Below are 193,543 nucleotides of genomic sequence, written 5' to 3' on the forward strand. Positions count from 1 at the left end.
ATATGAAGCTTAGTCTTAGGCGTAAACACAAAAAACGTTTAGTAAAACGTGTAAAACAACCTTTAGAAACACCTTCTGTACTTAATGAATGCTGGAGTATGGATTTTATGAGTGATGCACTCACTGATGGCAGGAAATTACGTGTATTCAATATTATTGATGATTGTAATCGAGAAGCCTTGGCAATAGATGCCGGACTTTCATATCCAGCAAGAGCAGTTGTTGAAACATTGAATAACTTGAAGGAAGAACTCGGAACACCTAAATACATAAGATGTGATAATGGACCTGAATTTATCTCTAAGACTTTTATGAACTGGTGTAAGAAAAACTTTATTGAAATAAAATACACACAACCGGGAAAGCCTATGCAAAACGGATATGTAGAACGATTCAATCGGTTCTTTAGAGAAGATGTGTTAGATGCTTATTACTTTAATGACATCTACCAACTTCAAAAAATTAGCGATAACTGGAGGGAGGATTATAACTTTAATCATCCTCATAAATCATTAGGTAACATATCTCCTAAAGAATATATGCCCAGGTTTGATTAAGAATTTAAATTCTTAATCAAACCTGATCTAAATAATAATTATTTATCGAATTTTAAGGTGTCCTAAAAAGGGGAAGCCTACACAACTACTAGAAAAAAAACCAAATCTTGAAATTAAAATGGAGGAATTTGAATTAAAAGGACAAGATGGTTGGATAAAAATATGGATTAATGAAGTGTTTGGATTCCCGAACAGAACAAGTCATTTTGGTGGCTACGACTGCATATTAGGAATTGAAATAAAAATCGGAAATTACAACGTGAAAAGCCAATTCTACTCAACTACTGGCGAACTGTTTGATTTTAGAAATAAATTCAAAATATGCCAAGCTGAACTGAATGGAATTGCAGAGTTTAACTCTTATGAAAACAATCTGGAATTGACAGTAAAATACTCGCAAGGAAAAGTTGCTATATGGGGGAAATTTCAAGAAAATTTAGCGATTGATACTATTTTGGAATTCGATTTTAATACAGACCAATCCTATTTGCAGAATACGGAAAATGAATTGAATCGGATTATTGAAAAGTACGGCGGAATGAAAGGAGTAACGGAAAAATAACAGTTGCTAACAAAGAACTGAGTTAAAAAACAAGCCTACTTCTACAGAGCTCAGCACAAGCTTTTAAGCTAATTTTCATCTATAATTCTCATCGCAATGTCTTCTTGATTTTAAGCTTTCGCGAAAGCGTCATCTTTCTTAAATACTTGTATATTTAGAGACTCAATTAAAAACAACCACCCAGGTAAACTGGCGGTCCCGATGGCTATCGGGAGTCGCACTCGCTTTATGTAGTGGCCTGTTGCCAACAATCTGAGAAATGAAAAAATATATATACTTATTGAGCACTCTTTTTATGATTGGATGCCATAGTGTTAACAAATATTATCAAAACGATGAGCTCATTATTTATGATATTAAAGATGATTTCCTTTTGAGAAGCATTAGTCTTTACAATAAAGAGCAATTAAGTGAATTTAAAAATTCGGAAATAAGGGGTTATAGAAAAAATATGATTATAATTCTGAGCAAAGATTTGAATGATCCAAATGAAAAGAAATATATAAATCATATTTTCAATGATTCGCATATTTATAATGAACCCATTTCTGGTTTTTTTATTAACGAAAAAGATACGATTCTCGTCTATTCAAAGAAGGATTGCTTTATAAACCCTTGGAAATATACAGCTGAATTTTCATCCAAAATGAAAGTGCAACTTAATGATAATGAATCTAAATACCAGCAGGAAGATGGCAGCTTTTTAGATTTTAAAAATCCTTATATATCCAATCATAGTCTATATTGGAAAGTTGAAAAAAATAAACTTTATAAAAGGACTGATGGCTTTGATCCATTTAAATTCCTTTATGGAAATAAAAATGAAAGTGGTTACGATTATGATGGCAAAGGTGATAGTCTATCATTGAAAATCGCCAAATTTAATTAGCATAAATGTGCAATTTGGTCTTGAGAACCTATATTTTGATGCTCGTAATTATGATTCTGCCCCTATGGAGATGGATAAGTATTGAATCGTTAACAAAACAGATGAGTAGGCTGTAATCAAGTTTTTAACTATAGTGCATACTGTAGCAACACTCGCAACCAATAACCTGCTTTATGCATCATTAAACTTATAAGTTAAGAATAGCCGTGGTGCGCTGCAATTCTTTATTAAAATGCTCTTTGGTGATTTCTTCCTTGTAGCTAGGTACAATTTCTTTAAGTTTTTTCTTTCCTTCTGGGGAGTTCATTATCTCAGGAAATGCTTGCTCTAGCACGTCTAGCATTATTTTGGGCGCGGTAGATGCTCCTGGAGATGCTCCAAGTAAACAAGTGATCTTACCATCAGAACCACTTACGATCTGTGTACCAAATTCTAATTTTCCGCCTTCAAACTCGTCTCGTTTTATGGTTTGTACACGCTGGCCGGCTACTTCTATGCGCCAGTCTTCGTTTTTTGCATCTTTTATAAAATTACGTAGCTCGTTCATACGGTCATCAAAGGTCATCGTTACCTGACCTATGAGGTATTTAGTAAGATCTAGATTATGCCAGAAAGCGCCTAGCATAGAAGGGATATTTTTAAAATTGACACTTTTTACGAGATCTAGATTAGACCCCTGCTTTAAAAACTTGGGACTAAAACCAGCAAAAGGGCCAAACATAAGTTGCTTCTCACCATCTACATAGCGAGTGTCTAGGTGCGGCATACTCATAGGTGGCGCGCCTTCTCCCGCTTTACTATATACTTTTGCATTGTGTTGCTCTATAAGCTCTTTGTTTTTACAAACCAGCCAGCCACCACTCACGGGAAAACCGCCAAAGCCATCCTTCTCCTCTATCTCTACAGTCTCAAGTAGTAACAACGCACCGCCGCCTGCACCTATAAAAATATGATCTGCCTCTATAGATTGTTTCTTACCTGTTTTAAGATCTTTTGTAATTGCCGTCCAGTTACCATTTTCTAATGGGTCAAGATCTTCTACCTCTTTGTGAAAGTGTACGGGTGTATCAAAGGCTGTTGCCAGTATTTCATATAAACGCTTGGTAAGCACTCCAAAGTTAACCTCTGTGCCACGATCTATACGTGATCCAGCCATTACCTCATCTTCTGTGCGATCGTGCATTATAAGCGGGAACCAGTCTCTCATCTTACTTATTTGATCTGTATACTCTATGGTGTCAAACATAAAGTGCTCTTTAAAGGCTTCAAAACGCTTTTTAAGAAACGTGACGTTCTTATCTCCTGTTACCCAACTATAATGTGGTATGGGTTTTAAAAAGCGCTGAGGATCCTCTATAAATCCTTTTTCTACGAGATGTGCCCAAAACTGTTTTGTAATTTCAAATTGCTTACAGATTTCTATGGCCTTTTTTATGGAGACAGAACCATCTTCTTGCTCTGGGCAATAATTGAGTTCGCAAAGTGCCGAGTGACCTGTACCTGCATTATTCCAAGCGGCCGAACTTTCTTGAGCAACATCACCTAGACGTTCTAAAATTAAAATACTCAAATCTGGCTTAAGCATCTTTGCCATAAGTGCAAGATTTGCACTCATAATTCCACCACCTATACAAATGAGGTCGTAATGATTTTTCGGAATTTCTCTGTTCATAAAAAAGGTTTTATGGTATAAAGGTATCGAAATCTAAACTTACAATTTGAACCCTCATTTATTAATAAAATATACAAGCTGCTATGTTGCTAAACTGGTCTCAAAAACCCAGTATAGACATCTCTTATACGTTAAATTTTAACTTAAAATGACTATTTTGAGAGCAATAGGGTTTGTCTATAAAGCATATATTTAGCATTAAACAAAAACTTTATTTAAAATCTATAAATAATTGATTATAAATGTTTAAAATAAATATGTTTAATCAAAAACTCCCACTATAAACAATGTCTATAGTGGGAGTTTTACATAAATTATGCACTACTGTAGCAGTCCTTCTATTTTTTCTATGACAGCTTGAGCAGCTCTTTCTCCAGAGATCATTGCGGCGTTAAGAGAGCCGTTAAGAAGATGGTCTCCAGCAAGAAAAATCGTGTCTTTAAGTTGCGTTTCAGACGCTTCACAATCCATACGTAAATTATCAAGTTTAGGTAGAGCTCGCGGTATAACATATGCTTTTAAGAAAGTAACATCTGTGATATTGCAGTAAGTTGCAAGCTCTGAAGTAACGGTTGTAACAAGTGCTTTTTCAGATAAATCTTGATCGTCTACTACGGTTACAGAGAGTAAATTTTTTGCTCCAGTAGTTGCAGTTTCTAGCGCATCTACATAGAAGAGGTTATTAATTCGCGTGTTCTCATCTGCTACAAGTTGGATCAAGGGTTGCTTCTTCCCTACTGCTTCCACCTCATAATATAAGTTTACACAAGACTTCCAGAGAGTCTCTTGACCTCTTAGGTTTGCTATAAACTGGCTAGCTTCTGTAGCTATAATAGTATAATCGCTCTCTAGGGCAGTTCCGTTTGTGAGTGTGATGGTGTTATCTTCTACACTTGCTACACTCGTATTAAACATAAAAGTGGTGTTTTTGAGCTGTGAAGAGAGCTGTTTAGGTATTGCTTCTATTCCGGCTTTTGGCACAGTAGCCATCCCTTCTCCAAACATTTTATATACAAACTCAAACATACGGCTTGAGGTGCTAAGCGCTGTCTCTAAGAAAATACCGCTAAAAAACGGCTTAAAGAAATCTGTAATCATCGCCTGGCTAAAGCCTCTCTTGCGCAGGTAAACTAGTGTAGAGCTTTCTGGAGAATTAAAAATCTCTTCTATAGATTTGTTTTTTAAATCCCTATTAAGTTTAAGCACTTTAACCTTGTCACCTAGTGTGCCTACAGATGAGGTCATAGTGGGTATAAGCATCTTGATACTGCGTGTAGGGTCACCTATAGATTGAGATTTACGATTTTTAAATATTGTAGCACCTGGTAAAAAAGGTTGTAGCTCTAAGGCCTTATAATCTAGATATTCCTTTGCTTTTGGGTATGCGTCTAGTAGCACTTGAAAACCGTGATCTAGCTGGTAACCGTTTACAACATCTGTCTTTACACGACCACCTGCCCTATCTGTCGCTTCTATGAGTATGGGCGCATAACCTTTGCTTTCTAGCTGTATTGCTGCAATAAGGCCGCTTATTCCTGCGCCTATGATGTGAATTTTTTGGGTAGAGTGAGTCATATATGTTTATGTAAGAGTATTGTTTTTTGCTTTCGCGAAAGCGTAAATACATTAAAATGGGTAACCAATAGCAAAATTAAAGATAGGCTCATCAAATTTAAAATCCCAGCGTTCTCCCTCTGCAAGCGATGGATCGTGAAAAGGAGCAGCGAGATCAAAACGTATTACAAAGCCCTGTACATCTACACGTAGCCCAAAACCACCACCTATACCAAGCTCGTTTATAAAATCTGAGGTAAACTTATCTTTACCCGGTAAATCTTCGTTCTCAACGCTATTCCAGATATTACCTGCATCTACAAAAAAGGCTCCTTTAAGGTAATTAAAAATAGGGAATCTATACTCTGCATTTGCCTCTAGGCGTATGTTACCTATCTGGTCAAAAAAGCTCCCGCTCTCAGAGTTACCTGTTGACGTACCAGGCCCTAAAGAGCGTATTCTAAATGCTCGCACACTGTAAGGACCACCAGAATAATACTGTTTTACAAAAGGTAATATCTCTGAGTTACCGTATGCATACCCATAACCAGCAAATAAGCGAGTGGCAATTTTTTGCTCCTTGCCAAAGTTAAAATGATATCTAAAATCTGCATCTATCTTTGCAAACTGTGCATATTCAAGTCCTAAAAAGGTGTTGTTTTCGGTATCCTCATTTTCTTGGCCAAATAGACTTACGGTGTTACCAGCAATTTCAACATTTGTATTAAGAAATACTTGATGTGTATCACTAGTATCTACCATCCCATTGTAGGTAAAACTATAGGTAAGACCGGCGATAAATTGCTGCTCAAAACTCTGTTCTAAAAATGGATTTTCAGTAAGTATCTCGTCAAAGGCTTCTGTGGTGTTAGACAATCTCGTGTAGCTTAGTGAGATAGGGTTTATTTTATGCGTCACATATTTATTTGCATCCCAAGTGTAGCCAAAGCCTGAGTTACCAGAGAGAAGCGTGTATAGCTTTGACCTATTTAAGTAATCAAAACCTAGTGCCGTAACGGTTTTTGGGATGTTGTATTTAAAGAAATCTGTATTAATCTTAATTGGGAAAATCACTCTAGGGAATACAAGCTCACTTGCAAGTCCCAGCTCAATACTGCTCAAAGACTCACCACCACCTACTTGCACTTCATAACCTGCAGAGCCTGTAATATTAAGTACTTCTCCCCCTTTAAAGAGGTTTCGGTTGCTGTAGGTAAGTGCAAGGCCTGGTCCAGCAAAATTATTAGACTTTGTAACCGCTTGTATCTCTGCTCTTATGGCTCTTTTATTAAGAGGTGATAAGTATATGTTTGCCTCTAGAATCCCTAAGCTATCTGTGCGCAGGCTATCTACTTCTTCATACTGGATATTTACAAATTTATAAGCCCCTATGGTAGATAATCTTCTGGCTGTGTTACGTGAGATATCTGGATTATAAAGCGATCCTTCTTTAAGTGTGATGTATGGAGCAAGATATTTGGGTTTAAAATAGGTCTCGTTCTGTATCATATTGAGACTATCATAGCGGACTATATTTTGCTGTAAAGTATCCTTTAGCTCATAGTTAGGATACACATTAATTTTTTGCACTTTGTAAGGCACAATGACCTTGTTAGGAACATCTTTTTTAATCTTTAAGAACATATCAAAACGCTTGTTCTTATATTGATTTGTGTCAATCTCAAAAATGAGAAACGATGGGTTAAAGTTGTAATACCCCTTTCTCTTAAGCTTGTAGTCTATGCGGTCGCGCTCTTGTTTTAGATTTGAGAGGTCATAGCGCATTCCCTTTTTGAATGGCGAACTCTTAACCGTACTTATCATCTCTCTATAAATAGGCGGCGAGAGTGTGTCTAGCTGATAGGTCTCCATACGGTATGGTGTAGGCACCTTAACAGTATATGCTATAGAGGCTCTTTTCTTTTTTTCGCTTTCGCGAAAGCGAGAACTCACATCACTATAAAAGAAGCCACGGTTCTCAAGTCTGTTTCTCAACAACGCTTCTACCTCAAACTCCTCTACATCTGACTGGTAAACGGGCACCTCTCCTATTTTTTTATTAAGCCACTTATTTATAACTCCAGGATTTTCTCGCTGTGCCTTGTAATGTATACTTAGGTTAGGATACATTCCTAAAACCTTAGTATTAGGAGAAGGTCTTAAAACACTTTCTAGCTCAGCTTTAAGTAAATTTTGATTAACTATGGTACTATCTGAGTTAATTATAACCTCACCACCCGTATATAATCGTTCTCCCTCAGGTATGTACTTTTCTACACTACAAGAAGTTGTGAAAATGGTTAATATTATGAGAATATAGTATGGAAAGTTACGGTGCTGCACGTGCTTAATCTATCTTATTAGTTTTTCTATTTTCTGGAGAGGGCTCTAGAGCTTCCTTTTCTTTTTCTTCTTCTATAAGTTGTTGCTGTTTCTTTCTTAAGATAGCATCCCACAACTGACTAAATTTATTAAACTCTTGCTGAAATATGAGCGAGATCCCACTTACAATGGTCTGCCCATCTATCACGTTTTCAAACTCACTACGTCTAAAGCCTTTGAGACGGTACTGTCCATCTTCAGTAAGTTCATATTCTAGACTTACATTGCCTATAAGCGGTGTGGCATCACCACTTGCACTCTCGCCCGCCACGTCTACACTACTTCCTACACGTACGGTAAGCTTATCGTTAAAGAATTTACGTTGTGCAGCAATATCCAGCTGCGTGCGTTCTTGTGGAGTTGTGCCTTGATAGTCCGTAAATGTATCTAGCCCAAAATCTAACTGGAACCCTGTGTTGCCTAATAATTTATCAGAAAAAATATTAAGCTGGTCAGACAGGGCATCATTAAGGTTATCTCTTGCAATACTAGCAAACCCTCCCTGACTCCCATCTGAGTTGGAGTTAGGATAAAATCTATTGAGTACTAAGAGTGAAAAGACCTGTCTGTTTAACTCTCCAGTTTGTTGATTAACTTGTTGTACGCGACTATATACCTCACCTCCTAGTGCTCCTTGCTCATCTTCTGGTAGGTCTAATGCAAAGTTTATCTCTGGACTAAGAAGGTCCCCATCTATATTTAGGTATACTAAAAACGGCAATTGTTGCCTATATTGTGACTGTGCAGCTGGATCATCACTAGTGCTAGTAATAGCCATAAGTGGCGCCGCAGAAGCATCAACCGAATATACGGCACGCACATCAAGTTTTGCATCAAAAGGATCTCCAGACCAAGATACTCGGCTGCTTGGGTCAAGCGTAAATGTGCGGTTAACCAGGTTATATAAGTTCATCTCATACTGCCCACCAGCCACGTCGTACACCCCTGTTAGATTCATACGCCCATTGGGTTGTAGTGTGAAATTTAAATCTGCATCACCATTTACCTTTAGATTATCACCTGTCTCTTCATCTATAAGTATGGTTACTTGTGCATCTCTATTTACTTTAAGTAGTGATTTTATATCAAATCCTGTAATTGTACCCGTCTCCTCTTCGGTGCGAGTGAGGATGGCGTCTGGATTTTCTCTATTAACAAACACTACAATACCATCACTAGACTCTATGTTTGCCGCTGCGGTAGGCATAATGTAGGTGATATCTGTACTACCGCCTACTGTAGCATCAAGATCTATTACCGGGATTTGTAAATCACCGGTGATGGAGGCAGTAGCGTCAAAAACCGCTATCCCGTATACAAAGTCGTTATCACCTTTTTCGGCATTAAGCGCTTGAAAGTCATTTGCAACCACTTTTAAATCAAACGTTGGGTTTATAAAACGCTCCGTACCTACAAGTCCGTCAACTGTTAGGATATTTTCTTTTGCATCACGTATCGTAAAATTTGACATTGAGATCCCTTCATTGTCTATAGAAACAGTTTCTTTAAGTAAAGTAAATGGTGCATTGAGCTTAGTTACGGTAAACGCGGCATTATTGAAGCGCAAGAAACCTTGATACTCAAGATCTACCAGCTTACCATTCATTTTAAAATTTCCATTGAGCGTTCCAGATCCATCATTAAGCTCGCCTAGAGAAAAACCATCTAAGGCTTCCATTTTGAGTTCATTAATGTCTAGATCCATATTAATGGTAGCGCCATCTATATCTGCAATGTAGTCTCCGGTAAGTTCTAGATCTGCCACACCTTCTGAAACAGCGAGATTAAAGTCGTATTTATTGCCCTTTATAGATCTCCCTGCAAGTTCTAAAATACCTAAATCTTCTCCCAGCACTCGTAGTTGCTCAACATAGATATCTGCCAGAAAACCAAAGTCACCAAAGGGTTCTTCTATCACAAAGTCACCATTGAGATTACCGCTGGCAAGTTTTTCATCTGGATTAAGATAAGCAAGAAACTCACTTAATTTAAAATTCTGAAAATCAATACCTATATGATCTTTTTCAATGGTAGGAAGTTTATCTGTAAAGGCAACCGACTGTAACTTTCGCGTAAAGCGAAAATCATTAAAAGCCAATTTCCCATCTGTAATAATAACTTCATTACTCGACGGAGTTTTCCAATCTTTTTTATTAAAAATAAGGCTGTCTTCACTTACGTGAAAACGTAAACGCTCCCTACTACCTGTAATGTCTGACTGTACTTGTATGAGCTTTTCTTCATTTGCATAGGCAAGAAAATCTAGTGAAAGCTCATTGTTAGTTTGATTTCCCTTTATACGTGTTTCTTGTATAGCGATAGGTCCTGCAGTTAAGCCGTCAAAGCCTAAATCAAAGGTAAATGCATCTCGGTCTGTGTTCATATTAAATGAGAGACTATCTAGCTCATTACCTGCATAATTAATATGTGGTGCTTTTATAGATGCATCTAGTTTACGGGTAGCCTCACTAAAATCAAGGTCAACAGCAATCGTGTCTAGATCTTTCATATTTACTAGAAAAACCTCATTGAGTAAGGGTGATTGTCTCACCTTTCCTTTAAGAACAACATTTACTGGGTTTGTAATGGTATCTTTTATAATGGCATCTCTGTAAAAATAGCTGTTTACGTGATTTTGTAAGGCTGTTGCTATCTTCGCTGGGTCAGCATTAGATCTTAAATCAAGGTTCAATATCTTGTTGTCAAATTGTACAGAAGTACTATCTTGGCGTACACGCGCAGATCCTTCTAGACTGCCTATTAAATATGTACGATCATCATAAACAATCACTCCATCATCCATTATTGCAGTTACATCATAACTCGTTGTACTGCCTTTAAAGGTACTTGCGAGTTTAAATCCGGTACGTACATCACGTTGCATTAGTCCTAGAGCTTGTAAATCTGCTCCTATGACATCGAGATTAATCGTCGCTGCTGGTGCAATTGTGTCCAGCACAACAAGGCTTGTAAGGTTTGTGTTAAGATTACTGTCTTTGTAACTTGATGTAATAGCGCCCTCACCATCTTTTATTTTACTAGTAATCGTTAAGTCTTTTATAGCATAGTCATTGTATAAAAACGATGCTACAGTAGCTTCTACATTTGCATCAAGCGTGTTTAATGAAGTGCCCGAGCCCTGGCCCTTGAGTGTGAGATTGAGGTTCCCTAAGCTATTGTTTTGAAGAAGCTCACCTAGGTTGTACTCTTCTATTGCCAGTGTGGTGTTAAAAGCAATAGTATTATCATTTTTAAAAGTACCATCTATGGTTGCGAGACCTTGTGTAGTCGTAAGCCTTGTAGTAGTCGTAATGTCTGCAAGGTTACCTTTTGCGGCAGCTACTAGCTTTATGTCTTGCGGCAGATTAATACTCAAAGAATCTGTTGCTATAAATTTTGATATGTCGTTCTTACTAGTAGAAGCATTAATGTTAGGTAGATTATAATATAGGTTCTCTATATCGTTTATATTTTTAAGGTTACCATTTGCCTTTAAATCAGTGTTAGACCATCTCAAAGCAAGATTAGGAACAGTCAAATCTGCTAGCGTGCCTGATGCCGTTATCGCCCCAGCAATGCGATTTTTACTTACTGTCTGTAAATACGTATTAGTTCTTAGAGATGGTTGAAATAGAAATAAATCACCCAGCCCTACTTTAACATCTGTAATGTTGATGTCTAATCGTACATCTTCTGGTTGTGTCGCTATCTTATTTAGTGAAGGGTAACTCATCACGATATCTCCTCTCAGTGAGTTTGAGTTGATAGTCGCATTCATATTTTCAAGCTGTAAATCTGTATCTGAAACAAGAAAATTTGTAGAAACTGATTTGACATAAATACCAGAGACTTCTCTTCCAGAAAGACTTTTTACGTTACCACCCGCCACAAAATCTTTTAGATAAGTATTTGTACTTTCTAGATTCACATTAGAAAGAAACACAGCTTCGGGATTAAAAACACCTTTTGTAGCGGCTGCTCCATTTACGGTATATCGTATACTTGTATTAGTTACGCTAGCCTTATCTACTGTAATGTTATAGTCTGGAAATAGCGAATTGCTAGATTCAATAGGTACTTGTGATCCGGTAGTACTAGACATATCAATACCTATCGCGCTATCATTTATTAAAATGTCATTTATAGCAATGACAAAGCTGTTAAAATCTGCTTTTGGAATATTTGTTTCAAGCTCTTTAAAGTCAAAATCAAAAGACACGCCTGCCTCCTCACCTGTGTAGTTTCCGCTTACGTCTTTTAGGGTAAGTTTGTTAAAAGCTAGGTATGGTAGTGGTATTTCTTCGGCATCTGGGTCTGAGGGTACTTGTACCTGATTAATCTTAATTTGAGCATTTTCTATATATCCCTCACTGGCAGTAAATCTCATCTCGTCAAGATTTACTGTATCTGGTGATATGCGTAACTCTTTAAAAGTGTACCTACTATCTATACCCGTAACAACATCGTTATACACTACGTCAAAATCTTTGAGATCTAGATCACCTATAATAAGATCCATTGGTGCCGTGCTAGTCGTATCTGTTTGTTGAGATGGTGGAGTTGCAAAAGCAGCTGCAATGAAGTTAAAGTTGAATCCGCTTATTGTATCTTTTCTAATAATATTTGCTCGTACACCTTCCCATTGTGCATTCTCTATGCCTATGCCTGTGCCATTTATGATGGGCCATAAAGGAACATCTGCCTCTAGAGACCTACTGTATACTAGCGTATCACCTTGCTTATCTTCTAGATATAGCCCTTCGATAGCAATATCTCCATCAAAGGTTATGAAAGCCCTTTCAAGCTCAACCTTAGTTTGCGTTTTTTCAGAAAAATAACTTACAGCTTTAGAAACTACAATGTTTTGTCCCCATTCACTTCTTATAAATAAAAGAAGGAATATAATAAGTATAAGAAGCACGAGTAGTATACGTGCTATAATGCGTAGCCACCTAAATTTTTTTTTAGGTTTTTGTGTTTTTAGCTCTTTGTTTTCAGGGTTTGTCACCAGAGGCATCAATTTTTTAACAAATTAACGCCGTTTGCTCATTTTAACATAATTTGCCGCTGTAAAGTATTGTTAAAACGAGGGCTAGCAATCTAAAAGGGTGTTAAATAAAAAGGTGATTTACGCTTTCGCGAAAGCGGAATACTATCTCAATTATCTCAATAATGAAAAGTGACCTCTAAAGATGCGACCATCCTCAAGCTCGACTAAATACCAGTAATCATCTGGTGGAAGTTCAGCTCCATTGTAAATTCCATTCCATCCATTATCCATTGCACGAGATTGATACATAGACTTCCCATAGCGATCGAAAATAAAGAAACGCACTGTGGTATTGGTGTCTTGCCCGGCGCCTTCAAGTTTCCAAGTATCATTTATACCATCACCGTTAGGTGTAAAATAGGTAGGAAAACCTATAACAGAGACCTCTTTTGCAGTTATACCGCAACCGTTTACATCACGAACAAAGAGATTGTAAAGACCTGCGGGCACGTTTTGAAAAGTAGGTGATTCTTGATATGGACCAAAGATATTTCCAATTGCATTTTCATAAACGCCTGTACCTTCTACAGTGATCGTTACGGTATTGTTTTCTCCTCCGTCTACAACCGAAACATTAGTTATAGTTGCTGTACTTGATGGAGTTACATTAATACTTCTTGAAGACTCACAGCCATTAGCTCCTACGGCGGTTACTATATAGCTCCCCGGTTCATTAATCGCAATAGTTGATGTGTTATCTATAAGTAGCGTGCCATTATGCTGCCAGGCATACTGTAAACCAGCAGTATTGCTTATTACTCCCGCACTAAGCGTTATAGTCTCAGGAAAGTTATTTGTACAATAAAAACGCAATTCATCATCGGCCATTACTGGTGGAGACAGAATAACTATATCTGCCGTTGTGATAGAAAGGCACTGCCCATTATCATTAACACGGATATAAATGGTTTGATTAAAAGCCTCTGTGTTAGTAAATGAAGTAGTGATTTCCCCTTGCTGATTAAATGCATCCTCCTCGTTCTCATAAAAGCTTACGGTTGCTCCTGCAGGCACTTGGTTTTGTACCTGTGATGAGAGCGTGCTTAAATCAATCTCTGTAATACCATCTATAATTCCATCTGTATCGCACACCTCTAAGGCATCTAGTACTAGTGTCTCGTTACCCGTAGTAAGCTGTACGCTAGCAATAGCGCTGCATCCTGCTTGTGAAGCAACTCGTGCATATACAACCTGATTTACTTGTGTGTTTTGAAATGTGTTAGGATTTCCAATTACATTTACTTCACTTTCGGCATCTGAAAGGTTGTTATAAAATCCAGTTATGATAAGGCTACTATCGTTAACAGTTACGTCATCTAAAGCGTCAAATAAGTTATACTGCGATAAGCCGTCTCCATTTGCATCACACTGCTGTAACGTACTATTAGAAACAGTAGGGTTTTGAACAAACTCTATTGTGACTTCACCAAAGGCTTCACAACCATTATCTAGAACAACTTCTACAGTATAAAATCCACCTTGACTAACTGTAAGGTCGTTTGAAGTTTCTGATAGTGGTATACCGTCACGTTGCCACATAAATGCTGTTGCAAGAGGTTCGTTTACTACAAGTGTGGTTTCTCCTGCACCGCAAATGGGATTACCACCCGCTACAGTTCTATCTGGACCTAAATCTGTACCTAACTGAAAACTTCCCGCCTCTAAAAAGACAGCAGAGTCATATCTAAAGTTTTGCTCATCTGCTATTACTAACTTAACTTGATAGTTTAAGTTAGGTTGTATAATTGCTTTTGCTTCAATGACTTTGGTTTGTCCATTAAAGTTAATAGGTGCTGCGTTTCCATTAAAGCTTTCAAAATAAAACTCGTTTATGGCAGGACAGCCATTAGGTATTTCTGGGTGTACGGTTGTAACTTTTACAGGGGTAGTTGTGTCTGGTACTAAGGCTATATTTTCATACCCTTGCTCGCCTTCTTCTCTTATAAGAAACCCAAATAAATCTGAAAAATTACAAGTGTTAGGATTACCTTCTTGATACTCTTCTGAGGCAAATAGATATCTAAAACGTACCTCTGAGGCTGTAGATTGAAAAGTAAACTCTAGTATAGTAGCATTAGTCGTATTTTGCTCATCAAGTACAAACTCAAGATCTGCATCTCCTAGCCAGTCTGGAGCATCATCATCACTGAGACTCGTGTTAGGACCTTGCACATTCTGCAATCTTCCGGTACTTAAAACAATTCCTTCTTGAAGAGGGAAGTTACTACCGTTTGCATTAAAGTAGCCATAGCTCTGCTCCTGACCTCCAAAATCTCCTCCTACAATGTTTGTGACCTGTATGTCTGAGATACAGTTACTATTTATGAGAATATCTTCTATTAATTGCTGTGGAGTATATGTTTGACTATCTACCACCACGTTTTGTGCTATGAGACTTGTAGATATAATAAGAAAGCAAAAAACTATAAAGTGTCGCATTATTATTTTATGGATGGTACAAATGTAAATACTACGACTATTATATCGCAATGAACTTTATAATAACAAAGTGATGAATCTTAAACGTAAGGCAATAAAAAAAGCGAACTTAAAAGTTCGCTTTTCTTAATCGTAATATTATTTTTAACTCAAAGATTCCATATCGATTACAAATCGGTACTTCACATCGTTGTTTTGCACACGCTCATAAGCCTCATTAATACTAGACATATCTATCATCTCAATATCACTTACAATATTGTGTTCACCACAAAAATCAAGCATTTCTTGAGTTTCTTTTATGCCTCCTATAAGAGACCCAGCTACACTTTTACGACCAGAGATAAGGTTACCACCGTGCACATCTGGTAGCGGCTCTATGGCTCCTACCATACACATTGTACCATCTATAGCTAGTAGCTCTAGGTATGGGTTAATGTCGTGGCTTACTGGTACTGTATTAAGAATAAAGTCAAAAGATCCTTTATGAGACTTCATAGCGTCTTTATCTTTTGAGATAAGTACATCATCTGCACCTAGCCTTTTTGCATCATCAGCTTTGCCTTCAGAAGTTGTAATCATTACTGTCTCTGCTCCCATTGCGTGAGAAAATTTAAGTCCCATATGACCTAAACCTCCTAGACCTACAACCCCTACTTTCATTCCTTCTTTTACACCCCAGTGATGTAATGGAGAGAAAGTTGTAATACCAGCACATAATAATGGTGCAACTGCCTTTGTGTCTAGATTTTTTGGGATGTTAAGTACAAAATTTTGATCAACCACCACCTCTTGAGAATATCCTCCAAAGGTGTGTCCATCTGTATGCTTGTCTTTACTATTGTAAGTCCACGTAGCGCCGTTGAGACAAAATTGCTCTAGATCACTCTCGCAAGATGAGCACTCCTGGCAAGAATCTACTAGACATCCTACTCCTACTAGGTCTCCTTTTTTAAATTTTGAAACCTCGTCTCCTACTTCTATTACCTCACCTACAATCTCGTGACCAGGTACAACTGGGTACATAGAAGGTCCCCAGTCGCTACGCACAGTGTGTATGTCACTGTGACAAACGCCACAATAGGTTATTTTAATTTTTACATCTGTGGGCAAGGTGTCACGACGTTCTATTGTCATTTCCTTTAAATCTGCCTCTTTATCTTGAGCACCGTATGCTTTTACTTCTGTCATAATAATTTTTTTAAACTAATTAGTTAGTGTTTTGCTTTCGCGAAAGCATAATTACAACCACTTTTTGTAATTTACTTGCTTTCTTCTAGCGTTGGGTAATCTGTGTATCCTTCTTTACCTGGAGTATAAAATGTATCTTGATCTAGCTCATTAAGTGAAGCATCTTTTTCAAATCGTGTTACCAAATCTGGATTTGCAATAAATTTACGCCCAAAGGCAATAAGATCTCCTTTATTATCTTCTAAGTCTTTATTTGCCTCTTGAGCATCATAGCCTCCACTTAAAATAAGTAGGCCATTATAATTGTCACGTATATTAGTACGTATGTCATCTGGTAAAGCTGGTGCACCCATTGAGCCGTGATTTACGAGATGTATATATAGTACATCTAGTTTTTCTAACTCTTTTGATAGATAATCAAATGTCTCTTCTTTCCCCTCAAAAGGTCCTAAATCATTCATCGCACCATTAGGAGATAAGCGTATACCTACTTTATCTTTTCCTATAGCCTCAATAACTTTTGCAGTGACTTCTAGTGTTAATCTGCTTCTATTTTCGGCAGAGCCTCCGTAGTTGTCTGTTCTTTTATTTGTACCTGCGTTTACAAATTGGTCCAGTAAATAGCCGTTTGCGCTGTGTACCTCTACTCCGTCAAAACCAGCTTCTATAGCATTTTTTGCCGCTTGTACATATTCATCAATCACAGTATTAATATCGTCTTGAGTCATCGCAGTAGGCTTTGGGATTTCTAACTCACCCTTACCGTCTACATACATCTTTGTATCTTCTGGTTGTATGGCAGATGGTGCAAGTATTTTGGCTTCTTCTGGCATATTATCTGGATGCGAGATTCTACCCGTATGCATAAGCTGCATAAAGATCTTTCCACCTTTATTGTGAACGGCCTCTGTTGCAGGTTTCCAAGCTTCTACTTGATCGCTATTATAAATACCTGGTATGCGTGCATAGCCCACACCGTTAGGCGAAGGAGCTGTTCCTTCTGTAATTATTAATCCAGCACCAGCACGTTGCCCGTAATAGAGTGACATTATCGCTGTAGGTATATGTTCTTGCGTAGCTCTAGACCTTGTGAGAGGTGCCATTACTACTTTATTTTTAAGAGATAAACGCTCAGTATTGAGCGGTGATAATAGTTGGCTGTTAGTATCCATAGTTTCTTTTTTTAACAAATTTAGAGCGTCTCAACGTGCTTCTCCGTTAATGCGTTGTTAAATGAAAATAAAGGGTTTCACAAAGAATTTCACTTTCGTGAAAATGGAAACTCTCACTATTTAAGCAGAGCAATAGACAATAGATTATGTATTTTTAAATTGCGACAAGCATAGAAAAACAGATATATAATTTAAAATAATACAGTTATGGCTACCAAAGATATGATCCTCAATAAACTGCAAATCCTCATAACTCAAGAATTTGATAGCCCAGAGCAGGCTTTTGCATTTTTTGATAAAGATGGAAATGGGACACTGTCTAAAAGCGAAATCAAAACCCTGCTAAAAAAAGCTGAAATAAGCGGATTTATAAGATCTATCGTGGCAAATGCCTTAATAGATGGGTATAGCAAAGATGGAAATGATAATGTGAGCTGGGAAGAATTTAAGGCAGCACTTGATGAAATTAAGGATAAAGACTAATGAGTTCACAATTTTTCCAATAGAGTGCATATTTTAATCCATTTTTTTGGAATAATTCCTAATAATCAAAAATAAAGTGTAGTTTTGTTACTCAATTATGACTGAGTTAGCACCTACATATCATTGCATTATAGACGTTGAGACTACAGGTAAAGGAATAAACGGTAATCGCATTACCGAGTTTTGCGCCGTACGTCTTAAGGATGGAGAAATAATAGACAAGTTTACATCGCTTGTAAATCCTGAGCAATACATTCCACCATTTATTACTAATCTTACTGGTATAGATGATGCAATGGTAGAAGATGCACCCCTCTTTGAAGAAATCGCTCAGCGTGTTTTGGAAATTACAGAGGGTGCCATTTTTGTAGCTCACAATGTCAACTTTGACTTTAATGTAATTAAGGGAGAATTTAAAAGACTAGGTGTTTCATTTGTGCGTAAAAAGTTGTGCACGGTACGTCTTTCGCGGAAGCTTATTCCTAATTTGTTTAGTTACTCACTAGGTAATCTTTGTGCGTCAATAGGGATTCCTCTTAATAACAGACACCGAGCAGAAGGTGATACAGATGCTACTGTTATTCTTTTTAAAAGGTTGCTAGATCTAGATGAGGACAAAAAGGTTATGAACGCATTTTTAAATGTACGGTCTAAAGAGGCTACATTACCTCCTCACCTACCTTCACGTATTATTCAAGAGCTTCCAGAAACGGCAGGGATTTATTTATTTAAAGATCGTGCCGGTAAAATCATTTATGTAGGGAAAGCGATTAATATCAAGAAGCGCGTATTATCGCATTTTTATGATAAAAAGAATAAGGAATATCTCCTAGGTCAAGAAACATATCAAATAGATTATGAAGTGACAGGTAATGAACTCTGCGCACTACTTCTAGAATCTGAATATATTGAACAATATTTTCCAAAATTTAATAGAGCACAAAAAATACCGGTAAGTACATATACCATTGTGTCTTACGAGAATAGAAAAGGAATACTACAGCTAGCAGTTGCAAAGTCTAAGTATCGTGCAAGTGCAACAGATAAAGTTTATACTAAAGCAAAGGCCACAGAGCGTTTAATGGAACTGTGTAATACATATCATCTATGCGCCCGTTTTTGTGGGTTACAAGCCACTTTTGGTCAGTGTTCACATTACCGTCTTAAAGGTTGTAAAGGAGTGTGTAATGACGAAGAAGCCGTCGCAGATTATAACGAGCGAGTACATCAAGCGCTAGCGGCTTATTACTCAGAAAATGAAACATATCTCATTAAAGAACGTGGACGTACTGAAGATGAAACGGCTTTTATCTACATAGATAAAGGGGTTTATAAAGGTTTTGGTTTTGTACCAGAGACAGAGCAGTTCAGTCATTTTGATGACGTGGCATCATATCTTAATCTTAAGAAAAGTACCTACCACACAGATGTTATTTTGAGAAGTTACCTGCGTAGACATAAAAACCCAAGTATAATTCCCCTAGCTATTTCTGCCTGATATGAATACCACATTAGATTACAAAACCTACTACCTACAGCTACCGGATACACTAGCACAAAAATATCCAGAGCTCAATTTTGAGAATCACTGTTACTTACGCATTGCGTTAGACAACGTAGTTGGTACAAAATGGGATAAACGTATAGCACGACCCGCATACAAGAACTTATCTACAGAGCAACGCGCTCTTGTCATATCGTATTTATCTACCTATCTAGATGATAAAAGCACACTACTGTCTCATAATATGATATCACTAGCATACAGAGGTAAACTTGCGTAACTAGTCATAATACGCATTTACTAAGAATTGTAAGAGGTGATACCAGCATTAGTTGTAGTTTTGTGCTTCTTAAAAGCACAAGGAAATACTTAATCATTCTTATTGTGCTCAAATACAATTTTATGCACCCAGATAATAAGAATATAGGTCCTTACCTCTTTAAACAATTACGTAAAGCAAATAAGGAGCTTGCACCTCATATACTTGAAACTAACAGAGGTATTCAAACCATAGATTTTTCAAACCCCAAAGCTGTTTTAGAGCTTAATAGAGCCATCTTACTCAATGATTACTCTCTTAACTGGTATGACATTCCAAAGGGATATCTGGCGCCTGCAATACCTGGTCGTGCAGATTACATCTTATATCTTAAAGACTTTCTTAATACAGATAAGCAAGCTCAAGGCCTTGATGTAGGTACTGGTGCAAACTTCATCTACCCATTACTAGGAGGATCATTATTTAACTGGAAAATGAAAGGTGTCGATATAGACCCAAAGGCCGTACAAAACGCAAACTTATTACTAGAGAAAAACACCCACCTCAAAGGTTTTCTCTCTGCTATATACCAGCAACAAAGAGCTCAAATTTTTGAAGGTGCTATTCTACCTGGTGAGCAGTATGACTTTACAATGTGTAACCCTCCTTTTTATAGCTCAGAAAAAGAGGCTTTTAAGGCAACTAAAGAAAAATCAAAAAACCTAAAGCTTAAAGAGGTTGAACGTAACTTTGCAGGGCAATCTAACGAGCTGTGGTGTAACGGTGGTGAGGCACTATTTATAAAGCGTATGGTAAAAGAAAGTGTACACTTTAAAGATCAAGTAGGCTGGTTTACTACCCTAGTATCAAAAAGCGAGCACTTGCCTAAAATAAGAAAGCAACTAGAAAAACTTAAGGCAGAGCATAAAACGGTAGATATGTCTCAGGGTAATAAGAAATCAAGATTTCTAGCTTGGCGTTTTAAAGAGTAATTAGTGATGAAATTTACGGTCAGGTATGCTTAGTTCTTCACTCACAAGATAATCTGAGATTCTTCGTTTTTCACCAAATTGTTTATGAGTAAAGGATAGGTGTAAAGAATCTTTACTAGCATAAAAGATTCTAAAATCCTTATAATCTTCGTCTATATGAAGGAGTTCTTTGAGTTTTACACTCGTTATTCTAATATGAGTATATCCTAGACTATCTTTTATGATACTCCAAGTGCCAGATAAAGATGGCCCACAAGATGGGTGTTGTGCGTTATTATCAGTTACAGTGCCATTGCTATAAAAGCTTTGCCTGTAGTGTAAAAAACAATCTCCCATATTCATACGGGTTTTACCATTATACCTTTTGGCAAGTTTCCAAGTCTTTACACTATCACCCGCGATAAGATTTTTAATATCACTTGTAACCTGAAATGGAGTAGATTTCTTATTTGTACAAGAAGTTATAAATAAGACAATAACGAGGGAGACTAGTAATTTTTGCATTATTAAATATAAGAATTATAATGAATCCTATACTTTCGTTAGACTATCTCACAATCTATGCATAGACACTTTAAATTGTTCAAACCGTATGGTTATTTAAGTCAGCTCATTACTAATGATGCAAGGCAAGCTCGTAAAAAAAAGTTTTTAAAAGAGTTTTATGATTTTCCAGAAGGCACAATGGCTGTGGGGCGACTGGATGAGCACTCTGAGGGACTATTGTTTATGACTACAGACGGTAAGCTATCTCACACTATTAACACATCTGGGATAGAAAAAGAGTATTATGCTCAGGTAGATGGCGCTATTACAGATGAGGCTATTCTCGCATTAACTCAAGGAGTAGAAATAAGTGTAGAGGGTAAAAAATATACAACAAAACCTTGTAAAGCTAGGCGCATAGATGGTGATCCTGGTTTTCCAGAACGTGCAAAAAAGATAAGAGACTTGCGACACGGCCCAGCGCCGTGGATCTCAATCACCATTACTGAAGGTAAATTTAGACAAGTACGTAAGATGACTAGTGCGGTAGGTTTTGCTACACTACGACTTGTAAGAATAAGAATAGGCTCACAAACCCTTGTGGGTCTGGAGCCTAGCCAAGTTATTGAGGTAAAAGAATTACTTTAAATAATCTTATTAACGCGCACGGCGTTCATCCCTTTTTGTCCTCTTTCTATTTCGTAAGAAACTTTGTTTCCTTCCTTAAGTTCTCCTTCTATAACTTCAGATATGTGAACGAAGTACTTTTCTGGAGTATCTGCATCTTTAATAAATCCAAAACCTTTTGAAGAGTCAAAAAACTCAACAAATCCAGTTTTTATTGGATCTGGTTCATCACCTTCTTCTTTTTTAGGAATTCCTAAAACGATGTCTTCTACATCTACTTCTTCTTTCAGTGACGGGTCTGGTGGAGTATCCACTAGTTGACCTAGGTGGTTTACGTATACAAATTCATTTAATTTTTCTCCGCTCTCTTTACGGGCAAGTTTTTTCTTGCGTTTGTCTTCTGCTTTTTTAAGCCTCTTCTTTTCTCTTTCTTTTTTACCAAAGGTTTCTTGTGGTCTAGCCATTAACTCTTTTATCGTGTTTAATTATTACGTTGCGAGAATATCTCTTAACGTTCACATATTAGTCGCTATTTATTATAAGAACTTACATAAATAACTGTGACTCTGCTTGTAGTATGCTTTGCCGTACATTGTGATTATTGTAAAGATAGCAATTAAAAGTGGTTTTTACGCTTTCGCGAAAGCGTAATTATTCTTACAACACACTACTACGTTGTATTAAGAGCTTACTTACATAAGATATAGAAGTCTTTTAGGGTGTAATGCCAAATATTATAACCGGCCACTATTTTAACAAGTCTGTTATCTTTTTCTTAGTGGCGGGTTAAAATAGATTTGAAAGGCGGTACATAGTTGTAACTTTAATAAAAAAGAACATTATGAAACCAATGAAAGATACAAACAATAAGCTCAAGGAAGAACAAAATGATACCACTTATAACTCTGATGTTACTCCAGAAGATCTTAAAGTTTTAGGTCAAGATTTTGAAAACAACATACGCCAAGATGGTGGCGATGATGTAGCTCTTAGTAATAGATCAGAAAAAGTAGACTTTGCTGGCAAAGACCTAGATGTACCAGGAAGAATGCAGGCCAGTAAGAAAACTACAAACCGAATTAAAGATGAAGAAAATATGCTCTATAGCCAAGGAGGTGAGTCTAATGAAAACTTAGAAGAGCAAAGTAGCCAATACACACAATAAGACAATTGTACTCAATATAAAAAGCGACCTATGGGTCGCTTTTATTTTATGAGGGGTAGTACATTTGTAACACAACAGTTTATATGAAAACAGCACATACAATTCTTATAGGTTTGATAGGGTTTTCATTTTTATACTACGGTATAAGTTGCTTGTCTTCTAATTTTATGACGGAAGAGTTTAAGCGTTTTGGGTTGTCACCCGTGCAACGCAAGATTACGGGCATTGCCCAAATCACTGGGGCTATAGGCATTATAACCGGTTTTTTTTACACGCCATTACAAGTTGCGGCACTTGTTGGCATTTCACTTCTTATGCTATTGGGATGGTTTGTAAGACTTCGCATAAAAGATAGCTTTATTGCCTCACTACCCGCGTTTACGTTTTTTGTCCTCAATGCCTACTTAGCCTATTATCTTATCGCTATTAGATAAGAATTATTAAAACTGAAATTGCCAGAAATAAGAATGCTGGAAATGACTTTTTAAGAGGGTCACCTACCTTAAGGTGCATAGCGATAGCTCCAGCCATCATTATCGCAATACCTAATGCGCTATAAAATTCTAACGGACTATAAAAAATTGAAACTAGTAAACCTACAGCCAGTAAGCATTTTATAGTTCCTACAATCTTCATTGTACTTTCTGATAGTCCATAGTGTGCAAACTCTTCTTTGAGCGTGCTCGCATTACCGCCTCTCCATTGTGAAGATGTACCCGTGCGCAGTAACCATACGTTTAAGATGCTTAGTCCTACAATACACTTTAAGATAATTGATAAATAATCCATTTTTTAATTTTCTTTGATTAGTTGTTTATAAATTTAGCGTTTTTATTAAACAAGGATTTACATATTGTGATAATTATAAGAAGGTATAACCGTAACTTTATACCTTTATTAAGAACACGCTATAATCATTAACAAATTTTTAGAAATGAGTCTCACATCATCATCTACTATAGAATATAATGTTTACGGAAAAACACTTATAGGCTGCTGTACAGACCCAATGACGGGTTATTTTAGAGATGGTTATTGTCGTACAGCTACTGTAGATAGAGGGACACACGTGGTTTGTGCTGTTATGACCGAGGCATTTTTAAACTACACAAAGACTAGAGGAAATGATCTCTCTACTCCTATACCTCAATATAATTTTCCCGGTCTTAAGCCTAATGATGGATGGTGCCTTTGTATAATGCGCTGGCTAGAAGCAGAAAAAGCTGGGGTTGCTCCCCTACTCAATCTTGCAGCCACTCATCAAAAAGCACTAGAGTATACAACTATTGAGGTGCTAGAGGCTTACGCTTTATAATCTTCACCCTATATTTTTGCTTGATAGGTATATAGATCATAATACCTTCCCTCCTGCGATATGAGCGTATCGTGAGTACCCTGCTCAGCAATACGACCATCTTCTATGACTAGAATCTGATCTGCTTTTTTTATTGTACTTAGTCTATGAGCTATCACAATGGTTGTTCTATCTTTTACAAGCTCAGAAAGCGATTTTTGAATAAGCGCTTCACTCTCTGTATCGAGATTTGAGGTTGCCTCATCTAGTATGATTATTTTTGGGTCCGCAAGTATTGCTCTTGCTATGGCAATGCGCTGGCGCTGACCTCCAGAAAGTTTTACCCCACGTTCTCCTATTAATGTATCTAGACCTTCCTCAAAGCGATCTGTAAACTCATTTACATAACCTGCTTTTACAGCCTTTAATAAGCGTTCTTCACTAGCATTTGGTCTGGGAAAGAGTATATTCTCACGTATAGTTCCCTCAAATAGGAATTCGTCTTGAAGAACGACCCCTAAATTTTGTCTGTAACTTGATAGCTGTACTCGAGACAAGTCATTACCATCTACAGATACTTCTCCAGATTGCGGATTTAAAAATGTAGCCGCCAGGCCTGCAATGGTAGATTTTCCAGATCCGGAGCTTCCCACTAGTGCAACTGTTGTACCCGCTTTTGCTTCAAATGAGATATTATGTATCACTTGTTTGCTTTTCTCGTAAGAGAAAGAAACATTATCAAACTTGATATCACCGTGTAATTTATCAAGTGTTATATCACGATTACCTAGCTCGTCTTCTGGTGTCATATTCATTAACTCCTCAGTACGATCTAGACCCGCAAGTGCCTCCGTGAGTTGGCTACCTATATTACTCATTTGCACAATGGGAGCGATCATAAAACCAAGTAAGAGTGTAAAAAATAAAAACTCACCGGTGGTCATCTCTCCTTGTATCATAAAATAACCTCCTATACCCATTATACCTACAGAGGCAAGACCTAGTAAAAATGTAGAACTACTGGTCATTACAGCTGTTGCAGTAAGACTTTTCTTTACATTTTGGAAAAGCATATCTACACCTTCTTCAAAAGTTTTGTTTTCTTGTGCCTCTGCTCCAAAACCTTTAATCACGCGCACTCCTGCAAGTGTTTCTGTAAGTCTTCCTTTTACCTGAGCATTTATTTTACCTCGGTTTCTAAAGATAGGACGTATGTACTTAAATGCTCGCAACGCTACATAGCCAAAAATGGCTACTGGTAGAAAGACAAATAACGTCATTAAGGCATTAATTCTTATTAATAACACAAGTGATACTATGGCAGTAATAGTACCTCCTACAAGCTGAACAAGCCCTGTGCCTATTAAATTACGTACTCCTTCTACATCACTCATAATACGAGAAACTAGGGCTCCAGACTTAGAATTATCAAAAAAACTTATAGGTAGTGACAGTACCTTTTTTTGAACTTGAGCTCTTAATTCTGATATGAGGTATTGTGCTTGCACACTTAGTATGCGCGTGAGTAAAAATGAGGTTACAGCCTGTATGAGTAATGCAAAACCTACGAGCCAGAGCAGATCATAAAGAGCACTCATATCCTTATTAGGAATAATGTCATCCAGTAGAGCCTTAGATTTCCAAGGTAAAATAAGGCTGGCAAGTCTACCTATAACTATTAATATGAGGCCTATAAATACTAACTTTCGGCGTGGCCAAATAATAGATGTAAAGGCAGATGCTATAGTGACTTTACTTTTTTTTTCTTTTTCCTTTGTCATAGGGTAAAGCTAGTTATAAATGCGCTTTCGCGAAAGCGTACTCATATCCATTAATCACCACAAGAAAGGCACAAACTTGGTAAAGAGCTTACTTTAGATTTTTTGTGCGTCATAAACGATTACCTTTTCCCAAAGATGTTCACATTCTTTTATAAAGACCTTATGTGCAGCTTCATCTTGATAAGCCTTTTGTGCCTGTGCTGAGTCAAAACTAAGTACTAAATTATATGTAAAACTATCATCTACTACGGCTCTGGTTGCTTGAGGTGGAGTGCCTATAAAATTAGTCTTTGCATATTGAGAAGTATTTAAAAAGGTACGCAGAGATTTTTCAAACAGAAGGTGATCCTCCTTTGTTGTGCCTGCTTTAAACCAGAAGTAAACCACGTGTACATATGTAGGGTCAAAATGTGACTCTTTCTCATTAATATTTGTACTCTGTGTGTCCTTAATGTTACTATTTTCTGTTTTTGTGTGGGTATCACAAGAAACATAACACATTAATAATAAGAGTATAACAACATTAATTCTTTTCATACCGAATATTTTTGTTTATAAATGTAACAAAATAGAAAATTCTACGTATAAGTTTATTAGAGGCCTTAGAGTAAGCATCTAGAAAGTACAAGTATTTATTATTTGTTTCTGCTTTTGGGCTATACATTAACAGGTTTAGTTAAATAGTTGTTTGTATTACTTATTTCGGCTATACTAGACCATATATAAATATAATTATACCATATGAGACAACTCAAAATCACCAAGCAGGTTACTAACAGAGAGACGAAATCCCTGAATAATTATCTTCAGGATGTGAGCAAGATAGATTTGATTACTGCCGAAGAGGAGGTTGAGTTAGCACAGCGTATTCAAAAAGGAGATGAGCGAGCACTAGATGCACTTACACGCGCAAACCTTCGTTTTGTTATATCTGTAGCAAAGCAATATCAAAACCAAGGTCTATCACTATCTGACCTTATTAATGAAGGAAACGTAGGTCTTGTAAAAGCTGCAAAACGTTTTGACGAGACAAGAGGTTTCAAATTTATATCATACGCAGTATGGTGGATTAGACAATCTATCTTACAAGCTATTGCAGAGCACGCGCGTACGGTACGTTTACCTCTTAATAAAATTGGAGAAATAAGTAAGATTAACAAAGCAATGGTTTACTTACAGCAGGTACACGAGCGTAAGCCTACCTCTGGTGAGATTGCAAAGTATCTTGATATCTCTGAAGAGAAAGTAAAAATATCTCTTAAGAATGTGAGCCGCAGCCTTAGTATGGATGCGCCATTTGCCGAAGGAGAAAATGATAACAACCTTTATGACGTATTAAGTTCTAGTGAGTCACCTCGCCCAGATAGAGAGCTTATGCAAGAGTCACTAAGTATTGAGATCAATAGAGCGCTAGATACGCTTACAGAAAAAGAAGCAGAGGTTGTACGCCTTAACTACGGTTTAGGTAATCAACCAGCGATGACACTTCAAGAAATAGGTGATATTTTTGACCTAAGTCGTGAGCGTGTACGCCAGATTAGAGAGAAAGCAATCAAAAGATTGCGTCACACATCTAAGAGTAAAATTCTAATGAAATACTTAGGATAGTACTTCATTCTAATTCATAAAAAAAGCCCGTTAATACGGGCTTTTTTAGTTTAGTAGGTTAGATAAAAGTGCCAATTTGGGATAAAGCACTTATCAAATCATTAAATCAATATATGAATTGGGGTATTCGCAAATTAATCAACTTCTTTATGATGGTGTAAATATAAAAGATGTTTTTAAAGCTCACAAGCTTTTTGTGTATTTAATCGTTATAAAATGCACTTTATCGATAAATTGGAATTTTAATGTTAAATAAAGACTACCATAAAGTTATTATTGATGATAATTAAACCTTTTACAACTTAAAGAGTCCAATAACTAAGTAAAGCTTACTAAAATAGAAGAACAACAGCTCATAGCATCCCTCCAGAAGGACGAAACTAGGTCCTTCTCATTATTACTTGACACGTATCAAAAGCCACTTTACTGGCATATACGAGGTATTGTAAAAAATCACGAAGATGCAGATGATGTGCTTCAAAATGTTTTTATAAAAGTTTACAAGAGTATAAAAAACTTTAAAGGTGATAGTAAACTGTACACCTGGCTTTATAGAATTGCGACAAATGAATCGCTCACATTCTTGAAGAAAAGAGCAAAACAAGCCCAGATATCAAGTGAAGAGTTACAAGATAGAATAATAGAAAACTTAGAGAGTGATGTTTATTTTACTGGTAATGATATACAAATTGCACTAGAAAAAGCACTTACGCAACTACCAGAAAAGCAACGACTCGTGTTCCAGATGAAGTATTACCAAGATATGAAATATGATGATATAAGCGAGATACTGGGCACCTCTGTGGGCGCTCTAAAAAGTTCTTATCACATTGCGACCAAGAAACTAACCAGTATTCTAACCAGTGATTAAACCTTTAGATATTTAAAATGTCTTATTAGTAACGTGAAAACAGAAAACAACATACCAAAACATCGAGGGTTCAATACTCCAGAAAACTATTTTCAAGAGAGTAAAGAGCATTTATTAAATCAGATAAGACTTGATGATCAGTTATCAGATAGCAGCTCATCTAGATTTGATGTGCCAGACGACTATTTTGCAACTAGTATGGAAGCTATTTTAGATACGCTTTCGCGAAAGCGTACTGAAGATCTTTCTAATAGTAATGACACCGAAACTAAAGTCATTATTTTAAAACAGTACCTCTACCCTATTGCTGGTATTGCTGCTGCATTACTCCTGCTAGTTAGTATATTATGGACGCAGGTACAAAGCTCATCTGGTGATGATATCACTACAATAGCTGCATATTTTGATGATGAAGCCACCGACTTAGAAGGCATAGAATTTGCAGAGTGGCTCACAGAAGACGATATAAATGACCTTCAAAATGATCTTGCCCTAGATGAATCTATTATTATAGATTATCTAGATGAGCGCTTAGATGGTTTTGATTTATACATAGATTAATTATGAAAATATATATAACATTAGTACTCACATTTATCATAGCTACAACAACAATAGCACAAGAGGATAAAGAAAGTAAACGAGAGAAAATTAAAGCGCTTAAAGTTGCTTTTATAACTGAGCGATTAGAGCTTACAACAGATGAGGCTCAAACTTTCTGGCCTGTTTATAATGTTTATGACGGCCGTGTAAATGATATTTATGACACCGAGCGTAAGGTTATGCGAGAGCTCAGAACAGATTTTGACACAATGGATGAGGCTGCAGCCACAAAAACGTTACAAACTATACAATCACTAGAAAAGCAAAAGCTCGATGCACGCGCTGAGTTATTGAGCGGTCTTAAAGATAAAATAACATCAAAGAAGACCTTAGTTCTCTTTAAAGCAGAAAACGATTTTAGACGAGATCTTATACGTAAACTTCGCGGTGATAAAGGCCGTAATCGTGGTAATAGATAGTTTTAGTTAATTGTATTTCTTTTAAATGTAAGTTTTGCAAGGGCATTACGCCCTCCAGCATAAGCTATACTATCATTTGCAAACCTAAAGCTTAAAAAGGGAGCATCTGAGATTTGTGACCAACTTTCTCCGCCATCTTTTGAGTAAGAAATACCTGTAAATCCTGAGGCTATAATTTCTTGTCCATTAGAGTTAGGTACGTATTGCACACAGCTCTTATAACCATCATTTGCTCCAGAGGCAATAACTTTCCAATTTTTACCACCATTAGCAGTTATAGCAATATTATCGTTGTTATCTTGAGCTTGCTCATAATCTCCTCCGTATATAATACCGTGATTTTCATCATAAAAATCCATTGTATAAGCACCTAGTGTACTTTTACCTTGAGCAACAGGCGTGTTGTAAATAGTCCAACTTCTACCCTTATCTCCAGAATAATAAACACGTGAAGTGCCTCCACCAGTAATAATCCAGGTCTTATCTCCTATGGTTTTTATGTTTGTATTACTAGCAGCAAAAGCACCTTCAGAAGCTATTTGATTAGGTAAAGAGCTACACGCTAGCTTGCCCCAACTTAAACCTCCATCTCTTGTGATAATGATAGAGAGACAACCATCTAGTGAATCACCTACGGCGATACCTTCATTATCATTCCAGAACGTCATAGCATCATAAAATACTTTTTCGTTTTGCTCTGTATAGACTAGGGTTACCGCGTTACTCTCTTTATCATATCTATATAATAATGCGGGGTTCCCTATAGACAAAATGTAGAATGCCTTACTGGTACTTGCTATACTTCTAAAAGATGGATTATTACCTAAAAAATCTATTCTTCCCTTATTGGTAACTTCATATTGTGATGCAATATCTGCATCTGTTGTCTTTGTATTAGCAAGATTGAGTTTATAAATTCCATAATGCCCATCACTACCAGCATACATTACAGCATCTTCTGCAACCTCAATCGCTCTTATACTCGTACTATCTTGATGTAAAAATTCTATTTCAACCTCAGAAAAAGGGATAATAGGCTCGTTGTCTGATTTTTGTGCAGTTTTAGTTTCCTGTTTACAAGAAAGCGTTGCAAGTAATATAAGTGATAAAATAGATAGGAATCTCATTGTCAAAATTTTAGTAAAAATAGTACTATTCATTAAAGAACCAATACCTTTGCAGCTTCAAAATATAGTATGAAATTACACAGAAATCTAGTCTTTGCAGCAGTAGATGCATTGGGAATGATATTTAATGATGGAGAGCAAGCAGATAAAGTACTGCGCAAGGTTCTCAAATTTGACAAACGATGGGGCTCGAGAGATCGTAGCTTTATAGCAGAGACTGTCTATGATATTGTAAGATGGAAACGTCTTTACTCTGAAATTGCAGAGGTAAAAGCACCATATAGTAGACCTAATTTATTTAGGTTATTTGCAGTGTGGGCCACACTACGAGGTATTGAGGTGCCAGATTGGAAACAAATGGAGCCTATCCCTACTCGCCGTATTAAAGGACGTTTTGATGAATTATCAAAAATTAGAAAGTACAAGGAGTCTATTCCAGACTGGATGGACGAGATGGGTGAAAAAGCACTTGGAAAGAAATGGGGAGCAGAGCTAGCAGCACTTAACACGCAAGCTCAGGTTGTATTACGAGCAAATTCTCTCAAAGCTACGGTAAAAGAAGTACGTAATACTCTTGCAGACCAAGATATAGATACAAAAATTCTAGATACTCACCCAGATGCACTCGAACTTGTAGAGCGCAAAAATGTATTTACTTCTGAGGCGTTTAAAAATGGATTTTTTGAGGTACAAGATGCATCTTCTCAAAAAGTTGCTCGTATGCTAGAGGTAGAACCGGGTATGCGTGTGGTAGATGCTTGTGCAGGAGCTGGTGGTAAGACACTTCATCTAGCTGCTCTTATGGAAAACAAAGGGCAAATAATAGCAATGGATATTTATGCCGGAAAGCTTAGAGAGCTCAAAAGAAGATCTAAGCGTGCAGGAGCACATAATATCGAGACAAGAGAAATTACCTCTACTAAAGTATTTAAAAAGCTATACAACTCTGCAGATCGTGTTCTGATTGATGCTCCTTGTACAGGTCTAGGTACAATAAAACGTAACCCAGATTTAAAATGGAAATTACAACCAGAGTTTGTAGATAAGGTGGTACAGCGTCAAGCAGACATACTTCAAAACTACAGCAAGATTGTAAAAGATGGTGGTAAGATGGTGTATGCTACCTGTTCTATTTTACCCAGAGAAAATCAAGAACAAGTACAAGCATTTTTGGCTACAGAACAGGGGCAGAAATTTCAATTAGAAAAAGAAGAAACAGTAAGCCCAGCAAAATCTGGATATGATGGATTTTATATGGCTTTGCTTTCGCGAAAGCAATAAAAAGAAGACTATGAAAAGATATTTCTCACTTTTATTTTTACTCCTCCCCTTTATAAGTATTGCTCAACAATCGTATTATGATGATACGGCTGTATATCTTACGGGTACAGAATTGTTGCAAGAGCTGCGATTAAAACTTTCTGTTTATAATGAAAATTATACTTACGGAGATTTTAGAGATACCACCAAAATTACAGATGCTAACCCTGAGGATGACTCTGAGGTTTTACTTATTTATGGTTTTAATGATAACGATGGTAACTGTACCACAGATATTACGAGATCAAATAATGATTTTGGTGGAGATAACTGTGAGTATAATAGAGAGCATACCTTCCCACGTAGCTTAGCAAACCCTCCTATGGGTTCGGCTAGTAATAGTAGTAATGGTATCGTAGCAGATCCCCATAACTTACGACCTAGTGATGTACAACGCAATGGAAACAGAGGCTCAAAAAAGTTTAACGATGGCACTGGAAACTCTGGTGATGTAGGTTCTGGAGACTGGTACCCAGGTGATGAATGGAAAGGTGATGTTGCACGAGCGATGATGTATATGTATGTTCGCTACGGCGAGCAATGCCTGCCTTCACTTGTAGGACAAGGTCCATTACAGGGTGACACACAAATGTTACAGCTATTTTTAGAATGGAATGTAGAAGATCCAGTATCTGACGTAGAGATGCAACGTAACGACCCTCTAGAGGCAGAATATGGTAATAGAAATCCTTTTATAGACAACCCTATACTGGCTACAAATATTTGGGGAGGCGAACCTGCTGAGGATTTTTGGGGAGAGCTCTCTGCTCCTTCTTCTGAATTTATAGAGGCTAGCATTTTTCCTAACCCAGCAAATACGGTGGTTCAAGTTGAAAGCAATCAAGATATTACTTCTTTAAAAATATATAACTTATTAGGACAAGTTTTATATAATGAGACTACCTCTAACCATAAAAGATATAAAACGCTAGACGTTTCAAATCTTTCATCTGGTATGTATATATTACAAATTAATGATGCTTCAAAGAGACTAGTCATAAAATAGTTTACATAACTACATCTAGTTATTTGAAAAACAAAAAGGGATAGACCGCGAGGTCTATCCCTTTTTGTTTAAGCTGAAAATTGATTTTACTCAACTAGAATTTTAGCTGTTTTTACAAAGTTACCTCTTAAGTCATTTACCTTAATAACATAAATCCCTGTAGAAAGACTTGATAAGTCAAGGTTGACACGATATCCGTTTGCATCCTTGGCAATAGGTTTATACTTTAATTGTTGTCCCAAAATATTTGACAGCCCTACGTAAACTCGACCATCAAAATTTGTAGTAAGCATCACATCAAAATTATTATTTTCAAGTTTAGTTACCGTGAGATCAGAAAAGTCTACACTTAGATCGTCTACAGTAAGTGTAGATTCCACAGTAGTTGTAGCCGCATTATTAGTACCATTAGAGTCAGATGCAAGTAATGTTCTTGCTTCGATGTCATAGGTTGTGATTTCGCTTAAATCTGCTTGCTGTGAAAAAGTATAAGAAATAGATGATCCAGGACCTATTGCAGTATCAATAGTTTCTACAACTGGAGTACCTCCATTAACAGTATACTGTACATCAAAATCAATTTGCTCTAAAGAACCAAAATTTGACATCTCGATGGTAACATCTTGATTACCTAGCTCAACACCAGACTCTGGTGCTGTGATAGCAACTACACCGATATCTGCTGTTTGAAGTTGATCTGTGATTACCACCGTATAATCTTGTACTTCTCCAAATGAAAAATCACTACAAGGATTATTTATATCACCATTTGCAGATGTATCAATTGCTTTTGCACGAAGTCTGTGAGAACCTAGAGCCGCTCCTACAGGTATAGTAAGTGTAAAGTCTTCTAATACATTTGATGATTGAAAAAATTCACCAGCTATAAGCTGTTCTTCTGGTTCAAAACCTCCATTATCATTAAAATCAATCCAAACAGAAAGCGCTTCAACACCGGCTCCGCCTCCCCAGTTTTGTCTTGCTCTTAATGTATATACATTTGACCCTGCAAGATTACTTAATTCTGTACTAAGGTCTGTCCTATCTGCATATCCAGCTGGGCTGCCGTCTGGCTCAGTATTACAACCATCAGCCCCATCATCTGCACTTATAGTATTAAGAATAAATTGCTTAATACCGTCTACATTACAACCACTTAATGCAGTAGGTAGGCAAACTTGATTCTCAATAGTCGTAGAAAAGGCATCATTTGATTCTACTTGATCACCTGTTAAAGCAGTTTCAATCACAAAATCATAAGAACCTATGCTAGAAAGATCTACAGTGGTAGCAAAGGAGAATGAAGCTGTGCTAGCTGCAGCTAGAGTCTCAGTATAAGTCTCTACAATAGGAGTACTTCCATTTATTGTGTATTGTACAGGGAATCCTGTTTGATCTTGAGAACCAAAGTTTGTAATATCTACAGTTATAGTTTCAACATCTGTTAGTCCCGATGCATCTACAGGTGCTACTAGTGCTGTGACCCCTACATCTGCCATAAAGAGGTGCATTACTTCTTTAATCGCAGAGTCGTTAACAGCAGCCTGATCTCCAGATAAGCCCGTTGTAGCTTCAAGCATATAAGTCTGTCCTTCTGTAGACATATCTGCTGTAGCAGTAAATGTGTAATTTATAGCAGTACCCGGTTCAATAGGCCCAGCGATAACTTCATTTGCAATCTCGACACCGTCTAAAGTTAAGGTGACCGGAATATCACTTTGAGCTACTGTTCCAAAGTTGCGTACGGTAACTTCTACAGTTTCTGCATTGGTAAGGGCTCCATCTTCAGGAGTTACTATAGAAAGGACACCTAAATCTGTTTCAAAACCAGCAGAAAGATTAAAAGACGCGATGCGTGTATTCCAAAAATTGTCAGCAGAAAAATATTCTGATGTATGCCAAAATGTGAAATTATCTGGATCCATAGTAAGGTGAGAATAATCTCCAAAGCGGTTTGTATTAGACTGTATTCCTCCACCTTCTACTATGATTTGTTCAGCTGCCGTCATTTCTCCAGGTGCATCACCGTCAAAACGTCCAGTATAGCTTATCCCTACTTCTTGATCTGGACCACCTACATTAAAAGCAAGACCTATGTTACCCTGTGCATCCATTGCTCCACTTCCCATAAATCTACTATTACCATCATCTGGTGCATAAGTTCCTTCTTGGAATATTGACCAAGGCTCTGTGTCGCTATTACGCAACTCTATCCAGCGTATTCCAGAAGTCGTATTATCACTATTTACATCAACATTAAAAGTGATAAGCCAAGAGTTGTGATCTTCAAAAGTTCTATAATTTGCTGCATATGAAATAATACCACTTAGCATATCAATTTTATTCGTAGTTCCTGGTTGATTAAGTTCTCCCGCTCCAAAAGGTGCAAGAAAAGAATCAAAAGGAGCTGTTGGTATTTCTAATGGTGCAGATACTGTTGAGTTTGCTGAGTTATCGAAGTCTATATCTAGTTCCCATACTTTAAGGTGGTCAAAAGCCGCACCCCAACCATCATCTTGTAAATAAACAATGTAACCTGGGACATCACCCTGAGGAAATGAAAATCCTGTTAAGTTCGCTGGTTCTGGGCTGAATACTGTATTAGGATTTGCAATAACACCAGGTAAATTAAAACCTTGTATTGCTGGATTTGCTTCACCAGCAAGTAAAGCATCACGATCTAATGCATATGTGGTTGCACCACTCTTATTTGATGTAAGGTAATATGCATCTGGCCAGATTGCATAGTGTGGATAATCTGGAAATGAATCTAGTGGATATTCATATAAGAAATAAGCCCCTGTAGGATCTGGAGTTTCAGATATACCTATAATTAATGCATTGTTAGACGTTTGAAATTGACTCACAAACCATCTATCTGCAAGGTGATCATACATTATAATAGGATCTCCATTATTATCACCGTTTCCTAAAAACTCTCCTAATGATGTGGGCCCTGCGAGTAGGTTACCTGTTTTATCATATATTTTAATAACCAAATTAACACCTTGTACATAGTGATTAGGTCCTACAGCGCCAGATGGATCTGGTGGTGTAGCTTGACCTTCAGAAGCATTTGCTCCGTCAAAGTTCACTATGGGCGCATAGCTCATATTTTCTCCCATCGTACGCTGCCCTATTGGATCTCCATTAAGTGGTAACGCATTTTCTGATGCGCCGGGTGACACACCAAAATTATTTTCTACAATATTGAGTTCAGAAAATCCATAACTTGGACTTGAAGAAAGAGTGGGGAAATCTCGTAGGGGTTCAGTTTTACCTAAATAAGTTCCAGTGCCTACAGTAGAAACAGGTTGTGCTTCTTGTGCAAATACCGACATACTCATTACTAGTAAAGAAATTGCAAGTAATTTTCTTATCATTTTTGTGTTGTTTATAGTTGTATATCAGAAAGATACAACATAATAATAATTTATTCACAGTTGTGGTTAACAACTCACTTAATAAACATTTCAATCTCCTTAATTCCTACCTTTAACATAAATAAATATTGAGTAATTTTACTTTTTCAAAAACACACAACAAAACCACTCGGATGATCCACTTTTTTGGTAACCCTCAGAGCACTGTGTATGCGGTGCAAACTACACAAGACTTTACACAAGAAGATATTGCTAAGCTTGTATGGCTTTTTGGCAACTCCCCACAAATTGAAGCGTCTACTATTGACGCTTTTTTTATTGGCCCTCGTGCAGCTATGATTACTCCGTGGAGTACAAATGCGGTTGAGATTACCCAAAATATGGGTATTAGGGGTATTGTGAGAATAGAAGAGTTTGCTTTCGCGAAAGCGGAAACAACTTTTGACCCAATGATATCTCAACAGTTTGAATCATTAGACCAAACTATTTTTGATATTGAGGTTACACCAGAAGAAATTCTTCCTGTAACAGACATTGCAGCATATAATGAAAAAGAAGGGTTATCGCTTAGTGATGAGGAAGTGACATATCTAGAAGGCGTAGCAGCCAAAATAGGAAGACCACTTACAGACTCAGAAGTTTTTGGTTTTAGCCAAGTAAATTCTGAGCACTGTCGTCACAAGATTTTTAATGGAACGTTTGTGATAGACGGAGAAGAAATGCCATCTTCACTATTTAAGCTTATTAAAAAGACCTCTGCCGAAAATCCGAATACGATTGTCTCTGCTTATAAAGATAATGTTGCCTTTATAGAAGGACCTAAGGCTACTCAGTTTGCGCCAAATACGGCAGACAAACCAGATTACTACACAGAAAAAGAGTTTGAATCTGTGATTTCTATTAAAGCTGAGACTCACAACTTCCCTACTACGGTTGAGCCATTTAATGGTGCGGCTACAGGTTCTGGTGGTGAGATAAGAGATAGACTAGCTGGTGGTAAAGGATCTTTACCACTAGCAGGTACTGCTGTGTATATGACGCCGTACTCAAGGCTAGAGCAAGACCGCCCGTGGGAACAGGGTATGCAAGAAAGAAAGTGGCTTTATCAAAACCCAATAGACCTTCTTATAAAAGCATCAAATGGAGCTTCAGACTTTGGTAATAAATTTGGACAACCACTTATAGCCGGTTCAGTTCTCACTTTTGAGCATCAAGAAGATGGGCAACGTCTAGGTTATGACAAGGTAATTATGCAAGCCGGGGGTATAGGCTACGGAAAGAAAGAACAGGCACTAAAAGACACACCTCAAGATGGTGACAAAATTGTAATACTAGGTGGTGAGAATTATAGAATAGGTATGGGTGGTGCTGCAGTATCAAGTGCAGATACAGGAGCTCTAGACTCTGGTATTGAACTTAATGCCGTACAACGCTCTAATCCTGAAATGCAAAAGCGTGCTGCAAATGCTGTACGTGGTATGGTGGAGAGTGATGTAAATCCTATTGTATCTATTCACGATCACGGTGCTGGTGGACACTTAAACTGTCTGTCAGAACTTGTAGAAGATACTGGGGGGCTTATAGATTTAGATAAACTTCCTATAGGTGACCCTACCCTATCTGCAAAAGAGATTATAGGTAACGAGTCTCAAGAGCGTATGGGACTAGTTATAGGAAAGGAAGACATTGATACATTACAACGTATAGCAGATCGCGAAAGATCTCCTATGTATGAAGTAGGAGATGTCACGACAGATCATAGATTTACATTTAAAAGTGCTACCACAGGAAAAAGTCCTATGGATTTACACCTAGATGATATGTTTGGTAGTTCGCCCAAAACCGTAATGACAGATGTTACGGTAGCACGTAATTATAAAGAGCCTACTTATGAGTTAGGTAAGATACACGACTATTTAGAGCAGGTCTTGCAGCTAGAAGCAGTAGCTTGTAAAGACTGGCTTACTAACAAAGTAGATCGCTGTGTAGGTGGTAGAGTTGCAAAGCAACAATGTGTAGGACCATTACAACTTCCTTTAAATAATGTAGGTGTAATGGCTATGGATTTTAAGAGTATAGAAGGTATTGCAACCTCTATAGGTCATTCACCTGTTTCTGGACTTATAAACCCTGTAGCTGGTAGTAAAAACAGTATCGCAGAGTCACTTACTAATATTGTTTGGGCACCACTTACAGATGGATTAAAGTCTGTGAGTCTATCTGCAAACTGGATGTGGCCTTGTAAAAACGAAGGTGAAGATGCTAGACTTTACAAAGCAGTAGAAGCTATATCTGAGATGGCTATTAACCTAGGTATAAACGTACCTACAGGTAAAGACAGTCTCTCTATGAAGCAAAAATATCCAGATGGAGATGTGATTGCTCCAGGTACCGTTGTTATAAGTGCCGCAGGTAGTTGTAATAATATCAATCAAGTAGTAGAGCCAGTGCTCCAAAAGAATGGCGGTGCTATTTATTACATTAATATGTCTGGTGATAGTCATAAACTAGGTGGTTCTAGTTTTGCACAAGTATGCCATAGCATAGGTAATGAAGCTCCTACCGTTGTAAGTGATAATAACTTCAAAACAGTTTTTAACACATTACAGGATTTAATAAAAGATAATAAAATACAAGCAGGACACGATGTAGCTAGTGGTGGTCTTATAACTACACTACTTGAACTTTGCTTTGCAGATACAAATCTTGGTGCAAATCTTGATCTCACAGAAATAGGAGAACAAGATCTCATAAAATTACTCTTCTCAGAAAATGCTGGTGTTGTCTTTCAGGCAGATGCTGGTGTAGAAGATGTTCTTACAGCAAATAATGTAGCCTTCTTTAAAATAGGAAATGTAACAGATACCGCAGAGCTTGTAATTAAAAGCAATGGTGTCGAGATGGGTCTTAACGTGAGTTCACTGCGTGATACTTGGTTCAAAACTTCATTTTTATTAGATAATAAGCAAACGGCAAATGGACTTGCTCAAGATCGTTTTGATAACTATAAAAATCAAGCGCTAGATTATACATTCCCTGTACACTTTACAGGTAAAAAACCAGTACTTGACACAGGTAAACCTAGACCTAAAGCAGCTATACTAAGAGAGAAAGGAAGTAACTCTGAGCGTGAGATGGCAAACGCAATGTACCTAGCTGGTTTTGATGTTAAGGATGTGCATATGACAGACTTAATAGAAGGACGTGAGACGCTAGAAGACATTCAGTTTTTAGGAGCTGTAGGTGGTTTTTCAAATAGTGATGTGCTTGGATCTGCAAAGGGTTGGGCAGGTGCTATAAAATATAATGAGAAGGCAAATAGGGCCATAAAGAATTTCTTTGCTCGTGAGGATACGCTCTCAGTAGGTATTTGTAATGGTTGCCAGTTGTTTTTAGAACTTGACCTTATCAATCCAGAGCATAAGCAACTTGCAAAGATGTCTCATAATGATAGTCACAAGCACGAGAGCAATTTTACCTCTGTAAAAATTGAAAAGAACAATAGTGTAATGTTATCTTCACTAGAAGGTACTACGCTAGGCGTATGGATATCACACGGAGAAGGTAAGTTTAACTTACCTATGGGCAAAGATGCTTATGATATTGTAGCAACCTACGGTTATGAAGGGTACCCTGCAAATCCTAATGGATCTGACTTTAATACCGCAATGATTTGTGACACCACAGGGCGTCACCTTGCAACTATGCCGCACATAGAGCGATCTACATTCCCTTGGAACTGGGCACACTACCCTGCTCAACATACAGACGAGGTAAGCCCTTGGCTAGAGGCTTTTGTAAATGCAAGACTTTGGGTAGAGAAGAATAAATAAGAAAGCAACATCGCATATGTATACACTCCCACGCTCTTTTAAAGATAGTGGGAGTTTTTATTTTGCTTTCGCGAAAGCGTATATTTACTCAAACCACCACACTCTATAATCCTGGAAAAACAAAATATCATAGCACAAATTTTTAAGAACGTCGATCTTGATAGTATATCCGTAAACCTTATAAATCAAGGTATGGAGCGCATTGAAGTAAAAAAAGGAGAAATTCTTATAGATGTAAACCAGGTTGTAATAGATCAATACTATGTGCACAGTGGCTGTCTACGCTCCTATTTTACAGATACTGTGGGTAAGGAACACACACTTATGTTTGCCATAAATGACTGGTGGATAAGTGACTATACAGCATACTTTACAAAGGCGCCAGCCATAGTCACTTTAGAGTGTCTTCAAGATGCGGTTATTTATAAATTACCTAAGGAAAAATTAGATAATCTCTACAAGAACATCCCATCGCTAGAATCCTTTTTTAGAAAGAAAATGGAAGGAGCTTTTGCTAGTTTTCAGAAGCGTATTCTGGGTAATATCTCCTTATCTGCCAGGGAGCGTTACCACAGTTTTATTACCACCTACCCTACTATAGAAAAAACAGTAAAGAACTACCATATAGCATCTTACTTAGGCATAACTACCGAAAGCTTAAGCCGCATACGCAAGGAAATTGCTAAAGGATAGTTAAAAACCCCTTTTATTATCATAAATCAATTTTTTGAAGAATTGAGCCCCGTATTTTTGTATTAAGAAATTGATACAAATGAAAAAAACGCTCACAGCGATTGTATTACTTGCGGTTGCATTGTCTTGTAAACAAGCAAATGAAACCGAAGTAACTACTTTAACTAATGTAGAATCAAAAAAAGAAAATACTATGAAAAAGGTACTATTTGTTTTAACAAGTCACGAAGACTTAGGAGACACAGGAGAAAAAACTGGATTTTGGGTAGAGGAGTTTGCTGCTCCATATTACCTACTTAAGGACAAAGGTGTAGACATCACACTTGCTTCGCCTAAAGGAGGACAACCACCTATAGACCCAAAAAGTAATACAGAAGACGCACAAACACCTGCAACCAAAAGATACTTTGCAGATCAAGAAACGCAAGATATACTTGCTGCTACTATTAAGCTAGAGACGGTTAGTCAAGAAGATTATGACGCGGTATTTTATCCAGGAGGACACGGGCCATTATGGGACCTTGCAGAAGATAAAAATTCAATTGCTCTTATAGAGAGTTTCTATGCTCATAATAAGCCAGTAGCTGCTGTATGTCACGCTCCTGCAGTGTTCAAAAATACAAAAAATGAAGATGGATCTCCACTAGTAAAAGGAAAAACGGTAACAGGCTTTACAAATTCTGAAGAGGAAGCTGTACAGCTTGCAGATGTAGTTCCATTCTTAGTAGAAGATATGCTTAAGGCAAATGGTGCAAAATATGAGAAGGTCGCAGACTGGGGTGAGTTTGCTGTAGAAGATGGACTTCTTATCACAGGTCAAAACCCAGCATCATCTGAGTTAGTGGCAGAAAAATTATTACATAAATTATCCCTATAATTCCCTCTAAAATAGTGGATAACCCTAAGCCCAAGCTTTTTAAGCTTGGGCTTCTTTAATATACCCTCTCAAGTAGGAAATTCAAGTCTATAAGTGTTATATCTTTATAAGCGCTACCGCTTTAAAGAAACCTTGATGAAAAAATTACTCAGCATACTTTGTATATTATGTATTTACGCTTTCGCGAAAGCGCAACAAAACCCAACAATATATCACAAGGCTAAGATTTCATTTTCTGGAAATCAAACTCTCACTCAACTTAAAAGCCTTGATATTGCTTCAGATCACGGTATACATAAGGAGGGTACATATATAATCTCAGACTTCTCTACAGATGAGGTTGCCACTGCAAGACAAAATGGATATGATGTAGAAATCATAATCAATGATGTAGCCGCCCATTATAGGTCTCAAAATGAGCATATGAGATCACAATCACAGAACACAAACTGTACAACAAGTAATAACAACTACCCTACTCCAGAAAATTTTAATCAAGGTTCTATGGGAGGATATCTTACTTATCAAGAATTTTTAGACGAGGTAGATGCTATGGCAGCTCTTTATCCTAATCTTATAACTACTAAGGCACAAATAAGTGATTTTCTTACGGAAGGTCAGCCAGATACATCTGTAATACCATCTATAGGATCTAACCCTATTTACTGGCTTAAAATAAGTGATAATCCTAATGTAGATGAGACTGAGCCAGATGTTTTATATACAGCTATACATCACGCTAGAGAGCCTATGTCACTTATGCAGCTTGTTTATTATATGTGGTATTTACTAGAAAATTATGAAAGTGATCTTGAGGTACAATCTATAGTTAATAATACAGAACTATATTTTATACCCGTTATTAATCCAGACGGTTACCTATATAACCAAGTTACAGACCCAAACGGCGGCGGACTATGGCGTAAAAATAGAAAGAATGGTAACGGTGTAGATAACAATAGAAATTATGACTACCACATTAATGGCGACCCTAATAATGGCTCGTGGGGAGGGGCTGGCTCCTCGAGTAACCCTAACTCTAATACTTATCACGGTACAGGTCCATTTTCTGAGATAGAAAACCAAGCTGTAAAATGGTTTGTAGAGCAACACAACTTTGTGCTGGCACTTAATAATCACACCTTTGGAGAGTTGTTGTATTATCCATTTGGCTATGCAGATGTAGCAACAGCAGATGATGGATTGTACCAAGGTATCGGTGCAGAATTAACTTCTCTAAACGGTTATACGCCTATAAGAGATAATCCCTTTGCAGGTGAGAGTGATGATTTTATGTACGGTACTGTGGGTACACACGATAAGATTTTTGCCTTTACACCAGAGATAGGAACCTCTTTCTGGCCACCAGCAAGTGATATTATAGCTACCTCTCAGGCTATGATGTTTATGAACCTTACGGCTGCACAGATGGCTACAAATTATGGTGCTCTCGTAGAAACTACAAATACTCTCGTAGGAGAGAGTACAAACCTCTCAACTTCATTTAATTTAAAGCGTCTAGGAGTTGATAGTACAGGTGATTTTACTATTAGTTTCAATCCTGTCTCAAGTAATATCATAAGTAATGGTGATGCCGAAAATTTTACAAATGTTGCGCCTCTAGAAACAGTATCAGGAACCATAAACTATACGTTAACCGAAGATGTAGTTGCTGGTGACCAAATTGAGTTTGATTTAGTTATTAATAATGGATTTTATGACAATGCTATACGTATTACTAAAATATATGGGGCAATAAATAATGTATTTACAGATGAAGCTAACGATTTAAGTAATTATGAAAATACAGCTTGGGGAGTTACAAATACTACGTTTATCTCTCCTTCATCTTCTATTACAGACTCACCTTCTGGTAATTATTCAAATAATCAAAATAGTGTAATATCGTTGTCTAACCCTATAGATCTCTCTTTAGGTACAGCTGCAATGGTATCATTTTATACGAGATGGGATATAGAAAGCACCTGGGACTATGTGCAGTTTGAAATATCTACAGATAATGGTAGCACTTGGGAGCCTCAATGTGGTAATTACACGAGTGCTGGCACAAATGCACAACCTATAGGAGAACCTCTTTATGATGGCGTACAAGATGAATGGGTTTATGAAGAGATCAACCTGAGTGAATATATTGGAGAGGTTATAATGGCTCGCTTTACACTGGTTTCTGATGGTGGTGTTACAAGAGATGGTTTTTATTTTGATGATCTTTCATTTTTACTGGTGACAGATGAGTCGCTTCAGGTAGATGAGATTGATTTGAAAGCCGCATTTAAGTTATTCCCTAACCCTGTTAAAGACATACTAACTGTACGTACTACGCTACCATCTTATAGTTCTATTGTATACAATGTATTAGGACAGGAAGTGTTAAAACCAACAAAACAACAAGGAAATGCTTTTATAGATTACAGTAGCCTTACCGCTGGAATTTACTTTTTGGAACTTAAAACCCTTGAAAATAGTGCAATTTTCAAAATAGTCAAAAATTAAGTCTAAAACGCATCTTAAAGAAAATCAATACAATATCTCCAAATTGTAAAAATTACTGCCTTATTTTAAGAATATCTCAATAGAAACCGTGCATTTTTTCATATTTTGTCACCGAATTAAATGACACTTATGGAAATTACTAGATTATTTGACTTTCCTTATCATCAACTGGAAACAAACAACCTGCCAGATGCCCTTTGTACGAAAGTAAATGGAGAATGGATTAAGACATCTACGCAAGAATATATTGATAAAGCAAATGCTTTTAGTAGAGGTCTATTACGATTAGGAGTAAAACCTAATGATAAAATTGCGGTTATCTCGATGACTAACCGTACAGAATGGCATATTTGTGATGTAGGTATCTTACAAATAGGCGCACAGAACGTGCCTATGTACCCTACTATCTCTGCAGAAGATTATGCATATGTATTAAACCACTCTGAGAGTAAATATGTTTTTGTTTCTTGTACAGAAACACTAGCAAAAGTTAGAGAAGCTCAGGATAAAGTACCATCATTACAAGGGGTATACTCTTTTGATGATATAGACGGTTGTGATAACTGGCAACAGGTATTAGATCAAGGAGCAGATGATAGTAATCAACCAGAAGTACAAGCGCTTATGAATTCTGTAAAGACAGATGACCTTGCTACGCTTATTTATACCTCTGGAACTACTGGTAGACCTAAAGGTGTAATGCTATCGCATAGAAATATTGTGAGTAATGCTATATCAAGTACAGAACGTGTACCTACTGCTGGAGAAGGTATAAAAGCATTGAGCTTTCTACCTATTTGTCACATATACGAGCGTATGATTACGTACTTGTATCAGTACAACAGTGTTGCAATCTATTTTGCAGAGTCGCTAGAGACTATCTCAGACAACCTTAAGGAGGTAAAACCTGAGATTATGACGGCTGTACCTAGACTACTAGAGAAGGTATACGACAAGATTATTGCAAAAGGAGCAGATCTTACAGGTATAAAGAAAAAATTATTTTTCTGGGCTGTAGATGTAGGTTTAGAATATGAACCATATGGTAAAAATGGCTGGTTATATGAGCGTAAGCTCGCTATAGCTCGTAAACTTATCTTTTCAAAATGGCAAGAAGCACTAGGAGGTAATCTTAAAGTAATCGCTTCTGGTAGTGCTGCACTACAACCACGTCTAGCTAGAATATACAACGCTGCACAAATGGGTGTTATGGAAGGGTACGGTCTAACAGAGACCTCACCAGTATGTTCTGTAAATGATATGCGTGGTGGTAATTTTAGAATAGGCACTGTAGGTAAGCTTATTAAAGGTGTAGAAGTTAAGATTGCAGAAGACGGAGAAATCCTTGTAAAAGGACCTAATGTAATGTTAGGTTATTATAAGGATGCAGAAAAGACAAACGAAGTCCTTAAAAATGGCTACTTCCACACAGGTGATATAGGTCATATAGATGAAGATGGTTTCCTTAAAATTACAGATCGTAAGAAGGAAATGTTTAAAACATCTGGAGGTAAATATGTTGCACCACAATTATTAGAAAACAGATTTAAGCAATCACGTTTTATAGAGCAAATAATGGTTATAGGTGAAGGGCAAAAAATGCCAGCTGCCTTAATACAACCTAATTTTGAGTTCCTAGAAGACTGGGCAAAGATGAAAAATGTGTCTTACACAACACAAAAAGATCTTATTGCAAATCCAGAGGTTCAAGCTCGCTACCAGAAAGAGGTAGATGAAGCAAACGAGAGCTTCGCAAAGTGGGAAAAGGTAAAAGCCTTTAGACTTACTCCAGACGCCTGGACGGTAGAGAGTGGTTACCTCACTCCTACTATGAAGCTTAAACGTAAAATCATAAAAGAGAACTATGTTCATCTTTATAATGACATCTACGGATTATAAAACAATCAAAAGGGTTACGTTATCGTAACCCTTTTTTAATACACAAAACCCTAGTAATTTTCTTATTGTGTCACGATCTTCACTAATACTCGTTATTGCTCAAGGTTTACTCATAGGCGCCTTACTCTACAATTCAGATAGTTTTAGTATGGAGTATATACCGCTGTTGTTTAAGGTATGTGGGTTTGTGATAGCTTTGTGGGGAGTCCTTGCAATGCGTATAGGGAATTTTAATGTGCAACCCGAGGTTAAATCTGAGGCTTTAGTAACCCGTGGTCCTTATCAAATCTTGCGCAACCCTATGTATACGGGGATACTCTTGTTTTTTATCCCGGCTGCTTTTATTCCTTTAAGTATTATAAATTCAATACTATACATAGCACTTTTTGTAGTTCTAGTTTTAAAGATTTACAGAGAAGAGCAACTGCTGTCAAGTCATTTTGGAACAACCTATGCGGCATACAAGAAGACAACCTACCGTCTTATTCCGTTATTGTTTTAAGAAAATATCTTGCAATTTGATAGCGTTTTATGGAGTAAAATCACGCTTTCGCGAAAGCGTAAAAAAACACGCTGCAGGCTTTAATATTAACAATCTCTTATAGTAGTACTCACTTTCTAATTAAGCCTTAAAGCGGTAAATTTGTTACTTGCCTAAAAGTCTATGATAGAACAAGAAGAACGTATTGAAGTATATGGTGCTCGCGCTCATAACCTAAAAAATATTGATGTAATGATACCTAGAGAAAAACTGGTTGTTATTACCGGTCTTTCGGGTAGTGGTAAGAGCTCACTCGCTTTTGATACGATTTATGCAGAGGGACAACGTCGTTATATCGAAACGTTTTCGGCTTATGCTAGACAATTTCTGGGTGGATTAGAGCGTCCAGACGTAGATCAAATTTTAGGTTTATCTCCAGTAATTGCCATTGAGCAAAAAACCACAAGTAAAAGCCCGCGTTCTACCGTTGGGACTATTACAGAGATTTACGACTTCTTACGCCTACTCTACGCGCGTGCAGCAGATGCTTACTCGTACAATACGGGGGAGAAAATGGTGAGCTATAGTGATGAGCAAATACAGGAGCTCATTACAGAGAGTTATGAGGGTAAACGCATAAATATACTCGCTCCTACCATACGCTCTCGTAAAGGGCATTATAGGGAGCTTTTTGAACAAATTGCAAAGCAGGGATTTGTAAAAGTGCGTGTAGATGGTGAAGTGCGTGATATTACAAAAGGAATGAAGGTAGACCGCTACAAGGTGCACGACATTGAGATTGTGATAGACCGTATGCAGGTTAAAAAAAGTGATGAGGATAGTAAACGCTTGCGCGAAAGTATAAATACTGCGATGTATCACGGTGATGATGTACTTATGGTGCTAGATCACGATACACAAGAGGTACGCTATTTTAGCCGTAACCTGATGTGTCCCACTTCTGGCATCTCATACCCTAATCCTGAGCCTAATAATTTTTCTTTTAATTCGCCTAAGGGTGCTTGTCCTAATTGTAATGGTATAGGTGAGCTTTATAAGGTAAACCCAAAAAAGATTGTTCCAGATCCTAAAAAGTCTATAAATGCTGGAGGGCTTGACCCACACGGTCCAAAAAAGAATAACTGGATTTTTAAACAGTTACAGCTCATCGCAGAGCGTTTTGACTTTAAACTTACAGACCCCATAGAAAGCATACCACAAGAGGCGATGGACTTTATCTTTTACGGAGGTAATGAGAAGTTTTCTGTTTCTTCAAAACAACTAGGAGTTACAAGAGATTATAAAATAGATTTTGAAGGTGTCGCAAATTTTATAGAAAGCACCTATAAAGATAGTGAGTCAACCTCTCTCGTGAGATGGGCAAAAAGCTATATGAATAAAGTAGCTTGTCCAGTGTGTGAGGGATCACGATTACGTAAAGAATCTCTTTATTTTAAAGTAGATAATCAGAGTATTGCAGACCTCGCGTCTATGGATATTCTTGAGCTCAAAGACTGGTTTGAAACGGTAGACTCGAGACTTTCAGAAAAGCAACTCAAGATAGGTTCTGAAATTATTAAAGAAATAAAATCAAGAATACAATTCCTTGTAGATGTAGGTCTTACGTATTTAAATTTAAATAGAAGCTCTAAGTCGCTTTCTGGAGGAGAAGCACAACGTATACGCCTGGCTACTCAAATAGGTTCACAACTAGTAGGAGTACTTTACATTCTAGATGAGCCCAGTATAGGGCTTCACCAGCGAGATAATGAGAAGCTTATAAACTCTCTTGTATCACTTAGAGATATAGGGAACTCTGTGATAGTTGTAGAGCACGATAAAGATATGATAGAGCGTGCAGATCACGTAATAGATATAGGTCCCAAAGCTGGTAATTTTGGGGGTGAGATTATAAGTGAAGGAACACCACAAGAACTTTTAAATCACAGCACCCTTACTGCACAATATCTCAATGGAGAAAAGGAAATTACAATCCCTAAAAAACGTAGAAAAGGAAACGGAAAATTTATAGAGCTCAAAGGTGCTACGGGTAATAATCTCAAAAATATATCTATAAAAATACCGCTAGGTAAAATGATAGCGGTCACGGGTGTTTCTGGTAGTGGTAAGTCTACACTTATTAATGAGACCCTCTACCCTATTATGAATGCACATTACTTTAATGGCGTAAAGAAACCTATGCCGTATAAAAGTATAAAGGGTCTAGATGAATGTGATAAGGTTATAGACATAAATCAATCTCCTATAGGTAGAACGCCTAGATCAAACCCTGCTACCTACACAAAGGCCTTTGATGAGATACGTAGTCTATTTGCAAAAACTCCAGAAGCACTTATAAGAGGCTACAAGCCTGGACGTTTTAGCTTTAATGTCGCTGGAGGAAGATGTGAAACCTGCAAAGGTGGAGGTCTTAGAGTTATAGAGATGAACTTTCTGCCAGATGTATACGTAGAGTGTGAGACCTGTCAAGGTAAACGTTTTAATAGAGAGACACTTGAGATACGTTATAAAGGTAAATCTATCGCAGATGTACTAGAAATGACGATGAATGAGGCGACAGACTTCTTTGAAAACATCCCTAAAATACACCGAAAATTAAAAACTATTAAAGATGTAGGGCTAGGTTATATAACTCTAGGACAGCAAAGTACAACACTATCTGGTGGAGAGGCACAACGTATCAAGCTAGCTTCAGAGCTTAGTAAGCGTGATACTGGTAATACTTTTTATATATTAGATGAGCCTACGACGGGGCTCCATTTTGAGGATATACGAGTGTTAATGGAAGTTCTTAATAAGCTTGTAGATAAAGGAAACACCATTCTCATCATCGAGCATAATCTAGATGTTGTAAAAATGGCAGACCATATAATCGATATAGGTTATGAAGGTGGTAAAGGCGGTGGCGAGGTAGTCGCCGTAGGTACGCCAGAACAAATAATTAAAAAGAATAAAGGCTATACAGCTGAGTTCTTAAAAAAAGAAATGAACTAGACGCAACGCTCTTAAAGCAAAAACGTCTTACTAACAATATAAAAATACTAGAATGCGCAACGAAAGCAGACCAAAAGGCTGGAACGAAAAGAAAACAAACGACTCTTGGGCCATATTTAAAATAATGGGAGAGTTTGTAAATGGTTTTGAAAAAATGAGCCGTATAGGCCCTTGTGTATCCATTTTTGGAAGTGCACGCACAAAACCAGACCACAAATATTACAAACTAGCCGTAGAGGTTGCCGAAAAGATTGCAGATAACGGTTACGGAGTCATCACAGGTGGAGGGCCTGGTATTATGGAAGCTGGTAACCGCGGTGCACATCTTGCCGGAGGAACCTCTGTAGGACTTAATATAGAACTGCCATTTGAGCAACACGATAACCCATATATAGACAGTGATAAAAGTCTAGACTTTGATTACTTCTTTGTAAGAAAAGTAATGTTTGTTAAGTACTCTCAGGGCTTTGTGGTAATGCCAGGAGGATTTGGTACGTTAGATGAACTCTTTGAAGCAATCACACTTATACAAACTCATAAAATTCAGAAGTTTCCTATCATTCTTGTGGGTACTGAGTTTTGGGGAGGTTTAATGGACTGGGTAAAAGAAACTTTGCTTGACTCATTTAACAATATAAGTGCTGGAGATATGGATCTTATTCATCTTGTAGACACGTCTGACGAGGTGATTGAGGTGCTCAATAACTTCTATGACGAGTATCAGTTAAGTCCTAATTTCTAGTAGGTTTACGCTTTCGCGAAAGCGTAACTTACACCATATAAGATTACTAAGAGGTGTTAAGGAGATTTATATAGTGTTTAAACACCGTACATATCATAAATCTCCTTTAATATCGTTTTAATAATAAACCCCATTTACATCTATATTGAAACATTTTTACTCACTTCTATTTTTGATTGTATCTAGCTATGTAGCGATAGGTCAGAATGCGATGACCATAAATGCTCAATTACAGCCAGATGAGAGATCTATAACAATACAACAGCAAATCGCTGTACAAAACACGTCTACAGATAATTGGGAGGAAGTTTATCTCACAGACTGGGCGCATAGCTTCTCTAGCAAGACCACTCCCCTAGCAAAAAGATTTGCCGAATCTTTTGAGAAAAAATTCCATCTCGCTCCAGATAATGAACGTGGGTTTACAGCCGTAAAGGCCATCTCTGGGCAGGGGTCTATCCTGCAGTATACAAGACCAAAAGGCTTTCCAGACATTATAAAAGTGATTTTAAAAACACCTGTACCAGCTGGCGAAACGGTTATTTTAAATTTACAGTATACCGTTACCCTACCAGATGCAAAATTTACCGATTATGGCATAACTCGCGGCGGTGACTATAACTTGAGGTACTGGTTTATGACACCGGCAGTTTATGATAATGGGTGGCAATATTATAGTAACAAAAATCTTAATGATAGATATTTTCCGCAGTCTGATATTACGGTTAGTTTTTCTATTCCGGTTGGGTTTACGCTTGTTACAGATTTAGAAAAGTCTTCACAAGGTTCTTCATACGCTCAAGGCGAAAAGTTAACACGCCTTACGGGTAAACAGCGTACAGATGCCAAAATATTTCTTCTCAAAAACTCTACTTATGAAGAGGTACAAACAGATTATGTAACTATAGTTTCAAACTTACAAAATGGCACACTACCACCTCAAATAAGGGCCGTTATTACAGATCGCATAGCAGGCTTTCTAGATAAAAATCTAGGAGCATATCCTTTTATTAAAATACTAGTTACAGATCTTGATTACAAAGAGCAGCCAGTTTATGGACTTAATGAGTTGCCTAGCTTTATTAGTCCTTTTCCAGATGGCTTTAAGTATGAAATCAAACTGCTCAAGACTACTATTAATAATTATATTAATAATACACTACTTGTAAACCCACGTGAAGATAGGTGGCTCATAGATGGACTCAAAGTCTATATGCTTCAAAAATATATTGATACGTTTTACCCTGATCTTAAAGTTGTAGGCGGTCTTGATAAATACTGGCTCGTACGCCAGTTTTATGCATCTAAACTAGAGTTTAATGATCAATTCCCTATTCTATATACTCATATCTCTAGACTTAATCTTGATCAAGGATTAGACACTCCTTATGATAAGCTTATTAAGTACAATAAAAACATAGGGTATTCTTATAAAAGCGGTGTCGGTCTTAATTATCTTAATGAGTATCTAGGCGACGAGGTACTAGATGACGTTATAAAGATTTTTTACGAGGAGAATGCATCAAAACCTACAAGATCAAATGATTTTAAAACACTAGTAACGTCTAAGAGCAACAAGGATGTGAGTTGGTTTTTTGATGAGTATATCACATCAAATGAGCGCATAGATTATGCCCTAAAAAACTCTAAAGTAAAAGGAGATTCCATATATGTTACTGTAAAGAATAAAAAAAGACGTAAAACTCCTATACCTGTTTATAGTTTTAAAGATGACAGCCTTACAAGCACACGCTGGGTGTCTGGAAAGGAGAAGGCTACTACGCTTTCCTACTCCAGTGACAACGCAGACCGTTTTGTCCTTAATTATGAGAATATAGTCCCAGAAAATAACTTGCGTAATAATTATGAGAAGCCTGGAGCATTTTTGGGCATTGATAAGCCATTTCAATTTAAATTCTTTCAGGATTTTGAAAACCCTTCAAAAAATCAGTTATTCTTTATGCCTGTGGCAGAGTTTAACCTCTATGATGGTTTTTCTCCAGGAATTAAATTGTACAATAAAACATTACTTACAAAAGCACTTAACTATAAGATCGAGCCTCAGATAGGGCTTAAATCAAAAAAACTTATAGGGAGTGCCTCAATATCTTACAGACACGATTTCCAAAATCAAGGACTTTATGGATTGCGATATGGTATTTCTGGCAATAGGTTTTCATATGCTCCAGATTTACTTTTTACAAGAGTGACTCCATTTGTAAATTTGAGATTTAGAACCTCAAACTTACGGGCAGATAAGCGTCAATTTGTTTCTGCTAGATATGTGAGTGTCCAGCGACAAGAAGATCCATTAGTACCCTTGCCTACGCCTAATTATGATGTTCTCAATCTTAGGTATAGTCGTTTTAACCCAGGTATTGTACATACGCTTAATGTGACTGGAGATGTACAATTTGCTAGAAATTTTGGAAAGCTTTCTGGTAACATCTTTTACAGACGTTTATTCTTAAACAATAGACAACTCAATGTGCGCTTGTTTGGCGGGATATTTACGTATAATAAAACACAGTCTGATGGTGACTTTTTCAGTTTTGCATTAGATAGACCTACAGATTATTTATTTGATTATAATTATTATGGCCGTTCAGAAAATAGCGGGGTGTTCTCTCAACAAATAATCATAGCAGAAGGTGGTTTTAAATCACAACTAGATGATGTGGCACCCGTTTTTGCAAATGAGTGGATGTTTACAGCAAATGCAAGTACAACTTTGTGGAAATACTTCTATGCTTATGGAGACGTTGGTGTTGTAAAAAACAAAAGAGCAAATGGCGAGCTTGTATATGACTCCGGGATACAAGTAAGCTTACTAGATGACTACTTTGAGCTATACTTCCCTATTTATTCAAATCTTGGATGGGAAATTGGTCAACCCAATTATGATCAAAAAATAAGATTTCAACTTCAACTAAGTGTAGATACGGTCATTGGACTATTTTCACGTAAGTGGTATTAGATAGTTTTTTATTGGTTTTAAAATTGATAAATCCTCAACAGAAAAGATAATTATTGCATATTTTTAAATATACATCTATATAAATTACTTTTTGGTATGAATTTTACAACTTTTTAACGCCTAGGGGTATTGCATCACGACAAAGTTTTGGCTATTTTTACGTCTTAAATCCAATATGTACATATGGCAAGTAACCCAGATACAAAAGCAGCTTTATCTTATGAAGATTTTAAACAATCTGTTCTTAATGATTATCGCATAGCGGTAACAAGTAGAGAGTGTAGCCTTTTAGGCCGAAGAGAAGTACTTACAGGTAAGGCGAAGTTTGGTATTTTTGGAGATGGTAAAGAATTACCACAGCTTGCTTGGGCACGTGCTTTTAAAAATGGTGACTTTAGATCAGGGTACTACCGTGATCAAACATTTATGATGGCCATAGATCATCTCTCTATAGAAGAGTTTTTTGCAGGTCTTTATGCTCATACAGATATCGCTTTTGACCCTATGAGTGCCGGGAAGCAAATGGGTGGACATTTTGCCACGCATAGTCTTGACCCAGATGGAAATTGGAAAAACCTACTACAACAAAAGAACTCAAGTTCTGATATATCACCTACCGCTGGGCAAATGCCTAGATTATTAGGTCTTGCGCAGGCATCAAAGATTTACAGAAATGTAAAAGAAGCTCAAGGCGAAAACTTCTCAAACAACGGTGATGAAGTAGCCTGGGGAACTATAGGTAATGCTAGTACAAGTGAAGGTTTATTTTTTGAAACCATAAACGCTGCTGGTGTACTACAAGTACCTATGGTAATAAGTGTATGGGATGATGAGTATGGTATCTCAGTACACGCTAAACATCAAACTACGAAAGAAAGTATATCAAAAATTCTTGCAGGCTTCCAGCGTGATGAAGAAGATAATGGTTATGAGATTATAAAAGTAAAAGGATGGGACTACCCTGCCCTAGTAGATGCTTATGAACGTGCTGGTGCTATTGCTCGTAAAGAGCACGTACCTGTTTTAGTACACGTGGTAGAACTTACACAACCACAAGGACACTCTACGTCTGGATCACACGAGCGTTATAAAGATCAAGATAGATTACAATGGGAGCGTGAGTCTGACTGTAATGTACAGTTTAGAACTTGGATTATAGATCAAGGGCTCGCTACAGATGAAGAGCTTAAGGTAATAGATAAAGACCTTAAGAAAAAAGTAAGAGATGGTAAAAAAGCTGCCTGGGAAGCATTTTTACATCCTATCAAAAATGAAAAGCAAAAAATTGTTGACCTACTAGAAACACTTATAAGTAATTCTAGTAACGGTAGTTTTATAAAGCCACTACTCACACCACTAGTAGAAAATAAAGAAGCTCTTAAGTCTGACTTGCTAGGCACAGCTAGAAAGGCTCTTAGGTTTACAATAGGAGAAGATAGTCCAGCTAGAATTCAACTCATAGAGTGGATAGAAAACTACACAGCAAAAATACAGCCTCAATACAGTGCTCATTTATATAATGAGAATGGTAATGGTGCAACGTCTGTACCTGCTATTGCTCCTACATACGGAGAAGAAAACCTAGTAGATGGTCGTGTAGTACTACGAGATAACTTTGATGCAATTTTTGCAAAGTATCCTAATACATTAGTTTTTGGAGAAGATGCAGGAGCTATAGGTGATGTAAATCAAGGCCTTGAGGGAATGCAAGAAAAGTATGGTGAGCTGCGCGTGGCAGATGTAGGTATACGAGAGGCAACAATTATAGGTCAAGGTATTGGTATGGCTATGAGAGGTCTCCGCCCTATTGCAGAGATTCAATATTTAGATTACATACTATATGCTATCCAAATAATGAGTGATGACCTTGCAACATTAAGATATAGAACTCACGGTAAGCAAAAAGCGCCACTTATAGTGCGTACTCGTGGTCACAGACTAGAAGGTATTTGGCATAGTGGGTCTCAAATGGGAGCGATTATACACTTATTGAGAGGTATGTATGTGCTCACACCGCGTAATATGGTAAAAGCAGCAGGTTTTTACAACACGCTTTTAGAAAGTGATGAACCTGCACTAGTTGTAGAGTGTCTTAATGGCTATAGACTCAAAGAAAACTTACCTACTAATATAGGAGAATTTAAAACGCCTATAGGAGTTGTAGAGACTGTAAAAGAAGGTACAGATATAACAATTTTATCGTACGGTAGTACGTTGCGTATTATTATGGATGTAGCAAAAGACCTATTATCTGTAGGTATTAATGCAGAAGTCATAGATGCACAATCACTACTACCTTTTGACCTTAATCACGATGTCGTTAAGAGTATAAAGAAAACAAATCGCTTTATTGTAATAGATGAGGATATGCCTGGAGGGGCAAGCGCTTATCTTCTTGATGAAGTGCTTAACAAACAAGATGCTTATAAATATCTTGACAGTAAGCCAGAAACACTCGCTGCACAACAGCATAGACCAGCATATGGTACCGATGGTGATTACTTCTCAAAACCATCTGCAGATGATATTTTTGAAAAGATATATGGAATGATGCACGAAGCAAATCCATCAAGCTTTCCAAAACTACGATAGATTAAAACAGAAATTGATAGTTATAAAAAAACGAGATACATTATGTGTCTCGTTTTTTGGTTTTACGCTTTCGCGAAAGCGGAATTATAAATACTTTTACTACTCAGGATACTCGATTCTAAGGTGATAGATGTTATTGAGCTTCTTTTTGAGAACCTTCTTAATTTGCTGGATTTCCTTAAATGTAATATCAGCATTGAGATACTGATCTTCGTCCATTTGCTTTTTGATAATTTTTTCTACAAATGCATCTATGAGTGTTGATGTAGGATTCTTAAGGCTTTTACTTGCCGCCTCAACACTATCTGCCATCATTAAAATAGCGGTTTCCTTACTAAATGGTAAAGGTCCTGGGTACTGAAAATCTTCTATGGCAGCATCTTCATTTTTTTCCTTTTCCTTAAAGTAGAAATATTGCACAGTGCTAGTACCGTGGTGAGTTCTTATAAAGTCTATGACACGATCTGGTAGATTATACTTTCGCGCAAGCTCAATACCATTAAGAACGTGATCTATAATAATACGTGCACTTTCCTTTGGTGATAAATCATCGTGACTATTTATACCTGTTGCTTGATTTTCTGTAAAATCTGTAGGGTTTATTATTTTACCTATGTCGTGATAGAGAGCTCCTACTCGTACAAGCATCGCATTTGCTCCTATTTCATTTGCTGCTGCTTCTGAGAGATTTGCAACGTTAAGACTATGGTGAAAGGTTCCTGGAGCCTCATCTGCAAGTCTTTTTAAAAGCTTACTATTTGTATCTGAAAGTTCAAGAAGTGAGACGTCGCTCACGAGCCCAAACATTTTTTCATAGATATATATAAGCGGTTGTACAAAGAGTGTTGCAAGCCCTGCAAGCATAAACATACCAAAATCTGGCCAGACAAGTCCCTCTACTCCTCCTTCACTTATAATATGAAATGCAAAATATGCAAGTATGTAAATTAAAGTAATCTGACCTACCGAAATAAATAAATTTGCTCTTTTGTAAAGTTCTGGAACGGTAAGAATAGTCACAATACCCGCAATAACTTGTAAGAAGAAATACTCAAAACTATCAGGAACTATAAAACCTAAAAGAAGTATAGCAATAACGTGTGTAAAAAGCCCTAGACGTGCATCAAAAAATGCTTTTATAATAAGTGGTAGAATACACATAGGCACAGCATACACATACTGCGGACTCCATTTGATAACAATAGTTGTGAGGAGTACCATTAGTAATACATTAAAGAATACAAAGGTCACTTTTGTATTGTTTAGAAAAACAGCTGGTCTATAAGTTCTTATAAAAAGGAGTAGCATCACTAAGGCTAGCAATACAAGCAACACATAACCAAAAAGCACCCAGTTATATCTAGACTCACTTATATTCTGAGATTCATATTTCTGTTTGAGAGAAAATAATTTTTGTAAATTTTCACCTTCTACTAGCTCTCCTCTATTTATGATAATACTACCCTTAGGTACAATGTTGTGGGTTTTTGATATACTTGATAGCTCGAGATCTAGGCTTTCTTGTGTGAGTTCTTCATCTAGTGTTATGTTTGCTTCAAGACCGTCAAAATAGACTTGTAAGTACCTATTAGAATACTCACTATAAAGACTAGATTGTATAGCGTCGCTCAACGCATCTGGCATATCGCTCAATACAGTAATATTATCGAAGTTCATTTCTGAAACTTCATTACCTCGTTTTAAATAAATAAGACGGCCAGTATTATAAACAGGTTTTTCTTTTATTACACCATTTTTATAAAACGTAAATAATAGATTTTTACCGTAGTTTTTAAGTTCTAGTTTTGAACTACTATATGATAAAGTATCTGGAAATGCTTTATTAAAATTTGAATCGTAAAGTGCTAAAACTTTATTTAAAACAGTTTGATCATATTCATAATAAATTGCAGATTGAGATTTAATTTGCTCCTTCTCTTGGGCTAACTCGTCTGCACTTTTAAGTATTGCAAAATCTTCGTCTGCATACAGGTTTTCATACTGCCACGGGAAACCCTTTTGTATTTCGTATTTAAACTTTCCGCTCTTTGGGAAGAAATAAACGATAAAACCAGCACATATGATGATAAGCAAGAATTTATAGAGAAGATCTTGATGTTTATAAAACTGCTGTGCCGTTGTACTCATAAGGTATAATACTAAGTAGCTAAAGTACTAAAATAATATCGCTTCAATTACCCTTAGGTGCTGCCTTGAAGCCTCAAAAATCTTATATTTTTTCTTACATTCGCAAGACTAAAATTAAGCACTTCAAACACAAAAAATATGAGTAAAAACGTTGTTATAGTTGCTGCGGCACGTACACCTATAGGTAGTTTTATGGGAGCACTTTCCTCTGTAACTGCAAGTAAGCTAGGAGCAATTGCTATAAAAGGGGCTCTAGGTAAAATTAACCTTGACCCTACTTCTGTAAACGAAGTATTTATGGGTAATGTTGTACAAGCAGGTGTAGGTCAAGCTCCAGCTAGACAAGCTGCTCTTGGTGCAGGTATCCCAGATAAAGTACCTTGTACAACTGTAAACAAAGTATGTGCTTCTGGAATGAAAGCTGTAATGATGGCAGCTCAGGCTGTAGCACTAGGAGATGCAGATGTTGTAGTAGCTGGGGGGATGGAAAATATGAGTAGAATACCTCATTATGTACACCTACGCAACGGTCATAAATTTGGACCACAATCTATGGTAGACGGTATGCAAAAAGACGGTCTTGTAGATGCCTATGATGGCAATGCAATGGGTGTTTGTGCAGATGCTTGTGCTACAGAGTACGAATTCTCTCGTGAAGATCAAGATAATTATGCCATCCAGAGTTATAAACGCAGCGCTGCAGCTTGGGATGCAGGAAAATTTGATAACGAAGTTGTACCTGTACCTGTGCCACAAAGACGTGGTGATGATGTCATTGTAGATCGTGATGAGGAGTATACAAATGTAAAAATGGAAAAAATACCTGCTTTACGTCCTGCTTTTACAAAAGAAGGAACCGTTACAGCAGCAAACGCTTCTACCATAAATGATGGTGCCGGCGCAGTAATCGTAATGAGTGAAGAAAAGGCAAAAGAGCTTAACCTTACACCGCTATGTACAATAAAAGGATATGCAGATGCTGCTCACGAGCCAGAATGGTTTACAACAGCACCTTCTAAAGCATTACCAAAAGCACTAGCTAAGGCAGGAGTGACTCAAGATGAGATAGACTTTTTTGAGTTTAATGAAGCATTTTCTGTAGTAGGTCTTGCAAATATGAAAATATTAGGACTTACAGATGAAAATACAAATGTAAACGGTGGCGCAGTATCATTAGGACATCCATTAGGTTGTAGTGGTGTACGTATTCTTATTACATTAATTAATGTATTGAAGCAAAATAATGCTTCACTAGGAGCAGCAGCAATTTGTAATGGTGGCGGTGGAGCATCTGCAATGGTTATAGAAAATCACAACTAAGAGAACTTTATAAGAACTATGCGTTACGGTATCTGCCAGCTTAGTATTGTCCCAATGCGTGCCGAACCTTCGGACCCTAGCGAACTTGTAAATCAAGTTCTCTATGGTGAACATTTTAAAGTTGTAGAGCAACGTAAAAAATGGAGCCGAATCAAACTATCTCACGATAAGTATGAGGGCTGGATAGATAACAAGCAGTATATAGAAATTAGTGAGGAAGAGTACGCTTTCGCGAAAGCGCAACCTGTAACCCTCACTACAGATCCTGTACAATTTATCACCACAGAGCATAACCAGCTACTTACCGTGGTGCTAGGTGCCGCAATAGAAAATATAAGCTTACTTAAAGACACCTTTGATGGACATAGTATAACTGGTAAGTCTAATAAAAGCCAGCTTATAGAAACAGCGCTACTTTATTTAAAATCTCCCTATTTATGGGGCGGTAGAACTCCCTTTGGGATAGATTGTAGTGGCTTTACTCAAATGGTTTATAGACTAAACGGTTATAGCCTTAAAAGGGATGCTTCACAACAAGCGACACAAGGTGAAGCCTTAAGTTTTATAGAAGAAAGTGAACCAGGAGACCTTGCCTTTTTTGATAACGCCGAAGGTGTGATAACCCACGTAGGTATTATTATGGAAGATAATTATATCATACACGCCCACGGCGAGGTGCGCGTAGATAGACTAGATCATTCTGGTATATATAATGTTCATAAACGTACACATACGCATAAATTGAGAGTAATTAAAAAGGTAATCTAGCTATACCGTAAGAGTATAGTGACGTCAAGTCTTTTTAATCTCAAGATTAAGTTAATAAAAAACCCGCCTTATTGGCGGGTTTTTTTATGCTTATATAACAATGATTAGTTCATTGCATCAATTTTAGCCTTCATAGCATCAGCCTTATTCGTATCCTCAAGAACTTGATACAGGTTAAGTAGGTTGTTTGCTATCTCCATATTATCTGGTTTAAGCTCTAATACTTTCTCCATATATACTACTGCCTTTCTGATGTTTGCCTTACGCTCTACTTTAAGCGCTTCATACTTATCAAAATCTGCATTTGAAGTACCTAAGCTGTTCATTTGATCTACAAATGTTGCATCTTTTCTTAATACTAGTGCTCCTAAGTTGTTATATGCATTTGCATAAGAAGGATCAAGCTCTATTGCCTTATTGTAGTATTTTACAGCTGTCGCATCATCACCTTGCTGGTCTGCAGTTACTCCTAGGTTATAATGAAGTTCTGCATTATTAGGATCAATCTGTAATACTTTTTCAATGATAGATCTGTACTCATCTTTCTTATCCATCTTTAAATAGATGTTAGATTTTGAAGTAAGTAGTTTTACATCATTAGGCTTTTTCTCTAGCGCAGTATCTAACATTGCAAGTGCTTTGTCATTCTGATCTTGAAAAGAGTAGATACTAATTAAGTACTCAGTGATAAGGCCTTCTCTTGACTCACTTAGCTTTTCGCTAGGCTTTACGTACTCTTTTGCAAGAACAACGATATCTCTTTCTTGTTTGTTTTCAAATTTCTTTTCTTCACCAGAAGCAGCATTTACAGCATAATACTCAGTAACCTGACCAGTATAACCAGCAGCCATTAGATCTTCAAAGATAGCTGCAGCTTTATCATACTCCTTAGAGTTAAGATAATTTGATGCGGCAAAATATTGATAATCTCTGTTGTCATCACTAAAAGCATAAGCCATTTCTAGCTTTGCTCCCGCATCACTAAATTGATCTGTATTCTGATCTTGTACTGCGCTATTTACTAGTGCCGCAACAACATTAGAAAGTCCAGTTTTTGCTTCGCTCTCCATTTTAGTTCCCATAAGAGCTTTAAATGCTTCACCAGCCTTTGTTAAGTCTGCTACATTTTTATTATCAACTCCTAAAAAAGCTTGTGCTTTTAAAAGCATAAATTTGCTTTTAGTCTTGTCGTCCATCTGGCTTAAAAGAGCATCTGCTGCTCCTACTAAAGACTTAGCCTCTCCATAGCTACCAGATTTGATAGCTTTTTCGATTGCTTTTACTTCCTTCTTTTGTGCAAAAGCCATAGAGGTTACGGCAAATGCTATTGCAAATAAAATTTTAGTTTTCATTATAAGTGTTTAATTAATATAAGGGTTTCAAAATTACTCTTTTTTTCTCAACCCTTATGCATCTATTCTTCTTCTTCAGAAGAGTTTTCGTTTTGGGTTGTTTGTGAAGCAGTTGGTGTTCCGTCTACTGGAGTTCCATCTACTGTGTCATCTTCATCGTCTATATTATCCTCATCACTTTTTACTTTCGCGACAGCGGCAATAGAGTCGTTTCCTTTAAGGTTAATAAGTCGTACCCCTTGTGTTGCACGTCCCATAACTCTTAGTGAAGCTACTTCCATTCTTATAGCAATACCTGACTTATTGATAATCATAAGATCATCTGCATCAGTAACATTTTTAATAGATACTAGTTCTCCAGTCTTTTCGGTAACAGAGATTGTTTTTACTCCTTTACCTCCACGGTTTGTAATTCTGTAATCTTCAAGACTACTACGCTTACCATACCCTTTTTCTGAAACAACTAGGATGTTACTTTCTGTATCGTTTACAGACACCATTCCTACTACTTCATCTTCATCATTAGCAAGAGTTATGCCACGAACACCAGAGGCGTTTCTTCCCATAGGTCTCGTCTTACTCTCCTCAAAGCGTATTGCCTTACCAGATTTAAGCGCAAGCATTACTTGACTCTCTCCCGTTGTAAGCTTTGCAGATAGTAGCTCATCATTGTCCTTAATAGTAATTGCGTTGATACCGTTAGTACGAGGACGTGAGTATTGCTCTAGCGCTGTTTTCTTCACTTGTCCTTTTTTAGTCGCCATAATGATGTAGTGATTATTTATATAATCTTCATCTTTAAGGTCTCCTGTACATACAAATGCTTTTACCTCGTCATCTTGCTCTATATTAATAAGGTTCTGGATAGCTCTACCTTTTGAAGTCTTACTTCCTTCTGGTATTTCAAATACACGCATCCAGAAACATTTACCCTTTTGTGTAAAGAATAACATATACTGGTGGTTAGTCCCTACAAATAGATGCTCTAAGAAATCTTCATTACGAGTAGTAGATGCTTTTGTACCTACCCCACCTCTATTTTGAGTTTTGTATTCTGTAAGTGATGTACGTTTTATATATCCAGCATTTGAGATAGTAATCACTACTTTTTTATCTGGAATAAGATCTGTGATGCTTACATCACCTCCAGCATACTCTATAATAGAGCGACGCTCATCTCCATATTTATCTTTTATTTCTTGAAGCTCTTCTCTAATGATAGACATACGACGCTCCTTCTTTGCAAGGATATCTTTTAAGTCTTCTATAGTCTTCATTATCTCTTCGTACTCACTGCGTAGTTTGTCTTGCTCCAGACCTGTAAGCTGGCGTAAACGCATCTCTACGATAGCCTTTGCTTGAATCTCTGAGAGTTTAAAACGCTCTATTAAGTTTTGTCTTGCCTCATCACCGTTTGCACTTGCACGTATGATTGCTATTACTTCATCTATATTATCTGAAGCAATGATAAGACCTTCTAGTATGTGAGCACGAGCTTCTGCTTTTTTAAGCTCAAACTGTGTTCTTCTCACTACTACTTCGTGGCGGTGCTCAACAAAGTGGTGTATCATATCCTTAAGATTTAACATCTCAGGACGCCCGTTTACAAGAGCAATGTTATTTACACTAAAAGATGATTGTAATGCCGTGTACTTAAATAATTTATTAAGTACGATATTTGGGACAGCATCACGTTTTATAACATAAACGATACGCATACCGTTACGGTCTGACTCGTCACGTATGGCAGATATACCCTCGATCTTCTTATCGTTGATCATATCGGCCGTTTTCTTAATCATATCAGCCTTATTGACTTGATATGGTATTTCGGTCACAATGATACACTCTCTACCTTTTACTTCTTCAAACTCTGCCTTTGCACGCATTACAACACGACCACGCCCTGTTTTAAAAGCCTCACGTACTCCGTCATAACCATAAATAGTTCCTCCGGTAGGAAAATCTGGAGCCTTTACGTGCTCCATAAGTTCATCTATAGTAACGTCATTATTATCTATGTAAGCGTGTATGCCATCTACCACTTCAGAAAGGTTGTGTGGTGGCATATTTGTCGCCATACCCACAGCAATACCAGATGCACCATTTATAAGTAACCCTGGTACACGTGTAGGTAATACGGTAGGTTCTTTAAGTGTATCATCAAAGTTAAGTTGGTGATCTACTGTGTCTTTTTCAATATCTGCAAGCATATCTTCAGATATCTTGCGCATTCTAGCCTCGGTATAACGCATTGCTGCTGGGCTATCACCATCTACAGACCCAAAGTTACCTTGACCATCTACAAGCATATAACGTAAACTCCACTCTTGAGCCATACGTACCATTGCATCATATACAGAGGTGTCACCGTGTGGGTGATACTTACCTAGTACCTCTCCTACTATTCTTGCAGATTTTTTGTGAGCACTACTTGCTCGTATTCCTAACTCGTGCATTCCGTAAAGAACACGACGGTGTACTGGTTTTAGACCATCACGCACGTCAGGTAGTGCACGTGATACGATAACTGACATCGAGTAATCGATGTAAGCAGATTTCATTTCATCTTCAATATTAATCGAGATCAGCTTTTCTCCTTCAGCCATATATAAATTGATTAGATTTTAAGTCAAATTTTTTACAATTAGCAATGTAATCATTTTGATGATTTTTTACGGGGTTACGCTTTCGCGAAAGCGTACTATTTATCAACAAATTTTAACACGTTCTTTTAATAACTACACAACCCATTATAGGGCAAACTGTCAGGTATTTTTGGTAATTTGGATTAAGCACTTTAAGCGGAATGATTTTTGAATCAGTTTGCTTAAATTTACATAAGAACGAACGAGGATAGATATGGATGATAATTTTTCGCCAAGAGTAAAAGATGTTATTGCTTATAGTAAGGAGGAGGCGTTACGCCTAGGCCACGATTTTATAGGTACAGAACACTTGCTGCTTGGTTTACTAAGAGATGGTAGCGGTAAAGCAATAGATATACTGGGAGCTTTAGAAATTGATCTTGAGCACTTGAGACGTAAGGTAGAAATCTTAAGTCCGGCAAACCCAAATGTAAGCTTACAGAATAATGATAAGAAGAACTTACATCTTACCAGGCAAGCAGAGCGTGCACTAAAAACAACATTTTTGGAAGCAAAACTTTTTCAAAGCTCTGCAATAAATACGGCTCACCTCCTACTGTGCGTACTGCGGAATGAGAATGACCCTACAACAAAGTTGTTAAATAGACTGAAGGTAGATTATGACAATGTAAAAGACCAATTTAAACTAATGATGGCAAACGAAAGTGACGAATATATAGAGCCTATTAAGTCTGAATCATTTAGTGATGATGCAGATAATGGTGATGAGCAGTCTAAAGAGAATCCTTTTAACAGCCCAACAACTCCTAAGGGCACTAAAAAAAGTAAGACTCCGGTTCTTGATAACTTTGGACGCGATCTTACTGCAATGGCAGACGAAGGGAAACTAGATCCTGTAGTGGGCCGTAGTAAGGAGATTGAGCGTGTATCACAGATACTGAGTAGACGTAAGAAAAACAACCCTCTCCTTATAGGTGAGCCTGGAGTAGGTAAATCTGCCATAGCAGAAGGACTTGCGCTACGTATTGTACAGCGTAAGGTATCGCGTATTCTTTTTGACAAACGTGTTGTTACTCTTGATCTTGCTAGCCTTGTAGCTGGAACAAAGTACAGAGGACAGTTTGAAGAGCGTATGAAAGCCGTGATGAACGAGCTTGAAAAAAATGATGATATTATCTTATTTATAGATGAGATACATACCATTGTAGGAGCTGGAGGAGCAACAGGATCTCTTGATGCCTCAAATATGTTTAAACCTGCACTCGCTCGAGGCGAAATACAATGTGTAGGCGCAACAACGCTTGATGAATTCCGTCAGCACATTGAGAAAGACGGTGCTCTAGAGCGACGTTTTCAAAAAGTAATTGTAGAACCTACGTCTGTAGAAGAAACAATTGAGATATTACAAAATATTAAAGGTAAGTATGAAGAGCATCATAATGTCTCATATACAGATGAGGCGCTTGAAGCGTGTGTAAAACTTACCAATAGATATATGACCGATAGATTTCTTCCGGATAAGGCTATAGATGCTCTAGACGAAGCAGGATCTCGCGTGCATATTACTAATATTGATGTTCCTAAAAAGATTCTAGAATTAGAAAATAAGCTAGAAGAGGTAAGAGAACTCAAAACCTCTGTGGTAAAGAAGCAGAAATATGAAGAAGCTGCAAAGCTGCGTGATGATGAGAAGAATTTAGAAAAAGAACTTGCAATCGCACAAGAGCGATGGGAAGAAGATTCTAAACTTCACAAAGAGGTTGTCTCAGAAGATAATGTGGCAGACGTAGTGAGTATGATGACTGGTATACCTGTTAACCGTATTGCACAAACAGAAAGTAACAAACTTGCAGAATTACCTGCAACGATAAAAGAAAACGTAATAGGTCAAGATGAAGCAGTTGCCAAAGTTGCAAAAGCAATACAACGTAACCGTGCTGGATTAAAAGACCCTAACAAACCTATAGGTTCGTTTATATTCTTGGGACAGACAGGTGTAGGTAAAACCCAACTTGCAAAAGTGCTTGCAAAAGAGCTTTTTGATAATCAAGACGCACTCATCCGTATAGATATGAGTGAGTATATGGAGAAGTTTTCTATATCAAGACTTGTAGGAGCGCCTCCTGGATACGTAGGTTATGAAGAAGGTGGGCAACTTACAGAAAAGGTAAGACGTAAACCATATGCTGTAGTTTTACTAGATGAGATAGAAAAAGCACATCCAGATGTATTTAATATGCTATTACAAGTGCTAGATGATGGTTTCTTAACAGATTCTCTAGGTCGTAAGATAGATTTTAGAAATACTATCATAATAATGACATCAAATATAGGGGCAAGAAAACTCAAAGACTTTGGTCAAGGAGTTGGTTTTGGAACAGCATCGCGTAAAACTCAAGTAGATGAAAATGCGCGTAGTATCATTCAGAATGCATTAAAGAAAGCATTTGCGCCAGAGTTCCTAAACCGTATTGATGATGTAGTGGTATTTAATGCGCTTGAGCGTGAGGATATACACAAGATTATTGATATTGAGTTAGAAAAGCTTTTCAAGAGAATAAAGGGTCTGGGTTACAATTTAACTTTAAGCGATAAAGCAAAAGATTATATTAGTGACAAAGGTTTTGATAAAGATTATGGAGCGAGACCTCTTAAAAGAGCTATTCAGAAGTATATAGAAGATGCACTAGCCGAAGAGATTATAAACTCTAAGCTAGAAGAAGGAGATAGTATTTTTATGGACTTTGATACAGATAAAGATGAACTTATTATAGATATCAAGAAAGGAGAAACTACAGAGTCGTAATACTGTTGCACGCATTATTATCCCTTAATGGCGAAAAATCGTCATTAAGGGATTTTTTTATTTATTATGCGCACATAGTTAAAGTATTGACAATTAATTGCTTGATACAATATATTTGCTATCTTCTATTTATAAGAATCCCCAACATATGAAAAACTTACAACTCGGTATTCAGCTAGAATTCTCGTTCGGAAAAGTAACAGTCCACGATGACTATATATATGTCATAATGGATGAAGGTGTTACTGTGCAACCCAGCTTTAATGATGTTTTAATCGCTATAGCCGAATCTTACTTTCCTGAAAAGGATTTTATTTATATAACGCATAGAATATATTCTTATGCTATAGACCCTACCATATATTTAAAAACTTCACAAATAGAAAATTTAAAGGGCTTTATAGTAGTAAGCCCTAATAAGGATTTTAAAGAGGCTCATAACATTGAAAAACTATTCTTTTGCAAACCCTTTAAAGTATATCATACAATGGAAGAAGCTCTAATTCAAAAGGATATAATGCTTTATAAATAGAGTTTTTTTATAAGAAATTTCTTCATAGATAAGGTAGTATTCCTCTATTTTTGCGTAAAAATCAAAGCCCCTAGATCTTTTGAAAATTATTAAAGAATTTGAGTTCGGAAAGCTACATATAGAAGATAATATTATTATAGGCGTTATGAACGAGGGATCACATATTGACCCTCTATCGAATAGACTCCTTCTATCTTACTGTGAAGAAATATTTGAGAGAAAGCCTTTTGCTTATTTATCATATAGAAAAAACTCTTACTCTGTAGATCCTACGGTATATATTGATGCCGCAAACCATTATAGTCTCAAAGCAATTGCCGTTGTATCTCAAAACCCGCTTAGCGAGACTAATGTTGCTATTGAGAAACAATTTTTTAATCAACCATTTGAAACATTTAAAACGATCGATGAGGCAAAAAACTGGTTAACTCAAGTTTTAATATAGCTCGTTGAGATCTATATTCATACTTTTTATGAATATTTTGCCTAGTTTAATATCATTTGCAAAAATTCTATCTTTATCTGCAAACGGGACTACTTCTCTATAACTCTTTGTAAAAGACTGTAGAAATCCAGATGTATGAAGTGGCTGTCTGTAATGCAATGCTTGAACTGCATTAAGCAATTCTATAGAGAGTAACGTCTCAACATTATCTACAACCTTGAGAAGTTTTGTAGCCGCATTTGCTCCCATACTCACGTGATCTTCTTGTCCGTTTGATGATACGATAGAGTCTACACTAGACGGCGTACAAAGTTGTTTGTTTTGACTTACTATACTTGCTGCAGTATATTGTGGTATCATCATACCACTATTGAGGCCTGGGCTATCTACTAAAAATGGCGGCAAACCTCGTAAACCACTTATTAATTGATAAACGCGACGCTCACTTATACTACCTAATTCTGACATTGCAATACTTAAATAATCTAATGCAAGTGCGAGTGGTTGACCGTGAAAATTCCCGCCACTTATTATCATATCATCTGCCGGAAAAATATTGGGATTATCAGTAACACTATTGATTTCAGTTTTAAACGTTTTGGTCGCAAAGTCTATGACATCCTTGGTTGCACCGTGTACTTGAGGTATACATCTAAAAGAATATGGATCTTGTACATTTTGCTTTTCTGTTGCAGCAATCTCACTATCTTCTAAAAAAGAGATTATACGAGCTGCAGTCTTAATTTGTCCTTTATGGGGTCTCACGTAATGTACAAGTGGGTTAAATGGAGATAAATTACAATTAAAGGCATCTATAGATATCGCCCCCACAACATCTGCCAGATAAGATAATTTATGTGATTTTATAAGTGCCATAACACCATATGCACTCATAAACTGTGTACCATTTAGTAATGCAAGGCCTTCTTTAGACTGTAGAGAGATCTTAGTTAAGCCATTACTCTTTAAAGCCTCTACAGATGAGATAATTTTATTACCAAGCCAGACCTCACCTTCTCCTATTAAAGGTAAGGCAAGATGTGCAAGCGGAGCTAAATCTCCACTTGCGCCCAGCGAGCCCTGATCATATATGACAGGCAAGATATTGAGATTATAAAAATCTATAAGTCGTTGTACTGTATTAATGTGTACACCACTATGACCATAGCTTAAGGATTGTATTTTGAGAAGTAACATTAATTTTACGATATCCTTAGGAACGTAATCTCCAGTACCGCAAGCGTGAGACCTTACTAAATTCTCTTGCAGCTTTGTTAAGTTTTCATCACGTATAGCAACATTACACAAGCTTCCAAAACCAGTATTTACACCATATACTGGTGTTTTACTTTCTTTTATTTTTTTATCTAGATAAGCTCTGGAGGCATTAATAGTATGTACACATTCCTCACTGAGTTTGAGTTTTTTATGTTCATCAAGAATAGAAGAAATTATTTTAAGGTCAAGAATTTCACTACTTATATAGTGTATTTGAGACATATGATTATATTTTCACGCAATTTCGTAAAAAATAAACATATAATTAAGAATATTATAATGAAGCTTATAATACTATGTCGATTCAAGGGAAATGTAAACTATAATTATAGTGAAATAGTAAAACAAATCTTGTTGTAAATTAATACACAACTTACTAAATAACAAATATTTATAAATCGTTTTTTAAATTTTATAGAATATTAAATATGCGAATGTTTTAATATAAAAATCTTTAAAGATATCGTAATTGCTAGAGATAAATTAAAATTTTGATTGTTCCGCTTTCGCGAAAGCGGAATAATTAATAAAACTAGTATACTTAGTTCTTGTCTAGTATTTTACTCACTTTTGAATCCTTAAAAACATAGGTATATAACCACATAAGTGTGAATGATGGTATAATGTCTACCCCGGGAATAAGCTCTTCTATAAAGGTTACCACTCCCCCTACCTTACCAGCAGTCCCTTTATAAAGCCGCGTCATAAGCCAGGCGGAAAATGGTGCCCAAGCAATATCTGAGAAGTCTCCAATAACTGGAAATACCCAACTTGAAGTTACGATACCAAGGCCGTCTATAAGTAGACCTATAATTAAGAGTTTGTATTTATTAGTTTGATTGTCCATAAGTGTTTTAAATATAACTCTTTTGTACAATCAAAATACATTCCAAAAATATTAATCTAAATTTGACGAGATTAATTTAAGGAACTCATTCCGGGTTTCTTGTCTTTCAAATTGACCTCTAAAACCAGATGTAGTGGTCGTAGAATTTTGTTTTTGAACTCCTCGCATCATCATACACATATGTGAAGCTTCAATAACCACTGCCACTCCTTTAGGTTGCAAGGTTGTATTAATACACTCTAAGATATCGTGTGTGAGACGTTCTTGTACTTGAAGCCTACGTGAAAAAACATCTACTATGCGCGGTAGTTTGCTCAAACCTACAATATGACCGTTAGGAATATAAGCTATATGTGCTTTTCCAAAAAAAGGTAGCATATGATGCTCGCAGAGAGAGTAGAGTTCGATGTTTTTTACAATCACCATATCATCATAGTCTTCCTTAAACATTGCTCCCTTTAATATAGCAGCAGCATCCATTTCATAACCAGAGGTTAAGTACTGCATTGCTTTTGCAGCTCTTTCTGGTGTTTTTACAATACCTTCTCTACTTGTGTCTTCACCAAGACTTTTAATAATTGATGTAAAATTACTTTTTACATCTTCTGTTACTTCTATGTTGTACTCTTCAAATTTTCTGTATGGCATTGTCTTAATTAAAATGTTTAATCAAATATACAATTTATTAAACAGTTTGATTTTGCTTTTTAACTTTTTATTTAGAGTTTGATCTATATGACAACCATAGTTTTGTTTAGTCAAAATAAATTTTATGCGCTTTCTTGCTTTAGGAATACTCTCATTACTATCTACCGGATTTCTCTTTTCTCAGGGTACCAAAATTCTGAACGCAGAGCGTATTAGTGTAGCCCCAAAGATAGATGGAGTACTAGATGACAATATCTGGAAATCACTACCTGTTTATGGTGACTTTCATATGTTTGAACCAGGCAACGAGGGGACGATAGAAGAAAACCAACGCACTGAGGTAAAAATGGCCTATGATGATAAGGCTATTTACATCGCAGCATACTTATATGATCCTAATCCAGAAGACATTGCACGACAGTTTAGCCAGCGTGATGAAGTATTTGCTCAGGCAGATCATTTTATGGTAGCTCTTAACACCTATAATGATGGTATAAATGAAACGAGATTTTATGTCACGAGTGCGGGAACTATAGGAGATCAACGAATCACTCAAAATAATAGAGACTTCGGTTTTAATGTTGTTTTTGAATGTAAGGTATCACGTGATAAGAAAGGGTGGTATGCAGAGTACCGCATACCATATAATGCTTTACGTTTTCCCGAAAGTGACGTTCAAAATTGGAGTGTTAACTTCTATAGGCGTTTAGTAAATAAAAATGAAACACATACTTGGAGTAGAATCGAGCGTGGTATAGGGAGAGATACACAATATAATGGCACTGTTACCGGAGTGCGCAATATAGATCCTCCCGTGCGACTTACATTTTTTCCATTTGTACAAAGTGCTATAAGCACACAAGATGGCCAGACAGAGACTAACTTTGCTGGTGGGCTAGATATAAAATATGGCCTTAGTGATAGTTTTACTTTAGACGCACAACTTATACCGGATTTTGGACAAGTAGCTTTTGACAATGTGGTGCTCAATCTAGGACCTTTTGAACAAACCTTTGGTGAGAATAGAGCCTTCTTTACAGAAGGTATTGACTTGTTTAATAAAGGGAGAATCTTTTTTTCTAGACGCATAGGCGGTCCAGCATCTGGCAGTGTAACTCTTGAAGATAGCGACACCGTTACCGAAGAAATTATAGATTACCCTGCAAAGGTTAAACTCCTCAACTCAATTAAAATATCTGGACGTACAAAAGGTGGCCTAGGTATAGGTTTTCTAAACTCAATAGGTAGTAAGACATTTGCAACCATAGAGCGCACAGAATTTAATGAAGACGATACAAGTAGTATTATAGACACCTCGAGACGTAAAGTTCTTATAGAACCACTATCTAACTATAACGTCTTTGTACTAGACCAGCAGTTTAATCAAAACTCTTCTGTATCACTCATAAATACAAATGTCACAAGGAGCGGTAGTAATTTTAGAAATGCAAATGTTACTGGGGGTGTTTTTGACATCGCAGATAAAAACAATAATTACAACATCTCTGGTAGAGGGATTTTTAGTAATGTGAGAGAGTCTGGCGAGACCACTACAGGTTTTCAGTCAGAATTTGATTTTAGAAAAATATCTGGAAACTGGAGATATCGAGTAGGTCACGACTTTGCAAATACTAAACTTGACATAAATGACCTAGGGGTAAATTTTAGAAATAACTTTAATAATTTTACCCTAGGTGGATCTTACCAACTCATACAACCTAAAGGTAAATTTAACAACTATAGATTTGATGTGACTGTACGTCACCAGCGGTTATACAAGCCCAGCGTAAAAACACGTAACAGCATCCGGCTCAACTCATTTTTTGCAACTACAAAAAGACTTGCATTTGGTGGAAACTTAAGTTTTAATGGTAAAAATCAAGATTATTTTGAGCCACGTGTAGATGGTAAGTTTGTAACGTTTGAGTCTAATCTAGGTGGAGGAGGCTTTGTCTCTACAGATTTTAGAAAAAAGTTTGCTTTTGATTTTGGAGGAGCTGTAAGACAGTGGTTTGGTAATCAAGACCAGTTTAACTATAGTATTAACTTCTCTCCACGCTATAGATTTTCAGAAAAACTACTTGTCATATTAGCATCAGATTACTCAAGTAGAAAAAATAACTTTGGCTGGGTAGATAATACAGATACTGAGGTCTTTTTAGGCCTACGCGACGTAACCTCTTTTGAAAATAGAGTTACAGCAAACTATAATTTTGATCCCTACAAGGCTATAAATTTAAGTTTAAGGAACTTCTGGGCAGTGTCAGACCATAGTAGTAATATATATTATTTACTTAACGATGATGGTTCACGATCAGAAATAGCAGATTATGACTTAACAGAGCGCAGAGATCCTAATGCAAATTTTAATATCTGGAATCTGGATCTGAGTTTTAGGTGGAGATTTGCACCAGGTAGTGAAGCTTCCCTACTCTATCGTAATCAAATTTCAAAGTTTGATGAGTTATCAACCATAAGCTACAATGATAGTTTACGTAATTTATTTCAAGAATCTCTAAATCATACCTTATCATTGAGGGTTACTTACTTTATAGATTATAACAACATAAAGCACGTCTTTAAAAAGGTCTCTTAATTGTGCTTATAAGGTTATTGTAGTATTTTCACAGTCAAGTAATTTCTTATGGTAAAGGCACAACACATCTCAAAAACATTTGGCGATCTTAAAGTATTAAAAGATGTCTCACTTACAGTAAATAAAGGTGAAGTCGTCTCTATAGTAGGACAAAGTGGAGCAGGTAAAACCACATTACTTCAAATTATTGGCACATTAGACAGCCCAGACACGGGTGCCACTACAAGTTTGCATATAAATGGTCAGGAAATCATAGGTATGAAAGCAAAACTTATGAGTGCCTTTAGAAATGAGCATATAGGTTTTATATTTCAGTTTCATCAGTTATTACCAGAGTTTACAGCGCTAGAAAATGTTTGTATACCCGCTTATATTGCAAAAAAAGATAAAGTAACTACAGAAAAGAGAGCTAAGGAGCTATTAGACTTTTTAGGACTATCACATCGTTATGACCATAAGCCTAATGAGCTCTCTGGAGGCGAGCAACAACGTGTAGCCGTTGCAAGATCACTTATAAATAACCCAGCGCTTATACTTGCAGATGAGCCATCTGGCAACCTGGATACAGAAAGTGCAGAGCATCTACATAATTTATTTTTTAGACTTAGGGATGAGTTTAACCAAACCATAATTATAGTCACGCATAATGAAGAGCTAGCAAATATGGCAGACCGTAAACTTGTGATGAAAGACGGTATGTTTGTAAATGCCTAAAATGACACTTAGCTTGAGGTAATTTATACACCATTAAGGTCAACCCCTAATCTGAAGATGAACAAAAAGGAACTCAAAATTTTTCTAGACGAGAAGGCCGCACAGTATGAAAATAATGACTTTATACCTCACGACCCTATTCAAATTCCACATAGATTTGATCTAAAAGAAGATATAGAAATAGCCGCTTTTCTTACAGCTACCATAGCTTGGGGTAATAGAAAGAGTATTATCAATAACGCTACAAAGATGATGGAGATAATGGGTGAAGCTCCTCACGACTTTGTAATAAACTACACGCCAGACCAGGCTCACCTCTTTGAAGGGTTTGTACATCGCACATTTAATAGCATAGATTTTGAGACGTTTATAAGAGCACTTAAAAACATCTACACTCATCACGGCGGTCTAGAGCAGGTATTTTTATCAGGAATTACAAATGGTGATTTGCAACCTGCAATCACACATTTTAAAAAAGTGTTTTTTGAAGTAGATCATTTACCACGCACACAAAAACACGTGAGTGATCCTTCTAAAAATTCGGCAGCAAAGCGTATCAATATGTTTTTAAGATGGATGATACGAGATGCTCGATCCGGTGTAGATTTCGGGATTTGGAAATCTATCTCCCCTTCCCTATTATCTTGCCCTCTTGATGTACATACGAGCAATGTTGCAAGGAAGCTTAGATTGCTTTCGCGAAAGCAAAATGATGGTAAAACCTTAGCCGAGCTAGATAAAGCCTTAAGAAAAATGGATCCCGTAGATCCAGTAAAATATGATTTTGCATTATTTGGACTTGGTGCTTTTGAAAATTTTTAATCTATCTTTATTTATTAGAAAACAATCATCAAAATCTGTTTGCAATATAACTAGCAACTATCCATACTCGTGAAAAAACCTGTACCACCTATAAATGAACAAGAAAGGCTTAAAGCGCTACGTAGCTATGAGTTACTGGATACGTTACCAGAAGAGGCTTATGATACTATTACAAAGCTAGCCTCTTATATATGTGATACTCCCATATCACTAGTGACGCTTCTTGATGTAGATAGAAATTTCTTAAAATCTAGATTAGGTATTGAGTTCTCTGAGTCACCAAGAGATATTTCTTTTTGCGGACACGCTATTCTTACAGAAAATCCCATTTTTATAGTAGAAGATGCTCGGGTAGATGAGCGTTTTCAAGACAACCCGCTAGTAAAAGATTTTAAAGCAATATTTTATGCTGGTGTCCCTCTTAAAACCCAAGATGGCCACGCATTAGGAACTTTATGTGTATATGATCACAAGCCTAGAACGCTAGATGAAAAACAGCAAGAGGCACTGCTAGGTTTAGCAAAGCAAGTTATTTTATTATTTGAGGCACGTAAAAGAAATATTGAACTCCAGAAATCACAACAAGAGACAACAGCCCGCAATAATAGACTAGAAGACTTTGCAAGACTTATTGCTCACGATCTAAAATCACCATTATCAAGTATAGAAGGTCTTGTAAACCAACTCAACGAAGATTATGCAGAAGAAAATGATGAAGACTTTACAGTCTTTATGGAACATCTAAGTACGTCTACAAAATCTATGAGGAGCTACATAGATGGCTTACTTGAATATTATCGAGCAGATAATTTGCTCGTGACAAAAGATGATGCTTCGCTTGATACTATAGTAAGTGAAGTAAAAAACCTTCACAAATCTAGTGATGTTACTATCACTCTTAATAAAAATATTGATCTCAAAGCAGTACCCGTCGTGGCTATTGAGCAAGTTATATCTAACCTCATAGATAACGGTGTTAAGTATAACACAAGTGAGCATCCAGAGATAACTTTAAGTGGCACTATTACTAAAGATTTTTATAGCATCTCAGTGGCAGATAACGGTGTGGGTATACCAGAAGATAAGCAGGCTCATATTTTTGAGCCTTTTAAAACTATGGGGACAAATGATCGCAATGGTAATAAAGGTACGGGTATGGGCCTTGCTACCGTAAAAAAACTTGTAGAAGCATTAGGCGGTACTATTACTGTAGACTCTACTGTGGGAAAGGGAAGTATTTTCACTTTTACTATTAGGCGATAAAGGGTCTTTTATCTATTTTTGAACAAATCAGAAAACCCTTATGCAGTTTAGACATCCAGAACTACTTTATGCCTTGTTCTTGCTGCTTATCCCTATTATTGTTCACTTATTTCAACTACGCAAGTTTAAGACTGAGGCTTTTACAAATGTTGCTTTCCTCAAGAAGATTAAGACTCAAACTCGTAAAAGTAATTCGGTAAAAAAATGGCTTGTTTTACTCACTCGTATGGGATTGCTGGCAGCTATTGTATTTGCTTTTGCTCAACCATTTATACCACAATCTGATATAGCAACGCTACCTAAGGAGACTATTATTTATCTTGATAACTCTTATAGTATGCAAGCAAAAGGCCCTTCTGGTCAACTTTTAAAAACCGCTGCGCAAGACCTTATTACCAACCTACAAGAAGATCAAAAGTTTACCCTGCTCACAAATAATGCAGCATATAGAAACACCACAGTAAAAGATATAAGAAATGAGTTGCTACAACTCCCCTTTACTGCTACACAACTTTCTGAAGAGGCGGTCACACTAAAAGCTCAAAAGGAATTTACAAAGGACCCCTCTACAAGTAAAAGGCTCATCCTTATTTCAGACTATCAAGAAAAAGGAACGCCTTACCAACTCCCTGCTTCAAACGTTTTAAAAAACTACATACAGCTACAACCCGTTCTAAAAAATAATGTGAGCATTGATTCTATTTATGTTTCTGCAAGAAAAGCTTCGGGACTAGAGCTTACCGTGTTACTCTCTACACTAGAAAAAAGAGAGACTAATACCGCTGTATCTCTTTATAATGGAAACACCCTACTAGCAAAGGGAACGGCTTCCTTTAATGATGATCTCATAACAAGTGTTCTGTTTACAATAAAAAGTGAAGATGGCTTAGAGGGTCGCGTGGTTATAGATGATCCTTTATTACAGTTTGATAACACATTATTTTTTACAATAAATAAAGATAGACCTATACGTGTGCTAGCTATTAATGGTGGTAATTCAAATTACTTACAACGCATTTTTACCGCTCCAGAGTTTGAGTACACCACAACCACGCTCAAAGATTTAGATTACAGTAAGATTCCTGAGGCAAATTATGTCATTTTAAATGAAGTGACAGATATTCCGTCATCTCTTATTGGGGTTATAGACGCTTTCGCGAAAGCGGGAGGAATCTGCACAATAATACCTAATAGCACCACATCACCAAACGCTTACAATCTAACACTTCAAAATCTAGCTTCTCTACAGGTTACAGCAAAGCAAAACGAAAAGCAACTAGTCACAACAATCAATTATGACCACCCTATTTATAGAGACGTTTTTGATACTAGAATTGATAATTTTCAATATCCATCTGTAAGTGAATCATACGCTATAGCTGGTGGCGATCCTATTTTAAAATTTCAAGACGGATCAACTTTTTTAACTGCTCAAAACGGCATCTATGCATTCTCTGGGAGTCTTTCACAAGAAAACTCAAATTTTAAAAGTTCACCACTCATTGTGCCTACTTTTTATAATATGGCTAGACAAAGTTTGCAACTCCCAGATCTATATATGAATACGGGGGTTACAAACACCTATGATATCCCACTAGTATTACAAGACGATGAAGTTATCACACTTGAGCAAAGCACTGCTCAAGAAAATAATTTTATACCATTACAGCAATCTAAAGGTAGTAGAGTACAGATCACAACAACACAGCGCCCACAAGTGGCAGGTAATTATAACGTGCAGTATGGTACAAACACGTTACAGCAAGTGAGTTATAATTATACCAGGTCAGAAAGCAACTTGCGATATGCACAGCTAGATAATGATAAAAATTACCATACCTCAATTAAAAGTCTTTTTGACAAATTTGAGAGCAGTGATAATGTACAATCTCTTTGGAAATGGTTTATTATTTTTGCCTTACTATTTCTACTATTAGAAATCCTGATTTTAAAATTCTATAAATGAAAGTACTCATAAAGAACGCCACAATCATAGATAGTGAGAGCCCCTACCACGGCACAACACAAGATATTAGGATTAAGGATGGACTCATTATAGAAATAGGTCAAAAACTAGCGAGTCTTAAAGGTGAAACGACAGTTGAAAAAGAAGATTTACACATCTCGCAAGGCTGGTTTGACACTAGCGTGAGTATGGGGCAGCCCGGTTATGAGGAGCGAGAGACTATAGATAATGGTCTTAATGTAGCTGCTCGTAGCGGTTTTACAGGTGTTGCACTTAACCCAAACACATATCCTATAATAGATACGAGCTCTGACATAACATTTGTAAAAAAAATGGCAGAGGGACACGCAACATCATTATATCCTATAGGTGCGCTTACGCGAAATAGTGAGAGCGTAGATCTTGCAGAATTATATGATATGCAACAATCTGGAGCTGTAGCCTTCGGCGATTACCAGACCCCTATTAAAAATCCAAATCTCCTTAAAATTGCATTACAATATACTCAGGGATTTAATGGACTTGTATTGTCATTTCCGCAAGAACAGCAAATAGCTGGTAAAGGAATGGTAAATGAAGGTGTAATGAGCACAAGAGTGGGCCTTAAAGGTATACCTGCCATTGCAGAGAGTTTACAGATAGCAAGAGATTTACATATTTTAGAATATGCAGGTGGCAATCTTCATATACCCACGGTCTCTACAAAAGAAGGAGTTGACTTAATACGAGCTGCAAAAAGTAAAAAGCTTAACGTCACTTGTAGTGTTGCTATTCATAATTTATGCCTTACAGATGATATTATAGAAGATTTTGACACACGTTATAAAGTCTTACCTCCTCTTAGAAATAAAGAACACGTAGAGGCCCTTGTAGCAGCAGTAAAAGATGGAACTATAGATACTGTCACAAGTGACCATAATCCGCTAGACGTAGAACGTAAGAATGTAGAGTTTGATAATGCTATGTACGGTGCAATAGCTCAAGAGGCTACTTTTAAAGCACTTCTTACAATAGTTTCAGAAAAAAGAGCTATAACACTACTTACAGCAGGAAGAAATCTATTTATAGGTCAAAATAACCCTGTAAAAGAACAAGTTAAGGCAGATCTTACACTGTTCTCTACAAAGGGAAGCAAGACATTTACAAAACAAGATATTCTCTCAAGTTCTCAGAATGCCATATTTCTTAATAAGAAAGTAAAAGGTGAGGTTTATGGTATTATAGCAAATAATCAAGTAGTACTTAACTAATGGATGAAAACACAGTATTTGAAGGTAAAACAGCTGCCGTTGTAAGCTACATTACCTTTGTAGGTCTTATCATAGCTTATTTTATGAATAGCGAGTCAAAAAATGAATTTGCCGCCTTTCACTTAAGACAATCATTAGGTTTAACATTAAGCTACTTCTTAATTATGATGCCTCTAAGCTATCTTAATATACCTATGGCATCACTTGGGTTTCTTGTACTATTCTTTGCCCTATGGCTTTATGGTATCATCTCTGCCTTTCAAGGAAAGAGACAACTAGTTCCTCTAGTAGGTTCTTTTTATCAGAATATACTGGGAGGAAATAACAATAACTAGCATTACACATACCTATGACACTGTCATTAGAACACATTATACAAAAGCCTACCATCACCTCTAGTGATAAAGCACCACTACTACTCCTACTTCACGGTTATGGAAGTAATGAAGAAGACTTATTTAGCTTTGCAGAGGAGTTACCAAAAAATTATTTTATCATATCTGCCAGAGCACCTATTGCAATGCAGCCATATGGTAATGCGTGGTATCATATAAGTATAGATCCAGATGGAGTAAAATCATCAGATAATGATGGTGCACGTCAATCTAGAGATCTCATTGCAAATTTTATAGATGAAGCAATTACAGCTTATAAACTAGACAAGCATAATGTGACGCTATTAGGCTTCAGCCAAGGAACCATCTTAAGCTATGCTGTAGCTCTTACCTATCCAGAAAAAATTAAAAATGTGATAGGTCTAAGTGGCTATATTAATGAGGACATTATTGAGCTTAAGAGCAATCCCTCTTATGCGCACCTCAATGTATACAACTCACACGGTACGGTAGACCAAGTAATACCTATAGATGCTGCTCGCAAAACACCTCCGTACCTTGAGAAAGTAGGCATAAGCACTACTCTAAGTGAGTTTCCGGTAGGTCACGGCGTGCACCCTACTAATTTTTATGAGTTTAAAAAATGGCTTGAAGAGCAAATATAATTTAGTTAGGATAAACTAAGCTTTCTACACGATTGTAATCTACAGAGCCATCTTCATTTACGAAATACTCCACTAGTATTTCTCCCCATTTTTTACCATCTGAGAAGTCGGCTATAATCCATCTGTGGTTCAAAATTTGTACACGATTGATTTGAAAAGGTCTCCCGTCACCTACAAAGTTTATAAGATCATTGCCCTTTGCAGTATTCTTTGCATATAAACCATCTACTATAGCTGGCTTTATCTCTTCCACAACAAGGTTATCATTATCAAAGTATTCCTTTGTATTTTCATTACCTAAAAGTGTAAAATACTCTGTATTTGCAAGTCTATCTTCTAGAGCGCTATAAAGAGAATCTTTCTTAGCTATCTTTTGCTCTAGTTTCGTTATTCTGCGACCTTGGTATTCAAGACCTTTGCTACTATTTATGTATTGAAATATGATATATAATGCAGCAAATAAAAATAGGTATAAAAAAATATTTCTTCTCATAATTAAGTAGTTAGGGTAAGGCCATCATAGGCTATATAAACATTTTCTGGGAGCTTTGCTTCGGCTTCTGCGTGAAAACCTAGATGATGACTTATATGTGTTAAATATGCTTTTTTTGGATTAATTCTAGCTATTAAAGATAGAGCCTCGTCAACGTTAAGATGCGTTCTATGTGGCTCCTCACGCAAGCAATTAAGAACAAGTATTTCAAGATTTTTAAGCTTAGCTATCTCCTTTTCTGCAATAGTTTTTACATCTGTGAGATAGGCAATTTTTTCAAACCGATACCCAAATACTTGTAAATCTCCGTGATAAACTTCTACAGGGGTTACCATAATATTACCCAGAGAGATAGGTTCATTATTTTTAACCTCGTGAGAAGTTACACTTGGGGCACCGGGGTATCTATTTTCTGTAGCGAAAATATATTCAAAACGCTCTTCTAGATTTTTAATCACTCTTTTATGACCGTAAATAGGCATATTACCTTGTCTAAAAACAAAAGGTCTTATATCATCTAGCCCCGCAACGTGGTCTGCGTGCTCGTGGGTAAATAATATACCGTGCAAAGGAGCAGGATCACCTGCTGGTGTGCGCTTTCGCGAAAGCGTACTTAACATCTGTTGTCTAAAATCTGGCCCACAATCTATCACATAGTTATACTCGTCCCACTCTATAAGCACAGACACGCGCAATCTTTTATCACGTGGATCATCACTAAGACACACGGGATGCGTGCTTCCTATAATGGGAATGCCTTGTGAGGTGCCGGTACCGAGAAAGGTGATTTTCACGTAAGTGTAACTAGATTAAGAAACTGTAGTAGCTAATAATTCTCTCACAAAAATACAGTTATTTTTTTGGCTAGTAGCCCCTTTTTGTATCTTTGGTTAACCATTAAAAGATGGAAAAAACAATACTATGGCTGTTACAATTTTAGGAGATAAAGACTTTGAAAAAGTACCTCCCCTCAAGAATAAAGTTCTTAGAGTAAATCTTAACAATAATATATATGGAACTTTTGCAGAGATAGGTGCTGGGCAAGAGACCGTACGTCACTTTTTTAGAGCAGGTGGAGCAAGTGGTACGATTGCAAAAGCAATGAGTGCTTATGACAAAGACTTTTCTGATGCTATATATGGTGTAGAAGATGACGGTCGTTACGTGACAGAAAAGCGTCTTAAAAAGATGCTTTCTCACGAGATGAAGCTTATAGAAGATCGTATATCTCGTTACAAGCAGCCAGATAAAATCTTCTTTACGTATGCAAATACGGTTGCTACTATAGATTTTGCAAAGAAGTATAAAGGACACGGATGGGTAGGTATACGTTTTCAAATCTCTCCAGAAGGTGAGTTTAATGAGATTATTTTACACGTTCGTTTTCACGAAAATGATGCTCGTTTACAACAGTTAACTTTAGGTACACTGGGTGTAAACCTTATATATGGTGCTTTTTACAAGCACGATAATCCTAAAAATTTATTACGCTATCTATACGATCACATAGATCAAGATCAGATAGAGATAGACACGATAAACTTCTCTGGACCTCAGTTTGAACACGTAGATAACCGTCTTATGAGTTTACAACTTGTAAAGAATGGTATGACAGAGGCCGTAATGTTTGATGCAAAAGGTAACAACATCTTACCAGCAGCTTTACTTTACAAGAAAAACGTACTAGCCCTACGTGGTAGCTTTAGACCAGTTACTAAGGTTAATATGGATATGTTTGAAAAAGCATATAAAATGTTTGTAGAAGCAAACCGTGTTAATGAGAAAAAGACAGAGGCCATTTTTGAAATCACTTTATCAAACCTCCGTGCAGAAGGAGATATAGATGAAGAAGATTTTATGGCAAGAGCACGACTGCTTGGCTCACTAGGGCAAACAGTGATGATCTCAAACTTTAAAGAGTACTACCGTGTAGTTGAGTATTTCTCAAACTATACTAAGGAGCGTATGGGTCTAGTAATGGGCGTAAACAATCTCATAGATATATTTGACACAAGCTACTACCGTCATTTGAGTGGAGGTATACTAGAGGCTTTTGGAAAACTGTTCTTTAAAGATCTTAAGGTATTCTTATACCCTATGAAAGATCCAAAAACAGGAGAGTACACTACAAGTGATAACCTGAAGGTGCACCCACGTATGAAGGAACTTTACAAGTTCTTTAAGCTTAACGGTAAAGTATTAGATATAGAAAATTACGATCCAGCAATCACAGATATATTCTCAAGAGAGGTATTACGTATGATATCAGACGGTGAGTCTGGTTGGGAAGATATGCTCCCAGAAGGCGTTTCTGAACTTATAAAGTCTCGTAACCTATTCGGTTATCAAGCATCTGCATTACTAGAGGCAGATAAATAGTATCAACATTATAGCAATAGAAAAAGCCTTAAGTATTTTACTTAAGGCTTTTTTTAATTTTAATTTACTTGTTAAGCATCTAGCAGTTGAGCAGCGTGATCCTTAGTTTTTACTTTTTTGATAACATCTGTAACTACACCTTCTTCATCTACCTTAAAGGTCATACGGTGTATGCCGTCATATTCTTTACCCATAAACTTTTTAAGTCCCCATACGCCAAAGGCGTTTATCACCGTCTTGTCTTCATCTGCAAGAAGCTGGAAAGGAAACTCATACTTAGTTGCAAAATTTTTCTGGCGCTTCTCAGAGTCTGCGCTTACCCCTAGTAAGTGGTAGCCTTGGTCTTGTAGTTCCTTATAATTATCTCTAAGATTACAAGCTTCTGCCGTACATCCAGGTGTACTAGCCTTAGGATAAAAAAATACAATAAGCTTCTTCCCTTTAAAATCAGAAAGGCTTACGCTATTTCCATCTTGATCTGTTGTAGTAAAATCTGGGACCTTATCCCCTACTTCTAGTGTATTCATCTTCAATTTAAAATTTATTGTGGTTGTGATATCTCATTTCACATCTCACAATGGTTAATTACCTTTACATAACAATAGGATCATCTCATAAAGACCATCACTTTTATAAAGTTACGAGTTATCTCTATTAACAAAAAGAAATACACTTTTAAGGTGCTATAAATTCTCAATAAAGCAATGACTAAGCAAGAAAAGGTTGACTTCACTATAGATACACTACAAGAGCTTTATCCTCAAATCCCTATTCCTCTAGATCATAAAGATCCCTACACGCTTCTTATAGCCGTGCTTATGAGTGCACAGAGCACAGATGTGCGAGTAAACCAGATTACACCACTACTATTTGAGGTGGCAGATAATCCTTATGATATGGTAAAGCTTACCGTAGAAGAAATAAGAGAGATTATAAAGCCCGTAGGACTCTCACCTATGAAGGCAAAAGGTATACACGGATTGTCACAAATGCTTATAGAAAAATATAATGGTGTTGTACCTGCTAGCATAGAGAAGCTTACAGAGTTTCCCGCTGTGGGCCATAAAACTGCGAGTGTTGTTGTTGCTCAGGCCTTTGGTATACCAGCTTTTCCTGTAGATACGCATATCCATAGACTTATGTACCGCTGGGGCTTTACAAATGGTAAAAATGTGGTGCAAACAGAAAAGGATGCAAAGCGCCTCTTTCCAGAACATCTCTGGAATGATCTTCACCTCCAAATCATCTGGTACGGCCGAGATTACTCACCTGCTAGAGGATGGGACTTAGAAAAAGATATCATTACAAAAACCATAGGCCGTAAGACAGTGCTTACAGACTATGAAAAAATGATGGCCAAAAGAAAGAAGAAAAAATAAGTTTACGCTTTCGCGAAAGCGTACTCAAAACCCATAAAAAAACCCCGATGACTAGTCGGGGTTTTCTCAAAGTTTAGTTGATGAGTGCTTCAAACTTCATCGATTTATAATGTATAACACTTAAAGCCTTAGAGTAGTTCAAGAGATAATCTACAGTCTCTTTTTTTGGTTCATATGGGGTCGTCTTTTTATTACCTGACGAAGGTTTAGAGTAAAGTTTTGCCATTCGGATTTTCTTTGGTTCTTATCAAGAACGCAAAAAAGTATGGCTTATTATGTTAATTTGTTAAAACTATGTTATTTGTATCAATCACTTTTCTCAAATTGATCAATGCATAACGCATTCTTCCCAGTGCAGTATTAATACTCACTCCCGTGCGCTCTGAGATTTCTTTAAAACTCATCTCTTGGTAAATACGCATTTTAAGTACTTCCTTTTGATCTTCTGGTAGCTCTTCAATGATACGTTTTACATCTCTGTTTACTTGATCACGTACCATTTGCTTCTCAGCATTAAGACTATTATCACTCAGTACAGAAAATATTGAAAACTCACCCGTGTTATCAAATTTAGGCATACGGTTATTACGTCTAAAGTGGTCTATCACTAGATTGTGAGCAATACGCATTACCCAAGGTAAAAACTTACCTTCTTCATTGTACTTTCCTTTTTTAAGCGTTTTAATGACTTTAATAAAAGTATCTTGAAAAATATCTTCAGAGATATCACGATCATACACCTTTGAGTATATAAAACTATATATACGTTGTTTATGCCTTGCGATAAGCATAGCTAATGATTTTTCGTCTCCTTTGATGTAATTGCTAACGAGCGTAGCATCTGTAATTAAAACACTTTTCATAAGTACCACTTTGTAGATTAAAATTGCTAGAACCTCCATTCTAGCCCAAAATTTTATAAAGTAGTATTATGCTATACGCAGTTTGTTTTTGTGTTTATGACCGTAAATATATAATAATTATGTTAACCTTTCTTAAAAAATGGGGTATTTACACAATATTTTAATTAAAACATCTTAAAACCCGTCTTTACTCGGTTTTAATAGCACTACACTTTCGGTATCTTTGTTAGATATCTAAAGAATTGCGATGCTTATAGACGTTGAGGATGTAAATCCTAAGAAGAATATTATCATTAAGGGTGCCAAACTCCACAATCTCAAAAATATTAATGCTGTTATCCCTAGAAACAAACTTGTGGTCATCACAGGACTCTCTGGATCTGGCAAATCCTCATTAGCCTTTGACACACTCTATGCCGAAGGACAGCGTCGCTATGTAGAAAGTTTATCATCATATGCCAGACAGTTTTTAGGCAGGTTAGATAAACCTAAGGTAGACTATATAAAAGGTATTGCTCCTGCTATTGCTATTGAGCAAAAGGTAAACAGCACAAATCCTAGATCTACCGTAGGTACCTCTACAGAGATTTATGATTATCTTAAATTGCTCTTTGCCCGTATAGGCAAGACCTACTCGCCTGTGTCTGGCAATGAGGTGAAAAAGGATACCGTTACAGATGTGGTAAAGTATATTTTGGCTTTCGCCAAAAGAGAAAAACTCCTGCTCCTCGCTCCTATTCACTTAGAAAAAGGAAGAAAAATTGAATCAAAACTTCAAGCTCTTTTACAACAAGGATATGCACGTATACAAGTAAAAGGAGAAGTAAAACGCCTAGATGAAGTAGCCGAAATAGGTTCTAAGCTTAAAGCGAAAGACATTCTACTTGTGGTAGACCGTATCATCACAAATCCAGAAGATGAAGATTTTGTAAATCGTCTCTCAGACGCCATACAAACAGCGTTTTTTGAAGGTAAAGGAACGCTCTTTATAGAAAAAATGGAAGACGGCTCACGACGCCAGTTCTCAAATAAGTTTGAGCTAGATGGGATGTCATTCTTAGAGCCTAACGTACATTTATTTTCTTTTAATAATCCTTATGGTGCCTGCCCCACTTGTGAGGGCTATGGTGATGTAATAGGTATAGATGAAGATCTCGTAGTGCCTAACACGGCACTCTCTGTGTATGAGAATGCTATTTTCCCTTGGAGAGGTGATAGTATGAGTCATTACAGAGACCAACTAGTTAATCGTGCATATAAGTTTGACTTCCCTATACACAAACCTTGGTTTGAACTCACGCCAGAACAGCAGCAGCTTGTTTGGGAAGGTAATACACACTTTGACGGACTCAATAAGTTCTTTAAATTCTTAGAGTCTAAAGCTTATAAAATACAAAACCGGGTGATGCTCTCTCGTTACCGCGGTAAGACCAAGTGTAATACCTGTAAAGGTAAACGCCTGCGCCCAGAGGCAACCTACGTGAAGATAGGAGGAAAAAACATAGTAGACCTTGTAGAGTTACCACTTAACGAAGTAGAAGACTTTTTTAATGGATTAACGCTTAATGAATATGATACTACGGTAGCAAAGCGATTACTTACAGAAATAAAAAGTAGGTTACAATTTTTACAAAAAGTAGGACTCAACTATCTCACACTTAATAGAAAATCTAACACACTCTCTGGTGGTGAGTCACAACGTATTAACCTCGCTACATCATTAGGTAGTAGCCTTGTAGGCTCTATGTATATTCTTGATGAACCTAGCATAGGTTTGCACCCTAGAGATACAGAAAAACTCATAGAGGTCCTTAAGTCCCTAAGAGATTTGGGCAACACAGTCATCGTCGTAGAGCACGATGAGGATATTATGAAACAAGCAGACTTCATAATAGATATAGGGCCAGAAGCAGGAACCTTTGGGGGTGACGTAGTTGCAGTAGGTGACTATGATGATATCCTTAAAAGTGAGTCACTCACGGCGGGATATCTAAATGGAACATTAGAAATAGAGGTGCCTAAAAAGCGTAAAACTTCAAAATACTATGCAGAGGTTATAGGTGCTAGAGAAAATAATCTTAAAAATGTAGATGTACGTTTTCCTCTAGGAGTTTTTACGGCTGTTACAGGTGTTTCTGGAAGTGGTAAGTCCACACTTGTACGTAAGATCCTCTATCCTGCTATGCTTAAAGCTATAGGAGGTTATGGTGAGAAAGCAGGACAGTTTACAAAACTCACAGGTAATTATGATAACATAAAAACCATAGAGTATGTAGATCAAAACCCAATAGGAAGATCTTCTAGATCAAATCCGGTAACTTACATCAAAGCTTACGATGATATTAGAAAGCTATTTGAAAGTCAGAAGCTTAGTAAAATAAGAAATTATAAAGCAAAGCACTTTTCTTTTAATGTAGACGGTGGTCGTTGTGAGACTTGTAAAGGTGAAGGCGAGGTAACTATCGAGATGCAATTTATGGCAGATGTGCATCTTGTATGTGAGACGTGTAAGGGCAAAAGATTTAAAAAAGAAGTGCTTGAGATAACCTTTAATGGTAAAAATATAGACGATATCCTCACGATGACTATTGACGATGCGGTGTCATTTTTCACAGAACATAATGAGGCAAAAATAACACGTAAATTAAAGCCACTTCAAGATGTAGGCCTAGGATATGTAACTTTAGGACAAAGCTCTTCTACCCTATCTGGTGGTGAGGCACAACGTATAAAGCTTGCAAGCTTTCTCGTAAAAGGAACTACAAAGGACAAGACGTTATTCATTTTTGATGAGCCTACTACGGGACTTCACTTTCACGATATAAAAAAGCTCCTAGCTTCTTTTGAGGCTCTTATTGAAAAAGGTCACTCTATCATTGTTGTAGAGCATAATATGGATCTTGTAAAATGTGCAGACTATGTTATTGATATGGGACCAGAAGGTGGTAAAAATGGAGGAAAACTCGTAGCCGCCGGAACACCAGAAGAAGTTGCAAAAAATAAGAAATCATTTACCGGTACATACTTAAAGGAAAAACTCTAAGCATCTACTAATTAGATATTACCTCCGAAAGTCCTATTTTAGTACAATGGGACTTTCTAACTTTATAAAAAACCTCGTTCAAGCTACAAAAACTACAGCTTTTGATCCTGGTGTATTTAATGATGAGCTTGCCAGTAAAGTTAGTTGGTCACCTAAGGCTGGCGGTGGCGCAAACTTTAAGACTAAGAGCTTAGTAAAAATCTCTGATAGCGAACTTCAATATAAAGCCTCCTCTTTTGGAAAAATTTTTGGGGCTATTTTTATATTATTCCCGCTGGCTTTTGTTGCATTAGGAGGTTTTACAGTATTCAAATTTGGGGTACAGCTAGAAGGAATTTTATTTATGATCATCCCACTTTTATTCATTGCCGTAGGTATCTATATCCTTAGAAAATTCAATACTACAATTACATTTAATAAGTCATCAGGCTATTTTCATAAAAGTAAAAAGAAAGAAGTAACAAGCCTAGCTGTGCAAGAAGATGCACATAATTTTAAGCTAGACACCATAAAGGCTTTACAAATTTTACCAGAGCGTGTGCGTGGAGATAAAAGCTCTTACACCAGCTATGAGATTAATCTTGTATTTGAAGATGGTAGCCGTTATAATATTGTTGATCACGGCCACAGAAAGAGTATTGAAACAGATGCTGTAACACTAAGTGATTTTTTAGGAATTCCCGCCTGGAATAAAATGACAGGAACCACCTATATATCTTCATCTAGTGCTACAAGCTCTTCATATAACAGCCTTGAACCTCACGATCTAAGATCAAATAAAAATAAAACTAGCTATGATTCGTCATCAACGACTTATGCTAGTGATAGTACTTATGAGACAGATGATCTAGATAGCGATTATGACTCAACTAAACCTCGAAAAATGTAGTATCACGCTTTCGCGAAAGCGTAACAAAAACCATCAACACGTTTAATTATGAAAAACCTATTACTACTGTTACTTCTGTTTTCAATTACGTTTGTGAGGTCACAATCTGATACAGAGATTTTTCTGTTTGATATCGATGCCACGCAAGACAAACCTGTGCTTAACAACAAAAAAAACATTAGTCAAAATAATGGCTATGACAGCCAGCCACAATTTCTGGCAGATAATGTGATTATTTATGCTGGTACTCGTGAAGGGCAAACAGAAATCATACAGTATATGAGAGGCACTTCAAAACAGTTTAACATAAGCACTCAAGGAGGAGAATACTCTCCGCAGTTTATGATGGGTAAACGAGGAATCTCTGCAGTGCGTCTAGATCCAGATGGTCTACAGCGTTTATATCACTATCTACCCAGAAAAACAGAAACTCCTACCCTAGTTAAAGATGCGGTAGTGGCTTACTATACTTGGTTTGACAAGAATACCATTGTAGGAGCAGATATTGTTGGAGATAATTTACATCTAGTAATTCATCACTTAGATAGTAAAAAAACAGAAGACCTGAAGATAGCAGTAGGTAGATCTTTTCATAAAATACCTGAGACTCCTCTGGTAAGTTTCATAGACAAAACTTCACAACCTTGGATGGTAAAATCTTTTGACCCAGCTACAAAAAAGATAACGAATATTATACCACTAGATGAGGGCGTAGAAGATATAAACTGGTTACCAGATGGTCGATTACTTGCGGCAAAGGGGAATACCATTTTTGTAAAAGACAAAAACGCGTGGAAGGTCTTCCATAGTTTTAAAGATACTGCGCTACAAGACATCACACGGTTTGCTATTGCACCTAGTGGTAACCAGATTGCTATTGTATCTACAATCTCACAACCAAAATCTAAGTAATCATTTATCTATCATAAAGATGAAAAACAATAGCACAATGAAGACAAAAACAAATCGGCAACTTATTTTGAGTATGGCATTTATACTCACATCTGTAATTGTCACTGCTCAAGGCTTTACTTATAATGAGGGCACAGACGGTGACCTCTCAGACCAATTTGACGCTCCTAGTGGTCCTTTTATTCTCGAGGTAGGAGATAATAGCATTACAGCAGATCAACAGGGTAATCCTCGTGATATAGATTATATCACGATAACATTGCCTCCAGATTTACAGCTAGATCAACTTATTCTTGACGGTTATACCGCAGAGGGTACCAATAATGAGGCATTTATAGGCTTGCAAGAAGGCAACGCGTTTACAACAGATGCAATGACTACAACGGCAAGTGATTTACTAGGAGGTATGACGTATGGTAGCGGTAATCTAGATACAGATTTACTACCACAAATTGGGCAATTAGGCACAGGCTTTACCCCACCACTACCTACGGGAACTTATACCTTCTGGCTTAATCAAACAGGCCCTAACTCTCAGGCTACGCTTAGATTTGTAGTTTCAGGAACTCTAGATATAGAAGAAGTTACCACGCAAAATGATATAGTAATCTACCCTAACCCTGTACGCGAGACGCTTCATATAAGCGCCCCAAACACAACTGTGCAAAAACTCGAAATCTACAATATCACAGGACAATTAATAGTCTCGCAGGCTACTCTATCACCTGTAACATTTAGTGCCGCACCGTCCGGAATCTATTTTGTAAAAGTCTTTACAAGCTCTGGTATTATTACTCAAAAAATTAACAAACTATAATATTAATGAAACACCTATTAACCATCTGTTTACTCACACTCGCATTATCGAGCTGTAAAGAATCTACAACAACTGCATCCCCATCTTCAGACCTTGTTGAAGATACAAGTGAGATACCTAATAATAAGATAGACCACCAGTTACGACAAGTTCAAAAAGCTACTATTGCACCAGAGCTGGACGGAAAGGCAGATGATCCCATATGGAAAAGTGTGAGCTGGCAACAATTAGATCAAAAATGGCTGGGAGATGATTATACTGCACAAGATTTCGCTGGTCGTTACAAACTTGCTTGGACTCCAGAGGCCCTATATATACTTGCAGAAATTACAGATGACGTAATTTATGATAAAGAAAAAGACCCACTCACCCTATGGTGGGATGATGACTGCCTAGAGATCTTTATAGATGAAGACAACTCTGGTGGTGGTCACCAGTTTACCCACAATGCCTTTGCATATCACGTAGCACTAGACGGTAATGTGGTAGATGTTGCACCAGGTAAAACACCTACATTGTACAATAGCCACGTACAATCTAAAACTACAACTTTAGGAGAAAATAAGATGCTGTGGGAGTGTAAGATGACCATCTATGACGCTACTTACAAAGATGGTGGTGTTAACGAGCAAAAAATACTAGCACCTAATAAAAAAATGGGCTTTGCCCTAGCCTATTGTGATAATGATGCAAGTGAAGAGCGAGAAAACTTTATAGGCTCTGTAGCCGTGCCAGGTGAAGATAAAAACAGAGGCTGGATAGACGCAGGTATTTTTGGGACTATTGAGCTCGTGGAGTAAATCTTGAGTTGCTTCGATTGTGCTGTAAGTTTTATATACACGCTTTCGCGAAAGCGGTCTACACATCAACACATTCTTTACTATCTTTAAAACAAAAATTTATACTTTATATCAATGTTAAAAAATTTACCCACCCTACACATTCCAAATCCAAAACAACTCATCACTACTTCTGTAATTACCGCTTTTACATTTTGCCTTTCTATAGGTACAAGTGTAGCGCAAACAGATACAAGAATTTATGATATTATAGATGCCGTATCTGAAGATAGATTACGGGCAGATGTAAAAAAACTTGCAGATTTTGGAACAAGACACACTTTAAGTGATACCGTTTCAAACACTCGCGGCATAGGTGCAGCTAGAAGATGGATCAAAAGTGAGTTTGAAAAAACATCTCAAGCTTGTAATAACTGTCTAGATGTTTTTTTTCAGAGTGACCTTGTAAAAAAAGGTACAAATCCTCGTATTATAAAGGATGTAGCGGTAGTAAATGTTGTTGCTGTACAGAAAGGTAGCAAGTACCCTAACCGTTACATACTAATGAGCGGTGATATAGATAGTAGAATTTCTGATCCTACAAATTATACAGATGACGCTCCTGGGGCAAATGATAATGCTAGCGGTATGGCTGGTACACTAGAAGCGGCAAGAGTATTATCAAAATATACTTTTGAAAACAGTATCATATATGTAGGCCTCTCTGGAGAAGAGCAAGGACTCTTTGGCGGAAAAGGGCTCGCAGCGTACGCAAAAGAGCAAGGCTGGGAGATAATAGGTATTATGAACAATGATATGATAGGTAATATAGAAGGTGTAGATGGAGTGATAGATAATAGAACCTTTAGAATATTTTCTGAGCCAGTCCCTCCTACTGAGACAGAGAGACAGCGCAACGCAAGACGTTTTTATGGCGGTGAGGTAGATGGTATATCAAGGCAACTAGCTCGTTTTATTTACAAAACCACAAAGACGTATATGCCAGAGATGAACCCTAGGATGATTTATAGACTAGACCGTTTTGGTCGTGGTGGTCACCACAGACCTTTTAACGACGCTGGTTTTGCTGGAATACGTATAATGGAGGCACACGAAAATTATACACAGCAACACCAAGACATACGTACAGAAAATGGAATAAATTATGGAGATACATTTGAGCACGTAAACTTTCCATATAATGCAAAACTTACAGCCGTAAATGCCATAAACCTTGCAAGCATCGCCTGGGCACCTCCTACTCCTAGTAACGTAGGTATAGGTGGTATTGTTGAGGCAAATGCACGTTTACAGTGGGATGCCGTAGAGGGCGCAGTAGCTTATAAAGTGTACTGGAGAGACACTACCTCTCCTACTTGGGATAACTCAAGACTTATCACAAATGGTACAAGTGCCACTCTTAACGGTATTGTGATAGATAACTTTTTCTTTGGCGTAGCTGCTGTAGGTAAAGATGGTCACGAGAGTCCAGTAGCATTCCCTAGTACTATTATAAGAGATTAATCTAATACCATATAGACTCAAAATGTGAGTCTGCTTAATAACAACTATATGAAATACACAAAAACCTTATGTATTGTAGGGACTATTTTAGTTTCCGCTTTCGCGAAAGCGCAAACCTCTTTTGATCAAGACATCGCTGCAGTAAAAGATAAAGTAATAGAATGGCGCAGAGACTTTCATCAAAACCCTGAACTAGGAAACAGAGAGTTTAAAACCGCCGAAAAAATAGCTAAACATTTAAAATCACTAGGTATAGAAGTACAAACCGGTGTTGCAAAGACTGGTGTTGTAGGACTTTTAAAAGGAGACTTACCAGGTAAAGTGGTTGCACTGCGAGCAGATATAGATGCATTACCAGTTACAGAACGTAATGACCTTCCTTTTAAATCTAATGTTACCACTACGTTCCTAGGTGCCGAAACTGGCGTAATGCACGCTTGTGGTCACGATACTCACACGGCTATACTTATGGGTGTTGCAGAAGTACTAGCTAAGAATAAGGATAAAATAAAAGGTTCTGTAAAGTTTGTCTTTCAACCTGCAGAAGAGGGACCACCACCAGGTGAAGAAGGAGGTGCAAAACTTATGGTGAAAGAAGGTGTATTACAAAATCCTGAGGTAGATGCTATTTTTGGGTTACATATTAATAGCGCCACACCTGTGGGAACTATACGATATAAACCAGGAGGGACTATGGCCGCAACAGAGCGCTTTGTTGTAAAAGTAAAAGGAAAGCAATCACACGGTAGCCAGCCGTGGTCTGGTGTAGACCCTATTCTTATCTCTGCTCAAATTATAGACGGTTTTCAAAGCATTATCTCTCGAGAGAGTAACTTGACAGAAGAAGCTGCCGTAATAACAGTAGGTAAGATAACCTCTGGATTACGTTTTAATATCATACCAGAAAGTGCAGAAATGATAGGTACCGTACGTACGCTTGATCCAGATATGCGTGAGAAAATTATAAGACGTATGAATGAGATGGCACGCGACATTGCAAAGGCTTACGGTGGTGAGGCAGAAATTGAATGGCAAAATATGACCGTGGTAACCTATAATGACCTTGATCTTACGGCGCAATCATTACCAACACTTCAAAAAGTAAGCGGTGCCGAAAATGTACAATTACAGAAGGCAGTTACTGGTGGCGAAGATTTCTCTTTCTTTCAAGAAAAAGTGCCTGGATTTTACTTCTTTTTAGGCGGAATGACTCCTGGAAACAAAGAAGCATTCCCTCATCACACGCCAGATTTCTTTATAGATGAAAGCGGATTTCAGCTTGGTGTAAAAGCCCTAAGTCAACTTACAGTAGACTACCTTTCGAAATAAGCTAAACAAAACACGATTTATAGAGCGTCTCTTCCTTGTGAAGAGGCGCTTTTTTTGTTTTTATTAAGATATAATTATCATAAACAAATGTTAACATCAATGTTACCTTAAGGTAAACTTTAAGACCATTTTTAGTTAAACATTTATTAAAACTCGAAGCTCAAAATGTTAAGAAAATTCTTACTTAATGGATTTTCAAATAGTTATAAATGTTAAAGGATTTTTGTAAGAAATTTTAACACAAAATGCGAATTCTTAAATTTATGATAAACTTAGGTTAATTGTGATATGGCATTCTTAACGATTACCCTAATTGAATAATTTTATCGCATCATTAAAAACATACATACATGAAAAAAACTATTATCAAAAAGTATCTGTTTTTGGTTCTTTTAGGTTTTATGGCGCAAGTCACTTTAGCCCAAAAAACAATAACAGTTACGGTGAAGGAACAGAATGGCCCGCTACCAGGAGCCAGTGTTTTAATTCAAGGTACAACTACGGGTACCCAAACTGATTTTGATGGAAACTTCTCTATAGAAGCATCATCTACAGATGTATTAACTTTTAGCTATGTAGGCTTTAAAGAAGTTTCTATTCCTGTAGGAAATCAGACTATTATTAATGTGACACTAGAAGAAGATAATGCACTGGATGAGGTCGTTATAGTAGCTTTTGGTTCACAAACAAAAAAGAAAAATGTTCAATCTGTATCTGTAGTTGGTCAGGATGCTATTAAAGATATCCCGGCAAACTCACCACAAGAGTTACTACAAGGTCAAGCAGCAGGTGTACAAGTAGTACAGTCTTCTGGTGTACTTGGAGCAGCTCCTACTATCAAGATTAGAGGTGTCGCTTCAGTATCATCTGGATCTAGACCACTATTTGTTGTAGATGGTGTACCACTTAACGATACAGACCTTACATCTAACCAAGGTGCAAACCAAGGTCTTAACCCACTTGCAAACATCAACCCAAATGATATAGAGTCTATCTCTGTATTAAAAGATGCTTCGGCAACGGCTATCTACGGTTCTCGTGGATCTAACGGTGTTGTAATTGTAACTACAAAATCTGGTTCTAAAGGAGGACAGACTACGGTTACTTTAAACGTTAGTACAGGAATCAGTGAGTCTACAGACACATTTGATATGATGAATGCAGATGAGTTTAGACAATATGCTGTAGATGCAAACTACTTTGGTATAGACAACGTTGCAGATCTTCCTCAAGGTGGATTTAACTGGGTAGATGGTGTTACAAGAACAGGAATCTCAAACAATATAGACGCATCTGTAAGTGGTGGTAGTGAGAAAACTTCTTTCTACATAAGCACAAACTTTAAAGATGAAGAAGGATTCATCATTGGTAATGATTTAAAAAGACGTGCTGGTCGTTTAAACATTAACCACACTGCAACAGATTGGTTAGAAATAGGTGCAAACATAGGGGTTACAAGAAATGAGTTTGACCGTGTAGGTGCAGAAAACAGTACGTTTGCTCCACTTACTTCTGCTTATTTAATACGTCCTTGGGTACAACCTAGAGATGAGAATGGAAACCTAGTAAACACTGGATTTATTGCAAACACCATTGCAATTGAGTCGCTAGATATCAATGATTCAGATGTTACAAGAACGACAGGTAACGTATCTGCAAAGGTTTCTTTATTTGAAGGATTGACTTTCAACTCTCGTTTTGGTATTGATAGAGTTCTTGTAGAAGAGCAACAACGTTCTTTTGAGCTTAACTCACCAGGAGGAACAGGGTCTAACTTTTATGCACAAGACAACCGTTATATCTTAACAAACACGCTTAACTACGATACTACATTTGGAGATAAGCACGATTTAGGAGCAGTAGCAGGTATCTCTTATGAAGAGAATACAATTAGAACTATTGCTGTTGCAGGTACAGGTTTTGCTAGTGATTCTAGTTTAAACATCGAGTCTGCTGCACAAAAGACTACTACTACATCTAGTGCTACGGCAAACAGCCTTGTAGGTTACTTTGCACGTGTAAACTATGCTTATGATAGTAAATACGTTCTTGAAGGTTCTTTACGTCGTGATGGATCATCTCGTTTTGGAGCAGATAACCGTTTTGGTACATTCTTCGCACTAGGTGGTGCTTGGAACCTTTCTGAAGAAAAATTCTTAGAAGATAGCTCTTGGATTAATAACCTTAAACTTAGAGCAAGTTTCGGTACAACAGGTAACGACCGTATAGGTAACTTCCAGTCACTAGCACTTTACAGTGGTGGTACTTTTGGACAGTACAATGATCAAGCTGGTCTTGCTCCTGTTTCTGCACCAAACCCAGATTTAAAATGGGAACGTTCTAAAGCTTTTGATATAGGACTAGCAGGAGATCTTTTTAACAACAGAATTTCTTTTAGTGTTGATTATTACAAGAAGAGAACAGATGATCTTATCTTAAACCTTCCACTTCCTATCTCTACTGCAGCAGGTACAAATAATACCATTGCTCGTAACGTAGGTGAGATTGAAAACAGAGGTTTTGACGTTAGCCTTACTTCTAATAACTTTAGAGACGGTGATTTTAAATGGACAACAACGCTTAACATAGGTTTCAACACTAACGAGGTAATTTCTTTACCAGGAGCATCTATCGATACAGAAGGTAGAGAGTTTATAGCTGGATCTGCTTCTCAAAGAGCAATCGTAGGTGAGTCTATTAACACATTCTACTTAGTACGTTACAAAGGTGTAAACCCACAAACTGGTGATGCAGAGTGGCTAGACGCAGATGGTAATGCAACTACAAATCCTAACCCATCTACAGATAGAGTTATTGCAGGAGATGCAAACCCAGACTTTGTAGGAGGACTTACAAACACGTTCAAATACAAAAACTTTGACTTAAACGTCTTGACTAACTTTAGTGTTGGTAACGATATCTATGTAGACGGATTACGTTTTACAGATAACGCTGCTTCTGGATCGTTTAACAACAGAGCTGCTTTATTAAATGTATGGCAACAACCAGGTGACAATGCTTTTGTACCTGCTTTTGATAGCCCAACATTTAACACGTTTGCACAGAGATCTACTGCTCAGTTAAGAGATGGTTCTTTCTTAAGATTTAAAAATGTAACATTAGGTTACACAATTCCTAAGTCAGTATTAGATAAGACTAGACACGTTAAAAACATAAGGTTATATGCTACTGCAACAAACCTTATTACTATAAAAGGAAGCGACTTAGAAGGTATTGATCCAGAGGTAACAGATACAAGTGCTGCTTTAGGACAAGGAGAAACTTTCTTTACTCCACCACAATCAAAGTCTTTCATCTTTGGAGCAACGATCCAATTATAATATAAAACCAAATAACAATATGAAAATTTTTAAATACACACTTATTTTCCTTTTGAGCGTAGGGTTCTACTCTTGTGAGGACGATTTAGACATACTGCCAGAAGACGATCAGTCTCCTGAGCAAGTATTCTCTAGTGAAGCAGGTGCAAACGGTGCACTAGTAGGGGTTTACAGTCTTGCACAGCAAGATGATGTACTTAACGGTACTTCTGCCCTAGCTACAGAATGGCAGTCTGATAATGTTGATTTTGTAGGGTCTTTCCCAACATTTAACGACATTAGAACGTATGACACAAGATCTACAAATACCTCTATACAGGGTATTTATGATGATAGTTATGAAGTAATTAATGCTGCAAACAGAGTAATCGCTTTTGTACCAGAAATTGCAGATGAAACTTTTCTTGAAGAAGATAGAGCAAACATTGTTGCGCAAGCAAAATTTATGAGAGCCCTAGTATACTTTAAGCTTGCAGATCTTTTTGCACAACCACTTCAAGTAGGTGGAGGTACAAACCTAGCTGTGCCATTAGTAGTTAACCCAGTTAACCCTAGTACAGCTACAGATGAGGAATTATTCCCAAAAAGAGCAACACTTAATGAAGTACACACACAGATTGAGATTGACCTTGTAGATGCAATTCCTGCACTTACAAACAGTGATAACTCAAGAGCAACGCAAGCAGCTGCACAGCAGTTACTAGCACGTCTGTACTTATATCAAGAGCGTTTTGAAGAAGCTGCTACCCTATCTAACGATGCGATAAACAGTTCTTTCCAACTAGCGGAGAATTATGAGTTTTACAATGACCAGTCTCCAGAGCACTTATTTACATTAGTAAACACATCTGCAGATGGACAAGACTCAGGAGAAGGATTCTCAGGTCTTACTAACCCAGCTCCTACAGGTCGTGGTGATGCACCATTTACAGATAACTTAATTGCTGCATACCTTGAAGAATTCCAAATTGATGAAGATGGAAACCCACTTCTTGATGATGAAGGAAACCCAGTACCAGATGCTAGATACACAGATCTTGTTCAGATAGGTACATCTGCACCAGGTAACGCACGTGTATTTACTGCAAAGTTTCCTGACGGAGTAAACAATGCAGATAACGCACCAGTACTTAGAATTACAGAAGCATACCTTACAAGAGCCGAGGCTAACTTAAGAAACGGTTCATCTATAGGTGCAGATCCTCTTACAGATATCAACCTACTTAGAGCACGTGCAGGTCTTGTAGCACTTACTGCTGTAACACTTGATGATATCTTAAACGAGCGTCGTAAAGAACTTGCCTTTGAAGGGCAACGTAGAATGGACTTGTTAAGAAACGGTCTTGACTTAAGAAGAGCAGGAATGCCTAACGAAGTTGAGAGTGCATTTGGAGCAGATAAAACAATCTTCCCTATTCCTAATAGAGAGATTGAGCTATCTCAACTACAACAAAACCCAGGATACTAAATCATTTAGATTCCACTAGATGTATCAAATCCCTAGCTAGCCACTAGGGATTTTTTTTTCTCCATTTTCAAAAACTATCATTTTATAAAACTGTAGCATTTCATAAATCATTTGTACATTAACCACATAAAACAGCAAATCATACTTATGAAACTAAAACTCGCAGCAGTAGCCTTTTTGGTATTCGCTTTCGCGAAAGCGCAAAACAATCTAGAACAACAAATTAATGACATAGAATCTAAAGTCATAGAGTGGCGTCGTGACTTTCATCAAAATCCAGAACTAGGAAACAGAGAGTTTAAAACTGCCGAAAAAATAGCCGCACACCTCAAATCCTTAGGGATGAAGGTACAAACCGGTGTTGCCAAAACTGGAGTTGTAGGCATACTAGAAGGAAAGCGTAAAGGAAAAGTACTCGCACTACGAGCAGATATAGATGGGCTTCCAGTAAAAGAACGTGCAGATTTACCTTTTAAATCTGAAGCAATGGGAGAATATCGTGGTGAGGCCGTGCCTGTAATGCACGCCTGTGGTCACGATACACACATCGCAATTCTTATGGGCGTGGCAGAGATACTTGCAAAAAATAATGACTTTGCAGGAACCGTAAAATTCATCTTTCAGCCAGCAGAGGAAGGTGCACCTCCGGGCGAAGAAGGTGGTGCAGAGCTTATGGTAAAAGAAAATGTGCTTAAAAACCCAGATGTAGATGCCATTTTTGGCCTTCACATAGGTTCTGGGCAAGATGTAAATACCATAGCCTATAAACCTGGTGGAATTATGGCCGCTTCACAGAGTTTTGAGATACATATAAAAGGAAAACAAAGCCACGGCTCAACACCGTGGACAAGTCGTGACCCTATTATGGCTGCCGTAAAAATTATAGATGGTTTACAAACCATCATATCACGTGAGATCCCACTCACAGATGAGGCTGCAGTATTATCTATAGGTAAAATTAATGCAGGTGTACGTAGCAACATCATTCCAGAAGAAACACATATAGTAGGTACATTACGTACGCTAGATTATGATATGCAAACCTACATTAATAACCGTATGAAGGAAATGGTACCGGCTATTGCTGCGGCTTACCGCACAGAAGCGACCATTACCATACCTGAAGGGTATCCTATTACATATAATGATGAAGACCTAACCGCTCAAATGTTACCATCACTAGAGAAAGCGGCTGGCAAAGAAAACGTACACGTGATAAAAGCAATTACTGGTGCAGAAGACTTTTCATTCTTTCAAAAAGAAGTTCCTGGGCTTTATTTCTTCTTAGGAGGTAAAACTCCGGGTACTACAGAGGCGTTCCCACACCACACACCAGACTTTTATATAGATGAAAGTGGGATGCTACTAGGTGTAAAAACATTTGTACAAATGACACAAGACTATTTAGGGCAATAACCCCTACTCTAGTATCATACATTGTAATACATTAGACCGTAAATAGCTATGAGTTGTTTACGGTTTTTTATGCCTAAACTTCTCATAAACTATAAAATTCGTTATATAACTATAAAAATAGTTGTTTAACTATATTTTTCGTTGTATGTTTGAATCATCAATCAAATCACTCGTATACAATCGCTTGCAAATCGATACTATAAAATTGTTTCTTATGGATAAACTCACAAATAAAGAAGAACAGGTTATGCACGCTTTATGGAAGCTTGAGCGGGCCTTTGTAAAAGAGGTCGTAGCCGCATTGCCAGAAGGCAATCATTATAATACAGTTTCTACTATTATAAGGAATCTGGCAGATAAAGGATATGTAGGGTACCAAGCCTTTGGAAAAACACACCAGTACTTCCCTACCGTGTCTTTAGAATCATATCGTAAGGAGTTTATGGAGACGACTACTCAAAAGTATTTTGGTAACTCGTATAAGAATATGGTTTCCTTTTTTGCCAAAGAAGAAAAGATCTCTGCAGATGAGCTTAGAGAGATACTAGCAATCATAGAAAAAAAATAAGCTTATGGAAACGCTCATACTCCTTGCAAAAAGTGCCTCTATACTCGGGCTCTTCTATGTAGTTTATTTAGCGGTACTTTATAAAAACACCTTGTTTACTGCAAAAAGGCATTACTTTATAGCCGGTATCATTGCTGCTATTACCCTTCCTTTTATAGAATTTACACGTAAGATTGAGGTGATTATACCCTCGCAACCGCTTGTGATGCCCGCTCTGGATATAAGCTCCGTAAACACTGCACCCATCGCTGTAGCACCACAACCTGTAGAACAAGCTATAAACTGGTGGCAAGTACTTGTCATAATATATATAATAGGTATCTGTATAATGCTCTGTAGGCTTTGTGCGCAATACATATCCTTGCGACAGCTCATTGCATCTGGCAGTCGGAGTACAAAAGGGCACTATACATTTGTAGCGGTTACAAGAGCGATAAGTCCGTTTTCTTTCTTTTCAAAAATTGTTTACAATCCTGCGCTTCACACGCCAGAAGAACTAGAGATGATTATTGCTCACGAAAAAGTGCACGCACAGCAATGGCACTCTCTAGATATGCTCTTATCTCAAATAACGCTTGTGATACAATGGTGTAATCCCTTTGCCTGGTTGTATAAAAACAGTCTTGAGCAAAATCTAGAATACCTAGCAGATTACCAAGCTATACAAGAAATTAAGAACCCAAAACAATATCAACGCACGCTGGTACAGGTCTCATCCCCCTCATTTGCCCCAGCACTTACTAATCAATTTTATCAATCATTTATCAAAAAACGAATCGTTATGATCAATACACCACAATCCCACAAAAACAATCTTTGGAGGTTATCACTTATCATTCCCGTGCTTGCGCTCTTTATGTACTCTTTTAATGTAAAAGAAGTAACTAATTATGTGGAGGAGGATAATACCGCTTTCGCGAAAGCGGAAAAAGACACCACCTATGCAAATCAAGGTAGAGATGTTTTCTTTATAGATAGCAATACCACTCCGGCAAAACTAGATCGAATAGAAGCCTATGTATCAAACCACTGGGAGAACGTAGCCATTAAGTTTGACAAAAGAAAATTCAATGCAAAAAACACGCTTACTGGTTTCTTTCTACAAGCGAAGTTTGAAAACCAAGAAGCTTTTACCAATAAATTCTCTTTTAATGCAAAAGAAAATACCTCTTGGGAAGGCTATAGTCTAATGGTTAATACTGAACAGGAGATTGTTGTAATGGAGCAAAAAGATGGCACATTTATAAACATCACTCCAGATAAAACAATCATCACAGATGACAAGGTTGCTGTAAATACAGAAAAAACAGCAGCTAAAGAAAATACTATTACAAAGGATGCACTAGGACCTAATCCCGTTATAGTTGTGAATAATAACGTTATACTGGGCGAAGAAAAAGAGAAAAGAGTCACAGGTGATAGTATCACAAGCTTACCTCCTGCTCAAGCTATCAAAGCCTACGGAACTATTGCACAAGACGGTGCGCTCATTGTACACAGCAGTCCAAAAGCAGACACCACACGAGTAGTATCGCGTATAGTACAAGAAACTTATAATTATAGTATTACAAAAAACACAACAGACAATGAGATTGATGCGCTCATTAAGCTAATGAGAGAAAAGCACAACGCTACTCTCAAGGTGAGTGGTATTAAAAGAAATAAGAGTCAAGAGATTACAAGTATTGTAATTAATCTCATAGATGATAAGGGTAATAATAAGAACTACACCTTACAAGCACCTACCCCTATAAATGACATTTACATCTATAAAGATGAAAATGGTTTTACAGGTATGGGTAATGTAAATATGGATAAAGGTTCTAAAGCTTCATATGACAATTTGAGAGCTCAGATGGAAGAACGTCGTAAGGCTTTATTGAGCAATAGAGATAGCCTACGTGCAGGTATGGAACTCCGTAAGCAAGAGCTACGCGCTCGTATGGATGAACGTAGAAAACTGCAAGGCCGTGCACAAAGCGACTCTATGCGCCAGTACATAATGGCTAGACGTGATAGTATGAAAATGCAAATGAAAGAGCAACGTGAGGGTATTAAATCAAAAAGAAAAAAGCTTAAGAAAACAGCTAAAAATAATAAAGCGGGTTATGTCACTTTAGAAAACGGCACATACTACTATGTAGAAACCCCAGATGGATCAAGAAAATTTTACAATAGATGGGGAGTGCAGATACAAGAGAGTGATGCCCTCTATAAAGAACTTGTAAATGGCAAGGAGTCCACGGCAGAAGATAAAAGTAAAGAAGAATCAAAGACGCTATCTCGTGAAGAAGATATGATAAAACGTGGTGGGCTTGATAAAGCAATCTATTACATAAATGATAAAGAGGCTTCTAAAGAAATGATAGATGCCTTAGATCCTACATTTATTAAGAGTGTTACTATATATAAAGGTGAGAAAGCCATTAAGCTTTATGGTAAAAAAGGAAAGAACGGAGTAATTCAGATAGATACCACCTATTAAATATATCCTCAATTAGTATTTAAGTCCGCTTTCAATCAGAAAGTGGACTTTTTTTATGTGCTGTTTTTTACAAGAGTCTCTTGTAAAAAACTGGACAAAAATGATGAAAACACCATTTAAAGCATATTTATAGCCCATTTTTGGCTACAGATTTTCAAAAGAGGTCAAAAACCCTCTACAAAACTAACAGATACGGCAATATCAATCAGCACAGGTTACAGTTACTAACATAATTGTAGATATATGCATTACATATATAAAGTGTTATTATTTTTTTAGTTACAATATTGCTGTTAATTTCATTAAAAACTTCTTTTCTATTTGTTTTATCGAGTTCAAGGTGACTTCTTTGCTTCATCAATAACAAACAACGATACAATTATTAATCAAAATCTCACTATTATGAAAACGCCAGTCCACACTCAGAAACAAGTAAAAACAAACAAAGTATTAGGTCTATATACCATCTTTATGGTAAGCCTTAGCATCTCTTACATTGTAACTACCTTTTTACAACTAGGTAAGTAATAATAGTAATCATTAATCACATTCATCAATCATTCATCAATCAATTTTCATTCATCAATCAATTTTTTAAATAATCATTTTCAATCCAAACCCATTCATTATGACACAAGTAATCATTACCATTTTAGAAATACTTATAGGATAATATATCCTGCGCCTCCTGCCGCATCTAGCATCCCAACTGCTAGACGCATAAGGACCACATAAAAGCACACGTATAGTTGTACTTAACTATCTAACGCGTAGCAGAATTAGCCAACTAATAAAGCCGTAACGCATTGCGTTACGGCTTTGTTTTTTAGCTACTTTTGACGGTATGCAAACACTCTATAAATTTCTTGCCAAAGTTAATAAGGCAGTACTTCCCTCCTATTCAAAACGTGGTCTTGACCTTACACAAGCCACAAAGTTTCAGCTTGCCATTATAGGCTATAGAACGTGGGTTACAAAAAGAGCGTTAGATTAAATCTTTTCGGCAAGTGCTTGTGCACTTATCGCTCCGTGGCTGTCAGAATACACAGCGGTTCCATTCTTAATCAATATAATCTGCGGGCTCTGGTGCATTACCTGAAATTTATATCCCACCTCATTAGACACTTCTCTGTACGCCTTAAGATCTAAGTAATAGATATCCAGCTGGTTTGGGTCTATATCATATTGTGCCTCTAGCTGGCGTATTGCCATACGGCTTATACCGCAAGTTGTAGAGTGCTTAAATATCGCCTGTGGCTTCGTTTCAGAATCTTTTGCAATTTGATCCAGTTGCTCGAGTGTGGTAAGTTGCTTCCACGGCATTGGTGTTTTTTCCTCTTGAGGTTCTTTATCTCCTCCAAAAATCGAATTAAATATTCCCATTCTTCAATATGCTTTTATACAAAGGTAGTCGTTGTGTCTGTGTTACGCTTTCGCGAAAGCGTAAAATAGTTCTTAAACAAGTCATAAAGTCAGTTAATTCAAGCCTTCACAAGACATTATGTCGCAATACCGTCTTGGAACAATACTTGACTGTTGTCTCTCAAAAAAAGTACAACCAGAAATCATTAGCAAGCGCTTTACAGCAAGTAATGGTCTCTTAAAACATATGAAATGAATATTAACAATTTTACGATAAAGTCGCAGGAGGCCATACAGCGAGCACAGCAAATTGCTCAAGAGCTAGGTCACCAGCAAATTGAAAATGAGCATATTTTTAAAGCAATTTTTGAAGTAGATGAGCACGTAACGCCTTTCTTGCTTCAAAAACTTGATGTAAATGTGCCTTTATTACAGCAAATTTTAGACAGCACCCTTGAGAGTTATCCTAAGGTGTCTGGTGGTGATATAATGCTAGGGAGAGAAGCAAATAAAGCAATCACTCAGGCTAATATTATTGCCAAAAATATGAACGATGAGTATGTCTCTATTGAGCATCTCATACTCGCTATTTTCGGGACAAAAAGTAAAGTAGCCCAAATCTTAAAGGATCAAGGTGTCACTGAGAAGCACCTGCAAGCTGCTATTACAGAAGTGCGCAAGGGTAACCGTGTGACCTCACAAAGTGCAGAAGAGACGTATAACTCACTAAGCAAGTATGCAAAAAACCTTAACGAACTAGCACGCACAGGCAAGCTAGACCCCGTGATAGGTAGAGATGAAGAGATACGACGCATCTTACAGATTTTAACACGCCGTACGAAGAACAATCCTATACTCGTAGGAGAGCCAGGTACGGGTAAAACCGCCATTGCCGAAGGTCTTGCGCATAGAATTGTAGATGGTGACATCCCAGAAAACTTGCAGAACAAGCAAATATTTGCGCTGGATATGGGAGCGCTTATTGCGGGTGCAAAATTTAAAGGAGAGTTTGAAGAACGTCTTAAAGCAGTTATTAAAGAAGTAACAGAAAGTGATGGAGACATCGTACTCTTTATAGATGAGATACACACCCTGGTGGGAGCCGGTGGTGGTCAAGGTGCGATGGATGCGGCAAACATTTTAAAACCTGCTCTTGCTCGTGGGGAGCTGCGCGCCATAGGTGCTACCACGCTTGATGAGTATCAAAAATACTTTGAAGCAGATAAGGCCCTGGAGCGTAGATTCCAGAAGGTAACCGTAGATGAGCCAGATACAGAGAGTGCTATTTCTATCTTACGTGGTATCAAAGACAAGTATGAGACACACCACAAGGTGCGTATTAAGGATGATGCTATTATTGCTGCTGTAAAGTTATCACAGCGCTATATCACGAGTAGATTTTTACCAGACAAGGCGATTGACTTGATGGATGAAGCTGCCGCGAAAATGAGAATGGAAATCAACTCTAAGCCAGAAGAGCTCGATGTGTTAGACCGTCGTGTGATGCAACTAGAGATTGAGATTGAGGCGATAAAGCGTGAGAAAGATGAAGATAAGCTCAAAAGCCTACGTGCTGATCTAGCAAACCTTAAGGAGGAGCGCAACGACCTTAACGCGCAGTGGCAATCTGAAAAGGATATTGTAGAGAGTGTACAAAATGCAAAACAAGACATAGAAAACTACAAGCTAGAAGCCGAAAAAGCAGAGCGAGAAGGAAACTATGGCCTGGTAGCAGAGCTACGTTACGGTAAAATAAAAGAGGCTCAGGAGCATCTTGAGGAGCTACAAAAGGATCTTGCAAGTCAAGCAGATACTTCGCTTATTAAGGAAGAAGTAACCAGCGAAGACATTGCAGAGGTAGTTGCAAAATGGACAGGAATCCCAGTACAAAAAATGCTACAGGGAGAACGTGAGAAGCTACTCAAGCTAGAAGACGAGTTGCACAAACGCGTAGTGGGACAACGTGAGGCTATTGTTGCCGTGAGTGATGCCGTACGACGTAGCCGTGCAGGATTGCAAGATCAAAAAAAGCCTATAGGATCGTTCCTGTTTTTAGGAACAACCGGTGTAGGTAAAACAGAACTTGCAAAGGCACTGGCAGAGTACCTCTTTGATGATGAGAATGCAATGACGCGCATAGATATGAGTGAGTATCAAGAGCGTCATAGCGTGAGCCGTCTAGTGGGAGCACCTCCAGGATATGTAGGATATGATGAAGGTGGCCAGCTTACGGAGGCCGTGCGACGTCGCCCCTACTCTGTGGTGTTGCTAGATGAGATTGAGAAGGCACACCCAGATACGTTTAACGTATTGTTACAAGTGCTTGACGAAGGTAGACTCACAGATAACAAAGGCCGCACTGCCGACTTTAGAAATGCCATTATCATAATGACTTCAAATATGGGTAGTCATATCATAAAAGAGCGTTTTGAGACCATTCCAGATGTAGATGCTGCAATGGAGTCTGCAAAGGTGGATGTACTAGGATTATTAAAACAAAACATACGTCCAGAGTTCTTAAATAGAATAGATGACATTGTAATGTTTAGTCCGCTTACGCGAAAAGATATACGTGATATTGTAAAACTACAGTTCAAGGGCATTAGAAAGATGCTCTCACAGCAGAATATCACGCTAGACGCAACAAAGCAAGCCATAGACTTCCTTGCCGAAGCAGGTTTCCAGCCAGAATATGGTGCAAGACCTGTAAAACGAGCAATACAGCGCGAGGTACTTAACCAGTTATCAAAAGAAATTTTGAGCGGTAAAGTAACATCAGACAGTGTGATACTCGTAGACTCCTTTGATGATAAACTCGTTTTCAGAAACGAAGCAGAACGCACAGGAGAAGAAGAATAAAGATTAATTGATGATTATGTAAAGTGGATATCTAGCGATAGGTATCCACTTTTTTTGTGGTTAAAAATGACTACCATAAAAAAGTCTGACTATTCTAGAATGGTCATCTCTACTCTACGATTCTTAGTTTCTTCCCAGTCTAATGGTTCTGTGTAAGCCTTTCCACGATATTTCAATCTATCTGCCGAAATTCCGTTTTTTATGAGATAATCATATACAATTTTACCTCTATCTTCAGATAGTGTCATACTACCTGTTCTGTTATTATATCCATCTAGTTGTGGTTCTCTATCAGGGGAGCAACAAATATGGCCTGTTATTAAAATCTTTCTAGTAGGATATCCTTCTAAAAAACGTACTACTTTTCTTAGCGTTATAACACTGCTACTACCCAGCATTTTGTCCGTTCCACCTTGAAAGAAAACGCCAAATAAAACAGTTGTTTCATTAATTTCTAATTCGCTATAAGAAGTGATATCAAGATTTCTTGAAGACAACATTCGTCTTTTATTTCCTTCATTTTTTGGTTCATTTACAATAAAGTTAGAACTATCTGGGATATTCTTTTCTTTAACTATTACAGAAATATCTACGCGTCGTGCTCTCCACGAAGCATCTTGTAGCTCACCTACTGCTTGAAGCGTATCTATTGTAAATGTTTTAAGTAGTTCTTTTGTTGCTGCAATTCTTCTATGCGCCAGTTTTAGATTGTACTCATTTCCCGCATACTTGTCTGTATAGCCTTTCAAAACAAGTGTAATAGAATCTTTTTTATGAAGTTTGACTAAACTATCTAGCTTTACATACTCCTTGGGTACAATCTCGTCACTATCTGAATCAAAATATATTGATAAGTGGCTTACTTCTTGACTATGTGCAAGTAAGGATGTAAATAAAAGTATAATCGTTAAACGCATAGATGGCTATTCTAAAGATAAAGATGTAAAAAAATTACTGATTAAAATAAAAATACTAAAGTAGTCAATAGAGATTGGAAAGTATATGAGTTTGACTGCTAATTCTCATCATCTGGGCATCCTCAAATTATCCTTTCGCGAAAGCGTCATCTTTCTCAAATACTTGTATATTTAGTTAATCAATTAAAAACAAGAAAACAGGCACATCATAAAATAAAGCACTCGCTTTATGTAGTGGCCTGTTGTAAGCAATTTAAGAAATAGAGTTATGGGATTATTTGATATTTTCAAATCCAAGAAAGAGATTAAATCTGATTATATTCCTGAGATAGGTGAATTAATTTTTTCTGCTGAGCATAACGACTATGCCTGCCGAGGGAAAATAAATCTTACAAATTTTGAATACAAAACTGAAATTGTTTTTCCATCGGTGAGTAATAATATAACCGACTATCAATTAGCCTACTTCAAAAGAATTAATGATAATATTAAGGATATATTAGATTTTGCATCTAAAATGCCAGATTCAAAAATTGTATTATCTAAGTGTAGAGTAGATTCTGTTTCAATACCTAATCGAGAAAATAATAGTTATGATATGGATGCGGAAATAGTCGTAACTCAAAAAGAAAAGGCCAATATTTATGGAAGGAGTATTTATTCTTTGATAATGGATGAACTAAAAGTCGCTAAAATTATAACCATTGTATAACTGCTTACAACAAAGAACTGAGTAACAAATCAAACTTACTAAAGACGCTCTCAGTACAAGCTTTTAAACTAATTTTAATCCATAATTCACACCTCAGAGCCTTCCTCATTTAATCTTTTCGCGAAAGCTTAATCTTTCTTAAATACTTGTATATTAAAAATTTACATTGAATTATATAATTCGTTTGTGTGATTGTATATTTGATAGTATCAAATGATAGTATCAAATATGAAACCGCCTTACGAAATAACCTCTTCTATTTTAAAGCTAATTACTTCTATTTCAGAAAAAATAGGAGAAATAAATGCTAGTTATCTAGACAGACCTTCACCTAAACTGAGAAAACAAAATAGAATCAAAACGATTCATTCTTCGCTTAAAATAGAAGGGAACACACTTACAGAAGAACAAATCACAGCCCTTTTAGAGAATAAAAGAGTGATAGGTCCTGAGAGAGATGTACTTGAAGTCTTAAACGCCATTAAGATCTATGAGAATTTACAACAATACAAACCTTCAAGTAAAAAAGACTTTTTAAAAGCACATAAAGACTTAATGGAAGGACTTATAGAAATACCTGGGACATATAGAAAACAAGGTGTTGGAATCGTAAAAGGGTCTAAAGTTGAGCATCTAGCGCCACCTTTTGAAAATGTACCGTACTTAATGAAAGACCTTTTTGAGTATCTTAAAAAGTCTGACGAAATTGAATTAATTAAAAGTTGTGTTTTTCATTACGAAATGGAGTTTATACATCCATTTTTAGATGGAAATGGTAGAATGGGAAGATTATGGCAAACATTAATTTTGATGGAAAAATATCCAATCTTTGAGTTTTTACCTTTTGAAACTTTAATTAGTAATGACCAAGAAAAATATTATAAAGCTTTGGCTGAAAGTGATAAATTTGGAAAGTCAACTAAGTTTATTGAATATATGCTTAATGTAATTGACATTTCAATAAGTGAATTGTTAGATTTTAATAACCGAACGTTAACTGAAAAAGATAGATTGGAATATTATGTTTCATTAAATAAAACTGAATTCACAAGAAAAGATTATATGAATATTTTTAAAGACATTTCTTCTGCAACTGCGAGTAGAGATTTAAAGAAAGGGACTGAATTAAATTTATTTGAAAAAATAGGAGAAAAAAATAAGACAATCTACCGATTAAAATAACTCAGGCTAACAAAGAACTGAGTTAAAAAACAAGTCTACTTCGGGTGGTCTCAGCTAAGCCTTTAAGCCAGTTTTGATCTATAACTCTCATCGTAAGGTCTTCTTGGTTTTAGGATTTCGCAAAAGCGCCATTTTTATTAAATACTTGTATATTTAAATCATCAATTAAAAAACAAGCACACCTAAAATGCAGCTTCAAATCAGACTAAAATAAAACAGTTTCTAATGCAGTGGCTCAAATCACCATATCCTTTGTTACAAAACACTAGATACAAGTGGTTATTTGCATTATTTTCAGGCGTTTTTGTTTACCTGTTTTTAATAGTTTTTGAACCTTTTGGTGCAGGACAGTCTATAAATTATAAATATGTATTCTTAGCGGGTTTTGGAATTTCCGTTTTTCTGGGTGTTTGTGTAACCTACTTTGTTCTACCTAAATTATTTCTAGTATTTTTTCGTCCAGAAAAATGGACCATAGCTAATGAAATTATATTACTATCAACCTGCATCTTGATAATAAGTACTTTTAATTCCTTCCATTATTACTATTGGCGAGGTGATGGTGCCTTTTATAAAACCTTTTTTAGTTTTCTTAAAATCACTACTTCGATAGGGATTTTCCCTATTGTAGGTCTAATCTTTTTTACAGAACGTACACTTTCAAAACAAAACCTCAATAAAGCACAATTACTTTCTACTAAACTACAGCGCCCAGTTGTAGAAGAAACGGTTACAGTACAAATACAAGAAGAGAGTGTAAAAGCAACGCCTATTGCAATGCGATTATCCCAGTTTGTATATGCACAATCAGAAGGGAATTATGTGACGATATTTTATCTAAATGATAGTACGCTTTCGCGAAAGCTAATTAGGCTTTCTTTAAAACAGCTTGAAGTACAATTTAAAAATCACTCTCAGGTAAAACGTTGTCATCGCTCATACCTTATTAATACGGAACATATAATAACTATTGATGGTAATGCAAGATCGCTCACTATACAACTAGATAAAGTACCTACGAGCATTCCCGTCTCTAGATCTTTTTCAAAAGCCGACTTTTACTAGCCTTCCCGTTCATCACAAAAGTGGCACATACGTCCCATATTAACATAACGTATTGATTTACAGTCTATTTTTGGGCTAAACAATTTTAAAAATGGACTTATGAAAAATCGTATTCACATTATCTTATTCTCAATGGCAGGAATCTTATTACTAAGTAGCGCTGCACCTATAGAATTAAACAAAGGAAATTCTGATCTTAAAATACAACTTAATGAGGTGGCAACTTATAACCCTGTGAGAGAAACAAAAAACCTTGAAGTGTCTGAAGCTGCTGTTGCGTGGCATATGGATCATATTTATTTAATGGTTAATCAATTATATAAAGCGCTCGCATATTCCAATGAAAGTAATTATAAAGCAGAATCCAATATGGCACGTGATTATGTTTTCGCTAATAATATGCTACCTAGGGGAAAAGCTACTGCACCAGAGGCCGTAACACCAAAAGGAGATATAACGATCAATATCTTACAAATGCATTATGATGAAGCGCTTGCAACAGTTGAAAAGTTACCTACGCTTGCAGAAAATAAGCACTTCAATCATCCTATTCTTGGAACATTAAATAGAGATGAAACTATTAAGTTTCTCGCAATTCATACAGAACATCACCTTAAGATTATACGCGATATTTTAGAAGATAAGTAGTTTTCTGATTATTTTAAGAAGAACTCAGTTAGAAACAAAATCAAAATTTATAGTGTCCTAAACTATAGTAACAAAATCACCCCTAACCCCCAGTAAGGCACGATAAATGTATATAGGTGCGTGTATGCTAGCAATAGCTATCTTTGTAACACATACCTATGATGATGAAAAAAATACAATGCTTATTTATATTATTCTTTGCGCTAGCGCTTAACGCGCAAGACAACTACTACGTTTTTCAAGGTGACACCTATAATGAGGAGGCTTTTCAAGCAAAACTAAAATCTATTGAGGAGGTTTATGGTGCGCAAGGAAGCTGGAAATACACAAAAGCTAACTTTAAAGTTCGCCATATGCGTGTGCGACAAGACTCAATTATACAAGAGGTCGAGGTGATGCTATCGCAATCTAATAGCGCGCCTCTAGACATTAATGTAGGTGTGAATGGTTTAATTAATAAACCCCTACCCGACTTTCAGCTGCAAGATCTTGCAAACGGGCTTAAGTCTAAGGAGAGTTATAATGATAAAATTACACTCATCAACTTGTGGTTTACGAGCTGTCCTCCTTGTATCGCAGAGATTCCATATCTCAATGACCTTAAAAAGCAATATGAGGATCGCGTAAATTTTGTTGCTATCACTTTTGAACCAAAAAGCAAAATCGACGCTTTTTTAACTAAGAAACCTTTTGATTTTGAGCACCTAGTAGATGGTGACAGCTATTTAAAGCAAGATTTAAAAACTAATACCTATCCTAAGCTTGTATTTATGGATCGCAATGGTACTGTGCGCTTTGTAGAAAATGCTGTGATGGCTCAAGGAAGAGGTCCAGCAGCAGAGGTTACAGAAATCCTTAAGGAACACCTAGATTACTTACTCGCAGATAACTAATGGAAAACACCACAGCCCCAACTCCAGATTACTCCCCTCAAGAGGAACGACTTAATGTATGGACACACGGTTTTGGTTTTGTAGCAAGTGTTTTTGGGTTGATTTTATTTTGCTTTCGCGAAAGCGTAACTACAACCGCCACCATAAGTCTTATTGTTTTTGGAATAAGTTTATGTGTATTATACTTTGCCTCTACAGCGTATCATAGCGCGACAAAACCTTTACGTAGAGCAAGACTTAAAATATTTGATCACGCGGCGATCTATGTACTCATTGCGGGCACATACACGCCTTTTACGCTAGTTACTCTAGATGGCACTACTGGGTGGTGGATTTTTGGGATAGCCTGGTCTATCGCTCTCTTTGGGATTATACTAAAACTCTTCTTTACCGGACGATTTGACATCCTTTCTACTATCCTTTATGTAGCGATGGGTTGGCTTATTGTTTTTGCATACAAACCATTACTTGCAAACCTTGATCCTGCTGGTGTGGAATGGTTATTTGCAGGAGGTATTTTATATACGATAGGTGCTGTACTTTACAGTATATCTCGTATTCCTTATAACCACGCGATTTTCCACGTATTTGTATTGGGAGGATCTTTTGCACATTTTATCGCGGTCTACTTTTATGTAGGAGTTGCTTAGACCATACAGAGCCAATAGTTTTACATTATATAAATAAAAAACCGCCTGCAATTTCTTGCAGGCGGTTTTTATATGTGGTCGTAAGGTTCTAGTTAAAGATGTAACGTAACCCTACTTGTGCTTGCCATCTGTTAAGAAGGCTTGCATCTGTACCAAAAGTTTGTGTTAACTCCTCATTATAAGTATATGTAGGAACACCATCTGTAACAGATACACTTACTGGCTGTATACTGTTAGGCTGCTCTACAAGTCCCCAATCTGAACTGATAAGGTTACCTATATTAAGGATGTCAAGGCTAAACTGTAATGTGTTTTTCTTTCCTTTTACATTAAAGTTATAATCTTGAAGTAAACGGAAATCTACACGACTTCTCCAAGGTGCAAGTGCTCCATAACGCTCTGCATAACCACCTCTGTTTTCGCTCAGGTAATCATCTTGCTGGATGTACTGCTCAAATGCTTGTGCTTGCTCTGGCGTAGCAAAGTTTTGCTGTGCTAGCTCGTCTGCAGTAGGGATATAGATAAGGTCGTTAAAGTTACTACCATCACCGTTTATATCACCAGCATATGTGTAGTTAAAACGTCCTCCTCTAGCCCACTCTCCAAAAGCAGAAACTGTTGTTGCAAATTTACCATCTCCGTACTCAAATTTCTTTGAAGCTACTGCGATAATACGGTGTTGATCACCATAACGAGAGTTTGCAAGAATATCATCATTTGCGTTTCCTCTTATTGCGTTTGCGTTAAAAGCATCTCCTGTAATCTCTGCATCAATAGAATTTACATCTTTTGAGTCAAGGTAGTTATAAGCAAGACTTGCAAATAAACCATTGCTGAAAGACTTCTCTGCCTTAAACGTTGCGTTATACGTACGTCCAGAGTTTGAGTTTGTAAATACATACGCATTTGTAGGACCTCCAAACTGGTTTGTAGCAAAATCTGACGTCTGGTAGATAGGTCTGTTATCTACACCTTCTAGTGTAGAAGATGGATCATTAAGTGCCCAGTTCTGTACGTGTGCAGCATTAAGATCTTCTGTATAAGAAAGGTCTGCAGTAAGAACGATACCATTATCAAAACGGTAATCTGCTCCTATGTTAGATCTCCATACTTGTGGCCATTTAAAATCTTGATCTACCGTCTGGTAGAAGAAGAAATCTACACCTTGCACTTGGTTACCTAACCATACAAATGGGAAACGACCTGTAAATACTCCAGTTCCTCCACGTACTTGGAACGTCTTATCTCCTTTTACATCCCAGTTAAAACCTAATCTAGGTGACCATAAGAATGCGTTATCTGGAAGTACTGTACTGTCTAATAAGATATCTTCTCCAGTTGCTGGGTCTACATATACGTTATCTGGCTGGTAAGTACCTTTTCTATCAATATTTTCTTGAATCTTGTCTTGAGTATCAAAGTATAAAGGCTTATCAAATCTCATACCTAGTGTAAGAGTAAAGTCTTCACTCATTTTCCACTGGTCTTGAGCATAAAGGCTAAACTGTCCTACGTTAGTCTCTGCAAGTGACCATCCGTTTGGATCACCTATAGGTAAACCGTTGTTTTCATTAAACTCTGCCTCTGCAGCAGTAAATGTATCTTGGTAACGATCTATAAGGAACTGCTGGAAAGCATCTAGATCTGTCTCACCTGTTACATCATTTATGTAATCTGTATCTGCGATACCGTCTCCATCAAGATCTGTTTCTTGATCGATAGCTACACTCCCGAATAAGTCAAAACCATAACCTGTAAGGTTAAAAGAGTTATAGAAGCTGAATTTTTCAAAAGAAGTACCAAGCGTAATTGTGTGATCACCAGATACAATGTTTAAGTTGTTTGTGATTTGAAAAACTTCTTGCTCAAGCTTGTTTCCTATAGAGAATGGCTCGTGACCTGCAATGATATAGTTCTGACCACCTTTTGTAATGTTTATAGAAGGTGCTGGCGTAGAGAATGGCTCTCTAAAATCATCAAAGAATGTGTAACCTGCCTGAAACTTGTTAGACACGTTTGGTGCAAACTCACTGTTCCACTCTAGTTGGAAAGAGTCTATGTTATTGTTTATTGCATATCCTGCGTTTTCAAACTGTATTGTAGACTGGCTTGGTCCACGTAATGCAATTGCATTAGGGTTTGCCGGGTTATCTTTAGAAGATCTTAGTAAGTTATATACTAATGCAACACGGTTTTTATCATTTACGTTCCAATCTAACTTAAATAATGCCTTTGTAGAACCTGCATCAAAGTTAAATCCTTCATATCTACCTGGATCGTAAGAGCTTCCATCTGCATAAGTAATACTGCTTAATGCTGCAGAGACTGCATCTAGATCTGATGGTAATACACGTGACTCATTAATAGCTCCCGTATTACGGTTAGGTGCCCAAGGTGCTCCTAGGTCAGAACGGCTCTCATCTTCAAAGTTTGCAAAGAAGAAAAGTTTGTTCTTAATGATAGGACCTCCTATACTTATACCGTATGTGTTCTGGCTTAAGTCTGCCTTAAAAACGTCATCACCAGCAACTTTTCCACCAGTAAGGTCTTCGTTTCTATAAAAACCATAAACAGTTCCTTTAAACTCATTAGTACCACTTTTAGTTACAGCATTTACAGATGCTCCTGTAAACCCAGAAAGAGTTACATCATAAGGTGCAGTAGTTACTTGAATTTGCTCAATCGCATCAAGAGAGATAGGCTGTGATCCTGTCTGTCCTCCTGGAGTAGCAGCATCAAGACCAAATGGGTTATTAAAAACCGCTCCATCAAGACTAAAATTGTTGAACTGATCATTACGACCTCCAAAAGATCCATTACTAGAAGCACTAGGCTCTAGACGGTAAAAATCTGCAGCAGATCTTGAAATCGTAGGTAATGCCTTAAGCTGGCGCTCTCCTACATTTGTAGTAGATCCCGTACGTCCATCACTAAAAGTGTTGTTACGGCTACCTGTAATTACAACTTCTTCAAGAGCATTACTATCTTCAGATAGTGTTACCTCTACGTTATAAGTTTCTCCTAAGTTAAGAGTCACTCCAGTGTATTCTTGTGCTTGAAAACCTACATAACTTACCGTTATTGTATAAGGTCCTCCCACACGTAAATTAAAAAGATTAAAACGACCGTCAAAGTTTGTGATCGCTCCATACGTAGTACCAGTAGGTGTGTGTACCGCTACCACGTTTGCACCAGGAAGCGTTTGCTCACCAGCGTTTACAACTCCAGAGATAGCAGAAGTAGTCGTCTGTGCGCCTACAGCTACTGCCATTAGAAGTGTTACTAAAAATAAAAGTTTTTTGAACATAAGGTTTTTGTAAAATTATTTTGCGCGAATTTAAGAAGGTGTTAACACTTACTAAACCTTAAGTTAATTTTATTTTCACATTTAATTAACAATTGTGAATATGTTATTTATGGGTATTACGCTTTCGCGAAAGCGTAATAAAACCCCACAAAACTTATCACATAGACAATCAAGCTGTTGAATATTTGCGCTCTTACCATACAACGCGCATTGAAAGAAAGTTCTACCTTTGTACCCTATGATAAGTAATCAAAAAAATCAGCAACAAATTCTAGCAAAACTAGGAATCACCTCACTTAACGAGATGCAGGAGGCGGCACAACTTGCCATACACTCAGCAAAAGAAGTGATATTACTATCTCCTACCGGTACTGGTAAAACGCTTGCGTTTTTACTACCCGTAATTGCAGAGTTAGATTTAAGTATAGAAGAAGTGCAACTACTTATAGTTGTGCCTTCTAGAGAGCTGGCTATACAGATAGAAAATGTTGCCCGCAATATGGGTACAGGTTATAAGATACACGCCGCTTATGGTGGTCAAAGTTTTAATACAGATAGACAAGCCATAAAGCACCGTCCAGCAATATTAATAGGAACACCAGGTAGACTTGCAGACCACCTACGTAGAGAAACTTTTTCTACAGATCACATCAAAACGCTTGTGCTTGATGAATTTGACAAATCACTAGAAGTAGGTTTTGAAGGAGAGATGACAGAGATTATGAGCTTTTTACCTGCTTTAGAAAAAAAGGTGCTTACCTCTGCAACTCAAGGTGTAGACATACCAAGATTTGTAGGACTTAATAGCCCTGTAGAAGTAGAATATTTGCATCAAGGAGGATCTAAGCTAGAAATAAAAGCGATTATATCACCAGAAAAAGATAAGCTAGACACGCTTGTAAAAGCTTTATGTCACATAGGTGATCAACCAGGTATTATCTTCTGTAACTTTAAAGATACCATCTCTAGAATAAGTGATTATCTCAACGATCACGGTATCGCACACGGCACTTTTTATGGAGGAATGGAGCAGCGTGAGCGTGAGTTATCACTTCTTAAATTTAGAAATGGCACACACCAGCTACTGCTAGCAACAGATCTTGCTGCACGTGGTATAGATGTACCAGAAATCAAGTTTATTATACATTACCACCTTCCTATTCACTCAGAAGAGTTTACACACCGTAATGGTCGTACGGCTCGTATGCAGTCTGAAGGTACGGCTTATGTACTACACTGGCGCAACGAGCGACTGCCAGACTTTATGCCGGTAATGGATGAAGAGTATTTACACGACAGAGAAATACCAGAAGGATCACAGTGGACAACCCTCGAGCTCTCTGGTGGTCGTAAAGACAAGATATCAAAAGGTGATATCGCTGGTTTTTTCTTTAAAGAAGGAAATGCACAACGCGAGCAACTAGGAACCATTGAGGTAAAAAACACACAATCTTTTGTAGCGGTGCACAAAAGTGCTGCTCAATCATTTATAAAAAAACTAGATAACAAACGCCTTAAAAAAGCAAAATTGAGGATACGACTAGCTTAGTCATATCCTCAATTTTACATTTATTGCTGGTATGAGTAGTTATAATTACTTCACATCCACAAAGCGCTCAAACCATTTATAAAGATCACCACGTGTGATTACTGCGCCTTCTCTTATGAGTTTAAACTTATCTGCATTGCGATCTTCACTATAGTCTTTACTTGCGCTCATAAATACTACATCATCATCACCTAAGTTTTCCTTAAGCCATCCATACCCTTCTGCGGTAGTGATATCTATGTTTTCTTTATTGATTTTTATGGCTATAAGTGCCATATTGTTTTCTCTTAAAAAGAAAAGGTGCATCTGGTTAGGCGAGATATGCTCTAGGTATTGAGCCTTTGTGAGTACACCTTCCCATACTAGGTCAGAAAAGACGTCTATCTCTTCTTCTGCAACGAGGGGTTGTTTTTCTTTAATAGTTGCCCACTCATCTGCAGTGATAGACTGGGTAGCTAGAAAGTTTATAAACTCTGGGCGTAGTTCTTCTAGTTGTTCTTTTGTAAGGCGAGCGTATTTCATTGTGAGTGATAATTTTCGCGTAAGCGTATTTAAAAAATATAGTTCATAAAAAAACCGTCCTTATATGATAAGAACGGTTTTTAATCTATTTACTTAAGACTTAGTTTGCTTCTGCAACTACGTCAAAAGGAAGTGTAGCTACCACATCTCTGTGGAAACGTACTTTTGCTTCATAGTTACCTAAACGTTTTACTGTGTTACCAGCGATAGCGATATACTTTTTGTCTACCTCTACTCCTTCTTTTGCTAGGTATTCTGCTACGTCTGCATTTGTAATAGATCCGAAAAGTTTGTCTCCGTCTCCAGTTTTTGCTGATATCTTAACTTCTAAAGCGTTAAGTTTATCTGCTTGCTTCTGTGCATCATCTACAACTTTTTGCTCTTTGTGAGCACGTTGCTTTAGGTTTTCTGCAAGTACTTTCTTTGCGCTAGGCGTAGCAAGTACTGCGTGACCGTTAGGGATTAGGTAGTTTCTACCGTATCCGTTTTTTACTTGTACTATATCGTCTGCAAATCCTAGATTCTCAACGTCCTTCTTTAATATAAGTTCCATCTGTTATCTAGTTTCTATTTATATAAATCAGTTACATAAGGCATCAATGCAAGATGACGAGCTCTTTTTACAGCTACAGACACTTTACGTTGGTACTTTAAAGAAGTTCCTGTAAGACGACGTGGTAACAATTTACCCTGCTCGTTTACAAAACCTGCTAGCCAGTCTGCATCTTTGTAATCTACATACTTGATACCAGACTTCTTAAAGCGACAGTACTTCTTTGCTTTGTTAGTTTCAATATTAAGAGGAGTAAGATATCTGATATCTCCGTCCTTCTTTCCTTTTGCTTGTTGTTGTAAAGATGCCATAACTTACGCTTTTTGCTTTTTTAGTTTTTCACGTCTTCTTTCAGCCCACGAGATCGCGTGCTTATCCATTGCTACCGTAAGGTAACGCATAACGCGCTCGTCACGGCGAAAAGCTAGTTCGTAATCATTGATAGCTTGTCCATCAACAGTAAATTCAAGTAAGTGGTAAAAACCGCTTTTCTTGTTTTGGATAGGATATGCAAGCTTTTTTAAGCCCCAATCCTCTTTACTAATCATCTTAGCACCCTTTTCTTTAAGAAGACCTTCGTACTTCTTTACTGTTTCCTTTATCTGATCATCAGATAAAACGGGATTCAAGATGAAAACAGTTTCGTAATGGTTCATATAATATGAGTTAAATTAAAAATGAGTGCAAAAGTAAGGATTCTCTTTTGATTTTCAAACAGCTATTTCTATATATTCTAAAAAACTTCTTCCCTTGTAAGAAGTATAATTAATAAGGTATATACTTACGCTTTCGCGAAAGCGTAAACATTACAATTTTTGTAAGACAACCTACTATAACATACAACTAGAGTCTAGTCATTATTTAACTTACATTCAAACTGTTAAAAACCATATGTGTTAAATTTTTAGTAATCATTTTGTAAGAATTATATGATTTGAGACTTATTAAGCCACATTGCGCTCACTACCAATACTGTGGCTTCGCAGAGATTTTAACAATCCTAATTTTTAGAAATCGCAGCTCGACAAAAAACGTAATTATCCGATGAAAGTCACTTTTTTGTTGGTTTTATGGAGTTTTTTACCTAATATTGACGTGCTTAACCTATTAAACAAATAAATCACTGTGGACGGAGTATTATTAGATTGTGCAGTTGTAGATGATTCTAGCTTACAACGACTGGCTATTGTAAAGATGATTAATGATCATCCTAACCTACGATTAGTAGCCGAATATAACAATGCCATTGAAACAAAGAATGGTCTTTTAGAAACAAAGGTTGATCTTATCTTCTTAGATATTGAAATGCCTATACTTTCTGGATTTGATTTACTAGATGACCTTATACATAAACCACAAATTATATTTGTAACTGGTAAAACAAAGTATGCTTATAAGGCCTTTAACTATAATGCTATAGATTATTTACGTAAGCCTCTTACTAAGGATCGTTTTACAAACGCTGTTTATAAAGCCATAAGCCTTCACAAACTAAAAACCGAAGGTGCTGTAGAAGATGATGATTACATATTTGTAAAAAGTAATCTCAAAAAGAAAAAAGTTATGCTTAACGAGCTTAAGTATATTACTGCTCTTGGAGATTATGTAAAACTTGTAACTGTGCACGATCCTATTGTTGTACTTGCTACGATGAAATCTTTTGTTGCACAATTACCTCCAGAACGTTTTATGCGTATACACAAGTCTTATATTATAAATATTGACAAGGTAGATAAGTATAACAGTAGAAATATTGAGATAGATGGGGAGAAAATACCGCTATCTAGACATAAAAAGTCTGATCTTATAGATGCACTCTCTGCTTAAAAGCAGATTTTAATATAAAAAACCACTCATTGAGTGGTTTTTTATGCCTAATAACAATCTACATCTACGACTAATCGTACACTACGATATTGAGCAATAGCGTTAAAACTTGTTACTACTCTACCTATCGTTTTTTTAGTTTCGAGTAAATTTTGCCTTCTACTTATTTTAATAAGAATATTACGCCTGTAGAGATTTCTTATTCTTGCTATAGATGGTGTTTCGGGACCTAATACCGCCTCTGCTCCTAGAGTTTGTCGCAATGCCTTAGATAACCAAATACTGGATTCATCTATTTTTTGATAATCTCTATGTTTTAATGTAATGCGTATCAACCTATGAAAAGGTGGATACTTAAAGTTGCGACGCTCTTCTAATTGTTCTTTATACATCTCTTCAAATTTATTTGAAGAAACCTGCTGTAAGATTTGATGATAAGGATTATAAGTCTGCACAAGCACCTTACCTTGCTTTTCGGTGCGTCCTGCCCTACCAGATACCTGAGCAATTAATTGATAACTACGCTCGTGTGCTCTAAAGTCTGGGAAGTTAAGCATACTATCTGCATTCATAATTCCTACTAAGGTTACGTTTCTAAAGTCTAACCCTTTGGTAAGCATTTGCGTGCCTACTAAAATATCTATCTGCTCTTGTTCAAAAGCAGTTATGAGCTTCTCAAAACCATACTTACCTCTTGTGGTGTCTGAGTCCATACGAGCAATATTGTTATCTGGATACAACTCCTTGAGCTCTGCTTCTATTTGTTCTGTACCAAACCCCTTTGTTGTAAGATCTGTGCTACCACAGGCCATACACTTTTGCTGTAAGGCAATATTATAACCACAATAATGACAACGAAGTTGTGATCTATACTTATGATAGGTAAGACTAACATCACAATTAGGACATTGTGGAGCGTGCCCACAAGTATTACACTCTAAAATAGGAGAAAAACCACGCCTGTTTTGAAATAAAATAACCTGCTCACCAAGCGCAAGTGCATCTGTAATAGCTCGTAATAATGTATCAGAAAAGTGCCCTGTCATCTCCCTTTTACGTGACTTTTCTTTTATGTCTACAAGGTTGATTTCTGGCATTAAAATATTGCCGTGACGCTGTTTTAAAGAGACATAACCATACTTTCCGCTCTGGGCATTATAAACCGTCTCGATAGACGGTGTTGCAGAACCTAATAAGACTTTGGCTTTAAAAAATGCTCCTAGCACAATAGCACAGTCGCGAGCGTGATACCTTGGCGCAGGGTCATATTGCTTAAAGCTACTCTCGTGCTCCTCATCTACCACAATAAGTTTTAAATCTCTAAACGGTAGTAATAATGCGCTTCTAGCCCCAATAATGATTTGGGCTTTGTCCATTTTTTTAAGAACATTATTCCATACTTCTACGCGCTCATTTACAGAATACTTAGAATGAAATATAGCTACTCTTTCTCCAAAATAAGTTTGCAGCCTGCTTATTAACTGTGTTGTAAGAGCAATCTCTGGCAGGAGGTATAGAATTTGATCTCCAGTTGCAAGCATTTCTTCTATGAGCTGAACATAAATTTCTGTCTTACCAGAGGCAGTAACACCGTGTAATAATGTAACGTCTTTTGTTTCAAAATGTGTTTTAATCTCAGACAGTGCTGTTACTTGATAGGTGTTGAGAGTCTTCGTTGCAAAAACTTCTCCCTCAAACCCTACTCTATCTTCGCGTTTTTGATATGTTTGAAAAACTCCTTTATCTACCAGCGCGTTGAGCTGACTAGCGGTTGCTCCAGATGCTTTTTGCAACTCTTGTGATGATATGGGTTTATTGGTTTTCGCTTTAAGCGAAAAAAAAGTGAGCACCATCTCTCTTTGTTTTGGTGCGCGAGATAATTCTTCTAGAATAACAGGCAAAGCCTCCTCACTGTCATACTCTGTGGCTATTGTAATAAACTTTACAAGTTTAGGAACATACTGCTCATAAATCTCTTCTTGCATTTCTAAAACCCCTTGATCTATGAGGCGCTGTATAGAAGGAAGTATTTTCTTTTTATCAAGAATATCCATCACCTCGTGCACCTTAAGCTCTGAGCGATGTTGTAATGCTTCATAAATTAAAAACTCCTCATCTTTAAGCTCTTCATCATTAATTACAAGACCATCAGACTTGAGCCTTATAACGGTCTCACTCTCTAGTAAAAATGCTTTGGGTAATGCTGCTCGCATCACTTCTCCCTCGGTACACATATAATAATTTGCAATCCAAGACCAGAATGTGAGTTGCTGCTCTGTCACTATAGGATCCTCATCTAATATTTGCTGAATTTCCTTTGCCTCATAAATTGTAGGAGCATTAGTGTGCTTATTTTTTACGATTGAGGCGTACACTTTCTTTTTCCCGAAAGGAACTGCAACACGCATTCCTTTCTGTATGTAATTATATTCGGCCTCTGAGACGAGGTAGGTAAACGTATTTTCTACAGGTATAGGAAGTATGACGTCTATAAAGTGGGGCATAAATGAGCAGTGTGTATTTCAAAAGTACTGTTAAGTAAAGTTTTGCGAAAGCATAGCACAAAAAAAGAGCCGCAATCTTTATAATAGCGGCTCTCGTATAAATAATTATGATGTTACTTAACTCGTATCCACTCTTGAGTTCTATATAAAAAGGCAATATAACCCCTAAGATAGAGCTTATCTGGATTATCATTTTCTATCCAAATTTTTGCCTTATAGGTTTTCCCTTTTTCTGGATCAAAAACAGTACCTCCGGTATACTCATCATCATCTCTTTCTAGATTTTTAATAATATCTAGACCAAGTACAGGCTTGTTATACTCTTCTCCTTCGCAATAAATACATAGTTTATCTCGATCTTGAGGGTTAAGTATATCTGTAATTTTACCATAAACTTTATCACCCTTTTTATAAATCTCTACAATAGATTTTGCCTCACCCGTTTCATCATCTATAGTTTTCCATTTACCAAAAACGGAATCTTCTTGCGCCACAGCACTTGCAGTAAACAGTATTACGATAAAAAAACTAATTAAATACTTCATAATGTGATAAGTGTATTTGTGTTTTAAACCAAAAAATGGCAATTCTTGAGAATCGCCATTTTTTTATAAAAGTTGTAATCTACTAGTTTTTACCTAGCATCGCTTCTTTAAGATCATCATCTGCAGGGTCGCTACCTAACCAAATTCCAAAAAGTGCTTTTTTGAATTCTAATCCTGGTATCATTCCTACTTCTTTACCGTTTTTGTAAACAACAGTTCCTTTACCTTTTATGTAAGCAATGTCAAAAACATTTGTTTTTACAATCTTATCGCTAAAGAAACCTTTAAACTTTGTGATTTGTGCATCTAGAGCGCTTGTATCTCCATTCATAGAAGCGTCAAAACCATCGTCTACTGCTCCTATCATTTTCTTACTTGACACCATACCAGAAACGATATCTAGCTTCATAGCCATTGTCTCATCTGCGTTTACAATAGCAGCCGCATCACTCTTTTTTGAGGCTAGATATAATCCTCCTGCATATAGATCAAAGATTACTTTTTCTCTCATTCCCGCACCGTTTAAAACGAGATCTGTTCCTTCTACAGTCATTGTGTTAGGTAATGTTGCATCACCTACAACTGTTTGAGCTTGACTAAAAGTAAGACTACATACTGCTACTAGTGCTAATAAATACTTCTTCATAATTTACGTTTGTGTTAATTTAATTAGGGTTTTTGTGTAATATCCTTAGTTTTTGCAATGTTGCATTGAGCTCAAATCCTAATAATATAAGATTAGAGTTCAACCAAATATAAAGCATCATTATCAATAATGCACCAATTGAGCCATACAACTCATTATATCTTCCAAAAGTGTCGATATAAATACCAAAAAGGTACGTGGTTATCATAAATAATATAGTAGTCATTAATGCACCTGGTGAAAAAAACCTGCTTTTGCGCCCCTCTTTGGTACCAAAATAATAGAGCGTTGCAATCACAGCATATATCATTATCAATACAAAAACATTTTTTCCAACCGATAGCAATGTTATATCTAAGTCTGTACTCATAAAGTCTCTCTCCTTGAGAGAAACGAGTAAATACTCAAAATAAACAACTACTGATATAGTAGTAACCAACAACAATGCCAAGATAATAGAGGTAGCTATAGCCACAGCATACTGTCTAAAAAAGCTTCGATTAATCTCATTGTAATGAGAACCCTCAAAACCACTAAAAATGGAGTTAATACCATTTGCCGTAAGAAACAAAGCAAGAAGACCAGCTACAGATAGCAAACCTGCACGCTCATTTTGTGCAATATCACTTATAATAGGCCTAAAAAAATCTAGTGACTGTGATGGTATGAGCTCATAAATAAACGCCATAAACTTAATATCAAAGTCTGGCACAGGTACATAAGGTATAAGATTAAGCACAAAGATAAGCGCGGGAAAAATGGCCATAAAAAAACTATATGCAATAGATCCTGCTCTAGATCCCAGCGCACCCTTTATTATACCAGTAAAGTAAGCGCGTGACAAGTTTAATAATGTCATCCCTTCAAAACCAGGAATCACCACCTTATCTAGCATTGCTACGATCCAGCAAAAAGGCTTGAACCGCATAAGGCGTTGCTCTAAGGTCTTGTCTGAAGTCATTATACCGCTTTAAGACTTAAATCTAGATTATAAACAGAGTGTGTAAGTGCTCCACTAGAGATATAATCTACACCACAAAGTGCATACTCGCGTATGGTCTCTTCATTAATACCACCAGAAGATTCTGTAAGGCATTTATCACCTATAAGAGCAACCGCCTTACGTGTATCTTCATAATTAAAATTATCTATAAGAATACGGTGTACGTGCTCGTGATTTTCAAGAATCTCTTCTATCTCCTCAAGGCTTCTCGCCTCTACGATTATTTTAAGATCTCGATTTTCAGTTTTAAGATACGCTACAGTTTTAAGTATCGCCTTAGTCACTCCTCCAGCAAAGTCTATGTGATTATCCTTAAGCATAATCATATCATATAATGCAAATCGATGATTTTCTCCCCCTCCTATTTTTACGGCCCATTTTTCTAAGGCGCGTATACCTGGAGTGGTCTTTCTTGTGTCGAGTATTTTTGTGCCTGTTCCTTCTAGTAGGTTTACAAAGAACTTCGTTTTGGTCGCTATGGCGCTCATACGCTGCATTGCGTTAAGTACCAGTCGCTCTGCCTTTAAGATGCTTTGGCTCGAGCCAGATACATAAAATGCAATGTCTCCATACTTTACCTGATCACCATCTGTAAGTATATCCTCAACTACGAGGCTGTCATCTACGTAGGCAAATACCGCTTTCGCGAAAGCGCAACCCGCAAGAATCCCCTCATCCTTCACCAGCAACTTTGCTTTGCCCGTCGCATCTGCCGGAATACAAGCTAGACTACTGTGATCTCCATCACCTACATCTTCTCTTATTGCATTAGAAATTATACCATCTATCTCAAGCTGAAACTGCGCTTCTGTTATCATAAAAATATAAAATACGGTTTCTGTAAAAATAAGGAAACACAAACACATCCATCGTCATAGAGAGATTTGTATTTTTGCAAAATGAATATAAAACTTCTATGCGTAGGCAAGACAGATAACAAGCAGCTACAGGTACTCGTAGATGAGTACAGCAAGCGCTTGAATTTTTATATTAAGTACAATATTGAGACTCTTCCAGATATAAAGAATGTGAAAAATCTCAGTGAGCAAGAGCAAAAGACTAAAGAAGGCGCCCTCATACTTTCAAAATTGGGTCCCTATGACCACCTTGTGCTCTTTGACGAGAATGGCAAATCATTTTCTAGCGTGGGGTTTTCTAAGTTTTTACAAAAAAAGATGAACAGTGGTATAAAAACTTTAGTCTTTGTGATAGGAGGCCCTTATGGTTTTTCTCAAGAAGTTTACAATAAAGCGATAGGTAAAGTATCTTTGTCACAAATGACCTTCTCCCACCAGATGGTACGTTTATTTATCACAGAGCAAATTTATAGAGGGTTTACCATTTTAAAAGGAGAACCTTATCATCATCAATAAACCGAGCCCTACATAGTTTAACCAATATTTATGAGTACTAAAGATACTAAGACGCCGTACTCACGTTATTTTTGTAATACATATACGACTACTATTTAATGAGTTCAAAATCAGGCATAAAAAAGAAAAATAGACTACAGTTACTGCACCAGTATTATGTATACACTGGCTTTTACTCTTTTCTTAAAGATGCACTTAAAAAAGCACTACCACCTATACTATTCGTTGTAGCTGCCATAGTATGCATACACTACTTTGTAATAGACCTTAACACGGCATTACAATACGTGATAGATAATTACTCTAACTTCTTAGTGCTTACTTTATTCTTTGTTTCGGAGTCTATACTCGGTATTATCCCTCCAGAGCTTTTTATAGCTTGGAGTGATAAAACTAGCGATCCCGTATTATATCTTTCTATTATAGCATTGCTATCTTACCTAGGTGGTGCTGTCTCTTATTTTACGGGAAGAGCTTCTCTTAAAATACCAGCGGTACACAACTATCTTGAAGTAAGAATGGAAAAGCATTTAAAAAATGCTCGTAAATGGGGAGGGTTCTTGATTTTAGTAGGAGCCTTACTCCCATTACCTTTTGCCGTAGCAAGTCTTGCTGCTGGTATGATTCGTTTTGATTTTAAATATTGGGCACTCTTTGGTCTAGCGCGTTTTGTACGTTATGCGATTTATGGAGCAGCCATTTTTAGCCTTGTCTCTTAAATGAAATTAGTCTTTGCAACACACAACCTTAATAAACTTAAGGAAGTACAAGCCCTTGTACCAGAGCATATCACAATATTATCACTTACAGATATAGGCTGTGATGAAGATATTATAGAAGATGCACCTACTATAGAAGGCAATGCGATTATAAAAGCACAATACGTACGTGATCATTATGGCTATGATTGCTTTGCAGATGACACGGGCCTTGAGGTTACCGCCCTAGATGGTGCACCTGGGGTATACTCTGCACGATATGCAGGACCTCAAAGAAGCGCTTCAGATAATATGGATAAGCTTCTCATAGCTCTTGCAGTAAAGCAAGAAAGAACGGCGAGGTTTAAGACGGTTATCGCTTTCGCGAAAGCAGAAAAAATAGAGACTTTTACAGGTATATGTGAGGGAGAAATTACAAAAGAACGCTATGGAGATGACGGCTTTGGTTATGATCCTATCTTTAAACCTAACGGCTACGAGGCCACTTTTGCCCAAATGGCAATATCTCTTAAAGGTAAAATAGGCCACAGAGGGCGCGCGATGCAGCAGTTTTTATCTTACTTAAGAGACGAGTAAATTACGTTCTTTAAAAAATTACCAAGTCACTTTACGATTATTCAATTATATATAGTACTTTTGCACCTTGAAAAACCTCAGGGTGAGGTACGGCCACTATTTATGGCACGTGTTGATTGAAGCAATTGGTTAATAAGTCGTTGCGCTTCCTACAGCACGATAACTTATTAAAATTTTGTCTTATGACATTTGATCAACTGGGCCTAAACGCGCCCTTACTTCAGGCTATCGCCGATATGGGATTTGAAACCCCATCAAAAATCCAAGAAGAAGCAATCCCTCAACTACTCGCCGAAGATCGCGATATGGTTGCACTTGCACAAACAGGTACAGGTAAAACTGCTGCTTTTGGTTTTCCACTATTACAAAACATTGATGCTTCAAGCAAGACCACACAAGGTCTTATTATAGCCCCTACTCGTGAGCTATGTCTCCAGATTACTAACGAGATGAAACTCTATGCAAAACACATTAAAGGTGTGCGCGTAGTAGCTGTTTACGGTGGTTCTAATATACAAGAGCAAGCTCGTGAGATCTCACGTGGTGCTCAAATTGTAGTAGCTACACCAGGACGTATGCAAGATATGATGCGTCGTCGTATGGTAGATATTACAAAATTAAGCTACTGTGTTCTTGATGAGGCAGATGAGATGCTTAATATGGGATTCTATGAGGATATTACAAATATTCTTGCAGACACTCCAGAAGATAAACTTACGTGGCTTTTTAGCGCGACAATGCCAAGAGAGGTTGCACGTATCGCAAAAGAGTTTATGCACGACCCACTAGAGATAACAGTAGGTCATAAAAATGAAGGTGCAAAAAATGTATCACACGAGTACTACGTTGTACACACACGTGATCGTTATCAAGCGCTTAAACGTCTTTCTGATGCAAATCCAGATATATTTTCGGTAATATTCTGCCGTACTAAGAGAGATACTCAAAAAGTTGCAGAGCAACTTATAGAAGATGGATATAATGCAGGTGCGCTACACGGTGACTTAAGTCAGAATCAGCGTGACCTTGTTATGAAGAGCTTTAGAAATAATCAAATACAGATGCTTGTTGCAACAGATGTTGCTGCACGTGGTATAGATGTAGATGATATTACACACGTTATAAACTACCAACTTCCAGATGAGATAGAGACATATACGCACCGTTCTGGTCGTACAGGTCGTGCTGGTAAAACTGGTACCTCTATGGTTATTGTGACCAAGAGTGAAATGCGTAAAATCAAGCAGCTCGAAAAGATTTTAGCAAAGAAGTTTGATCAAAAAACAATTCCTGACGGAAAAGAGATTACACAAGTACAGTTATTTCACCTTGCAAATAGCATAAATAACACAGAGATCAACCAAGAGATTGACGCTTATCTTCCAGAAATAGAAGAAGTACTTAAAGACAATACTAAAGAAGAGCTTATAAAGAAAGTCTTTTCTGTGGAGTTTACACGCTTCTTTAATTATTACAAAAAAGCAAAAGATCTTAATCAAAACGCTGTTGCAGCGTTTAAAGAAGAGTCTGGCGATACAACACGTTACTTTATAAACGTAGGTCGTAAAGACGATTTTGACTGGATGAAGCTTAAGGACTTCTTAAAAGAAATGACAGGTTTAGGTCAAGACGGGATATACCGTGTAGATTGTAAAGACGCTTTCTCATTCTTTAATACAGATACAGAGCATAAAGAAAAAGTACTTGCACTCTTTGAAGATTATCAACTTGATGGTCGTCGTGTAAGTGTAGAAGAGACACAAGGCGGCGGAGGTCGCGGTGGTAACCGTGGCGGTGGCGGAAGAGGCCGTAGCGGCGGTGGCCGTAGAGGTGGCAATGATGGCTTTAGAGGTGGTCGTAGCGGTGGTCGTAGCGGTGGCGGTGATCGTCGTCGTAGCGGTGGTGATCGTGACAGATCAGACAGAAAACGTAGTGACCGTCGTGGCGGTGACCGTGATCGCAAGCCTAGCTATGGAGAAGATCAAGGAAGATCTAGAAATCGCTCAGAAAGATCTAGTAGATCAGAAGGCAGATCAGATCGTAGAGGACCAAGTCGCACTCCAGACAGAGCTACAGAAGGTAACAAAAGCCCATTTTCTGGAAAAAGACGCCGTCGCAGCTAGCCTAAAGTGTTAGAATTATTGTAAAAGTTAAATTTTGGTATGGTTTTCTCATAGGATTGCATAAATTGCTACTCTATATGATGAAAACCATACTTTTTTTATTGCTACTTGCCGTATGCACAGTAGGATACTCGCAAGAACCAGCTACCCCAACTGGAGAAACTTCTACAAAGGAGCTTCAAGATGGATTTATAGATGGTAAAGTTTTAAGCAGCAGTACAGATATTGCTTTACAAAACGTAAATATTCTCAACCTTTCAAACTTTAAAGGAGCTACTACAGATAAGCTAGGTAACTTTGACATTAAGGCTGCCGTAAATGATACATTATACTTTTCATATTTAGGTTATAAATCGCTCAAAGTAAGAGTAAGTTCTGACTGGATAAAATATGGAGATGTAAAGATTAAAATGACAGAGATAGGCATTGCACTAGAAGAAGTGGTTGTAGAAGAGATAGAACTTACCGGCTACTTAGAGATAGATGCAAAGAGAATCCCTATTTACAGCAACCAGCGCTATAGCATTTCTGGTCTTAACTCTGGTTATGAAGTAGGTCAAGGACAGCCTGGTGCCGTGTCACGCGTGCTGAGCTCTATTTTTAACCCTGCAGATTTTCTTTACAATATATTCAGCCGTAAGAAAGGACAATTGCGAAAGCTACGCCAGATGAAAGAAGATGACAAAGTGCGTAACCTTCTTGAACGTAAATTTGACCGCGAGACTCTAGGCGCTCTACTTCAAATAGACCGTGTAGATATAGATGCTATATTAAAGAATTGTAGCTATTCAGATAACTTTATAATGACTGCAAATGACCTTCAGATTCTAGATGCCATAAGTGAGTGTTATGAAGAGTATCGTGTCTTACAAAATAAAGATTAAGAGATTTAATTACGCTTTCGCGAAAACGTACTCCTACCCTCTTTCATCTAGATAGCGCTGCTCAATGCGCTCTACATCTTTAATCATTTTACGAGTCCAGGCTATTTTTTTATCAAAAAGTTCTTGCTCAGAAAACCTCCAGTCTACAGCCGAAGATTTGAGCTTAGTCATTATATGCTGTAATGTTATTGCCGCCGAAACTGAAATATTGAGACTCTCAGTAAAGCCTACCATAGGTATATAAATAAAATCGTCTGCCTCCTCCATCACGAGGTCGCTTAAACCTTCTGTCTCTCTCCCAAAAAATATAGCAGCCTTCTCTGTCACATCAAACTCTTCTAGTCTGTATGCATCTTTATGTGGTGAGGTCGCAACAATCTTATACCCTTGCTCACGCAATGATTTTATACAACTAGAAGCACTATTGTGACGCGCTACATCTACCCATTTTTGAGCCCCCATAGCAATCTCACGATCTATACGCTTTGCGTTTACCTCCTCTATAACGTGCAGTTCTTGTACTCCAAAAGATTCACAGCTACGTATTACAGCACTTGTGTTGTGTAATTGATATACATCCTCTACAGCCACGGTAAAATGTGTTGTGCGCTCGCGTAATACTTTATCAAATAATTGTACGCGACGTTCGGTTAAAAAAGATTGCAGGTAGGTTAAAAGGTCTTGATCCATTAAAAATTGTTTACAGGGTAAAGATACTGTACTTTTAAAGTGTAAAAAACCTATTGAGGAGTATGCAAAAAGTTGTTGTATTATCTGGCGCTGGTATGAGTGCAGAGAGCGGTCTTAAAACCTTTAGAGATACAAATGGTCTTTGGGAAGGTCACGATGTTATGCAAGTGGCCACACCAGAAGGCTGGAAAGCAAACCAAGAGCTTGTTTTGAGATTTTACAATGAGCGCAGGAAGCAACTACTAGAAGTCTTACCTAACCAAGGTCATTTTGATCTTGTAAAACTAGAAGAAGCCTATGATGTACATATCATCACTCAAAATGTAGATGATTTACACGAGAGAGCGGGTAGCTCGCAAGTGATACACCTACACGGCGAATTATTTAAGGTGCGCAGCTGTAAAGACCCATCTCAAGTTTTAGAATGGAAAAAAGATTTAAGAACTGGTGATTTATGTCCACTAGGAGACCAGCTTAGACCGCATATTGTTTGGTTTGGGGAAGAAGTACCGCTTATGGAAGATGCTGCACATATTATTAGTCAGGCAGATTATATCATCATAGTAGGCACCTCAATGCAAGTATATCCCGCTGCTGGACTCATTACACTAGCTCAACCAGATGCAGAAGTGTTCTTTATTGACCCTGCACCATCTATCACACAAAAAAAGGGACTGACGATACTCCCAGAGAGAGCAACAACAGGAGTTAAAAAAGTGGTAGATACACTTCTTTCTAAATAAACTAACAATTGACACTTAACGAGCTTTATAAAGATCTAGACTACGTCAATCACAGTCGTGAGAAGCGCGCCTACTATGCGCAACTTATTGTTGATAATCCTGATGCAATGAGACACGTACTAGAAATTCTATTTATGGTAGATGACCCAAGGTCTAATCGTGCTGGATGGCTTGCGGAGTTTGCTATAAAAGAAGATGTGACCATTATTCTCCCCCATCTAGACTACTTTACATCTCATATGCACACAGTCTATCAAGATTCTGCTCTCAGACCGGTTGCTAAAATTTGTGAATACCTTACCACCGCATATTATAAATACGAGCATCCAGAAACCAAAAAGAAACTTTTATCAAATCACAAGAATCATATTACAGAATGCGGGTTTGACTGGTTAATCACAGATCAAAAGGTCGCTGTAAAGGCTTATACTATGTCTACATTGTTTTATTTAGGTACCGAAATAGACTGGATACATCCTGAATTACAACGAATTATGGAAGACGGATATCATACCGGGAGTGCAGCTTTTAAGGCCCGATGCAGACACGTTAATAAATGGATTAAAAAATTCAATAAACTGCAATCTTAACACTGTCAAACGCAGTAAAATCAACGACTACATAATCTAATGTTTAAAGAAAAGTTAAAAGTAGTTAAAGATGAGATTTTAACACTTAAAACTTTCTTAATCCTGTTATATTTGGGCTTTAAACACAAAAACTTCTTATGATTTTACGTACACTATTTATTGCTGGTTTCCTACTAACGGCAACAGTTTCAACTGGACAAAATACTTTTGGAGGCGGCGGCTCTTCTACATCTGCAAATTCTGTTTTTAATCAGAAAATGAACCTTGGATATAAAGCTGGAGCAAATCGCGTTGAAGATAAAAAAATAGATGGATCACCTTATCTTTTTGAAAATTGGGATCGTGCTGCAACGGTTGTAACAAAGGCCGGTGAAAATCTAAAAATTGAAAATGTAAACTTTGACGGCAGAAGAAATAAAATTGTTGCAAAAATCAATAAAGATTCTATTTACACATTTAACTCTCTCGCGGTTGATAAGGCTATTATTAATGGTAAAACTTTTGTAAATATAGAATCTCCTAATAGTGCTGTCATAAAAGTTTACGAACTTGTTGTAGAAACACCAGAATTTAAAATATTAAAAGATCACGTAGTAGATATAAACGAGGGAAGCTCAAACCCAATGCGTGGTACAACGGTTGCTCGTTACATACCTAGAGAGTTTTATATGCTTCTTAAAAAAGATAGTTTCGAAAAATTTAGTCTTAGAAAGAAGAAAGTACTTAAGCTTCTTGCTGCACAAGAAGAAAAAGTAAAAACCTTCGTAGATGAAAATGATTTAAATTATAAAAACGAAGAAGACCTTAATAAGATAATGGAATTTTACACAGGTCTGTAAAAGCAATAACCTACATACTAAAAAAGCCGCCTACTGGGCGGCTTTTTTAGTATGTAGATAGTAATTATAATTATCTATACATTCGCAGTACGACCAGATTTATATGTATAAAAATTTTCTAGCCGCTGTAGGCCTTTTGTGCTGTAGTTTTATGTTTGCTCAGGAGAGTAATCCTTTTGAAGTAGAGCTCAACTACTTTTATGGGAGTATATTGAGACACAACAAAGACATCACATCGCTCATAACCGGGCATCCAGAGGGGTTGATTTTAAGTTATAACAAAAAAACCTACGGGAATAAAGAATGGTCCAGAAGATATAATTACCCTGACTACGGATTTACATTTGCCTATCAAGATCTTAAAAATGACAACCTAGGCAAGACCTATAACGCCCTAGCGCATTACAGTTTCTACTTTCTTAACCGGAAACTTATGTTTAGAGTTGGTCAAGGTATCGGGTATACTACAAATCCTTTTGACATTGATACCAATGTAGCAAATAACGCCTATGGGTCAAGGTTTTTTAGCGCCACACTTGTAATGCTTAACTACAAGCAACCTATCACTCCACAAATATCTTTACAAACAGGACTTACCTTTTTACACGGGTCAAATGGTAATTTTAAAGCACCTAACACAAGTACAAACACGCTAGCAATAAACACAGGTGTGGTTTATACAAATAAACCGATTCCAGACTATATACCCAGAGGATCTAGAGAGCGCTATACAGAACCTATAGGTTTTAATTTTGCTCTTAATATGGGACTTAACGAGAGTGATTATGTAGGGCTGGGTCAAGAACCATTCTTAATCTTGACTGCTTATGCAGATAAGAGATTGAGCAAAAAAAGTACCATTCTTGCTGGAGGAGAATTCTTTGTTTCAAAATTCTTAAAGAATGAAATTGAGTTTCTATCTGTAGCTTTCCCCTCATTTGGTGTTACAAAAGACCAAGATTGGAAACGAGCGGGCGTATTTGTTGGTCACGAATTGCGATTTAATAAAACCGCACTTATGACGCACGCCGGTTATTATGTGTACTATCCTTATGATTTTGAAGGTAGGTTCTACCAGCGCGTGGGGCTTAAACACTATATACAAGAAAAATACTTTGTTTCTGCTGCCGTAAAAACGCACGGAGCAAAAGCCGAGGCCGTAGAATTTGGATTAGGAATACGATTATGATGACAACAAACTTGAGATTTATAAGAGCTATATATACGCTTTCGCGAAAGCGTAACACCTTCCTACTCGCACTACTGCTAGCAATTTTAATTTCTTGCGACTCTGAAGATGCAAATGATTGTTTTCAAACAGATGGAGATATCATAACGTATACTCTTGATGTGGATACATTTTCAAAAATTCAAATGGAAGATGACATACGCGTTATACTCAAAGAAGGACCTCAACAAGAAGTTATCGTTGAAACTGGTGAAAATCTAGTGCCAGACCTCAATCTATTTGTAGAACAAGAAACACTTGTACTGCAAAACTTAAATGGTTGTAATTTTTTACGCGAGTATGGAAGGACACTTGTGACTGTAACTTCACCAAATATCACTCGCATACGCCAGGCGTCTGCCTTTGAGATTACCAGTGAGGGTTTACTCAACTATGAATCATTAACTATTGTGAGCAACTCAACTCCTAACAGTCTTAACATTACAGATATTAATAAAAGTGGTGCTGTGACGCTCCATATAAACAGTACCAACCTGGTGGTTTCGGCAAATGGATCAAGTAATATTACAATGTCTGGAAGTGTTGAAACGGCATCTATAAACTTTAGCGATGAGTTTCCGCAATTCAATGGTAGAAACCTTGAGATAGGTGATTTGACCTTTAACCATACCAGTGCTGCACAAATGGTAGTAAATCCTCAAAACAGCCTGCAAGGCGTTATAAAAGCCACAGGAGACCTTATATCTGTTACAGAACCGCCACTAGTCGATGTAAATGTGCTTTTTACAGGACAATTAATTTTTGAGGATTAGATTAATTACAATATCTTAAACACTTTGTATATTAAAAACAAATTAACACTAATACTAAAATAATGGTAAAAGCAAAATATCAAAACGTTCTTGACCTAGGAGAAAAACTTAACATCCAGAACGGAGATGTAAAAGAAGAAAATGGAGTCCTTCACGTAACAGGTACTGCAACAAATCAATATGAGAAAAACCAACTTTGGGATGCTATAAAAGCGGCTGGAGGAGAAAATCCAAGTGATATTGTAGCAGACATTAAAGTTGCAGATACATCTGTTTATGCACGTCATACAGTAGCGAGTGGAGACACATTAGGCAAGATTGCAAAGCATTATTATGGAGACGCAATGAAGTACAAAGAGATCTTTGAAGCAAATGCAGACATTCTTAAAAACCCAGATGTTATACATCCAGATCAGGAATTAGTAATTCCAAACCTAGGATAATATAAAACATTCCTCAAAGAATTATATTCATAAAAAAGCTCCCTATTTGGGAGCTTTTTACATTTTAGTCTAAGCTAAAATTTTTGTGCTAAATATTCATAATCAGATACTTACAGATACTATATGAATAAATAGTTTATATTTAAAATTATCCTAATCCTGAGATGTAATTACCATAAAGATCATTAAAACGCATTCCTGTGGTGAGTTTATACTTGCTCAGTTTTTTATATTCTACAAGTCCAAAAAGGATAAACTCTTTTAAGAAATAGCGGTCCTCTTCTACTGTTTCGGGCTGATATTTATTTACGAGTTCTTCTAAAGGTGTAATGCTGTCTAGCATTAATTTGTATTCCTTGTCAGTTAAATTATCTTCAAGCTCAAAACCACTTTGTTCAAAGAACCAAGCTAAGACATCACCATAAGGATCTTCTTGATTATCTTTTACAAGCTTTTCGATCTTTGGGAAATAATCATCAAAAAGTGATCGCGTTGCATCACCTATAAGAATTTTTGCAACCTCATCTGCTCCCTCTTGTTCTCCTTCATATACTAATTCTACCTTTCCGGTAATCGCAGGAATGATGCCCATAAGATCAGAATATCGTATTGTAGTAGTTGTATCTCCAGATAACAACATACGACGCTCTGCTGTACTCATTAAGTTTTCAAATGCCGTTATACTCATACGTGCACTTATACCACTCTTTTCATCTATATACTCGCTCTCTCTAGCCACAAAGCCTATCTCTTCTATAAGATCTTTTACTAGATTAGGTACGTGTACTTTCGTTTTCTGGCGCTCGTCTAGATTTGCTTCTTGATCTGTTATAGTACGCGCGATAGCCACTGTTTCTGGATAGTGAGTAAGTATCTGAGAGCCTATACGGTCTTTAAGTGGAGTAACTATGCTTCCTCTGTTTGTATAATCTTCTGGATTTGCAGTAAAAACAAACTGCATATCAAGCTGTAGTCTCAATTTAAAGCCGCGTATTTGAATATCACCTTCTTGTAGAATATTAAACAAAGCCACTTGTATACGTGCTTGTAAATCTGGCAACTCGTTGATTACAAAAATTGACCTGTTTGCACGAGGAATCATTCCGTAGTGTATCACGCGGTCATCTGCATAACTTAATTTAAGGTTTGCTGCTTTTATAGGATCTACGTCACCCACTATATCTGCAACAGTTACATCTGGTGTTGCAAGCTTCTCTGCAAAGCGCTCAGATCTATGTACCCAGTCGATAGGTGTGTCATCTCCTTTTTCCTTAATAAACTCTGTAGCATACCTTGAGATAGGGTTAAGCGGATCATCATTAATTTCTGAACCTGCTACTATAGGCATCCACTCATCAAGGAGGTTTACCATCTGTCTTGCAAGTCTAGTTTTTGCCTGGCCACGTAGTCCTAATAGATTGATATTATGTTTACTTAATATGGCTCTTTCTAGTTCTGGTATAACAGTGTGCTCATAACCGTGTATACCTGTAAATGTAGGTGTACCAGCTTGTAGTTTTGATATAAGGTGCTCGCGCAACTCTTCTTTTATACTTCTGGATGTCCACGCTGCTTTTTTAAGAGCTCCTAGTGTTTTTATTTCTGAATGATTCATAGCTATTCTTGTTTTACCTCATCTCACAATGAGGTATCTATTCTTTTTTTACAATTATTTTATTCTCTTCTTTCTGTTGCTTTCATAATCTTGAAAGATCATCTCCCCTAGACCTTGCAGTCCTGTATAGAACGCTTTACCTTGGTTTGCCTCAGTAAAATTATCTACAAACTGTTGCAGGTAAGGATCATTTGCAATCATAAAAGTGGTGATAGGTATATGAAGCTTACGAGCTTGTCTAGCCATACTGTAACACTGGTTTACAATATACTCGTCTAGTCCATTTGGATTTTTATAGTAGCGCCCATCTTTAAGCTTTATACAAGACGGTTTACCATCTGTAATATTAAAGATCTGTTTATTTGAGTTACGCTTACGTCTCAAGATATCCATAGCGAGGTTAAGACCTGCTACTGTGTTAGTGTGATAAGGACCCACTTGCAAATACGGTAAATCTTTAATTTTAATAGGCCAGGCATCATTACCATATACGATAATATCTAAAGAGTCTTTGGGATACCTCGTTGTGATGAGCTGTGCAAGTGCCATCGCTACCTTTTTAGCTGGAGTAATACGGTCTTCTCCATAGAGTATCATACTGTGTGATATATCTATCATAAGTACGGTACTCATTTGTGCCTTAAAGTGGGTTTCTTCTACCACGAGGTCGCTTTCGCGTAAGCGGAAATCTTCCGCACCATTATTAATTTGGGCATTACGCAAACTTTCTGTCATAGAGATGCGCTCTAGCCCATCACCAAAGCGATACTCGCGATAGTCACCAGTATGCTCATCACCTCTACCGTTAAGTTTTGACCTGTGGTTACCCTGGGAGCTCTTTTTAAGCTTCCCAAAAATTTGATCTAAAGCTCTCTTACGTATGGCGCGCTCTGTCTTCTCTGTGATAGCCGTGCCGTTATTACCGTCTGGCTTAATTTCTTCTCGTATGTAGCCTTTGTCTTTAAGCTCCTGTACAAAGTCATCTAAGGTATACTCATCGTTTGTGAGTTTATATTCTTTATCAAGCTCTTTAAGCCAGTCCATCGCCTCGTCAAAATCACCAGAGGTGTGGGTGATGAGCTCTTGAAATATATCAAGCAGCTGATCAAAAAGGGATTTTTGCGGAGCGTCATAGGTTTTGAATACAAAACCACTCCTATTTTGTTGTTTTCTCATAGCCGTATAAAATTACTACCTAATAGGTCAATAAAAAAGCGCCTCGACAGAGGCGCTTCTTAATTCTTTATTAAATGTGGGTTGTAATTACTTCCCTTTAGGCATAATTACAGTGTCTATAGCGTGTATTACTCCGTTTGAAGCATCTACATCTGTCATAATAATTACAGATGTCCCGCCTTTTGCGTCCTTAATAACAACGTTTTCTCCGTCCATCATTAAAGTAATTTGTTCTCCCATCACAGTGTTTGTACTAAAAGAACCATTGTTCTTTTTAATAGCAGCAACTACGTCTCCAGCCATATACTCACCAGCTACTACGTGGTATGTTAAGATATCTGTTAACATTGCTTTGTTTTCTGGCTTTACTAGAGTACCTACAGTTCCTTCTGGTAGTTTTGCAAAAGCATCATTTGTAGGTGCAAATACAGTAAATGGTCCTGTACTAGATAAAGTCTCTACAAGTCCTGCTGCTTTTACAGCTGTTACTAGCGTTGTGAAATTTTCATTACCTACAGCGATATCTACTATGGTACCTGGCTCTTCTACCACAGGCTCTTCTAGTTCTACTACTGCTTGTGCAACTTCCTCATTTGTTTCTGTTGCTTTTTCTTTAGTTCCATCGGCGCAAGAAGCAAATAATAATCCTGCTGTTGCTGCCATTAATAAAATCTTTTTCATAACAATTGGTTTTTTTTATTTGTTCAAAGATATATTCATATTCTTAAACAAAAAGCTAATGTTATACCAATGTCTTGTTAATTATTTCATAAGACCTTATTAGGGATGCAATTACGCTTTCGCGAAAGCGTGAATAAAACCTTTAAAACATAGCGCATCCATTAACAACTATTTAAGAAATTAAGATTGTCTTTTAATTAACTTTAGTCCCTTGACCGAAAGGTCATTATAATTCAACCAAAATTTTATAATGAAACAACTCTTCTCACTCCTACTGCTATGCATCTGCACAGTAGTATCTGCTCAAAAACTTGATATGTCCTTGCTCAAGGATGTACAACCCCGTAACATAGGCCCAGGCGGTATGTCTGGACGTGTGACTGCTATAGATGTGGTTACAGATAATCCAGATGTAATGTATGTAGGTACAGCTTCTGGAGGTTTATGGAAATCTACTTCTGGCGGAATAAAATGGGATCCTGTTTTTGAAAACGAGCTAACAGCATCTATAGGAGCGGTAGCGATACAGCAATCTAACCCATCTGTGATATGGGTAGGTACAGGTGAAGGAAACCCACGTAACTCCCTTAATGGTGGTTATGGTGTTTATAAATCACTAGATGGCGGTAAGACGTGGCAATCTATGGGACTAGAAAAAACCCGTCACATACACCGTGTTATTATTGACCCTACTAATCCAGATGTGGTTTATGTGGGTGCTATAGGTTCTCCTTGGGGAGAACACCCAGAACGTGGTGTTTTTAAAACGACAGATGGTGGTAAGACTTGGAACAAGATTTTATTTACAAACATCAAGTCTGGTGTGGCAGATATGGTTATGGACCCTACAAATCCTAATAAACTTATTGTAGCAATGTGGGAGCACAAACGTGACCCCTGGTTCTTTAAGTCTGGTGGTGAAGGTTCTGGTATGTATATGACGCACGATGGTGGTGACACTTGGAAAGAGCTTACAGATCAAGATGGACTTCCTAAAGGAGAACTAGGTCGTATAGGTCTCTCTATTGCGCCTGGAAGCCCTAACGTGGTATATGCGCTTGTAGAGGCAAAGAAGAATGCATTGTACCGCTCTAATGATGGTGGCTTTAACTGGAAAAAGATTAATGACAAGAGTGATATAGGCAACAGACCGTTTTACTATAGTGATATACACGTAGATCCTCAAAATGAAAATCGTGTGTTTTCTGTATTTACTTATGTAAACGTATCTGAAGATGGTGGGAAGAATTTTGACCAACTTATGGGCGCTTATGGAGTAGATAACGGGGTACACCCAGATCACCACGCCTGGTGGATACACCCTAATAATGGTAAGTTTATGATGGACGGTAATGACGGTGGTCTTAACATCACAAAAGATGGTGGTAAGACGTGGCGCTTTATAGGTAACTTACCTGTAGCTCAGTTTTATCACATTAATGTAGATAATGAGTTTCCTTATAATGTATATGGAGGTATGCAAGATAATGGATCGTGGAGAGGACCTGCCTATGTATGGAAAGCTCAAGGAATACGTAACGATTACTGGCAAGAAATCTCTTTTGGAGATGGTTTTGACGTAGTACCAGATCGCGATGATAGCCAGTACGGGTGGTCTATGAGTCAGCAGGGGTTTGTGAGCCGTTATGATTACAAAACAGGAAATAACTATGGTGTTAAGCCTACACACCCAGATGCAGATGTAAAACTTCGTTTTAACTGGAACAGTGCTATTAATATCGATCCTTTTGATAACAGTACCATATACTTTGGTAGTCAGTTTGTACACAAGTCTACAGATAAGGGACTCACTTGGGAAGTAATCTCTCCAGACCTTACTACAAACGACCCAGAGAAACAAAAGCAATCTGAATCTGGTGGTCTTACTATGGATGCCACCGGTGCAGAAAATCACACTACCATACTTGTTATAGAACCTTCTCCGCTTGAAAAAGATATGTTTTGGGTAGGTACAGACGATGGCCGTGTACATTACACTACAAATGGCGGATCATCATACACAGAAGTGTCTAATAACTTAAAGGGGTTACCTAAAGGAAGCTGGATTGTACAAATTAAAGCAAGTGACAAGAATAAAGGAGAAGCGCTTCTAGTTGCAAACGACTATAGACGCTTTAACTACGCTCCTTATGCCTACAGAACCATAAATTATGGTAAAAGCTGGACGCGCATTGTAGATGAAAATGATGTGCAGAGTTATGCATTATCAATTATAGAAGATCCAGAAGAAAAGAATCTTTTGTTCTTAGGTACAGATGACGGTCTTTATGTGTCTATTGATGCTGGTAACAACTGGCAGAAATGGACTAAAGGATTCCCTACTACTTCGGTAAAAGATTTAGTAATTCACCCTAGAGAGCACGATCTTGTCATTGGGACCTTTGGGCGTGCAGCCTGGGTTCTTGATGATATAAGACCACTGCGTAAGATAGCGAGTGATAGAAGTACGCTTTCGCGAAAGCTACAACTCTTCACCCCTCCTACTGCATATGACGCATCATACCAGCAACCTACGGGAAGTCGTTTTGGAGCAGATGCCATCTATAACGGTGAGAACAGAAAAAGCGGTGCGCAAATCGCTTACTATGTTACCAAACAAAAAGTAGATAAAAAGAAAAAAGGCGACGATAAAGATGCCGAAGAAGCAGATGAGACAAAAGTAACTTGGGATTCTATCCACCTCAAAATATATGATGGAGCAAGACAGATACGCCACCTCAAATGGAAAACTCCAGACAGCACAGGTATTTATAAAACTACTTGGTATATGAATGAGTCTGGTGGTGATCGCCCATCTAGAAGCATAAGAAAACGTAAGAATGAACCTAGAGGGGTTTCTGTAAAACCAGGAACTTATAAACTTGTAATGCAGTATGGAGATCAAACAAGCGAGAGCGCTATCACAGTAGAGAGTGACCCAAGGTATGATGTGCCACAAAAAGCAATAGACGATAGTTACAATGCTGCCAAAGATCTTGAAGCGATGACTCAAGTAGCCGCAGATGCTGTAAAACAACTTGTAGAAAGCAAGAACCTTGCAAATGATTACAAGAAAATGATTAACAAACTTGATGATAAAAAGGCGTATAAAGATGAGCTAGCCTCTATAAAAGATATGGATAAGCGCATAGATGAAGTAATCGCATTATACATAGGTAAGGTAGATAAAAGGCAGGGTATCACACGTAATCCAGAAATCACAGTGATGAATCGTATAGGTGCTGCCAGTGGTTATGTACGTAGTCGCCCTAACGGACTTACTACTACAGAGACTACACTAATGTCACACGCACGTAATGAGCTACAGAGCGCTCTAGAGAAGACTAATACATTCTTTAGCACAGAGTGGGCACCATTTGAAACAACGCTAAAAGCTATGGATGTAAGTAGCTTTAAAGAGATAAAAACGTTTAAATTAAACTAAGTATGAAAAAGCTTTTAGCCTTAATACTATCATTCTCATCCCTTGTATCATTACAAGCCCAAGACCGTGGCGAAGATGATCTAGGCGCGTGGGCAATGATATTCACAAATAATAGAATATCAGAAAAGCTAAGCATACACGCAGAGGCACAGTATAGAACGTATGAGTTTGGGAGTAACTTTAATCAGTTACTCCTGCGTACGGCTCTTAACTACCATATATCAGACAAGGCTATGGCTTCTTTTGGGTATGGTAACATCACCACAGACACAAACTTTCTTGAGTTTGCAGGCGAAGAGAATGTAAATGAAAATCGTCTGTACGAGCAGTTTGTTCTTAAAAATAGTCTTGGCAAGTTTAACTTTAGCCATAGATATCGACTAGAGCAACGTTTTATAAATAGACCTGCTGGTGAGAACACAACAGAGCATAGAGCGCGTTACTTTTTACGAGTAACTTATCCTCTTAATAATAAATGGTTTCTAACCGCTTATGATGAGATTTTTATAAATCTGCAGAATGACTTTTTTGGACAGAATAGACTGTACGGTGCTTTAGGCTACAACTTTAGCGAGAACCTAAGTGCACAAATGGGATATCTCAAAAATGATTTTGCGGTAGACACTTATGACAGGTTTCAACTCGCTGTTTTTATAAAAACAGACTGGCGAAAGTCAAAATCATAATACTAATTTTAAAAAGCCTCAATTATCAATTGAGGCTTTTTTATATTCTTTCTTTTTTAAGCGGTAAAACTTTCCAGTAAGACACACATCTCCATAACCACTCTAAAGGCCCAAATTTAAAATAACGGAGCCATAAATTACTCACTAACACTTGCAAGCAAAAGATTACAATTGCAAGCACTAAAGTTTCAAAAGGACTTAGTCGCTCATATAAACTTAAACCGCTAGAGGTAAATATAAATAAGCTTATTACACTCTGTAATATATAATTGGTTAATGCCATTCTCCCTACGTGTCTAAGTGGTAAAACCATCTTTTTGAAAATAGTGTGCTTATAAAGTGAGATAATAAGCCAGACATAAAAAAGTGCTGTGAGGACATCACATAGTTCTTGAAAATAAATAAGTGTACTTCTCCGGACATCTATTTTCCACAATACTGTATCCCAGGTAAAAAATAAAAATATGACCCTATAGATGGTAATTACTACAAACGTTATAAGAATAGGGCGTTTTATACGAAGTGCAGAATCTTCAAGCCTATGTAACACTCCTTCCCTGCCTAATAGAAATCCTATCAAAAACATTGCGAAAGCCTTAGGAGCTAAAAACACATAAAGCACCCCAACATTACTCTTGTATTCTTGTATACGTAGTATTACATTATCATAATAACTTCCGCTTCTTATTGTTGCTCTTATATCATCTGGTGTGTAGGTAGATAAATAGGACATCATATCATAACCTACCCATTTCATTAAATATGTCGCTACTGAGTTATAAAAGGGAAAGAATAAAAGTAGCACTGCACATATTACCAAGTAGCTGTTCTTAAACCTTGCCGCAACAAGTGTTAAAAGACCTAGAATCGCATATAGATGTATCACATCACCACTCCAAAGAAATATAATATGTAATACCCCAAACATAAATAAGGCAAACATTCTTCTATAAAAGAAAAAATGGCCTATTCCCTTGCGTTTCATACTTGCGAGCTGGATACTTACCCCAACACCAAAGAGTAATGAAAATATTGGAAAGAACTTTGAGTAAAAGAATAACTGCTTTACTCTTACAGCTAGACTGTCAAGAATGCTGGTAAATTGCTCTGCGAATGCATCACCATTTATAAACGTGCAATTCATTATCTCTATGTTTACTACAAAAATTCCAAAGATTGCAAAGCCTCTAAGTATATCAAGTAATACTATTCTGTGATTTTGATTTACAGGTGATAACATAAAAGTAAGATGACTTTATAGAATTTTTGCGTTTCTAAATGTACTATTTGCTCTTTAATATTTGTAATTTAAAAGCTTTTAAGATAGGTTATCTTTTGAATAACGACTTACACTATCTAACCATAAAACAACCATATGAGATCAAGTAAAATAAACTTTACAAATGCACACGGAGAAGTATTGGCTGGAAGATTAGATCTACCCGCAAATCAAGACCCACATAACTTTGCCATTTTTGCACATTGCTTTACCTGTACAAAAGATTTTAGTGCTGTGCGCAATGTAAGTAGAGCACTTGCCTCTCAAGGTTTTGGCGTGTTACGCTTTGATTTTACGGGTTTAGGTGACAGTGATGGTGACTTTGCAGATACAAACTTCTCTAGTAATGTAGATGATCTCATAAGCGCTACAGATTTTCTTACCAAAGAATACAAAGCGCCCTCTCTACTTGTAGGACACTCGCTAGGTGGTGCTGCAGCAATTTTTGCAGGTGGTAAAATTGATACAATAAAGGCCGTCGCAACTATAGGAGCGCCTAGCAACCCAGTACACGTACAAAAGCAACTAGGCTCTCAGCTTTCAGTAATAAAAGAAAAAGGTCAGGCTAATGTAAAACTCGCAGGGCGTGACTTTACTTTTAAAAAGCAGTTTATAGATAACTTAGAAGAAAACTCTTGTGTAGAAGCTGCTCGTAACTTGCACGAGGCTTTACTTATACTCCACTCTCCACAAGATGCAACAGTTTCTATAAAAAATGCCGAAGAAATATACAACGCCGCGCATCACCCTAAGAGTTTTGTAACTCTGGATGGATCTGAGCATTTACTTATTGACAAAGAAAATGCTGCTTACGTAGGTAAAATTATCGCTGGATGGGCTGCGAGATATATACCACAACCTGTTCAAGAGACCATAAAAACCACCTTTCAAGTGGTGGCAAGCCTAGATGAAGAAGATGGGTTTACAACCTTACTAAAACTGGGCAATCACCATATGAAAGCAGACGAGCCTGTACGCGTAGGCGGAAACGACTATGGCCCTACCCCATATGAGTTGCTCGCAGGTAGTCTCTCTGCCTGTACCGCAATGACCATACAGATGTATGCAAAGCGTAAAAAGTGGGCGGTAGAAAATGTTGAGGTACACACAAGTTATAGTAAAACCCACGCTCAAGATTGTGTTGACTGCGAAGAAAACCCTTCGGCAAAGATTGATACCTTTCACCGTGAGATCAAAATCACTTCAGATCTTGATGAGAAGCAACTCAATCGTCTTTTACAAATAGCAGATAAATGTCCAGTACACAAAACTCTTCATAGCGAGACTCAAGTAATAACTACGCTTAGATAGGATTACGCTTTCGCGAAAGCGCATTTATAACCATACACCTCATTATCTAGTTAAAAATCAAAACATCACAAATCATACAAGTACAACTCCAAAAAGGAGGCTTCATTTTGCCTGAAAAACTGGGTGATGAGTGGGCTAATGCCGGCCATAAGCGGGTCTTGCTTAAAGCAAGTAGTGATACAAATACACTAGAAACACATATTGCTTTACGTAAAATGAAAGGTGTGTACTGGGTACTATTTGGAAAACAGCATCATAAAACTTTAAAAATTGAGCCTTTAGACATCTTTAGTATCCAACTCATAGAAGATAACACTAAGTATGGTGTAGTTACTCCAGAGGCTTTTGACGCAGTTTATGATAGCGACCCAGACGGTGCGTCAATTTTTGAATCGCTTACAGATGGTAAAAAAAGAGGTCTTATCTATCAAGTAAAGCGCTATAAGAGTGAGCAAACACAAGTAGACAAAATGCTTATACTCTTTGAAAACCTTAAACGAGGTATACGTGACCCAAGACAACTATTTAAAACAGGCTAATATTAAATAATTGTAAAGTATTGACAATCACGCGCAACGTATATGTAGTTATTGCATCTAGAGTAAAAACTATATTATATGAAACATTTGTGTATCCTACTACTTGTATGTATCACCTCTCTAAGCTGCGTCACAGACAGAACCAGCGATGATGTAGATACTGTTGATCTATTAACAAACTATGATGCGATTACTCTTGATCGCCCTACGTTTGAGGCCAGCGTCACTCTCGAAGACGCAAGAAGCATTATAAACTCGGGTAAAATCTATGTATTTAATGGTTTACTGTTTGTAAACGAAAAGAACAAAGGCTTTCACGTTTTTGATAACGAGAACCCTTCTTCTCCAGTTGCTCTTGCTTATATAAAAGCACCTGGAGCTACAGATCTTGCTATAAAGAATGAGGTATACTACATAAATCAAGCTGTAGACCTTATTGCTGTTACTTATGATAAACAAACAGCAAACCTACAGGTGACAAAACGCATTAGAGAAGTTTTTCCTCCTAAAGTGTCTCCAGATGGCTTTGTACACAATATCCCAGATGGAGAAATTATCATTGATTACGAACTTGAAGATTAAATAAGATGAAAAAGTATATATATATAATTGCCCTAGTAATTATTGCACTAGGATGTAGTTCTGACGGGACTAGCAGTGGAGAATCTTTAAGCACAGCAGATAGTGTAGGTCAAGGTGGCTCACTTGCAACCTTTGTTATAAAAGGAAATTATCTCTACACAGTAGATAATGAAGATCTAAATGTATTTAACATCACAAATACATCAGAACCTGTATTAGTAAACACTGTACGCATAGGTTTTGATATCGAGACATTATTTAGCTACAGAAATTACCTCTATATAGGATCTCGCAACGGGATGTTTATCTATGGTGTAGATAGTCCAGAGTTTCCAGAACAATTATCTTCAGTACAACATTTTACTTCTTGTGATCCTGTGGTTGCAAATGATCAATATGCATTTGTAACCCTATGGAGTGATTTGGGCTGTAATGGTTTTGTAAATCAACTAGAGGTGTATGATGTGACAGATGTTCTTAATCCTGTTCTTATTAATGTGCGCGAACTTACATTCCCAAAAGGGTTAGGTCTATATGGTGATTACCTTATCGTATGTGATGATGAGATTAAAATATTTGATGTGTCAAATCCTGCAGAGTCTACACTAGTACACGCTATAGATAAGCTTGCTTTTGATGTGATTATACAAGGAGATTTACTCATAGCCGTGGGAGAAACTGGTGTATATCAATATAGCCTTGATGCTCAAGATATCACAAACACATCACAATTAAGCACCATAAGTATCTAAAAGGTTTTATAAAATCTTAGTATTTCTTAAGTTGTCGTGGTATATTAGAGCTAATTAATTACTAATTATCAAAACCAAAAGATGATGAAATACAGATTTATGACAATAGCCTTACTATCTATAGCCACACTAGCGAGTTGTAAAGGTGATAAAAAAGAAAGCGAAGAAGTAATAGAGGTTGTTGAGGAAGAAGAAGTAGAAGTTATGCCAGAGATGCAAAAACTCACTTTAAAACTTGAACCTAAGAGTGACAGTAAAGCTTCTGGAAGTGTTGTTTTTAAAGAAGAAGGCGGTGTTGTAAAATTTACAGCCGTAATAGGTGGACTAGATGAAGGTATGCACGCCATACACATACACGACAAGGCAGACTGTTCAAGCGCAGATGGAAAGTCTACAGGTGGACACTGGAACCCTACAAACGAGCAACACGGTAAGTGGGGCGCAGCAGAGGGATATCATAAAGGTGATATAGGTAACTTCCCAGCAGATGAAAACGGAAACGGAACTATCACAATGAGCACAGACCAGTGGTGTATAGGTTGTGGAGATCCTAAAAAAGACGTTGTAGGTAAAGCAATTATCGTACACCAAGGTACAGATGATTTTACATCACAACCAAGTGGTGCTGCAGGAGCAAGAATTTCTTGCGGTGGGATTATAAAGTAATTTCAGACCATTGAATAGTTAAAATGCTCTTGCTTACCGCAAGAGCATTTTTTTATGAACCATATTCTATTAGTATGCAAGCCTATATATTACTTAGGTAATGCTCGTATAATCTCATCCATACCTAATAAGTTAGTGTGAAGATAGACCCTATTAAATTATAGAAATAGAAGACATAAAAAAAGCCCTCGCAATTGCGAGGGCTTATATATAATAATTAGAAAAGACTATTTCTTTGTTTCTACAACACTTTTATTAAGCGCTTGTGTCATCTCAATAGATAGTGCAGATCTTTCAAACTTCATTTTACCAGACATTGTTTCCAATACACAAGTACCATTATCATTAAGTTCTAAAATCTTACCGTGTAAACCACTTTTTGTAATTACACGATCACCCTTTTTAAGATCTTTATCAAAGTTCTTTTCTTGTTTGAGTTTCTTACGTTGCGGTAATACTATAAAGAATACAATAAATACCGTAAACAGTAAGAGAGGACCTAATATGCCCTGCAATCCTTCACCCATAATTCTTATTTAGCTGCTCCAGCAGCAGGGTTTACAAATGCTTTGATCTTTACAGTCTCTGTACCTCTCTCAGTATTTGCTTTAATTGTTACAGTTTTAGTTACTTGGTTAGTACCGCTACCGTTATATTTTACAAGAAGCTCACCTTTCTCACCTGGTGCAACTGGATTTTTAGAATATTCTGGTACTGTACATCCACAAGAGCTCTTTGCGTCTACAATTACTAGTGGTGCTTTACCTGTGTTAGTAAATGTAAATTTGTGCTCTACAGTGTTTCCCTTTTCGATGTTTCCAAAATCAAATTCAGTCTCATCAAAAGTAATCACTGGGTATGTTGTAGCTTGTGCGTCTCTTGCAGCTGCAACTTCAACATTTTCTTCTTTTACTTTGCTTGCTGCATCTTCTTTACAAGAAGTAAACACCATAGCCGAAAGTACTCCTAATACTAATAAACCTTTTTTCATTGTTGTTTTTTTATAAATAATGATTCGTAAAAATAAGAAAAAGTATACTATTTTAAACCTCTACCCTCTTTCTTTAACCTTTTTTCTCGCTCATATTGTTTTACAAGCTTATCAAGTATACCGTTTATAAAGATGCTACTCTTAGGTGTCGAGTATTCCTTAGAGATTTCTAAGTACTCATTTATAGTCACTTTTACAGGTATGGTAGGGAATTTTAAGAACTCACAAAGTGCCATCTTAATAAGCACCATATCTACATCTGCAATACGTTCTTTATCCCAGTTTGGTGTGTTTTCTGTAATCTCGTTTGCAAGAAAAGTCTCATTTGCGACCGTCTTCTCTAGTAACTCTGTACCAAAATGCACATCCTCCTCATTTTTAAATAAGCTAGGTAGTAATGAAGACTCTGGTGATGCTGGTTTAAGCTTACCCAGTCTTCTTAACACTGCCATATTAATCATAGGCAAGTCATCTATCCAGGTAAGGCGCGCATCTTCTATATAATCGTATAGCTTGTCATTAGGCGCTATAATCTCTGTATAGATATCTACCACAAACTTTCTATCTATTTTAAAGGTAGTATCCTCCTCTTCCATATATGAGGCATAGCAATCACTTGCTACAATCTCGTTATATATGATAGCAACATACTCATCATTCTGTCTCCAGTGTTTGAGCTTACGCTTGCTTATTTCATCACGCAACTCAGCATTGTCAGACAGTTTTGTCAAGACCTGGTTGTTAATGAATTTTGTGTTAGGATTTTTTTCTTCTTCGGTAGCTAGAATCTTTTTAGAGATTTTTTCTTGTTCCGCTTTCGCGAAAGCGTGAACCTCCACCATTAAATCTAGCATTAAGAGATACAGATTGTACATCTGGTTCATACTCTCAACCGTAAATTTATCCTCATTTTGAAGATCAAACTGCTCCTTACTCCCTAGGGCGTAAATGGTTTGCATTACTTTGACACGGATATGGCGTCTGTTTAACATAGCGACAAAGAACTTTTATAGTTATAAGAACGAATTAGGTTCGTTTTTAAATCGGTGCAAAAATACAGTATTTCTAAAAGTATCATCACATTTTATCAATTATGTTATAGGAAAATTTGGCTCGCACAGGTCTTAAAAAAAACCGACCTTAGCGCTTCAAAAAAATTGCAGTACGGCGATGGGTGCATTAAAATCTCTTAACAAGTATTTTTTACGTTATAAATGGCGTCTTATAGCCGGTTTCTTTATAGTTATCGCAGCTCGTGTCTTTGCCGTTTTTAATGTAGATATTGTAGGTGATATCGTAAACGATGTTGAAACATACATAGAAAGTGGAGATTCAAATCTAGATGGCCTCAAAGACAGTATGCTCTTTAAACTAGGATTACTTCTAGGTGCTGCCCTACTCTCTGGTTTTTTTACATTCTTAATGCGACAGCTTATTATTGTGGTGTCAAGATTTATAGAAGCAGATTTAAAAGATGATGTCTACGCACAGTACCAGCGTCTCAGCCTAGGTTTTTATAAAAAAAATAGAACTGGTGACCTTATGAACCGCATCTCTGAAGATGTAACTAAAGTACGTATGTACCTAGGTCCAGCCATAATGTATTTACTACAAGCTCTCGTACTATTTGCTGTAGTAATACCCTATATGGTACGTATGGCGCCATCACTTGCCGCATATACCTTAATACCACTACCTATACTATCTATTGCTATCTATAAACTAAGCCGTGCGATACACGTGCGTAGTACTATTGTACAAGAGTACCTATCAAAACTTACTACGTTTACACAAGAGTCTTTTAGTGGTATATCTGTTATAAAAGCATATACCTTAGAACCTAATACATTTAGAGACTTTGCAACGCTTAGTGAAGACAGCAAGCAAAAAAATCTAAACCTCGTTAAGGTACAAGCATTCTTCTTCCCACTTATGATAGGGCTTATAGGTGCGAGTAACCTCATTGTGATATTTGTAGGTGGGCAGCAGTATATAGATGGTACCATTGCAGAGCTAGGAACTCTAGTAGAGTTTATAATGTATGTAAATATGCTCACGTGGCCAGTTGCTACTGTAGGATGGGTAACCTCAATTATAAAAGCAGCAGAGGCATCCCAGATACGTATTAATGAGTTTTTAGAAATCGAACCAGACATTGTAAATACCGTTACAGAGCACACACCTATAAATGGTGCTATCGCTTTTAAGGATGTAACTTTTACGTATGAAGACACACTTATTACAGCTCTTAAAAATATAAGCTTTACCGTGCAGCCAGGGCAAACACTTGCTGTAATAGGGCCTACAGGATCTGGAAAATCTACTATTTTAGAACTCATAGGTCGTCTGTATGATGTGACTAGCGGCAGTATTACTATAGATGGTACAGATGTAAAGATGCTCAACCTTAATGATTTTCGTTCTGAGATAGGTTATGTACCTCAAGATGCCTTCTTATTTTCTGATACCATAGGTGAGAATATAAAATTTGGTAAAACAGATGCTACAGACGAAGAGGTTTACGCTTTCGCGAAAGCGGCCTCCGTACACCATAATATCATAGACTTTAAGGACGGGTATGATACCGTACTTGGTGAGCGAGGCATAACCTTATCTGGAGGACAGAAGCAACGCGTCTCTATTGCAAGAGCACTTATAGGATCTCCTAAAATCTTGTTACTAGATGACTCATTAAGCGCAGTAGATACCGAGACAGAAGAAGAAATACTCAATAATTTACAGCAGCTCACAACAAACACAACCACTATTATCGTGAGCCACAGAATCTCATCTGCAAAAAATGCCGATCAAATTATCATTCTCGAAGATGGTAAAATCACACAGCAAGGATCTCATAATCAATTAATAACAAAAGAAGGCTACTATAAAGAGCTGTATGTAAAGCAGCTGGACGAGAAAGAAATGTAAAAAATAATTGGGCAATGGTATATTTTTTACCATTTTTGAAACAACAAACACACAATCCAAAACAAGAAGGACCATTATGAGTGATTACGACGGAAGAGACAATGAAGAGATTTTTTCAAAAGTACTTAGAGCAGGACGACGCACGTACTTCTTTGATGTAAGATCTACAAAGGCAGGAGATTATTACCTTACCATTACAGAGAGTAAAAAATTTACTAATGATGACGGTTCTTTCCACTTTAAGAAACACAAAATCTATTTATATAAAGAAGACTTTGCTGGATTTACAGAAAATCTTAATGAGATGACTTCTTACATACTAGAAGAAAAAGGTGAAGAAGTAATATCTGACCGCCACCAGAATGATTATACAAGACCTGTAGCGTCAGAAGTGGTAGATTCTGGAGGGGTAACTTCAGAAGAGCCTACTGCAACGGCAGATAAGTTTACAGATGTAAGCTTTGACGATATATAAGTCATAAATGATATTAAATAAAAAAAAGCCACGTTTATGACGTGGCTTTTTTTATTGGTCTAGCTTAAAAGTCTTTTAGTTAAATATGATAGGTATTTCCACAAGACTATGTGGTCGTATATCTCCACTGCTGGCTGTTTGTATTACCGTTAAATCTCTATTGAGAATTACCACCACTCCTTTGGTCTCTCCATCTACTTCTGTAGTACCCATTACAATATAATAAGATGTAAACTGCGCTATATCTGTATTGCGTATGTTTATACTCATCCCAGTCTGGTCTAAAATAGTATTGATGAGGCCTACCTCTGTATAAGCACTAATTGTATTTGTATTGTAATTATATACATTTGCTATTTTTCCGGTAGGGTCTTTATAAACAAGTTCCTGAGCTAGTGATTTAGTTTGATTAAATCCTTCTGTAACAGTAAAACCACTCGGAAAAGAACTCTGCTCACTTATCGTAAGCGTTTCAAAATCTAGCGTGGCGTATGCAAGCGCAGCACCGTTAAAGTCAAATAGGTACATCTCGTCAAGATTCTCATTGTATATATAAGCACCATACTGATCTATATCCCAAACTCCCACTGGCATCCCAGTCTCTGCATTGTGTACAAATAGCTTCTTTACGCCTGTAAGAGTATCTGTACCTACTATAAATGTCTTAGACCCTTTTGCCATCACACTTGAATTGACATCGTTTATTGTTATATCACCTATGTAAGCATCTGTAATAACGCTAGTAGTTTTATTATATGTACTTACGTTTAAGTTGCAACAGCTACTAGACTCATTCAAATAATAAGTAATGATATTATTTTCGGTATTTGTCGTATAAAGCTCAGATTCATTTACAGGGTTAGACGGAGTAAAGTAATCACTATAAACCTCTTGGTCTCCATTAACCACGCTATATGTGATAAACTGAGAAGTAGGTATGCCAGAAGCTATCGCTAGGCGATCCCTAAAGGTGTTTCTTAAAAAGCCAAACTCAAAGCCTATTTCCTCTTGTAAATTTACAGTTGTGCTTTGCTCATCTAGATAATTCCAAGTAACTACATTACCACTAGATCCAGTAACTAGATTGTCTCCTACGATTGCTATTTGAGCCAGTGAGGTATTTACATCAGACTCGGCTACGTTAGTCGTATCATCATCATTAGAACAGGCGGTGAAGCCTAGAAGTAAAAAAGGTAAAAATTTAAAAATTCTCATTGATTGATGATGTTTTAATTCATTGATTAAAAGTAAGTTATTTCTTTCTTACAGCAATAACTTCAATCTCAATTTTTGCCCCTGCGGCCAGTGCCTTTGCTGCAAAGGTGGTCCTCGCAGGTTTTTGTGGCAAGTACGATTTATAGATAGCGTTAAATGTTGCAAAGTCCTCAATATCATCTAGCACAACCATTGCTTTTACAATATCTGTCATTTCTAAATTGTGATGGGCAAGCACCGCTTTTATGTTTTCTAAGGTTTGCTTTGTTTCGGCTTCAATACCGCCTGTTACGAGTGTTCTCGTGCTTTGATCCATCCCTATTTGTCCAGATAGAAAATACATATCGCCCACCTGCACCGCATCAGAAAATGGTGCGTCTGCCTTAGTAGGTTCGTGAGACGTGTGGAACACAGGAGCTCTCTTCTCCATATGACCTTCAGGAGGTGGTGTGTGGGATCTTTGTAACTCCTCATTACAAGAAGTGAGTAAAAGCATCCCAAAGATTGTCAATATAATAGGCCTCATAGTTATAGATTTTGGTAATAAATGTACGGATAGATGGCAACATTTTTTAACTATTATGTATTTTTAAACTTTGAGATAAATGCGATTTAGTACGCTTTCGCGAAAGCGTAAACACAACAATCTACTATGGAAAGAAAAGAAGAGTTTCTAAAATCTATTACAACAGGAAACACCTTTAAGGGTGACTTTATCACTATGGGAGCAGCAATGCTAGATGGCGAGACCATCACAAATGCTCACGTAAAAGTACCTCTTAAAACTCTTAATCGTCACGGTCTCATTGCTGGTGCTACAGGTACTGGTAAAACAAAAACATTACAAGTGCTTGCCGAAAATCTGTCTGACAAAGGGATACCGGTACTACTTATGGATATGAAAGGTGATCTCTCTGGTATTGCAAAAGCAAGCCCAGGTCACGCAAAGATAGATGAGCGCCACGAGAAGATAGGCCTACCCTTTGATGCCAAAGATTTCCCAGTAGAACTCCTCACACTTTCTGAACAAAATGGCGTGCGCCTTAGAGCTACCGTAAGTGAGTTTGGACCTGTGCTGTTCTCACGTATACTTGACGCTACGGTGGCACAGTCTGGTATTATCTCTATACTTTTTAAGTACAGTGATGATAAAAAATTACCGCTGCTAGATCTTAAAGACTTTAAAAAGATTTTACAATATGCGACCAAAGAAGGTAAGGCAGAAATAGAAGAAGAGTATGGGCGTATCTCTCCAGCTTCTTCTGGTTCTATCCTGCGTAAAATAGTAGAACTAGAACAGCAGGGAGCAGATATTTTCTTTGGAGAAAAATCTTTTGACACAGATGACCTTACTCGCACCACCTCTGACGGTCGTGGAGTAATAAATGTGATACGCCTTACAGATATACAAGACAGACCTAAATTATTCTCAACTTTTATGTTGAGTCTACTTGCAGAGATTTACTCTACATTTCCAGAGCAAGGAGATAGCGGCCAGCCAGAGCTTGTAATTTTTATAGATGAAGCACACCTCATATTTAAGGAGGCATCAAAAGCGTTACATAGCCAGATAGAGAGTATTGTAAAGTTGATACGGTCTAAAGGTGTAGGAATTTATTTTGTAACTCAAAACCCAACAGATATTCCAGATGGTGTATTGAGCCAGTTAGGTCTTAAAGTGCAACACGCATTACGTGCATTTACTGCAAAAGATAGAAAAGCTATAAAACTCACTGCCGAAAACTATCCAGATTCTAAATATTATGACACAAAGACCGTTCTTACATCTTTAGGTATAGGAGAAGCACTTGTATCTGCTCTCGATGAGAAGGGTCGCCCTACTCCACTTGCAGCTACAATGTTACGTGCACCTATGTCACGTATGGATGTATTAACCCAAAAGGAAATAGACGGTATAAACGACAGGTCTGAGCTTGTAGAAAAATATAGCGAAATCTCAGATAGAGAGAGTGCCTACGAGCTACTCAAAAAGAAAATAGATAAAGCAAACGAAGCGGAAGCAAAGGAAAAGGCTAAAAAAGAAAGAGCCAAAGCTTCAAAAACGTCTTCTAGATCTAAAAGTTCTAGGTCTACTCAAAGTGCTGGATCAAAAGCATTAATAAAAGTACTTACAAGTGCAACCGTAATACGTGGTGTCTTTGGTATACTAGGTAAAATGTTAAAATAATAATTGCGCATTTTTTATGCGTACCCTCAATTTAATTTTATGAAAAAAAATATAATAGCCCTTTCTATTCTAGGCTTAATAGCTACTAGCTGTAGTAACTCTGGAAACTTTGCTATTACAAATGAAGGTGTAGGACCACTTACTAAAACTACAAAAGTAAGTGAACTTAAAACCACCTTTGTAAATGATAGCCTTGTAGATGCAAATGGATCTACAGAACTAAAAGCACCTGTACAATATATTACCGTTTTTGAAAAAGGAGGTAAAAAATTATTAGAACTAGAACCTACCACGGGCGACTCTGATGCTACAATAAATTACATACGTTTATATGACGAGCGCTATACAACAGATGGTGGAGTTACTGTAAAAAGTACTTTTAAGGATATTCTAGATGGACACAAGATAAAGCGTATAGAAAACCTTATATCTACCATTGTTGTTTTGATAGAAGATAGTGATGTGTATTTTACTATAGATAAAAAACACTTGCCATCAGAACTTATGTTTGATACAACCACTAAGGTTGAACTTACTCAAATCCCTGATGATGCTCCTATTAAGTATATTCAAATAAGCTGGTAAATATGAGTTATAAAATCCAAAAAAGCCCTTTTATAGTACCTACTACAGATGGTAAGACCATAGAAGAGCACTGGGGAAAAGCGACAGATGGCAATAATGATATAAGCATTGCTCATATGATTGCTCCACCTGGGTGGAGTGAGCCATTTCAAACTCCAGAGTTTGATGAATATACATATATTATAAAAGGTAAAAAGCAATTTATCATAGATGGTGATACCGTAGTACTTCACGCCGGCCAGAGTATTAAAATTGCTCGCAATACCAGAGTACAATACAGCAATCCTTTTGATACAGAGTGTAAGTATATGGCGGTTTGTACACCTGCATTTTCACCAGATTCAGTTCATAGAGAAGAATAGATATTTTGAAAAAGACCCTACAACGATTCATTCCTAAGGCTATAGGAGCAAAGATAAATGCGCTAAGTTTAGTAAATCCTAGAGCTGCAGCTCAGCAAGCTTTTAATATATTTTGCACACCACGCAAGGGTAAACCTTATGGTGCGCAGGTTGTTTATCTAGAAAATGCTGCTTATGAACGTTTTCCTTCTGGATCGTGTGAGTTACAAGCATATCACTGGGAAGGCACTGGTAAAAAAGTACTTCTTATACACGGCTGGGAAAGCAACACGCATCGCTGGTTTAAACTAGTAGAAGAACTACACAAAGAAAACTATGATATTTATGCCATAGATGCACCCGCTCACGGTAACTCTACAGGGACGTTGCTCAATGTGCCTCGTTATGCAAAAGCCATAGAAGAAGCTGTACAGCGATACCAACCAGACCATATTATAGGGCATTCTATAGGAGGACTAGCTACGGTTTTTCATCAGTATACTTATAAACCTACACAATTTACATCTGCAGTTATATTAGGATCTGCATCAGAGCTTAGTGAGATAATGATAGATTATAGAGCAATTTTAGGACTTAATAACCGAACAATGAAGTCTCTCGAACTGCTCGTAAAAGAGTTATTTGGTTTTGACTTTAAAGGTTTTTCTGGAGCAGCTTTTGCAAAAGAACTTACATTGCCTGCTTTGATCATACACGATAAGTTTGACAAAATCACTCCTGTATCTGCCTCACAAAACATCCATAAAAACTGGAAAGGAAGCACCTACATTGAGACCGAAGGTTTTGGTCACTCACTTTATCAAGAGGAAGTAAGATCTGAAATCATCAAATTCTTAAAGAAAGAATTTTAATCTTCTTCATTAAGAGTATTTAAGTTCATTCCCTCATAAAACCCAAGGGGCTGGTCTATAACAAGTTTTACTTGCATAGCTATTTGCCCCGTGTGATATGAGAAGTGCTCAACAGCGTGTAATACAATACCTATACCTGAGAGATCAAAACCTTGCACTTTTCGCTTCTTTAATAGGTTTTCTGGTGTAGCATCATCAATAATAGTAGTAGAAGTTTGAACGGTAAGTAAAAGTCGTTGTAACAACTCATCTTTTGTAAAACCATCTTCGGTACTAAACTCCTCTTCTCTATTACGCTCATCTGGATTACCACCAAGACCAGAAACGATATATTGTGTCATATTGCCACAGATATGCAATAACTGGTTACCAAGTGTATTGAGACTCTGGTTTTGCTTTGTCCACAGCTCCTCCTCTACTACCTTAGAAAGCGCAATACTTATCATACGCACATTCTCTTCTAGCCTAAAAATAGCATTGTCCTTAAAATCTTGATGCCAAGTATTAATCATATATATACGTTCTAACTTAGTATAAAATCTTCTAGTTGCTTCAATGAGATTCTATTTTCATAGATTGCCTTCCCTATAATGGTTCCTTCACAGCCCATCTCTGCAAGCTTTGGCAACTCGTCAAAGGTAGAAATTCCTCCAGAAGCAATAAGTTTTAAGTCTGGTGTGCTAGCAAGTATTTCTTGATATAAGTCAAAACTAGGCCCTTCTAGCATACCGTCTTTACTTATATCTGTACAGATTACATAAGAGACACCTTCTTTTTGATAAGCGTTTATAAACTCCACCACATCATCATCAGACTCCTCTAGCCAGCCAGAGATAGCAATTTTACGATGATGAGCATCTGCTCCCAAGATAATTTTATCACTGCCAAATTTTGACAACCAGCTTTTAAATGTATCTGGATTTTTCACAGCAATACTACCACCTGTTATTTGAGAGGCTCCGCTCTCAAAGGCTATGCGTAAATCTTCGTCTGTTTTAAGACCTCCTCCAAAGTCTACTTTTAACGCAGTCTTTGTAGCTATTTGCTCGAGGATTTTGTGGTTTACAATGTGCTTGCTTTTTGCACCATCTAAATCTACAAGGTGTAAATGCGTGATACCGTGTGCCTCAAACTGCTTTGCAACCTCCAGCGGATTTTCATTATATATTTTCTTTGTGTTATAATCTCCCTTTGAGAGACGCACACAATTACCATCTATGATATCTATAGCAGGTATTATTCTCATAATTCTAAAAAGTTTTTAAGTATTTGCTCTCCTACAGCGCTACTTTTTTCTGGGTGGAACTGGGTTCCATAAAAATTATTTTTGGCAAGAGCACTACTGTAAGGAAGTCCGTACGTAGTAGTCGCAATCGTGTCTTCTACTACGGGAGCATAAAAACTGTGCACCATATATATAAAAGAATCTTCGGCTACCTGATTAAAAAGTGGTGATGATAGATTGTTAATGGTGTTCCACTGTATTTGTGGGACTTTTACGCTTTCGCGAAAGCGTTCTACATCTACATTAAAAATATCAAGCCCTATAGTATCTCCTTCTTCTGAACCTGTACACATTAATTGCATACCCAGACAGATACCCAGCACAGGCTGTGTTAGTGTAGGAATCACTTTATCGAGACCAGTCTCTCGTAATTTACTCATAGCACTACTCGCCTCTCCTACTCCAGGAAAAATGACTTTATCTGCACTACGTATTTCTTCTTCACTATCACTTAAGACCGCCTGATAACCAAGGCGCTCTACCGCAAATTTTATGCTCTGGATGTTTCCAGCACCATAATTAATGATCACAATTTTCATTATAACATTCCTTTTGTAGATGGAAGAATCATTTTATCTGCATCACGCTTTACGGCTACTTTAATCGCTTTTGCAAATGCCTTAAAGATAGCTTCAATCTTGTGGTGCTCGTTTGTCCCTTCGGCTTTGATATTTAGGTTTGCCTTTGCACCATCTGTAAATGATTTAAAGAAGTGGTAAAACATCTCTGTAGGCATTTTACCTATCATCTCACGGTTAAAATCTGCTTCCCATACGAGCCAGTTTCTACCACCAAAATCTATAGCAACTTGTGCAAGACAGTCATCCATAGGCAAGCAAAAACCGTAACGCTCTATTCCTAATTTATTACCTAAAGCAATGGCAAACACTTCTCCTAGTGCGATTGCCGTGTCTTCTATGGTGTGATGCTCGTCTACTTCCAGGTCTCCTTTTACTTGGATGTCTAGATCCATTTGCCCGTGACGCGCTATCTGGTCAAGCATATGGTCAAAGAAAGCTAGACCTGTGTCTATGTTAGATTTACCTGTACCGTCTAGGTTAAGGGTGATGTTTATGTCTGTCTCATTAGTTTTTCGCGCAAGCGTAGCAACACGACTTTCTAATTTTAAAAACTCGTATATTTTTTGCCAGTCGTTTGTCTCTAGAGCGATGTCCTTATTGAGCTCATCTTCAGAGATAGTAATCTCACCAGTACCGAGGTTTGTGTTATCATTTATATAGATTCCTTTGGCTCCCAGATTTGTCGCAAGTTGCATATCTGTAAGTCTATCACCTATTACAAAAGAGTTTTTGAGATCATATTCCTCAGAAAAATATTGTGTAAGTAAACCGGTCCCAGGCTTTCTAGTGTCTTTATTTTCGTGCGGAAAGGTTCTATCTAAAAATACATTATCAAAAACAACACCTTCATTTTCAAATGACTTCATAATGAAGTTGTGCACTGGCCAGAATGTATCTTCTGGAAAAGAATCTGTACCTAAACCATCTTGATTTGTAATCATCACTAACTCATAATCGAGCTCTTGAGCAATCTTACCTAACCAAGTAAAACACTTAGGGTAAAAAATCATTTTTTCAAACGCATCGATTTGTTCATCTACTGTTTCCTTAATCATTGTACCATCGCGGTCGATAAAAAGTACTTTTTTTGCCATTACTGTATTGTATTTAATGCGTTTATTAGTGTTGTATTTTCTTCTTTGGTCCCTACTGTAAAACGTAGCGTGTTCTCACAAAGCGCCTGTGTGCTGCGATTGCGCACGACTATTCCTTTTTCTATAAGCTGGTTATAACGCTTGTTTGCATCGTCTACTTTAGTTAATATAAAGTTTGCATCAGACGGATATACTTTTTCTACAAAATCCACATCTTTAAGCACAGCTGCTAGTGTTTTTCTATTATCAAGTAAGGTATCTACCTCATTATGAATCATACGTAAATCGCTCAATCTATCATAAGCGCGATCTTGCGTTAATGCATTCACATTATAAGGAGGCTTGATTTTATTAAGAATCGCAATAACTTCTTTACTTGCAAAGCATAAACCTAGACGTATACCAGCAAGACCGTAAGCCTTAGAAAGCGTTTGAGTGATTACAAGGTTAGGATAATTTTTTAATTGTGATATCCAACTCTCTGCTGCTGCAAAATCTATATATGCTTCATCAAGAACTACTAACCCATTAAAGTTTTCTAAAACCTCAATAATAAGATCTGGTTTGATCATATTACCCGTAGGATTATTTGGTGAGCATATAAAAATGAGCTTTGTTGTATCACTCACAGCATTCAGAATACCTTTAGTATCCAGTTGGAAATCTTCGGTAAGAAGTACCTCTGTATTTGCTACGTCATTTGTACCTGCCAGTACATTATACATACCGTAAGTAGGTGGTACCGTTATAATACCATCTACTCCAGGATTACAGAATGCTCTAAAAATAAGATCGAGCACCTCGTCGCTTCCGTTACCTAGTAAAATTTGAGATTCTGAGACGTTTTTTTGAGAGGCTGCCAAACTCTTTAAACTACGCTGTTGCGGGTCTGGATAACGGTTTACACCATTATCAAACGGATTTTCATTTGCATCTAGAAAAACCATTTCTTTGTCAAAATCTGTAAACTCATCTCGCGCAGAAGAGTACGGTTTCATTCTTGCAACATTTGCTCTTACGAGCTTATTTATGTCAAATTTGTTCATTGTGCTATACGTACTTAATAATCTTTACTGCTTTATTTTATTGCGTTAAGTCTAAGAGTTACCGCATTTTTATGAGCATCAAGACCCTCTGCCTCTGCCATAAGTTCTATAGCACGACCTATATTTTTTATTCCAGTTTCAGATATTTTTTGAAATGTCATAGACTTCATAAAACTATCTAGATTTACACCGCTGTACTGCTTAGCATAACCGTTTGTAGGTAAGGTGTGGTTTGTACCAGATGCATAATCTCCAGCGCTTTCTGGCGTATAGTTGCCTATAAAAACAGACCCCGCATTACCTATATTATCTACATAGTAGTCATCATTTGAGGTGCAAACTATAAAGTGTTCTGGACCGTACTCATCTATAAGCGCGAGTGCCGTCTCATCATCTTTTACATAAATGAGCTTGCTATTATCAATAGCTTTTTCTGCAATACGCTTTCGCGAAAGCGTACTCATCTGCTCTTCTACTTCTTTTTCTACCTCGTCTATCAAATCCTTTGATGTAGAAACCAAGATCACCTGACTATCAACACCGTGCTCTGCCTGACTTAATAAGTCTGAAGCTACGAAGCTTGCCTGAGCGGCATCATCTGCCACAACAAGTAATTCTGATGGACCTGCTGGCATATCTATAGCCACTCCGTGCTTTGTAGCAAGCTGCTTTGCAACAGTTACAAACTGATTACCTGGCCCAAATATTTTATAAACTTGAGGAACGCTCTCTGTACCAAAGGTCATCGCAGCAATAGCCTGAATACCTCCTACTTTAAATATTTTTGTAACTCCACTTAGCTTTGCTGTATAAAGAATGGCAGGGTTTACCTTTCCTTCTTTATCTGGTGGTGTGCATAATACAATCTCTTTACAACCAGCGATATTTGCTGGCGTTGCAAGCATTAAGATAGTAGAAAATAATGGCGCTGTACCTCCCGGTATATAAAGACCCACTTTTTGAATAGGTCTTTTTTCTTGCCAGCAATCTACTCCTTCTGTAGTAGCAATAGCTACTCTCTCTGTTTTTTGAGCTGTGTGAAAACGTTCAATATTACCTTTTGCAAGTTGTATGGCTTCCTTTAACTCGGTAGATATAAGCTCTTGCGCTTCCTCTATTTCTATATCAGTGACTGCAGTGCTCTCAAGAGTCACATTATCAAAGATACTTGTGTACTTTGCTACCGCAGTATCTCCTTTTTCCTTTACTTCCTTAAAAATATCGGTAACGGTGGCTTCTATATCATCTACAGTTTGAGTAGGTCTTTTTAAAATTTCTGCCCACTCACTTCTTTCTGGATTATAAATCTTATTCATAGCAATGTAAAATTATAGTACCATTTTTTCGATTGGGCATACAAGTATTCCTTCTGCACCTGCTTTTTTGAGATTATCTATCACATCCCAAAAGCTATCTTTATTTATTACTGAGTGTACACTACTCCAGCCTTCTTGTGCTAGTGGTAAAACCGTAGGACTTCTCATACCTGGAAGCATTGCGATAACATCATCAAGCTTTGCGTCTGGCACATTCATAAGTACATACTTACTGCGTTGTCCTGCAAGTACAGATTTTATACGGAATTTGAGTGTTTCTAATAGTTCCTTACGCTCGTCAGAAATAGTAGGTGATGCAGTAAGAACAGCCTCAGACGTGAGCATTTGCTCTACTTCCTTAAGGTTATTTTTAAATAATGTACTACCACTAGAAACAATATCACAAATAGCATCTGCAAGTCCAATATTTGGAGCAATTTCTACCGAACCATTAATGATGTGTAGCTCTGCGTTTACACCTTTTTCGGCTAGATATTCTCTTACTGTATTAGGATATGAAGTTGCAATGCGCTTACCTTCTAGATCTTTTACAGAGTTATATTCTTGTCCTTTTGGGATAGCTAGTGACACCTTGCATTTTGAAAAACCTAGTCTCTCTATGATAGGAAGTTCCTTTCCTTTTTCTATAAGTGTATTTTCTCCAAGTATTGCGATATCTACCACTCCGTCTCTTAAGTACTGAGGAATATCTCCATTACGTAGGTATAAAACCTCTAGCGGAAAGTTTCTAGCAATGGCTTTAAGTTGATCCTTACCATTATCTATAGATACACCACAGTTTTTAAGCAGTTGTAAAGACTCCTCATTGAGACGACCTGACTTCTGAATAGCAATTCTAATTTTTTGACTCATTTTTGTTGGTTTGTGTTTGAATTACCCAAAAAAGAAAAAACCCGTTTGAGTATCTCAAACGGGTTTATATATGAATTATTTACATACCAAACTACCTCGCTTGAGCGAATGATGTAGTATGGTGATGATGTGTTTTGTTCAATTTCATTTATGGAACAAATTTAAGAAGTCTTTTGTTAAAAACAAGTGAATAAAGTGATTTAATAATTACTTAACACACAGAACTTTTTAGTAGATTTGAAATAGCGCTTTAAATCAACTACTAAAGCACATAAATTTAACTATGAAAGGATTTTTGGGGGCCTTCCTTGTTTTTTTACTTTGGTCATTTACGTGTATCTATTACGTAAGTGCTAAGGAGCCATCACCATTTATAGAAAAAAAATCATCTACTACAATTTCTAATAGTAATGATAAACAACCTATTACTAATCCAACTAAGACAAGTACTAGTAATAGCGAGATAAAAACTACAGATAGCATTGCAAAAACGCACATAGATAGGGAGGCGTCCATTTTTATTGCTGAAGAAATACAAAAATCTATTGCTATAAGTGATACTGTAGATTTTACAAAAGATGAACCGGTTGTTACTTTTGAAAAAGAGCTTAACTCACTTTCGGGCCCTTCTTTTTCTAGCGAGGTATTCTACCCGCAGTATAACAATACAGATTTAATACTTGATAAAGAGCTCGTTGCATATGCATCTGAACTCAAAGAATTATTAAAAAATAATCCAGATAAAAAAGTAACAATATTAGGCCATACAGATAACGTAGGAAATGCTCGAGATAATTTTAGCACAGGTTTAAAAAAATCAAGACAAATTAAATGGTATCTTACAGCCCGTAGAGGAATCCCCCGCAGCAAAATTACTGCTACCTCAAGAGGTGAAGAAGAACCTATCGCCTCAAATAACACCGTATCTGGACGACGCCAAAACAACAGAATAGAAATTATAGTAGATTAATGCTCGCATTACAGGAGGCCATATCAATACCCATTGCTTATATAGAGACATTTATAATGACTCTTGTTGCATTTTTGATAGGTTATGGAGGATCGCAACTCTCTCAAAAATTTTCTCACAAACGTAAAGAACAACAGCATAAAAACACGTTACAACAGCTCAACAATACCATCAAAAATCTACAAGACGAGTTAGATAGAAAGGCAGATGGCGTTTTTAGAAAAGACCGTATGGATGAGGAATATGAGCATCTACAGATACGAAACAGAGCTTTTTCTGATGATGTGCTTACAGAAAAGCTCTCAAAAACAGAAATTAAGGACCCTATAAGTTATGAACGCATAGGAAGGGCCACAATGGCAGAGCGTAATGACTTACAACAAATTACTGGAATAGGTCCATATACTGAGGCTAAACTCAATGAACTAGGGATTTACACTTACGAGCAAATAAGCCGTTTTAATAATGACGACATCGCCGCAGTAACAAAGCTCATTAAGTTTTTTCCAGATAGAATTAAAAATGATAGATGGGTAGCAAAGGCAAAAAGACTTACCGAGAATACACAAACAGAGGATAACGAAAAAGGAAACTCAAAAAAAAATATGATAAATGAAAAAACCACCTATTAGGTGGTTTTTTTATTTATATAAAACATAGATTTATTAATTTATCTCCTCACCTGCCTCATTAAACTCTACATCTTTATTTTTCCCTTTACGTTTAAATTCCACGTCATAAAATAGCCCTTTTTCGGCGCTTTGCACGCGCTCAATCTCTGTGATCTTCTCGTGACTATAATCTCTTTTTATAGCTTTTTTAATTGCCTTTGGCAATTCATCCTTATCTATACTTACTTCTGTCTCAATCCAATCTCCATTAGGACTAAAATCTGCACGGTGTCTTATACCATCTATTCTAAATCTTGACTCATAATTTCCATTTGAGTCTACGTGCCAGTCTGGATCATTCTCTCCTGGATATTTGGCTTGAAATGTTGCCTTTACTGCCTCTGGTGCATATCCTTTCTTACTATTTTGACTTTCAACTTTTTGACCACAACTCACTGCGAGTATAAAGCCAAACAATAAAAGTACTTTCTGATATTTAAACATAAAAAAATCTTTACAATCTACCCATTATGACGAGTAGACTGTAAAGATATAAGCTTTCGCGAAAGCATCATCTTAACACTTTCATATAATTTTAGATAGTATTCTAATTATTTCCTAAAATTAATGGTAGTCCAGATTCACCAGAACCTACCACTATCACCTTAGAATTTGGAGATTTTGACAACTCTATTGTTGCATCAATACCTTTATCTTGTAGAATCTTATCTGTAAGTGACGCACTAAGAATCTTGTTTGCATCTGCCTTACCTTGTGCTTCTATACGTACTTTTTCTGCCTCTTTTGTAGCTGTTACTAGACGGAATTCATACTCAAGAGACTCTTGCTCTTGCTTTAATTTACGCTCGATAGCTTCTTTAATTGTATTTGGCAAGGTTACATCTCTTACTAGTATCTCATCTAGCTCGATGTACTGATCCTTTATAATCTTCTTTGTTTCTTCAAAAATTTCTGACTGTATCGCATCTCTCTTAGAAGAATATAACTGCTCTGGCGTATAACGCCCCACAACAGATCTCGCTGCAGATCGTATAGTAGGCAATAAGATACGTTGTAAGTAATCTTCACCTATCTCTTGGTGTAACTTCCCTACATCTGTATATCTAGGCTTGTACCAAGCAGATGCGTCTAGTTGTATATCTAGTCCGTTTGAAGATAATACTTTCATTTTTTCAAAAAGCTCTTGACGACGCACTTCATAAACGTACACTTTGTTCCAAGGGGCTACTAGGTGAAATCCTTCTCCTAGTGGTGGCTCATCTGTTACCACACCACCTCCAAATGTTTTATACAACACGCCAGCCTCTCCAGAGTCTATTGTGATGGCAGATTTTGTGATAATCACGAGTAGAATAACGAGGCCTATTACGACAGGCACTCCAATTTTAGGTAATTTTTCCATAGCTAATTTTTAATTTTGATTTTAAGTAAGTCCATTATACTTGCGCATAAACCACTCCAAAGCGAGTAATAATGCCAAAATTGCAAGTAGTAATTTCCAGTCTATAAAAGGTACACTATTTTTTGTACTCTTCTGTATAGGTTTATATCTATTATCTGCAACGAGCGACGTTATAAGTTTATCTAGACTTACAGGGTTATATAAACCACCATCTGTATGAGACGCTAGAAGTTGTAACTGTGTTACATTTGCATTTAAAAATTGTTGCTCTATATCAAAGGGAACAATTGTAAAAGATCCAGAACGTGCAATACCTTGCTCTGCTACAGATACAGTAAATTTATAACTTCCAGGCTCAAGATTATTCATATCTACCTGATAGGTATTCTTTTTAAGTAATAATGGAATCTCTGTAAGCTTTTTTGACTCCTGATTTATCACTTTTATAGACACCTTAGCCCTTGCATCAAAATTGTAATTTTTATTAAAGTACTGTGCATAAAGCATCACTGCCTTATTGCCATAGTAAAACGACTCATAATCTAAGTTAAGTCTACTTTTCTTCTTGTTTGAAGCAGCATATTGTACTAGATTATCTATAAAATTATCAAAAGATTTAAAATCACGCTTTTCTACAAAACTCTGTGCTCGCCACTTCCATAATCCTTCTCCTAATATATATACCTCTCGTCTTCCACTATCTTCTGTTGTGGCTATAAGTGGTTGATTAGTCTCCACAAGGCCTATACTTTGTGATAAAGCAATGTCTGCTTTTGTATTAAAACGCGTCTCTCCAAATGCCGCAACTAAAGGTGGAAAATCGTCAAAACCTATATCCTCAATTACAAAAGCAGAAAAGTTAGGATTAAGCTGAGCTTGTACTTCTTCTGTTTGACCTGTAATCTCTTGTGTGATTGTTTTTTGAAATTTATTTATAGCATTCCAGCCAGTGTGTTCTCCAGTTATTGTTATACTATTTTTAGCTAGTGTTTCTAATTGTTTATATACTCCAGAAAAACTTGCATCTGGTTGGTAAAGTATGATGAGCTCATAATCATTGATCTTTGCAACAGCATCTGCTGGTTTCGTAAATGTAACCGTGCGCAATCTATTACTCTCAATACTCTTTTTAAGCATTCCCACATCTGGGTGAACTATATTACTTATAAGAAGTACATTCGTTTTTTGATCTATAACCTCTATCGCAAAGTTTTTATAGTTATTACTCTCATTCTTTTCGCTCTCTACAGGAGCAATACTTATGACATACTGAGTCACTCCCACCCTTTCAGCAGGGACGTTTACGGTAAAAACTTGTGATGCATTATCTGGGCTAAAATTTACAGACTGCTTATGTAAAGTTTTACCTCCAGAACGTATAGTAAGCACAGATTGTACTGTTGTTTTACCATTATAAGAAGCAAAAATCTCAACAGGAAATTTGTTATTTATATAGGCATATCGATTTACATTGATCTGACCCAGCTTAAGGTCATCATAAATGATTGTATCTCCCAGTATCACGGGATATACCTGCTGGCTATAATTCTGACCAAGATATTGATAGGCCTCACCATAGGTTTGATTACCATCAGAGAGTAAAACTACGGGAGCGACATCTGTTGTATAAATATCTTCAAGACCACGCAAAGCGTTTGAGATATTAGTCTGCTTATTAGTAAATGAAAGGGAATCTAATGATTTAAAATCATCTCCAAATTGATAGTACTGAATATCAAAAGCATCGTTGAGTTTTACGCTTTCGCGAAAGCGGGATATCACATCTTGAGACACCCCATCATAACCAAGGTGTGCAATACTTGAAGAATTATCTACAGCGACAGCAAGCGAAGGCTTCTCTGTGTAGTAAGATACTTGCTCATACTTAGGGTTGATAAGTAAAAGCAGTAAGCCAAAAATGGTTAAAAATCGTAAAAATGTATAAACGCGATTGCGCTTACTTTTATATTTAACACGATAGAAATATTGAAAAACCGCTACTCCCAGTGAGAGAATAGCAGCTCCAATAATTAATAATAGTGTCTCTGTTTGCAATAGTATATGACTAAATTATATTGAGTTTTACCTTGTTTTAGGTAAGCATCCCTCCATCTACATTAATCACTTGACCTGTGATGTAGGCACTCATATCACTTGCTAAAAATACACAAGCGTTTGCAATATCTTCTGGGCTACCACCACGTTTAAGCGGTATAGCATCTCTCCACGATGCAACAGTAGCCTCATCTAGCTTACCTGTCATTTCTGTCTCGATAAATCCTGGTGCAATCACGTTAGTACGTATGTTACGAGAACCTAGCTCTAGTGCCATAGATTTTGAAAAACCTATCATACCTGCCTTTGATGCTGCATAGTTTGCCTGCCCAGCATTTCCTTTTACTCCTACTACAGAGCTCATATTTATGACACTTCCCTTACGAGCCTTAAGCATCGTGCGTTGTACAGCCTTAGTCATATTAAAAATAGACTTAAGGTTTACTTCTATCACTTTATCAAAATCTTCTTCAGACATACGCATAAGGAGATTATCTTTTGTGATACCTGCGTTGTTTATCAAGATATCAATCGCGCCAAAATCTTCAAGAACATTTTTCACAAGCTCTTGTGCCTGCTCAAAATCTGCAGCGTTACTTTTATATCCTTTTACCTTTACGCCAGTTCCTTCTAAGCTTTTCTCAAGCTCATCTGCCGCGGCAGATGATGAGCTGTATGTAAAAGCTACATTTGCCCCGTGTTGTGCAAAAACCTCTGCTATTCCTTTTCCTATACCACGGCTAGCACCTGTAATAATGGCTGTTTTTCCTTCTAGTAATTTCATTATAATCTATTGTGTCTGTTGGCTGTTTTGTTTTTATAATAAGTGTTCGGTATACTTAACATATTCTTTATTACGCTTTCGCGAAAGCGTAATACCCACTTATTTTATATCAAATATAAGAATTACGATAACCATAAAGCACAAAAAAACCTCTCGATACTTGAGAGGTTTTTTTAATAGTTATTAGATAAAATACTAGCCTAAAACTTCTGCTACTTTCTTACCTATTTCTGCTGGAGAATCAACTACGTGTATTCCACATTCTCTCATAATTGCTTTTTTAGCTTGAGCTGTATCATCAGATCCACCTACAATTGCACCTGCGTGCCCCATTGTACGTCCTGCTGGTGCAGTCTCTCCGGCTATAAATCCTATAACTGGCTTCTTGCTTCCGCTTTCTTTATACCACTTTGCAGCATCACCTTCTAGTTGACCACCTATCTCACCTATCATTACGACAGCTTCTGTTGCTGGGTCATTTATAAGTAACTCTACAGCTTCTTTTGTAGTTGTCCCAATAATTGGGTCACCACCTATACCGATAGCTGTTGTGATACCAAGACCTTGTTTTACAACCTGGTCTGCAGCTTCATAAGTAAGTGTTCCAGATTTTGAAACGATACCTACTTTTCCTTCTTTAAAAACAAAACCTGGCATAATACCTACTTTTGCTTCTCCTGGAGTGATTACACCTGGACAGTTAGGTCCTATAAGGCGACACTCTTTTGTAGCGATATAGTCTGATGCTTTGATCATATCTGCAACAGGGATACCTTCTGTAATTGTTATAATTACTTTGATACCTGCATCTGCAGCTTCCATAATTGCATCTGCAGCAAATGCTGGCGGTACAAAAATAATAGTTGTGTCTGCTCCTACTTTTTCTACAGCTTCTTGTACTGTGTTAAAAACAGGCTTATCTAGGTGTACTTGTCCTCCTTTACCTGGAGTAACTCCACCTACTACATTTGTTCCATAGTCGATCATCTGGCCCGCGTGGAAAGTTCCCTCGCTACCTGTAAATCCTTGAACAATTATTTTTGAATCTTTATTTACTAAAACGCTCATCAGTTTGTTTTAAAATTTTGCTCTGCAAAAATAGCAGTTTGATTAAGTATTCTCAAGTAAAATATTAATGAATTTTACTTCCAAGACTTCATAGCCTTTTTATCTTCTTCTATAGGCTGGGTCATCTGGTAACCACGGTACATTAATCCGTCCTTAAGTTCCCATATAGCCATAAAGTGTGCAATAGGCTCTTCTACCTCTGGTGTCTCTATAGTAGTTACGTGATATGTAAAACGTATTACGACATTATCACCGTCAGACAGAAGGTGTGTAATTTGAGGTCGTACCGCATCAAAGGACTTACCAGCCTCTGTTGCCATATCCTTTACAGCCTGGATATCCATATGATTGTATCCAGTTTTTGCATTCCAGTAAAGTTCCATTTCTGGATGCATATACTTATCAAGGTTAGAGGTGTCATTAAAAAAATCTGACTCATAAAACTCTCGCACGATCTTCTTCTTACTCTTAGCCATTATTGCTTATTTAATTTATCTAATAATTCTTGAACCTGGCGCAATGCCGCAAGTTCTTTATATTTTGTTCTAAAATCTCCTGCTGGAGATCCAAAATAACTTTTACCACCTTCTAGTGACTTACTTACGCCACTTTGTGCAGAGATCACGGCTTTACCACCTACGGTTATACCACTGGTTACACCTACCTGACCCCACAATGTCACTTCATCCTCTATAACTACACAACCAGCTATACCTGTCTGAGAAGCTATTAAAACCTTCTCTCCTATAACCGTATCGTGACCTATGTGCACCTGGTTATCTATTTTAGTGCCAGCACCTACAGTAGTATCTCCTGTAACGCCTTTATCTATAGTACAGGCAGCGCCTATATCTACATTATCTTTTATAACCACGCGACCACCAGATTTAAGTTTATCAAAACCTTCTGGTCGTTTTTTATAATAAAAAGCATCTGCACCCAGTATACTCCCAGCGTGTATCGTCACATTATCGCCTATTACCGTATGGTCGTAAAGGCTTACGTTAGAGTGTATGGTACAATTTTTACCTATTGTAACGTGATTACCTATAAAGGCATTAGGTTGTACAACCGTTCCCTCACCTATTGATGCTGTTGTGGCAACACTGGCTCCTGCACTCTCAAAAGGTTTAAAATGCGTAGTAAGTTTATTAAAATCTCTAAAAGGATCATCAGAGATAAGTAGCCCTTTGCCTTCTGGACAATCTACCTCTTTATTAATAAGTATTACTGTTGCAGCACTGTTAAGCGCTTTATCATAATACTTAGGATGATCTACAAAAACGATGTCTCCCGCCTCAACGACGTGTATCTCATTCATACCAAGTACTGGAAATGATGCATCACCAACAAAAGTGGCATCTATGAGACTGGCGATTTCTTGAAGTGTATGTTGTTTTTGAAATTTCACGATTACGAATATAATAAGAAAATCCCGCCAAATTGCGGGATTTTTATAATTAGTTAGCTAGTATTATTTATTCTTTAACACGCTCCTTATATGTACCTTTTACAGTCTCGATCTTAATCTTATCTCCTTCATTTATAAATAAAGGTACATTTACCTCTGCTCCTGTCTCTACTGTTGCAGGTTTTGTCGCATTTGTAGCTGTATTTCCTTTTACTCCAGGCTCAGTATGTGTCACTTCAAGCACAACAGAGGCTGGCATATCTACAGAGAGTGGAGAGTTGTCTTCAGAGTTAATAAGTACAGTTACTACTTCACCTTCTTTTAATAAATCAGAACGATCTAGCGCTGTTTCTTGTAAAGCAATCTGTGTATAATCTTCGGTATTCATAAAGTGATACCCTTCTCCATCATTGTATAAAAACTGAAACTTGTGAGTTTCTACACGTACTTCGTCTATTTTATGTCCTGCCGAAAATGTGTTATCTAACACTTTTCCAGTTGTCACGCTCTTCATTTTTGTACGTACAAAAGCTGGACCTTTACCAGGTTTTACGTGTAAAAATTCTACAATTTTATAGATGTCATTATTGTAGTGTAAACAAAGACCGTTACGGATATCTGATGTTGTTGCCATAAATTAAAATTAATCGACTACCTCTTAGCTCGAGATACTCATATTGATATTGTTGTTAAAATAACGCTTTCGCGAAAATAGGAAAAGATTACCACTCTCCCCTCTTGTTTATTACTCTGTCACCTCGCGCCTAAAGCTAGAGGTTGTTTGATATGGTTTAAATTCCGCTTTCGCGAAAGCGTAAACACAACTATTAAGAGCTAAAGTATCCCTTCATAATACCGCGTTGAGAATTCTTTATAAACTGTAAGATCTCATCACGCTCTTGAGTTGCCTCCATCTCTGCTTCTATAATAGTGACCGCTTGTGAGTTATTATAATTCTTTTGGTATAGTATACGGAAGATATCTTGTATCTCTCTTATCTTTTCTGTTGTAAAACCACGTCTACGTAATCCTATAGAGTTTATACCTACATAACTTAATGGCTCACGACCTGCTTTTACAAATGGCGGTACATCCTTACGTACTAGCGATCCACCGGTTACAAAGGCGTGACTCCCTATGGTACAAAATTGCTGTATGGCAGCCATACCTGCAAGAACCACATAATCACCTACGGTAATGTGTCCTGCTAGTGTACTATTGTTAGAAAAAATACAGTTATCGCCCACGATACAATCGTGTGCTATGTGACAGTATGCCATAATCCAGCAGTTATTACCTACTTGAGTTTTCATACGGTCTGATGTACCACGGTTTATGGTAACACACTCACGTATCGTCGTGTTATCACCTATAATGGTAACGGTATCTTCATCATTAAACTTTTTATCTTGCGGTACTGCAGAGATCACTGCTCCCGGAAAGATACTTACGTTCTTCCCTATACGAGCTCCCTCCATAATAGTTACGTTAGAACCTATCCAGCTTCCCTCTCCTATCACAACATTATTATGTATAGTTGTAAAAGGCTCTATCACTACATTCTTTGCAATTTTTGCACCTGGGTGCACATATGCTAATGGCTGATTCATATTAGTTATTTTTTACTTTAACGATCTGAGCCATTATCTCTGCCTCCGACACTAATTTTCCATTTGCATAAGCTCGTGCTTGCATCTGGCAAATTCCTCTGCGTATAGGCGCCATAAGGTCTAGCTTAAAAATAAGCGTATCACCCGGCACCACTTGATGTTTATATCTTACGTTATCTATTTTAAGTAAATATGTAAGATAATTTTCTGGATCTGGCACTGTACTAAGTACAAGTATACCTCCCGTTTGTGCCATTGCCTCAATCTGAAGTACTCCTGGCATTACAGGTGCACCAGGAAAATGCCCTACGAAGAATGGTTCATTCATCGTGACATTTTTTATACCTATTACGTGCTCTTCTGTAAGTTCTAGAATTTTATCTACCAGTAAGAATGGAGGTCTGTGTGGTAACATCTCCATAATTTGATTAATATCCTTTACTGGCGCTGCGTGTAAGTCTACATCTGGCACATAGTTACGACGCTCATTTTTTATAATTTTCTGTAGCTTCTTTGCAAACTGTGTGTTTACAAAATGCCCAGGCTTATTTGCTATTACTTTACCACGTATACGAGTACCTGCAAGTGCAAGATCACCTATTACATCAAGTAATTTATGACGTGCTGCCTCGTTTGCGTGATGCAAAGTAAGGTTATCTAAAATACCGTTAGGTTTTACCGCAATGTGATCTTTATTAAAGGCTACGCGTAACTTTTCCATTGTACTAGGTGATAATTCCTTATCTACATATACAATCGCATTGTTAAGATCACCTCCTTTTATAAGACCGTGCTCAAGTAGCATCTCTATCTCGTGTAGAAAACTAAATGTTCTACTATCTGATATCTCTTCTTTAAACTCTGAAATGTGCTGTATACTTGCATTTTGAGTACCTAGCACCTTTGTACCAAAGTCTACCATTGTAGTTACCTGATACTCGTCTGATGGCATAAGGATAATCTCACTACCCGTTTCTTCATCTTTATAAGTGATGACCTCCTTTACTATATACTCATCACGTGCTGCATCCTGCTCTTGTATACCTGCTTCTTCTAGTGCTTCTACAAAAAACTTTGACGATCCATCCATAATAGGCGGCTCAGATGCGTCTAGCTCGATAAGCAGGTTATCTATCTCTAGACCTACACAAGCAGCAAGAACGTGCTCTGTAGTTTGTATAGCAACACCGTTCTTCTCAAGGTTAGTCCCTCGCTGCGTGTTAGTCACAAGAGAGGCATCTGCATTGAGAATAGGTTCCCCTTCAATGTCTATACGTTTAAACTTATATCCGTGATTTTCTGGCGCTGGCTTAAATGTCATTTTTACATTTGCACCAGTGTGTAAACCTACTCCTGTAAGGCTTACTTCTTTTGCTATCGTACGTTGTTGTGCTTTAGCGTTACCCATTGTTTTGTTGTTTTTCTAGTTTGTTTACCGCTTGTACAATTTTTGGTAAATTTTTAAAATGTACATAAGAGCGGTTCCAGTCTGTGTAGTTAAATGACGGAGAGCCTTGCAGCACTTCACCATCTTTTATATTTCTTCCTATACCAGATTGTGCTTGTATGCGCACTTTATCACCTATGGTGAGGTGACCAGAGATACCTACTTGCCCACCTATAAGACAGTGCTTCCCTATCTTAGTAGATCCTGCAATTCCTGTTTGAGCAGCAATAGCAGTGTGTGCACCTATCTCTACGTTATGTGCAATCTGTATTTGGTTATCTAGTTTTACTCCTCTTCTTATAATAGTAGATCCTAGTGTAGCACGATCTATAGTAGTACCGGCACCTATATCTACGTGATCTTCTATAATTACATTACCTGTTTGTGGTACTTTACTATACTCCCCTTTTTCATTTGGCGTAAAGCCAAATCCATCTGCACCTACTATGGCTCCACTGTGTATATAAACATTATTACCTATCACACTGTCTGAGTATACCTTAGACCCTGCAAAAAGCACGCAGTTATCACCTATAGTTACATTATCACCTATATATACATTAGGATAAATCTTTACATTATCACCTATACGCACGTTATCACCTAAGTAAGAAAATGCACCTAGATATAGCCCTTCACCATAACTAGCCGTATCAGATATAAAACAAGGTTGTTCTATACCAGACTTACTTAGTTTTACTTGGTTATAATATTCTAATAATTTTGAGAAAGACTTATAAGCATCTTCTACACGTATGAGTGTAGGCTTAACTTCTTGATCTGCCACAAAATCATTACCCACAATGGCAATACTAGCCTCTGTTGAGTAGATGTATGATGTATACTTAGGGTTTGCCAGAAAAGTAAGAGAACCAGGGGTTCCTTCTTCTATTTTGGCTAGCTTAGAGACCTCTACTTCTGGGTTACCTTCTACGGTCCCTTCTAGTATGCCTGCGATTTGGGTTGCGGTAAATTTCATAAAGCACAAAAATAGGAAAAATTAACGTTTAGGTTTTGGGTAACACAGATAGTTTTTAACTACTTCTTTAGTAAGCGATTTTAAACTAAGCTGGTCACTAGCCTTTACAACATCTACAATCTTTCCATTACTCATTAATATATTAATCCCCCCTTTTTTATAATTATACGCTTGATTTGATATCGTACCCGTAATTACAAAGTAATTTGCCTCTTCTTGAGAGATACTATACTGCTTCATAAGAGCGCTTCTATGCTTCTCCAGCTTTGCCGGAGCAAATGGCTTCTTACGTATTTTTACTTTTAATAAGTCTCTATTTATGATACTCTTAGACAGCTCAGAAAGCACGAAGTCCTTATGCGAGCACCACTCCTTCATTGCCGAAATAATGTCATAATCATCAAGCTGTGCAAAGATGTCTAAGCTCTTTTTTATGGTATCGCTATCTATTTGATTTTGTAAAAAGAACTGCAGTGCCTTGCTAGAAGGTAATATCTCACCCTCTCGCGAGAGCTCTTTTGCTCTTTTAAGCACCCTGGTAAGCAATTGCTCTGCAACAATACCTGTTTTATGCAAATACACTTGCCAGTACATAAGGCGTCGCGCCACGAGAAACTTCTCTACCGTATACACACCTTTTTCTTCTACTACTAGGTGGTCATCCTTTACATTGAGCATCGCGACTATGCGCTCTGTATTAATATTACCCTCTGCCATACCCGTATAAAAGCTATCGCGCTTGAGGTAGTCTGTACGATCCATATCTAGCTGCCCAGAAACCAGCTGATTTAAAAAGGAGCGATGATATGAGCCTTCAAAAATCTGTATAGCGAGCGTTAAACTTCCGTTAAACTCCTCATTGAGAGCCTCCATAAATAAGGTAGAAATATCTTCGTGACTCACACCATCTACAATGCTATGCTCCATAGCGTGAGAAAAAGGACCGTGACCTATATCGTGTAATAAAATGGCTATAAGTACAGCTTCTTGCTCTGTCTCAGATATAACAACACCTTTACCTACAAGGACTTTGAGCGCTTTTTGCATTACACCCAGACAGCCTATAGCGTGCTGAAATCTGGTGTGATGCGCCCCAGGATATACGAGATAAGAGAGTCCCATCTGAGTGATACGTCTCAGTCGCTGAAAATATTTGTGCTGTATGAGATCAAAGAGCACCCCATTTGGTATGGTAATAAACCCATAAATTGGGTCGTTAATAATTGTAACTTTGGAAGACTGCAATAGAAAAAGTTTAAATTCTGTTGTTTTACGCTTTCGCGAAAGCGTACTCCTTACAAATATAAGGTTTCACCATACAACGGTAAGGCCACTAAAGAACTAACTATATATATGAGCAACATACAAATACTCTGGGTAGACGACGAAATAGACTTATTGAAACCACACATACTCTTTCTTGAAAAGAAAAACTATAGCGTGACCACCTGTGATAACGGTGCAGAGGCAGTAGATATGATAGATGAACAAAACTTTGACATCATATTTCTAGATGAGAATATGCCTGGCCTTACGGGGCTTGAGACGCTCAATGAGATAAAAAATAAAAGAGAAAATATACCCGTCGTGATGATCACTAAGAGTGAGGAAGAGTACATTATGGAGGAAGCTATAGGCTCAAAAATAGTAGACTACCTTATAAAACCGGTAAACCCTAACCAGATCTTACTAAGCTTAAAGAAAAACCTTGACCATAGCCGTCTGATAAGCCAGAAGACAACATCTTCATACCAGCAAGAGTTTAGAAAAATTGCGATGGACCTCTCTATGATAAATAGTTTTGAAGAGTGGAGCGAACTTTACCAGAAGCTCATTTACTGGGAGATGGAGCTAGAGGGCATAGAAGATAGCGGGATGTTTGAGATTCTAGAGTCTCAAAAAACAGAGGCAAATAACCAGTTTTGTAAATTTATAGATAAAAATTACCCAGACTGGTTTGACGGTTATGATGCGCCTACAATGTCTCATACCTTGTTTAAGGACAAGGTGCAGCCTCATATTAAAAAGGGTACTCCTACCCTCTTTGTGGTGATAGATAATATGCGCTATGACCAGTGGAAGGCTTTTGAGCCACACCTTGCTGCCCATTATAAAAAAGTGCAAGAAGAGCCTTACTACAGTATACTTCCTACGGCAACACAGTATGCTCGTAATGCCATATTTTCTGGGCTTATGCCAGAAGATATGAAAAAGAAACACCCCAATCTATGGCTAGATGACACAGACGAGGGAGGAAAAAATATGCACGAGGCGGCCTTTCTTGAGGCGCAACTTAAGAGACTAAGCCTAGATGTAAAGTGGGAATACCATAAAATTACTAATCTTAAAAATGGTAAAAAGCTAGCAGACAACTTTAGATCTCAAAAGGATAATGACCTTACTGTGGTGGTCTATAACTTTGTAGATATGCTCTCGCACTCTAAAACCGAGATGGAGGTCATAAAAGAGCTAGCTAGTAATGATAAGGCATACCGCTCCCTTACAGAGAGCTGGTTTAAAAACTCACCGCTGCTCTCTATGATACAGCAAGCACAAGAGCTGGGTATGAAGCTAGTACTTACTACAGACCACGGTACTATAAATGTAAAAAATCCTTCTAAGGTAATAGGTGATAAAAACACGAGTCTTAACCTACGTTATAAAACAGGCCGTAGCCTTACCTATGAAGATAAAGATGTACTCGCAGCACCAGACCCGCGCACTATACACTTACCTTCTATAAATATGAGTAGCTCTTATATTTTTGCAAAGAGTGACCTCTTTTTTGCCTACCCAAATAACTTTAATCACTACGTGAGTTATTACAGAAACACCTACCAGCACGGTGGCGTGAGCCTTGAAGAAATGGTGATTCCATTTGTTGTAATGGAACCTAAATAGACCTATTACGCTTTCGCGAAAGCGTAAACTCAACTAAAAAACCACAGCCAGAGCTGTGGTTTTTTTATGATGCTATAAGATATAAAAACGTAGTTACCCCGTTTTATTAATTCGCTCTAAAAAGTCTATCACATTATCATCCTTTTTCTTCACAGCAGTCTCTTTAATACCCTCTAGATTCTTAATAAAATAAGATACAGAGAGTCCAGTCACACGCTTAAAGTGTGTAGAAAATGATTTTACGTTAGAAAAACCTATCTCCTCTGCAATGGCGGCAACAGTATATGAACGTAGTTTGTGAGAAGCATACAGCTCCTTAAGCACATAATTAACACGTAAATCACTTAGGTAGGTAGAAAAATTATCAGATTTTTCTACATTAATGTATTTAGAAAGATAGGAGGCGTTTGTTCCTATTTGTGCAGCAAGGCTCTTAAGCGTCACATTATGAGAGGTAAAAAGGGCCTTTTTCTCAAAACGGTCTAGACCTTCTTGTATCTTTTCTAGCTGCGCTGGCTTTATGTGTGATAAAGGGCCGTCTTGCTCAGCTTTTACAACAGCTAAGGTTGCTTTGGCTTCCTTTACAGGGTTTGTTTCTTGTACAACCCACTCACTATATATGGCGCGCAAGTTTTCAAAACGTCGTTTTAAAATACGTCGCTTTCTATATTGAATAAGCGCATAAAATAGGGCAAGTAACCCTAGGCTTATAAAAAAAATAAGACCAATCGTGCGCTGTTTTTTATCACCCTCAAGACTTTGTATGACTGCTTCTTTTTCTGAGAGTAATTGAGGAATCGTGTAAGATGCCACAATACCATCACCTATGGTTTTACTAAGTGATCCATAATCCTCTTCATAGGTTATCATTTTATTGAGGTACTCAATTTGTTTTGTGCTATTACCCGTGTTTTTGTAGTGTGTAAGGAGATAATCGTAGGTGGTTTTAAGTTCTTGAAAGAAATAATCTGCACCACCAGACTCGTGTAAACTATCAGTCTTAAGAAACGCCGCGAGCGCCTCTTCCGGTTGCTGTAGTCCTTTGTGAGCTATGCCTTTTAGTGCATATGAATGTGAAAGTTCATCATCATCTGCATCTAGATTTTGAACCAAATATTGATTAGTAAACTTTAATCCCTCTTTAAAATTATGTGATTTAATATAAATGCCTGCTTGTAAACCAAGGCTTCTAGTCAAATAATAACTGTCATTTTCTTGCGTGCCAAAAGTTTTTACTTTGTTGGCATATTTTAAAGCGCTATCTAGAACATTTTGTTTGAAGTGTACCAGAGCAAGAGAATACTGAACATCAGCCAAAGCTGAATTGTAGTAAATATCGCTGCCATAAGGATGTATTTTTTTTATATTATCATATTGATATGCTTTTTCAACTTTTTCTAATAGAGCTTTTCCTTCTGACAATTTACCACTATCAGCAAGTAGCATACCTATTATATTCATAAGAAGAAACTTATTTGATAGGTTTTGAGATTCTTCAGATACCTCATATGCTATTTCTGCAGCGCTATAAGCTAGATCAATATCATCTTCATTGAAGTAAAAGATTGCTTTTTCGAGCAATAATCGCTCGTATAAATCAGATAACTGATTCTCTTTTGTGTAATCAATAGTATAATCTATGATTTCGATATCAAATCCTCTAAAAGTACTTAAGCTACTGTAAAACTTAGCAAAATCTGGTTTTAGTCCTTCTTGTTGAGCTTTTACAATAAGTGACTTTGCATATAACTCTATGGTAAGTGAATCTACATCTGCAGGTGGCTCAACTGCAAATCTAAAAAACCGTTTTCTAAGTATTGAGTAATCTATATAGGCTATAGTGTCTGGTACTTTTTGATCTGTGATATAGGGTAGGTCTTGGCTGGATACCAAAGCTGGTAAGCAAAGAAGTAATGTAAAGAAATATAAGGAGTAAACCTTCATAAGGGAAACTAACTAATAGCCGACAAAAATAGAGATTACATTTTAAATTTTACGAAATTTCTTACGGTTTTAGAATGTAGCCTATCCTTTTAGCCACCTTTTGATCATACAAAACTTATATATTGCAAAGCGTGAGTGCGCTTTCGCGAAAGCATACTAAAAAACAAATATTAATTAACCAGCTTTATTCACACGGTCAGTAAGGTTGATAACGCCGTCCTTCTCCTCATTAGAAAAGCTGTCTCGCTCACTAGAAAGATTTTTTATAAAATAGGAGACCGAAAGCCCAGTGACACGTTTAAAGTGTGTTGAAAATGATTTTACGTTAGAAAAGCCTACCTCCTCTGCTATAGCGGCGACCGTGTAAGATTTTAATTTTGGATTGTTATAAAGCTCTTTGAGGACATAATTAATTCTCAAATCATTTAAGTAAGTAGAAAAATTCTCAGATTTTTCAACATTAATATATTTCGAAAGGTAAGAAGCGTTTGTCCCTATTTGTTTGGCTAGGCTCTTGAGTGTCACGTTATGAGATGTAAAAAGAGCCTTTTTCTCAAAACTGTCTAAGCCTTCTTGTATCTTTTCAAGCTGGGGTGGTTTAATATGTGATAATGCGCCTTCCATATGATCTTGCACAACAGGCAGTGTGACTGCAGTAGCTTCTTCTGGCATTTCCTCAGTGGTTATGCGTTCACTATAAGTATCTCTTAAGTTTATAAAACGTTGCTTTAACTTGAGTCGTCTTCTATACTGGTAAATCGCAAAGGTTACCGCTAGCACTCCCAATATTACAAATAGAATTAAACCAATGCTTCTGCTTTCTTTTTCTTGTTCTAATGTCTTTATCGCGTTTTCTTTTTCTGACAGCAACACTGGCAACGTGTAAGACGCTATTATCTCATCACCTATATTCTGGCTAAGTTTACCATACTCCTCTTCATAAGCAATCATCTTGTTGAGATATTCAATTTGTCTAGTTACATCTCCTGTCTGTTTATAATGATTGTGTAGATACTCATAAGTAACTTTTAAATCTGAAAAGAAATAATCTGATCCTGCAATATCACGTAAACTATCGGCTGTGAGAAATGAAGTTAGAGCCTTCTCTGGTTGTTGTAAGCCCCTATAAGCGATGCCTTGTAGTGTATAGGAGTGAGAAAACTCGTTATTATTTCGGTTAATAGAAAGGTCTAGATATTCGTTGGTTAATTTCAAACCTTCTGTATAGTTTTCTTTTCTTATTAAAATACCACCTTTTAAGCCTAAATACGCGCTAAGATATTCTTTACTACCAGAGATATCTGCATACTCCTTTACTTTGTTAATATATTCAGAAGCTTTTTTATATTTTTTAAGTTTAAAATATGTTAAAGCCAGACCATACTGTATTTCTGTAAGAGCCTCCTTAATATATTGATCAGTGTTAAACTTAAATATTTCATTAATTACATCAGTATGATATAACTCTTCAAGTTCCAAATACATTTTAATAGCATCATTAAATTTACCACTGTGTTCTAGCAATACTCCCATAATATTTTTTGTAGTATATGCTATAACTGGATTATTAAAATGTTGATTCTTATCGTAAGCCTCTTGAGCTAAACTATAAGCTTCTTCTAAATTAGATTCTATTCGTATAAAATAAAGAGCTTTACTTATTAAAGCCTCAATGTAAAACTCGTCAAGATTATGTGTTGTGGTATACCCTATTACATAATCAATGGTAGGTAAACTATTCTCTCGGTAATTACTTAGTGTAATATAAAATTTAGAGACTTCTAGATGGTCATTTTTTCCTGTTGCTTTGATTATTAAATCTTTGCCATAAAGCTCTAGTAATAGTGTATCAACAACCTGTGTATCATTATGTATTAGTGCAAAGAATTTTTTCCTTACTGTTTGATAATCTTGTAGGCGTATAGAGTCTGGGACTTTATTATCAATTAAGAAGGGTAAATCTTGAGCATTACCAGAAATAGTTACCACAGAAAAAAATAAAAAGAGGAGGAAAACGCGCTTCTTCATAAATAGCAAGTAAAAGTCAAAAATATACATTCATTAATAAACAAACGAAATTTCTTACTTAATTCATAATACTCATAACATCTTATAGTTTACACTTAAAACTTAAAGTAAGTGTATGTCGTACCGCTGTTTTATGCCATTATTTTAGCAGGTTTTTTGACTTCAAATGTCTATTTGAAATACATTATGCTCTTTTTAGTTTAAATGAACTAAACAACGACCAAACCATTGTTTTTCAGAATACTACAATTTCGGTAAAAAGATAAATATAGACGGTATATTTATAAATATACCTATACCCTAGTTGATTGGTATGGTATAAAACAAGACCTTTAAATCATTAATGTCGTTTAAGGACAATCAAAAAATGGACAAGTACCTGATGTTATTTACTAGTACTATGGAATAATAGTAAATTAAGGTACTATCACAATTCTAATAATCGGTGTTTATCAACTCGTTTTTATACTACATATTAGGGGTTTGCAACTGAAACAAGTTATATGAAGGGGTCTAACAGTTAATCAAATGTTGCCTTCAAATCTATTACAGATTGACATCGATTTATTAGAATTATTGTAAGTATTACGCTCGCAATACTTCTCTCAAAACTACTCTTCTTCTTACTAGAAAATAACATCTTCATAAACCTCATTCCTACTTCTTAAGGAAAGGAATAAAATTCTATTCAAAAAATTCACCCCAGATATTACAAAAAAATGACAATAGCTCTTGTCAATTCTAATTGAAAGAATATTCCTACTCTTTTAAATATTTTAAGACTCATAATTAGTATTTGAACGATAAAAGTTTAAAAATTCTTATATTAGCAACGCCCTTAAACTACTTAATAATGCAAACATCTTATGATTTATCTGATATAGAAGCTATTGCAGATAAAATCGTCACTACCGTCCGAAGCAACGTATTGCTTTTTTATGGAGAGATGGGTTCTGGTAAAACAACACTTATTAAAGCCATTGCAAAAAAACTTGGTGTGACAGACCCCATAAGTAGCCCCACTTTTTCAATTGTTAATGAATATGTCACAGGTAATGACCAGCTCATTTACCACTTTGACTTTTATAGAATCACAAATCAAGAAGAAGCGCTTGATATGGGATTTGAAGAATATATATATAATGGTGACTGGATATTTATTGAGTGGCCTGATAATATTTCAAAATTTTTACCAAAAGACGCTGATATTATCAAGTTAGAGAAGCAAAACGCTAGTAAAAGAGTAATATCAATAAATTAATTATGTTAAAATTATGTTAATGTGATTTAACAAAAATGTAGGTATTTTCTGATAACTGGATTTTACCTATTGATAAAAAACATAACATAAAACTTTTAATCGAAAAATAAGATTTTAATAGACAACCCCTAACAAGTGTAAAATGTTGTTTTCGCGTATTTTTTTTTTCAAAAAGGGCGCGAATATACAAAAAAAAGCAATTGGTTATAATTTGAGAGAATAGAGTGATGTTTGTGTCAACAAATCATTAATACTCAAAACACTCTAAATTATGAAAATTAAAGCTTTACTATTAGGCCTGCTTATCGCGGGAGCAACAGCATTAACGTACACTGCAATGACAGAAAATGCAGAACAAGCAATCGATAAAAGAGCAATTAAAGTACCACCAAGGGGATAAAAGAAAAATTTTATCTGTAGGTACACTTATTGCCTTATGTGTAGTGCTATCGCCTATACTTTTTTATGCATATCAAGGATTCCCAAATGTAAAAACTTGGGAGTCCTTTTTGTTTGGTACGATACACAGTAATTATTACGAAAGTATTCACACCTTAGCTTGGGTAGTTTTTAGCAAAGTTGTTCCCTTTATGTTATTATTAATCTGGTTTTTCACCTGTAAACACTGGTGGTATCATTCTATTTTAGTGCCAATAGCGATGTATGTTTTCCAGATTTACACTACAATTCAAGATGATTTACAATTTGCAGATACTGATGAATTTTATATTATCATACCTCTTATAGCCATTGTCGCAGCTATAACGTATACGATAAGAACAAAAATCTTTGATCGTTTATATGGTGTAAATCTAGACCAAGAGCTCAAACGTGTGCATTGGAATGGTAAAATTGTTACCATACCTGCAGACTCTCCTTTAGATTTGCAACAAATTGATGATGAAAATGACGAAATCATAGAAGAAGAGGAAGAAGAAGATGATGTTTTTTGAACTTCTCTTATGTTATAAAAACCACTCATTAGTTTAGATAATAAACATACTTACTCTAACATCATTATATCTTATTTTACGCTTCCGCGAAAGTAGCCACTCTCCTATTAAACCTAAGTAATCTATTATATATAGTATCCAGAAGATAGGTTTATAAGCTATCAAATTCAACCCCATAAAAAAACTCCCTACAGCCGTAGGGAGTTTTTTTATAGTACAACGTGATGGGTTACTATCGCTTCAACGTAAAGTGCCCATTAACCGTTCTCTGTGTCCCTAAGTCATCTACCTCTGTAAACTCTACTCTAAACCAGTAGTCGTTACTCGGCATCGGTTGGCCATTAAAGGTACCGTCCCATCCTGGGCTAGTAGGGCTTAGTTGTTTTAAGAGCTTCCCGTATCTATCAAAGATAAAAATCTTCGCATTCAGGTTAGGATCCACCCCCAGCCCTATAATATTCCACGTATCGTGAAAACCATCTGCATTAGGTGTAAAGAAACGTGGGTAATCGATGATCCCTATCTCAAACTCAGAGATCGAACAGTTACCACTTGCTAGTCTTCCAAAAATGGTATGCGTCCCCGGAGTCACATTTGTAAAAGTTGTACTACTCTGGAACGGGCCATCATCTAGTGCAAACTCATACTCAGAGGTAGGATCTACCCCTGTGATATTTATCACTTCTACCGTGTACAATCCGCTACTGTTAAAAGAAGGTTCTAGTACAATCGCCTCAAACACCGGCGCGCTCTCTGCCGTATATACCGCCTCTGCTAGGTAATCACACTCCGTACCATCCACATACGTAGCTGTGACCAGCACCTGGTAGGTTCCTGCAGCATCTACAGTCACCACAGGATCTAGTGATATCAATGCACCATCTAGTGTCCACGCATAACTGTAGCTCACCCCAACCTGAGGATCTTCTACCGTACCATCTATCGTAAATGGATCAAGCGCTTCACCCGTAATCTCATCCACACAAATCTGTCCACCCTCATTGCTAAGGTCTGTATATGGTAGTGGTTGTACAAAAATCTCAAAGTCTACCACCATCGTACTCTCACAGTTGCTAGCTGTATTAACGGCTCTAGCATAAATAGTCTGTGGGTTACTCGTATTCACATAAGCACTAGGCGTGTCTATTGCATTAATCATTGCCTCTGCATCTGCAAGGCTGGTATAGTAGGTTACAGAGGTTGCAGTCACACCTCCAGTAATCATCGCATTCTGCTGCGTAAGGTCAAAGGTGGCCTCATCTTGGTTAGGTGCAACATTAATCCCAAGATCATCGGCACACTGTACCATATTATCTGCTGGAGATACCTCTGGACGACTCTCTACCGTAAATATGATGCTTGTAAAGTTCACACAGCCTGTGGTGTTATCTTCAATACGCACAAAAAGCTCCTCACCATCTGCCACTGTATATGGCGAACTTAGTGCTGCAGTGTTTGCCTCTGCCTGCACTAGTAACTGGTGATAGCTTATCGTAAAATCACTCGTTATCTGTGGCGCTGCAAGAATCCCTATCTCATCTGCTAGGGTGGTAAGATCCACACTTCCCATTGTATCATCTCCATCAAATTCTTCACAGAAGGTATAATCAATAGGTCCCACTTCTGCTAAGACAGGTAGCGGATTTACAATCACCTCAAAAGGCACAATCACATAACATAAGTTTCCGTCGCTGTCTAAGTCATCATCTCCTGGCACATTACGTTCCACACGTGCATAGAGTGTTTGGTTACCAGANTCTGTGGCGCTGCAAGAATCCCTATCTCATCTGCTAGGGTGGTAAGATCCACACTTCCCATTGTATCATCTCCATCAAATTCTTCACAGAAGGTATAATCAATAGGTCCCGCTTCTGCCAAGACAGGTAGCGGATTTACAATCACCTCAAAAGGCACAATCACATAACATAAGTTTCCGTCGCTGTCTAAGTCATCATCTCCTGGCACATTACGTTCCACACGTGCATAGAGTGTTTGGTTACCAGATGTGGTATTGATAAAGTTAGTGACATCTGCCACTGCAAGTGTTGGGTCGTCTGGGTTCGCTTCCGCGAAAGCGAGATCTGTATACACTAAGATATCTACAGGCTCCCCTCCACCTATCTGAGCAATCACACCCGTAAGATCAAAGCTCTCAAAACCATCGGTATCTNACCATTGCAAGCGTTGGGTCGTCTGGGTTCGCTTCCGCGAAAGCGAGATCTGTATACACTAAGATATCTACAGGCTCCCCTCCACCTATCTGAGCAATCACACCCGTAAGATCAAAGCTCTCAAAACCATCGGTATCTGAACCAGAACCAGCGTCAATCACCCCATCGCCATCGGTATCAATATCTGTCGTGGCATCACATACCTCCACGGCATCTGGCATTGTGTTAGGCGTAGGTAATGGTAACACCTCAATGTCAAAAGTAGTCTGGTCGGTACATCCTGCTGCGCTAGAGACTACTGCCTGTATCGTCTGTGGGTTCTGAATGTTTGTATAAGCCGTAGGGTCTGCAATAGGCGTATCACTCANCGAACCAGAGCCAGCGTCAATCACCCCATCGCCATCAGTATCAATATCTGTCGTGGCATCACATACCTCCACGGCATCTGGCATTGTGTTAGGCGTAGGTAGTGGTAACACCTCAATGTCAAAAGTAGTCTGGTCGGTACATCCTGCTGCGCTAGAGACTACTGCCTGTATCGTCTGTGGGTTCTGAATGTTTGTATAAGCCGTAGGGTCTGCAATAGGCGTATCACTCATCTGGTCTGCAAGACTCGCATAATAGGTCACAGATAATAATGGATCACCACCGGTAAGACTTGCCTCATTAACGGTAAGGTCAAACACATTAAAAGTATCTGCATCATCATCACAAACCATTAGGTCTAGATCATCATTGGCTGGGTTTGCCGTAGGTGGGCTTTCTACAGAAATTTCAAAAGAGCTCACTGCAGCACACATATTTGGGCTACCATCATTTACTTGTAAACGTACCCAGATTACCTCAAGTGGTGCTACCTGTGTTGCGTTATAGTTAGCTGGATCTAAAATTGGGTTGTTACCCGTTTCTGCATCTGCCAGGGTGTTGTGATACGTGATGACAAGCGTGGTTGCATCTTGTGTCCCTATGATGGCAACCTCGTTTTGAGTAAGGTCTATGATTTCCATCAGGTTATTATCATCATCACACTCAGTAAGTGTTTCAAGGGCTGCAGGAATCTCTGGGATAGGATATACCACAAGCTCAAATTCATAAATCTTAGTACAAGCCGTTGCCGTAGCAGGGTTGGTGTCTTGTGCTACCACATACAGTGAGGTCATCCCTGTGATATTGTTATAAGGAACGGTAATATCTATCTGCCCTGCTCCTGTGTCTGCCGTGGCATTATCTAGGGTTTCATAAAAACGTAGGGTGATATCTGTAAGCGTTGCTAATAAGTCATCATTATACTGTTGCAAGTCAAAGGCTCCAAAACCATCATTGTCTTCATCACAGGCTATAGCCTCTGGTAAAGGTTCTCCAATGACAGGTAGCGGATTTACCTGTAGGTCTACCGTGGTCTCTGCACCACACATTCCTGCATCACTACTACTTACTAAGATAAAAAGCGTCTGCGGACTACTACCATCATTGATATATGCCTCTGGTGTGGCAATAGCATTTGCAATACCAGCATCGAGGTCTGCTTGCGACTCATAGTAGGTCACGGTAAGGGTTGGATCTCCACCGGTAATACCTGCATCAAGACTGGTAAGGTCAAAAGTGGTAATCCCATCATCATCGGTTCCTACAAGGGCACCCGCACTATCACAGGCTTCAAAAAGCCCTGGTGGGGTGATGGTAGGAATCATTGCAATGTTTAGATTAAAAGTACCTACAACAGTACAACCTGTTGCGGTGTCTTCTAGACGTACCCACAGCTGGGTAGCTGGTGCACTGGCAAGGTAGTTTACAGGATCTGCAATAGGCATATCTGCCGCACTGCCTACCATTGCTTCTGCACTGGCAAGCGTCTCGTGGTACGTAAGAGTTATAGCTGCAGGGGTTTGTGTCCCGTAAATCACGGCATCATTTTGTGTAAGGTCAAACAGCGCTTGCCCATCCCCATCATCATCACACTCAGTTAGGTCTGGGATGGTGGTAGGTAGTACCGGTGCAGGTTGCACGATAAGTTCTAACTCCACGATACGGTAACACTCAGTGCTGGTAGCTGGGTCTGTATCTGTAGCTCTTACATAGATAGTTCTTGATACGGTCTGGTAGGCTGCTGGGTTTGCAATGGCTGGTGTGCCTAGCTCTGCAGCGGCAATTGTCTCGTGGAAGGTAAGTCCCACAAAGGCCTCGCCATTTATAATATCTGTCGTTACCTGGCCGGTAAGATCAAAAATAGCATCCCCATCATTATCTGGGTCGCCATCATTTGCCATTGTATCACATTCCTCTACCGGTGCTATGGTGGTAGGTGATGGTAATGGATTTACCACTAAGGTTAAGGTGATGGTCTCATAACAAGACGTTACAATATCTTCTACACGTACAAAGATGGTTTGGTTTGCCATCACCACATTCTGATACATATCTGCAAGTGCTGGTGTACCGGCATCTGCATCTGCTTGGGTGAGGTGATAGCTTACACTCCAGTCATCATTACCACCAGTAATCTCATCGTCACGACTACGTAAATCAAAGCTTGCAAACTCATCGGTATCACTACCGCTTTCTATATCATCACAGAGCTCGTATTCGGCAGGTTGGATAGGAGTTGGTAATGGGTTTACAATAAGTTCTAAAGGAGCAATATTACTACAGAAAGTCATTGTAGTGGTCATCTGTGCAGTATCGGTTACTAGGGCATAAACGGTAGCGGTATTACTCGTATAAGCGTTAGGAGTTGCAATGGCAGGAGTACCAGCTTCCGCGGAAGCGAGTGAAGAAAACCACTCCACTGTATGCATTGTAGGGTCTAAGCCGCCTAGAATATTAGCTTCTTGTGTACTTAAATCAAATAGCTGAAGCCCATCGGTATCGTCATCACACAAGGCGTATGGAAGCGCATCTTGGTTAGGCATCGGGGTGTTGAGCACACGCAGGGTAAGCGGTGTGGTGCTGTAGCAACCGGCATCGTTAAAAACACGGGCATACACAATTTGCTCAAAAGGCTCATTGTTGATATACATCATATTATCGAGCTCCTGACCTACCGGTGCATTATCTGCATCTGCCTGAGTGAGGTAATAGGCTACGGTAAGGGTTGGGTCACCACCGGTGATTTCGGCGTCTCGAGAGGAGAGCACGAAGAAGTCAAAAACACCGTCGTTATCATCATCACACTCCTCATAATCTGCAGGGGTTACGAGTACCGGCACTGGGAAGCTGCGCACACTAAGGTTGACCGTTGCATAACAAGCCGTGGTATTATCGGTCACACGAGCCACTACAATCTGAGGATTGGTGGTCATTGTAAACATTGTTTTGTCTGGGATACTTGCATCACCAGCATCGGCACCAGCCTGGTCTAGGTGGTAGGTGATGGTAAGGTTTGCATCAAAACCACCCGTGATTTCAATATCTTTTGAAGAGAGGTCTACCGTGGTAAGGCCGTCTATCACACCATCATCATCACAAACTTGAAGTTCGGTAGGTGTGGTGAGTACAGGATTCTGGTTTACGATGAGCTCAAAGTTCATCGCAAGGTTGACAAAATCAAACGTAGTACAGCCTGTAGTAGCATCCTCTAGACTGTAGTAAATGGTCTGAGGGTTGCTACTGTTT

163 protein-coding genes are annotated in these 193,543 nt (G+C 37.3%); 95 read left to right on the forward strand and 68 right to left on the reverse strand.

The genetic code is table 11. The features are described from left to right. From ACFO5T_RS00015 to ACFO5T_RS00025, 3 genes are all read left to right on the forward strand, one after another. Positions 1-557 (forward strand): transposase (locus ACFO5T_RS00015; RefSeq protein WP_380030947.1); only part of this gene is annotated, 557 nt, incomplete at its 5' end. Positions 558-675: 118 nt separating this feature from the next. Continuing rightward, positions 676-1,119 (forward strand): WapI family immunity protein, encoded by a 444-nt coding sequence (locus ACFO5T_RS00020; protein ID WP_380030949.1) that lies wholly within the window; start codon positions 676-678, stop codon positions 1,117-1,119. Positions 1,120-1,378: 259 nt separating this feature from the next. Next, entirely contained in the window at positions 1,379-2,008 is a 630-nt protein-coding gene (locus tag ACFO5T_RS00025) for a hypothetical protein (RefSeq protein ID WP_380030951.1), read from the forward strand. A 187-nt stretch (positions 2,009-2,195) separates the two neighbouring features. On the opposite strand, the gene mqo is transcribed toward ACFO5T_RS00025, so the two are convergent. The 7 genes from mqo to ACFO5T_RS00060 all read right to left on the reverse strand — a co-directional run bounded on the left by mqo (position 2,196) and on the right by ACFO5T_RS00060 (position 17,468). Then, positions 2,196-3,680: a malate dehydrogenase (quinone) gene (gene mqo / locus ACFO5T_RS00030; protein WP_380030953.1), complete on the reverse strand. Its 1,485-nt coding sequence runs from the start codon at positions 3,678-3,680 to the stop codon at positions 2,196-2,198. Between the two features lie 321 nt (positions 3,681-4,001). Continuing rightward, a complete protein-coding gene (locus ACFO5T_RS00035; RefSeq protein ID WP_380030955.1) occupies positions 4,002-5,255 on the reverse strand; it encodes an NAD(P)/FAD-dependent oxidoreductase in 1,254 nt (417 codons plus the stop codon). Positions 5,256-5,306: 51 nt separating this feature from the next. After that, positions 5,307-7,577 carry a translocation and assembly module lipoprotein TamL gene (gene tamL, locus ACFO5T_RS00040; RefSeq protein WP_380030957.1) on the reverse strand — a complete coding sequence of 757 codons (2,271 nt, stop codon included), beginning with the start codon at positions 7,575-7,577 and terminating at the stop codon, positions 5,307-5,309. A gap of 4 nt (positions 7,578-7,581) precedes the next feature. Next, the gene (locus ACFO5T_RS00045) at positions 7,582-12,624 is read right to left on the reverse strand and encodes a translocation/assembly module TamB domain-containing protein (RefSeq protein ID WP_380030960.1); all 5,043 of its coding nucleotides are present in this window, start codon (positions 12,622-12,624) and stop codon (positions 7,582-7,584) included. A gap of 153 nt (positions 12,625-12,777) precedes the next feature. Next, positions 12,778-15,105 carry a T9SS type B sorting domain-containing protein gene (locus ACFO5T_RS00050; protein ID WP_380030963.1) on the reverse strand — a complete coding sequence of 776 codons (2,328 nt, stop codon included), beginning with the start codon at positions 15,103-15,105 and terminating at the stop codon, positions 12,778-12,780. A gap of 144 nt (positions 15,106-15,249) precedes the next feature. Next, on the reverse strand, positions 15,250-16,296 hold the full coding sequence (locus ACFO5T_RS00055; RefSeq protein ID WP_380030965.1) for an NAD(P)-dependent alcohol dehydrogenase: 1,047 nt from the start codon (positions 16,294-16,296) through the stop codon (positions 15,250-15,252). A 71-nt stretch (positions 16,297-16,367) separates the two neighbouring features. Then, the gene (locus ACFO5T_RS00060) at positions 16,368-17,468 is read right to left on the reverse strand and encodes an alkene reductase (protein ID WP_380030967.1); all 1,101 of its coding nucleotides are present in this window, start codon (positions 17,466-17,468) and stop codon (positions 16,368-16,370) included. 207 nt (positions 17,469-17,675) lie between these two features. Between ACFO5T_RS00060 and ACFO5T_RS00065 the strand changes: the two genes are divergently transcribed. From ACFO5T_RS00065 to rlmF, 4 genes are all read left to right on the forward strand, one after another. After that, entirely contained in the window at positions 17,676-17,951 is a 276-nt protein-coding gene (locus tag ACFO5T_RS00065) for an EF-hand domain-containing protein (RefSeq protein WP_021779085.1), read from the forward strand. Between the two features lie 97 nt (positions 17,952-18,048). Continuing rightward, the gene (locus ACFO5T_RS00070; RefSeq protein ID WP_380030970.1) at positions 18,049-19,449 is read left to right on the forward strand and encodes an exonuclease domain-containing protein; all 1,401 of its coding nucleotides are present in this window, start codon (positions 18,049-18,051) and stop codon (positions 19,447-19,449) included. 1 nt (position 19,450) lies between these two features. Beyond that, positions 19,451-19,735, forward strand: a complete 285-nt coding sequence (locus ACFO5T_RS00075) for an acetyltransferase (RefSeq protein WP_299149554.1) — start codon at positions 19,451-19,453, stop codon at positions 19,733-19,735. Between the two features lie 122 nt (positions 19,736-19,857). After that, a complete protein-coding gene (gene rlmF, locus ACFO5T_RS00080) occupies positions 19,858-20,706 on the forward strand; it encodes a 23S rRNA (adenine(1618)-N(6))-methyltransferase RlmF (RefSeq protein WP_380030972.1) in 849 nt (282 codons plus the stop codon). Here rlmF and ACFO5T_RS00085 read toward each other — a convergent pair whose 3' ends face one another. Beyond that, positions 20,707-21,210, reverse strand: coding sequence for a lipocalin family protein (locus ACFO5T_RS00085; protein WP_380030975.1), 504 nt, complete (start codon positions 21,208-21,210; stop codon positions 20,707-20,709). Between the two features lie 57 nt (positions 21,211-21,267). On the opposite strand from ACFO5T_RS00085, the gene ACFO5T_RS00090 reads away from it, so the two are divergent. Beyond that, positions 21,268-21,840 carry a pseudouridine synthase gene (locus ACFO5T_RS00090; protein WP_380030977.1) on the forward strand — a complete coding sequence of 191 codons (573 nt, stop codon included), beginning with the start codon at positions 21,268-21,270 and terminating at the stop codon, positions 21,838-21,840. Here the strand turns inward: ACFO5T_RS00090 and ACFO5T_RS00095 are convergent. Next, complete coding sequence (locus ACFO5T_RS00095; protein ID WP_380030979.1) at positions 21,837-22,283, reverse strand: cold-shock protein; 447 nt, start codon at positions 22,281-22,283, stop codon at positions 21,837-21,839. The two genes, ACFO5T_RS00090 and ACFO5T_RS00095, sit on opposite strands and share 4 nt — an antisense overlap. A gap of 386 nt (positions 22,284-22,669) precedes the next feature. Between ACFO5T_RS00095 and ACFO5T_RS00100 the strand changes: the two genes are divergently transcribed. Then, positions 22,670-22,984: a hypothetical protein gene (locus ACFO5T_RS00100; protein WP_380030981.1), complete on the forward strand. Its 315-nt coding sequence runs from the start codon at positions 22,670-22,672 to the stop codon at positions 22,982-22,984. An 83-nt stretch (positions 22,985-23,067) separates the two neighbouring features. Beyond that, complete coding sequence (locus ACFO5T_RS00105) at positions 23,068-23,418, forward strand: DoxX family protein (protein ID WP_380030983.1); 351 nt, start codon at positions 23,068-23,070, stop codon at positions 23,416-23,418. Here ACFO5T_RS00105 and ACFO5T_RS00110 read toward each other — a convergent pair. Then, complete coding sequence (locus ACFO5T_RS00110) at positions 23,411-23,773, reverse strand: DoxX family protein (RefSeq protein WP_380030985.1); 363 nt, start codon at positions 23,771-23,773, stop codon at positions 23,411-23,413. The genes ACFO5T_RS00105 and ACFO5T_RS00110 overlap by 8 nt on opposite strands. Positions 23,774-23,918: 145 nt before the next feature. Between ACFO5T_RS00110 and ACFO5T_RS00115 the strand changes: the two genes are divergently transcribed. Next, a complete protein-coding gene (locus ACFO5T_RS00115) occupies positions 23,919-24,299 on the forward strand; it encodes a DUF2237 family protein (RefSeq protein ID WP_380030987.1) in 381 nt (126 codons plus the stop codon). A gap of 8 nt (positions 24,300-24,307) precedes the next feature. On the opposite strand, the gene ACFO5T_RS00120 is transcribed toward ACFO5T_RS00115, so the two are convergent. After that, complete coding sequence (locus tag ACFO5T_RS00120) at positions 24,308-26,059, reverse strand: ABC transporter ATP-binding protein (protein WP_380030989.1); 1,752 nt, start codon at positions 26,057-26,059, stop codon at positions 24,308-24,310. A 93-nt stretch (positions 26,060-26,152) separates the two neighbouring features. Further along, positions 26,153-26,596 (reverse strand): Dabb family protein, encoded by a 444-nt coding sequence (locus ACFO5T_RS00125; RefSeq protein WP_380030991.1) that lies wholly within the window; start codon positions 26,594-26,596, stop codon positions 26,153-26,155. Positions 26,597-26,800: 204 nt separating this feature from the next. On the opposite strand from ACFO5T_RS00125, the gene ACFO5T_RS00130 reads away from it, so the two are divergent. The 4 genes from ACFO5T_RS00130 to ACFO5T_RS00145 all read left to right on the forward strand — a co-directional run bounded on the left by ACFO5T_RS00130 (position 26,801) and on the right by ACFO5T_RS00145 (position 29,560). Next, the gene (locus ACFO5T_RS00130; protein WP_013752207.1) at positions 26,801-27,667 is read left to right on the forward strand and encodes a sigma-70 family RNA polymerase sigma factor; all 867 of its coding nucleotides are present in this window, start codon (positions 26,801-26,803) and stop codon (positions 27,665-27,667) included. 355 nt (positions 27,668-28,022) lie between these two features. Beyond that, a complete protein-coding gene (locus ACFO5T_RS00135; RefSeq protein WP_316930998.1) occupies positions 28,023-28,538 on the forward strand; it encodes an RNA polymerase sigma factor in 516 nt (171 codons plus the stop codon). A 33-nt stretch (positions 28,539-28,571) separates the two neighbouring features. Then, entirely contained in the window at positions 28,572-29,099 is a 528-nt protein-coding gene (locus ACFO5T_RS00140) for a hypothetical protein (RefSeq protein ID WP_380030993.1), read from the forward strand. Positions 29,100-29,101: 2 nt separating this feature from the next. Further along, positions 29,102-29,560, forward strand: coding sequence for a hypothetical protein (locus tag ACFO5T_RS00145; RefSeq protein ID WP_380030995.1), 459 nt, complete (start codon positions 29,102-29,104; stop codon positions 29,558-29,560). Positions 29,561-29,562: 2 nt separating this feature from the next. Here ACFO5T_RS00145 and ACFO5T_RS00150 read toward each other — a convergent pair whose 3' ends face one another. After that, entirely contained in the window at positions 29,563-30,687 is a 1,125-nt protein-coding gene (locus tag ACFO5T_RS00150) for a WD40/YVTN/BNR-like repeat-containing protein (RefSeq protein WP_380030997.1), read from the reverse strand. A 69-nt stretch (positions 30,688-30,756) separates the two neighbouring features. Between ACFO5T_RS00150 and ACFO5T_RS00155 the strand changes: the two genes are divergently transcribed. Together ACFO5T_RS00155 and ACFO5T_RS00160 are read left to right on the forward strand one after the other, a co-directional pair. Further along, positions 30,757-31,968, forward strand: a complete 1,212-nt coding sequence (locus tag ACFO5T_RS00155) for an RsmB/NOP family class I SAM-dependent RNA methyltransferase (protein ID WP_375252375.1) — start codon at positions 30,757-30,759, stop codon at positions 31,966-31,968. Positions 31,969-31,978: 10 nt separating this feature from the next. Continuing rightward, on the forward strand, positions 31,979-33,013 hold the full coding sequence (locus tag ACFO5T_RS00160) for an endonuclease (RefSeq protein ID WP_380031001.1): 1,035 nt from the start codon (positions 31,979-31,981) through the stop codon (positions 33,011-33,013). Between the two features lie 86 nt (positions 33,014-33,099). Here ACFO5T_RS00160 and ACFO5T_RS00165 read toward each other — a convergent pair whose 3' ends face one another. Further along, on the reverse strand, positions 33,100-36,396 hold the full coding sequence (locus tag ACFO5T_RS00165; protein ID WP_380031003.1) for a GEVED domain-containing protein: 3,297 nt from the start codon (positions 36,394-36,396) through the stop codon (positions 33,100-33,102). A gap of 173 nt (positions 36,397-36,569) precedes the next feature. Between ACFO5T_RS00165 and purL the strand changes: the two genes are divergently transcribed. The 10 genes from purL (at position 36,570) to ACFO5T_RS00215 (ending at position 56,019) form a co-directional block, all read left to right on the forward strand. Continuing rightward, a complete protein-coding gene (purL, locus tag ACFO5T_RS00170; RefSeq protein ID WP_380031005.1) occupies positions 36,570-40,229 on the forward strand; it encodes a phosphoribosylformylglycinamidine synthase in 3,660 nt (1,219 codons plus the stop codon). Positions 40,230-40,421: 192 nt separating this feature from the next. Beyond that, entirely contained in the window at positions 40,422-40,922 is a 501-nt protein-coding gene (locus ACFO5T_RS00175; protein ID WP_380031007.1) for a Crp/Fnr family transcriptional regulator, read from the forward strand. Positions 40,923-41,001: 79 nt separating this feature from the next. Then, entirely contained in the window at positions 41,002-41,799 is a 798-nt protein-coding gene (locus tag ACFO5T_RS00180) for a type 1 glutamine amidotransferase domain-containing protein (protein ID WP_380031009.1), read from the forward strand. Between the two features lie 135 nt (positions 41,800-41,934). Beyond that, positions 41,935-44,313 carry a M14 family zinc carboxypeptidase gene (locus ACFO5T_RS00185; protein ID WP_380031011.1) on the forward strand — a complete coding sequence of 793 codons (2,379 nt, stop codon included), beginning with the start codon at positions 41,935-41,937 and terminating at the stop codon, positions 44,311-44,313. A gap of 129 nt (positions 44,314-44,442) precedes the next feature. Further along, complete coding sequence (locus ACFO5T_RS00190) at positions 44,443-46,212, forward strand: AMP-dependent synthetase/ligase (protein WP_380031013.1); 1,770 nt, start codon at positions 44,443-44,445, stop codon at positions 46,210-46,212. 67 nt (positions 46,213-46,279) lie between these two features. Further along, positions 46,280-46,714, forward strand: a complete 435-nt coding sequence (locus tag ACFO5T_RS00195) for a methyltransferase family protein (protein ID WP_375252367.1) — start codon at positions 46,280-46,282, stop codon at positions 46,712-46,714. A 162-nt stretch (positions 46,715-46,876) separates the two neighbouring features. Beyond that, a complete protein-coding gene (gene uvrA, locus ACFO5T_RS00200) occupies positions 46,877-49,708 on the forward strand; it encodes an excinuclease ABC subunit UvrA (protein ID WP_380031016.1) in 2,832 nt (943 codons plus the stop codon). Between the two features lie 52 nt (positions 49,709-49,760). Then, positions 49,761-50,450 carry an LOG family protein gene (locus tag ACFO5T_RS00205; RefSeq protein ID WP_021779057.1) on the forward strand — a complete coding sequence of 230 codons (690 nt, stop codon included), beginning with the start codon at positions 49,761-49,763 and terminating at the stop codon, positions 50,448-50,450. Between the two features lie 145 nt (positions 50,451-50,595). Further along, a complete protein-coding gene (locus tag ACFO5T_RS00210; RefSeq protein ID WP_380031019.1) occupies positions 50,596-53,427 on the forward strand; it encodes a gluzincin family metallopeptidase in 2,832 nt (943 codons plus the stop codon). A gap of 183 nt (positions 53,428-53,610) precedes the next feature. Continuing rightward, the gene (locus tag ACFO5T_RS00215) at positions 53,611-56,019 is read left to right on the forward strand and encodes an alpha-ketoacid dehydrogenase subunit alpha/beta (RefSeq protein ID WP_380031021.1); all 2,409 of its coding nucleotides are present in this window, start codon (positions 53,611-53,613) and stop codon (positions 56,017-56,019) included. A 99-nt stretch (positions 56,020-56,118) separates the two neighbouring features. On the opposite strand, the gene ACFO5T_RS00220 is transcribed toward ACFO5T_RS00215, so the two are convergent. Next, positions 56,119-58,167, reverse strand: coding sequence for an HD family phosphohydrolase (locus ACFO5T_RS00220; protein ID WP_380031023.1), 2,049 nt, complete (start codon positions 58,165-58,167; stop codon positions 56,119-56,121). 138 nt (positions 58,168-58,305) lie between these two features. Here ACFO5T_RS00220 and ACFO5T_RS00225 point away from each other — a divergent pair, with 138 nt between their 5' ends. Next, a complete protein-coding gene (locus ACFO5T_RS00225; protein ID WP_380031025.1) occupies positions 58,306-59,487 on the forward strand; it encodes an acetyl-CoA C-acyltransferase in 1,182 nt (393 codons plus the stop codon). Between the two features lie 18 nt (positions 59,488-59,505). Beyond that, positions 59,506-60,255 (forward strand): C40 family peptidase, encoded by a 750-nt coding sequence (locus ACFO5T_RS00230; RefSeq protein WP_380031028.1) that lies wholly within the window; start codon positions 59,506-59,508, stop codon positions 60,253-60,255. A 104-nt stretch (positions 60,256-60,359) separates the two neighbouring features. On the opposite strand, the gene ACFO5T_RS00235 is transcribed toward ACFO5T_RS00230, so the two are convergent. Next, positions 60,360-61,607 carry a tetratricopeptide repeat protein gene (locus tag ACFO5T_RS00235; protein WP_380031031.1) on the reverse strand — a complete coding sequence of 416 codons (1,248 nt, stop codon included), beginning with the start codon at positions 61,605-61,607 and terminating at the stop codon, positions 60,360-60,362. Positions 61,608-61,669: 62 nt separating this feature from the next. After that, on the reverse strand, positions 61,670-64,216 hold the full coding sequence (gene gyrA / locus ACFO5T_RS00240) for a DNA gyrase subunit A (RefSeq protein ID WP_380031034.1): 2,547 nt from the start codon (positions 64,214-64,216) through the stop codon (positions 61,670-61,672). A 253-nt stretch (positions 64,217-64,469) separates the two neighbouring features. Here gyrA and ACFO5T_RS00245 point away from each other — a divergent pair, with 253 nt between their 5' ends. The 3 genes from ACFO5T_RS00245 (at position 64,470) to ACFO5T_RS00255 (ending at position 67,999) form a co-directional block, all read left to right on the forward strand. Beyond that, a complete protein-coding gene (locus ACFO5T_RS00245) occupies positions 64,470-67,022 on the forward strand; it encodes an ATP-dependent Clp protease ATP-binding subunit (protein ID WP_380031037.1) in 2,553 nt (850 codons plus the stop codon). 148 nt (positions 67,023-67,170) lie between these two features. Continuing rightward, positions 67,171-67,554, forward strand: a complete 384-nt coding sequence (locus tag ACFO5T_RS00250; RefSeq protein ID WP_380031040.1) for a hypothetical protein — start codon at positions 67,171-67,173, stop codon at positions 67,552-67,554. A 79-nt stretch (positions 67,555-67,633) separates the two neighbouring features. After that, positions 67,634-67,999, forward strand: coding sequence for a hypothetical protein (locus ACFO5T_RS00255; RefSeq protein ID WP_380031042.1), 366 nt, complete (start codon positions 67,634-67,636; stop codon positions 67,997-67,999). Here ACFO5T_RS00255 and hutH read toward each other — a convergent pair. From hutH to folE, 3 genes are all read right to left on the reverse strand, one after another. After that, a complete protein-coding gene (hutH, locus tag ACFO5T_RS00260) occupies positions 67,991-69,499 on the reverse strand; it encodes a histidine ammonia-lyase (RefSeq protein WP_380031044.1) in 1,509 nt (502 codons plus the stop codon). The two genes, ACFO5T_RS00255 and hutH, sit on opposite strands and share 9 nt — an antisense overlap. Positions 69,500-69,818: 319 nt before the next feature. Then, the gene (locus ACFO5T_RS00265) at positions 69,819-70,124 is read right to left on the reverse strand and encodes a hypothetical protein (RefSeq protein WP_380031046.1); all 306 of its coding nucleotides are present in this window, start codon (positions 70,122-70,124) and stop codon (positions 69,819-69,821) included. A gap of 51 nt (positions 70,125-70,175) precedes the next feature. Beyond that, positions 70,176-70,772, reverse strand: coding sequence for a GTP cyclohydrolase I FolE (gene folE / locus ACFO5T_RS00270; RefSeq protein WP_035324811.1), 597 nt, complete (start codon positions 70,770-70,772; stop codon positions 70,176-70,178). Between the two features lie 124 nt (positions 70,773-70,896). Here folE and ACFO5T_RS00275 point away from each other — a divergent pair, with 124 nt between their 5' ends. The 8 genes from ACFO5T_RS00275 (at position 70,897) to ACFO5T_RS00310 (ending at position 80,383) form a co-directional block, all read left to right on the forward strand. Beyond that, positions 70,897-73,368 (forward strand): DUF5916 domain-containing protein, encoded by a 2,472-nt coding sequence (locus tag ACFO5T_RS00275; RefSeq protein WP_380031048.1) that lies wholly within the window; start codon positions 70,897-70,899, stop codon positions 73,366-73,368. Between the two features lie 48 nt (positions 73,369-73,416). Continuing rightward, positions 73,417-74,082 (forward strand): ABC transporter ATP-binding protein, encoded by a 666-nt coding sequence (locus ACFO5T_RS00280; RefSeq protein WP_380031051.1) that lies wholly within the window; start codon positions 73,417-73,419, stop codon positions 74,080-74,082. 57 nt (positions 74,083-74,139) lie between these two features. Continuing rightward, on the forward strand, positions 74,140-74,904 hold the full coding sequence (locus ACFO5T_RS00285; RefSeq protein ID WP_380031053.1) for a TIGR02757 family protein: 765 nt from the start codon (positions 74,140-74,142) through the stop codon (positions 74,902-74,904). Between the two features lie 69 nt (positions 74,905-74,973). Beyond that, on the forward strand, positions 74,974-76,167 hold the full coding sequence (locus ACFO5T_RS00290; RefSeq protein ID WP_380031056.1) for a sensor histidine kinase: 1,194 nt from the start codon (positions 74,974-74,976) through the stop codon (positions 76,165-76,167). A 40-nt stretch (positions 76,168-76,207) separates the two neighbouring features. Beyond that, the gene (locus ACFO5T_RS00295) at positions 76,208-78,133 is read left to right on the forward strand and encodes a BatA domain-containing protein (RefSeq protein WP_380031058.1); all 1,926 of its coding nucleotides are present in this window, start codon (positions 76,208-76,210) and stop codon (positions 78,131-78,133) included. After that, positions 78,130-79,383, forward strand: a complete 1,254-nt coding sequence (locus ACFO5T_RS00300; protein WP_380031060.1) for a dihydroorotase — start codon at positions 78,130-78,132, stop codon at positions 79,381-79,383. Before ACFO5T_RS00295 ends, ACFO5T_RS00300 begins: the two co-directional genes overlap by 4 nt. Then, positions 79,383-79,718, forward strand: a complete 336-nt coding sequence (locus ACFO5T_RS00305; RefSeq protein WP_380031062.1) for a DUF4870 domain-containing protein — start codon at positions 79,383-79,385, stop codon at positions 79,716-79,718. Before ACFO5T_RS00300 ends, ACFO5T_RS00305 begins: the two co-directional genes overlap by 1 nt. A gap of 14 nt (positions 79,719-79,732) precedes the next feature. After that, on the forward strand, positions 79,733-80,383 hold the full coding sequence (locus tag ACFO5T_RS00310; RefSeq protein WP_380031064.1) for an alpha/beta hydrolase: 651 nt from the start codon (positions 79,733-79,735) through the stop codon (positions 80,381-80,383). A 1-nt stretch (position 80,384) separates the two neighbouring features. Here ACFO5T_RS00310 and ACFO5T_RS00315 read toward each other — a convergent pair whose 3' ends face one another. Together ACFO5T_RS00315 and ACFO5T_RS00320 are read right to left on the reverse strand one after the other, a co-directional pair. Next, complete coding sequence (locus tag ACFO5T_RS00315) at positions 80,385-80,876, reverse strand: hydrolase (RefSeq protein WP_380031066.1); 492 nt, start codon at positions 80,874-80,876, stop codon at positions 80,385-80,387. A gap of 2 nt (positions 80,877-80,878) precedes the next feature. Next, positions 80,879-81,670, reverse strand: coding sequence for an MBL fold metallo-hydrolase (locus tag ACFO5T_RS00320; protein WP_380031069.1), 792 nt, complete (start codon positions 81,668-81,670; stop codon positions 80,879-80,881). Between the two features lie 127 nt (positions 81,671-81,797). Between ACFO5T_RS00320 and ACFO5T_RS00325 the strand changes: the two genes are divergently transcribed. Next, positions 81,798-83,255, forward strand: a complete 1,458-nt coding sequence (locus ACFO5T_RS00325) for a TonB-dependent receptor (protein ID WP_380031071.1) — start codon at positions 81,798-81,800, stop codon at positions 83,253-83,255. 71 nt (positions 83,256-83,326) lie between these two features. Here ACFO5T_RS00325 and bcp read toward each other — a convergent pair whose 3' ends face one another. Beyond that, entirely contained in the window at positions 83,327-83,782 is a 456-nt protein-coding gene (gene bcp, locus ACFO5T_RS00330; protein WP_021779032.1) for a thioredoxin-dependent thiol peroxidase, read from the reverse strand. A gap of 177 nt (positions 83,783-83,959) precedes the next feature. On the opposite strand from bcp, the gene ACFO5T_RS00335 reads away from it, so the two are divergent. Further along, complete coding sequence (locus ACFO5T_RS00335) at positions 83,960-84,634, forward strand: endonuclease III domain-containing protein (RefSeq protein ID WP_380031073.1); 675 nt, start codon at positions 83,960-83,962, stop codon at positions 84,632-84,634. Positions 84,635-84,912: 278 nt separating this feature from the next. On the opposite strand, the gene ACFO5T_RS00340 is transcribed toward ACFO5T_RS00335, so the two are convergent. Next, positions 84,913-85,497 carry an RNA polymerase sigma factor gene (locus ACFO5T_RS00340; protein ID WP_038600795.1) on the reverse strand — a complete coding sequence of 195 codons (585 nt, stop codon included), beginning with the start codon at positions 85,495-85,497 and terminating at the stop codon, positions 84,913-84,915. 247 nt (positions 85,498-85,744) lie between these two features. On the opposite strand from ACFO5T_RS00340, the gene uvrA (ACFO5T_RS00345) reads away from it, so the two are divergent. The 14 genes from uvrA (ACFO5T_RS00345) (at position 85,745) to ACFO5T_RS00410 (ending at position 105,062) form a co-directional block, all read left to right on the forward strand. Next, positions 85,745-88,540 carry an excinuclease ABC subunit UvrA gene (gene uvrA / locus ACFO5T_RS00345; protein WP_380031076.1) on the forward strand — a complete coding sequence of 932 codons (2,796 nt, stop codon included), beginning with the start codon at positions 85,745-85,747 and terminating at the stop codon, positions 88,538-88,540. A 46-nt stretch (positions 88,541-88,586) separates the two neighbouring features. Beyond that, on the forward strand, positions 88,587-89,429 hold the full coding sequence (locus tag ACFO5T_RS00350) for a hypothetical protein (protein WP_380031078.1): 843 nt from the start codon (positions 88,587-88,589) through the stop codon (positions 89,427-89,429). A 48-nt stretch (positions 89,430-89,477) separates the two neighbouring features. Continuing rightward, positions 89,478-90,341 (forward strand): TolB-like translocation protein, encoded by an 864-nt coding sequence (locus ACFO5T_RS00355; RefSeq protein WP_380031080.1) that lies wholly within the window; start codon positions 89,478-89,480, stop codon positions 90,339-90,341. 37 nt (positions 90,342-90,378) lie between these two features. Beyond that, positions 90,379-91,158 carry a T9SS type A sorting domain-containing protein gene (locus ACFO5T_RS00360; RefSeq protein WP_380031082.1) on the forward strand — a complete coding sequence of 260 codons (780 nt, stop codon included), beginning with the start codon at positions 90,379-90,381 and terminating at the stop codon, positions 91,156-91,158. Positions 91,159-91,163: 5 nt separating this feature from the next. Further along, positions 91,164-91,958, forward strand: a complete 795-nt coding sequence (locus ACFO5T_RS00365) for a sugar-binding protein (RefSeq protein ID WP_380031085.1) — start codon at positions 91,164-91,166, stop codon at positions 91,956-91,958. A 114-nt stretch (positions 91,959-92,072) separates the two neighbouring features. Then, positions 92,073-93,461, forward strand: a complete 1,389-nt coding sequence (locus ACFO5T_RS00370) for a M28 family peptidase (protein WP_380031087.1) — start codon at positions 92,073-92,075, stop codon at positions 93,459-93,461. A 48-nt stretch (positions 93,462-93,509) separates the two neighbouring features. Then, positions 93,510-94,790, forward strand: coding sequence for an amidohydrolase (locus ACFO5T_RS00375; protein WP_380031089.1), 1,281 nt, complete (start codon positions 93,510-93,512; stop codon positions 94,788-94,790). Positions 94,791-95,140: 350 nt separating this feature from the next. Beyond that, the gene (locus ACFO5T_RS00380; protein WP_380031091.1) at positions 95,141-98,131 is read left to right on the forward strand and encodes a SusC/RagA family TonB-linked outer membrane protein; all 2,991 of its coding nucleotides are present in this window, start codon (positions 95,141-95,143) and stop codon (positions 98,129-98,131) included. Positions 98,132-98,150: 19 nt separating this feature from the next. Continuing rightward, complete coding sequence (locus tag ACFO5T_RS00385) at positions 98,151-99,599, forward strand: RagB/SusD family nutrient uptake outer membrane protein (RefSeq protein WP_380031094.1); 1,449 nt, start codon at positions 98,151-98,153, stop codon at positions 99,597-99,599. Positions 99,600-99,746: 147 nt separating this feature from the next. Then, positions 99,747-101,015 (forward strand): amidohydrolase, encoded by a 1,269-nt coding sequence (locus ACFO5T_RS00390; protein WP_375253272.1) that lies wholly within the window; start codon positions 99,747-99,749, stop codon positions 101,013-101,015. 214 nt (positions 101,016-101,229) lie between these two features. Next, entirely contained in the window at positions 101,230-101,583 is a 354-nt protein-coding gene (locus ACFO5T_RS00395) for a BlaI/MecI/CopY family transcriptional regulator (RefSeq protein WP_035324832.1), read from the forward strand. Between the two features lie 4 nt (positions 101,584-101,587). Further along, on the forward strand, positions 101,588-104,068 hold the full coding sequence (locus tag ACFO5T_RS00400) for a M56 family metallopeptidase (protein WP_380031097.1): 2,481 nt from the start codon (positions 101,588-101,590) through the stop codon (positions 104,066-104,068). A 402-nt stretch (positions 104,069-104,470) separates the two neighbouring features. After that, positions 104,471-104,596, forward strand: a complete 126-nt coding sequence (locus tag ACFO5T_RS00405; RefSeq protein ID WP_262485470.1) for a hypothetical protein — start codon at positions 104,471-104,473, stop codon at positions 104,594-104,596. 316 nt (positions 104,597-104,912) lie between these two features. Beyond that, positions 104,913-105,062: an SsrA-binding protein gene (locus tag ACFO5T_RS00410; protein WP_375253607.1), complete on the forward strand. Its 150-nt coding sequence runs from the start codon at positions 104,913-104,915 to the stop codon at positions 105,060-105,062. Here the strand turns inward: ACFO5T_RS00410 and ytxJ are convergent. Then, positions 105,059-105,451: a bacillithiol system redox-active protein YtxJ gene (gene ytxJ / locus ACFO5T_RS00415; protein WP_021779014.1), complete on the reverse strand. Its 393-nt coding sequence runs from the start codon at positions 105,449-105,451 to the stop codon at positions 105,059-105,061. The genes ACFO5T_RS00410 and ytxJ overlap by 4 nt on opposite strands. 231 nt (positions 105,452-105,682) lie before the next feature. Between ytxJ and clpB the strand changes: the two genes are divergently transcribed. Next, entirely contained in the window at positions 105,683-108,289 is a 2,607-nt protein-coding gene (gene clpB / locus ACFO5T_RS00420; protein WP_380031100.1) for an ATP-dependent chaperone ClpB, read from the forward strand. An 89-nt stretch (positions 108,290-108,378) separates the two neighbouring features. On the opposite strand, the gene ACFO5T_RS00425 is transcribed toward clpB, so the two are convergent. Further along, positions 108,379-109,206 (reverse strand): OmpA family protein, encoded by an 828-nt coding sequence (locus ACFO5T_RS00425; protein WP_380031102.1) that lies wholly within the window; start codon positions 109,204-109,206, stop codon positions 108,379-108,381. Positions 109,207-109,474: 268 nt separating this feature from the next. Between ACFO5T_RS00425 and ACFO5T_RS00430 the strand changes: the two genes are divergently transcribed. The 6 genes from ACFO5T_RS00430 to trhA all read left to right on the forward strand — a co-directional run bounded on the left by ACFO5T_RS00430 (position 109,475) and on the right by trhA (position 114,356). Further along, complete coding sequence (locus ACFO5T_RS00430; protein WP_380031105.1) at positions 109,475-109,918, forward strand: hypothetical protein; 444 nt, start codon at positions 109,475-109,477, stop codon at positions 109,916-109,918. A 228-nt stretch (positions 109,919-110,146) separates the two neighbouring features. Further along, positions 110,147-111,100, forward strand: coding sequence for a Fic family protein (locus tag ACFO5T_RS00435; RefSeq protein WP_380031107.1), 954 nt, complete (start codon positions 110,147-110,149; stop codon positions 111,098-111,100). Positions 111,101-111,325: 225 nt separating this feature from the next. Continuing rightward, positions 111,326-112,165: a LytTR family transcriptional regulator DNA-binding domain-containing protein gene (locus ACFO5T_RS00440; protein WP_380031109.1), complete on the forward strand. Its 840-nt coding sequence runs from the start codon at positions 111,326-111,328 to the stop codon at positions 112,163-112,165. A gap of 99 nt (positions 112,166-112,264) precedes the next feature. Then, positions 112,265-112,813: a DinB family protein gene (locus ACFO5T_RS00445; RefSeq protein WP_380031111.1), complete on the forward strand. Its 549-nt coding sequence runs from the start codon at positions 112,265-112,267 to the stop codon at positions 112,811-112,813. A gap of 158 nt (positions 112,814-112,971) precedes the next feature. Next, entirely contained in the window at positions 112,972-113,706 is a 735-nt protein-coding gene (locus tag ACFO5T_RS00450) for a TlpA family protein disulfide reductase (RefSeq protein WP_380031113.1), read from the forward strand. Then, positions 113,706-114,356 carry a PAQR family membrane homeostasis protein TrhA gene (gene trhA, locus ACFO5T_RS00455; RefSeq protein ID WP_380031115.1) on the forward strand — a complete coding sequence of 217 codons (651 nt, stop codon included), beginning with the start codon at positions 113,706-113,708 and terminating at the stop codon, positions 114,354-114,356. The genes ACFO5T_RS00450 and trhA overlap by 1 nt, the downstream gene beginning before the upstream one ends. Before the next feature lie 88 nt (positions 114,357-114,444). Here the strand turns inward: trhA and ACFO5T_RS00460 are convergent, their stop codons facing one another. Next, complete coding sequence (locus ACFO5T_RS00460) at positions 114,445-117,663, reverse strand: TonB-dependent receptor (RefSeq protein WP_380031117.1); 3,219 nt, start codon at positions 117,661-117,663, stop codon at positions 114,445-114,447. 238 nt (positions 117,664-117,901) lie between these two features. On the opposite strand from ACFO5T_RS00460, the gene ACFO5T_RS00465 reads away from it, so the two are divergent. Next, complete coding sequence (locus ACFO5T_RS00465) at positions 117,902-119,212, forward strand: DEAD/DEAH box helicase (protein WP_380031119.1); 1,311 nt, start codon at positions 117,902-117,904, stop codon at positions 119,210-119,212. 45 nt (positions 119,213-119,257) lie between these two features. Here the strand turns inward: ACFO5T_RS00465 and ACFO5T_RS00470 are convergent, their stop codons facing one another. The 4 genes from ACFO5T_RS00470 to rpsF all read right to left on the reverse strand — a co-directional run bounded on the left by ACFO5T_RS00470 (position 119,258) and on the right by rpsF (position 120,943). Beyond that, positions 119,258-119,734 (reverse strand): DUF6495 family protein, encoded by a 477-nt coding sequence (locus ACFO5T_RS00470; protein ID WP_380031121.1) that lies wholly within the window; start codon positions 119,732-119,734, stop codon positions 119,258-119,260. 100 nt (positions 119,735-119,834) lie between these two features. After that, positions 119,835-120,287 (reverse strand): 50S ribosomal protein L9, encoded by a 453-nt coding sequence (gene rplI / locus ACFO5T_RS00475; protein ID WP_021779000.1) that lies wholly within the window; start codon positions 120,285-120,287, stop codon positions 119,835-119,837. 14 nt (positions 120,288-120,301) lie between these two features. Next, positions 120,302-120,598, reverse strand: a complete 297-nt coding sequence (gene rpsR / locus ACFO5T_RS00480; protein ID WP_013752085.1) for a 30S ribosomal protein S18 — start codon at positions 120,596-120,598, stop codon at positions 120,302-120,304. Between the two features lie 3 nt (positions 120,599-120,601). Continuing rightward, the gene (gene rpsF / locus ACFO5T_RS00485) at positions 120,602-120,943 is read right to left on the reverse strand and encodes a 30S ribosomal protein S6 (protein WP_021778999.1); all 342 of its coding nucleotides are present in this window, start codon (positions 120,941-120,943) and stop codon (positions 120,602-120,604) included. Between the two features lie 469 nt (positions 120,944-121,412). On the opposite strand from rpsF, the gene ACFO5T_RS00490 reads away from it, so the two are divergent. Then, a complete protein-coding gene (locus tag ACFO5T_RS00490) occupies positions 121,413-122,114 on the forward strand; it encodes a LytR/AlgR family response regulator transcription factor (protein ID WP_021778998.1) in 702 nt (233 codons plus the stop codon). A gap of 47 nt (positions 122,115-122,161) precedes the next feature. On the opposite strand, the gene priA is transcribed toward ACFO5T_RS00490, so the two are convergent. The 5 genes from priA to nadC all read right to left on the reverse strand — a co-directional run bounded on the left by priA (position 122,162) and on the right by nadC (position 127,630). Continuing rightward, positions 122,162-124,618, reverse strand: a complete 2,457-nt coding sequence (gene priA / locus ACFO5T_RS00495; protein ID WP_380031125.1) for a replication restart helicase PriA — start codon at positions 124,616-124,618, stop codon at positions 122,162-122,164. Between the two features lie 113 nt (positions 124,619-124,731). Then, positions 124,732-125,163, reverse strand: coding sequence for a DUF2147 domain-containing protein (locus tag ACFO5T_RS00500; RefSeq protein ID WP_380031127.1), 432 nt, complete (start codon positions 125,161-125,163; stop codon positions 124,732-124,734). Between the two features lie 82 nt (positions 125,164-125,245). After that, positions 125,246-125,809, reverse strand: a complete 564-nt coding sequence (locus ACFO5T_RS00505) for a chalcone isomerase family protein (protein ID WP_375253401.1) — start codon at positions 125,807-125,809, stop codon at positions 125,246-125,248. 19 nt (positions 125,810-125,828) lie between these two features. Further along, positions 125,829-126,770 carry a YihY/virulence factor BrkB family protein gene (locus ACFO5T_RS00510; protein WP_380031130.1) on the reverse strand — a complete coding sequence of 314 codons (942 nt, stop codon included), beginning with the start codon at positions 126,768-126,770 and terminating at the stop codon, positions 125,829-125,831. After that, entirely contained in the window at positions 126,770-127,630 is an 861-nt protein-coding gene (nadC, locus tag ACFO5T_RS00515) for a carboxylating nicotinate-nucleotide diphosphorylase (RefSeq protein ID WP_380031133.1), read from the reverse strand. The genes ACFO5T_RS00510 and nadC overlap by 1 nt, the downstream gene beginning before the upstream one ends. 81 nt (positions 127,631-127,711) lie before the next feature. Between nadC and rlmH the strand changes: the two genes are divergently transcribed. The 5 genes from rlmH (at position 127,712) to ACFO5T_RS00540 (ending at position 132,487) form a co-directional block, all read left to right on the forward strand. After that, positions 127,712-128,185, forward strand: coding sequence for a 23S rRNA (pseudouridine(1915)-N(3))-methyltransferase RlmH (rlmH, locus tag ACFO5T_RS00520; RefSeq protein WP_021778992.1), 474 nt, complete (start codon positions 127,712-127,714; stop codon positions 128,183-128,185). A 98-nt stretch (positions 128,186-128,283) separates the two neighbouring features. Beyond that, on the forward strand, positions 128,284-128,904 hold the full coding sequence (locus ACFO5T_RS00525; RefSeq protein ID WP_021778991.1) for a YqaA family protein: 621 nt from the start codon (positions 128,284-128,286) through the stop codon (positions 128,902-128,904). Beyond that, on the forward strand, positions 128,905-129,480 hold the full coding sequence (locus ACFO5T_RS00530) for a non-canonical purine NTP diphosphatase (protein WP_380031137.1): 576 nt from the start codon (positions 128,905-128,907) through the stop codon (positions 129,478-129,480). It abuts the gene before it with no gap. 182 nt (positions 129,481-129,662) lie between these two features. Then, on the forward strand, positions 129,663-131,603 hold the full coding sequence (locus ACFO5T_RS00535) for a DEAD/DEAH box helicase (RefSeq protein WP_380031139.1): 1,941 nt from the start codon (positions 129,663-129,665) through the stop codon (positions 131,601-131,603). Between the two features lie 77 nt (positions 131,604-131,680). Next, positions 131,681-132,487 (forward strand): carboxypeptidase-like regulatory domain-containing protein, encoded by an 807-nt coding sequence (locus tag ACFO5T_RS00540; protein WP_038596897.1) that lies wholly within the window; start codon positions 131,681-131,683, stop codon positions 132,485-132,487. A gap of 33 nt (positions 132,488-132,520) precedes the next feature. Here the strand turns inward: ACFO5T_RS00540 and ACFO5T_RS00545 are convergent, their stop codons facing one another. Further along, positions 132,521-133,177, reverse strand: coding sequence for a TrmH family RNA methyltransferase (locus ACFO5T_RS00545; RefSeq protein ID WP_380031142.1), 657 nt, complete (start codon positions 133,175-133,177; stop codon positions 132,521-132,523). Between the two features lie 62 nt (positions 133,178-133,239). On the opposite strand from ACFO5T_RS00545, the gene ACFO5T_RS00550 reads away from it, so the two are divergent. From ACFO5T_RS00550 to ACFO5T_RS00575, 6 genes are all read left to right on the forward strand, one after another. Then, entirely contained in the window at positions 133,240-133,920 is a 681-nt protein-coding gene (locus ACFO5T_RS00550) for an SIR2 family NAD-dependent protein deacylase (RefSeq protein ID WP_380031144.1), read from the forward strand. A gap of 8 nt (positions 133,921-133,928) precedes the next feature. Continuing rightward, positions 133,929-134,510: an adenylosuccinate lyase gene (locus tag ACFO5T_RS00555; protein WP_380031147.1), complete on the forward strand. Its 582-nt coding sequence runs from the start codon at positions 133,929-133,931 to the stop codon at positions 134,508-134,510. A 137-nt stretch (positions 134,511-134,647) separates the two neighbouring features. After that, complete coding sequence (locus tag ACFO5T_RS00560) at positions 134,648-135,349, forward strand: hypothetical protein (RefSeq protein WP_021778984.1); 702 nt, start codon at positions 134,648-134,650, stop codon at positions 135,347-135,349. 103 nt (positions 135,350-135,452) lie between these two features. Further along, positions 135,453-136,538, forward strand: coding sequence for an acyloxyacyl hydrolase (locus ACFO5T_RS00565; protein WP_380031150.1), 1,086 nt, complete (start codon positions 135,453-135,455; stop codon positions 136,536-136,538). After that, positions 136,535-137,350, forward strand: coding sequence for a head GIN domain-containing protein (locus ACFO5T_RS00570; protein WP_380031152.1), 816 nt, complete (start codon positions 136,535-136,537; stop codon positions 137,348-137,350). Before ACFO5T_RS00565 ends, ACFO5T_RS00570 begins: the two co-directional genes overlap by 4 nt. 62 nt (positions 137,351-137,412) lie before the next feature. Next, on the forward strand, positions 137,413-137,793 hold the full coding sequence (locus ACFO5T_RS00575) for a LysM peptidoglycan-binding domain-containing protein (protein ID WP_380031154.1): 381 nt from the start codon (positions 137,413-137,415) through the stop codon (positions 137,791-137,793). 148 nt (positions 137,794-137,941) lie between these two features. Here ACFO5T_RS00575 and ACFO5T_RS00580 read toward each other — a convergent pair whose 3' ends face one another. From ACFO5T_RS00580 to ACFO5T_RS00590, 3 genes are all read right to left on the reverse strand, one after another. Beyond that, positions 137,942-139,408 (reverse strand): magnesium chelatase, encoded by a 1,467-nt coding sequence (locus ACFO5T_RS00580; protein WP_380031156.1) that lies wholly within the window; start codon positions 139,406-139,408, stop codon positions 137,942-137,944. 54 nt (positions 139,409-139,462) lie between these two features. Then, positions 139,463-140,584: a vWA domain-containing protein gene (locus ACFO5T_RS00585; RefSeq protein WP_380031158.1), complete on the reverse strand. Its 1,122-nt coding sequence runs from the start codon at positions 140,582-140,584 to the stop codon at positions 139,463-139,465. 87 nt (positions 140,585-140,671) lie between these two features. Next, a complete protein-coding gene (locus ACFO5T_RS00590) occupies positions 140,672-141,265 on the reverse strand; it encodes a fasciclin domain-containing protein (RefSeq protein WP_380031160.1) in 594 nt (197 codons plus the stop codon). Positions 141,266-141,515: 250 nt separating this feature from the next. On the opposite strand from ACFO5T_RS00590, the gene ACFO5T_RS00595 reads away from it, so the two are divergent. Beyond that, complete coding sequence (locus ACFO5T_RS00595) at positions 141,516-144,710, forward strand: WD40/YVTN/BNR-like repeat-containing protein (protein ID WP_380031162.1); 3,195 nt, start codon at positions 141,516-141,518, stop codon at positions 144,708-144,710. A gap of 2 nt (positions 144,711-144,712) precedes the next feature. Then, on the forward strand, positions 144,713-145,396 hold the full coding sequence (locus ACFO5T_RS00600) for a DUF2490 domain-containing protein (RefSeq protein ID WP_380031164.1): 684 nt from the start codon (positions 144,713-144,715) through the stop codon (positions 145,394-145,396). Positions 145,397-145,436: 40 nt separating this feature from the next. Here ACFO5T_RS00600 and ACFO5T_RS00605 read toward each other — a convergent pair whose 3' ends face one another. Further along, positions 145,437-146,636 (reverse strand): DUF418 domain-containing protein, encoded by a 1,200-nt coding sequence (locus tag ACFO5T_RS00605; protein ID WP_380031166.1) that lies wholly within the window; start codon positions 146,634-146,636, stop codon positions 145,437-145,439. Positions 146,637-146,771: 135 nt separating this feature from the next. Here ACFO5T_RS00605 and ACFO5T_RS00610 point away from each other — a divergent pair, with 135 nt between their 5' ends. The 5 genes from ACFO5T_RS00610 to ACFO5T_RS00630 all read left to right on the forward strand — a co-directional run bounded on the left by ACFO5T_RS00610 (position 146,772) and on the right by ACFO5T_RS00630 (position 150,525). Beyond that, a complete protein-coding gene (locus tag ACFO5T_RS00610) occupies positions 146,772-147,986 on the forward strand; it encodes a bifunctional alpha/beta hydrolase/OsmC family protein (protein WP_380031168.1) in 1,215 nt (404 codons plus the stop codon). 107 nt (positions 147,987-148,093) lie between these two features. Beyond that, positions 148,094-148,525 (forward strand): YdeI/OmpD-associated family protein, encoded by a 432-nt coding sequence (locus tag ACFO5T_RS00615; protein WP_380031170.1) that lies wholly within the window; start codon positions 148,094-148,096, stop codon positions 148,523-148,525. 78 nt (positions 148,526-148,603) lie between these two features. Then, the gene (locus ACFO5T_RS00620) at positions 148,604-149,107 is read left to right on the forward strand and encodes a hypothetical protein (RefSeq protein WP_375251993.1); all 504 of its coding nucleotides are present in this window, start codon (positions 148,604-148,606) and stop codon (positions 149,105-149,107) included. Positions 149,108-149,112: 5 nt separating this feature from the next. Further along, entirely contained in the window at positions 149,113-149,859 is a 747-nt protein-coding gene (locus ACFO5T_RS00625) for an LVIVD repeat-containing protein (RefSeq protein WP_380031173.1), read from the forward strand. Between the two features lie 81 nt (positions 149,860-149,940). Beyond that, positions 149,941-150,525 carry a superoxide dismutase family protein gene (locus tag ACFO5T_RS00630; protein WP_417323386.1) on the forward strand — a complete coding sequence of 195 codons (585 nt, stop codon included), beginning with the start codon at positions 149,941-149,943 and terminating at the stop codon, positions 150,523-150,525. Between the two features lie 227 nt (positions 150,526-150,752). On the opposite strand, the gene yajC is transcribed toward ACFO5T_RS00630, so the two are convergent. From yajC to ACFO5T_RS00645, 3 genes are read right to left on the reverse strand one after another with little or no spacing between them, the layout of a single operon-like run. Then, positions 150,753-151,052, reverse strand: coding sequence for a preprotein translocase subunit YajC (gene yajC / locus ACFO5T_RS00635; RefSeq protein WP_380031176.1), 300 nt, complete (start codon positions 151,050-151,052; stop codon positions 150,753-150,755). 5 nt (positions 151,053-151,057) lie between these two features. After that, a complete protein-coding gene (locus ACFO5T_RS00640; RefSeq protein ID WP_021778969.1) occupies positions 151,058-151,516 on the reverse strand; it encodes a DUF1573 domain-containing protein in 459 nt (152 codons plus the stop codon). Positions 151,517-151,563: 47 nt separating this feature from the next. Then, the gene (locus tag ACFO5T_RS00645; protein ID WP_380031178.1) at positions 151,564-152,475 is read right to left on the reverse strand and encodes a transcription antitermination protein NusB; all 912 of its coding nucleotides are present in this window, start codon (positions 152,473-152,475) and stop codon (positions 151,564-151,566) included. A 211-nt stretch (positions 152,476-152,686) separates the two neighbouring features. On the opposite strand from ACFO5T_RS00645, the gene ACFO5T_RS00650 reads away from it, so the two are divergent. Then, complete coding sequence (locus tag ACFO5T_RS00650) at positions 152,687-154,444, forward strand: ABC transporter ATP-binding protein (protein ID WP_380031180.1); 1,758 nt, start codon at positions 152,687-152,689, stop codon at positions 154,442-154,444. A 76-nt stretch (positions 154,445-154,520) separates the two neighbouring features. Continuing rightward, positions 154,521-154,919, forward strand: a complete 399-nt coding sequence (locus ACFO5T_RS00655) for a PUR family DNA/RNA-binding protein (RefSeq protein WP_021778966.1) — start codon at positions 154,521-154,523, stop codon at positions 154,917-154,919. Between the two features lie 75 nt (positions 154,920-154,994). On the opposite strand, the gene ACFO5T_RS00660 is transcribed toward ACFO5T_RS00655, so the two are convergent. Both ACFO5T_RS00660 and ACFO5T_RS00665 read right to left on the reverse strand, forming a co-directional pair. Next, positions 154,995-156,134 (reverse strand): hypothetical protein, encoded by a 1,140-nt coding sequence (locus ACFO5T_RS00660; RefSeq protein ID WP_380031183.1) that lies wholly within the window; start codon positions 156,132-156,134, stop codon positions 154,995-154,997. A gap of 37 nt (positions 156,135-156,171) precedes the next feature. Beyond that, positions 156,172-156,660, reverse strand: a complete 489-nt coding sequence (locus tag ACFO5T_RS00665) for a Rid family detoxifying hydrolase (RefSeq protein WP_380031186.1) — start codon at positions 156,658-156,660, stop codon at positions 156,172-156,174. A gap of 126 nt (positions 156,661-156,786) precedes the next feature. Here ACFO5T_RS00665 and ACFO5T_RS00670 point away from each other — a divergent pair, with 126 nt between their 5' ends. The 4 genes from ACFO5T_RS00670 to ACFO5T_RS00685 are packed head-to-tail and all read left to right on the forward strand — an operon-like array spanning position 156,787 to position 160,120. Continuing rightward, on the forward strand, positions 156,787-158,322 hold the full coding sequence (locus ACFO5T_RS00670) for a helicase HerA-like domain-containing protein (RefSeq protein ID WP_380031188.1): 1,536 nt from the start codon (positions 156,787-156,789) through the stop codon (positions 158,320-158,322). Positions 158,323-158,361: 39 nt separating this feature from the next. Next, entirely contained in the window at positions 158,362-158,907 is a 546-nt protein-coding gene (locus ACFO5T_RS00675) for a hypothetical protein (protein WP_021778962.1), read from the forward strand. A 2-nt stretch (positions 158,908-158,909) separates the two neighbouring features. Beyond that, positions 158,910-159,269 carry a cupin domain-containing protein gene (locus tag ACFO5T_RS00680; RefSeq protein WP_380031190.1) on the forward strand — a complete coding sequence of 120 codons (360 nt, stop codon included), beginning with the start codon at positions 158,910-158,912 and terminating at the stop codon, positions 159,267-159,269. A gap of 5 nt (positions 159,270-159,274) precedes the next feature. Beyond that, the gene (locus ACFO5T_RS00685; RefSeq protein WP_380031192.1) at positions 159,275-160,120 is read left to right on the forward strand and encodes an alpha/beta hydrolase; all 846 of its coding nucleotides are present in this window, start codon (positions 159,275-159,277) and stop codon (positions 160,118-160,120) included. Here the strand turns inward: ACFO5T_RS00685 and ACFO5T_RS00690 are convergent. Genes ACFO5T_RS00690 through hisG form a run of 7 tightly spaced genes read right to left on the reverse strand, consistent with a single transcriptional unit; the run spans position 160,117 to position 166,315 of the window. Further along, positions 160,117-160,632, reverse strand: coding sequence for a DinB family protein (locus ACFO5T_RS00690; RefSeq protein WP_380031194.1), 516 nt, complete (start codon positions 160,630-160,632; stop codon positions 160,117-160,119). The two genes, ACFO5T_RS00685 and ACFO5T_RS00690, sit on opposite strands and share 4 nt — an antisense overlap. An 11-nt stretch (positions 160,633-160,643) precedes the next feature. Continuing rightward, the gene (gene hisA / locus ACFO5T_RS00695) at positions 160,644-161,366 is read right to left on the reverse strand and encodes a 1-(5-phosphoribosyl)-5-[(5-phosphoribosylamino)methylideneamino]imidazole-4-carboxamide isomerase (protein WP_035324881.1); all 723 of its coding nucleotides are present in this window, start codon (positions 161,364-161,366) and stop codon (positions 160,644-160,646) included. After that, on the reverse strand, positions 161,363-161,944 hold the full coding sequence (gene hisH / locus ACFO5T_RS00700) for an imidazole glycerol phosphate synthase subunit HisH (protein ID WP_380031197.1): 582 nt from the start codon (positions 161,942-161,944) through the stop codon (positions 161,363-161,365). The genes hisA and hisH overlap by 4 nt, the downstream gene beginning before the upstream one ends. Next, positions 161,944-163,080 carry a bifunctional histidinol-phosphatase/imidazoleglycerol-phosphate dehydratase HisB gene (hisB, locus tag ACFO5T_RS00705; protein WP_021778956.1) on the reverse strand — a complete coding sequence of 379 codons (1,137 nt, stop codon included), beginning with the start codon at positions 163,078-163,080 and terminating at the stop codon, positions 161,944-161,946. Before hisB ends, hisH begins: the two co-directional genes overlap by 1 nt. Further along, positions 163,080-164,126 carry a histidinol-phosphate transaminase gene (gene hisC / locus ACFO5T_RS00710; protein WP_380031199.1) on the reverse strand — a complete coding sequence of 349 codons (1,047 nt, stop codon included), beginning with the start codon at positions 164,124-164,126 and terminating at the stop codon, positions 163,080-163,082. Before hisC ends, hisB begins: the two co-directional genes overlap by 1 nt. A gap of 32 nt (positions 164,127-164,158) precedes the next feature. Beyond that, a complete protein-coding gene (hisD, locus tag ACFO5T_RS00715; protein WP_380031201.1) occupies positions 164,159-165,442 on the reverse strand; it encodes a histidinol dehydrogenase in 1,284 nt (427 codons plus the stop codon). A 12-nt stretch (positions 165,443-165,454) separates the two neighbouring features. Continuing rightward, positions 165,455-166,315: an ATP phosphoribosyltransferase gene (gene hisG, locus ACFO5T_RS00720; protein WP_380031203.1), complete on the reverse strand. Its 861-nt coding sequence runs from the start codon at positions 166,313-166,315 to the stop codon at positions 165,455-165,457. Between the two features lie 283 nt (positions 166,316-166,598). Here hisG and ACFO5T_RS00725 point away from each other — a divergent pair, with 283 nt between their 5' ends. Continuing rightward, positions 166,599-167,285, forward strand: coding sequence for an OmpA family protein (locus tag ACFO5T_RS00725; RefSeq protein ID WP_380031205.1), 687 nt, complete (start codon positions 166,599-166,601; stop codon positions 167,283-167,285). Next, the gene (locus ACFO5T_RS00730; protein ID WP_380031207.1) at positions 167,285-167,917 is read left to right on the forward strand and encodes a hypothetical protein; all 633 of its coding nucleotides are present in this window, start codon (positions 167,285-167,287) and stop codon (positions 167,915-167,917) included. The genes ACFO5T_RS00725 and ACFO5T_RS00730 overlap by 1 nt, the downstream gene beginning before the upstream one ends. 33 nt (positions 167,918-167,950) lie before the next feature. On the opposite strand, the gene ACFO5T_RS00735 is transcribed toward ACFO5T_RS00730, so the two are convergent. From ACFO5T_RS00735 to ACFO5T_RS00790, 12 genes are all read right to left on the reverse strand, one after another. Further along, the gene (locus ACFO5T_RS00735) at positions 167,951-168,400 is read right to left on the reverse strand and encodes a PepSY-like domain-containing protein (RefSeq protein WP_375252009.1); all 450 of its coding nucleotides are present in this window, start codon (positions 168,398-168,400) and stop codon (positions 167,951-167,953) included. A gap of 103 nt (positions 168,401-168,503) precedes the next feature. After that, a complete protein-coding gene (locus ACFO5T_RS00740) occupies positions 168,504-169,319 on the reverse strand; it encodes a prohibitin family protein (RefSeq protein ID WP_298350259.1) in 816 nt (271 codons plus the stop codon). 21 nt (positions 169,320-169,340) lie between these two features. Beyond that, entirely contained in the window at positions 169,341-171,374 is a 2,034-nt protein-coding gene (locus tag ACFO5T_RS00745) for a VWA domain-containing protein (protein ID WP_380031210.1), read from the reverse strand. 37 nt (positions 171,375-171,411) lie between these two features. Beyond that, entirely contained in the window at positions 171,412-172,158 is a 747-nt protein-coding gene (gene fabG / locus ACFO5T_RS00750) for a 3-oxoacyl-[acyl-carrier-protein] reductase (protein WP_380031212.1), read from the reverse strand. Positions 172,159-172,353: 195 nt separating this feature from the next. Further along, the gene (gene sucD / locus ACFO5T_RS00755; protein ID WP_021778946.1) at positions 172,354-173,226 is read right to left on the reverse strand and encodes a succinate--CoA ligase subunit alpha; all 873 of its coding nucleotides are present in this window, start codon (positions 173,224-173,226) and stop codon (positions 172,354-172,356) included. Positions 173,227-173,300: 74 nt separating this feature from the next. Beyond that, positions 173,301-173,702, reverse strand: coding sequence for a nuclear transport factor 2 family protein (locus ACFO5T_RS00760; RefSeq protein WP_375252011.1), 402 nt, complete (start codon positions 173,700-173,702; stop codon positions 173,301-173,303). Next, positions 173,702-174,637 carry a UDP-3-O-(3-hydroxymyristoyl)glucosamine N-acyltransferase gene (locus tag ACFO5T_RS00765; RefSeq protein WP_380031215.1) on the reverse strand — a complete coding sequence of 312 codons (936 nt, stop codon included), beginning with the start codon at positions 174,635-174,637 and terminating at the stop codon, positions 173,702-173,704. Before ACFO5T_RS00765 ends, ACFO5T_RS00760 begins: the two co-directional genes overlap by 1 nt. Positions 174,638-174,704: 67 nt before the next feature. Next, a complete protein-coding gene (gene efp / locus ACFO5T_RS00770; protein WP_021778943.1) occupies positions 174,705-175,271 on the reverse strand; it encodes an elongation factor P in 567 nt (188 codons plus the stop codon). A 193-nt stretch (positions 175,272-175,464) separates the two neighbouring features. Continuing rightward, entirely contained in the window at positions 175,465-176,247 is a 783-nt protein-coding gene (gene lpxA / locus ACFO5T_RS00775) for an acyl-ACP--UDP-N-acetylglucosamine O-acyltransferase (RefSeq protein ID WP_021778942.1), read from the reverse strand. A 1-nt stretch (position 176,248) separates the two neighbouring features. Then, the gene (locus ACFO5T_RS00780; protein WP_380031219.1) at positions 176,249-177,655 is read right to left on the reverse strand and encodes a bifunctional UDP-3-O-[3-hydroxymyristoyl] N-acetylglucosamine deacetylase/3-hydroxyacyl-ACP dehydratase; all 1,407 of its coding nucleotides are present in this window, start codon (positions 177,653-177,655) and stop codon (positions 176,249-176,251) included. Beyond that, positions 177,648-178,673, reverse strand: a complete 1,026-nt coding sequence (lpxD, locus tag ACFO5T_RS00785; protein WP_380031221.1) for a UDP-3-O-(3-hydroxymyristoyl)glucosamine N-acyltransferase — start codon at positions 178,671-178,673, stop codon at positions 177,648-177,650. Before lpxD ends, ACFO5T_RS00780 begins: the two co-directional genes overlap by 8 nt. A gap of 21 nt (positions 178,674-178,694) precedes the next feature. Further along, positions 178,695-179,918, reverse strand: coding sequence for an HD domain-containing protein (locus ACFO5T_RS00790; RefSeq protein ID WP_380031223.1), 1,224 nt, complete (start codon positions 179,916-179,918; stop codon positions 178,695-178,697). Between the two features lie 108 nt (positions 179,919-180,026). On the opposite strand from ACFO5T_RS00790, the gene porX reads away from it, so the two are divergent. Further along, positions 180,027-181,574 (forward strand): T9SS response regulator signal transducer PorX, encoded by a 1,548-nt coding sequence (gene porX, locus ACFO5T_RS00795; protein WP_380031225.1) that lies wholly within the window; start codon positions 180,027-180,029, stop codon positions 181,572-181,574. A gap of 93 nt (positions 181,575-181,667) precedes the next feature. Here the strand turns inward: porX and ACFO5T_RS00800 are convergent, their stop codons facing one another. Together ACFO5T_RS00800 and ACFO5T_RS00805 are read right to left on the reverse strand one after the other, a co-directional pair. Further along, entirely contained in the window at positions 181,668-183,467 is a 1,800-nt protein-coding gene (locus ACFO5T_RS00800; RefSeq protein ID WP_380031227.1) for a helix-turn-helix domain-containing protein, read from the reverse strand. A 225-nt stretch (positions 183,468-183,692) separates the two neighbouring features. After that, entirely contained in the window at positions 183,693-185,546 is a 1,854-nt protein-coding gene (locus ACFO5T_RS00805; RefSeq protein ID WP_380031229.1) for a helix-turn-helix domain-containing protein, read from the reverse strand. Between the two features lie 853 nt (positions 185,547-186,399). Here ACFO5T_RS00805 and tsaE point away from each other — a divergent pair. From tsaE to ACFO5T_RS00820, 3 genes are all read left to right on the forward strand, one after another. Then, the gene (tsaE, locus tag ACFO5T_RS00810; RefSeq protein ID WP_380031231.1) at positions 186,400-186,807 is read left to right on the forward strand and encodes a tRNA (adenosine(37)-N6)-threonylcarbamoyltransferase complex ATPase subunit type 1 TsaE; all 408 of its coding nucleotides are present in this window, start codon (positions 186,400-186,402) and stop codon (positions 186,805-186,807) included. 271 nt (positions 186,808-187,078) lie between these two features. Then, positions 187,079-187,207, forward strand: a complete 129-nt coding sequence (locus ACFO5T_RS00815; protein ID WP_380031233.1) for a hypothetical protein — start codon at positions 187,079-187,081, stop codon at positions 187,205-187,207. Positions 187,208-187,397: 190 nt separating this feature from the next. Continuing rightward, positions 187,398-187,760, forward strand: coding sequence for a hypothetical protein (locus ACFO5T_RS00820; RefSeq protein ID WP_380031235.1), 363 nt, complete (start codon positions 187,398-187,400; stop codon positions 187,758-187,760). 232 nt (positions 187,761-187,992) lie between these two features. Here the strand turns inward: ACFO5T_RS00820 and ACFO5T_RS00825 are convergent, their stop codons facing one another. Further along, a complete protein-coding gene (locus ACFO5T_RS00825) occupies positions 187,993-189,489 on the reverse strand; it encodes a T9SS type B sorting domain-containing protein (RefSeq protein ID WP_380031237.1) in 1,497 nt (498 codons plus the stop codon). Between the last annotated feature and the right edge of the window lie 4,054 nt (positions 189,490-193,543).

The organism is Dokdonia genika (assembly GCF_042652845.1).
GTDB lineage: Bacteria > Bacteroidota > Bacteroidia > Flavobacteriales > Flavobacteriaceae > Dokdonia > Dokdonia donghaensis.

What these genes read in the sequence shown, in the direction of transcription:
- ACFO5T_RS00305 (WP_380031062.1), top strand. Translation starts at nt 79,383, where the DNA reads ATGGATGAAAACACAGTATTTGAAGGTAAAACAGCTGCCGTTGTAAGC.
- ACFO5T_RS00595 (WP_380031162.1), top strand. Translation starts at nt 141,516, where the DNA reads ATGAAACAACTCTTCTCACTCCTACTGCTATGCATCTGCACAGTAGTA.
- hisB (WP_021778956.1), bottom strand. Translation starts at nt 163,080, where the DNA reads ATGGCAAAAAAAGTACTTTTTATCGACCGCGATGGTACAATGATTAAG.
- ACFO5T_RS00235 (WP_380031031.1), bottom strand. Translation starts at nt 61,607, where the DNA reads ATGAAAACTAAAATTTTATTTGCAATAGCATTTGCCGTAACCTCTATG.
- ACFO5T_RS00815 (WP_380031233.1), top strand. Translation starts at nt 187,079, where the DNA reads ATGAAAATTAAAGCTTTACTATTAGGCCTGCTTATCGCGGGAGCAACA.
- ACFO5T_RS00335 (WP_380031073.1), top strand. Translation starts at nt 83,960, where the DNA reads ATGACTAAGCAAGAAAAGGTTGACTTCACTATAGATACACTACAAGAG.
- ACFO5T_RS00095 (WP_380030979.1), bottom strand. Translation starts at nt 22,283, where the DNA reads ATGGCTAGACCACAAGAAACCTTTGGTAAAAAAGAAAGAGAAAAGAAG.
- ACFO5T_RS00470 (WP_380031121.1), bottom strand. Translation starts at nt 119,734, where the DNA reads ATGAAATACGCTCGCCTTACAAAAGAACAACTAGAAGAACTACGCCCA.
- ACFO5T_RS00075 (WP_299149554.1), top strand. Translation starts at nt 19,451, where the DNA reads ATGAATACCACATTAGATTACAAAACCTACTACCTACAGCTACCGGAT.
- ACFO5T_RS00625 (WP_380031173.1), top strand. Translation starts at nt 149,113, where the DNA reads ATGAAAAAGTATATATATATAATTGCCCTAGTAATTATTGCACTAGGA.
- sucD (WP_021778946.1), bottom strand. Translation starts at nt 173,226, where the DNA reads ATGAGCGTTTTAGTAAATAAAGATTCAAAAATAATTGTTCAAGGATTT.
- ACFO5T_RS00150 (WP_380030997.1), bottom strand. Translation starts at nt 30,687, where the DNA reads ATGAGATTCCTATCTATTTTATCACTTATATTACTTGCAACGCTTTCT.
- rpsF (WP_021778999.1), bottom strand. Translation starts at nt 120,943, where the DNA reads ATGAACCATTACGAAACTGTTTTCATCTTGAATCCCGTTTTATCTGAT.
- ACFO5T_RS00740 (WP_298350259.1), bottom strand. Translation starts at nt 169,319, where the DNA reads ATGGAAAAATTACCTAAAATTGGAGTGCCTGTCGTAATAGGCCTCGTT.
- ACFO5T_RS00780 (WP_380031219.1), bottom strand. Translation starts at nt 177,655, where the DNA reads ATGGGTAACGCTAAAGCACAACAACGTACGATAGCAAAAGAAGTAAGC.
- ACFO5T_RS00245 (WP_380031037.1), top strand. Translation starts at nt 64,470, where the DNA reads ATGGATGATAATTTTTCGCCAAGAGTAAAAGATGTTATTGCTTATAGT.
- ACFO5T_RS00530 (WP_380031137.1), top strand. Translation starts at nt 128,905, where the DNA reads ATGAAATTAGTCTTTGCAACACACAACCTTAATAAACTTAAGGAAGTA.
- ACFO5T_RS00310 (WP_380031064.1), top strand. Translation starts at nt 79,733, where the DNA reads ATGACACTGTCATTAGAACACATTATACAAAAGCCTACCATCACCTCT.
- ACFO5T_RS00680 (WP_380031190.1), top strand. Translation starts at nt 158,910, where the DNA reads ATGAGTTATAAAATCCAAAAAAGCCCTTTTATAGTACCTACTACAGAT.
- ACFO5T_RS00450 (WP_380031113.1), top strand. Translation starts at nt 112,972, where the DNA reads ATGATGATGAAAAAAATACAATGCTTATTTATATTATTCTTTGCGCTA.
- hisH (WP_380031197.1), bottom strand. Translation starts at nt 161,944, where the DNA reads ATGAAAATTGTGATCATTAATTATGGTGCTGGAAACATCCAGAGCATA.
- ACFO5T_RS00505 (WP_375253401.1), bottom strand. Translation starts at nt 125,809, where the DNA reads ATGAAGAAGTATTTATTAGCACTAGTAGCAGTATGTAGTCTTACTTTT.
- efp (WP_021778943.1), bottom strand. Translation starts at nt 175,271, where the DNA reads ATGGCAACAACATCAGATATCCGTAACGGTCTTTGTTTACACTACAAT.
- ACFO5T_RS00360 (WP_380031082.1), top strand. Translation starts at nt 90,379, where the DNA reads ATGAAGACAAAAACAAATCGGCAACTTATTTTGAGTATGGCATTTATA.
- porX (WP_380031225.1), top strand. Translation starts at nt 180,027, where the DNA reads ATGAGCAACATACAAATACTCTGGGTAGACGACGAAATAGACTTATTG.
- ACFO5T_RS00805 (WP_380031229.1), bottom strand. Translation starts at nt 185,546, where the DNA reads ATGAAGAAGCGCGTTTTCCTCCTCTTTTTATTTTTTTCTGTGGTAACT.
- mqo (WP_380030953.1), bottom strand. Translation starts at nt 3,680, where the DNA reads ATGAACAGAGAAATTCCGAAAAATCATTACGACCTCATTTGTATAGGT.
- ACFO5T_RS00640 (WP_021778969.1), bottom strand. Translation starts at nt 151,516, where the DNA reads ATGAAAAAAGGTTTATTAGTATTAGGAGTACTTTCGGCTATGGTGTTT.
- uvrA (WP_380031016.1), top strand. Translation starts at nt 46,877, where the DNA reads ATGATAGAACAAGAAGAACGTATTGAAGTATATGGTGCTCGCGCTCAT.
- ACFO5T_RS00340 (WP_038600795.1), bottom strand. Translation starts at nt 85,497, where the DNA reads ATGAAAAGTGTTTTAATTACAGATGCTACGCTCGTTAGCAATTACATC.
- ACFO5T_RS00250 (WP_380031040.1), top strand. Translation starts at nt 67,171, where the DNA reads ATGAAAAACTTACAACTCGGTATTCAGCTAGAATTCTCGTTCGGAAAA.
- hisD (WP_380031201.1), bottom strand. Translation starts at nt 165,442, where the DNA reads ATGAATAAGATTTATAATCCAGAAAGAAGTGAGTGGGCAGAAATTTTA.
- hisG (WP_380031203.1), bottom strand. Translation starts at nt 166,315, where the DNA reads ATGAGTCAAAAAATTAGAATTGCTATTCAGAAGTCAGGTCGTCTCAAT.
- ACFO5T_RS00545 (WP_380031142.1), bottom strand. Translation starts at nt 133,177, where the DNA reads ATGGATCAAGACCTTTTAACCTACCTGCAATCTTTTTTAACCGAACGT.
- ACFO5T_RS00510 (WP_380031130.1), bottom strand. Translation starts at nt 126,770, where the DNA reads ATGACTTCAGACAAGACCTTAGAGCAACGCCTTATGCGGTTCAAGCCT.
- ACFO5T_RS00205 (WP_021779057.1), top strand. Translation starts at nt 49,761, where the DNA reads ATGCGCAACGAAAGCAGACCAAAAGGCTGGAACGAAAAGAAAACAAAC.
- ACFO5T_RS00665 (WP_380031186.1), bottom strand. Translation starts at nt 156,660, where the DNA reads ATGAGGCCTATTATATTGACAATCTTTGGGATGCTTTTACTCACTTCT.
- ACFO5T_RS00180 (WP_380031009.1), top strand. Translation starts at nt 41,002, where the DNA reads ATGAAAAAAACGCTCACAGCGATTGTATTACTTGCGGTTGCATTGTCT.
- ACFO5T_RS00285 (WP_380031053.1), top strand. Translation starts at nt 74,140, where the DNA reads ATGAACAAAAAGGAACTCAAAATTTTTCTAGACGAGAAGGCCGCACAG.
- ACFO5T_RS00385 (WP_380031094.1), top strand. Translation starts at nt 98,151, where the DNA reads ATGAAAATTTTTAAATACACACTTATTTTCCTTTTGAGCGTAGGGTTC.
- ACFO5T_RS00185 (WP_380031011.1), top strand. Translation starts at nt 41,935, where the DNA reads ATGAAAAAATTACTCAGCATACTTTGTATATTATGTATTTACGCTTTC.
- ACFO5T_RS00390 (WP_375253272.1), top strand. Translation starts at nt 99,747, where the DNA reads ATGAAACTAAAACTCGCAGCAGTAGCCTTTTTGGTATTCGCTTTCGCG.
- rplI (WP_021779000.1), bottom strand. Translation starts at nt 120,287, where the DNA reads ATGGAACTTATATTAAAGAAGGACGTTGAGAATCTAGGATTTGCAGAC.
- hisA (WP_035324881.1), bottom strand. Translation starts at nt 161,366, where the DNA reads ATGAGAATAATACCTGCTATAGATATCATAGATGGTAATTGTGTGCGT.
- ACFO5T_RS00465 (WP_380031119.1), top strand. Translation starts at nt 117,902, where the DNA reads ATGATAAGTAATCAAAAAAATCAGCAACAAATTCTAGCAAAACTAGGA.
- uvrA (WP_380031076.1), top strand. Translation starts at nt 85,745, where the DNA reads ATGCTTATAGACGTTGAGGATGTAAATCCTAAGAAGAATATTATCATT.
- ACFO5T_RS00225 (WP_380031025.1), top strand. Translation starts at nt 58,306, where the DNA reads ATGAGTAAAAACGTTGTTATAGTTGCTGCGGCACGTACACCTATAGGT.
- ACFO5T_RS00440 (WP_380031109.1), top strand. Translation starts at nt 111,326, where the DNA reads ATGCAGTGGCTCAAATCACCATATCCTTTGTTACAAAACACTAGATAC.
- ACFO5T_RS00460 (WP_380031117.1), bottom strand. Translation starts at nt 117,663, where the DNA reads ATGTTCAAAAAACTTTTATTTTTAGTAACACTTCTAATGGCAGTAGCT.
- ACFO5T_RS00570 (WP_380031152.1), top strand. Translation starts at nt 136,535, where the DNA reads ATGATGACAACAAACTTGAGATTTATAAGAGCTATATATACGCTTTCG.
- ACFO5T_RS00425 (WP_380031102.1), bottom strand. Translation starts at nt 109,206, where the DNA reads ATGCGTTTAACGATTATACTTTTATTTACATCCTTACTTGCACATAGT.
- ACFO5T_RS00575 (WP_380031154.1), top strand. Translation starts at nt 137,413, where the DNA reads ATGGTAAAAGCAAAATATCAAAACGTTCTTGACCTAGGAGAAAAACTT.
- ACFO5T_RS00540 (WP_038596897.1), top strand. Translation starts at nt 131,681, where the DNA reads ATGATGAAAACCATACTTTTTTTATTGCTACTTGCCGTATGCACAGTA.
- ACFO5T_RS00500 (WP_380031127.1), bottom strand. Translation starts at nt 125,163, where the DNA reads ATGAAGTATTTAATTAGTTTTTTTATCGTAATACTGTTTACTGCAAGT.
- ACFO5T_RS00220 (WP_380031023.1), bottom strand. Translation starts at nt 58,167, where the DNA reads ATGAGTACAACGGCACAGCAGTTTTATAAACATCAAGATCTTCTCTAT.
- ACFO5T_RS00020 (WP_380030949.1), top strand. Translation starts at nt 676, where the DNA reads ATGGAGGAATTTGAATTAAAAGGACAAGATGGTTGGATAAAAATATGG.
- ACFO5T_RS00120 (WP_380030989.1), bottom strand. Translation starts at nt 26,059, where the DNA reads ATGACAAAGGAAAAAGAAAAAAAAAGTAAAGTCACTATAGCATCTGCC.
- ACFO5T_RS00650 (WP_380031180.1), top strand. Translation starts at nt 152,687, where the DNA reads ATGGGTGCATTAAAATCTCTTAACAAGTATTTTTTACGTTATAAATGG.
- ACFO5T_RS00400 (WP_380031097.1), top strand. Translation starts at nt 101,588, where the DNA reads ATGGAAACGCTCATACTCCTTGCAAAAAGTGCCTCTATACTCGGGCTC.
- ACFO5T_RS00300 (WP_380031060.1), top strand. Translation starts at nt 78,130, where the DNA reads ATGAAAGTACTCATAAAGAACGCCACAATCATAGATAGTGAGAGCCCC.
- ACFO5T_RS00600 (WP_380031164.1), top strand. Translation starts at nt 144,713, where the DNA reads ATGAAAAAGCTTTTAGCCTTAATACTATCATTCTCATCCCTTGTATCA.
- ACFO5T_RS00435 (WP_380031107.1), top strand. Translation starts at nt 110,147, where the DNA reads ATGAAACCGCCTTACGAAATAACCTCTTCTATTTTAAAGCTAATTACT.
- ACFO5T_RS00265 (WP_380031046.1), bottom strand. Translation starts at nt 70,124, where the DNA reads ATGGACAATCAAACTAATAAATACAAACTCTTAATTATAGGTCTACTT.
- ACFO5T_RS00620 (WP_375251993.1), top strand. Translation starts at nt 148,604, where the DNA reads ATGAAACATTTGTGTATCCTACTACTTGTATGTATCACCTCTCTAAGC.
- ACFO5T_RS00565 (WP_380031150.1), top strand. Translation starts at nt 135,453, where the DNA reads ATGTATAAAAATTTTCTAGCCGCTGTAGGCCTTTTGTGCTGTAGTTTT.
- ACFO5T_RS00295 (WP_380031058.1), top strand. Translation starts at nt 76,208, where the DNA reads ATGCAGTTTAGACATCCAGAACTACTTTATGCCTTGTTCTTGCTGCTT.
- ACFO5T_RS00105 (WP_380030983.1), top strand. Translation starts at nt 23,068, where the DNA reads ATGAAAACAGCACATACAATTCTTATAGGTTTGATAGGGTTTTCATTT.
- ACFO5T_RS00315 (WP_380031066.1), bottom strand. Translation starts at nt 80,876, where the DNA reads ATGAGAAGAAATATTTTTTTATACCTATTTTTATTTGCTGCATTATAT.
- ACFO5T_RS00380 (WP_380031091.1), top strand. Translation starts at nt 95,141, where the DNA reads ATGAAAAAAACTATTATCAAAAAGTATCTGTTTTTGGTTCTTTTAGGT.
- ACFO5T_RS00100 (WP_380030981.1), top strand. Translation starts at nt 22,670, where the DNA reads ATGAAAGATACAAACAATAAGCTCAAGGAAGAACAAAATGATACCACT.
- fabG (WP_380031212.1), bottom strand. Translation starts at nt 172,158, where the DNA reads ATGAAATTACTAGAAGGAAAAACAGCCATTATTACAGGTGCTAGCCGT.
- ACFO5T_RS00115 (WP_380030987.1), top strand. Translation starts at nt 23,919, where the DNA reads ATGAGTCTCACATCATCATCTACTATAGAATATAATGTTTACGGAAAA.
- rpsR (WP_013752085.1), bottom strand. Translation starts at nt 120,598, where the DNA reads ATGGCATCTTTACAACAACAAGCAAAAGGAAAGAAGGACGGAGATATC.
- ACFO5T_RS00535 (WP_380031139.1), top strand. Translation starts at nt 129,663, where the DNA reads ATGACATTTGATCAACTGGGCCTAAACGCGCCCTTACTTCAGGCTATC.
- trhA (WP_380031115.1), top strand. Translation starts at nt 113,706, where the DNA reads ATGGAAAACACCACAGCCCCAACTCCAGATTACTCCCCTCAAGAGGAA.
- ACFO5T_RS00820 (WP_380031235.1), top strand. Translation starts at nt 187,398, where the DNA reads ATGTTATTATTAATCTGGTTTTTCACCTGTAAACACTGGTGGTATCAT.
- ACFO5T_RS00735 (WP_375252009.1), bottom strand. Translation starts at nt 168,400, where the DNA reads ATGTTTAAATATCAGAAAGTACTTTTATTGTTTGGCTTTATACTCGCA.
- ACFO5T_RS00060 (WP_380030967.1), bottom strand. Translation starts at nt 17,468, where the DNA reads ATGGATACTAACAGCCAACTATTATCACCGCTCAATACTGAGCGTTTA.
- yajC (WP_380031176.1), bottom strand. Translation starts at nt 151,052, where the DNA reads ATGGGTGAAGGATTGCAGGGCATATTAGGTCCTCTCTTACTGTTTACG.
- ACFO5T_RS00025 (WP_380030951.1), top strand. Translation starts at nt 1,379, where the DNA reads ATGAAAAAATATATATACTTATTGAGCACTCTTTTTATGATTGGATGC.
- ACFO5T_RS00605 (WP_380031166.1), bottom strand. Translation starts at nt 146,636, where the DNA reads ATGTTATCACCTGTAAATCAAAATCACAGAATAGTATTACTTGATATA.
- ACFO5T_RS00395 (WP_035324832.1), top strand. Translation starts at nt 101,230, where the DNA reads ATGGATAAACTCACAAATAAAGAAGAACAGGTTATGCACGCTTTATGG.
- ACFO5T_RS00560 (WP_021778984.1), top strand. Translation starts at nt 134,648, where the DNA reads ATGATTTTACGTACACTATTTATTGCTGGTTTCCTACTAACGGCAACA.
- ACFO5T_RS00165 (WP_380031003.1), bottom strand. Translation starts at nt 36,396, where the DNA reads ATGATAAGAAAATTACTTGCAATTTCTTTACTAGTAATGAGTATGTCG.
- ACFO5T_RS00730 (WP_380031207.1), top strand. Translation starts at nt 167,285, where the DNA reads ATGCTCGCATTACAGGAGGCCATATCAATACCCATTGCTTATATAGAG.
- ACFO5T_RS00630 (WP_417323386.1), top strand. Translation starts at nt 149,941, where the DNA reads ATGATGAAATACAGATTTATGACAATAGCCTTACTATCTATAGCCACA.
- ACFO5T_RS00155 (WP_375252375.1), top strand. Translation starts at nt 30,757, where the DNA reads ATGAAATTACACAGAAATCTAGTCTTTGCAGCAGTAGATGCATTGGGA.
- ACFO5T_RS00175 (WP_380031007.1), top strand. Translation starts at nt 40,422, where the DNA reads ATGGAGCGCATTGAAGTAAAAAAAGGAGAAATTCTTATAGATGTAAAC.
- ACFO5T_RS00050 (WP_380030963.1), bottom strand. Translation starts at nt 15,105, where the DNA reads ATGCGACACTTTATAGTTTTTTGCTTTCTTATTATATCTACAAGTCTC.
- ACFO5T_RS00230 (WP_380031028.1), top strand. Translation starts at nt 59,506, where the DNA reads ATGCGTTACGGTATCTGCCAGCTTAGTATTGTCCCAATGCGTGCCGAA.
- ACFO5T_RS00035 (WP_380030955.1), bottom strand. Translation starts at nt 5,255, where the DNA reads ATGACTCACTCTACCCAAAAAATTCACATCATAGGCGCAGGAATAAGC.
- hutH (WP_380031044.1), bottom strand. Translation starts at nt 69,499, where the DNA reads ATGTCTCAAATACACTATATAAGTAGTGAAATTCTTGACCTTAAAATA.
- ACFO5T_RS00325 (WP_380031071.1), top strand. Translation starts at nt 81,798, where the DNA reads ATGGCTGTTACAATTTTAGGAGATAAAGACTTTGAAAAAGTACCTCCC.
- ACFO5T_RS00760 (WP_375252011.1), bottom strand. Translation starts at nt 173,702, where the DNA reads ATGGCTAAGAGTAAGAAGAAGATCGTGCGAGAGTTTTATGAGTCAGAT.
- ytxJ (WP_021779014.1), bottom strand. Translation starts at nt 105,451, where the DNA reads ATGGGAATATTTAATTCGATTTTTGGAGGAGATAAAGAACCTCAAGAG.
- lpxA (WP_021778942.1), bottom strand. Translation starts at nt 176,247, where the DNA reads ATGAATCAGCCATTAGCATATGTGCACCCAGGTGCAAAAATTGCAAAG.
- rlmF (WP_380030972.1), top strand. Translation starts at nt 19,858, where the DNA reads ATGCACCCAGATAATAAGAATATAGGTCCTTACCTCTTTAAACAATTA.
- ACFO5T_RS00190 (WP_380031013.1), top strand. Translation starts at nt 44,443, where the DNA reads ATGGAAATTACTAGATTATTTGACTTTCCTTATCATCAACTGGAAACA.
- ACFO5T_RS00690 (WP_380031194.1), bottom strand. Translation starts at nt 160,632, where the DNA reads ATGATTAATACTTGGCATCAAGATTTTAAGGACAATGCTATTTTTAGG.
- ACFO5T_RS00585 (WP_380031158.1), bottom strand. Translation starts at nt 140,584, where the DNA reads ATGAGAAAACAACAAAATAGGAGTGGTTTTGTATTCAAAACCTATGAC.
- nadC (WP_380031133.1), bottom strand. Translation starts at nt 127,630, where the DNA reads ATGATAACAGAAGCGCAGTTTCAGCTTGAGATAGATGGTATAATTTCT.
- ACFO5T_RS00580 (WP_380031156.1), bottom strand. Translation starts at nt 139,408, where the DNA reads ATGAATCATTCAGAAATAAAAACACTAGGAGCTCTTAAAAAAGCAGCG.
- ACFO5T_RS00675 (WP_021778962.1), top strand. Translation starts at nt 158,362, where the DNA reads ATGAAAAAAAATATAATAGCCCTTTCTATTCTAGGCTTAATAGCTACT.
- ACFO5T_RS00130 (WP_013752207.1), top strand. Translation starts at nt 26,801, where the DNA reads ATGAGACAACTCAAAATCACCAAGCAGGTTACTAACAGAGAGACGAAA.
- ACFO5T_RS00375 (WP_380031089.1), top strand. Translation starts at nt 93,510, where the DNA reads ATGAAATACACAAAAACCTTATGTATTGTAGGGACTATTTTAGTTTCC.
- rlmH (WP_021778992.1), top strand. Translation starts at nt 127,712, where the DNA reads ATGAATATAAAACTTCTATGCGTAGGCAAGACAGATAACAAGCAGCTA.
- ACFO5T_RS00280 (WP_380031051.1), top strand. Translation starts at nt 73,417, where the DNA reads ATGGTAAAGGCACAACACATCTCAAAAACATTTGGCGATCTTAAAGTA.
- ACFO5T_RS00645 (WP_380031178.1), bottom strand. Translation starts at nt 152,475, where the DNA reads ATGCAAACCATTTACGCCCTAGGGAGTAAGGAGCAGTTTGATCTTCAA.
- ACFO5T_RS00590 (WP_380031160.1), bottom strand. Translation starts at nt 141,265, where the DNA reads ATGAAAAAGATTTTATTAATGGCAGCAACAGCAGGATTATTATTTGCT.
- tsaE (WP_380031231.1), top strand. Translation starts at nt 186,400, where the DNA reads ATGCAAACATCTTATGATTTATCTGATATAGAAGCTATTGCAGATAAA.
- ACFO5T_RS00610 (WP_380031168.1), top strand. Translation starts at nt 146,772, where the DNA reads ATGAGATCAAGTAAAATAAACTTTACAAATGCACACGGAGAAGTATTG.
- bcp (WP_021779032.1), bottom strand. Translation starts at nt 83,782, where the DNA reads ATGAATACACTAGAAGTAGGGGATAAGGTCCCAGATTTTACTACAACA.
- ACFO5T_RS00525 (WP_021778991.1), top strand. Translation starts at nt 128,284, where the DNA reads ATGAGTTCAAAATCAGGCATAAAAAAGAAAAATAGACTACAGTTACTG.
- ACFO5T_RS00660 (WP_380031183.1), bottom strand. Translation starts at nt 156,134, where the DNA reads ATGAGAATTTTTAAATTTTTACCTTTTTTACTTCTAGGCTTCACCGCC.
- ACFO5T_RS00090 (WP_380030977.1), top strand. Translation starts at nt 21,268, where the DNA reads ATGCATAGACACTTTAAATTGTTCAAACCGTATGGTTATTTAAGTCAG.
- ACFO5T_RS00065 (WP_021779085.1), top strand. Translation starts at nt 17,676, where the DNA reads ATGGCTACCAAAGATATGATCCTCAATAAACTGCAAATCCTCATAACT.
- ACFO5T_RS00355 (WP_380031080.1), top strand. Translation starts at nt 89,478, where the DNA reads ATGAAAAACCTATTACTACTGTTACTTCTGTTTTCAATTACGTTTGTG.
- ACFO5T_RS00370 (WP_380031087.1), top strand. Translation starts at nt 92,073, where the DNA reads ATGTTAAAAAATTTACCCACCCTACACATTCCAAATCCAAAACAACTC.
- ACFO5T_RS00125 (WP_380030991.1), bottom strand. Translation starts at nt 26,596, where the DNA reads ATGAAAAGAATTAATGTTGTTATACTCTTATTATTAATGTGTTATGTT.
- ACFO5T_RS00365 (WP_380031085.1), top strand. Translation starts at nt 91,164, where the DNA reads ATGAAACACCTATTAACCATCTGTTTACTCACACTCGCATTATCGAGC.
- gyrA (WP_380031034.1), bottom strand. Translation starts at nt 64,216, where the DNA reads ATGGCTGAAGGAGAAAAGCTGATCTCGATTAATATTGAAGATGAAATG.
- ACFO5T_RS00160 (WP_380031001.1), top strand. Translation starts at nt 31,979, where the DNA reads ATGAAAAGATATTTCTCACTTTTATTTTTACTCCTCCCCTTTATAAGT.
- clpB (WP_380031100.1), top strand. Translation starts at nt 105,683, where the DNA reads ATGAATATTAACAATTTTACGATAAAGTCGCAGGAGGCCATACAGCGA.
- ACFO5T_RS00070 (WP_380030970.1), top strand. Translation starts at nt 18,049, where the DNA reads ATGACTGAGTTAGCACCTACATATCATTGCATTATAGACGTTGAGACT.
- ACFO5T_RS00055 (WP_380030965.1), bottom strand. Translation starts at nt 16,296, where the DNA reads ATGACAGAAGTAAAAGCATACGGTGCTCAAGATAAAGAGGCAGATTTA.
- ACFO5T_RS00350 (WP_380031078.1), top strand. Translation starts at nt 88,587, where the DNA reads ATGGGACTTTCTAACTTTATAAAAAACCTCGTTCAAGCTACAAAAACT.
- ACFO5T_RS00670 (WP_380031188.1), top strand. Translation starts at nt 156,787, where the DNA reads ATGGAAAGAAAAGAAGAGTTTCTAAAATCTATTACAACAGGAAACACC.
- folE (WP_035324811.1), bottom strand. Translation starts at nt 70,772, where the DNA reads ATGCCATACAGAAAATTTGAAGAGTACAACATAGAAGTAACAGAAGAT.
- ACFO5T_RS00215 (WP_380031021.1), top strand. Translation starts at nt 53,611, where the DNA reads ATGGCAAGTAACCCAGATACAAAAGCAGCTTTATCTTATGAAGATTTT.
- ACFO5T_RS00655 (WP_021778966.1), top strand. Translation starts at nt 154,521, where the DNA reads ATGAGTGATTACGACGGAAGAGACAATGAAGAGATTTTTTCAAAAGTA.
- ACFO5T_RS00145 (WP_380030995.1), top strand. Translation starts at nt 29,102, where the DNA reads ATGAAAATATATATAACATTAGTACTCACATTTATCATAGCTACAACA.
- ACFO5T_RS00445 (WP_380031111.1), top strand. Translation starts at nt 112,265, where the DNA reads ATGAAAAATCGTATTCACATTATCTTATTCTCAATGGCAGGAATCTTA.
- ACFO5T_RS00110 (WP_380030985.1), bottom strand. Translation starts at nt 23,773, where the DNA reads ATGGATTATTTATCAATTATCTTAAAGTGTATTGTAGGACTAAGCATC.
- ACFO5T_RS00430 (WP_380031105.1), top strand. Translation starts at nt 109,475, where the DNA reads ATGGGATTATTTGATATTTTCAAATCCAAGAAAGAGATTAAATCTGAT.
- ACFO5T_RS00405 (WP_262485470.1), top strand. Translation starts at nt 104,471, where the DNA reads ATGAAAACGCCAGTCCACACTCAGAAACAAGTAAAAACAAACAAAGTA.
- ACFO5T_RS00410 (WP_375253607.1), top strand. Translation starts at nt 104,913, where the DNA reads ATGCAAACACTCTATAAATTTCTTGCCAAAGTTAATAAGGCAGTACTT.
- lpxD (WP_380031221.1), bottom strand. Translation starts at nt 178,673, where the DNA reads ATGAAATTTACCGCAACCCAAATCGCAGGCATACTAGAAGGGACCGTA.
- hisC (WP_380031199.1), bottom strand. Translation starts at nt 164,126, where the DNA reads ATGAACAAATTTGACATAAATAAGCTCGTAAGAGCAAATGTTGCAAGA.
- priA (WP_380031125.1), bottom strand. Translation starts at nt 124,618, where the DNA reads ATGCCCCACTTTATAGACGTCATACTTCCTATACCTGTAGAAAATACG.
- ACFO5T_RS00550 (WP_380031144.1), top strand. Translation starts at nt 133,240, where the DNA reads ATGCAAAAAGTTGTTGTATTATCTGGCGCTGGTATGAGTGCAGAGAGC.
- purL (WP_380031005.1), top strand. Translation starts at nt 36,570, where the DNA reads ATGATCCACTTTTTTGGTAACCCTCAGAGCACTGTGTATGCGGTGCAA.
- ACFO5T_RS00275 (WP_380031048.1), top strand. Translation starts at nt 70,897, where the DNA reads ATGCGCTTTCTTGCTTTAGGAATACTCTCATTACTATCTACCGGATTT.
- ACFO5T_RS00085 (WP_380030975.1), bottom strand. Translation starts at nt 21,210, where the DNA reads ATGCAAAAATTACTAGTCTCCCTCGTTATTGTCTTATTTATAACTTCT.
- ACFO5T_RS00725 (WP_380031205.1), top strand. Translation starts at nt 166,599, where the DNA reads ATGAAAGGATTTTTGGGGGCCTTCCTTGTTTTTTTACTTTGGTCATTT.